At 61.0% G+C, this 230686-nt stretch carries 196 protein-coding genes, 1 tRNA gene and 5 pseudogenes; 84 read left to right on the plus strand and 118 right to left on the minus strand.

Features of this window, described 5'->3' with window-relative positions; translation table 11 throughout:
* Positions 1-167 precede the first annotated feature (167 nt).
* Both B5526_RS08335 and B5526_RS08340 read left to right on the plus strand, forming a co-directional pair.
* Entirely contained in the window at positions 168-1598 is a 1431-nt protein-coding gene (locus B5526_RS08335; RefSeq protein ID WP_079537776.1) for a TRAP transporter substrate-binding protein, read from the plus strand.
* 253 nt (positions 1599-1851) lie between these two features.
* Positions 1852-2676: a Hint domain-containing protein gene (locus B5526_RS08340; RefSeq protein WP_079544800.1), complete on the plus strand. Its 825-nt coding sequence runs from the start codon at positions 1852-1854 to the stop codon at positions 2674-2676.
* Positions 2677-2777: 101 nt separating this feature from the next.
* On the opposite strand, the gene B5526_RS08345 is transcribed toward B5526_RS08340, so the two are convergent.
* Positions 2778-3761 carry a tripartite tricarboxylate transporter substrate binding protein gene (locus B5526_RS08345; protein ID WP_079537777.1) on the minus strand — a complete coding sequence of 328 codons (984 nt, stop codon included), beginning with the start codon at positions 3759-3761 and terminating at the stop codon, positions 2778-2780.
* A 150-nt stretch (positions 3762-3911) separates the two neighbouring features.
* Between B5526_RS08345 and B5526_RS08350 the strand changes: the two genes are divergently transcribed.
* Together B5526_RS08350 and B5526_RS08355 are read left to right on the plus strand one after the other, a co-directional pair.
* Complete coding sequence (locus tag B5526_RS08350; protein WP_079537778.1) at positions 3912-4298, plus strand: carboxymuconolactone decarboxylase family protein; 387 nt, start codon at positions 3912-3914, stop codon at positions 4296-4298.
* Between the two features lie 31 nt (positions 4299-4329).
* Positions 4330-5088, plus strand: a complete 759-nt coding sequence (locus B5526_RS08355) for an alpha/beta fold hydrolase (protein WP_079537779.1) — start codon at positions 4330-4332, stop codon at positions 5086-5088.
* A 25-nt stretch (positions 5089-5113) separates the two neighbouring features.
* Here B5526_RS08355 and B5526_RS08360 read toward each other — a convergent pair whose 3' ends face one another.
* On the minus strand, positions 5114-6277 hold the full coding sequence (locus B5526_RS08360; protein ID WP_079537780.1) for a zinc-binding dehydrogenase: 1164 nt from the start codon (positions 6275-6277) through the stop codon (positions 5114-5116).
* Between the two features lie 174 nt (positions 6278-6451).
* On the opposite strand from B5526_RS08360, the gene B5526_RS08365 reads away from it, so the two are divergent.
* Entirely contained in the window at positions 6452-8047 is a 1596-nt protein-coding gene (locus tag B5526_RS08365) for an FAD-binding oxidoreductase (RefSeq protein WP_079544801.1), read from the plus strand.
* Positions 8048-8240: 193 nt separating this feature from the next.
* On the opposite strand, the gene B5526_RS08370 is transcribed toward B5526_RS08365, so the two are convergent.
* Genes B5526_RS08370 through B5526_RS08390 form a run of 5 tightly spaced genes read right to left on the minus strand, consistent with a single transcriptional unit; the run spans position 8241 to position 13760 of the window.
* The gene (locus B5526_RS08370) at positions 8241-9059 is read right to left on the minus strand and encodes a sugar phosphate isomerase/epimerase family protein (RefSeq protein ID WP_079537781.1); all 819 of its coding nucleotides are present in this window, start codon (positions 9057-9059) and stop codon (positions 8241-8243) included.
* Positions 9056-10777, minus strand: coding sequence for an FAD-dependent oxidoreductase (locus tag B5526_RS08375; RefSeq protein ID WP_079537782.1), 1722 nt, complete (start codon positions 10775-10777; stop codon positions 9056-9058). The genes B5526_RS08370 and B5526_RS08375 overlap by 4 nt, the downstream gene beginning before the upstream one ends.
* Before the next feature lie 32 nt (positions 10778-10809).
* Entirely contained in the window at positions 10810-11193 is a 384-nt protein-coding gene (locus B5526_RS08380) for a cupin domain-containing protein (protein ID WP_079537783.1), read from the minus strand.
* A gap of 14 nt (positions 11194-11207) precedes the next feature.
* Positions 11208-11909 carry an SDR family oxidoreductase gene (locus tag B5526_RS08385; RefSeq protein WP_079537784.1) on the minus strand — a complete coding sequence of 234 codons (702 nt, stop codon included), beginning with the start codon at positions 11907-11909 and terminating at the stop codon, positions 11208-11210.
* A 48-nt stretch (positions 11910-11957) separates the two neighbouring features.
* Entirely contained in the window at positions 11958-13760 is a 1803-nt protein-coding gene (locus tag B5526_RS08390) for a thiamine pyrophosphate-binding protein (protein ID WP_079537785.1), read from the minus strand.
* A 221-nt stretch (positions 13761-13981) separates the two neighbouring features.
* Between B5526_RS08390 and B5526_RS08395 the strand changes: the two genes are divergently transcribed.
* From B5526_RS08395 to B5526_RS08425, 7 genes are all read left to right on the plus strand, one after another.
* Positions 13982-14923: an IclR family transcriptional regulator gene (locus B5526_RS08395; protein ID WP_079537786.1), complete on the plus strand. Its 942-nt coding sequence runs from the start codon at positions 13982-13984 to the stop codon at positions 14921-14923.
* 181 nt (positions 14924-15104) lie between these two features.
* The gene (locus B5526_RS08400; protein WP_079537787.1) at positions 15105-16343 is read left to right on the plus strand and encodes an ABC transporter substrate-binding protein; all 1239 of its coding nucleotides are present in this window, start codon (positions 15105-15107) and stop codon (positions 16341-16343) included.
* A 91-nt stretch (positions 16344-16434) separates the two neighbouring features.
* A complete protein-coding gene (locus B5526_RS08405) occupies positions 16435-17310 on the plus strand; it encodes a branched-chain amino acid ABC transporter permease (RefSeq protein WP_079537788.1) in 876 nt (291 codons plus the stop codon).
* Complete coding sequence (locus B5526_RS08410) at positions 17307-19847, plus strand: branched-chain amino acid ABC transporter ATP-binding protein/permease (RefSeq protein WP_079537789.1); 2541 nt, start codon at positions 17307-17309, stop codon at positions 19845-19847. Before B5526_RS08405 ends, B5526_RS08410 begins: the two co-directional genes overlap by 4 nt.
* Before the next feature lie 18 nt (positions 19848-19865).
* Positions 19866-20825, plus strand: a complete 960-nt coding sequence (locus B5526_RS08415) for a sugar ABC transporter substrate-binding protein (RefSeq protein WP_079537790.1) — start codon at positions 19866-19868, stop codon at positions 20823-20825.
* A 135-nt stretch (positions 20826-20960) separates the two neighbouring features.
* The gene (locus tag B5526_RS08420; RefSeq protein ID WP_079537791.1) at positions 20961-22103 is read left to right on the plus strand and encodes an FAD-dependent monooxygenase; all 1143 of its coding nucleotides are present in this window, start codon (positions 20961-20963) and stop codon (positions 22101-22103) included.
* Positions 22104-22145: 42 nt separating this feature from the next.
* Positions 22146-23120, plus strand: a complete 975-nt coding sequence (locus B5526_RS08425) for a Bug family tripartite tricarboxylate transporter substrate binding protein (protein ID WP_197688425.1) — start codon at positions 22146-22148, stop codon at positions 23118-23120.
* 132 nt (positions 23121-23252) lie between these two features.
* On the opposite strand, the gene B5526_RS08430 is transcribed toward B5526_RS08425, so the two are convergent.
* Complete coding sequence (locus B5526_RS08430) at positions 23253-24290, minus strand: S1C family serine protease (RefSeq protein WP_079537793.1); 1038 nt, start codon at positions 24288-24290, stop codon at positions 23253-23255.
* A gap of 141 nt (positions 24291-24431) precedes the next feature.
* Between B5526_RS08430 and B5526_RS08435 the strand changes: the two genes are divergently transcribed.
* Complete coding sequence (locus tag B5526_RS08435) at positions 24432-25271, plus strand: alpha/beta fold hydrolase (RefSeq protein ID WP_079544802.1); 840 nt, start codon at positions 24432-24434, stop codon at positions 25269-25271.
* A gap of 109 nt (positions 25272-25380) precedes the next feature.
* Here the strand turns inward: B5526_RS08435 and B5526_RS08440 are convergent, their stop codons facing one another.
* From B5526_RS08440 to B5526_RS08485, 10 genes are all read right to left on the minus strand, one after another.
* Positions 25381-26358, minus strand: a complete 978-nt coding sequence (locus tag B5526_RS08440) for a carbohydrate kinase family protein (protein ID WP_079537794.1) — start codon at positions 26356-26358, stop codon at positions 25381-25383.
* A 26-nt stretch (positions 26359-26384) separates the two neighbouring features.
* Positions 26385-28031, minus strand: coding sequence for an FGGY-family carbohydrate kinase (locus B5526_RS08445; RefSeq protein ID WP_079537795.1), 1647 nt, complete (start codon positions 28029-28031; stop codon positions 26385-26387).
* Positions 28032-28073: 42 nt separating this feature from the next.
* Entirely contained in the window at positions 28074-28847 is a 774-nt protein-coding gene (locus B5526_RS08450) for an SDR family NAD(P)-dependent oxidoreductase (protein ID WP_079537796.1), read from the minus strand.
* A gap of 41 nt (positions 28848-28888) precedes the next feature.
* The gene (locus B5526_RS08455; RefSeq protein WP_079537797.1) at positions 28889-29893 is read right to left on the minus strand and encodes an ABC transporter ATP-binding protein; all 1005 of its coding nucleotides are present in this window, start codon (positions 29891-29893) and stop codon (positions 28889-28891) included.
* Between the two features lie 23 nt (positions 29894-29916).
* The gene (locus tag B5526_RS08460) at positions 29917-30747 is read right to left on the minus strand and encodes a carbohydrate ABC transporter permease (RefSeq protein ID WP_079537798.1); all 831 of its coding nucleotides are present in this window, start codon (positions 30745-30747) and stop codon (positions 29917-29919) included.
* 3 nt (positions 30748-30750) lie between these two features.
* On the minus strand, positions 30751-31623 hold the full coding sequence (locus tag B5526_RS08465; protein WP_079537799.1) for a carbohydrate ABC transporter permease: 873 nt from the start codon (positions 31621-31623) through the stop codon (positions 30751-30753).
* A gap of 125 nt (positions 31624-31748) precedes the next feature.
* Positions 31749-33062, minus strand: coding sequence for an ABC transporter substrate-binding protein (locus B5526_RS08470; RefSeq protein ID WP_079537800.1), 1314 nt, complete (start codon positions 33060-33062; stop codon positions 31749-31751).
* Positions 33063-33254: 192 nt separating this feature from the next.
* Positions 33255-34208, minus strand: a complete 954-nt coding sequence (locus B5526_RS08475) for a sugar-binding transcriptional regulator (RefSeq protein ID WP_079537801.1) — start codon at positions 34206-34208, stop codon at positions 33255-33257.
* Positions 34208-34873, minus strand: coding sequence for an HAD family hydrolase (locus B5526_RS08480; protein ID WP_079537802.1), 666 nt, complete (start codon positions 34871-34873; stop codon positions 34208-34210). The genes B5526_RS08475 and B5526_RS08480 overlap by 1 nt, the downstream gene beginning before the upstream one ends.
* An 81-nt stretch (positions 34874-34954) precedes the next feature.
* Positions 34955-35545: an NADPH-dependent FMN reductase gene (locus B5526_RS08485; protein ID WP_079537803.1), complete on the minus strand. Its 591-nt coding sequence runs from the start codon at positions 35543-35545 to the stop codon at positions 34955-34957.
* 101 nt (positions 35546-35646) lie between these two features.
* On the opposite strand from B5526_RS08485, the gene B5526_RS08490 reads away from it, so the two are divergent.
* Both B5526_RS08490 and B5526_RS08495 read left to right on the plus strand, forming a co-directional pair.
* A complete protein-coding gene (locus B5526_RS08490) occupies positions 35647-37131 on the plus strand; it encodes an amino acid permease (protein ID WP_079544803.1) in 1485 nt (494 codons plus the stop codon).
* A 19-nt stretch (positions 37132-37150) separates the two neighbouring features.
* Positions 37151-37696 (plus strand): hypothetical protein, encoded by a 546-nt coding sequence (locus B5526_RS08495; protein WP_244562229.1) that lies wholly within the window; start codon positions 37151-37153, stop codon positions 37694-37696.
* Positions 37697-37737: 41 nt separating this feature from the next.
* On the opposite strand, the gene B5526_RS08500 is transcribed toward B5526_RS08495, so the two are convergent.
* The gene (locus B5526_RS08500; RefSeq protein WP_079537805.1) at positions 37738-40488 is read right to left on the minus strand and encodes an ATP-binding protein; all 2751 of its coding nucleotides are present in this window, start codon (positions 40486-40488) and stop codon (positions 37738-37740) included.
* A 132-nt stretch (positions 40489-40620) separates the two neighbouring features.
* Positions 40621-40695 (minus strand) — tRNA-Gln (locus tag B5526_RS08505).
* A 283-nt stretch (positions 40696-40978) separates the two neighbouring features.
* On the opposite strand from B5526_RS08505, the gene B5526_RS08510 reads away from it, so the two are divergent.
* Complete coding sequence (locus B5526_RS08510; RefSeq protein WP_079537806.1) at positions 40979-42763, plus strand: acyl-CoA dehydrogenase; 1785 nt, start codon at positions 40979-40981, stop codon at positions 42761-42763.
* 208 nt (positions 42764-42971) lie between these two features.
* Here B5526_RS08510 and glgA read toward each other — a convergent pair whose 3' ends face one another.
* From glgA to B5526_RS08525, 3 genes are all read right to left on the minus strand, one after another.
* On the minus strand, positions 42972-44420 hold the full coding sequence (gene glgA / locus B5526_RS08515; RefSeq protein ID WP_079537807.1) for a glycogen synthase GlgA: 1449 nt from the start codon (positions 44418-44420) through the stop codon (positions 42972-42974).
* Positions 44417-45679, minus strand: coding sequence for a glucose-1-phosphate adenylyltransferase (gene glgC, locus B5526_RS08520; protein ID WP_079537808.1), 1263 nt, complete (start codon positions 45677-45679; stop codon positions 44417-44419). Before glgC ends, glgA begins: the two co-directional genes overlap by 4 nt.
* A gap of 2084 nt (positions 45680-47763) precedes the next feature.
* Complete coding sequence (locus B5526_RS08525; protein WP_079544804.1) at positions 47764-49146, minus strand: FAD-binding oxidoreductase; 1383 nt, start codon at positions 49144-49146, stop codon at positions 47764-47766.
* A 230-nt stretch (positions 49147-49376) separates the two neighbouring features.
* Between B5526_RS08525 and B5526_RS08530 the strand changes: the two genes are divergently transcribed.
* A complete protein-coding gene (locus B5526_RS08530) occupies positions 49377-50513 on the plus strand; it encodes a helix-turn-helix transcriptional regulator (protein ID WP_172842005.1) in 1137 nt (378 codons plus the stop codon).
* A 14-nt stretch (positions 50514-50527) separates the two neighbouring features.
* Here the strand turns inward: B5526_RS08530 and B5526_RS08535 are convergent, their stop codons facing one another.
* The gene (locus B5526_RS08535) at positions 50528-51574 is read right to left on the minus strand and encodes a hypothetical protein (RefSeq protein WP_079537810.1); all 1047 of its coding nucleotides are present in this window, start codon (positions 51572-51574) and stop codon (positions 50528-50530) included.
* Positions 51575-52081: 507 nt separating this feature from the next.
* On the opposite strand from B5526_RS08535, the gene B5526_RS39565 reads away from it, so the two are divergent.
* The 3 genes from B5526_RS39565 (at position 52082) to B5526_RS39395 (ending at position 53158) form a co-directional block, all read left to right on the plus strand.
* Positions 52082-52441, plus strand: a complete 360-nt coding sequence (locus B5526_RS39565; protein ID WP_349642767.1) for a hypothetical protein — start codon at positions 52082-52084, stop codon at positions 52439-52441.
* Positions 52408-52791, plus strand: a complete 384-nt coding sequence (locus B5526_RS39570; RefSeq protein ID WP_349642768.1) for a hypothetical protein — start codon at positions 52408-52410, stop codon at positions 52789-52791. Before B5526_RS39565 ends, B5526_RS39570 begins: the two co-directional genes overlap by 34 nt.
* A 232-nt stretch (positions 52792-53023) precedes the next feature.
* Entirely contained in the window at positions 53024-53158 is a 135-nt protein-coding gene (locus tag B5526_RS39395) for a hypothetical protein (protein WP_283807607.1), read from the plus strand.
* Positions 53159-53185: 27 nt separating this feature from the next.
* Here the strand turns inward: B5526_RS39395 and B5526_RS08550 are convergent, their stop codons facing one another.
* Together B5526_RS08550 and B5526_RS08555 are read right to left on the minus strand one after the other, a co-directional pair.
* The gene (locus B5526_RS08550; RefSeq protein WP_079544805.1) at positions 53186-53470 is read right to left on the minus strand and encodes a hypothetical protein; all 285 of its coding nucleotides are present in this window, start codon (positions 53468-53470) and stop codon (positions 53186-53188) included.
* A 142-nt stretch (positions 53471-53612) separates the two neighbouring features.
* Positions 53613-54560, minus strand: coding sequence for a ring-cleaving dioxygenase (locus B5526_RS08555; protein WP_079537812.1), 948 nt, complete (start codon positions 54558-54560; stop codon positions 53613-53615).
* A gap of 148 nt (positions 54561-54708) precedes the next feature.
* Here B5526_RS08555 and B5526_RS08560 point away from each other — a divergent pair, with 148 nt between their 5' ends.
* From B5526_RS08560 to B5526_RS08590, 7 genes are all read left to right on the plus strand, one after another.
* On the plus strand, positions 54709-56382 hold the full coding sequence (locus B5526_RS08560; RefSeq protein WP_079537813.1) for a bifunctional metallophosphatase/5'-nucleotidase: 1674 nt from the start codon (positions 54709-54711) through the stop codon (positions 56380-56382).
* Positions 56383-56483: 101 nt separating this feature from the next.
* The gene (locus tag B5526_RS08565) at positions 56484-57410 is read left to right on the plus strand and encodes a histone deacetylase family protein (RefSeq protein WP_079537814.1); all 927 of its coding nucleotides are present in this window, start codon (positions 56484-56486) and stop codon (positions 57408-57410) included.
* A gap of 70 nt (positions 57411-57480) precedes the next feature.
* Positions 57481-57732: an exodeoxyribonuclease VII small subunit gene (locus B5526_RS08570; protein WP_079544806.1), complete on the plus strand. Its 252-nt coding sequence runs from the start codon at positions 57481-57483 to the stop codon at positions 57730-57732.
* Between the two features lie 162 nt (positions 57733-57894).
* Complete coding sequence (locus B5526_RS08575; RefSeq protein WP_079537815.1) at positions 57895-59193, plus strand: hypothetical protein; 1299 nt, start codon at positions 57895-57897, stop codon at positions 59191-59193.
* 330 nt (positions 59194-59523) lie between these two features.
* Positions 59524-61470, plus strand: a complete 1947-nt coding sequence (gene dxs / locus B5526_RS08580; RefSeq protein WP_079537816.1) for a 1-deoxy-D-xylulose-5-phosphate synthase — start codon at positions 59524-59526, stop codon at positions 61468-61470.
* A 156-nt stretch (positions 61471-61626) separates the two neighbouring features.
* On the plus strand, positions 61627-62361 hold the full coding sequence (locus B5526_RS08585) for a TlyA family RNA methyltransferase (protein WP_079537817.1): 735 nt from the start codon (positions 61627-61629) through the stop codon (positions 62359-62361).
* A complete protein-coding gene (locus tag B5526_RS08590; protein WP_079537818.1) occupies positions 62354-63595 on the plus strand; it encodes a class I SAM-dependent RNA methyltransferase in 1242 nt (413 codons plus the stop codon). The genes B5526_RS08585 and B5526_RS08590 overlap by 8 nt, the downstream gene beginning before the upstream one ends.
* 175 nt (positions 63596-63770) lie before the next feature.
* Here the strand turns inward: B5526_RS08590 and B5526_RS08595 are convergent, their stop codons facing one another.
* Entirely contained in the window at positions 63771-64613 is an 843-nt protein-coding gene (locus tag B5526_RS08595) for a DUF1194 domain-containing protein (protein ID WP_079537819.1), read from the minus strand.
* Between the two features lie 233 nt (positions 64614-64846).
* Here B5526_RS08595 and B5526_RS08600 point away from each other — a divergent pair, with 233 nt between their 5' ends.
* The 3 genes from B5526_RS08600 to B5526_RS08610 are packed head-to-tail and all read left to right on the plus strand — an operon-like array spanning position 64847 to position 66503.
* Positions 64847-65722 carry a c-type cytochrome gene (locus tag B5526_RS08600; RefSeq protein ID WP_079537820.1) on the plus strand — a complete coding sequence of 292 codons (876 nt, stop codon included), beginning with the start codon at positions 64847-64849 and terminating at the stop codon, positions 65720-65722.
* 55 nt (positions 65723-65777) lie between these two features.
* Positions 65778-66083, plus strand: a complete 306-nt coding sequence (gene clpS, locus B5526_RS08605) for an ATP-dependent Clp protease adapter ClpS (protein ID WP_079537821.1) — start codon at positions 65778-65780, stop codon at positions 66081-66083.
* 6 nt (positions 66084-66089) lie between these two features.
* Positions 66090-66503, plus strand: a complete 414-nt coding sequence (locus B5526_RS08610) for a hypothetical protein (RefSeq protein ID WP_079537822.1) — start codon at positions 66090-66092, stop codon at positions 66501-66503.
* A gap of 138 nt (positions 66504-66641) precedes the next feature.
* Here the strand turns inward: B5526_RS08610 and B5526_RS08615 are convergent, their stop codons facing one another.
* Positions 66642-67826: an adenylate/guanylate cyclase domain-containing protein gene (locus B5526_RS08615; protein ID WP_079537823.1), complete on the minus strand. Its 1185-nt coding sequence runs from the start codon at positions 67824-67826 to the stop codon at positions 66642-66644.
* Between the two features lie 922 nt (positions 67827-68748).
* On the opposite strand from B5526_RS08615, the gene B5526_RS08620 reads away from it, so the two are divergent.
* Together B5526_RS08620 and B5526_RS08625 are read left to right on the plus strand one after the other, a co-directional pair.
* Positions 68749-68976, plus strand: a complete 228-nt coding sequence (locus tag B5526_RS08620; protein ID WP_079544807.1) for a DUF433 domain-containing protein — start codon at positions 68749-68751, stop codon at positions 68974-68976.
* A gap of 3 nt (positions 68977-68979) precedes the next feature.
* Positions 68980-69315 (plus strand): DUF5615 family PIN-like protein, encoded by a 336-nt coding sequence (locus tag B5526_RS08625; RefSeq protein WP_172842006.1) that lies wholly within the window; start codon positions 68980-68982, stop codon positions 69313-69315.
* An 80-nt stretch (positions 69316-69395) separates the two neighbouring features.
* Here the strand turns inward: B5526_RS08625 and B5526_RS37495 are convergent, their stop codons facing one another.
* The 4 genes from B5526_RS37495 to fabI form a co-directional block, all read right to left on the minus strand.
* Positions 69396-69785, minus strand: coding sequence for a hypothetical protein (locus B5526_RS37495; RefSeq protein ID WP_154071209.1), 390 nt, complete (start codon positions 69783-69785; stop codon positions 69396-69398).
* Between the two features lie 122 nt (positions 69786-69907).
* Complete coding sequence (gene aroC, locus B5526_RS08635) at positions 69908-70999, minus strand: chorismate synthase (protein ID WP_079537825.1); 1092 nt, start codon at positions 70997-70999, stop codon at positions 69908-69910.
* A gap of 275 nt (positions 71000-71274) precedes the next feature.
* Entirely contained in the window at positions 71275-71895 is a 621-nt protein-coding gene (locus B5526_RS08640) for a histidine phosphatase family protein (protein WP_244562230.1), read from the minus strand.
* 93 nt (positions 71896-71988) lie between these two features.
* Positions 71989-72807 carry an enoyl-ACP reductase FabI gene (fabI, locus tag B5526_RS08650; RefSeq protein WP_079537828.1) on the minus strand — a complete coding sequence of 273 codons (819 nt, stop codon included), beginning with the start codon at positions 72805-72807 and terminating at the stop codon, positions 71989-71991.
* Between the two features lie 197 nt (positions 72808-73004).
* Between fabI and B5526_RS08655 the strand changes: the two genes are divergently transcribed.
* On the plus strand, positions 73005-73493 hold the full coding sequence (locus tag B5526_RS08655) for an RNA polymerase sigma factor (RefSeq protein ID WP_079537829.1): 489 nt from the start codon (positions 73005-73007) through the stop codon (positions 73491-73493).
* Positions 73494-73704: 211 nt separating this feature from the next.
* Complete coding sequence (locus B5526_RS08660; protein WP_079537830.1) at positions 73705-74475, plus strand: anti-sigma factor family protein; 771 nt, start codon at positions 73705-73707, stop codon at positions 74473-74475.
* A gap of 793 nt (positions 74476-75268) precedes the next feature.
* Here the strand turns inward: B5526_RS08660 and B5526_RS08665 are convergent.
* Positions 75269-76234, minus strand: coding sequence for a DnaJ C-terminal domain-containing protein (locus B5526_RS08665; RefSeq protein WP_079537831.1), 966 nt, complete (start codon positions 76232-76234; stop codon positions 75269-75271).
* 109 nt (positions 76235-76343) lie between these two features.
* Positions 76344-76742 carry an RT0821/Lpp0805 family surface protein gene (locus B5526_RS08670; RefSeq protein WP_079544809.1) on the minus strand — a complete coding sequence of 133 codons (399 nt, stop codon included), beginning with the start codon at positions 76740-76742 and terminating at the stop codon, positions 76344-76346.
* A gap of 123 nt (positions 76743-76865) precedes the next feature.
* Between B5526_RS08670 and pdxH the strand changes: the two genes are divergently transcribed.
* From pdxH to B5526_RS08685, 3 genes are all read left to right on the plus strand, one after another.
* Positions 76866-77507 (plus strand): pyridoxamine 5'-phosphate oxidase, encoded by a 642-nt coding sequence (gene pdxH, locus B5526_RS08675; protein ID WP_079537832.1) that lies wholly within the window; start codon positions 76866-76868, stop codon positions 77505-77507.
* Between the two features lie 144 nt (positions 77508-77651).
* The gene (locus B5526_RS08680; RefSeq protein ID WP_079537833.1) at positions 77652-78404 is read left to right on the plus strand and encodes an SDR family NAD(P)-dependent oxidoreductase; all 753 of its coding nucleotides are present in this window, start codon (positions 77652-77654) and stop codon (positions 78402-78404) included.
* 109 nt (positions 78405-78513) lie between these two features.
* Positions 78514-79254: a class I SAM-dependent methyltransferase gene (locus B5526_RS08685; RefSeq protein WP_433994621.1), complete on the plus strand. Its 741-nt coding sequence runs from the start codon at positions 78514-78516 to the stop codon at positions 79252-79254.
* A gap of 241 nt (positions 79255-79495) precedes the next feature.
* Here the strand turns inward: B5526_RS08685 and B5526_RS08690 are convergent, their stop codons facing one another.
* Together B5526_RS08690 and B5526_RS08695 are read right to left on the minus strand one after the other, a co-directional pair.
* The gene (locus tag B5526_RS08690) at positions 79496-79714 is read right to left on the minus strand and encodes a hypothetical protein (protein ID WP_079537834.1); all 219 of its coding nucleotides are present in this window, start codon (positions 79712-79714) and stop codon (positions 79496-79498) included.
* Between the two features lie 140 nt (positions 79715-79854).
* Positions 79855-80835, minus strand: a complete 981-nt coding sequence (locus tag B5526_RS08695; RefSeq protein WP_079537835.1) for a magnesium transporter CorA family protein — start codon at positions 80833-80835, stop codon at positions 79855-79857.
* Positions 80836-81174: 339 nt separating this feature from the next.
* Between B5526_RS08695 and B5526_RS08700 the strand changes: the two genes are divergently transcribed.
* On the plus strand, positions 81175-81858 hold the full coding sequence (locus B5526_RS08700; RefSeq protein WP_079537836.1) for a L,D-transpeptidase: 684 nt from the start codon (positions 81175-81177) through the stop codon (positions 81856-81858).
* Positions 81859-81894: 36 nt separating this feature from the next.
* Here B5526_RS08700 and B5526_RS08705 read toward each other — a convergent pair whose 3' ends face one another.
* The gene (locus tag B5526_RS08705; RefSeq protein WP_079537837.1) at positions 81895-83049 is read right to left on the minus strand and encodes an extensin family protein; all 1155 of its coding nucleotides are present in this window, start codon (positions 83047-83049) and stop codon (positions 81895-81897) included.
* A gap of 52 nt (positions 83050-83101) precedes the next feature.
* On the opposite strand from B5526_RS08705, the gene B5526_RS08710 reads away from it, so the two are divergent.
* On the plus strand, positions 83102-84730 hold the full coding sequence (locus B5526_RS08710; RefSeq protein WP_079537838.1) for a fatty-acid--CoA ligase: 1629 nt from the start codon (positions 83102-83104) through the stop codon (positions 84728-84730).
* Between the two features lie 262 nt (positions 84731-84992).
* A complete protein-coding gene (locus B5526_RS08715) occupies positions 84993-85847 on the plus strand; it encodes a DUF1499 domain-containing protein (RefSeq protein WP_079537839.1) in 855 nt (284 codons plus the stop codon).
* Between the two features lie 207 nt (positions 85848-86054).
* Here the strand turns inward: B5526_RS08715 and B5526_RS08720 are convergent, their stop codons facing one another.
* The 3 genes from B5526_RS08720 to ribB form a co-directional block, all read right to left on the minus strand.
* Positions 86055-86975 (minus strand): MBL fold metallo-hydrolase, encoded by a 921-nt coding sequence (locus B5526_RS08720; protein ID WP_079537840.1) that lies wholly within the window; start codon positions 86973-86975, stop codon positions 86055-86057.
* Between the two features lie 190 nt (positions 86976-87165).
* Positions 87166-88380, minus strand: coding sequence for an acyl-CoA dehydrogenase (locus B5526_RS08725; protein WP_079537841.1), 1215 nt, complete (start codon positions 88378-88380; stop codon positions 87166-87168).
* A 166-nt stretch (positions 88381-88546) separates the two neighbouring features.
* The gene (gene ribB / locus B5526_RS08730; protein WP_079537842.1) at positions 88547-89623 is read right to left on the minus strand and encodes a 3,4-dihydroxy-2-butanone-4-phosphate synthase; all 1077 of its coding nucleotides are present in this window, start codon (positions 89621-89623) and stop codon (positions 88547-88549) included.
* A gap of 155 nt (positions 89624-89778) precedes the next feature.
* Here ribB and B5526_RS08735 point away from each other — a divergent pair, with 155 nt between their 5' ends.
* Positions 89779-91071 carry a PLP-dependent aminotransferase family protein gene (locus tag B5526_RS08735; protein ID WP_244562231.1) on the plus strand — a complete coding sequence of 431 codons (1293 nt, stop codon included), beginning with the start codon at positions 89779-89781 and terminating at the stop codon, positions 91069-91071.
* 66 nt (positions 91072-91137) lie between these two features.
* Positions 91138-92016, plus strand: a complete 879-nt coding sequence (locus B5526_RS08740) for a DMT family transporter (RefSeq protein WP_079537844.1) — start codon at positions 91138-91140, stop codon at positions 92014-92016.
* A 45-nt stretch (positions 92017-92061) separates the two neighbouring features.
* Here the strand turns inward: B5526_RS08740 and B5526_RS08745 are convergent, their stop codons facing one another.
* Positions 92062-93345: an amidohydrolase family protein gene (locus tag B5526_RS08745; protein WP_079537845.1), complete on the minus strand. Its 1284-nt coding sequence runs from the start codon at positions 93343-93345 to the stop codon at positions 92062-92064.
* 145 nt (positions 93346-93490) lie between these two features.
* Between B5526_RS08745 and B5526_RS08750 the strand changes: the two genes are divergently transcribed.
* Together B5526_RS08750 and B5526_RS08755 are read left to right on the plus strand one after the other, a co-directional pair.
* The gene (locus B5526_RS08750; protein WP_244562232.1) at positions 93491-93973 is read left to right on the plus strand and encodes a hypothetical protein; all 483 of its coding nucleotides are present in this window, start codon (positions 93491-93493) and stop codon (positions 93971-93973) included.
* 118 nt (positions 93974-94091) lie between these two features.
* A complete protein-coding gene (locus tag B5526_RS08755) occupies positions 94092-94328 on the plus strand; it encodes a hypothetical protein (RefSeq protein WP_079537847.1) in 237 nt (78 codons plus the stop codon).
* A gap of 42 nt (positions 94329-94370) precedes the next feature.
* Here the strand turns inward: B5526_RS08755 and B5526_RS08760 are convergent, their stop codons facing one another.
* Entirely contained in the window at positions 94371-95189 is an 819-nt protein-coding gene (locus tag B5526_RS08760; RefSeq protein ID WP_079537848.1) for an aldo/keto reductase, read from the minus strand.
* Positions 95190-95339: 150 nt separating this feature from the next.
* Between B5526_RS08760 and B5526_RS39400 the strand changes: the two genes are divergently transcribed.
* Positions 95340-95468: a hypothetical protein gene (locus tag B5526_RS39400; protein ID WP_283807610.1), complete on the plus strand. Its 129-nt coding sequence runs from the start codon at positions 95340-95342 to the stop codon at positions 95466-95468.
* A 59-nt stretch (positions 95469-95527) separates the two neighbouring features.
* Here B5526_RS39400 and B5526_RS08765 read toward each other — a convergent pair.
* Positions 95528-97110, minus strand: a pseudogene (locus B5526_RS08765) (alkaline phosphatase D family protein).
* A gap of 365 nt (positions 97111-97475) precedes the next feature.
* Here B5526_RS08765 and B5526_RS08770 point away from each other — a divergent pair.
* A complete protein-coding gene (locus B5526_RS08770; protein WP_244562233.1) occupies positions 97476-98822 on the plus strand; it encodes a caspase family protein in 1347 nt (448 codons plus the stop codon).
* A gap of 18 nt (positions 98823-98840) precedes the next feature.
* Here B5526_RS08770 and B5526_RS08775 read toward each other — a convergent pair whose 3' ends face one another.
* From B5526_RS08775 to B5526_RS08805, 7 genes are all read right to left on the minus strand, one after another.
* A complete protein-coding gene (locus B5526_RS08775) occupies positions 98841-99251 on the minus strand; it encodes a hypothetical protein (protein WP_079537850.1) in 411 nt (136 codons plus the stop codon).
* Positions 99252-99549: 298 nt separating this feature from the next.
* A complete protein-coding gene (locus tag B5526_RS08780; protein ID WP_244562234.1) occupies positions 99550-100377 on the minus strand; it encodes an ABC transporter permease in 828 nt (275 codons plus the stop codon).
* Between the two features lie 20 nt (positions 100378-100397).
* Positions 100398-101231 (minus strand): ABC transporter ATP-binding protein, encoded by an 834-nt coding sequence (locus B5526_RS08785; RefSeq protein WP_079537852.1) that lies wholly within the window; start codon positions 101229-101231, stop codon positions 100398-100400.
* On the minus strand, positions 101228-102274 hold the full coding sequence (locus tag B5526_RS08790) for an ABC transporter substrate-binding protein (RefSeq protein WP_079537853.1): 1047 nt from the start codon (positions 102272-102274) through the stop codon (positions 101228-101230). Before B5526_RS08790 ends, B5526_RS08785 begins: the two co-directional genes overlap by 4 nt.
* 230 nt (positions 102275-102504) lie before the next feature.
* Positions 102505-104832 carry a molybdopterin-dependent oxidoreductase gene (locus B5526_RS08795; RefSeq protein WP_079537854.1) on the minus strand — a complete coding sequence of 776 codons (2328 nt, stop codon included), beginning with the start codon at positions 104830-104832 and terminating at the stop codon, positions 102505-102507.
* 50 nt (positions 104833-104882) lie between these two features.
* Positions 104883-105656: an enoyl-CoA hydratase-related protein gene (locus B5526_RS08800; RefSeq protein ID WP_079537855.1), complete on the minus strand. Its 774-nt coding sequence runs from the start codon at positions 105654-105656 to the stop codon at positions 104883-104885.
* A 30-nt stretch (positions 105657-105686) separates the two neighbouring features.
* The gene (locus B5526_RS08805; RefSeq protein WP_079537856.1) at positions 105687-106391 is read right to left on the minus strand and encodes an SDR family NAD(P)-dependent oxidoreductase; all 705 of its coding nucleotides are present in this window, start codon (positions 106389-106391) and stop codon (positions 105687-105689) included.
* 443 nt (positions 106392-106834) lie between these two features.
* Between B5526_RS08805 and B5526_RS08810 the strand changes: the two genes are divergently transcribed.
* From B5526_RS08810 to B5526_RS08850, 9 genes are all read left to right on the plus strand, one after another.
* The gene (locus tag B5526_RS08810) at positions 106835-108001 is read left to right on the plus strand and encodes a transporter substrate-binding domain-containing protein (protein ID WP_079537857.1); all 1167 of its coding nucleotides are present in this window, start codon (positions 106835-106837) and stop codon (positions 107999-108001) included.
* The gene (locus B5526_RS08815) at positions 107998-108618 is read left to right on the plus strand and encodes an ANTAR domain-containing response regulator (protein ID WP_079537858.1); all 621 of its coding nucleotides are present in this window, start codon (positions 107998-108000) and stop codon (positions 108616-108618) included. The genes B5526_RS08810 and B5526_RS08815 overlap by 4 nt, the downstream gene beginning before the upstream one ends.
* Before the next feature lie 256 nt (positions 108619-108874).
* A complete protein-coding gene (locus B5526_RS08820) occupies positions 108875-109762 on the plus strand; it encodes a nitrilase family protein (RefSeq protein WP_283807611.1) in 888 nt (295 codons plus the stop codon).
* A gap of 57 nt (positions 109763-109819) precedes the next feature.
* Complete coding sequence (locus B5526_RS08825; RefSeq protein ID WP_079544811.1) at positions 109820-110986, plus strand: substrate-binding protein; 1167 nt, start codon at positions 109820-109822, stop codon at positions 110984-110986.
* Between the two features lie 80 nt (positions 110987-111066).
* Positions 111067-111903, plus strand: coding sequence for a branched-chain amino acid ABC transporter permease (locus tag B5526_RS08830; protein ID WP_079537859.1), 837 nt, complete (start codon positions 111067-111069; stop codon positions 111901-111903).
* A 22-nt stretch (positions 111904-111925) separates the two neighbouring features.
* Positions 111926-113740: a branched-chain amino acid ABC transporter ATP-binding protein/permease gene (locus tag B5526_RS08835; protein ID WP_079544812.1), complete on the plus strand. Its 1815-nt coding sequence runs from the start codon at positions 111926-111928 to the stop codon at positions 113738-113740.
* Positions 113737-114438: an ABC transporter ATP-binding protein gene (locus tag B5526_RS08840; RefSeq protein ID WP_079537860.1), complete on the plus strand. Its 702-nt coding sequence runs from the start codon at positions 113737-113739 to the stop codon at positions 114436-114438. Before B5526_RS08835 ends, B5526_RS08840 begins: the two co-directional genes overlap by 4 nt.
* A gap of 84 nt (positions 114439-114522) precedes the next feature.
* Entirely contained in the window at positions 114523-114975 is a 453-nt protein-coding gene (locus B5526_RS08845) for a MarR family winged helix-turn-helix transcriptional regulator (protein WP_172842008.1), read from the plus strand.
* A 16-nt stretch (positions 114976-114991) separates the two neighbouring features.
* Positions 114992-115426, plus strand: coding sequence for a DUF1772 domain-containing protein (locus B5526_RS08850; RefSeq protein ID WP_079537861.1), 435 nt, complete (start codon positions 114992-114994; stop codon positions 115424-115426).
* A 33-nt stretch (positions 115427-115459) separates the two neighbouring features.
* Here the strand turns inward: B5526_RS08850 and B5526_RS08855 are convergent, their stop codons facing one another.
* Positions 115460-116776: an MFS transporter gene (locus tag B5526_RS08855; RefSeq protein ID WP_079537862.1), complete on the minus strand. Its 1317-nt coding sequence runs from the start codon at positions 116774-116776 to the stop codon at positions 115460-115462.
* A 246-nt stretch (positions 116777-117022) separates the two neighbouring features.
* On the opposite strand from B5526_RS08855, the gene B5526_RS08860 reads away from it, so the two are divergent.
* Positions 117023-117238 (plus strand): YdeI/OmpD-associated family protein, encoded by a 216-nt coding sequence (locus B5526_RS08860; protein WP_154071681.1) that lies wholly within the window; start codon positions 117023-117025, stop codon positions 117236-117238.
* A 952-nt stretch (positions 117239-118190) separates the two neighbouring features.
* Here B5526_RS08860 and B5526_RS08865 read toward each other — a convergent pair.
* From B5526_RS08865 to B5526_RS08915, 11 genes are all read right to left on the minus strand, one after another.
* Entirely contained in the window at positions 118191-119597 is a 1407-nt protein-coding gene (locus B5526_RS08865; protein ID WP_079544815.1) for an amidase, read from the minus strand.
* A gap of 2 nt (positions 119598-119599) precedes the next feature.
* Positions 119600-119812 (minus strand): hypothetical protein, encoded by a 213-nt coding sequence (locus B5526_RS08870; RefSeq protein WP_154071210.1) that lies wholly within the window; start codon positions 119810-119812, stop codon positions 119600-119602.
* Between the two features lie 35 nt (positions 119813-119847).
* Entirely contained in the window at positions 119848-121281 is a 1434-nt protein-coding gene (locus B5526_RS08875) for an Asp-tRNA(Asn)/Glu-tRNA(Gln) amidotransferase GatCAB subunit A (RefSeq protein WP_079537864.1), read from the minus strand.
* Positions 121278-121496: a hypothetical protein gene (locus tag B5526_RS08880; RefSeq protein ID WP_079537865.1), complete on the minus strand. Its 219-nt coding sequence runs from the start codon at positions 121494-121496 to the stop codon at positions 121278-121280. Before B5526_RS08880 ends, B5526_RS08875 begins: the two co-directional genes overlap by 4 nt.
* A 142-nt stretch (positions 121497-121638) precedes the next feature.
* Complete coding sequence (locus B5526_RS08885) at positions 121639-122652, minus strand: ABC transporter ATP-binding protein (RefSeq protein WP_079537866.1); 1014 nt, start codon at positions 122650-122652, stop codon at positions 121639-121641.
* Positions 122652-123704: an ABC transporter ATP-binding protein gene (locus tag B5526_RS08890; RefSeq protein ID WP_079537867.1), complete on the minus strand. Its 1053-nt coding sequence runs from the start codon at positions 123702-123704 to the stop codon at positions 122652-122654. Before B5526_RS08890 ends, B5526_RS08885 begins: the two co-directional genes overlap by 1 nt.
* Complete coding sequence (locus tag B5526_RS08895; protein ID WP_079537868.1) at positions 123701-124615, minus strand: ABC transporter permease; 915 nt, start codon at positions 124613-124615, stop codon at positions 123701-123703. Before B5526_RS08895 ends, B5526_RS08890 begins: the two co-directional genes overlap by 4 nt.
* On the minus strand, positions 124612-125568 hold the full coding sequence (locus B5526_RS08900; protein ID WP_079537869.1) for an ABC transporter permease: 957 nt from the start codon (positions 125566-125568) through the stop codon (positions 124612-124614). Before B5526_RS08900 ends, B5526_RS08895 begins: the two co-directional genes overlap by 4 nt.
* Before the next feature lie 11 nt (positions 125569-125579).
* Positions 125580-127184, minus strand: coding sequence for an ABC transporter substrate-binding protein (locus B5526_RS08905; protein ID WP_079544816.1), 1605 nt, complete (start codon positions 127182-127184; stop codon positions 125580-125582).
* Positions 127185-127743: 559 nt separating this feature from the next.
* Positions 127744-128991, minus strand: a complete 1248-nt coding sequence (gene dinB / locus B5526_RS08910) for a DNA polymerase IV (RefSeq protein ID WP_079537870.1) — start codon at positions 128989-128991, stop codon at positions 127744-127746.
* Positions 128992-129249: 258 nt separating this feature from the next.
* Positions 129250-130449, minus strand: a complete 1200-nt coding sequence (locus B5526_RS08915; protein ID WP_079537871.1) for an adenylate/guanylate cyclase domain-containing protein — start codon at positions 130447-130449, stop codon at positions 129250-129252.
* Between the two features lie 470 nt (positions 130450-130919).
* On the opposite strand from B5526_RS08915, the gene B5526_RS37500 reads away from it, so the two are divergent.
* The 3 genes from B5526_RS37500 to B5526_RS08925 all read left to right on the plus strand — a co-directional run bounded on the left by B5526_RS37500 (position 130920) and on the right by B5526_RS08925 (position 134736).
* Positions 130920-131294, plus strand: a complete 375-nt coding sequence (locus B5526_RS37500; RefSeq protein ID WP_154071212.1) for a hypothetical protein — start codon at positions 130920-130922, stop codon at positions 131292-131294.
* 500 nt (positions 131295-131794) lie between these two features.
* Entirely contained in the window at positions 131795-133693 is a 1899-nt protein-coding gene (locus B5526_RS08920) for a DUF3696 domain-containing protein (RefSeq protein WP_079537872.1), read from the plus strand.
* Positions 133690-134736 carry a hypothetical protein gene (locus B5526_RS08925; protein WP_154071213.1) on the plus strand — a complete coding sequence of 349 codons (1047 nt, stop codon included), beginning with the start codon at positions 133690-133692 and terminating at the stop codon, positions 134734-134736. Before B5526_RS08920 ends, B5526_RS08925 begins: the two co-directional genes overlap by 4 nt.
* A gap of 879 nt (positions 134737-135615) precedes the next feature.
* On the opposite strand, the gene B5526_RS08930 is transcribed toward B5526_RS08925, so the two are convergent.
* The 6 genes from B5526_RS08930 to B5526_RS08955 form a co-directional block, all read right to left on the minus strand.
* The gene (locus B5526_RS08930) at positions 135616-136893 is read right to left on the minus strand and encodes a hypothetical protein (RefSeq protein WP_079537874.1); all 1278 of its coding nucleotides are present in this window, start codon (positions 136891-136893) and stop codon (positions 135616-135618) included.
* 84 nt (positions 136894-136977) lie between these two features.
* Positions 136978-138885, minus strand: a complete 1908-nt coding sequence (locus tag B5526_RS08935) for a DUF262 domain-containing protein (protein WP_079537875.1) — start codon at positions 138883-138885, stop codon at positions 136978-136980.
* A 76-nt stretch (positions 138886-138961) separates the two neighbouring features.
* Positions 138962-142288, minus strand: a complete 3327-nt coding sequence (locus tag B5526_RS08940; protein WP_079537876.1) for a DUF499 domain-containing protein — start codon at positions 142286-142288, stop codon at positions 138962-138964.
* 20 nt (positions 142289-142308) lie between these two features.
* Positions 142309-145185, minus strand: a complete 2877-nt coding sequence (locus tag B5526_RS08945; protein ID WP_079537877.1) for a DUF1156 domain-containing protein — start codon at positions 145183-145185, stop codon at positions 142309-142311.
* On the minus strand, positions 145182-145571 hold the full coding sequence (locus B5526_RS08950) for a hypothetical protein (protein ID WP_079537878.1): 390 nt from the start codon (positions 145569-145571) through the stop codon (positions 145182-145184). The genes B5526_RS08945 and B5526_RS08950 overlap by 4 nt, the downstream gene beginning before the upstream one ends.
* 69 nt (positions 145572-145640) lie before the next feature.
* Positions 145641-149150: a helicase-related protein gene (locus B5526_RS08955; RefSeq protein WP_079537879.1), complete on the minus strand. Its 3510-nt coding sequence runs from the start codon at positions 149148-149150 to the stop codon at positions 145641-145643.
* Between the two features lie 240 nt (positions 149151-149390).
* Here B5526_RS08955 and B5526_RS08960 point away from each other — a divergent pair, with 240 nt between their 5' ends.
* A complete protein-coding gene (locus B5526_RS08960; RefSeq protein ID WP_079537880.1) occupies positions 149391-149774 on the plus strand; it encodes a hypothetical protein in 384 nt (127 codons plus the stop codon).
* A gap of 81 nt (positions 149775-149855) precedes the next feature.
* On the opposite strand, the gene B5526_RS08965 is transcribed toward B5526_RS08960, so the two are convergent.
* A complete protein-coding gene (locus tag B5526_RS08965) occupies positions 149856-150401 on the minus strand; it encodes a recombinase family protein (protein WP_154071214.1) in 546 nt (181 codons plus the stop codon).
* A gap of 266 nt (positions 150402-150667) precedes the next feature.
* On the opposite strand from B5526_RS08965, the gene B5526_RS08970 reads away from it, so the two are divergent.
* The gene (locus tag B5526_RS08970; protein ID WP_172842009.1) at positions 150668-152575 is read left to right on the plus strand and encodes an adenylate/guanylate cyclase domain-containing protein; all 1908 of its coding nucleotides are present in this window, start codon (positions 150668-150670) and stop codon (positions 152573-152575) included.
* A gap of 415 nt (positions 152576-152990) precedes the next feature.
* Here the strand turns inward: B5526_RS08970 and B5526_RS08975 are convergent, their stop codons facing one another.
* From B5526_RS08975 to B5526_RS08990, 4 genes are all read right to left on the minus strand, one after another.
* Positions 152991-154601: an ABC transporter substrate-binding protein gene (locus B5526_RS08975; RefSeq protein ID WP_079537882.1), complete on the minus strand. Its 1611-nt coding sequence runs from the start codon at positions 154599-154601 to the stop codon at positions 152991-152993.
* 233 nt (positions 154602-154834) lie between these two features.
* Complete coding sequence (locus tag B5526_RS08980) at positions 154835-155113, minus strand: hypothetical protein (protein WP_079537883.1); 279 nt, start codon at positions 155111-155113, stop codon at positions 154835-154837.
* Positions 155114-155223: 110 nt separating this feature from the next.
* Positions 155224-156732 (minus strand): adenylate/guanylate cyclase domain-containing protein, encoded by a 1509-nt coding sequence (locus B5526_RS08985; protein ID WP_079537884.1) that lies wholly within the window; start codon positions 156730-156732, stop codon positions 155224-155226.
* Positions 156733-157178: 446 nt separating this feature from the next.
* The gene (locus B5526_RS08990) at positions 157179-159392 is read right to left on the minus strand and encodes a hypothetical protein (RefSeq protein ID WP_079537885.1); all 2214 of its coding nucleotides are present in this window, start codon (positions 159390-159392) and stop codon (positions 157179-157181) included.
* Positions 159393-160087: 695 nt separating this feature from the next.
* Here B5526_RS08990 and B5526_RS08995 point away from each other — a divergent pair.
* The 4 genes from B5526_RS08995 to B5526_RS38405 all read left to right on the plus strand — a co-directional run bounded on the left by B5526_RS08995 (position 160088) and on the right by B5526_RS38405 (position 164166).
* The gene (locus B5526_RS08995; RefSeq protein ID WP_172842011.1) at positions 160088-160975 is read left to right on the plus strand and encodes an ABC transporter substrate-binding protein; all 888 of its coding nucleotides are present in this window, start codon (positions 160088-160090) and stop codon (positions 160973-160975) included.
* 155 nt (positions 160976-161130) lie between these two features.
* Complete coding sequence (locus tag B5526_RS09000; protein WP_079537887.1) at positions 161131-162300, plus strand: saccharopine dehydrogenase family protein; 1170 nt, start codon at positions 161131-161133, stop codon at positions 162298-162300.
* An 826-nt stretch (positions 162301-163126) separates the two neighbouring features.
* Entirely contained in the window at positions 163127-163549 is a 423-nt protein-coding gene (locus tag B5526_RS09005) for a hypothetical protein (RefSeq protein WP_079537888.1), read from the plus strand.
* Positions 163550-163830: 281 nt separating this feature from the next.
* The gene (locus B5526_RS38405; RefSeq protein ID WP_172842012.1) at positions 163831-164166 is read left to right on the plus strand and encodes a hypothetical protein; all 336 of its coding nucleotides are present in this window, start codon (positions 163831-163833) and stop codon (positions 164164-164166) included.
* A 575-nt stretch (positions 164167-164741) separates the two neighbouring features.
* Here the strand turns inward: B5526_RS38405 and B5526_RS38870 are convergent.
* Positions 164742-165758 (minus strand): integrase core domain-containing protein, encoded by a 1017-nt coding sequence (locus B5526_RS38870; RefSeq protein ID WP_244562235.1) that lies wholly within the window; start codon positions 165756-165758, stop codon positions 164742-164744.
* 61 nt (positions 165759-165819) lie between these two features.
* Between B5526_RS38870 and B5526_RS09020 the strand changes: the two are divergent.
* The 3 genes and pseudogenes from B5526_RS09020 to B5526_RS09030 form a co-directional block, all read left to right on the plus strand.
* A pseudogene (locus B5526_RS09020) lies at positions 165820-166329 on the plus strand (MsnO8 family LLM class oxidoreductase); the annotation flags it as partial.
* A 345-nt stretch (positions 166330-166674) separates the two neighbouring features.
* Positions 166675-167202, plus strand: a complete 528-nt coding sequence (locus B5526_RS09025) for an MbcA/ParS/Xre antitoxin family protein (RefSeq protein WP_079537890.1) — start codon at positions 166675-166677, stop codon at positions 167200-167202.
* Complete coding sequence (locus tag B5526_RS09030; RefSeq protein ID WP_079537891.1) at positions 167199-167870, plus strand: RES family NAD+ phosphorylase; 672 nt, start codon at positions 167199-167201, stop codon at positions 167868-167870. The genes B5526_RS09025 and B5526_RS09030 overlap by 4 nt, the downstream gene beginning before the upstream one ends.
* A 1125-nt stretch (positions 167871-168995) precedes the next feature.
* Here the strand turns inward: B5526_RS09030 and B5526_RS37505 are convergent.
* The 10 genes from B5526_RS37505 to B5526_RS09090 all read right to left on the minus strand — a co-directional run bounded on the left by B5526_RS37505 (position 168996) and on the right by B5526_RS09090 (position 182175).
* The gene (locus B5526_RS37505; RefSeq protein WP_154071216.1) at positions 168996-169412 is read right to left on the minus strand and encodes a hypothetical protein; all 417 of its coding nucleotides are present in this window, start codon (positions 169410-169412) and stop codon (positions 168996-168998) included.
* Between the two features lie 32 nt (positions 169413-169444).
* Positions 169445-170266 carry an alpha/beta fold hydrolase gene (locus tag B5526_RS09045; protein WP_079537894.1) on the minus strand — a complete coding sequence of 274 codons (822 nt, stop codon included), beginning with the start codon at positions 170264-170266 and terminating at the stop codon, positions 169445-169447.
* Between the two features lie 215 nt (positions 170267-170481).
* A complete protein-coding gene (locus B5526_RS09050) occupies positions 170482-174009 on the minus strand; it encodes an AAA family ATPase (RefSeq protein WP_079537895.1) in 3528 nt (1175 codons plus the stop codon).
* Between the two features lie 576 nt (positions 174010-174585).
* Positions 174586-175191: a hypothetical protein gene (locus tag B5526_RS09055; RefSeq protein WP_154071217.1), complete on the minus strand. Its 606-nt coding sequence runs from the start codon at positions 175189-175191 to the stop codon at positions 174586-174588.
* A gap of 822 nt (positions 175192-176013) precedes the next feature.
* Complete coding sequence (locus B5526_RS09065) at positions 176014-177144, minus strand: M24 family metallopeptidase (RefSeq protein WP_079537898.1); 1131 nt, start codon at positions 177142-177144, stop codon at positions 176014-176016.
* 27 nt (positions 177145-177171) lie between these two features.
* Positions 177172-177504, minus strand: a complete 333-nt coding sequence (locus B5526_RS09070; RefSeq protein ID WP_079537899.1) for a cupin domain-containing protein — start codon at positions 177502-177504, stop codon at positions 177172-177174.
* A 62-nt stretch (positions 177505-177566) separates the two neighbouring features.
* Entirely contained in the window at positions 177567-178508 is a 942-nt protein-coding gene (locus B5526_RS09075) for an ABC transporter permease (protein ID WP_079537900.1), read from the minus strand.
* Positions 178505-179548: an ABC transporter permease gene (locus B5526_RS09080; protein ID WP_079537901.1), complete on the minus strand. Its 1044-nt coding sequence runs from the start codon at positions 179546-179548 to the stop codon at positions 178505-178507. The genes B5526_RS09075 and B5526_RS09080 overlap by 4 nt, the downstream gene beginning before the upstream one ends.
* Positions 179548-181071: an ABC transporter ATP-binding protein gene (locus tag B5526_RS09085; protein ID WP_079537902.1), complete on the minus strand. Its 1524-nt coding sequence runs from the start codon at positions 181069-181071 to the stop codon at positions 179548-179550. Before B5526_RS09085 ends, B5526_RS09080 begins: the two co-directional genes overlap by 1 nt.
* 24 nt (positions 181072-181095) lie before the next feature.
* Positions 181096-182175, minus strand: a complete 1080-nt coding sequence (locus tag B5526_RS09090; RefSeq protein WP_154071218.1) for a BMP family ABC transporter substrate-binding protein — start codon at positions 182173-182175, stop codon at positions 181096-181098.
* A gap of 356 nt (positions 182176-182531) precedes the next feature.
* Here B5526_RS09090 and B5526_RS09095 point away from each other — a divergent pair, with 356 nt between their 5' ends.
* The 3 genes from B5526_RS09095 to B5526_RS09105 all read left to right on the plus strand — a co-directional run bounded on the left by B5526_RS09095 (position 182532) and on the right by B5526_RS09105 (position 184614).
* Positions 182532-183149 (plus strand): cupin domain-containing protein, encoded by a 618-nt coding sequence (locus tag B5526_RS09095; protein ID WP_154071219.1) that lies wholly within the window; start codon positions 182532-182534, stop codon positions 183147-183149.
* Between the two features lie 123 nt (positions 183150-183272).
* On the plus strand, positions 183273-183968 hold the full coding sequence (locus tag B5526_RS09100; RefSeq protein WP_197688426.1) for an isochorismatase family protein: 696 nt from the start codon (positions 183273-183275) through the stop codon (positions 183966-183968).
* Positions 183969-183984: 16 nt separating this feature from the next.
* On the plus strand, positions 183985-184614 hold the full coding sequence (locus tag B5526_RS09105; protein ID WP_079537906.1) for a cysteine hydrolase family protein: 630 nt from the start codon (positions 183985-183987) through the stop codon (positions 184612-184614).
* A gap of 8 nt (positions 184615-184622) precedes the next feature.
* Here B5526_RS09105 and B5526_RS09110 read toward each other — a convergent pair whose 3' ends face one another.
* From B5526_RS09110 to B5526_RS09200, 19 genes are all read right to left on the minus strand, one after another.
* Complete coding sequence (locus tag B5526_RS09110; protein WP_244562236.1) at positions 184623-185546, minus strand: polysaccharide deacetylase family protein; 924 nt, start codon at positions 185544-185546, stop codon at positions 184623-184625.
* Between the two features lie 40 nt (positions 185547-185586).
* Positions 185587-186717 carry an FAD-dependent monooxygenase gene (locus B5526_RS09115; RefSeq protein ID WP_079537907.1) on the minus strand — a complete coding sequence of 377 codons (1131 nt, stop codon included), beginning with the start codon at positions 186715-186717 and terminating at the stop codon, positions 185587-185589.
* A gap of 37 nt (positions 186718-186754) precedes the next feature.
* Complete coding sequence (locus B5526_RS09120; RefSeq protein WP_079537908.1) at positions 186755-187354, minus strand: cupin domain-containing protein; 600 nt, start codon at positions 187352-187354, stop codon at positions 186755-186757.
* A gap of 221 nt (positions 187355-187575) precedes the next feature.
* Positions 187576-188511 (minus strand): DUF1989 domain-containing protein, encoded by a 936-nt coding sequence (locus B5526_RS09125; RefSeq protein WP_079537909.1) that lies wholly within the window; start codon positions 188509-188511, stop codon positions 187576-187578.
* The gene (locus B5526_RS09130) at positions 188508-188675 is read right to left on the minus strand and encodes a ribbon-helix-helix protein, CopG family (RefSeq protein WP_154071220.1); all 168 of its coding nucleotides are present in this window, start codon (positions 188673-188675) and stop codon (positions 188508-188510) included. The genes B5526_RS09125 and B5526_RS09130 overlap by 4 nt, the downstream gene beginning before the upstream one ends.
* Positions 188676-188738: 63 nt before the next feature.
* Positions 188739-189722 (minus strand): substrate-binding domain-containing protein, encoded by a 984-nt coding sequence (locus tag B5526_RS09135; protein WP_079537911.1) that lies wholly within the window; start codon positions 189720-189722, stop codon positions 188739-188741.
* 39 nt (positions 189723-189761) lie between these two features.
* Positions 189762-190772, minus strand: a complete 1011-nt coding sequence (locus B5526_RS09140; RefSeq protein WP_079537912.1) for an ABC transporter permease — start codon at positions 190770-190772, stop codon at positions 189762-189764.
* Positions 190772-192328 (minus strand): sugar ABC transporter ATP-binding protein, encoded by a 1557-nt coding sequence (locus B5526_RS09145; protein WP_172842013.1) that lies wholly within the window; start codon positions 192326-192328, stop codon positions 190772-190774. Before B5526_RS09145 ends, B5526_RS09140 begins: the two co-directional genes overlap by 1 nt.
* Positions 192329-192354: 26 nt before the next feature.
* Positions 192355-192801, minus strand: a complete 447-nt coding sequence (locus tag B5526_RS09150) for a RidA family protein (protein WP_079537914.1) — start codon at positions 192799-192801, stop codon at positions 192355-192357.
* Positions 192802-192862: 61 nt separating this feature from the next.
* The gene (locus B5526_RS09155) at positions 192863-193351 is read right to left on the minus strand and encodes a RidA family protein (protein WP_197688427.1); all 489 of its coding nucleotides are present in this window, start codon (positions 193349-193351) and stop codon (positions 192863-192865) included.
* A 143-nt stretch (positions 193352-193494) separates the two neighbouring features.
* Positions 193495-194199, minus strand: coding sequence for an ABC transporter ATP-binding protein (locus B5526_RS09160; RefSeq protein ID WP_079537915.1), 705 nt, complete (start codon positions 194197-194199; stop codon positions 193495-193497).
* The gene (locus tag B5526_RS09165; protein WP_079537916.1) at positions 194192-194947 is read right to left on the minus strand and encodes an ABC transporter ATP-binding protein; all 756 of its coding nucleotides are present in this window, start codon (positions 194945-194947) and stop codon (positions 194192-194194) included. Before B5526_RS09165 ends, B5526_RS09160 begins: the two co-directional genes overlap by 8 nt.
* A 111-nt stretch (positions 194948-195058) precedes the next feature.
* Entirely contained in the window at positions 195059-196318 is a 1260-nt protein-coding gene (locus B5526_RS09170; RefSeq protein ID WP_079537917.1) for an ABC transporter substrate-binding protein, read from the minus strand.
* Between the two features lie 25 nt (positions 196319-196343).
* Entirely contained in the window at positions 196344-197312 is a 969-nt protein-coding gene (locus tag B5526_RS09175; RefSeq protein ID WP_172842014.1) for a branched-chain amino acid ABC transporter permease, read from the minus strand.
* Entirely contained in the window at positions 197312-198172 is an 861-nt protein-coding gene (locus B5526_RS09180) for a branched-chain amino acid ABC transporter permease (RefSeq protein ID WP_154071221.1), read from the minus strand. Before B5526_RS09180 ends, B5526_RS09175 begins: the two co-directional genes overlap by 1 nt.
* A gap of 9 nt (positions 198173-198181) precedes the next feature.
* On the minus strand, positions 198182-199060 hold the full coding sequence (locus tag B5526_RS09185) for a polysaccharide deacetylase family protein (protein WP_079537920.1): 879 nt from the start codon (positions 199058-199060) through the stop codon (positions 198182-198184).
* Positions 199061-199062: 2 nt separating this feature from the next.
* Positions 199063-199770, minus strand: a complete 708-nt coding sequence (locus B5526_RS09190) for a fumarylacetoacetate hydrolase family protein (RefSeq protein WP_079537921.1) — start codon at positions 199768-199770, stop codon at positions 199063-199065.
* Positions 199767-200669, minus strand: coding sequence for a polysaccharide deacetylase family protein (locus tag B5526_RS09195; protein WP_244562237.1), 903 nt, complete (start codon positions 200667-200669; stop codon positions 199767-199769). The genes B5526_RS09190 and B5526_RS09195 overlap by 4 nt, the downstream gene beginning before the upstream one ends.
* A 42-nt stretch (positions 200670-200711) precedes the next feature.
* A complete protein-coding gene (locus B5526_RS09200; RefSeq protein WP_172842015.1) occupies positions 200712-201329 on the minus strand; it encodes a cysteine hydrolase family protein in 618 nt (205 codons plus the stop codon).
* 316 nt (positions 201330-201645) lie between these two features.
* Between B5526_RS09200 and B5526_RS09205 the strand changes: the two genes are divergently transcribed.
* Complete coding sequence (locus B5526_RS09205; protein WP_172842016.1) at positions 201646-202395, plus strand: GntR family transcriptional regulator; 750 nt, start codon at positions 201646-201648, stop codon at positions 202393-202395.
* A 208-nt stretch (positions 202396-202603) separates the two neighbouring features.
* Here the strand turns inward: B5526_RS09205 and B5526_RS09210 are convergent, their stop codons facing one another.
* Positions 202604-203908 (minus strand): DUF2235 domain-containing protein, encoded by a 1305-nt coding sequence (locus B5526_RS09210; protein WP_244562238.1) that lies wholly within the window; start codon positions 203906-203908, stop codon positions 202604-202606.
* Positions 203909-205172: 1264 nt separating this feature from the next.
* Between B5526_RS09210 and B5526_RS39405 the strand changes: the two genes are divergently transcribed.
* Positions 205173-205667 carry an EAL domain-containing protein gene (locus B5526_RS39405; RefSeq protein WP_079537925.1) on the plus strand — a complete coding sequence of 165 codons (495 nt, stop codon included), beginning with the start codon at positions 205173-205175 and terminating at the stop codon, positions 205665-205667.
* A 216-nt stretch (positions 205668-205883) separates the two neighbouring features.
* Complete coding sequence (locus B5526_RS09225; RefSeq protein ID WP_079537926.1) at positions 205884-206135, plus strand: hypothetical protein; 252 nt, start codon at positions 205884-205886, stop codon at positions 206133-206135.
* A 240-nt stretch (positions 206136-206375) separates the two neighbouring features.
* Here the strand turns inward: B5526_RS09225 and B5526_RS09230 are convergent, their stop codons facing one another.
* Positions 206376-207236 carry a LysR substrate-binding domain-containing protein gene (locus B5526_RS09230; protein WP_079537927.1) on the minus strand — a complete coding sequence of 287 codons (861 nt, stop codon included), beginning with the start codon at positions 207234-207236 and terminating at the stop codon, positions 206376-206378.
* Between the two features lie 103 nt (positions 207237-207339).
* Here B5526_RS09230 and B5526_RS09235 point away from each other — a divergent pair.
* A pseudogene (locus B5526_RS09235) lies at positions 207340-208062 on the plus strand (winged helix-turn-helix domain-containing protein); the annotation flags it as partial.
* A 575-nt stretch (positions 208063-208637) separates the two neighbouring features.
* On the opposite strand, the gene B5526_RS37515 reads toward B5526_RS09235, so the two are convergent.
* Complete coding sequence (locus B5526_RS37515; protein ID WP_154071223.1) at positions 208638-208793, minus strand: hypothetical protein; 156 nt, start codon at positions 208791-208793, stop codon at positions 208638-208640.
* 114 nt (positions 208794-208907) lie between these two features.
* Positions 208908-209204: a hypothetical protein gene (locus B5526_RS37520; RefSeq protein WP_197688428.1), complete on the minus strand. Its 297-nt coding sequence runs from the start codon at positions 209202-209204 to the stop codon at positions 208908-208910.
* 124 nt (positions 209205-209328) lie between these two features.
* On the opposite strand from B5526_RS37520, the gene B5526_RS38415 reads away from it, so the two are divergent.
* Complete coding sequence (locus tag B5526_RS38415; RefSeq protein ID WP_172842018.1) at positions 209329-209493, plus strand: integrase core domain-containing protein; 165 nt, start codon at positions 209329-209331, stop codon at positions 209491-209493.
* Between the two features lie 46 nt (positions 209494-209539).
* Here the strand turns inward: B5526_RS38415 and B5526_RS39410 are convergent, their stop codons facing one another.
* The 7 genes from B5526_RS39410 to B5526_RS09280 form a co-directional block, all read right to left on the minus strand.
* Positions 209540-209665, minus strand: coding sequence for a hypothetical protein (locus B5526_RS39410; protein WP_283807613.1), 126 nt, complete (start codon positions 209663-209665; stop codon positions 209540-209542).
* A 317-nt stretch (positions 209666-209982) separates the two neighbouring features.
* The gene (locus tag B5526_RS09250; RefSeq protein WP_079537930.1) at positions 209983-212253 is read right to left on the minus strand and encodes a xanthine dehydrogenase family protein molybdopterin-binding subunit; all 2271 of its coding nucleotides are present in this window, start codon (positions 212251-212253) and stop codon (positions 209983-209985) included.
* Entirely contained in the window at positions 212243-213301 is a 1059-nt protein-coding gene (locus B5526_RS09255) for an FAD binding domain-containing protein (protein ID WP_079537931.1), read from the minus strand. The genes B5526_RS09250 and B5526_RS09255 overlap by 11 nt, the downstream gene beginning before the upstream one ends.
* Entirely contained in the window at positions 213298-213795 is a 498-nt protein-coding gene (locus B5526_RS09260) for a (2Fe-2S)-binding protein (RefSeq protein ID WP_079537932.1), read from the minus strand. The genes B5526_RS09255 and B5526_RS09260 overlap by 4 nt, the downstream gene beginning before the upstream one ends.
* A 603-nt stretch (positions 213796-214398) precedes the next feature.
* A complete protein-coding gene (locus B5526_RS09270) occupies positions 214399-214680 on the minus strand; it encodes a hypothetical protein (protein ID WP_079537934.1) in 282 nt (93 codons plus the stop codon).
* Positions 214681-214699: 19 nt separating this feature from the next.
* The gene (locus tag B5526_RS09275; protein WP_197688454.1) at positions 214700-214957 is read right to left on the minus strand and encodes a chorismate mutase; all 258 of its coding nucleotides are present in this window, start codon (positions 214955-214957) and stop codon (positions 214700-214702) included.
* Positions 214958-215115: 158 nt separating this feature from the next.
* On the minus strand, positions 215116-216414 hold the full coding sequence (locus tag B5526_RS09280; protein ID WP_079537935.1) for an NAD(P)/FAD-dependent oxidoreductase: 1299 nt from the start codon (positions 216412-216414) through the stop codon (positions 215116-215118).
* Between the two features lie 680 nt (positions 216415-217094).
* On the opposite strand from B5526_RS09280, the gene B5526_RS09285 reads away from it, so the two are divergent.
* On the plus strand, positions 217095-218141 hold the full coding sequence (locus B5526_RS09285; protein WP_172842019.1) for an MFS transporter: 1047 nt from the start codon (positions 217095-217097) through the stop codon (positions 218139-218141).
* Here the strand turns inward: B5526_RS09285 and B5526_RS09290 are convergent.
* Together B5526_RS09290 and B5526_RS09295 are read right to left on the minus strand one after the other, a co-directional pair.
* The gene (locus B5526_RS09290) at positions 218069-218359 is read right to left on the minus strand and encodes a putative quinol monooxygenase (RefSeq protein ID WP_079537937.1); all 291 of its coding nucleotides are present in this window, start codon (positions 218357-218359) and stop codon (positions 218069-218071) included. The two genes, B5526_RS09285 and B5526_RS09290, sit on opposite strands and share 73 nt — an antisense overlap.
* A gap of 64 nt (positions 218360-218423) precedes the next feature.
* On the minus strand, positions 218424-218966 hold the full coding sequence (locus B5526_RS09295) for a winged helix-turn-helix transcriptional regulator (protein ID WP_079544824.1): 543 nt from the start codon (positions 218964-218966) through the stop codon (positions 218424-218426).
* Between the two features lie 465 nt (positions 218967-219431).
* Between B5526_RS09295 and B5526_RS37530 the strand changes: the two genes are divergently transcribed.
* Positions 219432-219557 (plus strand): hypothetical protein, encoded by a 126-nt coding sequence (locus B5526_RS37530; protein ID WP_283807614.1) that lies wholly within the window; start codon positions 219432-219434, stop codon positions 219555-219557.
* Between the two features lie 1077 nt (positions 219558-220634).
* Here the strand turns inward: B5526_RS37530 and B5526_RS09305 are convergent.
* Positions 220635-221303, minus strand: a complete 669-nt coding sequence (locus B5526_RS09305) for a class I SAM-dependent methyltransferase (RefSeq protein ID WP_079537938.1) — start codon at positions 221301-221303, stop codon at positions 220635-220637.
* Between the two features lie 155 nt (positions 221304-221458).
* Between B5526_RS09305 and B5526_RS39705 the strand changes: the two genes are divergently transcribed.
* On the plus strand, positions 221459-221746 hold the full coding sequence (locus B5526_RS39705; protein ID WP_079537939.1) for a chorismate mutase: 288 nt from the start codon (positions 221459-221461) through the stop codon (positions 221744-221746).
* Positions 221747-222329: 583 nt separating this feature from the next.
* Here B5526_RS39705 and B5526_RS09315 read toward each other — a convergent pair.
* Positions 222330-223892, minus strand: coding sequence for a GMC family oxidoreductase (locus B5526_RS09315; RefSeq protein ID WP_079537940.1), 1563 nt, complete (start codon positions 223890-223892; stop codon positions 222330-222332).
* Between the two features lie 360 nt (positions 223893-224252).
* Here B5526_RS09315 and B5526_RS37535 point away from each other — a divergent pair.
* The 5 genes and pseudogenes from B5526_RS37535 to B5526_RS09335 form a co-directional block, all read left to right on the plus strand.
* Positions 224253-224396 (plus strand): annotated as a pseudogene (locus B5526_RS37535) (DUF3050 domain-containing protein); the annotation flags it as partial.
* A 209-nt stretch (positions 224397-224605) separates the two neighbouring features.
* Positions 224606-225601 carry a helix-turn-helix domain-containing protein gene (locus B5526_RS09320; protein WP_079537941.1) on the plus strand — a complete coding sequence of 332 codons (996 nt, stop codon included), beginning with the start codon at positions 224606-224608 and terminating at the stop codon, positions 225599-225601.
* Between the two features lie 205 nt (positions 225602-225806).
* Positions 225807-226670: pseudogene (locus tag B5526_RS09325) on the plus strand (alcohol dehydrogenase catalytic domain-containing protein); the annotation flags it as partial.
* Positions 226671-227782: 1112 nt separating this feature from the next.
* Positions 227783-228871 (plus strand): NADH:flavin oxidoreductase, encoded by a 1089-nt coding sequence (locus B5526_RS09330; RefSeq protein WP_079544827.1) that lies wholly within the window; start codon positions 227783-227785, stop codon positions 228869-228871.
* A gap of 39 nt (positions 228872-228910) precedes the next feature.
* Positions 228911-230164 (plus strand): glycosyltransferase, encoded by a 1254-nt coding sequence (locus tag B5526_RS09335; RefSeq protein ID WP_079537943.1) that lies wholly within the window; start codon positions 228911-228913, stop codon positions 230162-230164.
* Positions 230165-230686: the final 522 nt, after the last annotated feature.

The raw sequence follows: 230686 nt of genomic DNA on the forward strand, positions 1-230686 counted from the left end.
CCTGCTATGAGCCGGGATGCGCGCTTGCTTGACCTGATCCGGTCCACTCTCAGGCATATTTCACGATGTCGGCGCTCAACCATACGCCGCAGAGTATGATTTTCCGCAAGTCGAACCGCAAGTTGCAAACGCCTGTCGCTGATCTTGCGGAGTGACAAATCGAGTTCATGGATTTCGCCCTCAATTCGGGCAGGCGTGCTAAAATCATCCTCATTTTTAAAAGCAAATTGCGAATTCATCTTCTGACCCCAAACTTCAAACGAAGCGATATACACGCGAGCTTGCGACAATACAGAGACAACCTTGAGGCAATATGGGCACGATTTTGCATGCATATTGGCACGATTTTGCATGCACAATGTGTGCCACCGTCCAATCCAATATGCGTCGTTTCTGTGACGGCCCCCACACTCTCCCCCGGAGCGATGATGACAACGCGTGCATCCGCCAACAACGCGTGCATCCGTCAATGCCGATCGGCATTTTTGCACCCCGATGTTTCATTCCGCCTTTTGCCAATCCGGCGTCCATCAAAAAATCACTGGCTCCCGTTCGACTCCGCTAGAAGAACTTTGGCCCGGTGCGATGGACGCGGGTTGGATCGAGAGGACCCCTTGCGACTTTTTCGGATGTTCGTCGCCGTACTCCTGCTGCTGTATCCCGCAACAGCCCTTGCCCAAACTGTCTGGGACATGCCGACGGAGTATCCGCAAAGCGCGATGCCCGGGCTTGGCATCACGACATTCGCAACGCGCCTCGCCGAACTCAGTTCAGGCAAGCTCCAGATCAAGCCGAGCTTCGATGCCGCTGCGGGCATTCGATCCGCCGGCATGCTGACCGCGATTGCGGCAGGCCGGGTGCAGGCCGGCGATGCGTTCGCTGGTGCGCTGGAAGCCGAGGACCCGATCTTCGCCCTGCCTTCCCTGCCGTTTCTGGTGACATCGATCGCCGAAGCGAGGCGGCTCTCCGAGCTCGCGCGGCCATACCTCGCCGCGGCATTGCAGAAGAAGGGCCAGCGACTGCTTTATCTGACGCCCTGGCCGCCAACCGGTATCTGGTCGAAGATCGCGCTGAACACCGCATCCGACCTCTCCGGTCTTTCGATCCGCACCTATGACAATATCTCGAGCGAGGTGTTTGCCAACATCGGCGCCAAGGCCGCAACTATCAGTTTTGCCGATACGATGCCGAAGCTCGCCGATGGCAGCATCAATGCCGTGCTGTCGTCGGGCGATGGCGGCGCCGGCCGCAAGCTTTGGGAATACCTGCCCTACTTCACGGCGATTAATTATTCGCTGCCGCTTTCAGTCGCGAGCATTAATCAAGCTGTTTACGACGGTCTTGACCGGGGTCTGCGGGAAGCGGTCGATACCGCCGCCAGCCAGACCGAAACTGAATTGTGGGCCGCTTTGTCGACGCGGCTGCAAGAAAACTATGCGCGCATGCGCGCGAGCGGCGTCACCATCGATTCCAATCCTGCGCCGGCAATCGTCATGGCGTTTCACGATGGAGCCGCCGCGGCGCAAAGTGCGTGGTGCGCGCGATCGGGGCCTGTCTGCCCTCAGATTCTCGACGCCTTCAACGCCGGCAGGCCGTAACGTCCTACCGGTCTCCCCCGCCGAGCATCCGCAGCGCCTCACTTCGGGGGCGCCGGGTGATGGTGCAGGAGCTACGATACACCATTTATAGCGATTTAATTATAGCCATTTATTGCAGTGAATCTAATGCTTTAGGGACACTTTCATTCAATCTTCATTTAATGTTCAGGGAACCGCTATTTTCTTAGCGCAATTTTTAATGCAGACTTGGCTTGGCGGTTGGCCGGAACTCCTAGTTTTTAGAGAGGTTTTTATGCGTGATTTTCAACAGGGTGGGTTGCCCAATTCAGCCCGCAGGCATTTCCTGGGAATTTCGGCTGCTGTGGCCGGAAGAATTGCGGCCGTCGGGGCCGCCAGTTTGCCGATCCTGGCATCGACATCCAAACGAGCGAAGGCCGAGGAGGATGATGATCATCATGGTCATGATGGTCATGATGGACATCACTGCTTCCTGCGCGGAACGCGCATTCTAACTCCGCGCGGTGAGGTTCCAATTGAAGAACTTGCCATCGGTGCTCTCGTCGAGACCCTCAACGGTCCTCTGCCGGTGAGGTGGATTGGTCGTCAAACCTTCAAGAAGACCGCGTCGCGCTGGCCTTCGAGCGTAGCTCCGATCCGGGTCGCTCGCTTTGCGCTTGACGATCAATATCCCAGTCGCGATTTGTACCTGTCCCCCACGCACAGTCTTTTCGTTGATGGGTTTCTCATTCCGGTCAAGCACCTGGTGAACGGCACATCGGTCGCGCCGGCTCAGATGGACGATCGTGAAGTGATTGAATACTTCCATATCGAATTAGAAACCCACGAAGTAGTCTTTGCCGAGGGCGCGCCTGCTGAAACGTTGCAAGTCACCACAGACCGTGAGGGCTTCGCAAATTTCGTCGAGTATGAAAGGCTGTATGGGAGTGATGAGCGGCCAGCGATGGCGCCGTTCGCCCCGCTTCTTCGTTTCTATGGTGGCCGCGCTGAACTGCAAGGACTGCTTCGACTGGCCTTGTCACCCATTGTCGACGTTCGTGATCCAATCCAAAGGGCTCGTGCTCGCATTGATGCAAGAGCCGAACTGGTGGATGTCTAAGTCGATCTGCTGAACCGAGCCAAAGGCCCCCGCTTCGCCATCCGGCGGCGGGGGCTTTTTTTAGTGGCAGCCGGCAAGCCGTGAACAAGCCTCGCGGGTGCTCACTTGGCGGTGTTGGGCGATGACGCAAGGACTGCGACCCATTTTTCGATATCGGCATGGATAAAATCGGCAAATTCCTTCGGCGAACCGCCAACGGGATCGGTGCCCTGCTGCTTTAGAGCGGCGCGAACACCCTCATTGCTCAACGCAGCGTTCGCGGCTGCCGACAATTTATCGACGATCGCAGGCGGCGTTCCGGCGGGAGCGAGAAGCCCGATCCAGATTCCGGCGTCGTAGCCCGTCATGCCTGCCTCGCTCAGCGTCGGAACATCCGGCATGATCGACGCGCGCTTGGATTGCGCCACGGCGAAGGCTTTCAGCCTGCCGGCCTCGACCTGCGGCGCCAACGTTGCAGCCACATTGAACATCAGGGTGATGCGACCCGCGAGCAGATCCGAGACGGCCTGGTTGCTTCCGCCTTGATAAGGCACCATGGGGATTTTGGTCCCGGCTTTTTCGTTGAACAGCTCGGCCGCCATGTAACTCGCCGTCGCATACCCGGAAGAGCCGAACGTCAGTGTTTCGGGCTTGCTCTTCGCCAGCGCGATCAACTCGGCCAAATTGTTGGCCGGGACCGAAGGATGCGCCACCAATACGTTGGGAACGATGCCGAGAAGCACGACCGGGGCCAGAGCCTTTGCTAGATTGAAGTTCGATTTGGTCTCGGCCGGGTTTAGTGTATTGGCGATCGTCGCCATGAAAAGCGTGTAGCCATCGGCCGGCGCGCGCGCCACGGTTTCGGCCGCAATCATGCTGCTGTTGCCGGGCCGATTTTCAATCACGATCGGCTGACCGAGATTACTTTCCATCTGCTTGCCGACCAACCGGGCCAGGATATCGGCAGCCGAGCCGGGCCCGAATCCGATCAGAATTTTGATGGGCTGGGTGGGATAGGTTTGGGCCATGACGGCGTGCGTGCTTGCAACTGAAACCACCGTCACGCCTGCGCAAAGCGCGAACATTTTGATGAAGCGGCCTAACATTTTCCTCCGGTGCGCTCCCTTGCGCGTTATTCTGTGTTTCGCTTTGTTGACGCTATAGCCTGCCGGCCCTACAGCTTGGACCAAGCCTTGCGTGAGACCAGACCGGCGGCAAGTCTTTTTTGTGCGCCCTGGGGCGAAAGGGAAGCCAGAATGCAGTCAGACCCGGAACGCCGCGCTCGCGGTGCACAAAAGATCGGTGAAATCCTTGGGCAAACGCCGGAGCAGGTCGAACGATCGCTCGGCGACGTTGCGCCTCAGCTCGCAACGTATGTGCTCGAGACGATCTACGGAGAAATCTACCAGAGCCCGACACTTGACTCGCGGACGCGCCAGATCGTCACCGTCGCGGCGCTGGCCACGCTCGGGACCGCCGCGCCGCAGTTGCGAACCCATATCGGCGGCGCACTCCGCTGCGGCGTCACGCGGGAGGAGCTCGTCGAGACCATGATGCAGCTCGTGCCCTATGTTGGCGTTGCCGCGGCCATCAATGGCGTGGCGGCCTGCCGGGAGGTTTTTGCCAACACCGACAAGAAATAGCCGATCTGGTTGGGCGACTTAGGGGGAAAAAATGGTTTGGCATAAAACGATCGGCAACGGCCCGACGAAGGTTGTCGTCATTCACGGCTGGTTCTGGGATCATCGGGTGTTTACGCCCACCTTCGACTGTCTCGACACCGCAGGCCACACCTACGCGCTCGTCGATATCAGAGGTTACGGCAACTCGCGGAATATCTCCGGCGAATATTCGATCGGCGAAGTGGCGGCGGATGCGATAGCGCTTGCCGACCAGCTCGGATGGCATGAGTTTCATGTCGTCGGCCATTCCATGGGAGGCAAGGCGGCGCAAAAGGTGGCGATGGATGCGCCGGCGCGTGTGCGATCAGTGGTGGCGGTCACCCCGGTGCCGGCTTCGGCGTTGCCGTTCGATGATGCGACATTTGGGTTCTTTGCAGCCGCCTGCGAACAGGACGAGACGGCATTGGCGCTGATGGGCGATTCGCTGGGCAACCGTGTTTCCAAAACATGGCTGGAACTGATGCTGCGGCGGGCGCGCGACACCGCAGGCCCTGCAGCGTTCAAGAGCTATATGCGCTCTTTCATCAAGGACGATTTTGCGACCGATGCGCACAAGGTGAAGGCTCCGATGCTCGTGCTGTACGGCGAGTTCGACAATGGTGTGAGCGAGGGCATGGTGCGCGCGGTCTATCCGGGACTCTATCCGCATGCGGTAATCGAGAAGATCGGCAACTCCGGGCATTACCCCATGCAGGAAACGCCGGTTTATTTTGCCACCCGGATGGAGAGCTTTATTTCCAAGACTGGATGAAGTGCGCCGCCGATATTGGCTCCGCCTATATTTCCAGCAGATGCGGGAACGGCACGATGGTCGATTTGACCGTGCGCATCGCCACAGCGTCAGCGACGGCGGTGCTGACGCCTTTCTTGTCGAAGGGATAAAGCGTCTGCATCTCGAACCAGGGGTATTTGTTCCGCGCATGGTGGAGCATCTTGACCCCCAGCGCCAGGTCGTTCTCCGTAAACGCCCAGGAGCCCATGATGGTGATGTCCTTGGCGACAAAACGATGCCAGTTGGTCTCGATCGAGCCGGCGTCGGTGAACTGCCCCATCTCGATATAGAAGCCGGAGTCGCGCAGGAATTCGATGCCTTCCGGGCCTGCCGTCGGATGGCCGGTGCAATCCATCACGAGGTCGGCGCCGAACCCGCCGACAATCTCGCGCACCCGGGCGATCCGCGCTTGTGGCGTGCGATACTCGTTGATGTCGACGGTTTCATCCGCCCCGAATTTTCGCGCCAGCGCGAGCCGCGGAGACTCCGGTGCGCCGACGCAGATCACGCGTCCGGCGCCCATCTCGCGCGCTGAGGCAATCGCCAGAATTCCGATCGGGCCGGAGCCCTGGATCACGACGGTATCGCCCCATTTGAATCCGCCCATGCGTTGCGCGCGGGCGAAGCCGCGAATGGTTGAGGTGATCGGTTCCGACAACGCGCCGAGACGCAGCGGCATGTCGTTCGGCAATTTATAAATCTTGGTTCCCGGCAACATGCCGAGGTCGACATAGACATATTCGGCGAAGCCGCCCCAGAGATGGGGCGCTTTCTCAAATCCGAGGTAGCGGCCGTAATAGACCGGCGTCTGGCACCGATTGGAATGTTCGGGAAAATGTTTGCAATAATAGCATTCGCCACAGGGCATGAACGGCGGGATCATCAGTTTGGAACCGACGCCGATCGGCTGGTCCATCCAGTCGGTCTTCAGCTCCGGCCCGATCTCGACGATCACGCCGGCCATCTCGTGGCCGAGCGTGAACGGCCAGGGCAGCGGTTTGGGCCAATGCCCTTTGAGGATATGCAGATCAGTGCCGCAGACGCCGCAGGCGCCGACCTGAATGAGCGCGGCCTTGCCCTCGACCTTCGGCCACGGCACTTCCCGGATCACGGGCTCCGCACCGGGACCGTCATAGGTCGAAACCCTTATTTTTTTCGCGTTTCCCATCGCCCCGTTTCCTTTGTTTTATTGGCGTTGGCGGCCAGATTGCGCTTGGACGCAATTCCGTTCCAGAGGAATCGCAAGCCCTGCGGTGATCTTTTTGCTTGATGCCGCGCGGAAGAGTAACTGATATTGGCTCAGAACGAGAAAAATTCAGGGCGGGAATTCGAGGAGGCGACCATGACCGGCGCAAGGCTGAAGCATTACGGCTGGGGCCGCGAAGGTGAGGGCATGAATGCCGAGGAGCAGGCCTTTGTCCTGGGCCGCTACCGCACAAAATTCTCGCGCGATAATTTCGAAACAAAAGCGCTGCCGCGGCTGGAAGATCTCAGCCTGCGCACGCCGCGCGTGACGCCGCCGGCCGCATTGGCCGCGTTCTGCACGACCGAGCGCTACGATCGCGCGGCGCATGCTTACGGAAAATCCTATCCGGATTATGTGCGCGGCATGCTCGGCGACTACGATTGCGCGCCCGACGTCGTGGCCTATCCCCGCAACGAGAGGGAGATTTCCGCTGTGATGGATTGGGCCGGAGGCGCGGCCGCCTCGCTGACGCCGTTCGGCGGCGGGTCGAGCGTCTGCGGCGGCGTCGAGCCGCGCGCCGACGGCATGCGCTACAAGGCGGCAATTACCCTCGACCTGCGCAACCTCGGCAAGGTCGTCGAGGTGGATCAGGCATCGCGGGCGGCGCTGATCGAAGGCGGCGCGTATGGTCCCTCGCTGGAAAACCAGCTCAAGCCGCATGGCGTCACGTTGCGGCATTTTCCGCAGAGCTTTGAATATTCAACGCTCGGCGGCTGGATCGCGACGCGATCGGGCGGCCACTTTGCCAGTCTCTACACCCATATCGACGATTTCGTCGAAAGCCTGCGTGTGGTGACGCCGCGCGGGATGTTGGAAACGCGCCGCTTGCCGGGCTCGGGCGCCGGGCCGAGTCCCGATCGCCTGTTGATCGGCTCGGAAGGAACGTTAGGGGTGATCTCACGCGCCTGGATGCGATTGCAACCACGCCCGAAATTCCGTGCCGGCGCATCGGTGCGTTTCGGCACGTTCTTCGCGGCGGCGCGCGCGGTGCGCGCCATCGCGCAAGCCGGCCTCTATCCATCGAATTGCCGTATCCTCGACCCACAGGAGGCCTACAACACAGGTGCTGCCGACGGCAGCGTCGCGATCATGGTGCTCGGCTTTGAATCCGGCGATCATGCGCCGGACGCCCGGATGGCGCGTGCGCTCGAATGCTGCGCCGACCATGGCGGGACGCCGGAGCCAGCTTCCGGCGACGCGCATCTCGAGGGGGCGGCCGGCATCTGGCGCAATGCATTTATTCGCATGCCCTATGCGCGCGAGTTTCTGACGCCGGCAGGAATCATCAACGACACTTTTGAAACTGCCATCACCTGGGACCGGTTCGAAAGTTTCCACGATCATGTGAAGGCGGCGACCGAGCGTGCGATCATCGAGGCGACCGGCATGAAAGGCGAGGTGACGTGCCGCTTCACCCATGTCTATCCGGACGGACCTGCGCCGTATTTTTCCTTCCACGCGCTTGGCCGCCATGGCGCGCTGCTGGAGCAATGGCAAGCAATCAAGAACGCGGCCAGCGATGCGCTGATCGAGGCCGGAGGTACGATTACCCATCACCACGCCGTCGGCCGCGATCATCGGCCCTGGTACGACCGTCAGCGTCCGGAGCTCTTTGCGTCAGCGCTTCGGGCGGCGAAAGGCGAGCTCGATCCGCATGGCATCCTCAACCCCGGTGTGCTGATTGATCCGTAGCGCTGAAGCGGTTTCAGGGTTGGGTCGAGGCGCTTATCTCAGACCGTCATCCTGAGGTGCGAGCCTTTTCGGCGAGCCTCGAAGGATGACAGCCCGTGGCCCATCCTTCGAGGCGCGCAAGAGCGCGCACCTCCCGAGTGAGCGCGAACGCGCTCATCCGGGGATGACGGGGATGGGTCTGGCGCTGCAGAGATCAGCCAAATCCCGCTTCCCGCAGACGCCGGCAGCTATCGACGATGTCGGAATCCGGGTTTGGCGAAATCACTTCCAGCATGGGCAGCTCGGTGTAACCGATCTCTGTCATGCGAGATGCAAGACCTGCGAGCGGAACGTCGCCGCAGCCGATGGCGTCGTGCTTGTAGCTCTGTCGGGTGGTATCGGAAAAATGAACCAGCGAGAGCCGGTCGCGAACCCGTTGCAATCCTTCAAGCGGGGATTCGCCGATGAAGTGCGCGTTGGCCACGTCGTAGATCACGCGAATGCTGTCGTCGCCATAGCGGTCGACGACGTTCATGAGCGCCTCCGCATCGGGCAGGAAGGCAAACGGCATGTTCTCGATCAAAAGCTTCGTGCCGGCCTGGCGCGCCAGCGGCGCCAATCTGTCGAGCGCGCGATAGAAGTAAGAGACCATGCGCTCACGCGGCATCGGAAACAGCGGATTGGGCTTGCCGGGGCCGACGACAATCCCGCCCGCTCCCAATTCACCGGCGCAGCGAACGAATTGCACCAGCAAATTCAGTGTATAGGTCCGCATCTCCTCCGCGGCGGCCGCGATGTTCATGTCGACATTCGGCATGTTGACCGACACCAGCCGCAGCCGCGTTTCGCAGAGATTGCGCAAATGGCGCAGCGCCGCTGCATCGAGCTCGGCCGGCCAGAGATGGCCGGGAAAGAACATCAACTCGACCCCGCCATAACCCTGGTCCGCGAGCCGCGCCACGGTATCGGCCGCGCTGCCGCTGAAGATGTACGAATAGGTGTTGACGGCAAAACCGGCGGCGGCGGTTTTCATGCTTGTCCCCTCTGTTGGGCACGCGCGTTGGCATCTCGCCGTGCGAGGTGCCGGCCAGCGATATAGCCGAATGTCAGCGCCGGCCCGAGTGTGATGCCGGGCCCCGGATAATTTCCATTCATGATCGAGCCCATGTCGTTGCCGCAGGCATAGAGACCAGAGATAACAGTGTCGTCTTTCCTCAAGACCCTCGCATGACAATCCGTTTTGAGCCCGATCGCCGTGCCGAGATCCGCCGGATAGATTCGAAGCGCGTAAAAAGGCGCCTGCTCGATCGGCGCGACGCATGGATTTGGCGAATGGCCGGGATCGCCGAGATGTCGCTGATAAATGGTGGTGCCGCGGCCGAATTCCGGGTCGAGGCCTGCTCGCGCATGGGCGTTGTATCTCTCGAGTGTTGTTGCGAGCGCCGATTTCTCGACACCGATGCGGTCCGCCAGCGCATCGATGCTCGGCGCCTCGATCAATTCGCCATTCTTAACGTATGGCCTGATACGCCAGGTGAAAGGCTTTATTCGGCCAAGCCCGTAGGTCCAGAGAAAATGCCGATCGCAGACGAGATGGAACGCGCGATTTGTCGCGTCGTTACCATCGCGCAGCATGGCGAGGACAAACTCGTGATACGACAACGCCTCGTTGACAAAGCGCCGTCCCGACGCATTGACCGCGATGATTCCGGGCTTGGCGCGGTCGGTGACCGTATGCGGGAAAACACCTTCGCTGCCATCCGCGCGCCGAAAGCGCGACGCCGGCACCCAATAGGCTGCGCTCGCGACCGCCGTAGCCAGGCTCGCACCGACGGCGATGGCGGCACGCAAGCCGTCACCGGTGCCTGCGGAAGAAGCGGCGGAAACCGGCCCCGCCCCGCCCGGAAAGAAGCGTTCCCGAAGATGAGTATCATGCGAGAAACCGCCGGTCGCCAGCACCACGCCTTTGCGCGCGATGATTGACCGGGCGTTCGATGAATCGCTGATCGTCACGCCTCTAATGGCATCGCCATCGACCAGCAGCTGCTCCACGCTCGCGCCGAACACGATCTCGACGTTTTGCGCCAGCAGCGAAGCGTACAGACGCGCCGCCAGCGCGTTGCCGAGATGCAGCGTCGTCCCCCGCGGCGCGCGAAGCCGCTGGAGCGCGTATTGCGAAACAAGACGCATCGATCGCAGTGTTGAGCGAAACGAGCGCCCGAACTTGCGCAAATGCGGGATGTCGAGCCGGTTGACCATCATGCCGCCGAACAGCGTGAATTCCGGCAGGGGAGGCCGCAACCGCGCAAAGTCTTTGCCGAGCTTCGCGCCGTCGAAGACGACGGGCTCGAGCACGCGACCGCCGGCGGTCGCGCCCGGCCGGTCCGGATAATAATCGGGATAGACTTTTACGGGCTGCAGCCGGATTTCAGTGTTGGCTTCGAGATAGTCGATCGCCTCCGGACCACGCGAAAGAAACGTCTCGCGCAAATCGGCCTTTTCGGTTTCGGGAACGGTACTGGCAAGATAGTTGGCCGCAGCAGATGGACTGTCATCGATGCCCGCCTGTTTCATCTTGGCATTGACGGGAATCCAGACCATTCCGCCCGACCACGCCGTGGTGCCGCCGACAAATTCCGTCTTCTCGATCACGAGGACACGCAAGCCCTCCGCGGCGGCAACCGCGGCAGCCGTCATCCCGCCGGCGCCCGCGCCGATGACGACGACATCGTATGCGCCGGAATCCGACATCGGGGGACCGCGCGGTTAAGAGTGCAGCCGGCTCAGACGATCTTGCCGTCGTCCGTCACCGGCGAGGTGATAACCAGAAACACCAGATCGACCAGACCCGAATTCGAGATCGCGTGCTCCACCCCGGGCGGCAAAAAGATAAAGTCGTGCTTGCGCACGACATGATTCTTTCCGGCGATCTCCATCAGCCCCTCGCCTTCGAGCACGTGGTAGATCTGCTCCTGCACCTGATGCTTGTGGCGGGCGACATGCGCCATCGGCTGATACATCGAAATCCGGTAATCGAGATGACGCGAGCCCGCCGTCTCCGGCATCACCAGGGGTTTTGAGAGTGCGCCGCCAAAATGATTGGGGAATTCGCGCCAGGGCACCTCGGCGATATTGCGGATGAAGGCGCCGCTCTGCTCTGAAGCCATTGTCATTGCTCCCTTCAGGTAACGAGCCCGCCGCCATCGAGATAGACGATCGATCCCGTCGCAAAGCCGATGGTCATGAAGGCGAGGATCTGGCGGGCGATGTCTTCGCCGACGCCGACGCGGCCGACCGGCAGGCTGGCCGCGGTCTTCGCAAGCATGTCGCGGCGCGCGGCTTCCGGCATCGCCGCGCGGATCGGCGTGTCGATGATCCCCGGCGACACCGCGTTGCAGCGCACCGGGGCGAGCTCCAGCGCCAGCGCCCGCGTCAGCGACTCAAGCGCGCCGTTGGCAACGCTGATAATCGCGGAGTTGGGCCGCGGCCGAATGCTGAGGTAGCCGGTGACCAATGTCAGCGATCCGCCGGGACGGATTTCCGCCGATCGCGCCACCCGCCAGGCCCCCCAGAATTTGCCTTCCATCGTCGCACGCACGTCTTCCATCGCGACCGTCTTGAACGGACCGGTGCGAAGTTGGGCTGCGGTGACCACGACGTGATCGACCGGACCGCAGTTGCGAAACAGGTTTTCGACGCTTTCATCATTCGTCACGTCAGTCGGCATCGCTTTCGCACCCAGAGTGCTCGCGGCCGCATTGAGGCGGTCGGCGTTGCGAGAGGCGATGATGACCTCGGCGCCTTCACGCGTCGCGAGTTCGGCAGTCGAAAGACCGATGCCCGATGAGCCTCCGACGACCACGACTTTCTTGCCTGCAAGCATCTTGCTTTCCTTTTGATCTCGAATTTCTTGCCGGAGCAAACGACACAATCAAGTCGGTTCGAACTGGGTCCCAATTCCCGGTTTGCTTCGCCCTAACCCCGGAAGCTCCCAGACGCCGGCGCCGCTTGGATTGATATCGGCTGCGATATCGACGTCGATCAAATAGGGCTTGTTGGCGGCGATACCCTTGCGGATGGCCTCGCCCAGATCGCCGGCGCGATCGACCCGCACGCCCTCGACGCCGCAGGAGCGCGCCATCGCGGCAAAATCCGGATTGTAGCGCTCGCCGCTCACGGGATCGTGGAAGTCGGTGGCGAGCTCGCGGCCGCCGAGGTAACCGCGCTGCAGGCCGCGGATCGAGGCATAGGCGTAATTGTTCCAGACCACCCAGACCACCGGCAGATTATATTCGACTGCCGTGCCCAGCACGTTGGCATGCATGAAGAAGGCGCCGTCGCCGCATACCGACACGCAGGGCCGATCGGGGGCGGCGAATTTCGCGCCCATCACGCCGGCAACCCCAAATCCCATCGGGCCAAAGCCCATCGAGCCGATCAGCGAGTCCGGCCGCTTCGGCTTGCAGAAGCTCAACAGCCAATTGTGGTGCACGCCGATGTCGCTGACCAGGATCGCATTCTCCGGAAGCGCCTTGTCGATTTCGAGCGCGGCGCGCTGCGGGTTGATCGGCGTGGTGTCATCGGAAAAGCCGGGCGCGACGAACTTGTCCCACTCTTTCCGATAGATATCGATCTGCGCCAGCCATTTCTTGCGCGCGTCGGCGCGTTTTGTCAGCTCAGTGCGGCGATCCAGTTCGCCGTGAAGCTGCCGCAGGAAGGTACGCACGTCGGCCATCAGGCCGAGCGCGACCGGATAATTGCGGCCGATTTCCTCGGGGTCGATATCGACATGAATGAGCCTTGTCGGCGGAATGGTGAAGGAATAGCCCGGGATCCACGAACTCGAGGTGCGATCGTCGAAGCGCACGCCGAGCGCCAGCAGCACGTCGGCCTGGCGCGTCGCGTGATTGGCCTGGTAGTGACCGGCGCGCGCGACGAGACCGAGCGCCAGTGGATGATTGCAGTCGATCGCGCCGAGGCCCGACGCGGACGCCGCCACCGGTATCTGTAAGCGTTCGGCGAGCCTCAGTAACTCCTCCGCAGCGCCGCCATAGCGCACGCCCTGACCGACAAGAATCACCGGCCGCTCGGCGCCGAGCAACATGTCGACCGCTTTCACCACACCTTCGGGATCGGCGCCGCAGCGGCTCGAGATGTTGCCGTTCCAGGCTTTCGCGTTCGGCGCTTCCTCGGCGGCCGATTCCATGAAGACGTCGAAGGGAACATCCAATACCACCGGGCCCGGGCGGCCCGTGGTCATGGTCTTCCAGGCTTGCCGCACCGCGAGCGGCACCATCTCGCCCCGCGTCGGCTGGAACACCTTCTTGCAATAGGAGCGCACAGTGGACGGAAAGTCGGCCTGATAGTGCCGATAAAGTTCCTGAAATGCGCCGCGGTTGAACTGGCTGGTCGGCACATTGCCGGTCACTGCCAGGAACGGCACCGAGTCGAGGAACGCGTTGCCGAGCGAAATCGGCAGGTTCGCCGAGCCCGGCCCACAGGAGGTGAAAGTCGCGGTCGGCCGTCCCGAAACCCGGTAATAGACGTCTGCCATGAAGCCGGCGACGCTCTCGTGGTGCACCGAGATGGTCTTGAGCTCGTCGGAACGCTCAAACAGCGCGTCGATGAACTGGATATTGCCATGGCCGCAGAGGCCGAACACCTGCGGCACTTTTTCCTGGATCAGATAGTCGACGATGACTTGAGCCCCATTGAGCGCATTGCGCGGCGACATCGGATCACTCCCTAACCGTTCGACGACTTCGTAAAAATTCGGCCGAGCGTGCCTCGCCGCCGACCCTTGTCCAGGCGCGCGACCCTATTTCCCATAATACTGTACGTCAATTTATATTGTGGTATGCTCAAAAATGCATCGGCGGGCATCATCGTGGCGCTGTTCAATTTCCCTGATCGCCTGATACAGTTCGGCAACCCTTCCCTGGAGGCTCAAAGCCTGTGAGACCGCGCACCAAACCCAAGGCAAGTGAGAAGGCTAACGACAAGGCGAGTGAGAAGGCCAGCGCCAAGACCGCCGAGAAGCCGGGAAGCCTGCGCAAGGCCGCGATCGCCAGACTGGTGCAACCGCCGCAGCGCGATATCGACGATGATGCCGACGACCGGCAGCGGGTCGGCGTCCAGTCACTCGGCCGCGCCTTTGCGATCCTGGAAGAAGTCGCGCGGCATCGCGAAGGCATCGGGCTTGCGGACTTAAGCAAGCTGGTTGGCTTGCACAATTCCACCACGTTCCACCTCGCCAAGACGCTGGTGTCGCTCGGCTATCTGCGCCAGGAAAAGGATTCCAAGCGCTACCGCATCGGCCGGCCGCTGTTTGCGCTCGCCGCCAGCGCGCTCGACGAGATCGAAATGGTCAATGTCGCAACGCCGGTGCTCGAGGATCTGTCGCGGGAAACCGGCGAAAGTGGCCATTTTGCCGTGCGTATGGGCGATTCGGTGGTCGTGATCGCGCGTACCAGCGGCCCCGGCGCGTTTCAACTGACCGACCGCGTCGGCGTGGTGCGGCCGGCGCATTGCACGGCGCTGGGCAAGATCATCCTCGCCTCGCTTCGCCCCGATCAATTGAACCGTTTCCTCGAGCGCGTCGAGATGAAACCGGCAACCAAGAAATCGATCACCGAGGTCCCGGTGCTGTTAGGCGAAATCGCCGAGATCAAACGCACTGGCATTGCCTTCGACGACGGCGAGTTCAATCCGGAAGTGCGTTGCATCGCGGTGCCGGTGATGGATTTCACCGGGCAGGTCATCGGCGCGCTCGGCATTTCCGGCCCGATCTGGCGATTGTCCAACCAGGCGCTGCAGAACCACGCTCGAATAGTGCGGCTTGCCGCCAACCGCCTGTCCGCGGAATTTGGCGCCAAAAGCGTCATCAAATCCTCTTAAACGGCAGCCGGGCGGCAAATCCGCCTAAGGGACGAAGCGGGGTCAGCGCATTTGGCGTTGACAGCGGCGACCGCGTCCTGAAATATCATCCAACAATAGAAAAACGTCTCTCACATTCTCGCATATGCCGGAATCGAAGGGGGACATCGCGATCCGTAATCCCCTGGGAGGAGAGTAAACGATGACCCGCTACAGCCGACGAACTCTGTTGAAGGCGAGCGCCGCCTTCGCCGGCGCTTCAGCACTCGGATTTCCGTCCATCGTCAGTGGCCAGACGGAGAAAATAAAAATTGGTCATCTGACGCCCCTGACCGGTTTTCTCGGCGCGCTCGGCGCCTATGCCACGCTCGGCATGCGGATGGCCGAGGAAGAAATCAACCAGGCCGGCGGCATCATGGGCCGCCAGCTCGAAGTGATTTCGGAAGATTCGGTCAATCCCGCCACCGCCGCCACCAAAGCGCAGCGCATGCTGGAGCAGGATGGCGTGCCGGTGCTGATCGGCGAAATCAATTCGGCTTCCGCGCTCACCATCATGCAGGTGGCCGACCGCAACAAGAAACTGTTCATGCAGGTCGGCGCCCGTTCCGACGCGCTGCGCGGCAAGAACTGCAACAAATTCACGTTCCACGTCGACATCCCGAACACGGTGATGGTCAACACGGTCGGCAAGGCCTTGTTGCGCGACAACATGGTAAAAGACAAAAAATTCTTCACGCTGACGGCCGACTATATTTTCGGCCATGATCTGCTCAATGCGGCCAAGCGCTTCTTCGGCGCCAACCAGGGCAATCTGATCGGCGACGAACTGATCGCGACCGACGTCACCGACTTCAGCCCTTATCTCTTGAAAATTCGTCAGGCAAAACCCGACGTAGTCTGCTCGAACCTCGCCGGTAATCAGGTGACGACGCTGATCAAGCAATATGCCGAGTTCGACCTGCCCTATCCGATCGTCGGCTTCAATCTCAACACCGCGGACGCCTGGGCGGCGGGCGAAGGCAACCTCGCCGGGACCTGGCCGACGGTCTGGTATCACACCCTCGACGTTCCCTCATCGAAGAGCTTCGTCGAGAAGTTCACCAAAAAGAACGGCAAGCCGCCGGAGAACCACGCCTGGATCGAATACGTCTCGTTCAAGATGATGGCGCAGGCCATGAACGAGACCAAATCCACCGACACCGATAAGCTGATCGGTTACTTCGAAAAAGAAACCCAGTTCGATGTCCTCAAGGCGCGAAAAGCCTATTTCCGGTCGTGGGATCATCAATTGGTGCAGGAGGCCTATACGTTCACGCCCAAGCCGAAGGGCCAGGCCAAGGATAAATGGGATTTCATCGCGCTGGGAGCCGCCGTTCCCAACGCGAATGAGCCACTCGAAGTGATCAATCCGACCAAAGAGCAGAACCCCTGCTCGTTGTAACCCCGCGTAGCTCACCCGGCTGACGCGCCGGGTGAGCACCAAATAGAGCGCAGTGCGGCGCGGCCGTCGTTAGGGACAACCTGGAGCGAGAATGCAGTTCGGGTTCTTGCTGGAACAGGTGGTGAATGGCCTCGTTCTCGGAGGTTATTATCTGCTGATCGCGCTCGGGCTGTCGCTGATCTTCAGCGTCGGCGGCGTGGTCAATTTGGCGCATGGCGCGTTTTACGCGCTCGGCGCCTATGCCTCGGTCGAACTCACCAAATATCTCGGCTTTGGGCCGGCGGTCGTGATTTCGCCGCTCGCAGTCGCCCTGCTCGGCATCCTCTTTGAGCGATTCATCCTGCGCCGCTTCTACACGGCCGATCCGATCCTGAGCCTGTTGGTAACGTTTGGGCTCGCGATGGTCGCCGAGCAGGCGATCCGCATCATCTGGGGCGCGGCGCCCTTGTCCGCGTCGATGCCGCCGGCGTTTCGGGGCTCGATCATCCTCGGCGATTTCCTGTTCTCGCGTTACCGCGTGATGCTGCTCGCGGTGGTCGCGGTCGTGCTGCTCGGGGTCTGGCTGTTGCTGCACAAGACCTCGTTCGGCCGCGTGGTGCGCGCCGGCATCCAGCGGCCGGACATGGTCGCAGCGCTCGGCATCCGGCTGCAGCCCTACATGACCGCGATCGTGATGCTCGGCGTCGGCATGGCGGCGATGGGCGGCGCCTTCTTTGCGCCGATCACGATCGTTCATCCGGCGATGGGGGCCGAGATCATCACGGTTGCCTTTGTCGTGGTGGTGATCGGGGGCCTGGGAAGCTTTTGGGGCGTCGTGATCGCCGCGCTTCTGGTCGGCGTGGTGCGCGGCATCACCATTCATTTTCTGCCCGCCGCCGGCGAAGCCTCGATCTATGTGCTGATGTTTTTGGTGTTGCTGGTGCGCCCGCGCGGGCTGCTCGGCGAGCGTATCGAGAAATTCGAATGATGGCAGCGTCTCCGATCGAAAAATATCGGCCGCTATGGTTGGCAGGCCTCGCTTTGGCCGCGCTGCCGTTCGCGTTGCCGCTGCTCGGCCTCTCGCTCAACACCGGAACCATGGTTGTGGCGCTGGCGATTGCAGCCATGGGGCTCAATCTCTGCGTCGGCTACACCGGATTGGTATCGTTCGGCCACGGCGCCTGGTTCGGCATCGGCGCCTATGCCGCGGGGTTGATCCAGCTGCACTGGTTCGGCGGCGAGATCTGGCTGCCATTGCTGCTGTCGATGCTCGTCGTCGCCGTGATGTCGGCGGCTGCCGGCGTCATCATCCTGCGCCGCCGCGGCGTCTACTTCTCGCTGCTGACATTGGCGCTCGCCGCCCTCACCTACACCATCGCGTTCCGCTGGAGCGAGGTGACCGGCGGCGAAGATGGCCTCGGCGGCCTGAAGCGCGGCAGCATCGGGCCGTTTAGTCTCGACAATGCGCTCGCCTATTACATCATCGTCGCGCTGATCGGGTTGGGCGTGCTTTATGCGCTCATTCGCCTGGTGCGCTCGCCGTTCGGCCATGTGCTGGTGGCGATCCGCGAAAACCAGTTGCGGGCCACCTTCCAGGGCTATCCGGTCGAGCGCTACAAGCTCGGCGTGTTCGTGATCTCGGCTGTCGTGACCGGGCTCGCCGGCGCGCTACTGGCGTTTCAAACCTATCTGGTTTCGGCCGAAGCGGTGTCGGTGCCGTTCTCCGGCGAGATGCTGGCGATGGTGGTGATCGGCGGCATGCGCAGCATGCTTGGGCCGGCGCTCGGCGCGCTGTTCTTCATCCTGTTCCGCGAATTGTTTTCGATCTGGACGCCGAATTGGCTGCTGTGGTTCGGACTGACCTTCGTCGCCTTCGTGCTCTATTCGCCGGGCGGCCTGGTCGGCATCTGGGGCACAATAAGCCGACGCTGGTGGCCGGCGCCGGAAGAATCCGCCGCCATGAGCCGACGCAAGATCTACGACGGCCTGCCGCTGCCCGGTTTCCTTGCACCCGAAGGCCTCAAAGGGACGGTGTTGCAAGTCGAAGGCATCTCAAAGAATTTCGGCGGCATCCGCGCGGTCAGCAATGCGAGCCTGGAAATCGGCGCCGGCGAAATCCATGCTTTGATCGGGCCGAACGGCGCCGGAAAAACCACGCTGTTCAACCTGATATCGGGCCTGCATCCGGCCGATGGCGGAACGGTTCGCCTCAATGGCAGGGAAATTCAGGGCGTGCCGTCCGAACTGATCTGCCACCGCGGGCTCACGCGCTCGTTTCAAATCACCAATCTGTTCCGCGGCCTGTCGATCTACGAGAATTTACGCTTGTCGTTGCAGGCGCAAAGTAGCGGGCGATTCAACATCTGGCGCGATATCGACAGCTATCCGGAGGTGCACGCGCAAACCGCGGAACTGCTGAAATTCCTCGGCCTCGAAGGCATTGAGGCGATCGAAGGCGGCGAGCTCTCCTATGGTGGACAGCGGCTGGTGGATTTGGGCATTGCGCTCGGCTCCAAGCCACAGGTGCTGCTGCTGGACGAGCCGCTGGCGGGCCTTGCCGCGGCCGAGCGCGAACGGGTGTCGAACCTGATCAAGAACGTCGCCGTGAACATCCCGATCCTGATCGTCGAGCACGACATCGATCGTGTGCTTGGTTTCTCGCAAAACGTCACCGTGATGAACCAGGGCGAAGTGCTGATGACGGGTTGTCCGAGTGCCGTGCGCGCAGATCTCCGCGTGCAGGCGATCTACACCGGCACCGGCATTCCCGAAGTCGAGCACAGCCGCAGCGATGAGGCCAGGCGCGACGCCGCCCCAATCCTGCGATTTGAGGCCGTCAACACCTTCTATGGCAAGAGCCATATCCTGCATGACGCGACGCTGGATGTACGCGAAGGCGAGATCGTCGCATTGCTGGGACGCAACGGCGCCGGCAAGTCCACGCTATTGAAGACACTAGCCGGGTTGGTCCCGCTGGCATCCGGCACGATCGAATATCAGGGAGGCGATATCTCGCGTTTGCCGGCGCCGGATATCGCGCGGTTGGGGATCGGCTACGTGCCGCAGGGGCGCGGCCTGTTCGCGGGCATGACGGTGCGGGAAAATCTCTCGCTCGGGCGGCTCGCGCGCAAGACCGACGGCAAGAACGGCGTGGTGTGGAGCGAGGAACTAATTCTGGAATATTTTCCGCGCCTGAGAGAGCGCATGGATGTCGCGGCGGATTATCTCTCCGGCGGCGAGCAGCAGATGGTGGCGGTAGCGCGCGCCATGTCGGGTAACGTAAAATTGCTGCTTCTGGACGAGCCGTTCGAGGGCCTGGCGCCGGCCGTGATCCTGGAACTGTTCAAGGTGTTCGATCTGTTGCGCCGGCATACTTCCATCGTGATCGTCGAGCACAATCTCGATCTGGTGCTGGCGCTGGCCGACCGCGTATTTGCGCTTGAGCGCGGCGCGGTGTTTTACCAGGGCCCCGCGGCGCCGCTGTTGACTGACCTCGAATATCGCAAAAAGATCCTGTGGCTGTGATCCCTTAAGGAGGCGACCATGCGATACTTGGTTGCGGCTTTGGTAGCCGGCTCAGCGGTCCTGGCCGCCGGCCACGCCAAGGCGGCGGAGGAGAAGATGACCATCGCGGTCTTCACCAAGAACCTGACCAATCCGGCCTATGAGGCGTTCCGTATCGCCGCCGATCAGGTCGCGCATGCGGCCGGCGCGCGGGTCGTCCATTATGTCCCGAAGCAGCCGGATAACGTCGACGAGCAGAAGGCCATGGTCGAGCAGGCGCTGAAGGACCGGCCTGACGCCGTCGTGTTCATTCCCGTCGATGACGTTGCGATGATCGATTCAGTGAAAAAGCTCAACGAAGCAAAAATCCCGATCGTGCTCGCCTCCAATCCGCTGCCCGGCAGCTTCGTGACTTTCGTCGGCGCCGACGATTTCGAGATCGGATACCGTGAAGCGCGCTATTTGTTCGAGCATCTCGGCGGCAAGGGCAAGATCGTCGTCATCGAGGGCACCCCGGCGGCGCCAACCAACCGCGAGCGGGTGCGCGGCTATAAACGCGCTTTCGCCGAATATCCTGATATCGAGGTGCTGGAATCCGGCGTCGGCAACTACCAGCAGCCCGACGCCAAACGCGTGATGGAAAAATTCCTCGCCGGGCACACGCAGATCGATGCTGTATTGTCGGCCAATGACGGCATGGCGCTCGGCGCGCTGGAGGCGCTGAAGGAGGCAAACCGGACTTCGATCGTGATCGGCATCAACGGCATCCTGCCGGCCGTAAAACTGATCGAAACCGGCGCAATCCTGGCTTCAGCCGATTTCAACATGTTCAAGATCGGCTGCGCCGCGACCCGCGCGGCGCTGCGCCATCTCAAGGGCGAGCCGCTGCCCGAAAAAATCATGTTGCCGGCCGAGATCATTGACAAGACCAATTACAAGGCATGGCTGGTCCCGGTCGATCAGCGGTCCTGCCCGAAATGGAACGAGATCGTCAAGTGACGGAAAACCTCGCCACGGCCTGCTCGTTTTAAGGATTATTCGGTTGCGAATAACAGCAGCCTCGTTGGATAGTGCTGCGGACGATCAACGCCGGTCCATGGCCTGGTGAAATCGCCGAGCTTGCGAGGGAACAAAATGACAAAACTCTCCGTCGCCATTGTGGGAGCGGGCATGGGCGGGCTTGCGACCGCGGCCGCGCTGCACCGGGCCGGCATTGCCGTCAACGTTTACGAACAGGCCTCGAAATTCACCCGGCTCGGCGCCGGCATCCAGATCGGCTGCAATGCGATGAAAGTCTTGCGTGGTCTCGGCCTCGAGCCGGTGATGCGCGCGAGCGCGTTTTATCCGCGCTCCTGGAACAACCGGGAATACGACAGCGGCGAAGTCCGCTTCGACATGATTTTCGGCGAGACGGCGGAAGGACGATATGGCGCGCCCTATCTGCTCGGCCATCGCGGCGACCTTCATTCCGCGCTTTTAAGCGCCGTGCCGGAACAAGCCATTCATCTCGACCACCGTATGGTCGGTATCGAGCAGCACGCGGACCGTGGCGTGACGTTAACATTTGCGAACGGAAACTCGGCCGAGGCCGACGCGGTGGTGGCGTCCGACGGGGTTCATTCATTCGTCAGCGACCAATTGTTCGGCAAGGACGAAGCAAACTTCACCGGCCGGATTGCCTATCGCACGGTGTTTCCGGCAGCGCTGCTGAACGGTTATCAAATCGGCGATTGCACCAAATGGTGGGGCCCGGATCGTCATATCGTGATCTATTACGTCAAGCCGGATCGCAGCGAGGTCTACTTCGTTACCAGCCAGCCCGAACCGAATTTTACGGTCGAGTCATGGTCGGCGCTGGGAGACGTCAATGAGGTGCGCAAGGACTTCGCCGATTTCCACCCCGAGGTTCGCCACGTTCTGGGCGCCTGCCCGTCGGTTCACAAATGGGCACTGCTCGATCGCGATCCCCAGTCGCGTTGGAGCCAGGGCAATATCACCCTGTTGGGCGACGCCTGCCATCCGATGACACCCTATATGGCGCAAGGTGCGGCGATGGCGATCGAAGATGCCGCCGTGCTGTCGCGCTGCCTGAAGGGTGTCGGTCGTGACGGCGTCGAGACCGCGTTCCGCCGCTTCGAGGCAACCCGCAAGCCCCGCACCACGCGCGTTCAATTGAGCTCGCGCACCAATACCTGGCTCAAAACCCGGACCGATCCCGACTGGGTCTATGGTTACGACGCCTGGAATGAACCGCTTGCCGAACTTGAAGCGGCGTAGTCTAGAAGCGGGGCAATCTCGGCGAAAGATTCGGGAGGAATGATGCGCAAAGCCCTTATCGCGCTTGCTGCCGCTGCGTCGTTGATGCTGGCCGGCGCCGCCCACGCCGAGGACTGGCCGACGCGGCCGCTCACCATGATCAACCCGTTCGCGGCCGGCGGACCAAACGACGTCGTGGCGCGGCTGTTCGCGCAGCGCATGGGCGAAATCCTGGGCCAATCGATCGTGATTGAAAATATCGGCGGCGCCGGCGGCATGAGCGGCGCCGATCGGGTCGCGAAAGCGCCGCCCGACGGTTACACTTTCCTGCAGGGCACCGTCGGCACCCAGGCGCAGAACCAGACGCTGTTCAAGACTCCCGCCTATAATTCCCTGACGGATTTTGCGCCGGTGGCGCTCGTGGTCGAAGCGCCGCTGGTACTGATCGCGCGCAAGGATCTCCCGGTCAACGACATGAAGGAATTCGTCGCCTACGCCAAGGCCAACAAGGAAAAGATGCAATACGGTTCCGCCGGCACTGGGTCTGCGATCCATCTCGGCTGCGCGCTGGTGAATATGGTCGCCGGGCTTGACGTCGTCCACGTTCCCTACCGCGGCGCCAATCCGGCGATGCAGGATCTGATGAGCGGCCGGGTCGATTATCTCTGCGATATCATCACGACCGCAAAACCGCAGATCGACGCCGGCACGGTGAAGGCGATCGCCATCCTGACCAAGGCGCGATCGCCGGTGCTGCCCAACGTCCCCACCGCGATCGAGCAGGGCTTTGATGTCGACGCCTATACCTGGAATGCGTTTTTCCTGCCGAAGGGAACGCCCGAGGCGATCGTCCGCAAACTCAACCAGGCAACGGTTGAGGCCATGAAAACGCCGGCGCTGCGGCAAAAGCTCGAAGCCGCCGGCCTGATCCTGGTTTCCGAGGATCGCACCACGCCGGAATATCTGGCAAAGTTCGTGCAGAGCGAAATCGCAAAATGGGTGGTGCCGATCAAGGCCGGCGGCATCAGCGTCGAGTGACGAAGGTGCCGGGACCGACTCGCGGCGATCCTTCGAGACGCCGCGCAAGCGCGCGGCTCCTCAGGATGAGGTCCTTTAGACCCTCATGGTGAGGAGCGCGGCAGCGCCGCGCGTCTCGAACCATGAAGGCCCCTACGGCGCGGCACCCTGCCGCGCCGCGGGTTTGCGTTCGATCGGATGGATGTCGATGGCCCGCAGCCGGCCGATCCGCAACACATCCATCTCGAGCGTGCGGTCGATGCGGTCGCGATCGAGCGCGCGGATCAAATCATCGACGCCGTTGACCTCGACGCCGTCGAGCCTGATCACGACGTCGCCCGGCAATAGCCCGGCCCGCGCCGCCGGGCTGTCCGGCTCGATTTGCGCGAGCAGCGCGCCCATCTTGTTTTCGACGCCGGCGACCACTGCGTGCCGTCGCGGGATCGGCGCGGTCTGGCCGGACACGCCGATATAGGCGCGCCGGACATAGCCGTGGCGGATGATCTCGGACAGCACGAACTGCGCGGTGTTGCTGGCGACCGCAAAGCAAATGCCCTGCGCGCCAGAAATGATCGCGGTGTTGATGCCGATCACTTCCGCCGAAGACGACACCAGCGGCCCGCCGGAATTGCCGGGATTGAGTGCCGCATCGGTCTGGATCACGTCCTCGATGGTCCGCCCGCTCACCGAGCGGATCGAGCGGCCGAGCGCCGACACCACGCCCGCGGTCACCGTCGATTCGAAGCCGAGCGGATTGCCGATCGCGACCACGAGCTGGCCGCGGCGCAAGGTTTTTGAATTGCCGAGCGAGGCATAGCGCAAATCCCGCACGCCGTCTGCGCGCAGCAGCGCCAGATCGGTGTCGGGATCGACGCCGAGCACGCGCGCATCGGTGACGACGCCCTCGATGTCGCGCAGCCTGATCTGTTTTGATGATCCGACCACATGGCTGTTGGTCAGCACCAATCCATCAGGCGAGATGACTATTCCGGATCCCATGCCGCCCCGCCCGCGCGCGCCCGGCGCTGTCGAGCCGGTCTCAACGCGGACCACCGCGGGCCCGACGCGTTCGGTCACGCCGATCACGGCATTGGAATAAGCGTCGAGCAGGGCCTGGTCGGCGGCGGCGGTTTGTGTGGTGACTTGCGATGAGGGTCCCTCATCGAAGGTATCCTTGGTAAAATCCAACATGGCGAATTCCTCGGGTTAATCAAATGGTGGCCCTGTCACGGCTTCGCAAGTCCCAGAAAATGAGCGCTGCCGAGCCTTGACTGCTGCTTGAAAGAGCACTTCAAAAGCGTTGCCGTGTCGCCGACCAAGCCGGAGTTCGTCATGCGCCGCGTCCTGCTCGCTTTCCTTCTGTTTCTCCCGTTCCAGGCCGCCAATAGCGAACCGCTGTGGCAAACCCTTCCGCCGACGCCCACTCCCGTGCCCGGAGAGCATAGCGGCCATGCCAAGGTCAACGGCATCAGCCTCTACTACGCCACCATCGGGCATGGTTCGCCCGTCGTCCTTCTGCACGGCGGCCTCTCGAACTCCGAATATTGGGGCAACCAGGTCAGGGCACTCGCGCCGCACCACACCGTCATCGTCGTGGATAGCCGCGGCCATGGCCGGAGCACGCGCGACGCCCGTCCCTACGGCTACGACCTGATGGCTGATGATGTGATCGCGCTGCTAGACACATTGCACATCGCCAAGGCCGATGTGGTCGGCTGGAGCGACGGCGCCATCCTGGGACTTGATCTCGCCATCCGTCATCCCGACCGGGTCGGCAAGGTATTTGCTTTCGCCGCCAATACCGTCACCTCAGGCGTCCAGGAGGGCGTGGAGAAGAACCCAACCTTTGCCCGCTTTATCGAACGTGCGGGACATGAATACGAGAAACTGTCGGCAACGCCGAAAGAGTATGACGCTTTTGTCGCGCAGATCACCAAGATGTGGGAGACCGAACCGAACTGGACGGATGCTCAACTGCAATCAATCCGCTCATCGGTGCTGGTGGTGGACGGCGACCACGACGAAGCCATCAAACGCGCGCACACCGAATATATCGCCGCCGCCATCCCCGGCGCCGGCCTGTTGATCCTGCCCAACACCAGCCATTTTGCCTTTTTGCAGGACCCCGCGCTTTTCAACGCGGCGCTGCTGCATTTTCTGGGCGATCGCTGACGAGTCGAAATGCTCGGGCCCGATTCGGTAGGGCTGGTTAGCGAAGCGTAACCCGCCGCTTCTGTGGTCGTGGCGGAAAAATGGCGGATTACGCTGACGCTAATCCGCCCTACGGGCTACCGTTCGGCTTAGGCGAATTCGGCAAGAGCCGGGACAATTCCGCGCCGACGTCGGACAGCTGCGGCGGATCGGCGCCGGCGCGACCGCAGGTGATGGCCGCGCAGCTTGCGGCAAACGACAGCGCGCGAAAAAGCTCGTCGGAATTCATCCGCGCCAGCGTATCCTTGCCGATCCGTCCGATCGCCCGCAAGGCGAACAGCAATGCGGCCTGAAAGCTGTCACCGGCGCCGATGGTATCAACGACCGCTACCGTCGGCGCCTCGACCTCAACTGCGCCCGCCTCGCAATGCCAGGCCTGCGCGCCCTTGATGCCGCGGGTGACGACGACCAGACTTGTACCCGCTGCGACCATCGACTGCGCCCTTGGCGCACAGTCGCTGGCGCCATAGAGATATTCGAAGTCTACATCCGACATCCGAACGATGTCGGCCCTAGCGGCAAAGCCATTCATCTGATCGACATAGCGCGCCTTGTCGCGAACCAGATTGGGCCGGCAATTCGGATCGAAGGAGATCGTGACCGATCCACCGGCATCCTCGATCATGGCGAGCGCCTCGGCCGCGCCCTTGTCGTTGGTGAGCGTCGTCGATCCGACATGGATAGCTTCGATTTCGTCGAAGGGGATGGTGCCGCGCCGATAGGCCCAGTTTCGCGACGCCGTCGCCTCATCATAAAAGGCGTATTGCGGTTCACCGCCGACGCTGCGCACAAACGCCAGCGTCGTCTGGTGATCGCTGCGTGTGGCGTAGCGCAGATCCACCTGCGAGGCGGAGGCATGGTCGGCTATCATGCGCCCGAACATGTCGGCCGAGATGCCGCCGACAAATCCCGCCCGCGCGCCGAGACGCGCCATGCCGACGGCAATGTTGAGGCAGGAACCTCCGACCACCGGCACGACGGCGTCGCGCCCGTCCATGGCTTTGACCGGCAGGAAGTCGACCAGGGCATCTCCAGAGCTTAGCAGCATGGTCTTGCAATCTTCCGCAATCAGCCTCAGTGATCGGTCTTGATCCCGCGCATCGCATCGCGACTTTCCCGGTCCAATGTTCGCATCAGTCCGTGAACCCGGCGCTTCGAGCGGTGGAAGTCGGCCATGCCAGGTGCCGTGGGTTCGCTCGAGCGGCCGATCGCCGACATCGAAGCCATGGCCTCGCCGATCGATGCATAGGCGGTGCCGGCAACCGCACCGAGCATCGCAGCTCCGAGCAGCACCGGTTCCTGGGTTTCGGGAACGGCAACGGTGAGACCCGTCGTGTCCGCCATGATCTGGCGGACCAGCGCGCTTCGCCCCGCCCCGCCGCTGATCACCATCAGGTCGCTGTCGACCCCGTGCGCGCGGAAGGCGTCGACCACATCGGCGAGACCATAGGCAAGGCCGCACAATCCCGCCACGAACAATCGCTCCATCGAAGCGATGTCGACGTCGAGATCGAGGCCAGCGACGACCGCCCGCGAATCCGGATCGGCGAACGGCGAGCGGTTGCCGAGAAACTCGGGCATGACGTGGATATCGCGGGCCAACAACGCCGCCTCGCCCAAGGATTTTTCGCGCGAGACGATGCGCCGCTCGAGAAATTCCAGGATTTCCTGTCCACCCGCATGCGCCGCCGCGAGCGCCTCGTTGTATGCCGGATGAGATTTGATCAGATGATCGATCGCCGCGCCTGCCGCCGACTGGCCGCCTTCATTGAGCCAGAAGCCTGGAACCATGCCCGAATAATAAGGACCCCAGACACCCGGCACGAAGCGCGCTTCGGATGTCGTCGCCATGATGCAGGCCGAGGTCCCCATGATGTAGGCGAGGCGTCGGCAAACATCGACAGAACCGCCCGCCTTCTCACGCCCTCCAATCGTGCCGACACCTCCAGCGTGGGCATCGATCAGCGACGCCCCGACCGGCGTACCCTCCACGAGACCGAAATCGCGCGCGGCGGATGGCGAGAGGCCGGTGCCGAGCAGTGTGCCCGGCGCGACGATCTCTCTTCCGATCTTGGCGTAATCGTTCGCGGCGAGATCGCCAAGGCCGATGCGCACAAAATAGCTCTCGCTCCAGCGCCGTTCGTGGGCAAGATAATTCCATTTGCAGGCCAGCGTGCAGATCGAACGCTGCGTCGATCCGGTGGCGCGGAACGACAGATAATCGGCGAGATCGAAGAAATGCCCCGCCGAGCGATAGCTCGACGGCAAATGCCGCTTCAGCCAAAGCAGTTTTGGAATCTCCATCTCGGGCGAGATCGAGCCGCCGACATAGCGCAAGACGTGGTCATGGGTGTCGTTGATCTCGCGCGCCTCGGCGATTGCGCGATGGTCCATCCAGACGATGACATTGCGCCGCGCCTCGCCCGACGGACTTACCGTCAGCGGCTCGGCGGCGGCGTCAAGCACCACCAGCGAGCAGGTCGCATCGAAGCCGATGCCCTTGACGGCGGCAGGTGGAACGGCTGCTTCCGCCATCGCGGCACGGACCGAGGCGGCGCAGGCCGCCCAGATATCCGACGACGATTGTTCGACGACGCTGCCTGCTTCATGCCAAATGGCGATCGGATGCCGGGCAGTCGCGAGCAGGGTTCCCTTCTCGTCGAACACGCCGGCGCGCGCGCTCGACGTTCCGACGTCGACACCGATGAAGGCCTGCTTCATTCCTATCCCGCTCAAGGTCCGCGCAAGCTTAACACGTGGCGCCTACCAGCACGTATAGCCTCCATCGACCAGAACGATGCTCCCGGTCATCAAGCTTGCCGCGTCAGAGGCAAGGAACAGGACGACAGAGGCAACTTCATCGACCTCGCCCATCCGCGCCATCGGCGTGCCACCGATCCAGGCATCGTACATCTTCGGGCTGTTCTTGACGAATGCATTTAGGGGAGTTGCGATGTAAGTGGGCGCCACGGCATTGACGCGGACGCCGCGCGCGCCCCACTCCGCGGCAAGCGATTTTGTCAGATGGTGCACTGCGGCCTTGGAGGCGTTGTAATAGCTCTGCTCCTGGGGCTTGTTGACGATGAAGCCGGACATTGAGCCGATATTGACGATGGAACCCGACTTCGCTGCCAGCATGTGCTTGCCGAAGGCGCGGCAGCACCAGAAGGTGCCGTTGAGGTTGACGTCGATGACGTTGAGCCAGTGCTCGTCGGTCACCGTTTCGGCAGCCGTCTCGCTTCGGGCAATGCCGGCATTGTTGACGAGGATATCGACCTTGCCGTGCTGCGCCACGAGCTGATCGGCGACCTCGGAAACCCGCGCCGAATCCGTCACGTCCATGACGACGATATCAGCGTCGTACCCCTTCGCCTTGAGGCTGTCGCAAGCGGTTGCGGCCGCCTTCGGATCGCGGTCGGCGATGATGACCTTCGCACCGGCTTCCCCGAGCGCCTCCGCGGAGGCGAGCCCGATCCCCTGCCCGGCGCCGGTGACGAGAGCAACGCGGCCGCCAAGTCTGAATTTTTCCAGATACATCTTCTTTTCGTTCCTGTTTACAGATTGCCCTTCGCCCCCGCTCACTTCCGGATGACCCCGCCCTCCTTGTCGAAGCGGTGCAGGCGGGCCGGATCCGGCAGGAGCCAGACGCGGTCGCCGGCCTTGAGATCGAATTCGCCGATGCAGCGCGCGGTGAGCATGCCGAGTTTGCCGGCATCGACATAGAGGAAGGTGTCGCTGCCGAGATGCTCGGCGACCGATATGGTTCCGGGCCAGCCTTCACCCTCTTTGCCGATTCTCAAATGTTCCGGCCGAACGCCGAGGGTGGCGACGCCGGGCTCGCCGGCCGCTTCTCCAGGCACAAAATTCATCTTCGGTGAGCCAATAAAGCCGGCGACGAAAATATTGGCGGGGTGCTCGTAGAGCTCGAGCGGCGAGCCGTATTGCTCGATGAGGCCGGCATTGAGCACGACGATCTTGTCGGCCATCGTCATCGCCTCGACCTGGTCGTGGGTGACATAGATCGCGGTGGTGCCGAGCTGCTTCTGCAGTTTTGTCACTTCCAGCCGCATCTGAACGCGCAGCGCCGCGTCCAGGTTGGACAAGGGCTCGTCGAACAGAAACGCCTTGGGCTCGCGCACGATGGCGCGACCGATCGCGACGCGCTGGCGCTGCCCGCCGGAAAGTTCGCGCGGTTTGCGGTCAAGATAGGGCGTAAGGTTAAGCGTGGCGGCGGCTGCCTCCACCTTGCGGTCGATCTCCGGGCGCGGCAGTCCCGCCATCTTCAGGCCGAACGCGATATTGCCGCGCACACTCATATGCGGATAGAGCGCATAGGACTGAAACACCATCGACAGGCCGCGCTTGGCCGGCGGCACGTCCACCACATTGCGGCCGTCGATCAGGATCTGTCCGCCGGTGACGTCTTCAAGTCCGGCGATCAGGCGCAACAGCGTGGTCTTGCCGCAGCCGGACGGCCCGACGAAAACGACGAACGAGCCGTCGTCAATATCGAGGTTGGCATCCTTGATGATGTTGACCGGCCCAAAGGACTTGCGAACTCTCTGCAGCGTTATCTGGCCCATGATCCCTCGCCCTTTTTGCTGATCTATTTGACGGCGCCGAATGTCAGCCCGCGGACCAGCTGCCGCTGGGTGAACCATCCGAGAATGATGATCGGGGCAATGGCGAGCGTCGAGGCCGCTGACAGTTTTGCCCAGAACAGGCCTTCGGGACTTGAATAGGACGCGATAAAAACCGTGAGCGGCGCGGCGTCCAATGTCGAAAGGTTCAGGGTCCAGAATGCCTCGTTCCACGCCAGGATGAAGTTGAGAAGAAGTGTCGAGGCAAGGCCAGGAACGGCCATCGGCGTCAGCACATAGATGAGCTCGCGTCCGATGGTCGCGCCATCCATCCGCGCCGCCTCTAGGATATCCTTCGGGATTTCCTTGAAATAGGTGAAGAGCATCCAGACGACGATCGGCAGATTGCCGAGGCAAAGGATGAAGACGAGTCCCGCGCGGGTGTCCAGCAAGCCAAAATCCCGATAGATCAGATAGATCGGAACCAGCACGCCGACCGGCGGCATCATCTTGGTCGAGAGCATCCAGAGCAAGATGTCCTTGGTCCGCTTGGTCGGCGCAAACGCCATCGACCAGGCGGCCGGCACCGCGATCAGCATGGCGATGAGCGTCGATCCGCCGGCAACGATGATGGAGTTAAGCGCATGGTGAAAGTAGTCGCTGCGCTCCTGCACCGTCGCGTAGTTCTCTGTGGTCCAATGGAAAAATAGAAATTTGGGCGGCATGGCAAATGCATCAAGCTCGGTCTTGAAGCTCGTCAGCACCATCCACAGGATCGGCAGGAAAATCAGGAATCCGAAGAACCATGCCGCTGCCGTGGAAACCCACACGCGTCTCGAAGTTACCTTGCGTGCCATCGCCTAGGCCTCCAGGTTCCGTCCGATGATCCGCACCAGGAAGAACGCCACGATATTGGCGATCACGACCGCGACCAGTCCGCCGGCAGAGGCGTTTCCGACGTCAAACTGAATCAGCGCCTGCGAATAGATCAGGAACGCGATATTGGTGGTCTGCAATCCGGGGCCGCCGCCGGTCGTCACGAAAATCTCGGCGAACACGGTCAGGAGGAAGATCGTTTCGATCAGAATCACCACCGTGATCGGCCGCGCCAAGTGCGGCAAAGTGAGGTAGATGAACTTCGAAAGCGCGCCCGCGCCGTCCATCTCGGCCGCCTCCTTCTGCTCCTCGTCCTGTGATTGTAGCGCGGTGAGCAGGATGAGGGTCGCAAACGGCAGCCATTCCCAGGCGACGATCAGGATGACCGCGAACAAGGGCGCATCGGTGAACCAATCGATCGGCGTCATGCCGAGTCGCGTTGCGGCCCAGGCAAACAGCCCGGAGACCGGATGCATCATCAGGTTTTTCCAAACCAGCGCGCTGACGGTCGGCATCACGAAAAACGGCGCAATCACCATCAGGCGGACGATGCTGCGCCCGATCACCGGCTGGTCGAGCAACAGCGCCAGCGGCGTGCCGAGCAAGATAGTGATCGCCAGCACCGAGCCAACCAGCACCAGCGTGTTTAGCAGCGAGGTCAGGAAGGCGGGGTCGGTCAGAAAATATCTGAAATTCTCTAACCCGACAAAACTCTCGCTGCCCGGATCGAGCAGGCTGTAATGCAGCGTCGAAAAGTAGATCGTCATCGCCAAGGGGACGATCATCCAGATGAACAGCAACGCGACGGCCGGCGTCAGCAGGGCTCTTCCGAGAACTTGGGTCTGCTGGGTCGCCATCGCCGCCTCCTGCTATTTTTGGGAAACTCGATGAGGCTGCCGTCCGGCCAGTATCGGGCCGGGCGGCAGTCAGTTTTGCGGCGCGTCGGGAGGGGATCGCCGCAAGCGTCAAGTGTCGACGCGCTCTACTTGATATAACCGGCGCGCTTCATTTCGCGTTCGGTCGCTGATTGCGCGGCAGCGAGCGCCGCATCGACGGTCGATGCGCCGGAGAGGGCCGCGGCGAACTGTTGGCCGACGGTGGTGCCGATGCCCTGGAATTCAGGGATCGCCGCGTATTGCACACCGACGTAAGGCACCGGCTGAACCGTTGGCTTGTTCGGATCAGCGGCATCGATCGAAGCCAGCGTCAGCTTCGCGAACGGCGCGACCTTCAGATATTCAGGATTCTGATAGAGCGAGGTTCGCGTGCCCGGAGGCACGTTAGCCCATCCCTCCTTCTTGGCTACGATCTGGGTATATTCCTTGCTGGTGGCCCAGGCGATAAACTTCTCCGCCGCCTCGACCTTCTTCGATCCCGCCGGGATCGCGAGATTCCAGGCCCATAGCCAATTGGCGTTCTTTCCTAACCCCGTATTGGGGGCGAGTGCAAAGCCGACCTTGTCGGCAACCTTGGAGTCCTTTGGATTGGTCACCATGGAGGCGGCAACGGTGGCATCGATCCACATGCCGCATTTGCCGGAATTGAACAGCGCCAGATTTTCATTGAAGCCGTTCGAGCTTGCGCCCGGAGGGCCTGCGACCTTCATCAGGTCGACGTAAGTCGTCAGCGTTTTCTTCCACTCCGGCTTGTCGAATTGCGGCTGCCATTTCTCGTCGAACCAGCGCGCGCCGAAGGAATTCGACATCGCGGTGAGGAAGGCCATGTTCTCGCCCCAACCCGCCTTGCCCCTCAGGCAGATGCCGTAGACGCCAGCGGATTTGTCGGTGAGTTTCTTCGCCGCATCGATGACAAAGTCCCAGGTCGGCTTTTCCGGCATGGTCAGGCCGGCCTTCTGGAACAGGTCGGTGCGATACATCACCATCGAACTCTCGCCGTAGAACGGCGCGGCAAAGAGCTTGCCATCAACCGACACCGCATCACGGATCTTCGGAAGCAGATCGGCAACGTCGTAATCGGATCCGAGCTTGTCGAGCGGAACGAGCCAGTTCTTCTTGGCCCAGATCGGGACCTCGTAGGTGCCGATCGTGAGCACGTCGAACTGACCGCCCTTGGTGGCGATATCGGTGGTGACGCGCTGGCGCAGGACGTTCTCTTCGAGCGTCACCCACTTTACGGTTATGTCAGGGTTTTTGGCGGTGAACTCGTTGGTCAACCCCTGCATGCGGATCATGTCGCTGTTGTTCACAGTGGCAATGGTCAGGGTTGTCTGTGCAATCGAGGGGGCCGAGCCCAACAGGGTAACCGCGCCCACGAGGGCGCCGAGGACGTGTTTCACGGTAACCTCCCTATTTCCTAGCGTTGAGCATATGCCCACGCCTTGCAATTATGTTCACACCATGGATTAACCTTGTCAAGGTCAAGATGCGCCGGCTGCACGCCCGTTTGGGCAGGTGGAAGACTCCAGAACCGCCGCGGGCGGCCGCGGTTCCTGGCGGCCGTCGGATGCTAACGTCGCCGGGTCATCGGCTTACGGCTGCAGGATCGCGCCCGCGGTGGTCTCGTCGGTGATCAAGCCGTTGATCAGGCGACCCATCAGCGCCGCCCGGATCGCCGAAACCTTGGCGGATCCGACAGCCGCGCCGATGGTCAGGGTTTTGGCGGGCACTTGCGGCGGAATGCTGGTAAGGCGCAGGTTTGTTCCGCCCTTGATGACGCCCCCCTCCGCGTCGAACGCCCAGCCGGTCAGTTCGCCGACGGCGCCGAGCCGCATCAATTCCAAGAGCTCCTCGCGTGTGACAAAACCGTCAACGCGCACCTGCGCGCCCTGATCCATCTGCCCTATTCCGACCAACCGCAAATCGGCCTTGGCGGCAACGGCCCGCACCCTCGCGATCGGATCGATCTGGAGCATCTGGTCGCGTTCGCGCTCGGACGACATCAGAAACGGCAACGGCATCGGATAGTGCCGCGCCTTGGTGCGATCCGCGAGCCGGCCGACGGTATCGAAAAAACTCGCCGAGCCGTCGGCCGAGATATTTCCGACCAGCGACACGATCTGGTGGTTGGGGCAGTCGATCGGCGAGACGCGCTCGACCGCCGCGCGCACGGCTCTGCCGGTGCCGAGTGCGACGATCACCGGGGTCTCGCTGCGGAGCGTCGATTCCAGAATATTCGCGGCGCGCTCGGCGATGCCTGCGGCACCAAGCGGCGCCGCCGGGTCGGTCGGCACCACCTCGCAATAGACGAGATGGAACAAGTCCTTTAGCCGCGCGGCTAACTCCATGCAGGCCGCGATCGGATGCTCGAGCCGGAACGTGATCAGGCGCTCGGCCAGGCACAGTGAAACCAGGCGCTGCGCCGAGGCGCGCGACACCTTGAGCAGTTTTGCAATTTCGTCCTGGGTGTGACCGGCGATGAAGTAAAGCCAGCCGGCGCGGGCGGCTTCATCGAGACGCGATTTTTCGCTGTCCGACAATGTCATCAAAACGCGCCCAATTGGTTCGGCCAGAAATCAGCCATTCGCCCAAAGACCCGATCTGCGCCCGCATTATAGAGCAGCGCCCTGCCGTCGCGCGACTGATAATGGCTGCCGCCGACAAATCCCCAGACCGTCATGCCGGCCGCTTTGGCCGCGGTGACGCCGCTGACACTGTCTTCGATCACGAGCGTGCGACGCGGATCCGTCTGCATCTTATCGGCGGCGTACAGAAACAAATCGGGCGCCGGCTTGCCGCGCTCCACCATCTGCGCGGTAAAGAGCCTGTTGTCGAAATGCGGCGCGAGACCGGTCAACGACAGCGAGAAGGCGACACGATCGAAATCGCTGGACGAGGCGACGCAGTGCGGAATTTCCAAACCCTCCAGCACGGAGCTTACGCCTTCGATCGGGCAAAGCGCGGTCTCGAACGCCGCGCGAACTAGCGTTTTCAGTTCCGTCGAGAATTGCGCCGGGATCGCATGTCCCGACGCCTGATAGTGATCGAACACCGCGCTCACGCTTCGTCCAAGGAACAGGTCGAGCGCCTGATCCGGATCAAGATCGATGCCGTATCCCTTAAGGCCCTCCGAAAGGCAGCGGCAGCTCAGCATCTCGCTGTCGACCAGCACGCCGTCGCAGTCGAAAACGATGAGGTCGGGTTTGGTCATCGCAGGGTTCCATATCCCAATTCCCCCGCCGATCAGAGCATATGCTCAGGCCATGAGCAACAGCCCGCCCCATAAGGCCGTTCAATAGGGCGGCGCCTTGCGGGCCCGTTGCGCTCTCGCGGCCTCGGTCCACCAGGCGAGATCATCGGCAAAGCGGGGGAATGCACGGTCGAGCAATCTGCCAGCTTCCCCGATTGGCTTGCCGTCGGCCGTAAGCGCCTCCGCGATCGGTCCGACCGTCAGCGTGCTCGAGATCACGACCATGCCCATCTCGGACAAGGTTCCGTGCCAGATGAGACCCGACCGCGCTCCGGCGAGGCGACCGGCCGAATAGCTCGCGATCGCCGCCGGCCGCCAAAACCATTCCTCGAGGAAATGATCGGTCAGGTTTTTCAACCCGGGCTGCACCCCCCAATTATATTCGCCCGTGATAAAGACGAAGGCGTCCGCAGCGCGGATTTTGGCGGCGAGCGTCGCCATGGCCGCTGGCGCCGTGCCGGGCGCATACTCCTTATACATGCGGTCCAGCATCGGCAGTCCGATCGCCTTGGCGTCGATCAGCTCGACGTCTTCGCCGCGCCCGCGAAGTCCGGCCACCACATAGTCGGCGAGGCGGATGCCCATCCGATCGGAACGGTAGGAACCGTAGAAAACGAGGACGCGATTGGTCATGGATTAAACTCCGGATCGCGATGGCGATGAATCTCGGCCCAAAGCGTATCGCCCGCGCTATAGTCTACGGCATTATTTCCGGCATGGGACATCCATCCGCCATGGCAAATTTCTGGGCGCGCAAATCGACCGCCGATTTGTTGGACGAGGCCGCGCAGGGCGGAGGAGCGAACGGCGAGGCGCAGACGCTGAAACGCACATTGTCGGCGCTGAACCTCGTCGCGCTCGGCATCGGCGGCATCATCGGCGCTGGAATCTTCGTGCTGACGGGGCACGCGGCCGCATCCTATGCGGGACCCGCGGTCGCGCTCTCGTTTGTCATCGGCGCGGTCGCCTGCGCCTTCGCAGGCCTGTGCTACGCTGAAATGTCGTCGGCCGTTCCGGTCAGCGGCAGCGCCTATACCTACGCTTACGCCACGCTCGGCGAGTTCGTCGCATGGATCATCGGCTGGGACCTGATCCTCGAATACGCAGTCGGCGCCACCACGGTCGCGATCGGCTGGTCGGGCTATGTCGTCAGTTTTGCCAGGGATTTCGGGCTCGATCTGCCGACGCAATTTGTCTCCTCGCCCCTGACCTACGATCCCGCAGGCCACGCCTGGTCGTCCACCGGCGCGATCCTGAACGTCCCGGCTATCATCGTCATCGTCGTCATCACGGCACTCTTGGTCGCCGGCATCCGGGAGACCGCGCGGTTCAACAATTTCATCGTCGCGATCAAGCTTATTGTGATCGTGCTCTTCATCGTATGCGCGGTGCGCGCGTTCGACACCAAAAACTGGATCGCGCCGAGCAATCCCGCAGGCAACTTCATCCCGCCCAACGCAGGCCCAGGAATTTACGGCTGGTCGGGCATGATGCGCGGCGCGGCGGTCGTGTTCTTCGCCTATATCGGTTTCGATGCAGTCTCGACCGCGGCGCAGGAGGCCAAAACGCCGATGCGGGATATGCCGATCGGCATTCTGGGATCGCTCGCGATCTGCTCGGTGCTGTACGTCGTCGTCAGCTTCGTGCTCACGGGGATCGTGCCCTACGACCGGTTGAACGTTCCCGATCCGATCGCGGTTGGGATCGATGCGGCAGGCGTTGGCTTTCTTTCGCCGCTGATCAAACTGGGCATCATTTTTGGTCTCACCTCGGTCATACTCGTCATGCTGCTGGCACAACCGAGAATCTTCCGCGCCATGGCGCATGACGGCTTGCTGCCGGAGGTCGCGGCGAGCATCCATCCAACACTCCGCACGCCGCACGTCGCGACCATCTGGACCGGCGCGGTGGTGGCGGTTCTCGCCGGCCTGCTGCCGATCGGGCTGGTCGGCGAACTCGTCAGCATCGGGACGCTGTTTGCATTTGCCGTGGTATCGCTCGGCGTTCTCGTGCTGCGCATCAACGAGCCGGAGCTCAACCGCCCGTTCAAGGCGCCGGCGATCTGGCTGGTCGGGCCCGCGGGAGCCGCGACCTCGCTGTTCCTGATGTTCAGCCTGCCGGCCGACACCTGGGTCAGGCTCGCGGTCTGGCTCGCGATCGGCCTTGTGATTTATTTTGCCTATGGCGCGCGACGCAGCCGGGTCATGGTCCACAGCTAGCAAGGGAGTGAATACAGTCATGAGCAGCAGCGAGAATACGGCGCGACTTGAACCTCGATCGGCAATGGCGTCAGACGCGGCGGGCGCTCGCGACCGGGCATCGATGATCCGCGCCGGTGTGATCGGCGGATTGACCGGCGGCGTGATCATCTGGATCTACGAGGCCATCGTCTGGGTCGGGGTGCAGCATCTGTTGCCCTTGGCCGGCATTCCGCGCAACGCGACGGGCCTCGTATTCGGCAAGCAAGTACAGGACCAGCTCGGAATCGCCGCATATTTCCTCGGCACCGCCATCCATTTCTTTTTCACGATCGCCTGGGGCGTGCTGTTCGCTTACCTGTGGCCCTACTTCCGCCGCCAGGGTTACGAGGCGACCTTCGTTGCGCTGTTTTATGCGGTCATCATCTGGATCGTGATGCATGCCGCGATCATGGTCGCCACCACCAGCCATCCCGATTATTTCGACCCGATGGTGGTGATCGGCGGTTTCATGTCGCATCTGTTCTACACGGTGCCGCTGGCGCTGGTCGTCAAACGGCGGCTTGCGGCGGAGGCAACCGGCTAAGGTCCGGGATCACGGGCACTTCGGTGGACAAAGCTTATCGCTCACCCAAATCCGACCGCTCGATTGGCTACCATGCGGCGCCAAGCTTCGATGATGTACCGTCGGGCCTCCGCCGGGTCGAAGCGTGATCCGAGCGTGGTCGCCGATTCGAAGGCAGGGTTACCCAGCCTGGCCTTTGCTTTCTCGACGGCATTTCGCGCCGACCGGTCGAGCTTCAACGGCGACGCGTTGAGAGCGCCTGCCAATACGGCAAGTTCTTCATCCGCCTCCAGATCGCCAAGACGCAAGATGATCGAACGGATCGTCAGCCAAGTGTATAACGTTGCTCCGTGGCTCGGAAGTTCAATCAGTGAACGAACATAAATGTCCAACGCCTCGGCTGGCGGAGCACTCGCCGCTTGCAGGTCAGCGATCAGCTGTTTGACCCTTTGCGCTCCAAGATGATTGCCCGCCATTTTGGCCCAAACGGCAGCCGTTTGGTATTCATCGATGGCGACGTTGGGATCCTGGGCTACACCTCCGCGCGCGAAGTGGATGTAGCCCATCAGGGTCGGCTGCAAAATGGCTTGTCCAACTTCGGTGACTTCCCTGGCTAGTTCGCCGGCACCTTGCAAATCTCCGGTCCGCGCTTTGATAGAAGCGATCATGCAGAGCGACATGACCTCACACGGAATATTTTTGGCGCTGCGCGCCTGCTCGACTGCCGCCGCGAGATGCTCGATGCAGCCCTTCAGGTCCCCGGACCACTGGGCCATTTGCCCCAGCACATGGGAAAGCCATCCTTGACTGGATTGCATCCCGAGAGCTTCGGCTCGCAAACCCCGTTCGACGAAAGCGGTGGCGCTTGCCTGATCTCCTCCATGGTGGAAAGCGTGCCCGGCCGCGCCAGCAAGCAGGAGGGGCGCCTGATCGAGCTTATCGGCGCCGGGTCGAGCCATGATCTGCTCGTACCAATTGCCGGTTTCCGCGCCTCGGTGCCAGTAGTTGAACAGGAACAGAGGGACAGCCAGGTCCGCGGCCAGTTTCAGATCGCGCGTAATGGCCCGATCGAAAGCAGCCCGCAAGTTGGGCATATCATCGTAGATCGCGTTCGCGGCCTTGCCCTCATTGATACCAGCGATTTGTTCGCCTAGTTGCCGAGCTCGGGATGCGTAGACTTCCCCATGTCGGGTTTCGACGGTCTGTAGCAAACCGGCTCGGTCGAGTTGCTCCCGTCCGAAAGCCTGGACTGTTTGGAGCATTCGCAATCGTGGCTGGTTTCCCGTGGACCGGCACAAGAGCGAGGTTTCGATCAACTTGTCGATCCCGCGGAGCGCGTCGGATTCACTGGGCATATCGCCCGCACAGATAGCGAGGGCCTGTTCTTCGTGGAAAGAGCCGGAGAGTGCCGATAGCCGCTGAAGAACCCGACGGCTGTTGAAATCCAGAAGATCATATGACCATTCGAGCGTGTTTCGAAGCGTTCGGTGGCGGCCGGGTCGTCCCCGAAAGCTGCCTGCGTACAAATCAAGCGGTTTGGTTACCCCGCTTTCAATGCTCTCCAGTGAATGCTGGCGGAGCTGGGCGGCCGCGATCTCGATGGCGAGAGGAATGAAATCGACGCTGGCGCAAATCCTCTCGATCGCAGCAAGATCTTCAAGGCTCGGTTGGAACCGGTGCTCTGCCAAGCGGCCTCGTTCGATGAAAAGACGGAAGGCCGCCGATTGTCCCAAGCGGTCCCGCGAACGCGAATCCAGGGACGGGACCTCGTAGATAGCCTCGCCCTCTACACCGAGCGTGCCGCGGCTGGTGTTGATCAAAAATACTTCGCCGCAGGCCGAGCCGAGTTCGGTGACCGCGTCGGCGATTGGGTCGAGCACATGTTCGCAATTGTCCATCACCAATATGGCGCGCGCCCCGTGCAGGCGTTCGAGCACCTGCACTCGCGGATGCACGCCGGGCGATGGTGGAATCAGAAGAGCCTCTGCTATGGCGGGCCAAACCTCTCTGTCCCGCTCGAGCGCTGAGAGATCAACAAGCCAGGCGCCACCTGAGAAGGACGGTTCCAGCGAACGGGCAAATTCCATTGCAAGCCGGGTTTTGCCGATACCGCCCGGACCGACGAGAGTGATCAATCTCGACTTGAGTGCCAGTTCGGCCAGTTCTTCCAGCTCCCGTTCACGGCCGAGAAAGGAGCTCAGATTGGCGGGCAAATTGCCTCCGGCGCTCTCCCGTTTGCCGCCAATCGGCGGGAAGGTGCTCGGCAGGTCCGATGCGCAGACCTGGTGCACACGGATAGGTTCGATGCCCTTGAAATGGTGTTCGCCAAGATCGGCCAGCTGGAAGGGCGACTGAACCGGTTCGCTTGCCAGCCGCTGGACCGTGACATCCGACAGCAGGATCTGATCGGCGTTCGCGGCGCTTTGCAATCGTGTGGCGGTCGGCAGAGCGGGACCAAAATAGTCATTCGCGCCCCTCGCCCGCGTCGGTCCTGTGTCAATACCGAACCTTACCTGAAGCCGGCCGGTCGGGCCCCACGCAACGCGACGCATCTCGCGCTGCGCTTCGATCGCGGCCATCACCGCGTCCACCGGACGGTCGAATGCCGCCAACACGCCGTCGCCCGTGCTTCTGAAGGGGTCGCCGGAATGACGACGGATCGAGGTATGAAGGATCTGATCGTGCAGATCCATCGCGCCCATCATGTCGTTCGGAAAGCGGCGAAGAAGACCGGTGCTGCCGACGATGTCGGTTGTGAGAATGGTTCGTTCGCGGCTCTCGGACGGTATCTCTAACGATTGGGTCCTGGTCATGGACACGGGCTCAAGGTATCGGCATACATCTTTCCCAACGTCGGAAGCGAAGCACCAACACGCCCACTTCCACGCCGTTCGGCCCAGAAACCGGCTGAACGCGGGATCGGCGCCTCGCCATCGCGGACAGCCTGGCTGGGGCGGGAGGATTCGAACCTCCGTATGGTGGAATCAAAATCCACTGCCTTACCACTTGGCGACGCCCCAATATGCGGTCCGGAACGAGGCCACCGGCCCCCTCTGGCATCGCCGGTCTATAGAGGGAGTTGAGCCATTTCAACAGCCGTGAGGCCAAATTCCGGTTGAATTGGAGGCGACGTTTCATTCCCTTGCGATGAGGCGTGCCGCCACGCCAATTGGTCGCCTTTTCGGGGTCAAAACGGCGCTGCCTCCGGGCGTCGCAAGGCTCGATTTGACCCGGTGGAGAGTTGAGAGCGAGGCGGTTTCGTGAGAAGACGGCAGCCCTGTCCCAGTCTACCGAGAGACGGTCATGACCTACCGCGCGCCGATCAACGACATGCTGCTCGCCCTTAACCATGGCGCCGGCCTCGAGGCCGCCGTGAAGGCCGGCCATTACGGCGATTTCGATGCCGACATCACCGCCGCCGTGCTGGAGGAAGCCGGAAAATTCGCCTCCGACGTCTTGGCACCACTCAATCGCGTCGGCGACGAGCACGGCATCAAGCTCGAGGCCGACAAGGTCATCACCGCCCCCGGCTGGCCCGACGCCTATCAGCGCTGGTCGGCGGCGGGCTGGAACGCGGTGTCCGGCCCGGAGGCGTTCGGCGGCCAGGGGCTGCCGCTCGCGATCAACGCCGCCTGCACCGAAATCTGGAGCGCGTCGAACATCGCCTTCGGCCTTTGCCCGCTCCTGACGCTCTCCGCGATCGAGGCGCTCGACGCCCATGGCAGCGCGGAGTTGAAAAAAATCTATCTCGAAAAGCTCATCTCGGGCGAATGGACCGGCACCATGCAGCTCACCGAGCCGCAGGCCGGTTCGGATGTCGGCGCGCTGCGCACCCGTGCCGAGCGTGCTCCCGACGGCAGCTACCGCATCAAGGGCACAAAAATCTTCATCACCTATGGCGACCACGACATGACCGATAACATCGTGCATTTTGTACTTGCACGATTGCCGGACGCGCCGGCGGGCACCAAGGGCATCTCGCTGTTTCTGATTCCAAAACTCCTCGTCAACGCCGACGGTTCGCTGGGCCTGCGCAACGACATCTATGCCAGCGGCGTCGAGCACAAGCTCGGCATGCATGCGTCCCCGACCTGCACCATGACCATGGGCGATAAAGGCGGCGCGATCGGCTACCTGATCGGCGAAGAAAACAAGGGCATGCAGTGCATGTTCACGATGATGAACCAGGCCCGGCTCGGCGTCGGCCTCGAAGGCGTCGGCATCGCCGACCGTGCCTATCAGCAGGCGCTGGCGTTCGCGCAGGAGCGGCGCCAGGGCCGCGCCGTCGGCAAAGCGGGCGATGGCTCGGACCCCATCATCGTGCATCCCGACGTCAAGCGTATGCTGATGCAGATGCGCGCGCTCACCGCGGCGGCGCGGACGATTTGTTACGCCACGGCAGTGGCGCTCGATATTTCGGTGCGCGCCAAGGATGCAAAAGTGCGCAGCGAGGCCGCGGCGCGCGGCGCGCTGCTGACGCCCATCGCAAAAGCGTTCTCCACCGACATCGGCAATGAGGTCGCTTCCCTCGGCGTGCAGGTCCATGGCGGCATGGGTTTTGTCGAGGAAACCGGTGCCGCGCAGCATCTGCGCGATGCCCGCATCACCCCGATCTATGAGGGCACCAACGGCATCCAGTCGATCGATCTCGTGACCCGCAAACTCGCGGCCAATGGCGGCGCCTCGGTCTGGGGCCTGCTCGGCGAATTGACTTCGATCGTCAAGCGGGTCGAAGCCTCCAACAATCCCGCCTTCGGCACCACGGGGCCAAAACTGCGCGACGCGCTGGCGTCGCTGGAGCGCACCAGCAAATGGCTGCTCGAGCGCGTCACGTCTGCACCGAACGATGCGCTCGCCGGCGCGACGCCGTATCTCAGACTGTTCGGCTCGACGCTCGGCGGCTGCATGCTGGCGAACGAGGCGCTTGCCGCGCGTGATCTCGGCGAAGGCGCTGGCGATCCGGCGCGCTACGTCACGCTCGCGCGATTCTTTGCCGAGAACATTTCGGTGCAGGCGCCTTCGCTCGAGCGCGCCGTGATCGACAGCGCCGAGGCGGTCAACGGCGCGGATGCGGTGCTGTTGGCGTAACACTCTCCACCCGTCGTCCCGGCGAACGCCGGGACCCATAACCACTAATCTTAGTTGCGAATGGGATTGCGGCCCCAGCACCACGCAACAATAGACATTCGTGGTTATGGGTCCCGGCTCAAGGCCGGGACGACGTAAATTTTTCCTGATGCAATTTTCAAACAGCCAAAGCAGTTCAGACACTCCTCCGCATTCTCGCCACGGCGTGTCATGGTCTCGCAACCTGACGATACAGATCGGCATAATGGCGCGCGGGATCGTGCCACGATACATCGACGGTCATGCCATTCCTCTGCATCCCCAGCCAAACCGGCTTGTCGTGAAACATCGCTTTGGCGCGGCGAATGGCGCCGCCGAGAGCTTCGCTCGTCACCGGCGAGAACTGAATTCCAGTCGCGGCATTTCCGGCGATGGTGGCCTCGTTGGCGTCAATGACGGTATCCGCTAGTCCCCCGACGCGGGAAACCACGGGTACAGCGCCATATCGTAAGGCACACATCTGGGTCAGTCCGCACGGCTCGAACCGTGACGGGACCAGGAGCGCATCAGAGCCTGCCTGAATGAGATGGGCCAAGTTCTCGTCGTAGCCGATGAAAACGCCGATCTGGTCCGGATGAGATTTCGCAGCCGCGCGAAATTGTTCCTGAAGGTCTACTTCGCCACTCCCAAGCAGGACCAATTGCACGCCCTCGCCCAAGATAAGCGGCAGATTTTGTAAGAGTAGGTCGAGCCCCTTCTGCCAGGAGAGGCGACTGATAACTCCGAGCAAATATGCATCGGGCGCGGGGGTAAGACCGAAACGTCTTTGCAAGGCCGCTTTATTCGCCGCGCGAGCAGCAAGCGAGGTTACGCTGAAAGGCGAGGCAATGTGCGGATCAGTCGCGGGATTCCATACGGAAGTGTCGATACCGTTGAGGATACCGCTGAGGACATCCGACCGCGCACGCAGCAATCCATCGAGCCCCATGCCCGCCTCGCCTTGCTGGATTTCGCGCGCATAGGTGGGCGACACCGTGGTGATGCGATCGGCGAATTGCAACCCGGCTTTCAAAAAGCTGATCCCGCCATAATATTCAACCCCGTCAATTGAAAAGGATTGAGGGGGCAATCCGATCTCGCTCAACAACTCGCTGGGGAATCGTCCTTGAAAGGCGAGGTTGTGAACGGTCATGATCGAGCCCGGCCGCGGTCGCCCGCTGTAGTGCAAAAAGGCATGGGTCAAGGCGGCCTGCCAGTCGTGGGCATGGACGACCTGCGGAACGAATGTCGGGATAGCACCCTGGCCGATCTCGGCAGCCGTTCGCGCTAGCGCTGCGAAACGCAGCGCGTTGTCGGGCCAGTCGGCGCCGTCGGGCGCAACGTAGGGATTTCCCGGACGTGCGAACAGATGCGGCGCGTCGAGTACGAACAAGTCGAGGTCAGCCACAGAACAGCCGAGAACGCGCGCGGGTCCGCCATAACAGTCCGGCAGGTTGAGGACTTCAACCCCTCCACCAAGCCCATCAAGCACATCGGGATATCCCGGCACCAAAGTGCGCGTCTCGATGCCTTCAGCCTTCAAGGCCAGCGGCAGCGCACCCGTCACATCAGCAAGGCCACCGGTCTTGATAAGCGGAAAAATCTCCGAGGCGACCGCAAGCGCACGCAAAGGCTTCATGCCGACAACCTGTCGATCATCGGCTGGTTAATCAGGCAGATGCCTTGCTCGGTGCGGCGAAATCGCTGGGCGTCATTTCCGGGATCTTCTCCCACCACCAATCCTTCCGGAATCTGCACGCCTCTGTCGATGATGACATTTTTCAATCGTGTCCCCCGACCGATTTCGGCATAAGGCATGATCACTGCATTTTCGATTTGGGCATAAGAATGAGCGCGCACACCGGTGAACAGCAGGGAACGCCGTATCGCAGCGCCGGAAATAATGCACCCTCCGGCGACAAGTGACGTCACTGCCTCGCCGCGCCGGCCATCCTCATCATGAACGAATTTTGCAGGTGGCGTGATCTCGGCGTGGGTCCAGATCGGCCATGAGCGGTCATAGAGGTCAAGCTCGGGCAAGATGTCGGTGAGATCGATATTGGAAGCCCAATAGGCATCAAGCGTCCCTACGTCTCGCCAATAGCTGCGCGTGTCGTCGTTTGACCGGACGCAAGAGCGGCTGAAATGATGAGCTACGGCGCGCCCGTGTTTGACAATATGTGGGATAACGTCCTTGCCGAAGTCATGGCTGGAATTTGGATCTTCCGCATCGCGTCGAAGCTCGTCGAACAGGAATTTGGAATCGAAAACATAGATTCCCATGCTGGCCAGCGATATTTCGGGCTTCCCCGGCATAGAAGGCGGATCAGCCGGTTTTTCCAGGAACGATTGGATCACGTCATGATCATCGACGTGGATGATCCCAAAGGCGCTGGCTTCGCTGCGCGGTACCTCCAGGCAGCCGATGGTCACGTCCGCGCCCTGCTCGACATGCTGTTGCAGCATCGACTCATAGTCCATCTTGTAGATGTGGTCGCCGGCGAGCAGCACGATGAATCTCGCGTTGTGAGGCTCGACAATGTCGATGTTCTGATAGACCGCGTCGGCAGTCCCGAGATACCAGTTCTTCTCGGAAATGCGCTGGCTGGCCGGCAGAATGTCGAAGCTTTCGTTTCGCTCGGGGCGAAAGAAGTTCCAACCCATCTGCAAATGACGAATGAGGCTGTGGGCCTTGTATTGAGTGGCTATTGCGATGCGGCGGATGCCTGAATTCACCGCGTTGGAGAGGGCAAAATCAATGATGCGCGACTTGCCGCCAAAATACACGGCCGGTTTGGCGCGCCGATCGGTCAATTCCAAAAGCCTGGAGCCGCGTCCGCCGGCAAGAACGAAGGCAAGGGCGTGACGCGCCAAGGGCTCGTTTCCGGCAGCCGGCATGGTATCCTCCCTGGAAACATTGTTACTCAAGTTTCTAGCGCGCTACGCGCGCGATTGTTTCAATGGATTAAAACACATTTTTTTGGTGGAACCACCTTAGCGCTTCCGCATGGCGCCGCAAGGAAGGGTGGATTGCTTGGTCGCTTGCCTGCGCTCTTCGAGCTGCGGCGGACAGGTCGCTCTCGCCATGACGGAAAGAATGGATACGCCGCCGCCTTCTCGCGGCGCAAAGCGTCCGAGGGATGCCTGATCGTTTCGCCCTGAGAAACAGAGGGCGCAGGGAAAGCCGGATGCTCGCCGCACCCGCAGCCTCGTGTGCAGTGGTAGAAAGCACACGAGGTAGTCACCACGGGTTCGCCGAGTTCAACCGGCCTTCCCTGCACAATGGTTTTAACGGTTTCCTTCGTGCTCTCCCCGGTGATCGGGCTTTCTTGTCACCGTCGCCTGCGGAATTGCTTCCGCAAACTTGACGCCAGCGTCGAGGCGTCAGGACCACACGACTTCGCCGTCCGCTTAAGCGCCGTTCGTCAATAGCGCTAACTGCGTCCACCGCATCCCCTGCCCAACGTTTGTGACGATCGCGAAACGCCCCTCTGTGGGCCGGGACGGGGTAAGTTCTAAAGGTGATTTGGGTCGGAGAGGAACGGATTTATTTTTGCAAGCAGGTCTGGACAGCTAAAATCACGTTGATCCGGTTCAACAATTTAGGCTGAGCGCGCAACGCGGGTTAGCCGGCATCACGAAAGGTGCGCGGGTATTGCCGGTGAAAGCACCGTCATGTGGCGCGTCTCAGAAATCGCTTTTCGTATCGCCGTGTCGTCTGGAGCCACGCCTATCGCAGTCGATGATTGATGCAGCGCCCACGAAGCCAAACTACGTGTCGCACCCGGGCGTGAGGTTCAATGCCCTTAACAGGCCCGCAAAGCCTTCTGGGCGTCGACAGGGCCTGAGATCGACCATTGGTTTACTTCGGTCGACATTGTTATCCTTCTTCGGCTCCTTTTCTTTATTGCGTCGGGCAACAGGTACTGCTGCAGGCTTCCTGGCGTGAGGATCGTGCCGGTGCCGGCTCACAATTTTCGTGGTCGCAGTTGGGCGAGAAAGTCGTGACGGAGTTTCGTCCGGGACTTTCGTAGCCGGCATAACCGGCTTTGGGGCGATCGGGTCACGGACGTACGCGATGTCCAGCCGGTCTGCCTTGGTCAACGTATCCTGTGAAAAAATTTGACTAACGGTGGTTTGCGCCGGAGAAGCTCGCACGCTTGGCGGCGGCGTCGGAGTTCCGGCCCTGAGAGCGACCATTGCACCCAGGCCAATCAAACAAAGAACCGCAAGCCACACTGTCCTGATCACGGCCAACCCCCGCACGGTCCGAAGATGCGCGAATTGAGTGTGAGCTTAGGACTGAATCAGGCGCTTAATGGGTCGCCGGGGCAGCAAGATCGTGCGGTCGCAGAATAGTTTCGCACCAGAGTTAACGAGCCGGCGAAATGCAAGGTCGTTTGCCGTCGCAGTCGGCTTTCCGCCACGAAGATTTGCTCACTTCCGATTCGGCCATTCCGGGGGGCGTCCCATGGTCTGGTTGGGCCCGACATATGTCGTCCGGCAACGTCGTATGTCGGGCCGCCTTGGGGAATCACGACAGAATGCGGACGGCGCACCTCTTTAACGATCTGTTAACCGTGCCGTAGCAAGCTTGTCCCAAATCGCGGCGGAACCGGAGTCGGCCGGAGCCGGCAGTCGCACGAAAAGCCGTTCGGTGTCACGCCCGGGCGGCTTTTCGCGTCTAGAGCATGATGATTTTGAGTTGAATCGTCGCCTGCGCAAGTTCGATCACCTCGCCCCGCTTGCGGGGAGAGGTATAGGCCGCCTTCGGCGGCCGTCCTTAGATAAGAAGGACGCCGAAGCGAAGCTTCGGCTATGTCGCGCAGCGATCCGGGTGAGGGGGATTCTCCGCATAATTTGTGCTTCAGCATTCGCGGAAACAGCCCCTCACCCCAACCCTCTCCCCGCAAGAGCGGGGCGAGGGAGAAGTCACCGCCGTGCCTCAACCTAAAGTCATCACGCTCTAGGGCGCCGCTGCGTCAGGCGGCCGGCTTGATGTTCTGGTTGATCCGGAACAAATTGGCAGAATCATATTTGCTCTTCACGGCTGCCAGCCGCGCATAGTTTGCCCCGTAGGTCGCCTTGAGCCGGGCGTCGCCCTCATCGTCCATCATGAAATTCGGATAGGCGCCGCCGAGGTCGAACGGATGCACCGCCTCCCAATAGGCCTTGGTCCATCGCGTCACCGGCCCCGCCTTCTGCGGGTTCGGATCGATACCGGCGATCACCATCGACCAGGTGGCATCGCGGCAATTCCAGGCGGTGTCGCCGCTGCCGACGCGATGTACGGCACCGTCGATCGGGTAAAGATGCATCAGCGACAATTCGCTCGGCGTTTTTGCCGCTTGTTCGAGATGGGCGTCGATCGCTGCGTCCGGCAGCGTCTTGACGAAATCGCCCCGCCAATACCATTGCATGCCCTTCGGGTAGAGCCCGTCGAACATGCTCTGCACGGCCGGATACGGCATCGTTCCCATCCAATTGAACCACGGCGCCGGCAGCACGTCGAGCAGCGGCGCCAAAACCTTCTTGCCGTTGTCCTCGGAGCCGTCGTAGCAGCACATCAAAAGACAGATGCGCTTGCCCCATAATTCCTCCGGAAACGGCGCACTCGAAAGTATGGTCTTGAGCCCGAGGAAAATGCCGAGCTCCTCCGGCGCTTTCGGCAGGAAATCGCGATAACGCTGCATGATGGTGCGCGCGTGCTTCTGGTCCCAGGCGATCGGTCCGGCAAACACCGTGCTCACGGGATGGAGCTTGAACACAAAGGAAGTGACGACACCGAAATTGCCGCCGCCGCCGCGCAGCGCCCAGAACAGATCGGGGTTGTTGTCCTTGCTGGCGACGACGAAGCTGCCATCGGCCAGCACGACGTCGGCCTCGATCAGATTGTCGATGGTCAGGCCGTATTTGCGGGTGAGATAACCGTGGCCGCCGCTCAGGGTCAGCCCGGCGATGCCGGTGGTCGAGATAATGCCGGCCGGCACGGCGAGGCCGAACGCGTGGGTGGCATGGTCGACGTCGCCCTGGGTACAGCCGGCGCCGACGCGCGCGGTACGGGCGAGCGGGTCGACGCGTACGCCCTTGATGTCCGAGAGGTCGATGACCAGGCCATCATCGACGCTGGCGAGCCCCGGCCCATTATGGCCGCCGCCACGTATCGCGATGCGCAGGCCATTGTCGCGACCGAAATTCACCGCCGCGATCACGTCGGCGACATCGACACAGCGAGCGATCAGCGAAGGGTGCTTGTCGATCATGCCGTTATACAGCGCACGGGCTTCATCATAGTTGGCCGCGCCGCGCTCGATGACCGAGCCGCGCAGGCTGTCACGCAATTTGATCTTGGCTTCGTCGCGCATGATGTTCTCCTTTTCACGGGCCAGTTGGGCAGTCCGCGGGACCATCGTGCTCCGGTCGTGCGGGAGCTCGGCCTGCCAGTTGTGGTTGCCGCTATAGTCACACGGCGGGCCGTAACTTGGCGGACCGGATCGGTCGCCGCGTCACCCGATCGATGGAGAGGCTGGCTGCGCGGGCTTCACGGACGTGTTACGATCCCCGCGGGCGGTCATGGCAGGCTAGAGCCATCAGCATGCGTGAAGCGGACGAGCTTTCGCTGGTCATCGGCGACATCTACGATGCGTCGCTCGATCCCGGACTGTGGCCGACTGCCATCGAAAGCATCTGCGGCTATGTCGGCGCCGCCTCGGCCAGTCTGCATTCGCAGGACTCGATCAGCAGGAATACCGACGCGCTGTTCTGGTGGGGCCGGGAGTCCAGCGCGCCGCACTATTTCGATCTCTATCTGCAGAAATACGGCAAGATAAATCCGATCTTTCCCGGCGTCGTGTTTTTCGACGTGGAGCTGCCGGTTGCCGTTCCCGACGTGATTTCGTGCGAGGAGTTTGTCCAGACGCGTTTCTTTCGCGAATGGCTTGCGCCACAGAGCCTGATGGACGGCCTGTTTTCAAACCTGGAAAAGGGCGCGACGAGCTGCGCGCTGTTCACCGCCATGCGCCATGCCAATGAGGGGCAGGTCGACGACCGCATGCGCCGGCGGTTTGAGCTGATTACACCACATGTCCGGCGCGCCATGCTGATTGGCAAGGTGATCGATCTGCATCGCGTCGAGGCGGCGGCGCTCGCCGACACTCTCGACGAGCTCGCCTCCGGCATGTTCATCGTGGACTCGAATGGGCGCATCATTCACGCCAATGCCAGCGCGCATCGCCTGATCGCCGAGGCCGACGTGCTGCGCGCCACCCAGGGCCGGATCGCAGCGCTTGATCTCGAGGGCAACCGGAATCTGCTCGATGTGTTCACGGCGGCCCAGGCAGGCGACGCCGCCGTCGGAAAAAGGGGCATCGCCATACCGTTGAAGGCGCGTAGCGGCGAGCGCTATGTCGCTCACGTGTTGCCCCTGACCTCGGGAGCGCGCCGCAAGGCCGGTGTTTCCTACTCGGCAACAGCTGCGATGTTCGTCCGCAAGGCGGCGCTGGATTTGCCGTCACCGCCCGAGGCGGTCGCCCGCGAGTTCAACCTGACGCCGGCGGAGGTCCGGGTCATGTTTGCCATCGTCGAGATCGGCGGAGTGCCTGAAGTCGCGCCGGTGCTCGGCATCTCGGAGCAAACCGTCAAAACCCATTTGCATCGCATCTATGAGAAGACCGCCACCAAACGGCAAGCCGATCTGGTGAAGCTGATCGCGAGCTATTCGGGCAGGCTTTGATTTGCTCGCGTTTGCTAACGCACGGGCATCGGCGGCCGCGGCACCGCTGACAATTCTTCGTCCTGCGGCTGAGCCGTGGCTTGCGGTGGCGGTTCAACTTGCCGCGGCACGTAATCGGATTGTCGCGGTGCGTACGGAGCAGCAGTCGCCGGCGGCACGTAAGGTGCAGCGGCTGGCGGCGGCGGCATTGCGGCTTGCGGCGGCGGCAACGGCGTGATGGGTTTGCGCGGCCGCGCGGCGGCCGGACGCGTCGGGGGCGGGAGCGGTGTTATCGCCGACACCTTGGGCCGCACGTTTTGCTCGGAAGCTTTTGCGACGTCGCGGGACATTTGCTGCTGGCCGGCCTTGATCTCCTCAATGCTGGCCTTGAGCTGCTCGACTTGTTGCCCGAGGCCGGCGAGATCGCGCGCCATCGATTGCAGCAACTGGCTCTGGTCGGGAGATGAAGCGGCAGCAGTCGGCACGGCGCTTTCGGCTACGGCCTGCGCCGGAGGTGTCGCTTGCGATGGAGCGGCTTGCGGAGGTGTCGCTTGCGGTGGTGCGGCTTGCGGAGGTGCAGCATCCGCATTCGCCGCCGCCGCGTCCGCCTCAGCGGCAGGCGCGGCCGGCTCCGCTGACGGCGCTGGCTTTTCCAGCGGCAGCAACGAACTCAGGAGTTGCGGCGCCGACTTTACGATCTGGAGGACCGCATCGCCATGGGCCCGCCAGACGATGCTGGCGACACCGATGCATGTTGCCAACAGCAATGCGGCGAAGGCGCGTGCCAGCCGACTGCCGATCGTCCGCGGGGATCCCGCGACATGAAAATGGTCTTGGACATTAATATGGTCCTGGACATTGTTGACGGCGGTGGGCCGAAACGTCGTATCGACCGGCGGGACCGGTGGGTGAGCCGCGAGGTCGGCTCCCCTATGGGCCTGGGGCGCCGCTTGATGGAGCGCCGCCGCGCGCAGCAGCTTGGAAAGCTCTTCAACCGCGGGCACGAAGCGAGGGGCATCGGGCGCCACCGCGACGACATCGTGGGGATCGTCGGCTTGTCTCGGTTTCAGCGTGGAATGCATTGGGGGTCCCTGCTCTGTCCAATGTCACCTGCTTCGGGGCCGCCGGCGGATTTACGCTTATGTCGGCGGTGTGTCCTGCCCCAGACTTCATCAGGGATTGACCAAAGCAAGGCGGCACCATGGAGAGGTTGAGGCCGATTATGGCGCGCCCTTCGGGAACCCGGGAACTCGTCCTTCTCGCGGCCTCGCGGCGTCGAGGGGCCTGCCTTCTACCTGCCAAATCGCTCGAACCGGTACGCGAGCTCCGGGCCTTCATGCCCGTCGAGCAGCGTGGTCCGCGGGTCGAGCTCGAGCTCGCGGGTCCTGATCGCGCGTAAGACCAAGCGCACTCAACGCACGAATCAAGGCGCATTGCCGAAAAAACGTTCCGTTGGTCCTTCGACCGACGGCTCACGAGCGCATCAACATCCGCCGTCGCTGAGGGAAGACTCATTCGAGTATTTCCGGCAGATGAACCGTCGAGCGGTCGATCGCGACATAAGGTAATACCGTACCGAGGGAGTAAGGATGCGAGCGGCGGTCGTTGGTTTACTGCTGAGCGCCGTGTTGGCGGGACATGCGTCAGCCTATGACGCGCTGGACCCGGCCAATTGCAATGGCGCCGATTGGGACGCCAGGCTCGCCTTGACCGTGTCGAAGGTGACGGCCGGGCCGCGCGTCAACTTCATCAAGAACCCCTACGACGACGATTTTACCGCTGCAGCCTGCCCAGCCGCGACCAACGCCTGCCGGAAAAAGTCCTACCTCGTGACCGGCGACCTCGTGCTGGTCGGCAGGACGCGAGGCGATTTCATCTGCGTCACCTACCAGGCACCGCTGGCGAAAAAGCATGTTTGGCGAACGGCTGGCTGCCCAGCGCGGCGCTGACGCCGGTCGCCCCGATGCCGTCGCCGCAGACGTCGGATTGGATCGGCAGCTGGTGCAATCCCGGCTGCAGGATCGAAATCAAGGCCGCCGATGGCGGCAAGTTGCAGATTGACGCCCAAGGGATATTTCCGACCGCGCGTGATTTTCATAACGGCGCCTTCAAGGCACAGGTCGCGCCGCAGAACGATGCGATCGCCTTCGCCGACGACGGCAGCAATTACGGGGATGAATGCCATGTGCGGATGCAGCGGATCGGCCCGTGGTTGCTGGTTGTGGACAATGCCGGCTGCGGCGGTACCGGGGTGAGCTTCACCGGGCTCTATCGCCGCAAGAAGGAAGCAGACCGATGACCGCTCTCGCCGATCGCGATGTCTTGTCGGAATTGGCTCACTGGCTCACGCATTTTCTCGGCTGGGCTAACGGCTGAGGACGGTTGGATTGTAGGGCGCGTCGCCGCGCCGATCAGCCGATGGTTCCGGGCGCTCGCAAAAAAATCTCGATCGTTGCAACGCCCTGTGGCCGGAACTCACCAACGTCGTTGCCGTTTGCTTGCTCATGAAACATTTATTTTTGCATCAGGCGGTGAGCGCGCTAGTGGCCGTCACGTTTTGCGCGGCAATGCTGATCACGGCGCAGACATTCGTGGCGTACAAGAATGCACACCTCTGGGACGACCGAGCGCTGCAGCTCGCAGCCATGAAGCGCCCGCCGACCTGAGCCCGGCGGATTTTGCGGACTACGGTGCTAGCGAATGACTGTGGCAGCGACGGAGGAACGTTTGCCGCGCTTTTCGTTGGGAACGAACTGAGCAAACACCTCCTTGACGCGGTCAACAGGAGTTGCATCGCGGGTAAATCGAAGCTCCGCTGTCGCCCCGGTTTCCGCTAACCGAGGCGCGTACATGGCGCTTTCAAATAACGACCCTTTGAAGCGCGAATTGCTGTCGTCGTCGCCGAAATAGGCGTCGGAAACGAATAAAAACACCAGCAGCGCCGATCCCACGACGCCAAAATATTTGAAAACAGGCATGGGTAAGCGGGCCCCCTTCTTTTGAAAAAAGGTTGCATCGCCAGCCATCAAAGCCAGGTTTACGGCCGCCCGGCTTTTGCCGGGACGGTTGTTCGCCGGTTGGCAATTTGTGGATAATTTTAATGATCGCAGGGCGACAAGATCACCCGAGCGGCTTCAGGCCCGCTTCGATCGCGGCGCGGCGCGGCTCCAGGAACGGCGGCAGCGCCAGTTTTTCGCCGAGCGTTGCCATCGGCTCATCGGTGGCAAAGCCGGGGCCGTCGGTGGCGATCTCGAACAGGATGCCGTTGGGCTCGCGGAAATAGAGGCTGCGGAAGTAAAAGCGGTCGATCTCGCCGGAATTGGGTATTGCGAATTCGTTCAATCGCTGGGTCCAGGCGTGATATTGCGCCTCGTCCGGGGTGCGGAACGCGACGTGATGCACGCCGCCGGCGCCCTGGCGCGCGACCGGCAGGTCCTTCTCCTCGAGGATATGCAGCTCGGCGGCGGGGCCGCCCTCGCCCATCGTGAACACGACGATCCGCGCGTCGGCATGCGGCGAGGTATAGTCGCGGGCGCGGCGCATGTTCATGGCGCGCGTCAGCACCATCTCGGTGCGCGCGAGATCCTGCACGGTGAGCACGATCGGGCCGAGGCCGCGAATTTGATGCTCGGCCGGCACCGGGCTCCTCTCCCACGGCGAGGCTGGCCCTGTGCCGCCATCATCGACCAGCACCAGGCGCTGGCCTTCGCCGTCCTCGAACGGCAGCGTCAGCCGGCCGTCGACTTCGACGACGTCGCGGACATGGCCGCCGGCCTGCTTCAGCCGGTCCCGCCAATAGCCAAGAGTCTTTTCGCCGGCGACGCGCAGGCCGGTGCGCGAAATGCTGTTGCTGCCGCGCCGTTCGGGCGCTGCCGGAAAATCGAAGAAGGTCAGATCGGTGCCTGGATTGGCCTTGCCGTCGGCGTAGAACAGATGATAGGCGCTGACGTCGTCCTGGTTGACGGTCTTCTTGACCAGCCGCATGCCGAGCAGGCCGGTGTAAAACGCAAGATTCTCGCGCGGTTTCGCCGAGATCGCGGTGAGATGGTGAATCCCCGTCAATTGCATCGAACCATCCTCTTCATCACTTTCCGGGGAAACTCGCCCGGGACATTTGGGCGTCACCCGCGATCATGTAGGATATCGTTCGCAGATCGCCAGCGGCACCGATTTTTGCGCAAAGTGAGGGCGATGCATCACAAGACATCACCGTGACATGAACCGACCGATTTTATCGACCCTTGCCTTATCCACCGCGCTGCTGGCGCTGTGCCCGGCCTCCCTGCCTGCCGCGGACGCGCCCGCGCCGGTCGACTTACGGATTCTCGCGATCAATGATTTCCACGGCAATTTACGGCCGCCCGCGGGCGGCATAAGGATTACCGATCCCGCCGACAAGACCAAGAAGATCGCCGTACCAGCCGGCGGCGCCGAATACATGGCGACGCTGGTAAAAGAGCTGCGCGACGGCCACGCCAACAATATCTTCGTTGCCGCCGGAGACCTGATCGGCGCGAGCCCGTTTTTGTCGGCGATGTTTCACGACGAGCCGACCATCGAGTCGCTGTCGATGATGGGGCTCACGGTTGCTTCCGTCGGCAACCACGAATTCGACGAGGGCAAGGACGAATTGCTGCGGATGCAGAATGGCGGCTGCCATCCGGTCGACCATTGTCAGGGGCCGCATCCGTTCACCGGGGCAAAATTTCATTATCTTGCGGCCTCCACCTTCGAGAAGGACACCGGCAAAACGATATTTCCCGCTTACGAGATCAGGGACTTCGATGGCATTCCGGTAGCCTTCATCGGTCTGACCCTGAAGGGCACACCGAACATCGTCTCGCCCGACGGCGTCGCCGGCCTCGAATTCCGCGACGAGGCCGACACGGTCAATGCGCTGGTGCCGGAATTGAAGGCGCGCGGCGTCGAGGCCATCGTGGTGCTGATCCATGAAGGCGGGTTTCCGACCGGCGACTATAATGAGTGCCCGGGCATTTCCGGCCCGATCGTGGACATCGTGAAAAAATTCGATCGCGCGGTCGATATCGTGATCTCCGGCCACACCCATCAGGCCTATGTCTGCGATATCGACGGACGCCTGGTAACCTCGGGCGACAAATACGGCACCATCGTCACGACCATCGACGTGAAGCTCGATTCCGTGACGCGCGACGTCATCAGCGCGAAAGCCGACAACGTCATCGTCCGCAACGGTGCTTACGCCAGAGATCCCGACCAGACCGCGCTGCTTGCCGCCTACGACAAGTTTGCCGCACCGATCGCCGAGCGCCGCGCGGGCTCGGTCACCGAAACGTTGTCGCGCGCGCCCAACGAGGCCGGCGAGAGCCCGCTCGGCGATATGATCGCCGACGCCCAGTTGGCCGCGACGCATGCCGACAAGGCCGGCGGCGCCGTGATCGCGCTCACCAATCCCGGCGGCATCCGCAACGACATTCTAAAGCAAGGCGATGGCGCGGTGACCTTTGCCGATGTGTTCGCAAGCCAGCCGTTCCGCAACCAATTGGTGACGCTGACTTTGACCGGCGCGCAGATCAAGGACATGCTCGAACAACAATGGCTCGACCCGAAGCGGCCGCGCATCCTGCAGGTTTCCAGGGGATTCAGCTATAGCTGGGACAACGCAAAGCCCTATGGCGAGCGCGTGATCGCCGATTCGATCTCGCTCAATGGCACGCGCATCGAGCCTTCACAAACCTATCGCATCACCGTGAACAATTATCTCGCCGTCGGCGGCGATGGATTTACGGTGTTGAAGGAAGGCAAAACCCCGCTAACCGGCGGCTATGACGCCGATGCGCTCGACGCATATTTCAAGGCGAACAGCCCGCTGTCGCCGGGCCAGCCGGAACGCATCACGCGCGTGAACTGAATGCCGCGCCATATCCGTAATCCCGCGGCCCTTTCCGAGCGGCCGATCAGCCTCTACATTAGGCCGTTCACAGATGCGCATTCGCGGCGCCGGGAAATGGCATGACGCTTCTTCTTACCCACCGAGCGAGCCTCGATCATTTGACGGCGCCAGGACACCCCGAATGCCCCGACCGGATCCGGGCGATCGAACAGGTGCTCGGCGAAAGCCGTTTTGACGCCCTGACGCGCGCGGAGGCGCCGGAGGGCTCGCTCGATTCCGTGACGCTTTGCCATAACGAGCATTATGTCGACGAGCTCCGGCATATCGCGCCAGCCAGCGGAATGATCTATCTCGACGGCGACACCTCGATGTCGCCGGGCACCTGGGAAGCGGTGATGCGCGGCGTTGGCGGCGCGGTGGCCGCAACCGACGCGGTGATGTCGGGCACCCATCACAATGCCTTCGTCGCGATGCGCCCGCCCGGCCATCACGCTGAAATTGCGAAACCGATGGGCTTTTGCTTTTTCGACAACGCCGCGATCGCCGCCCGCCACGCCCAGCGCAAATACGGCATCACGCGCGCCGCGGTGGTCGATTTCGACGTCCATCACGGCAACGGCACCCAGGATATTTTCTGGTCCGACCAAAGCGTGATGTATTGCTCGACGCACCAGATGCCGCTGTTCCCCGGCACCGGCGCCCGCGGCGAGCGCGGCGAGCACGACAACATCGTCAACGCGCCGCTCGCGCCGGAGGATGGCAGCGCCAAGTTCCGCGCCGCGTTCGAAAACGCGATCCTGCCGCAATTGCAAAAATTCGCCCCCGAACTGATCGTCGTCTCCGCTGGCTTCGACGCGCATTACCGCGATCCGCTGGCGTCCCTCAATCTGAGGGCGGAAGATTTCGGCTGGGTCACCCGCAAACTAATGGATCTGGCCGACACCAGCGCCGGCGGGCGAATTGTCTCGGTGCTCGAGGGCGGCTATGATCTGCAAGGCCTGCAAGAGTCGGCCGCGGCGCATGTCACGGCGCTAATGGGCGCGTGAACCCCGCCACAATACGCCCGCATAAATTCATTAAGTCCGCGCCGGACAGGTGCGCATTCGGGAAAGCAACATGGCCGAAAATACCCAAATCGACGTCAAGAAGCTGACTTTCGAGCGCGCGATCGAGGAACTCGAATCGATCGTCAAGCGGCTCGAGGACGGCAAGGTGCCGCTGGAGGAGTCGGTTGCGATCTATGAGCGCGGCGAAGCCCTAAAGCGGCGCTGCGAGGAATTGCTGCGGCAGGCCGAGGCACGGGTCGACAAGATCACGACCGACGCCAATGGCCAGGTTACGGGTACCGAGCCGCTGGACGTTCAGTGAGGTCCCGGCCGCCGGGGTGCCAAGGCACGTCGCTCCCCGGCAACACAAGGGAATATTAGGCGAATTCACCGCCAACCGGCCGCTTGAGGGGCCGAAATAGCTCTTGGCGCGCTACGCGGCCTGATATAGTCCCGCCGCTAGGGGCTAAGGATCATAAGTTAAGTGCGCGTTCAGCACCGCCATATCATCTATGTGCAGGGATACGATCCGCGCGGCCTTGCGCAGTACTACCGCATGTTCCGAACCGAATTGCGCAAGTTCGGCCGGCTCTACCAGCTCAGCGCCACCATCAGCCGTCCGGAAGTCGCACCCGACGGCGAGACCGCGTCCTGGACCATCGAGACCAAGGCGGGCGACTGGCAGACCCGCACCGCTTACGATTTCCTGCGCTGGGAAGACCTGATCCAGCGCGACCTCGCCGCGCCGGTCTGGGGCACGGTGTTCCACGCCATCTGGATCTATTGGCGGCTGGTGTTCAGCGGCACCATCGCGCGATTCTGGAAGGCGCATTGGCGGTTCGCGACCTTCATTACCTATCCGCATCTCATGCTGCTGGCCGAAGCGCTGTGCGTCGCGGGCCTCTCCTTCGGCTTCGCCAAAGGGCTGCAGGCGCTCGGCGTTCCCGAGCTGTTTGGCCTTGCCGCGGCGGCGGCGCTGTTTGTCGCCGTGCTCGGCACCGTCCTGAAATACACGGAAAACCTGACCTATCTGCTCTATCTCTTGTCGGACACGATCTGGACCTGGGAATTCTCGCATCGCGAGCGGCCGGAATGGGACGAACGTATCGACCGTTTCGCCCAGTATCTGGTCGACGTCGCGCAGAGCAGTGACGCCGAGGAGATCGTCATCGTCGGCCACAGTTCGGGATCATTCCTGGGGGCCGAAATCCTGGCGCGCGCGCTCAAGTTCGATCCCAATCTTGGGCGGCATGGGCGGCGCGTCGTGCTTTTGACGATCGGCGGCAATTTTCCGATCGTCGGATTTCACGCCGCATCGCAGGATTTCCGCGATCACCTTCGGCTCCTGGCGGTCGAGCCCTCGATCGACTGGATCGACTGCCAGTCGCGCAAGGATGTGATGAACTTCTATCCGTTCGATCCGGTCGCGGGCCACGGCATCGACGTCGGCCCGCTGCGGCGCAACCCGACCATTGTCCCGGTGAGGTTCCGCGAGATAATCAAACCCGAGCACTACAACCTGTTCCGCTGGAAATTCTTCCGGGTCCATTTCCAGTTCGTGATGGCCAATGAACTGCCCCACGCCTACGATTTCTTCATGATCGTCTGCGGGCCGATCCCCTTGAGCGAGCGCATGGCGCGTCCCGAGGCGGCGCTCGCAATCGCGACCGGCGATGACGCAGCGCGGGAATGGGCCTGGAAAAGGCTCGAAACCGCCACCGTTAACCGTGTCGATGCACCCGATCTGGGCGAATTGGAACCATCGGCACGGCGCCGGGGTTAAGCATCCCGCCCTGATCGGCGGCGGCTGACGTTGCCGGCGGATTGGCTTTGGCTCTCGCTTTAGTGTAAAGCTTTAGGCTCTGTGGGCTGTTGAAGGCCGTCTGAAGCGATTTTTTCGCGGCAGTAAGTACCTGAAATAGCTAATAAAAATGTCTGAGAAGGGTGAGATCACCGAGGGTGATATAGATCACATTGAACGATCCGGATTGCATCTAAGCTTTCAAATCAGGCTTCGGCCTGCTCAGGTGGCATCCGGCGTCTGGGTTTCCGCTGCGCAGAACTGCGCAACCCATCTCACGTCGGGCTTTGGTATCAAAACCTGGGTCCCGACATGCAAAATTGGAATATCGACGTGACCACATTCAGTAAGACGCCGCTCCTCGATACCATCCGCACCCCGGCCGATTTGCGCCGGCTCAAGGTGGAACAAGTCCGGCAAGTCGCCGACGAGCTGCGCCAGGAAACCATCGACGCCGTCTCGGTGACCGGCGGCCATTTCGGCGCCGGCCTCGGCGTCGTCGAACTGACGACCGCCTTGCACTACATTTTCGACACCCCGCGCGATCGCCTGATCTGGGACGTCGGCCACCAGGCCTATCCGCACAAGATCCTGACCGGCCGCCGCGACCGCATCCGCACCTTGCGCACCGGCGGCGGATTGTCCGGTTTCACCAAGCGCACCGAAAGCGATTACGATCCGTTCGGCGCCGCGCACTCCTCGACTTCGATCTCGGCGGCGCTGGGCATGGCCGTGGCGCGCGACCTCTCCGGCGGCAAGAACAATGTGATCGCCGTGATCGGCGACGGCGCGATGTCGGCCGGCATGGCCTATGAAGCCATGAACAATGCCGGCGCGATGAATTCGCGCCTGATCGTCATCCTCAACGACAACGACATGTCGATTGCGCCGCCGGTCGGCGCGATGTCGGCCTATCTGTCGCGGCTCTATTCGGGGCGGACCTATCGCTCGGTGCGTGCGGCCGCCAAGCAACTCGGCCAGCATCTGCCAAAAGTGCTGGCGGATCGCGCCAACCGGGCGGAAGAATATTCCCGCGGCTTCATGGTCGGCGGCGGTACGCTGTTCGAGGAACTCGGCTTCTATTATGTCGGCCCGATCGACGGCCACAATCTCGACCATCTGCTGCCGGTCCTGAAGAACGTCCGCGACATGGAGGATGGCCCGATCCTGGTCCATGTCGTGACGCAAAAAGGCAAGGGCTACGGTCCGGCTGAAGCTTCCGCCGACAAGTACCACGCTGTCGTCAAATTCGACGTCGCCACCGGCGCGCAGGCCAAGGCAAAACCGAACGCGCCCGCCTATCAGAACGTATTCGGCCAAAGCCTCGTCAAGGAGGCGCAAAAGGACGAAAAGATCGTCGGCATCACCGCGGCGATGCCGTCGGGCACCGGGATCGATATTTTCAACAAGGCCTTCCCCGACCGCACTTTCGATGTCGGCATCGCCGAGCAGCATGCGGTAACGTTTGCTGCAGGTCTGGCGACCGAGGGCTACAAGCCGTTCTGCGCGATCTATTCGACGTTCCTGCAGCGCGGCTATGACCAGGTCGTGCACGACGTCGCGATCCAGAGCCTGCCGGTACGGTTTGCGATCGATCGCGCCGGGCTTGTCGGCGCCGATGGTGCGACCCACGCCGGTTCGTTCGACAACGCCTATCTCGGCTGCCTGCCCAATTTCGTCATCATGGCGGCCTCCGACGAGGCCGAGATGGTGCACATGGTCGCGACCCAGGTCGCGATCAATGATCGTCCGAGCGCGCTGCGCTATCCGCGCGGCGAAGGCCGCGGCGTCGAAATGCCCGAGGTTGGTATTCCGCTCGAGATCGGCAAAGGCCGCATCATCCGCGAGGGCACCAAGATCGCGCTGTTGTCGTTCGGCACGCGCTTGGCCGAATGCGAGAAGGCCGCCGACGAACTGGCCGCGCACGGCCTTTCCACCACCATCGCCGACGCGCGCTTCATGAAGCCGCTCGACGTCGATCTGATCTTAAAACTCGCGCGCGAGCATGAGATCCTGTTGACCATCGAGGAAGGCTCGATCGGCGGCTTCGGGTCCCATGTCATGCAGACCCTGGCCGAACACGGCATGCTCGACGGGGGTTTGCGGATGCGCTCGATGGTGCTGCCCGACGTGTTCCTCGACCACGATTCGCCGAACGCGATGTACGCCCGCGCCGGCCTCGACGCCAAGGGCATCGTCGCCAAGGTGTTCGAAACACTGGGCAAGGATTTCAAGGTCGAAACCGTCAAGCTGGCCTGACGATCAGCACCCGCCGCGGGCGTTTGCGCTAAAGCCTAATTCAACGGAGTTGAATCAGGCTCTAGCGCTGTCCTTTGTTTGAGCATGATCTTTTCGGAAAACCGGTTTCCACTTTTCCGGATCATGCGCTAGCCCGCGCAAACGGCGAGCCCAAACATGTCTCCTCCCCGCAAGCGCATCGACAATTTGCTGGTCGAGCGCGGCCTGTTCGAAAGCCGCGCCCGAGCCCAGGCAGCGATCGAAGCCGGCCTCGTCACCGCCAACGACAGACAAGTGAAAAAACCATCCGAGAGCGTCGCTGCGGATGCCGTGCTGCAGGCGCAGCCCGCGCATCCCTTCGTCTCGCGCGGCGGCGTCAAGCTCGCGGGCGCGCTGGAACAATATCCTGTAGACATCGAGGGGCACGTCTGTCTCGACGTCGGCGCTTCGACCGGCGGTTTCACGGAAGTGCTGCTTGCGAATGGCGCGAGCCTCGTGTTTTCGATCGATGTCGGGCGCGAGCAGTTGCATCCATCACTGCGCGGCCATCCCAAGGTGGTTTCGATGGAGGAGACCGACATCCGCAGTTTCGAGGGCAAGCGGCTGCCGGCGCGGCCGGATATCGTCGTCATCGACGTCAGTTTCATCTCGCTGAAAGCCGTGCTGCCGGTGGCGCTGTCTCTTGCCGCGGCACCCATGCATTTGCTGGCACTGATCAAACCGCAGTTCGAGGCATCGCGAAAACATGCCAAGCGCGGCATCATTCGCAACGCGATGGTGCATCAGGAAATCTGCGACGATATCGCGGGTTTTGCGGCTTCGCTGGGCTGCACCGATATCCAGGTGTTTCCGTCATCGATCACGGGCGGCGACGGCAATATCGAATTCTTCCTCGGCGCGCGCCGTGGTTGAGCGGCTCGTCATCGATCATGTCGGTCACCTCGGTGATGGTGTCGCGCTCGACGACGGACAGAACGTCTATGTGCCGTACACGCTCGGCGGCGAAACCGTCGAGGTTGAGCCCGTACCGGGCCATCATCCCGATCGCCGCCGCCTGCTCGCGGTCGAGCGCGCAAGCTCTGAGCGGATCGCGCCGTTCTGCCCGCATTTTTCGGTCTGCGGCGGCTGCGCGATCCAGCATTGGGAGATGGAGCGCTATCGCGCCTGGAAACGCGACATCGTGGTCGAGACGCTGGCACAGACAAAACTCGATTGCGAGGTGGCGCCGCTGATCGATGCCCATGGCCTCGGCCGCCGGCGCATCACCTTGCACGCCAGGATCGGCACGCATGACGTGCTGAAAGTGGGTTTTGCCGCGGCTAATTCGCACGATATTATTCCGGTCGATCGCTGCCCTATTCTCGCCCCCGGCCTGAGCGGCGCGCTCGAAGCGGCGTGGGCACTCGCCGAGCCCTTGATATCGATCGGCAAGCCGCTCGATATCCAGATCACGGCGGCGGATAACGGCCTCGATGTCGACGTCCGCGGCTCCGGACCGCTGCAGGCCAAGATGATCGCAACGCTGTCGCGCCTAGCCGAGCAACACCGCCTGGCGCGCCTGACGCGGCACGGCGAGCTGGTGCTGATGCGGACGCCGCCGGTGGTCACGATTGGCGCCGCGCGGGTCATTCTGCCGCCGGGCTCGTTCCTGCAGGCCACCGCCGCCGGCGAGGAAGCGCTAGCGGCGCTGGTGAGCGAACATTGTCAGCGCGCCAAACACATCGCCGATCTCTTTTGCGGGGTCGGGCCGTTTGCGCTGAGGTTGGCGCAGAAATCGCGGATTTCGGCGTTCGACAGCGATGCCGGCGCGGTCGCGGCGCTGGAGAAGGCGGCGGCATCGACGTCCGGCCTGAAGCCGGTCAAGGCCGAGGCCCGCGACCTGTTCCGGCGGCCGCTGATGCCGCAGGAATTGCGCGACTTCGATGCGGTCGTGTTCGATCCGCCGCGGCAGGGCGCGCAGGTGCAAGCCGAGCGGCTCGCCGCCAGCAAGGTGCCCGTGGTCGTCGCGGTATCCTGCAACGTCGCGACCTTCGCGCGCGACGCGCGGATACTCGTTGATGGCGGCTACAGGATCGAAGGCGTCACCCCGGTCGACCAGTTCCGCCACACGCCGCATGTCGAATTGGTGGCGCGGTTTGTGCGGTAAGAGCGGCTCGGCTTACCTCGCCCCGCTTGCGGGGAGAGGTCGGATCGCATCGACAGATGCGATCCGGGTGAGGGGGTACCGATCTTTCAATTGGCATTCGTTTCGCGGATAGAGCCCCTCACCCCGACCCTCTCCCCGCAAGAGCACCGCAAGAGCGGGGCGAGGGAGAAGCTTGCTACCGCCCCCAGCGGTCCTGCCAGATTTTCTCGCCGATCATGCAGGAGACGCGGGGCTCCTTCTCGGCGACCGGGACGACGCGGCGTTCGGGCGTGCGGCCGGCGACTTCGAGCAGCAGTTTGGCGCGGATCGCCTCCTTGAACTTGTCGCGATCCTTGATCGCGATCACGAACGAGCCCGGGCCGCCGATCACGCAGTCCTCGTAGTACCAGTCGAGATTGTCGATATCCATGGTCGAATAAGACGGCTCCTTCACCATGATCGGCAGGCCGTTGATGACGATGCCCTTGGCCAGTGCAGCATCCCGCACGGGGGTGACGGGTACGCCGTTATTGTTCGGCCCGTCGCCGGAAATATCGATGACGTGCCGCGGCCCGTGAAAGGGGTTCTCGTCGAACAGCGGCATCGCGAAATTGATCGCGCCCGAGATCGAGGTGCGCGAGGCGCGGCGGATCGGGGTCTTGATGATCTCGTTGGCGACGGCGTCTGCGGTCTCCGGGCCATCGATCATGCGCCAGGGGATGATGATCTTCTGGTCGTTGGTTGCCGCCCATTCGAAATAGGTGATGGCGATCTTGCCATTGGGGAGGCTTTTCAGCGCCTGCAGAAATTCCTTGGAGACGATCGCCTGGGCGTAGCCTTCGCGCTGGATCGCGAGTTCATCCATGTCCATCGAATAGGAGACATCGACGGCGAGGATCAATTCGACATCGACGGCGGTTTTGTCGTCCTTCGTTTGCGCGAGCTGATTACGGGGGCTCGGCGCGGCAATGCCCGCGACGTCGCCACCGGCCATCGCGCAAGCGACAAGCACTGCCCCGATCGAGACACACCAGCGCATCAGCGGCCCTCCCGTCGTATGACGCGATGGTGACACGCAAAGTGGAGTTCGAAAAGCGGGAAGATCGATCGGGCCCTACACATTCAAGTTAGCTGGCTGCAAGTTAGCCGGCTGCAAGTTAGCCGGCTGCCACAATTTCACCAAGGCTGCCGCTTCGAGGGTAGCAAAAGCCAGCGGGCTTTGCGGCATCGGCGTGGCATGCGATACAGCGCCCCGTAAACGATGGGGGCATCATGTTTCGGATCGGCATCACGGGCGCGTTGCTGCTGGCGGCGTTGTCCGGCGCAAGGGCTGAAACGGCGGCCGAGCGCGGCTTCTATCTCGTCAATACCATCATGGCCTGCGGCAATTGCCACTCCCCGCGCGACGCCGAGGGCCGGACGATTAGCGACAAGGCGCTTTCCGGCGGACTCAAATTCACGACGCCGGCCTTTGTCGCGACCGCGCCGAACATCACCCCGGATGTCGAGACCGGGATCGGAGGCTGGAGCGATGCCGAGATCAAGCGCGCGCTGGTCGAGGGCCTGCGGCCCGATCACGGCCGCCTCGCCGGCGTGCCGCTGGCGGCGATCATGCCGGCCAATTTCTATCGCGCGCTGTTGCCGGACGATCTCGACGCCATCATCGCCTATCTTCGCAGCATAAAACCGGTCCGGAACGAGGTGCAGGAGCCGGTCTACAAGCTTCCGGTGCACCGCGATGCCTATCCCGACGCCGAAGCGGGTTTCGATAAGGCGATGCTCGGCGATCCGGTCAGGCGCGGTGCCTATCTCGTGACCATCGGCCATTGCATGGAGTGCCACTCGGCATGGTCGCGCGGCGTCTCGGATTTCAAAAACGGGCTCGGCCGTGGCGGCCGGGTTTTTCCGGCCCGCGAAGGGTCGCCGGAGGGAACGCCGCCGAGTGTCGCCGCCAACATCACCGCCGATCCCGCCGCCGGCATCGGCGCCTGGAGCGATGCCGAGATCGCCCGCGCCATCACCCATGGCATTGCGCGCGACGGACGGCCGCTCAAACCGCCGATGGCCTATGCTTTTTACGCCGGCCTGAAGGACGCTGATCTCGCCGATATCATCGCCTATCTGCGCACGGTGCCGCCGCTGCAATGAAGCCATCGCAAAACAGCCGGTTCCGCGGCGGGCCGGGAAATTGTATTCTTGTTCGATGATCGACGCCGTCACCAAGCCAAAGACAAAGGTCAAGACCAAGACCGAGCGGCCGCGCCTGCACAAGGTCATCCTGGTCAATGACGACTACACGCCCCGCGAATTCGTGGTCACGGTGCTGAAGGCGGAATTCCGCATGACCGAGGACCAGGCCCACAAGGTCATGATAACCGCGCACCAGCGTGGCGTCTGCGTGGTCGCGGTCTTCACCAAGGACGTCGCCGAGACCAAGGCAACCCGCGCCACCGACGCCGGCCGCGCCAAGGGTTATCCGCTATTGTTCACCACCGAGCCCGAAGAATAACGCACCATGCGAACCGCGATCGCCGCGATGTTGCTGGTGTTCTCGGCGCAGGCGATGGCCGGCACCACCGCCGGGTACGAAATGGGCGGCAGATACGCGCGCTTCGATCCGGTCGTCAGCCAGTACAATCAATCCGGCGAATTGTTTCGCATCGAAGGCCACTGCCAGTCGTCCTGCACGCTGTTCCTCGGCATCCGGAACGTCTGCATCGGCCGCGGCGCCACGCTGTTGTTTCATGCCGCGCACGACCGCAGTCAAAACGCCTCGGCGTCGCTGACGACCCACATGCTGGACGCCTATAATGCCAGCCTGCGCGACTACGTCACCGCGCACCATTACATGGACACGCTGGAATTCCACGCCATCTCCGGCCGCGACATGATCCACAAGTTTGGTTATCGCGAGTGCCCAAGGAAGTGAGCGGCGGCCGTTGGGGCATTTTGGCTTCATCCTTCGAGACGGCGCTTCGCGCCTCCTCAGGATGAGGTCTGAGACCCTCATGGTGAGGAGCGCGGCAACGCCGCGCGTCTCGAACCACGAGGCCACAGCATGCTCGTCTCAGCTCGCCGGCACTTCGTCCGCCAACCCATAAACCCGCTCGGCTTTCGAAAATCCCGCGATCGGAAATTCGCCGAGATCGCTCCAGCCGCCGGCGCAGATGCCGGCAAAACCTTCCGACGCAACGATGGTGCGATGCAGGCGGCCGGCGATTTTTTCCAGCCGCGCGGCGAGATTGACGGCGGGGCCGATGCAGGTGAAGTCGAGCCGGTTGCCGCCGCCGATATTGCCGTACAGGACTTTTCCGACGTGCAGCGCGACCCCGAAGCGAAAATGCTCCAGCGCTTCCCCGACCTGATAATGCATAGCGTCGACACTGGCGCGGGATTCGCGCGCGGCTTCCAGCGCACGCGAGCAAACCTGTTGCACGCTGCCGTCCCTTTGCGTGACCGGAAACACGGCCAGCAGCCCATCGCCCATGAATTTCAGGACTTCGCCGCCATGCGTTCGGATCGAGTGCACCTGACAGTCAAAATATTGATTGAGAATATCCACCACGGTCTCAGACGGCAGGCGGTCCGACAACGCGGTAAAGCCGCGCAGATCCGACAGCCAGATCGCAGCCTCCATCGTATCGGCATGGCCGCGGCGAATTTGCCCGGCCAGAATCCGCTCGCCGGCGCGGTTGCCGACATAGGTATCGAGCAGGAGCGCGGCGGTGCGCCGCAGATTGGTGATCTCGACGAGCCGTGTCAGCGGCGGCATCAGCGATCGCAGCGCGTTCAATTGTTCGTCGCTAAATCCGTTTCCGTGCTTGGTGGACCAGCTCGATGCGTGAGTGTAGCCTGCGGTCGTCAAAAGCGGCAGCGCGATATAGTCGGTGACCCCTTCGGCACGCATGTCGTCAAAAAACGGGAAGCGTTTTGTCTCGGGATCGTCGAGGCGATACCTGACCTCGCGCGCCTCGCCGAACACGATTGCCAGCGGGCTATTTTTGAATTCTGGCGAGTCTGCAAAACTGTGATCGGCACTCCCGGCGACCACTTCAGCACCCGGCCGCCAGATGAAATTGATGCCGAGAAGATCGGGATGCAGCGTCCGGACGAAGAGGCCGACCCGCCATAGCGGCAGGCCCGCCCCCACCAGGCTTTCGCAGAATTCCGCCACCATCTGCGGCGGGCTCGCCGCAGACCTCGCGCCGTCGATCAGCCAGTCGCTGATTTGCTTGAGCTCTTGCGCGTTCATGACCCTATTTGCTGCGTAAGTTCGGGGAACGTCAAGCTAACACAAATGCGGCTGGTGGAATATTGGAAGATGACGTCGCGGTTTGAGAGGGGGGAGTATGAGTTTGGATGATCCGCGGACATCTTACAGACCGTCATTGCGAGCCAACGGGTCGCGCGAACGCGCGCCCCGATGACATGCTCCGCGAAGCAATCCGGCTTTTGGTGTGCCGAGGCAGAAGCTGGATTGCTTCGTCGCTGCGCGCCTCGCAATGACGGCAAGATAAGACTCCGCGATCTCGCGGCGCGATGCGCCCGAGCTTTGCCAAAACGTTCCGCCCCTTGAGGGCGTGGGGAATGCCGGGTGCCGATGCACCCGCAGCCGCGCGTGTAGTGTAGTAAACACGCGCGTTAGTCACCACGAGTCCACCGGAACATCCCGGCATTCCCGCACGCAGTGGTTTTACGGCTTATTTCGTGCTCTCCCCGGTGACCGGGCTCTTTTGCCACCGTCATCAGCGGAATTGCTTCCACCGACTTGACACCAGCGTCGGGGTGTCAGGACCACACGACTTCGCCGTCCGCTTAAGCGCTGTTCGTCAATAGCGCTGCCGCGTCCACCGCATCCCGTCCCGCGTTCGTGACGACCGCGAAGCGCCCCTCGAGTGGGACGAGACGGCGGTGGATATAGAGGTGATTTGGGTCAGGAGGGAACGGGAATATTTTTGCAAGGAGGACTGGACAGGGCAAATCACGTTGATCCGTCTCAACAATTTAGCCTGCGCGCGCATGTCGGTCGCGCGGGCAGTGTTACGCAGCCCGGATGGAGCGCAGCGAAATCCGGGAACGAACGTGGCACTGGCCCCGGATTTCGCTTCGCTCCATCCGGGCTACTTGCTGACAAAAGTCGCCAACGGTGCTATTGTGAGAGGATGGTGTTGCCAATGTCAGATCTCTTGAAAAGAATAACGATCGACGCCGATCGCATGCACGGCCGTCCATGTATTCGCGGCTTGCGCGTTACGGTGGCGGACATTCTTGGCTTGATGTCGGCCGGCCAATCGCGAGAGACGATTCTTCAGGAGTATCCTTATCTCGAAGACGCGGACATCGATGCGGTTCTGGCCTTTGCTGCCCGTCAGGCGGACCATCCCATCATCGCGGCGGAATAGGTTTTGCTCTTTCTGGTCGACGCGCAGCTTCCGCCCTTGCTGGCAGAGGCGTTGCGCCAGGCCGGCTGTGAGGCGGTTCACGTCATCGATCTCGGGTTGCAGGCAGCTACCGACGAGCAGATTTGGGATGAAGCCATTTCCCGCTCGGCGGTTCTCGTCACCAAGGATCGCGACTTTGCCCTTCGCCGGGCTGCAACGAACGATGGCCCAGCGATCCTGTGGGTCAGAGTTGGCAATACGAGCAATCGAAAGCTGATCGAGCTGGTGTTGCGCGCCTTGCCGGCAATTATCGCTGCGATCGAACGCGATGAAGCAGTGATCGAATTTATCGGGCGTTAGCGAGTAGCCCGCATGAGCGTAGCGAAATGCGGGTACCGCGGGAAGCGAGAACAACCCGGATGTCGCTTTGCTCATCCGGGCTACGCTTGCTGTTCCTTATCGTCAGCGGCCGTTCGCCGATTGCAGTTTGCCTGGTACTTCTTCCAAGATTTAATCGTCAAAGCGGTGAACCAAAAAAACATGGCCAGCACGATCAAACCAATGACAATTTTTTCGAAGATGAAGCAAAGCAGCGAGACGCCGAGCGTGGCGGAGCAAAAACCTATCTGAGACTTCACATATTCCGCCTGCAGCACTAAAGGCGTTGAAGAACGAAGCACATACTCAGGGAATGCAAATTTCGAACTCACCCCATCCTGGAATTGTGGAGGTAACGAATCGATGAGCGCGACATAAGTTGTTTGGTATTTGAAGGCTGACCAGAGAATGGCGACAGCAGTTGCAATTACCAGGATTGGAACGGCAATCACCCTACTCTCCCTTGATGCTAGACGACCCCAAGACGATATAATGCCCGCTGGGCGGGTTGAGGCGAAGGCGTAATCCGTCATCTCGGCGGCGCTAACGGCGGGTTACGCTTCGCTAACCCATCCTACGGACTGCCCACCTGCCCGCGATGGCGCAGAAAATGATCCGCCAGCACACAGGCCATCATGGCTTCGCCAACCGGCACCGCGCGGATGCCGACGCAGGGGTCGTGGCGGCCTTTTGTCATGATGTCGGTGTCGGCGCCCTTGCGATCGACGGTGCGGCGCGGCGATAAAATTGACGACGTTGGCTTCACCGCAAACCGCGCTACCACCGGCTGGCCGGTCGAAATGCCGCCCAAGATGCCGCCGGCGTGATTGGACAAAAAGCTGACGCCCTGATTGCCCATGCGCATTTCGTCGGCGTTTTCCTCGCCGGATAATTCAGCGGCGCCAAAGCCCGAGCCGATCTCGACGCCTTTGACGGCGTTGATGCTCATCAGCGCCGCGGCCAGGTCAGCATCGAGCTTTGCGTAGATCGGCGCGCCGAGGCCGGCCGGCACGCCTTCGGCGATCACCTCGATCACCGCACCGATCGAGGAACCTTTTTTACGGATACCGTCGAGATAATCCTCGAAGAACGCGGCCTTGTCCTTGTCGGGGCAGAAGAACGGATTGCGCGCGATCTCGTCAAAATCCCATTTGTCGCGGTCGATCTTGTGCGGGCCCATCTGCACCAGCGCGCCGCGCACGGTGACGCCGGGCAGGATTTTCCGCGCGATCGCGCCGGCGGCGACCCGCGTCGCGGTCTCGCGCGCGGAGGAGCGCCCGCCGCCGCGGTAGTCGCGCAGGCCGTATTTTGCCTCATAGGTGAAGTCGGCATGGCCCGGGCGAAACTTGTCCTTGATGTCGGAATAATCCTTCGAGCGCTGGTCGGTGTTCTCGATCAGGAGCGCAATCGGCGTGCCGGTCGTGACCTGCACGCCGGTCTCCGGATGCGCCATCACGCCGGACAGGATTTTGACGGCATCGGCCTCCTGGCGCTGGGTCGTAAAACGCGACTGGCCGGGGCGGCGGCGATCGAGATCGTGCTGGATGTCCTCAGTCGTCAGCGGCAGCAGCGGCGGGCAGCCATCGACCACGCAGCCGATCGCAACCCCGTGGCTCTCGCCGAAGGTCGTGACCCGGAACATATGGCCGAAAGTGTTGAAGGACATTGCGTTGCGCCTGGTCGCCTATGTTGACAATCCGCATTAATGCGGATTGTCAACATAACCACGTGTCGTAGCGCATTGTTCAAGGGTGTCAAATGCCCTTCTCTGTCGTCATGGCCGGGCTTGTGCCGGCCATCCACGTCTTCCTTGCCGCCAGACCGTTAAGACGTGGATGCCCGGGCATAGGCGAGCGGAAGCGACGCCGTCCTTCGGACGGCTATGCCCGGGCATGACGGCGGAGGGTGGGCATGACGGTGGAGAGGTGGCGCGTTCCGCCCTTAACTATACTTCGAGAGCCCGCCGTCGCTGAACACATAGACCGCGCCCTGCTCGATCGCCAGATCGGCGGCGCTCTCCGGCGTCTCGAAGCCCAGCGCCACCATCAGCGCCCGCGCGGTGCCGCCATGGGCGACCGCGACCGTGTCGCCGGTCAGCTGATGGTACCAGTCACTCACCCTCGTCTGCACCTCGACATAGCTCTCGCCGCCCGGCGGCGCCATCGTCCATTTTGCCACCTGGCGCCTGGCAAAGAGCGCGGGATCGGCCGCCTGCATCTGGACCAAGGTCGAGCCTTCCCACTCGCCGTAGCCGATCTCGCGCAAGCGGTCGTCGATCGCGTAGTCGCCGGGCGCCAGTTTTAGCGCGCCGCGCACCAATTCCATGGTCGCGCGGGCGCGGCCGAGCGGGCTGGCGACGAACGGGAGCGACGTCGCGCTGCGCCCGTCGCGCACAAACAAATCAGCGAGGATGAGGCCGGCGTGGGCCGCCTGCGTGTGGCCGAGATCGTTGAGCGGAATGTCCTGCGCGCCCTGCAGCCGGCCTTCGGCGTTCCACTGGGTCTCGCCGTGGCGAATGTAGTAAATCGTCGGCATGCCAGTGTCGCGTTTCCTGTCCGTCATGCCCGGCCTTGTGCCGGGCATCCACGTCTTTCTTTGGTTGGTGCTGAAAAAAGACGTGGATGGCCGGGACAAGCCCGGCCATGACGGAGTCAATCAATCCTTCACCAGCGAAATATCCGGCGCGTCCGGCCGCTTCATGCCGACGACGTGATAGCCGGAATCGACGTGATGCACCTCGCCGGTGACGGCGCGCGACAGGTCGGAGAGCAGATACAGCGCGCTGTCGCCGACTTCCTCTGTTGTCACCGTGCGGCGCATCGGCGCGTTATATTCATTCCACTTCAGGATATAGCGGAAGTCGCCGATGCCGGACGCGGCCAGCGTCTTGATCGGACCCGCCGAAATCGCGTTGACGCGGATGTTCTTCTCTCCGAGGTCGGCGGCGAGATAGCGCACGCTTGCCTCCAGCGCCGCTTTTGCCACGCCCATCACGTTGTAATGCGGCATCCACTTCTCGGCGCCGTAATAAGTCAGCGTCAGGATCGAGCCGCCATCGGTCAAAAGCCTTTCGGCGCGCTGCGCGATCGCGGTCAGCGAGTAGCAGCTGATCAACATGGTCTTTGAAAAATTATCGGCAGTCGTTTCAAGATAGCGGCCGTCGAGCTGGTCCTTGTCGGAAAACGCGATCGCGTGCACGACGAAATCTATTCTGCCCCATTTCTCCTTCAGCACGTCGAAGACGGCATCGATGGTTGCGGGATCGGTGACGTCGCAATGCCCGAGCAGGAGACCGTTGAGCTCCTTGGCGAGCGGCTCGACGCGTTTCTTGAGCGCGTCACCCTGCCAGGTCAGCGCGATCTCGGCGCCCGCCGCATGGCAGGCCTTCGCAATGCCCCAGGCGATCGAGCGGTTGTTGGCGACGCCGAGGATCACGCCGCGCTTGCCCTGCATCAGACCTGAATTTTGCGCCATCTTGGGTTTCCAATCGACCTTGCTCACCTCTCGGGGTACACTAGCGCCTTCGGCCGGTACAGCCCAAATCCGCCCCGGTTAGCGCTGTCCGCTTAACAACCCCGAACAGCCGGAATAGCCCCACCATTTCGGTGTTATGTTGGGCAAGGCGTTGGCGAGTTTTGACGCCGACCGGACAAAGCCGAGATCGAGCCTCGATGACCGCCTTTCGCGAGAGTGTTGAAGCCATGATACCGGCGCTGCGCCGGTATGCACGGGCGCTGGCGCGTGATGCCGACATCGCCGACGATCTGGTGCAGGATACGCTGGTGCGGGCGCTGCGTTCGGAACGGCTGTTTCTCGGCGGCGACGTCAGGAGCTGGCTCTATACCATCCTGACCAACCTCAACAAGAACCGGCGGCGATCGCTGGCGCGGCGGCCGCAATTCATGCCGCTGCTCGACAACAACCCCGACGCCAGCGGGACCGAGGCGGAGGGGCGCGACATCGCGCGAGCGCTTTCGACGCTGGTGGAGGAGCAGCGCGCGGTATTGCTCCTGGTGATGCTGGAGGGATTGAGTTACCGCGAGGTCGCCGACATCCAGGGGGTGCCGATCGGCACCGTGATGTCGCGCCTTGCGCGTGCGCGGGCCCATGTGAAGGCATCGCTCGAGGGCGAACGGCCGGCGCTGCGGCGGGTGAAATGAGGCCAGGTAAGATGACGTCAAGTATTATGCATACCAGCGTTATTTATGTGAGCGTTATTGATGTGCGCGCTATGTTGCTGTGCGTTGCGCGTATCCATGCGCGACGCGGGCTCAATTCGCGGCGGTCTTATAATCCGTCCTCTTGGTGGGGAGGGTTTTTGCAAGCGGCCGGCAAGCAATTTTCGATTTCGATGAGACAGAGACAACGACCATGACCGACCCAGAGATTGCCGTCACCGAAGACGAGCTGCACGCCTACGTCGACAACGAATTGCCGGCGGAGCGCCGCGGCAATGTCGAGGCCTGGCTTGCGGCGCATCCCGACGATGCCGAGCGGGTGGGATCGTGGCGGGCGATGGCAGACGCGCTGCATGCGCGTTACGGCGCCGTCGCCGACGAGCCGGTGCCGAAACGGCTCGAGATCGAGCGGCTGGTGCGGCGGCCGCGCCGATGGATCTATGGCGCGATAGCGGCGGCGCTGGTGGCGTTCATCGCCGGCGGCAGCGCCGGCTGGCTGGCGCGTGGCGCGGCCGCGTCGTCCTCGGCGTTCCAGGCTCTGGCGTCGGACGCGCTGGATGCGCATCGGCTCTATGTGGTGGAAGTGCGTCACCCGGTCGAAGTGCCGGGAAGCGAGCGCGACCATCTGGAGCAATGGCTGACCAAGCGCTGCGGCTGGGACGTCCGCGCCCCGCAACTGGACGCGACCGGGTTGAAGCTGGTCGGCGGGCGGTTGTTGCCGGGGCCGACCGGGCCGGCATCGTTCTTGATGTATGAGAGCGCCTCCGGCGAGCGCTACACGCTCTACACCTCGCGCGCGAAACCCGAGAGCGCGCAGATGCGCTATACGGCAGAAGAAAATTCCGGCGCGATGTACTGGTCCGAGGACGGCGTTGGCTATGTCCTGAGCGGCCCGATCGACAAGGACCGCCTCAACCAGGTCGCGCGGCTGGTCTACGACCAGACCGAGAAGAATGGGGGATAAACTCGCCGTCATCACCCGCGAAAGCGGGTGATCCAGTACGCCGCGGCTTCTCGATTGATCACTAGCGTCGCTCGAATATTGGGTCGCCCGGTCATAGGCGAGCGGAAGCGACGCCGTCCTTCGGACGGCTATGCCGGGCGATGACTGCTGTGTAGGTCGCGCGGCTAGTCTACGACCAGACCGAGAAAAACGGGGGGCTAAGCGGGAACTCGTAGCCCGTAGCGAAGTCCGATATTCGCTGTCATCACCCGGCTTGACCGGCTGATCCAGTACGCCGCGGCTTCTCGATTGATCACTGGCGTCTCTGGAATACTGGGTCGCCCGGTCAAGCCGGGCGATGACAATTGTAGCTCATAGGTCATAGGTCGTCCGGTCGGTCTACGACCAGACCGAGAAGAGCGGCGGGTAACTCGGCGTCATCACCCGCGAAAGCGGGTGATCCAGTACGCCGCGGCTTCTCGATTGATCACTGGCGTCTCTCGAATACTGGGTCGCCCGGGCGACAACAATTGTGGCGCGTAGGTGGCGCGGCTCCATCCGGAAACGAGCGCTAGAAGGGGGTAAGTTTCAAATGGCGGTTCTTGTCCCAATTCCGACATTGAAAATCTGGAATCAAGACATGGACGCGTCTCAATATCGCACCAGGTGATCACGCGAAAATGAGGTGCGTTCGATCCGCCGATCGACGCGAAGCGGCCTCGATTGGGGTTTTGTACCGCGCTGGTCCCCCTTTCGAGGCCGCACCTTTTTCGTGTGGCTCAAGCTGATCCGGTCAGATCGCTCGAAAAATCGATCAGCCGAGATCGCTGCGCGGATTATAGGGATGTCCGTCGCGCCACTTCTGCATCAACGTCTCCAGTTCGGCATCGTTCCCGTCGGGCAGCATGATGCGGGTGGTGACGAACAGGTCGCCGGCGCCGCCTGACTTCGGTAATCCCTTGCCTTTCAGCCGAAATGTGCGGCCGCTGGAGGTGTTCTTCGGGATCGACAGTTCCACCGCGCCCGTCAGCGTCGGCACGCGAACTTTGCCGCCGAGCACGGCTTCATAGAGCGTGATCGGCAGATCGATACGCAAATCGCTGCCGTCGACCTTGAAGAAAGGATGCGGCGCGATGTTGACGGTGATCAGAAGGTCGCCGGTGCGGTGGCCGGGTCCGCTCTCGCCCTGCCCCTTCAGCCGGATCTGCTGGCCGGCTGCAACACCTGCTGGAATCTTGACGTTGAGTTCCTTGCCGTTCGGCAGCCGGACGCGCTTTTCGCCGCCCTTGACCGCCTCCTCCAGCGACACACTCATGGTGACGTTAACATCGAGGTCGAGCGCAATGCCGCCCGGATCGAATTCGAACGTCGTACCGCCACCCGGCCGCGCGCCGCGCGCCGCGGCGCCGCCGAACATGCTGTTGAGAATGTCCTCGAAATTACCGCCGCCGAAATTGCCGCCAGAGCGGAAGGTGTGGGTCTCGAAGCCGCCCGCGCCGGCACGCCCGCGCGGATCGCCGCCGGGGAAACCGCTACCAGAAAAGCCTTGGAACCGCGGCTTGCCCTCGGCGTCGATCTCGCCGCGATCGAACTGCTTGCGCTTGTCCTCGTCGCCGATGATCTCGTTGGCCGAGTTCAGCTCGGCAAAGCGCGCAGCCGATTTCGGATCGTTCTTGTTGGCGTCGGGGTGATGCTTCTTGGCAAGCTTGCGATAGGCGCTCTTGATCGCCGCAGCGCTGGCGCCCCGCGGCACCCCCAAGACCTCATAGGGGTCGCGCATACGTCAGGTCTCCTTCGGGAAATCAGATGTTAAACGTTGGGCTGCCCGCCCACCAATGTTTCATTTGGTGTGTTCGTGGCATTTTTGCAACGGGGTTCCCGCGGTCGGCTCAACCCCGTCGCCATGGCTTTAGCGAATGAATTTCCCACCTTCCATGCTCGGTCCGGCAGGCGGCACCCTGCAGCCAGCTTTCCGAGCGGCCGTTGACATAACTTGCCAGAAAATCCCGGCAGGTCCGCCCCTCCGAGGAATAGGCTTGCGCCAGCGGCGTGACCGAGCCGCGTGCGCCGGTCTCGGGATTTTCCCAGGGCTGGCTGGAATCCTTATCGCCCTTGGTCAGGACGTCGGAGGCGGCGTTGCGGGCAAAGGCAAGGTCGCCGTCGGTCGGCGCCGGGTCGCTTGTCCCGATCGACCCGGTAACCTCGTTGTCGTCCATCCTGGCGAAGGCGCCGTCGCCCCGGGACAGGCTGCAGCCGCCGGCGCCGAGGCCGATTAGAATCAATGTCACCACGGCACCCACCGGGCGGATCGCCGATAGGCCAACGCGTCCCCATGTCTTATATAGGACGAACCTATATAGGGGCACTGGCGCGCAATGGACCGCGGGCGGACGCAACTCGGAACTCCTGACATGGCCGACACGACCTCCATCAAACACCCAACACCCTTAACATCCGGTGATTTCACCGCCGCGGAGGAGCCGTTTGCGCTGTTCGGGGAGTGGTTTACTGAGGCCGCGAAGGCCGAGCCCAGCGATCCCAACGCGATGTCGCTGGCGACCGTCGACGAGAGCGGCACGCCCGATGTGCGGATGGTGCTGATGAAGGGCTATGATTCCGACGGTTTTGTCTTCTACAGTCACATCGCCAGTCAAAAAGGCCGCGAGCTCGCCACAAATCCTAAGGCGGCTTTACTGTTTCACTGGAAGTCGCTGCGCCGGCAGGTCCGCATCCGCGGCAAGGTGTCGCCGGTGAGTGAAGCCGAAGCCGACGCCTATTTTGCCACGCGCCCAAAACAGGCGCAGATCGGCGCCTGGGCCAGCAAGCAGTCGCAACCGCTGGAGAGCCGGTTTGCCTTTGAGCAGGCCATTGCGAAGGTCGCGGCCAAACACATCGTCGGCGAGGTGCCGCGCCCGCCGGGCTGGAGCGGCTGGCGGGTCGCGCCTTCCCAATTCGAGTTCTGGCACGACCGCCCGTTCCGCCTGCACGACCGCATCGAATTCCGCCGCACCGCTCCGGGTCAACCATGGTCCAAGACGCGGCTTTATCCCTAGAGTAAGGCGTCATGGCCGGGCCAAAGCGCGAAGCGCGTCTTTGTACTAATGTCCCGGCCATCCACGTCTTTCTTCTGCGATGACTAAGTAAGACGTGGATGCCCGGCACAAGGCCGGGCATGACGGAGAAAAAGAGAGCCGTTTATGCCGAATTCCGCCAACACGCCGCGGCGTACGCTGCTTCTAACCGGGGCCAGCCGCGGCATCGGGCACGCCACCGTGATCCGATTTTCCTCAGCCGGCTGGCGCGTCATCACCTGCTCGCGGCATCCCTTCCCGGAAAACTGCCCGTGGGATGCCGGGCCTGAGGATCACATCCAGGTCGATCTCGCCGATCACGCCGACACCACGCGGGCGATCGCTGAAATCCGCGGGCGGCTGGAAGGCGGCGCGTTGCACGCGCTCGTCAACAATGCCGCGATTTCGCCCAAGGCTGAAGGCGGCAAAAGGCTTGGCTCGATCGATACCGACATCGAGACCTGGAGCCATGTGTTCCGCGTCAACTTCTTCGCGCCGATCATGATGGCGCGCGGGCTGATCGAGGAACTGAAGGCGACGAAGGGTTCGGTCGTCAACGTCACCTCGATCGCGGGTTCCCGCGTGCATCCCTTTGCGGGGGCCGCCTACGCGACCTCGAAGGCGGCGCTGGCGTCGCTCACTCGGGAGATGGCGTCGGATTTCGGCCGCATCGGCGTCCGCGTCAATTCGATCGCGCCGGGCGAGATCGACACCTCGATCCTGTCGCCCGGCACCGAGAAGATCGTCGAGCAGCAGATCCCGCTGCATCGCCTGGGCACGCCGGACGAGGTCGCAAAAATCATCTACGTGCTGTGCACGGAGACGAGTTCCTACGTCAACGGCGCCGAGATCCACATCAACGGCGGCCAGCACGTGTAATACGCGCCGAACCACGCACCGCCGTCACTTGCGAGTAGCGCAAGCGACGAAACAGATAAATGGGATGCTGGCCTCACGATGGGACGCTTCGCCACCACGGTTGCGCTGTATGAGGAATTGCGGCCGCCTTTATCCGGCTGAATTCTTTCGCACGGTGGCGCAAGACCTCTCGCTTGGAAAGCAGCACGCCCTCATCGACCTTGGGACCGGGCCGGGGCTGCTGGCGCTCGGCTTTGCCCCCTATGTCGGCCGCATCGTCGGCGTCGATCCGGAACCGGTGATGATCGCCGCCGCAAGAGAGGCGGCCGCGCGCGCGTCACGGTCCCTCACCTTGATCGAAAGCGAGGCTGAAGACCTTCCACCAGACATCGGAAGCTTCGATGTCGTGACGATCGGGAGGGCCCTGCATTGGATGGATCGCGATGCCACGCTTGGGTTGTTCGAGCGGCTCGTTGCGCCCGACGGTACGATCCTCGTCTGTTCGTCCCACTCCGCTGCGGATGGACGCAACCCGTGGCTCGGCGAATACAACGAGGCGCGGCGCTTCTGGTCGGAGGCCAGCCTGTGGTCGGAGTCAGGCAGCGGCGAGCGAACCCATCGCGACCTTGCGGTCTTTTTTCGCGGCACGCGGTTTCACGTCGCGGATTTAATCAAGGTCGAGACCGGCCACGAGATCAGCGCACGCGACTTGGGGCGCCGCGTGTTGACGTTCTCGTCGTCCTCGCCCGACGTGCTCGGAGACAAGGCGGACGCGATGCTGCGCGACGTTGAGCAGCGTCTGCTTCCCCTGAGCCGCGAAGGCTCCCTCACCGAGGTCGTGGTGGCGACGGCGCAGGTAGTGAAGCGATAAAGTGCTGTGTACCGAAACCAGTTGCTACGTCAACGGCGCCGAGATCCACATCAACGGCGGGCAACACGTGTAGGGCTGGGCCATCCTGAGAGTTTGCGAACAAACTCCGACCTCGTCCTGAGGAGCGCGCTTTTGCGCGCGTCTCGAAGGATGGCCGCGAATGCACACCTCGCCTCCGTCCTTCGAGACGCTTGCTGCGCAAGCTCCTCAGGATGAGGTTAGAGGATGCGGCACTCGCCATTCACTCCGCAAAAAACATACGCGGCCCGCGCACGCGCGGTACCTCGGTGTTGAAGGTGCTGGAGCACTCGTCTTCGTTCTCGCCTTCCGACAGCGTCGCGCCGCAATGCCGGCAGACCCGCGCCGAGATCGCAGGCGCTTTGCCGGTACCGTTGCGGACGATTTGGTAGCGCGAGAAGTCGATCACGTTCTCAGGTGAAGTTATCTGTTTCTCAACCATTGCTGTCCTCGCGGCTTGTGACAGCGTTATGGCAGAAAGATTTCGCCCAAACGTTCAGCGCAATGCTCAAATTTTAGCAGAGGAATTGAGGCAGAAATCTTGTCTCTTTGTGATCGCGGAACTCTGCAAGCGCAAATGGTTTACAACCACTTCTTCCATTTGAAATACATGTAAGGCCCCGCTGCTGCGAGCAGCATCGCCACCACCGCGATGGGATAGCCGTGCGGCCAATCGAGTTCCGGCATGCCTTTAAAATTCATGCCGTAGATCGAGGCGATCAGGGTCGGCGGCATCAGCACCACCGCCATTACCGAGAACAGCTTGATGATGTTGTTCTGCTCGAGATTGACGACGCCGAGCATCGCGTCGAGCGCGAAGGTAATCTTGTTGGAGAGAAAGGAGGCGTGGTCGGTCAGCGAGATCACGTCGCGCTGCATGGTTTTCAGCTGCTCGCGCATGTCCTTGGACCATTTGACGCCGTCGACCGCGGCCGCGACGAACGTCACCACCCGCCCGATCGAGACCAGGCTCTCGCGCACTTTCGAGGTGAGATCGCCTTTGCGGCCGATCGCGATCAGGATATCCGAATAGCGCTTGGCGTGGCCGGTGCGCGCCTTACCCTCGGGCTCGAAAATATCGTGGCTTATCGTGTCCATGTCGCTGCCGGCGCGCTCCAGGATGTCGGCGTTGCGGTCGATCACCGCATCCAGCAGTTCCATCAGCACCATTTCGCCGGTGATGCCGGGCGGACACGAGCGCGCCAGCTTGTTCTCCACCAGCACGAACGGTTTTGGCTCGTCATAGCGCACGGTCACCAGCCGATGGCTGGCGAGGATGAAGGTCACCGCCGTGGTGCGCGGGTTCTCGGTGTCGGCCGCGCACATCAGCGTCGCCGTCATGTAGCGCGCGCCATTCTCGATATAGAGCCGGCTCGAAATCTCGATCTCCTGCATGTCCTCCCGGGTCGGCACCGCGATCCCGGCCAGCCGCTCCACCGCTCTGTCCTCCGCCGCGGTCGGCTTGACGAGGTCGATCCAGACCACGGTCTCCGGCAGCGCGGCGAGATCGGCCCCGGTAACTTTCTTCAGCGAGGTTTCGGAAGGGGCGAACGCCGACAGCATCGAGGTCTCCCGACTGGGCAGGTGGGGTCAGCCAACAAGACTTTGCGCCAATCTGGCAAGCACCTGATAACGGCGCGCATTAACCGCCCATCCACCTTTGTGGCGGCCGGGTGGCGTCAGCATGGCGGTGATTCGGCGCCGTTGGCCACCCTGCCCAAAAATGAGCCGAAAATCGCAAAACTTGTGGCAGAAAAGACGCAGCCAGCCTCCCGCAACGCGGGACAAGCATCTAAAGTCTGGAATTATGGGCTATTTTGGCGATAATGCGATTAATGGAATCGTGGCGTTTGAGGCGCAGGGTGGGCGCGCGGGCGCGGGGCTTTCGATTGGAAGTGCACAATGTCGTCGCTTAAGGTGAAACTGGGAATTCTGGCCGCCGGCCTGATGTTGTCGGGCTGCATGCAGGCCACGACCTATGAGGCGACCAACACCACAAATTTCAAGCCGCGTGACAAGGAACTATTGGCCAAGATCCGCTACACCAATGTTCCCATCGCCGAGCCGTTCCGCCGCGCCATCGTCGAATATCACCGCAAGGAAGCGCCCGGCTCGATCGTGGTCGATTCCGACAATCACTACCTCTATTACGTGCTCAACGAGGGCAAGGCGATCCGCTACGGCATTACCGTCGGCGAGGAAGCCATGGCGTGGTCCGGCATCGCCAAGGTCGGCAGCATGACCGAGTGGCCGCCCTGGCATCCGACCAAGGGTGAGATCGAGCGGCTCGGCGTGCCGACCTTCGTGGCGCCGGGACCGGACAATCCGATGGGTTCGCGCGCGCTCTATCTCTATTCGGGCGGCAAGGACACGCTGTTCCGGATCCACGGCACCAACCAGCCGGAATATATCGGCGCGTCGATCTCTTCCGGCTGCATCCGGATGACCAACGAGGACGTGATCGATCTCTATAACCGGGTGAAACTCGGCACCATCGTCGTCGTGCTCGAGCCGCACCGTGGCGACTCGCCGTACAACTCGACCCTGGCGCTGCAAGGCGGCGGCAACAGCCTGATGATGCAATAGGCGACCGCAGCGGTCGATGATCAAAAAGCGCCGGTTTTACCGGCGCTTTTTCGTTTCAAGCTTTTTCGTTTCAAGCTTTTTCGTTGCAAGCTTTTTCGTTTCAAGCTGTTTCGTTGCCGGCGGTTTCGTTGCCGGCTCGGCGTCGCCTCCCTCCGGCTCGGCCGTGTCGGGCTTTGCGGCATCCGATTTCGCAGGCCCGGCCGCGTCCGATTTGGCGGCGACCTCGCGCGGCGGCGCTTCGTCGGGACGCCCGGCCGGCAATAGCGGCGCGATCTGCGGCAGCGGGTCCCACACATTCCACTGGCAGATTTTGTAATTGTTGTGCCGCTCCATCAGATCGAGATGGATGTGGTCCTCGTGATACCAGTCCGAGCCCGGCCCCAGCACCGTCATGAAGCGCGCGCACACCGCGTGCAGCACGCTTTCGCGCAAGTCCCGCGACACGGTGCGGTCGGTCAGCGAGATCGACTGGCCGTTGGCAAGTTTTAAGGCGCGCACATCGAGCGCATTGGCGCGGCCATGCTCGGACAATGGGGCGCCGGCGACGCGGTTACGGCCGCGGCATTCGAACGAGTCGAAATTGTCGAGAACAGAGATGACGCTGCCCAGACTGGTAGCCAGCGGCGCCACGTCGGTGCGGACCCAGTCGGCAATCGCGGACGCCATCTTGCAGCGCAGGATCGCGGCGGGTTTTAGCGCGACCTGATGCTTGTCCGGCAGCACCACGGCTTCCAGCCGTACCAGATCCTCGCCGCCGCAGCCGCCGGGGCCATGGATGTCGGGAATAGAGGGGGCGATGGCGATCTCCTCCGTCAGCGCCAGCCGGCAGGCCGAAGGCGGTGGCGGCGTTGCCGGTTCGACAGGCTTTGCGGTCTCGGCAGGTTTCGCGGTTTCCGCCGGCGCCTGTTTGGCTGGCTCCGGCTTCTCGGGCTCCTTTGCCGGCGCCTCGGCCGGACGCGGTTTTGGCAATGGCACAGAGGGGGGAAGGGCTGCCCTGCGCAGTTTTGGCTTTTTCTCCCCGAACAGGTCTCCCCACGGAAAGGCAACGGGCCTCCGTGCCGCCGCCGCGGGAGCGGCCAGCGCGCCAAGTATCGCCAGCGCGGTTACGGCGGTAACCATTTTGGCCGCTCGGGCGCGGCCGCCGCAGCTATAAGGCCATTTGCGGCATGCTTTCTCCGCGCTAAGGTTCATGGCAATTCCGTGACCCGCGACAAGCGATAGCACACTCTGGAGGGACGTTCGAATGCTTGGATTGATGCAAGACTGGCCTTTGCTTTGTCACCGGATTATCGAGCACGCCGCGCAGATTCATGGAACGCAGGAGATCGTGACGCGATCCGTCGAAGGCCCGATCCACCGCACCAATTACAAAAATATCCGAGATCGCGCGCTAAAAGTTTCGCAACGGCTGGACCGCGACGGCATCAAGCTCGGCGACCGCGTCGCCACCATCGCCTGGAACACCTGGCGCCATCTCGAAGCCTGGTACGGCATCATGGGCATCGGCGCGATCTGCCATACCGTCAATCCGCGGCTGTTCCCGGAGCAGATCGCCTGGATCGTCAACCATGCGCAAGACCGCGTGCTGATGACCGATCTCACCTTCGTGCCGATCCTGGAAAAAATCGCCGACAAAATGCCAAGCATCGAACGCTATGTCGTGTTCACCGACAAAGCGCACATGCCCCAGACCACGCTGAAGAACGCGGTCCCCTATGAGGACTGGATCGCGCAAGCCGACGGCGATTTCAAATGGAAGACCTTTGAGGAGAATACCGCAGCCGCCATGTGCTACACCTCGGGCACAACAGGCGATCCCAAGGGCGTGTTGTATTCGCACCGCTCCAATGTGCTGCACGCCTTGATGGCCAACACCGGCGATTCCCTGGGCGCCAATGCCGGGGATACGATGCTGCCGGTGGTGCCGCTGTTCCATGCCAATAGCTGGGGCATCGCGTTCTCGGCGCCCTCGATGGGCACCAAGCTGGTATTCCCCGGCGCCAAGCTCGACGGCGCCTCGGTGTTCGAACTGCTCGAGACCGAGAAGGTGACGCATACCGCCGGCGTGCCCACGGTGTGGCTGATGCTGCTCAATCATATCGCCGCCAACCATTTGAAACTGCCACATCTGCGATTTGTGGTCTGCGGCGGCTCGGCGATGCCGCGCTCGATGATCAAGGCGTTCGTCGACATGGGGGTCACGGTGCGCCATGCCTGGGGCATGACCGAGATGAGCCCGATCGGCACGCTGGCGGCGTTAAAGCCGCCGTTTGCCGAACTCGAAGGCGACGCCCGGCTCGACATGCTGCAGACCCAGGGCTATCCGCCGTTTGGCGTCCAGATGAAAATCACCGACGATGCCGGCAAGGAGCTGCCATGGGACGGCAAGACGTTTGGGCGGCTGAAGGTCTCAGGCCCCGCGGTGTCGAAGGCGTATTTCCGCATCGACGCCAACATCCTTGACGAGGACGGCTATTTCGATACCGGCGATGTCGCGACCATCGACGGTCACGGCTATATGCGGATCACCGACCGCTCCAAGGACGTGATCAAATCCGGCGGCGAATGGATTTCCTCGATCGATTTGGAAAATCTCGCCGTCGGCCATCCCGCGGTCGCGGAGGCCGCCGTGATCGGCGTCCATCATCCGAAGTGGGACGAGCGTCCGCTCCTGATCGTGCAGCTCAAGCAGGGCGCGACCGCAACGCGCGAGGACATCCTGAAATACATGGATGGCAAAATTGCAAAATGGTGGATGCCCGACGACATCGTGTTCGTCGACGGCATTCCGCATACCGCCACCGGCAAGATCCTCAAGACCGCGCTGCGCGACCAGTTCAAGGCGTACTCTTTCCCAAACGCGGCGGCATGAGGGATTTGCCAGCCGTCATGCCCGGGCGGGCTTGTCCCGGCCATCCACATCTTGTCGCGCGAGGAAAGTAAGACGTGGATGCCCGGGACATAGGCGAGCGGAAGCGACGCCGTCCTTCGGACGGCTATGCCCGGGCATGACGATCTCTGAGGGTAGCATTCCACCCTTGAATTTGCCGCAGGTCCGTGGTCTCAAACGGACCAGTTTTGCAAGCTTGGCCTATTTCGCGAGGCTAACGCTCCAACCCGGCAGATTTTGACCGATGGCCCGCAGGTTTTCCGCTCCCTACCAGTCGGAGCCCGTGTCCAGCCTCGCCTCATGGGCGCGCAATCTCGCGGTGTTCTCGGTGGTCGCGGTCGTGGTCTCGATCATCATTGTCCGCTTCGGCTTTCTCGAGATGAAACCGGCGCTGGCAACGTTTTTCGGGGCGCTGGCCTGTGCCGTCCTTTCGATCCTGATCGGGTTCGCCGCCTTTGTCGCGATCTGGCAGAACGGATCGCGCGGCATGAGCCGCATCCTGCTGGCGCTTCTGATCGACGCGGTCGTGCTCGCCTATCCGGCCTATCTCGCGCTACAATATCGCAAGCTGCCGCCGATCCACGACATTACCACCGATCCGATCGACCCGCCGCGTTTCGAGGCCCTGGCGCGGCTGCGCTCGGGTGAGGGCACCAACACCGCGGTCTATGCCGGCCTCTATTCGGCCGAACAGCAGCGCCAGTATTATCCCGATATCGAGCCGGTGGAACTCGATATCCCCGTGCAGCGCGCCTTCGACATCACGCTGCAGCTCGTGACCAAGCGCAAATGGCTCGTGATCGACGAGCGCCCGCCGCTTCCGCCGCGCCGCATCGGCCGCATCGAGGCGGTGGCGCGGACGCCGATCATGGGATTTCGCGAGGACGTGTCGATCCGCGTCACGGCGGACGGCGAGGATTCGCGGGTCGATATCCGCTCCTCGTCGCGCTATTTCGAAAGCGATCTCGGCAGCAACGCCGCGCGGATCACGAAACTGATCGACGACATCAACTCAGCGGTCGACAACGCCAACCTCAAGCCGGCCAAGAAGCCGCAGCCGCTGCCGGTCAAGCCGGCGCCGAAGGTGGTGAAGAAGTAGGGAAGTGGCGAGTAGCGAGTAGCGAATAGGGATGCGGTGCCACCTCAGCGAACTGCGCTCCCTCGCCCCGCCCCTTCGCGGGGAGAGGGTTGGGGTGAGGGGCATCTATCCGCGAACGCTAGTGTTGGGTGAGGCATCGTGCCTCGCCCCTCACCCGAAATTCGCTACCGCGAATTTCGACCTCTCCCCGCAAAGAGCGGGGAGAGGTTAAGAGGCCAGCCGATACGTCCCCCCGATCACCGGGTCGCCGTCGGTCGCAACGATGCCGCGGGCGACCAAATCTTCCAAATGCGCCAGCACGGAATAGCCGGCCGCGCCCGTCAATCGCGGGTCGATGCCGATATAGATCGCGCGCACCATGGTAGGAATATCCGCCTCGCCCTTGGCAAGGCGATGCAGGATCGAGGCTTCGCGGGCCTGACGGTGGCGGATCAGAAACCGTACGTAGCGCGGCCCTTCCGAGATCTCTGGACCGTGGCCAGAGAGATAAAAATCCTCATCGCGCGCCGTCAGCCGCTCGAGCGACGCCATATAGTCGGTCATCGATCCGTCCGGCGGCGCCACGATCGAGGTCGACCAGCCCATCACATGATCGCCGACGAAGGAAATTTTCCGCTCCGGCCAGGCGAACGCCAGATGGTTGGCGGTATGGCCGGGCGTTGCGACTGCCTGCAGCGTCCACCCCTCGCCCTCGATCATCTCGCCGTCGCGCACGGCGATGTCCGGCCTGAAGTCGCGGTCGGCGCCGGATTCCGGATTGTGCTTCTCGCTCTCGAAGCGCGGCCGCGAGGCGCGGTGCGGCCCCTCCGCATAGACCTTGGCGCCGGTCGCCGCCTTGATCCGCGCGGTATTCGGCGAGTGATCGCGATGGGTATGGGTGACCAGAATATGCGTCACGGTCTCGCCGCGCACGGCATCGAGCAGCGCCGCCGCATGCGCCTCATTGTCGGGGCCGGGATCGATGATCGCGACCTTGCCGCGGCCGACGACGTAACTCACCGTGCCGGTGAAGGTGAAGGGGCTCGGATTGTTGCAGAGAACCCGCCGCACGCCGGGACGGACTTCCTCGGCCACGCCGGGTTTTAATGGAAAATCGCGGTTGAACGGGACGTCGTCGTTATCGGCCATGGGGATTCCCTATTCAAATTCAATTGCACGGGTACCGAGGTGCCCACAGCCGTCATACCCCGCGAAGGCGGGGTATCCAGTAATCACAGACGTTCGAGATAAAACGAGAAGCCGCGGCGTACTGGATCGTCCGCCTTCGCGGACGATGACAGCAGGATGCGGGGCTATGTCGGAGTCGCAAAACAGCGCCTCACGAAAACGCCTGAATGCCGGTGATGGCGCGGCCCAGGATCAGGGCATGGACGTCGTGGGTGCCTTCATAGGTGTTGACGGTTTCCAAATTCGCGGCGTGGCGCATCACGTGGTATTCGATCTGAATGCCGTTGCCGCCGTGCATGTCACGCGCCATGCGCGCGATGTCGAGCGCCTTGCCGCAATTGTTGCGCTTGACGATCGAGATCATCTCCGGCGCCATCTTGCCCTCGTCCATCAACCGGCCGACCCGCAGGCTGGCCTGCAGGCCGAGCGCGATGTCGGTCTGCATGTCGGCGAGCTTCTTCTGCACCAATTGTGTTGCAGCGAGCGGCCGGTTGAACTGCTTGCGGTCGAGCGTGTATTGCCGCGCGCGGTGCATGCAGTCTTCGGCAGCGCCCATCGCGCCCCAGGAGATGCCGTAGCGGGCGCGGTTGAGGCAACCGAACGGCCCCTTCAGGCCGGACACATTCGGTAACAGCGCGCTCTCCGGCACCTCCACGCCCTCCATCACCACTTCGCCGGTGACGGACGCGCGCAAGGAAAGCTTGCCGCCGATCTTCGGCGCCGACAGGCCCTTCATGCCTTTCTCGAGAATAAAACCGCGGATATGGTTGTTGTGTTCGGCCGATTTCGCCCAGATCACGAATACGTCGGCGATCGGCGCATTCGAAATCCACATCTTGGTGCCGGTCAGCCGGTAACCGTCGGAGGTCTTCTCGGCGCGGGTCTTCATGCCGCCGGGATCGGAACCGGCGTCCGGCTCGGTCAGGCCGAAACAGCCGACCCATTCTCCGGTCGCGAGTTTCGGGAGATATTTCTTGCGCTGGTTCTCGTCGCCATAGGCGTAGATCGGATGCATCACCAGCGAGGACTGCACCGAGTTCATCGAGCGATAACCGGAATCGACCCGCTCGATCTCGCGCGCGACCAGCCCATAGGCGACGTAGCTCGCGTTGGCGCAGCCATATTCTTCAGGCAACGTAATACCGATCAGGCCGAGTTCGCCCATCTCTTGAAAAATGTCGCGATCGACCTTTTCCTCCAGATAGGCCTTGGTCACGCGCGGCAACAGCTTGTCCTGCGCATAGGCGCGCGCGGTGTCGCGGATCATGCGCTCGTCTTCGGTGAGCTGCTCGTCGAGCATGAACGGATCGTCCCACTGGAAATTCACCGGGGACGGCTTGTCCTTGGTCTGAGGGCGCACGCTCATGAAAATTCCTTTCGCATCATTGTATTTATTTTAAAGCGATAAAGGCAGAAGCGCAATTGAATTGGACGGATGCCACTCACCCGTCATTCCGGGGCGCGCGAAGCGTGAACCCGGAATCTCGAGATTCCGGGTCCAGCTCTTCGAGCTGTCCCGGAATGACGGCACATCACTCTTCAAGCTGTTCGTTGCAGACGATCTCGATGCCAAAACCGGACAGGCCCTTGTAGTCGTGCACCGACGACGTCAGGTGGCGGATCGAGGTGACGCCGAGATCGCGCAGGATCTGCGCGCCGACGCCGACCTCGCGCCATTGCCGGTTGCGGTCGGCTTCGGCGGATTTCTCCTCCGGCAGCGGCGTGACGGGAACGCCGGCGGCGCCATCGCGCAAATAGACCAGCACGCCGCTGCCGGCCTTCTTGAAATGCTCGAGCACCGCCTGCATGCGCTTCGGCCCGGTGAAGATGTCCTTGACGATGTTGGGCTTGTGAAACCGCGTCAGCACGTTCTTGCCGTCGCCAATGCCGTTATAGACGAACGCCACATGCGCAATCTCGTCGAACGGCGAGCGATAGGCATAGCCCTGCAGCGGCCCGATCGGGCTTTCGGTGGTAAAGGTCGCGACCCGCTCGATCAATTTCTCGCGCGCCTGGCGATAGGCGATCATGTCGGCGATGGTGACGTGCTTGAGCTTGTGGGCGGCCGCGAACCGCGCCACCTGCTCGCCCTTCATGACCGAGCCGTCGTCATTCATCAATTCGCTGATGACCCCGACCGGCGGCAGGCCGCTAAGCTTGCAGAGATCGACCGCGGCCTCGGTATGGCCAGAGCGCAGCAGCACGCCGCCGTCGCGCGCGATCAGCGGAAACACGTGGCCGGGCCGGGCGAAATCGTTGGCGCCGGCGTTCGGATTGGCCAGCGCCCGGCAGCAGGAGGCGCGTTCGTCGGCCGAAATCCCGGTGCCGCCGTCGGGCTTATAGTCGATCGACACCGTGAAAGCGGTGGTGTGGCTGGATTCGTTGTGCGCCACCATCGGGTCGAGCCGCAGCCGGCGCGCGTCTTCGGTGGTGATCGGGGCGCAGACGATGCCCGAGGTGTGACGGATGATGAACGCCATCTTTTCGGCGGTGCACAGCGACGCCGCGACGATCAGATCGCCCTCGCCTTCGCGGTCATCGTCATCGGTGACGACGACGAGCTCGCCGTGCGCAAAAGCTTGCAGAACTTCCTGGATCGGATCGGACATACTTTGAGGTCTCGCATTGGTGCCGGGAGCATTAGCCGGACTCTTAAGCCCGCGCCAGCATCATTACGCAGGGCAGATCGGCCAGGGGCATAACGACAAGCGCCGCAGACTTGTCTATGATCGGAACCAACAAAGAACAAGGGAGACGCCTTCCGATGACTTCGGTTTCCAAGACTTCGGCTTCCGTGACTTCAGCTTCCATGCCTTCGGCAACGTTCGACTTCGCGCCCCTGCTGCCCGCGGGTTTGCCCGCGCCCGCCGCGAAGTGGACGGGCCTGGCAAAGTACAGTTTTGTCGGCGGCAATAACGATCCGGACCAGGTGCCGGTCGAGGGCCTGATCGACGCCGCCAGCGCCGTGCTGCACCGCGAGGGCAAGACGCTCGCGACCTATGGGCTGGCCAGCGGCCCGCAGGGGTATCGCCGGCTGCGCGAATTTCTCAGTGCGAAACTGAAGCGTGACGCCAGTCTCGCCTGCTCGGCCGACGACATCCTGATCGTCTCCGGCTCGCTGCAGGCGCTCGACCTCGTCAACGCCACGCTGTTGGCGCGCGGCGATACCGTGATCATCGAGCGCGACAGCTACCAGGGCGCGCTGAACCGGCTGACCCGGCTCGGCGTCAACACCGTCGGCATTCCGCTCGATCGCGAGGGCATGCGGATGGATGCGCTGGCGGCGGCGCTTGCCGACCTCAAAAGCCGCGGCATCACGCCGAAATACATCTACACCATCCCGACCGTGCAAAACCCGACCGGCACCATCATGCCCGAGACGCGCCGCGCCGAACTTTTAAGACTCGCGCAGCAATACCGCGTGCCGGTGTTCGAGGACGATTGCTACGCCGATCTGATCTGGGACGGCAAACGCCCGCCCGCGATCTACGCCATGAGCACGAGCGGCGGCGTCATCCACATCGGCTCGTTCTCAAAATCGATCGCGCCGGCGCTGCGGGTGGGTTTTATTGTCGCCCCCTGGGAGATGCTGTCGCGGATGCTGGCGCTGAAGACCGATGCAGGTTCGGGCGCGCTCGAGCAGATGGTGCTCGCGGAATATTGCGCGCCGCATTTTGCCACTCACGTGCCGAAACTGACCCGTGGTTTGCGCGCCAAGCTCGACACCTTGATGGAAGCCCTCAATGAGCAGTTCGGCACATCGGCGGAATTCGAAGAGCCCAAAGGCGGCATCTTTCTGTGGGTCAAGCTGCCCGACAATGTCGATACACTAAAACTCTACCAGGCAGCGCTCGCCGCCGGCGTCTCTATCAATCCGGGGCCGGAATGGTCCACCGACAAAACCTATGCCGGCTGCCGGCTCCGGCTGTGTTTTGCCAACCCATCGCATGACCAGATCCGCGAGGGCGTCGCCGTGCTGGCGGAGGTGTGCCGGAGGGAATTCGGCGTGCCGGCGAGGATCGCGAATGTGGAGCAGGCCGCGCGAACGTCAATTTGAGTTCGGCCTGACAGTGTCGCTACCGCGATTGGGCGCAGCCTTGGTCGCCAACAGGATTTTTCCCATATGGCGACCGCTCATTCGCAGCATCGCGCAGGCATCGCCCTTGTCGCCGCCGCGGCCGTGGCCTGCAGCACGGCGCCGTTCTTCACACGACTGCTGCCGTTCGACTCCTGGACGATCCTGTTCTGGCGAGGGCTTTTCGGCGGCGGCCTCATCGCCGTCATTCTGGTGCTGACGCAAGGCCGGGCCGGCTTGCGGGATTTGACCGGGGTGGGAAGGAACGGCTGGCTGGTCGCATCCCTCTCGACATTGGGCATGGTTGCCTTCATCCCCGCCCTGCAGCTCACCAGCGTATCGAATGTTGCCATCATCATCGCGACGGGGCCGTTCGTCGCCGCGGCCATCGCCTGGATATGGCTGCGGGAAGCCGCCCGATGGCAAACCATGCTGGCGAGCCTTGTGGCTCTCTGCGGCGTCACCATCATCGTCGGCAATATGCGCGCCAGTTCCGATGTCCTCGGAATCGCCCTGGCGTGCCTGATGACCGTTGCGATAGCGGCAATGACGGTCACCGTCCGAAGGCACAAGGACACGCCGATGGTGGCGGCGGCGGCGTTGTCGAATGTGCTGGGCAGTGTTGTAAGCATTCCCTTCGCTCATGGAATTGCCAGCGTGACCGGAGCCGATCTCGTCATCTTCGCGATGTTCGGGTTCTTCCAGGTCGCCTTGGGTCTTAGTTTATTCGTGCTGGGATCGCGGCTATTGCCATCAGGTCAAGCCACGCTGATCGCAACGCTGGAGACACCGCTGATGCCCTTTTGGGTGTGGCTGGCGTTCCAGGAAGTTCCTTCCTCGCAGGCTCTTGTTGGCGGCGCCCTGGTGATGGGCGCTGTCATCGCTGACATCGTGAGCGAAAGCCAACCGCAGAAACAATTGGGCTGATCCGGGCGGCTGTGACGTTGATCGAATGCTGGTCGGTGATTGCGCTTAGCGCACCGCGAACGGCGCCTGATACGGCCTGCCGAACGGCACGCCGTTGATCACGGTCTGCACCGGTTTCAGATACGCCTTGCCGTCGCGTTTGTTGTTGCGGGTGTCGACGAACGTGACCGGCCCTTCCACCAGCTCCATGATTGCGACGTCGCCGGGCGCGCCGGTCTGCAGCGTGCCGATCTTCGGCGCGCGGTTGATGATTTTTGCCGGCGCCGAGGTCGTCATCGTCACTACCTGCTCCAGCGAAAAGCCCATCGCCATGAACTTGCTCATCACGTTGGGAAGGAACGGCATGCCCGGCGTGTTGCCCGAAAACACATGCATGTCGGACGAGATGGTGTCGGGCGTGCAGCCGCCGGGAATCGCCACTTCCGCTACGGTAAAATCAAAGCTGCCGCCGCCGTGGCCGACATCGAAGATCACGCCGCGCTGCTTGGCGGCGAGCGCGGCCGGCAACAATTTGCCGTCCTGTACGATGTTGGTGAAGGCGCCGGCGATGTTCGGCGCGCCGGAATAAGCATGGGTCAGCACGTCGCCGGGCCGCAGCAGGTCGAGTATCTGCGACATCAACTCGCCGGTCTCGACGCCGCCGATATGCACCATCATCTTCGCAGGCCAGCCGCACATCTCGCAGGCCTGGATGCCGCGCTTGAGTGGCTCTAGCCCGTGCTTGAAGATGATGTTTTCCGACATCCGCACTTTTACCCCGATCAAAAAATCCGGATTTTCGGCGAGCGCCATGGCGCAGGCCTCGGTTTGCGCATTGTCGATATTGTAGAGCTCGGCGACCGGGAACGCCGACAGGCCGTTATTGGCGATGTGGACAAAGGCATAGATCCGCGCACGCGACTGCGCCACGATATAGCGGCGGAGTGCGGCGAGGTTGTTGACGCCGGCATCGCCCGCCGACACCACCGTGGTGGTGCCCTGAAACTGCACCAGTTCGTCGGCGGGAATGCCGATCGCGGAGCCATAGGGGTAGACGTGGCAATGCAGGTCGATCAGGCCCGGCGTCACCAATTTGCCTGAGGCATCGATGGTCTTCAACGCGCGGGCGGCCGGGATATCCGCCTCGATCGCTTCAACCACGCCCCAGCGGATGCCGATGTCGCGCTTTCCGCGCAGCGATTGGCTGGGATCGAGCACGTCGCCGCCCTTGATCACGAGATCGAATTTGTCGGCAGGGCCCATCGCCGCCATCGCGGAATGCCCGGACATCGCCGTGGCGGCGGCCGATCCGGTAAGCGCGAGAAAATTGCGGCGTGACAATGCGGACATGATGGCGTTCCCCAAATTTTTATTTTGTGGGCAGATCATGCGCCGGGCACTGGCCCGCCGCAAGCGCCCGATCGCGCCGCCGCATTGCAGGTCCGCATCGACGTGTTAAGTTTCGAGCACTTCACCGGAAGCGGAGCTACGGAACGTGAACGGGCATTTGAGCCGGTTAGCGCTGGCCATCGTTTTTTCCATGATGCTTGCGGTTACCGCATCCGCGGAAACGATTGCCGAGACGGCGCTCAAATGGGGGTTGATCGGAGCCTGGTCGCTCGACTGTTCACTGGCGCCCGACAGAGACCGGGGCACGGTGCTGTCCTATGAGATCGCAGGGGGTGGCCGGGTCGTGCACCGGCGCGACTTCGGCGACACGTCAGATGAAAGCCGTGTGCTCAGCGCCGAGGTCTCCGCGGACGGCATGCTGAATTTGCACGTCTACTTTCCGAAATCCAGGGAGACCCGCGAATATGGCCTGATGATGCAGGGCGACGGCACCATGCGCGCGATGTATAATCGCAACCAGAAACGGGAATACACCATCAGGGATGGCAAGTTCACCGCCAACGGCAATCCAACGCCGCCGCAACACAAATGCGGCTCAAGTGCGCTCTTATTGCGGACGCTAAGCTGATTGCGCGAAGCTGATTGCGCGCGCCAAGCTGAATATCTGTTCAGAATTCTCTTGTGGTTCCGTCGGAACGTTCTACTCGGCTCAAATGTTTAATGCTCACTCAATCGAGGAGAACGACATGAAGAAGTTTGGATATGTGATTGCCGCACTCGGCGCGATGGCGGTCGCAGCGCCGTCGATCGCCAGCGCCCAGGACGTCGTGATCAAGCATCGTGATCACGATCGATACAGCGATCACGATCGCTTCGGCGCGCGCGCCGAGGTCCGCGAACATCGCGACCACGGCTGGCACGAAGGCTGGCGTCATCACGGCGACAAGGTGGTGATCATCAAGCATCGCCATCACGAATACTAAAGGCCGACACAGGAATGGCCCCGCGAGGGGCCATTCTTTTTTCTAATCCCACGCCGGCGCGAATCCCGGACTGACGCAGCGCTTGTCTTTCGGCAAGCCGGCAATGGCTTTGATGTCCTCATCGTCGAGCCCGATATTCTGCGCGTCGAGATTGGCCTTCTGGCTCTCGCGGCGCGACGCCTTCGGAATCGCGGCGACTCCATCCTGGTCGAGCAGCCACTTTAGGGCCACCTGCGCGGCGCTCGCGCCGTGCTTGCGGCCGATCGCCGCCAGCGTCTCGTCGGAGGCGACGCGGCCTTGCGCCAGCGGGCAATAGGCCACGAGCGGGATGGATTTCGCCGCCAGATATTTTCGCATCGGGGTCTGATCGAGCATCACGTGATATTCGATCTGGTTGCAGGCGATCGGCGCCTTGATCTCCTCGACCACGGTTTTCAATAGCGCGATATTGAAATTGGCAACCCCGATGGCGCGGGTACGGCCCTCCTGTTTCAGCTTCATCAGGGTTTCGAACATCGCCGGCAGGTTCATGTTCTTCGAGGGCCAGTGCACCAAATAGAGATCGACCACATCGAGCCTGAGCTTTTTCAGGGAAGCGTCGAACGCCCGGCCGATCGCGTCCGGCGCGAGGTTTTCGTTCCAGACTTTGGTGGTGACATGCAGGTCCTCACGCTTGATCCGGGCGGCGGCAATGGCGGCCCCAATCGCGTCCTCATTGCCGTACATTTCCGCGGTGTCGATATGCCGATAGCCGAGCGCCAGCGCACTTTCGACCGCGGCGCGGCAGGCATCGCCCTGCATGCGAAAAGTGCCGAGCCCGAGCCGCGGCAGGCTGATGCCCTGGGTTTGCAGATATTCCATGATTTCTCCCAAAAGATTTGAAACTGCCGGCCCCCGGCATCCACTGATGCCGCTTGAACGCGCCTTTTCCGTAAAAGGTTGGCTGAGACAGTGTGACGGGCGTTTGCTAGTCTGCCCGCTGCGCGGGGTCCAAATCAAGATCGAGTTAGCATGGTCAAGGCATTGCGGCGATGGCTGGAGGCCAACGAATTGTTTGCGATCGTCGCCGGCGTGGTCGGCGCGCTCGTCGGTTTGTCGATGCTTTTGGTGTTCGGCGGCTATCTGATCGTGGCGCGTTAGAGCATGATCCGGAAAAGTGGCAACCGGTTTTCCGAAAAGATCATGCCCAAGCAAAAGCGCTAAATATGCTGGGCAAGGAATTGTCCAGGCCGCGCGTCCGGCCGCGGCTCGATGTCGACCGACCATAGATTGCGATTGTCGACGTCTTTCAGGGTCACCGTCATGATGCCGGTACGTCCGTCGATATCGACGCGGCCAAAAAACTGCAATCCGAAGCAGGGTGCGAGATTGTCGCCCTGCTCAGTGCTGCAGCCTTTTTGAAACATCGCCGCGGGGCCGAAGGTGTTGTCGAGCTCGCCGGGCGTCCAGGTGCCCGCATGCAGCGGACCCGATACGAATTCCCAGAACGGCTCGAAATCCTGGAACACCGCGCGATTCGGATCGTAATAATGCGCGGCGGTATAATGCATGTCGGCGGTGAGCCACACAACATTGCTGACGCCGGCCCGTTTGATGAAGGACAATAGATCGGCAATCTCATGCTCGCGCCGCTCCGGCGGCCCGTTGCCGAGCGCGATCGCATCCTTGCTGATCAATCCGATCGGCAGGTCCGCGGCAATCACCTTCCAGGACGCATCTGAAGCAGCGAGTTCGCGCTTCAGCCAGGCGAGCTGCGGCGCACCGAGGATAAAGGCGTCGCCCGGATCGTCGCGCCCGTTCCAGGTCGAATCGCGATAGCTGCGCATGTCGATCAGGAACACGTCGAGCAGCGGCCCATAGCCTATCCTGCGGTAGACGCGGCCGGCCTGTCCGGGCCGCTCGCGGATCGGCATGAATTCGAAAAACGCCTGGCGAGCCCGCGCAACGAGATGCGAGGTGCCGTCCTCGGCGTAACCGGTCTCATCAGTGCTGCCGGCCGGCGACCAGTCGTCGGTCACTTCGTGGTCGTCCCACTGCGCGAACATCGGGACTTGCGCATTGAAGGCGCGCAGATGCTCGTCGAGCAAATTGTATTTATAATTGCCGCGGAATTGCATGAGGCTGTGCGCGACCACGGATTTCTCCTCCGTGACGACATTGCGCCAGATTTCCCCGCCCGGCAGTTTGAGTTGCGCAGGCACCGGACAATCGGCGTAGATGTGATCGCCGGAATGGATGAAAAAATCGGGGCGATTTTCCAGCATGGTCGCATACGTGCGCATGCCGCCGCGGCTGCGATCGATGCCCCAGCCCTGGCCCGCGGTATCGCCGGACCAGACAAAGGATACCGATTTTTTCCCGGTCGATGGGTTGCGGAAATGCCGACCTGGGTTTCACCGGAAACGGCTCCAGCAATGTCATCAAACCGCACGCGGTAAAAGATATCCTGCCCCGGCGGAAGATTTTCGAGCAGCACTTTTGACGTAAAGTCGCGCTCCGGGAGCGCGTTCGACGTCGCAGCGCGAATGATGGTTTTAAAGCTTTCCACGGTCGAGCATTCGACGTGCATGCACGCGGGACGATCGGCGCGAGCCCACACCACCGCCGAACCCGCGGACACATCGCCCGACTGCAGTCCGCACGCGATTCGGGGCCGATCCGCGGCCCGCGAGAGATAGGGCCTGGCGAGGCCGCCAAGGCCCGCGAGCGCGACGGTGGATGCCGAGCGAACCAGAAATTGACGCCGGGTCAAACCCCGCTTCGCGCGTATCGTAATCGGCATTGCGGCTGAGCCTCCGTCGAATCACGACGGAGGCTGCCCGGCGAGTTTGACTCTGGGCCGAAGGTTTTTTGACTCCCGGCCGACGGTTTTGCGACAGGAGGATGACACGCGGAGGTGCCAAAACCGTCATTGCGAGCCATCGGGTCGCGCGAATGCGTGCCCGATGACAGGCTCCGCGAAGCAATCCATGGCTCCCAAAGGGAAGAATGGATCGGGGAGAGAGTCTTGTACGAAGGGTTCAGCGCAGCGAAACCCGTCAAGCAACATTCGTTGTGATGGGCTTCGCGAACCCTGACGTGACAAATATCACTGTACGGAGGTTTACCGTCATTCTAACATTCCCGAATAATCTAATCGAATTTACGATGACGAACCAAATGAGCAGCTTTTGGAAAGTTTGCCTGCTGTTGATCGCCGCCTGCGCGCTGGGTTGCGGCCCGGCGTCAGCCGAAAAGCGGGTGGCTCTGGTCATCGGCAACGGCGCCTACGTCCATAAGCCGCGATTGGCCAATCCGCCGCACGACGCCGAGGATGTGGCGGCGGCGCTCAGAAGAAGCAATTTCGAGGTCATCTTCGGGACTGATCTTGGCCAGGCGGAGATGCAGGACGCAACGATCCGCTTCTCGCGCGCCTCAAGGAGCGCCGATGTGGCGCTGTTTTATTACAGCGGCCATGCGATGCAATTTAACGGCGTCAACTATTTGATGCCAATCGACGCAACGCTGGATGATGAGGCGGACTTAAAGCGTTTTGTCCGGGTAGACGACATCATGAATGATCTGCAGCAGGCCAAGAACCTGCGCATATTGGTGCTGGATTCGTGCCGCGATAATCCATTCGCGGAAAACCTGAAGCGGTCGCTTGGGTCGGCCAGAAGCGTGTCAGTTCGGCAGGGGCTGTCGAAAATGGACGCCCCTCTCGGCACGATCGTCTCATTCTCGACTCAAGCCGGGCAAACGGCCGATGACGGAAACGGTCGCAACAGCCCCTACACCGCGGCCTTCCTCAGGCGTATCGAGGAACCGAAGGAAATCGGCGACGTATTTCGCGATATCAGCACCGACGTTTATGAAACCAGCGGCAAATCGCAACTTCCTGAACTTTCGCTGTCGATCGTGGGGCAGTTCTATTTGAATGGGCCGGTTTCAATCAACGTGACACCTCCGGCTCAAGGCGCTCCCCTCGACGCTTGCTCGGCGGCGGAAGCACATTGGAAGGCTGCCGACGTCGTTGGCACCGTCACCGCGTACGAAGATCACATTGCCAAATTCCCAACATGCGCGTTTGTCAACCTCGCCAAATCGCGCCTTGAGCAGTTGAAGCAGAAAACGGCGCTCGCACCCCCTGGCGGGGCGGCACAAGGTCCGGTGGGCAGGACCAGGAAATTCGATGGAACGTGGAACGTGACTGTGTCCTGCGCAAAAGAAGGTGCGGCTCTCGGCTACGTCCGATCTATGACGGCTACCGTGACGGATGGGACATTTCACGCCGAGGACACCAAGCCCCTTCTCACGATCGATGGCGAGATCGGCGCGGACGGCAAGGCGACCTTGTTTGCGAAGGGCTTCACCGGCGGCCCGGCGTATACGTTAGGTCATGAAAAAGAGGGTACGCCTTACGGTTATACGGTCGATGCGCAGTTCGATGGTACGCGGGGCACCGGAAAACGGAATGAGGCTCGGCCCTGCACCCTGGTCTTCGCCAAACGTTAGATAAACCCGTTCAATTGCCTACCGCTTCCAGTCGCATATGCCGCCGGACGTACACGGCCAGACCTGGATCCGCGTATCCTGCGCTTGCGCATCGAGCGGATTGCTATGCCGGCGTGCGAGCCTGGCGCGCGCCGCGCCGCGCGGCTTTTCGGCCGGCGCATGCACCACTATCGTCCGGTGCATGGTGATCTTGGGCTCGGCTTGCGGTGCCGCCTTCGCCTGCGTGCCCTCGCCGCGGCGATCGCCCTTTGCTTCGATCCGAACCGGTTCGAATCTGGAAGGCGGCCCAAGCGGTTTTGGCGACAACACGGCCTGCGGGAGATCGAGCCCAAGGAACTGATCGGGACGGTATTCGTCGGCCATCGACAGGCCGCTCCAGGCCAGCAAGGCGGTGCACATGACGGCGGTCAAAATATCTTTGGGGGCCATCCGAGACCTCTTGAGCGGTCGAGAACAAAACAATGAACCCAATATAAGGCGAGTTCCGCGAGTTCATCAGGGCGGGCCTGAAGAATCTTGCGTTCCCGCTTGGTTAACTCGGATTGAAGCCATTGCAATCGCAGCCCGTCCTGACCACAATTACTGATTGTAAGATGGAGAGAGATCGATCATGGCGAAATGGCGAAACTAAAGCCCGCAGGCGTCGAAGGCTATGGCCTCGAACCGAGCGCCGTCCACCGACCTCGAGCGTCAGCCAAATATTCGCGAGGATACCTTCGCCCGGGCTTCAATGGATGCGGCGCCACGGCATAAGAAGACGCTCGATCCTGCCGACCGCAAACGTCAGCAGCAGTGCCAGCGCGATCGTTGCGACCAAAGCGGCAAAGACTTTTGGAATGATATAAAGCGAGCCCGCTTTGAAAATGGCATGGCCCAACCCCTCGGATGACGACATGAATTCGCCGACGATCGCGCCGATCAACGCGAAACCGACCGTCAGCTTCAGCCCGGCGAAAATATCGGTGAGCGAGGCCGGTACCACGAGCTTGCGGAAGATCTGAAACTTCGACGCTCCCAGCGTCCGCATCAAATTGATCTGGTCTGCGTCAACCCCGACCGCGCCCTTGTAAGACGTCACCAGGGCGACAATCACGACCGACAAGGTCGACATCGCGACCTTCGAAATCAGCCCGGTGCCGAACCAGATGATGATGATTGGCGCCAAAGCGATGATCGGAATTGACCCGAGCGCGATGACGAATGGTTCCACCACGCGCGAAACGAACCGGGAGTACCATAGCGAGAGGCCGACGACGGTGCCGACGAAATTTCCAACCAGAAAGCCGAGCAGGGTCTCAAGTCCAGTGACATAGCTATCGCGCCACAGACTGCCGTCGCGCACCATCTGACCGAGGAAGCCGGCGATCGCCGAAGGCGATCCAAACATGAAGGCCGCCTGCTTGTTATTCGCCGTCAGATGGTCCCAAAAGCCGAGCAGCACGGCGAGCAGCGCCACTTGTGTCGCCAGAACGATGGCCGCCGAGCGGAACCTGCGCCAGCGCCGGATGGCGGGGGCGACCGGCGTTTGTGCGGGCGAGTGAGTTGCGCGGTCCATCCCGCGCTCAGTATCCGCGGTCATTGCAACACGACGTCGAGATCGGCCCAGATTTGCCGAACGTATTTGCTGAAATCGCGGCTATCGCGCGCCGCCATCATGTCGGTGCGCTCGATGCCGAGCGCAATATTGTAGACCGCTTTCACCTGGGTCGGCCGTTTGGATAGCACGATAACGCGGTCCGCAAGCGATACGGCTTCCTCGATATCGTGCGTTATGAGCAACAGCGACCGGCCGCCCTCGCGAACGAGCTTCGCAGTGTCGCTTTCGATCAAGAGCTTGTTTTGGAAATCGAGCGCGGCGAAGGGTTCGTCGAGCAATAATACGGCAGGCTCATTCACCAGCGTCCGCGCCAACGCCACGCGCTGGCGCATGCCGCCCGAGAGCGTCGACGGGTAGTGAGCCGCGAAGCCGTGGAGCCCGAGCTGATCGAGCATTGCGTGACCGCGGTCCCGAGCCTCGCTCGCCGCCACGCCGCGGATTTCCAGACCCAGCATCACATTGCCGAGTGCCGTTCGCCACGGCAAAAGCAGGTCTTTCTGAAGCATGTAGCCGACATTTTGCGGTTGGCCGGCAATTTCCCGCCCATACCAGCTGATACGTCCGCGGTCCGGCGTGAGCAATCCGCACAAAGTGTTCAGCAGTGTCGTCTTGCCGCAACCCGAAGGACCAACGATGCTGACAATCTGGCTATGATCGAGCGTTAGGCTGAGATCGCCTATGACCGGAACTACTCGCCCGTCAACCTCATAGCTCTTTGCAACATGCTGGACGACGAGCGGAACCGCGGCAACAGCTTTTGCTCCGGCAACATCGTCCCCGGCAACGCGCGCGCCGTTTACTACACCGGTCATTTGAGGCTGGCGACCGCCTTTTCCGCAAAAGAGTTATCGATGATCTGATCGAAGGATATCGTGCCTTTCGCGTTACCCAGATAGACCTGCATATCCATCAGATTTTTCCACTGGTCCTGTTTGGTAACAACGGATTGCGCGGGAATGAGATATTTGAGCTCGGCATCGATTGCCTTGTCGACGACCTCGCCGGGAAGGTCCGGAAATTCCTTGCGAGCAACTTGCTTGGCGAATGCCGGATCGGCGTAGGTCTTGCGGGAGGCTTCCTCAAACGAGGTAACGAGCGCCTGCACCATCTCAGGATCTTTCTGGATCGTCGTGGGCAGCACCATGATTCCAGTGTTGCAGAAAGGTCCGATATAGCTTGAGAAATCGAATACCACCTTGGCGCCCTGCGCTTCGGCGGCAGCGACGCTCGGCTGATAGGCAATCGCAATATCGGCTTGGCCCGCCAGCATGGCTGCAATTTCGGTGCCTGGGTTCACCGGAACGATGGTCGCGTCCACGCCGACCTTGAGGCCCGCTTTCTCCAACAGCCGCTTCGCAACGCTGTAATTTGTATTCGGTTCGGGCGATGTAACGATTTTCAAGCCCTTGAAGTCTTTGGGGTCGGTAATCGGCTTGAGCGTTTTCGATACACCGAAATAATGCGCGCGCTGAACGACCGTGCCGACGACAACGCCTGGACCGCCATTCTCCCGGGAAATCTGGGCCATGGTCGCATCGCCGATCGCAAAATCCGCCGACCCACCGAGAACGGCCGCGAAGGTCTGGGTGTCGCCGCCGGCGGCGCTCACCTTCATGTCGAGGCCGTTTTTCTCGAAGACGCCGCCGTGCATGCCGACATAGAGGTTGATGTAACCGAGGTTATGGACAGCTTCGCTGAAGCGCACTTCCTTCAGCGGAGCGGCAGCCGCGAGGCGAGAGCCGGCGATGGGCGTGATCGCCAGACCGCTTGCAAGGGCGGCGGATGTTTTTAGAAAATGCCGGCGGCTGAGTGAGCTGTGGTCCGCGGCGAGAGACTGATGGAACCTATCTATCATGGCCCTTTGCTCCTCGCGAAGTTGATCCTCGCTTACGGAGCAAAGCTAGTCCCTCGCGCGAACAAGCCGCAAGACGAAAGAAGCGACGGGGTGATTAATCGCGTATCAGCCACAAATTGATAATGTCATTTTTGACATTATCGCTGCTCAAAGAAACGGCCGCGGAACTCTGTTCGTATTCTCTGGCATGGTCCTTCGGTATCGGCGGGCAACGGACGCGCCGTGCTTACCTATCCCGCCGCAGCACTTGCGTGAATGCGTTCGGACCGCGTCTGGTGCACCGCCGCCTCATGATCAGGCAGCAGCGACAGCCGTACGGCGACGTGCTTGTGATAAGGCGTGCCGGCGATCGGGTCGCGATTGCCGCTCTCGGTGAGCAGGTTGATCCGCGGCCCGTTGGTGAGGCGCTCGCCGCTTGGCGTGGGATACGCCTGACCATAGCCGTGCGGCAGCGCGAGTTGGCCGCGCCGCATTGAGCCGTCGGTTTTGCAGCGGACGATCAGGCGCCCGACCGGGGATTCAACGGCGATCCAGTCGCCGTCTTTGGCGCCGAGTTCGCTTAGATCAGCAGGATTGATCAGCAGCGCGCCGTCCGGATCGTCGCGGCGCCATTTTGGATCGCGAAAAATCTGATTGGCGTTGAACATCCGCCGCTGCCCGGCCGCCAGCATGAACGGAAATTCTCTCGGCGCGCCGGCGCTCTCGGGGTCGAGACGGGCGAGCCATTCGAGCATGCCCGGGACCGCAAGGCGAATCTTGCGGTCGGGATGGCCGATCAGGGACCAGACCTCGTCATATTCATGCTGGGTGACCGCAACGCCCTGCCGCGTCGCGATCATGGCGTCGAACAGCGCATCGCCGAGCGCTTGATCGGCAACATCGTCCGGCGCGCCGAGCGCCCGCCGCACCGCTTGCGGCGACCGCTTGGCGCAGGAAAGCGCCGCGTTCCACAAGGGCGCGGCGGCCGCCGTGCCATCGGGAAGCGTTTGTCCCAGCGTTTGGTAGAGCACCAGTGCGGCGACCGAAGCCGCCGAGGGGTTTTCGCCCATGAAGGCGCGAAACGCCGCGGCGAATTCCGACCTCGATCGCTTAGCCGCTTCCCGCAACGGCGCCAGCGCATTGTCGCCGGGTAGATAGCCGAGTGCGCGGGCAAGCCGTGTGTAGATTTCGGGCTCCGGCAAAGTGCCTTCGAGCGGCGGCAGGACGCCGGCGCGGACGTGAAAATAATTGGTCGGAAATTCGAAGTTGAACAGCGTGAATTCGGTCTTCTCATATTGCGAGGACGCCGGCAGAACATAGTGCGCGAGCTGCGCGGTCTCGGTCATGGCGACATCGACCACGACGCAAAGCTCGAGCGATCGCAGCGCGCGTTCGACGGCTTTCGTGTTCGACGCGGTATTGGCGGGGTTGGAGCTGTCGACCCAGACGCCGCGCAGGCGGTCCGGATGATCGCTGAGCACGGCCTCCGGGAAAATGTTCGGCGGCAGAAGGCCAGCTATCACCTCATCGCCGGTCGGCGCAAATTTCTGGCCGGGAGAGTTGCCCCATAGCGGCTGCAGCCAGCTATGCAACTGGTTGGTGCCTTTGCGGCCAAAACTGCCGGAAAGCATGATCAGCAGCTTTTCCAGGTAGGAATTCAGCGTCGAGTTGACGCCTTGCTGGATGCCGAGCTCGACGCGGACCACCATCGCTTTTGCCGCCGCGATCATCGCCGCGCAGCGCTCGATGTCGGCCATCGAGATTTCAGCAGCGGCGGCCCATTCCTCGACCGGAATCTCCAGGAGAGCCTCTCTGACCTCCGCAACGCCGACCGTATGCTCGTTGATAAAATCATGGTCGATGAGATCGGACCGGACCAGCGTGGCGAGCAGCGCGCCCAGCAGGAACGCGTCAGCGCCCGGGCGGACGGCGAGATGCAGATCGGCCATCTCGGCGGTCTCGGTCCGGCGCGGGTCGACGACGATCAGTTTTCGCGCCGGGTCCTTGCGGATCTGATTGAGATGGTCGCGGGCGTTTGGAAAACCATGCGCGATCCACGGGTTGGCGCCGATCACGAAAAGCAGATCGCAATGGTGCACGTCCTCGGCGGTGTGGCAGGTCTGGCTGCCGAACATGTGACCGTTGATCCAGAAGTCTCCGGTTTTCTCCTGCGACAGCGCGTTGAAGACGTGGCGCGAGCCGAGCGCACGCAGGAACGCGTTGGCATAGGCGCCGCCGGCGTGGTTGCCCTGCCCGCCGCCGCCATAGAGCGCCAGGCTCTTGCCGCCGTGCCGGTCGACGAGGTCGCGCACCCGCTCGGCGATCTCGGTGATCGCGACATCCCAGGTGATCGCATCGAACCCGCCGTCGGCGCGGCGGCGCAATGGCGTGGTGAGCCGGTCCTTGTGGTGCGCATAATAAGGAATGCGCGCCGCCTTGTTGCAGAGGTAGCCCTGTGATTTGGGGCTCGACCGATCGCCCCGGACTTTTTCGATGTGCCCTTCATTCACCAGGACTTCGATGCCGCAATTGACGTAACATAGATTGCAGGCGGTCTTGTGCCAGGTACCCGGCGCCATGTTGGCTCTCCCTGCTGACCTCTAGGGTTTGCTTCGGCGCGAAGCGCGATCTACCCCGTGACTTTGGAAAAATCAGGCTTGCGGCGTTCGGCGAATGCCGCAAACGCCTCGCGCGCCTCGCCGGTCTGCAGGCGCTCGCGAAACAAGGCGCCCTCGCGGCCAATCTGGGCGGCGATCCTGTCCATATCGCGCATCAGCGCCTTTGTCTGATTGAGCGAACCTGCCGGCCTTTTTGTCAGAGCTTCGGCAGCGGCGCGGGCCTTGGCGCGCAACTCTGCCGCCGGCACCACGGCATTGGCCAAGCCGCAGGCCAAGGCGGTTGCGGCATCGAGCGGTTCTCCGAGCGCGAACATCGCGTAGGCCCGGACGTGCCCGATCCGCGCCGGCAACAGCCAGCTCGAGGCAGCTTCCGGAACCAGCGCCAGATTGACGAACGGCGTCATCAATTTTGCGGTGTCGGCGAGATAGACCAGGTCGCAATGCAATAGCATCGTGGTGCCGACGCCGGCCGCGTTACCTTGCACGGCGGCAACGATCGGACGTGTGGCTTTGCTGATGGTGCTGATGAATCGATGCGCCTGGCTCTCGCTGGTATCCTTGCCGCTGGCCTGCGCGCTGAAATCGGAGATGTCGTTGCCGGCCGTAAAACTGTCGCCGTCGCCCTGAAACAGAACGACCCGCACGGCGGGATCCTTCTCCGCGCGCTCCAGCCCGTCCGACATCGCGCTGTACATGGCGTTGCTCAGCGCGTTCTTCTTGTCAGGCCGCGCCAGCGTCAGCGTCATGATGCCTGCTTCTATTTCGGTCTTCACATGTTCAGTCATGATCGCTTCCTCTTTCAGGGTAATTTGGCTTCACCATTTTTCCGCGAACGGACGAAGCTCGGTCAGGAACGACCAGGCCGAGCGGTCCTGCTGATAAAGGTGCCATAATTCGTCGGCGATGGCGGATGGCTTGATGAAAAACTCGTCCGGCGCCTCACGCAGCCGTTCGCGCATGCGCGGCACGTCGATCACGGCATCGATCAGCACATAGGCGACGTGGATGCCGCGCGGCCCGAGATCGCGCGCGATCGATTCCGACAAAATGCGCTGGGCGGCCTTGGTCGGCGCAAAGCCGGCAAAATTCGCTTTTCCGCGAATGGCCGAGGTATTGCCGGTGACGAGAATGGCGCCGCTGCCTTTCTTGATCATGTCCGGCGCCACTTCGCGCGCCAGATACAACAGGCCCATCACATTGACCCTAAAATTATGCTCGAGCATCTTGGGGTCGATTTCGAGAAATGTTCCCCACCCGCCGCCCACCGCATTGTGGATCAGGACGTCAGGGGCGCCGTAGGATTTTCGGATGCTGGCGACTGTGTCAGCGACATGGCCCTCGCTTGCGACATCGCAGATCATCGCATGGGTGTCCGGGAGTTCCCGCTCAAGCGCGCGGATACGGTCCGGCGATCGGGCCAGCGCGATGACGCGAAATCCACCGGCCGCAAAGCGGCGGACGATCGCGGACCCGGTACCGGGGCCGACACCTGTCACGATCGCAATCGGTTTGTCGATCACGGATGCTGCCTCGCCTTGGATTCTCGCTTTGCCCTATCTTAGATGATTATCATCATATAAAGCAACCGCGTTTGACGTGTTCCACGGCGTTGTGACAAGCCTGGAGCCGGCAGGACCGATCTGCGTTATCGGTCGTTTGGAAGCGCCCGGTGTGAAGCGAAGCCGCAGGGCTCGGGGAACATATCTGCCGGCGAAGGCGCATATACCTGCTGCTTGCGCTCAAGCCCCACAGGGTCCCAGTTTATGGATAGATGCCGCGACCGCCCCGCCCGGCCCGGCCCGATCGGCCGGGGTCTTGTCGAAAGCGGTTCGCCGGAGGATGCTGCGCGCTAAAACGGGCGAAACCGCAATACGTTGCTCCGATGCGGCGACTTAATGGTGACTGATCCAGCAAGGGTTGTTAAGGACGAGCCATTGCGGGGTTTTCGGTGAAGGGCGTGAGGATGGTCAGCACTACTGCATCTTTGTCGGATCCATGGCGGGTAGGTGTGCTGTTCTCCCGCACCGGACTAACTTCGGTCACCGAGACCGAGCATTTCCTCGGCACGGCGCTGGCGATCCGTGAGATCAATCAGGCCGGAGGGATCCTCGGGCGCGAGATTGAAGTCGTCGCCTACGATCCGGAGTCGGAGCCTGCGACCTATCGTAGGCTGGCCGATCGGCTTTTGACCGAGGACGGCATTTCGGTGATTTTCGGCGCCAGTTCATCCGCGCAGCGCAAGGCCGTGCTGCCGGCGATCGAGCGCCGCAACGGATTATTGTGGTATCCATCGCTCTACGAGGGTTTTGAATATTCCCCCAACGTCATCTATACGGGGGCCTCGCCGAACCAGAACAGCTTTCAACTCGCCGAATACCTCGTCCGTAACCACGGGCGTCGGGTATTTCTGGTCGGCTCCGACTACATCTATCCGCGGGAATCGAACCGCATCATGCGTGATCTGCTCGGGTCCTATGGCGGCGAAATCGTCGACGAAGTCTATGTCGCCATGGATGCGACAGAGTTGCGTCTGCGCGACCTCGTGACGCGGATCAAGGATCAGGCACCGGACGTGGTGTTTTCCACCGTCGTCGGGCGTGCGGCGCAGATGTTCTATCGGCTGTATCGCGAAGCCGGGCTCGATCCGGCATCGATGCCGATCGCCAGCCTGACCATGGCGGAAGGCGAGGTGCGCGAGATCGGCGCGGCATTGTGCGCGGGGCACATCACGGCCGCCACCTATTTCGGATCGCTGCAAGGGGCGAGCAACCAGAGTTTCGCAAAAAACTTCCGTCGCGCCTATGGGGAGGACAAGCCTATCAGCATGTGGAGCGCCGGCGCCTATGCCCAGGTGCGGCTGTTCGCGTTGGCGCTTGAGCGAGCTGGAACGCTGGACACGCAGCGGCTGGTCGAGGCAGCGCTGGGACTAGCGCTCGAAGCGCCGGAAGGTCCGATCCAGATCGATCCGGACAACAACCATACCTGGCTGACGCCGCGCATCGGGCGGGTTCGTGCTGACGGCGATTTTGACGTGATCTGGGAGGCGAAAGCCGCGGTCAAGCCCGATCCATATCTTGCGCTGTCGCCTCTCGGAGGGCGCTGGATCGATGACGAGGCATCGGTCGCATGAAGCCGGGCATCCGCCGCCTAATGGACGATCTGCGCGGCGCGCGCGTCCTGGTCGTGCACCCGCGCGACACGGAAGGCGACGCACTGATCGACCAGTTGAAGCGTATCGGCTGCAATGTGCGCGGCATCTGGCCGCCGCCGGCAGAACTGCCCAACGACGTCGATACGGTGTTTCATTTGGTCGAGACTGCCGAGACGCCGGCTTTCGTCGCCTCGGCATCGGAAAATGGGCCGACATTCGTCGCCATTGTCGATTATGAGAACCCGACGGTGCTGAAGCGGCTGCTCGATAGCAATGCCCATGGCGTCATCAACAAGCCGATCCGCTCCTTCGGTATTCTCTCGTCCCTTGTGCTTTCCCGCTCGATGCGTGGCTATACCCGCCGCCTCGAAGGCAAGGTGCAGAAGCTCGAAGAAACGCTGAAGGCGCGGCGCGATGTCGACAAGGCGGTGAAGATCCTCGTGCTATTAAAAAAGATCAGCGAAGCCGAGGCCTATGAGCTGATCCGGTCGCAGGCAACGCAGAAGCGGCTGTCGATGGCGCAGGTCGCCACAACCATCATCGGCGCCCAGGACGTGCTCACCGGCCTCGGCCTCATCGGCAACGGCGAGGGTTGAGGCTGGCTTTGAGAGGTTGCACAATACCTAATCATCCGTGCTGATAATTCGGTCCTCTCGCAAGATTGACATTGCGATCGGGTTGCTGCTGTAATTCAAACGTTGGCGGTACCCGGCTTATAGCCGGTGATCGTCACGGCGGCCGGTCGGCCGTTTCAACATCTGGCTATGTAGCCCTCGATTGGTGCCTGACGGCGCTATCGGGGGTTTTTTGTTTTGCGCGCTTTTTGTTCTGCGCTTGAGGGAGTTTTGCGCGGTGACCCTGCACGCCTCCAGTGCCGCAACAGGATCGATCGTCGTCGCCTGTGTCCAGATGCAACCGACTTTCGGGGACGTTGCGGCGAACGTAGCGCACAGTCTGGAGCTGATCGATCGGGCGGCGGCCCGCCATGCCGACCTTGTCGTTCTGCCGGAGTTGGCCAACACTGGATATATGTTTGCCTCCCGCGAAGAGGCGTTCGGTCTTGCCGAACAGATCCCGGGCGGTCCAACTGTGACAGCCTGGGCGGAACGAGCAGCCCGGCACAAGCTGCATTTCGTCGCGGGAATTACCGAACGTTCCGGTCCGGACCTCTACAACAGTGCCGTCGTGATCGGTCCCGAAGGCTACATCGGCACGTTCCGGAAAGTGCATCTCTGGAACGAGGAAAACCTGTTCTTCGAGCCCGGCAATCTGGGCTTCCCCGTGTTCCATACCCCGATCGGCCGCATCGGCGTTGCCATCTGCTACGATGGCTGGTTTCCGGAAACCTATCGGCTCTGCGCGCTGCAGGGCGCCGACATCGTCTGCGTACCGACCAATTGGGTTCCGATACCCGGTCAGGCCGAAGGACGGCAGGCGATGGCGAACATTCTCGCCATGGGCGCCGCCCACAGCAATTCGATCTTCATCGCCTGTGCCGACCGTGTCGGCATCGAGCGCGGGCAACCCTTCGAGGGGCAGAGCCTGATCGTCAGTTACACCGGGTGGCCTGTCGCCGGGCCGGCCAGTCGGGACAGCGAAGACATCCTCATCGCCGAGGTCGATCTCGGCGAGGCCCGGCGCAAACGCAATTGGAATGCCTTCAATCAGGTTCTGCGCGACCGCCGCTCCGACGTCTATGACGAAATGCTCGGCTCCGGCTTGAAGCGCAGTTGGTACTGACCCTTGCCTCGTATCTCGGAAGTTTCACTAACCCTCAAGGAGTATCGATCCATGACGATGTCTATTCGTTCAGCCTCATCCCTGCTTGCCGCCGCTGCGATGTCCACGATCCTCGCGGCGCCGGGTTTCGCCGCGGATCCCATCAAGATCGGCGTGCCGGTCGGCCTCTCCGGCGCCAACAGCGTTGTCGCGCCTTCGGTGGTGCAGTCGGCGGAACTCGCCGTCGAGGAGATCAATGCCAAGGGAGGCGTGCTTGGGCGCAAGCTGGCGCTCGAAGTTGCCGATGACGCCTCCGGTGCTGCCGGGGCCCAGAAGGCTTTCGATAGCTTGGTGTTCCAGAAAAAAGTTGACGTGCTGATCTCGATGGAGACGAGCGCGGCCCGCAACGCGGCCTTGCCGATCGTGACGCGCGGCAAAACGCCTTACATCTACACGTCTTTCTACGAAGGCAAGTCCTGCAGCCCGTTCATGTATGTCAATGCCTGGGTCCCCGAACAGCAGGTGCCGCCGATCGTCGATTACTTCAACAAGGAAAAAGGCGCCAAGACGTTCTTCCTGATCGGTTCGGACTATGCCTTTGGCCGAGGCATGCTGGCCTTCACCAAGGGCTACATCGAGAAGACCGGCGGCAAAGTGGTCGGCGAGGAATATCTGCCGATGGACGGCACCGATTGGACGCCGATCATTTCCAAATTGAAGAGCGCGGCTCCTTCAGCCCTGATTACGTCGACGGCCGGCGGCGCGCCGAACGTGACGCTGACCAAGCAGCTTCGTGCCGCCGGCGTCGCAATTCCCTATGGCAATCTCGCCGTCGACGAAGGCACGGCCAAAGGCATGGGAACCGATGCAGACGGCATCTTTATCTCGGCTTCCTATGTCACGGGGATCGACAGCGCCGCCAACAAGGCCTTCCTGGCCGCCATGCAGAAGAAGTTCGGCGCCGATTTGAAGACCCCGAACGATCTTTCGGTGCCGGAATACGAGGCGGTGTACGCTTACAAGGCCGCCGTGGAGAAGGCTGGCAGCACGGACGCAACTCCCGTGCTGAAAGCACTCGCCGAGGTCAAGGTGGACGGTCCGCGCGGCAGCATTTCGATGTCGCAGCAACATCATGCGCCTCTGACGATGTATCTTGGCCAGGTGCAGCCTGACGGCGCGGTGAAAGTCATCAAGAGCTTCCCCAATGTCGATGCCGGACCGCAGTGCCCCAACCTGAAGTCCTGACATCGACACGTCGCGGCGGGAGCAGAGGTAGGAAGCAACACTTTGCCTCCCGCCGCGATTTGAAAAATGGTGCTTGATTCATGATCACGCTCGTCCTCGACATCATCACCACGGCGGCGATCCTCTTCATCGTCTCGGCTGGCTTATTGATTGTGTTCGGCGTGATGAAGATCGTCAATTTTGCCCATGCTGCCTTCGTCACCGTCGGGGCCTACACGGCGCTGGTGGTCTCGCGGCTTGGGCTGCCGGCGGTGACCGCCCCCGTTTTCGCCTTCCTCGCGGGCGGGATCATTGGCGCATTGACCGAGCGCGTCGTCGTGCGGCCGCTCTATCGCCGCCCGCTCGACGCTATCCTCGCAACCTGGGGGCTCGGCATCGTTATCGGTCAATTGGTGACGCTTGTGTTCGGGCGCGAGGTGCAGTTCGTGCCGGCGCCAGTCTCGGGCACGCTGGCATTCCTGGGAGAGGATTATTCGCGCTATCGATTGCTGCTGGTTCTGGCCGCGGTCGTTATCGCCGCCCTGTTCACGGGCCTGCTCAACGGCACCCGGCTTGGTCTTTCGACCCGCGCCGTCATCATGAACGAGAATTTGGCGCTGGCGTTGGGAATTGACAGCACCCGCGTCCGTCTCATCACCTTTGGGATCGGCTGTGGCCTCGCCGCCGCCGCCGGCGCGTTGATCACGCCGCTGGCAAGCGTCGATCCCAATATGGGGCTCGCCTGGTTGATCGGAGCCTTCATGCTGGTCATGGTATCCGGTGGCTCGCTGTTGACGCTGGCGTTGTCCTGCTTCGTCCTCGGCGGGCTGCAGGTACTGGCCTCCACCTTCATCAGCCCGATCCTCGGAGGGTTGACCATCGCAGTGCTCGCCGCCGTGGCGCTTCGGTTGCGACCGGAGGGATTCGCTCGTGGCTGATCTCGGCTCCGCGCTCAAACCGATGGCGCAGGTCTCCTTGCAGCGTTTGCCGCGCGCGCTCGTCAATGTCGCGCTTCCCGGCCTCGTTGCGGCAGGTCTGGTCATCGCAGGCCCATGGCTGCTCGACACATATACGTTGAACATCCTGATCCGCGCCTTGTTCGTCGCGATCGCAGCGCTCACGGTGGACGTGTTGTGGGGGTTTTCCGGCACGCTGACGTTCGGGCAATCCGCCTTTTTCGGCATTGGCGCCTATGCGGTCGCGATTACCTTCACCCAATTCGGCTTTGGCCCATCGCAAGCGTTGTTGGCGCTCGCGGCGGCGGTCGGATCGGCTGCTGCGATAGCGGCCTTCATCGGCTGGCTGTCGTTCTATCCGGGCTCGACGCCGCTCTATGCGTCCGTGATCTCATTGGTCCTGCCCATCGTCCTGGTCCAGATTCTGTATTCGGGTGGCACGTTCACCGGCTCCTCCAGCGGGCTCGTCGGCTTCGAGAGTTTTGATCTCTCGCTGGAGAGTTGGTTTCGATTGGCCGGGCTGGCTGTCGTTGCCACCGTCGTCGTCGCCCGGATCATGCTTTCCAGCGATGCCGGACGCGTGCTCAGCGCGATGCGCGACAATGACGAACGCTGTAGCTATTTGGGACTGGATACGGCGCGGGTGCGGATCGGGCTGCTTGTCGTTACCGCCGTCGTCGCGGCATTGGCAGGGTTCGGTTATGTCGCCTTCGCCGGTGTCGCCGCCCCCGAAAATGCCGGGTTTGTTTTTGGCACCCAGCTCGTGGTCATGGTCGCGCTCGGCGGGCGGGGATCCCTGGTCGGCGCGGTCGTCGGTGCTCTCGTAATCGAGGTCGCCAGCGCTTATCTCTCCTCTAGTCTTCCATTCGTCTGGGAGCTGATTGTCGGCATCGCCTTCGTTGTCGTCATCATCGTGTTGCCCGGCGGTCTGTTCGGCGGCTTGCGCGAACTCAACGCCGCGGTGCGCCGCCGTCTGGCGTCGACGCAAACGACACCGTCTTCCCCCGTCACGCTTGCCACCTTGGCGCACACCGCCGCGGCGTCTGATCGCAACGACATCGTGGTCGAGGTTTCCAGCGTCGCCAAGCATTTCGGCAGTCTGTCGGTGCTTTCAGGCGTATCGTTCACCGCAAGACAGGGCGAGCTCGTCAGCCTTGTCGGGCCGAATGGTGCCGGCAAGACCACGCTGATCCGCTGTCTTGCAGATGGGCGCCAGCGCTCGGAAGGAACCGTGCGCATTGCGGGGCACCCGATCAACCGTCTGGCGCCCGACCGCATCGTCGCTCTCGGCCTCGGTCGCAAGTTCCAGGCAGCCTCCGTGTTCGAGACATTGAGCGTCGGTGATTGCCTGCGGATCGCACGCGTGCGGAGCGAACGGCCGTCCTTCATCGGTTGCTCGCCGGTGCTGGCCTTGCCGCCCGCGGCGCGCGCGGTGGTGGAGAACTCGGGCCTGGTCGAGCGGCTGGGCGAGGAGGCCCGCTTTCTCAGTCACGGTCTGAAACAGGCGCTGGAACTGGCGATGGTTCTCGCGCTCGAGCCGCAGGTGCTGTTGCTGGACGAGCCGACGGCAGGGCTGACGCGCGCTGAACGCCAAGGCTTTGCCGCTATTCTCACGGGTCTGGTGGCACGCGAACGGCTGTGCGTGCTGATCATCGAGCATGATCTCGATTTCGTACGCCAGATCTCGTCGCGCATCATCGTATTGCATCAAGGTCGCATCGCCCTTGATGGACCGGTGGCCGAAGTCGTGGATGCGCCGCTGGTTCGCGAGATCTATACCGGCGCACATTCGCCCGTTTCAACCGGAGTGACCCCGTGACCGCCGCCCTCGAACTCAGCGGTTTGACCAGCGGCTATGGCAGCTCGACCGTCGTCCATGGGGTCTCGCTGCAGATCGCTCCCGGCGAAATCCTCGCCCTCGTCGGCAAGAACGGCATGGGCAAGTCGTCGCTCCTGAAGACGATCCTGGCGTTCCTGCCGGCGTGGGAAGGCGCGGTGCGGTTCGACGGGCGCGACGTCACGCGGCTCGCGCCGTTTCGCAAGCGCGCGCTCGGGCTTGCTTACGCGCCGCAGGAACAGGCGCTGTTCCAGGATCTCAGCGTGCGCGACAACCTCCGGCTTGGGCTTGTCGATGATCGCAGCTTTGAAGCACGATTGGCTGACATCAGCGGCTGGTTCCCCGTCCTCACCGCGCGGCTTTCGCAGCGCGCCGGCACGCTGTCGGGCGGCGAGCAGAAGATGCTGATCGTGGCGCGCGGATTGATCGCAGAGCCGCGCCTCTTTCTGCTCGATGAGGTAGCGGAAGGCCTGCAGCCTTCCGTGGTTGACCGGCTCGCCGAGGTGCTCGCCGCTATCAGGCGCGATCGCGGTACGGCGATGCTGGTGGTCGAGCAGCATCTCGCCTTCGTGCTTGGACTTGCGGATCGCTTTGCGGTGTTCAAACGCGGCGAAGTGGTCGATACCGGGCCGGTCGATGCCGGTTCGGCCGCGCGGATCGACGAACATATGCGCTTGTGAAGCGCGTCGGAGTGGCAAGCCGGGGCGGCGACGGGCCTCTGATGGCTACTTGACAGAATGCTGTCATAACGACAGTATATTGTCATGTTGACAAAACCGCCCAAATCCGCCGTGCTGACCGAGCTCGTGCTCGAGATTTTCCGGCTCAACGGCCTTCTGATCGCCTCGGGCGATGCGCTGGTCGGGCCCATCGGCTTGACGAGCGCGCGCTGGCAGGTGCTTGGCGCGGTAGCACTACTGCAAGGACGGGCGCCGGTGGCGCATATCGCAAACAACATGGGCCTGACGCGGCAATCCGTGCAACGGATCGCCGACGAGCTTGCGAAGGCCGGCATCGTCGAATTCCAGCCTAACCCTCACCACAAGCGCGCCAAGCTGGTGACACTGACGCAAAAAGGACGCGCGCTGTTCGAGGCGGCGATGCGTCTGCAAAAGCCGTGGGCGAGCGCGCTCGCGGCAGGCATTGACGGCGCGGCCCTTCAAACCACCGCGGCCGTGCTCGCGCAGCTTCGGGCGCGGCTGGAGCAAACCGGATGATGATCGGAGGACGGCCATGATCCTGACATCGCTTGCGCTTGCAAGTAGCGCCGCCTTCGCGGGCGCGGCCGCCTATGTCAACCTGTCGGAGCAGCCGGCGCGGTTGTCGCTCGACGACGTTTCGCTGCTCAGGGAGTGGAAGCCGAGCTACGCCAAGGGCCTCGAAATGCAGGCAACGCTGGCGCTGGTTTCCGGTCTGCTCGGGCTCGCCGCGTTCTATTTGGAGCATCATCCCGCCGCGGCCTTCGGCGGCGTGCTAATGTTGGCCAATTGGCCGTACACGCTGTTGGTGATGAGCGCGAACAACAAGGCCTTGGCGGCGACGCCGGATCGGGATGCCGGACCGGCGACCCGCGCGCGGATCATCAAGTGGGGAAAGCTCCACGCCGTCCGCACCTGCCTCGGCATCGCCGGTGCCGGCGCGTTCGTGTTCGCGAGCACAGCTGCCTGAGCCGCTCCTTGGCCGACGTCTCATCGGTCCTCACTACTCCTTCGACAGGACGAATTTCAGCGAAATCGATGCGAGCGCTGCGGCGATCATGATCGCGGCGACCGCGGCCAGTCCGACGACATATGAGCCGGAGAAATCCTTCAACCAGCCCATCATGGAGGGCCCGACAAAACCGCCAACCGTGCCGATGCTGTTGATGAACGCCAGGCCGCCGGCGGCGGCAACGCCGGTCAGGAATCGCGTCGGTATCGACCAGAAAATTGCCCGCGCGGCGGTTACACCGACCAAAGCCACGCTGAACCCCATCAGCGCAACGCCAAGCGAACCGGACAGGATCGGCGCGAGGAGACCGGCGCCGCCAAGAAAACAGGTGATCGCCAGATTGACGATGCGCCCGCCTCTTTGGTCGACATAGCGTGCCCACAAGATCATTCCGGCCGAGGCAAACAGGTAAGGAATCGCAGCGATCCAGCCGATCGCCAATGTCGAGAGGTGATATTCCCTGAGCATCAGAGGCAGCCAGATGCCGATGCCGTAGGACCCGAGCGTAAAGCCAAACTGGATCGCCGCAAGGATCAGCACGCGGATATCGATCAGGGCGGCCAGCAATGAAGAGTGCGGCCGGTCCCGCACTTCGGTGGCAAGCACGTGACGCAGCGCATCGCGTTCCTCAGCGCTCAGCCAGTCCGCGGTCTCCGGCCGATCGGCGAGCAAGCGCAGCGTCAAGAGGCCGAGCGGGATGCACGGCAGGCTGGTGCCGATAAACAGCCATTGCCATCCAGCCAGACCCCAGATGCCGTCCATCTGCAACAGCACGCCGCACACCGGGCCGCCGATCAGCGAGGCCAAGGGAATCCCGATCAGGAACCAGGCCAGCATCCGCGTGCGGTACTGAGCCGGGAACCACGCGGAAAGAAAGTAGGTCACTCCCGGAAAGAATCCGGCTTCCGCTATCCCCAACAGCAGACGCAACGCATAAAAGCTGTTCGGCCCGACCACAAACACCGTCGCCGCCGACACGATGCCCCAGCTTATCATGATGCGCGCAAGCCAGCGCCGCGCGCCAAATCGATGGAGCAGCAGATTGCTGGGCACTTCAAACAGGCAATAACCCAGGAAGAAGATGCCGGCGGCCAAACCGAACTGACCGGCGGAAAGCCCGAGCTGCTTGTTCATCGTCAGACCGGCGAAGCCGAGACTGGTCCGATCGAGGTAGTTGAACAAATAGGCGATCGTCAGCAGCGGCACGAAGCGCAAGGCAGCTTTCCTGGTGGCGCTTTGCAGCACGGCCTCCGGCCCGAGTGACCTTGAATCAAGATCGCTCCGGGCGCTCTCTTTCGAGAGTGACATCCCCTGTTTCCTTCCCCGCCATGACTTTTTGTTTTAAAACGCGGTGACCCGCGTTGTTACACAGGAAACGACGCCGGTTCCAATGCAAATGATGCCAAACTGCAGAGCCAATGATGCCGGAGCGGTGTTTGGACCAGCAGCACCGTGGCGCCGTTTCGCTCGCGGGTGGACAGGACATCGCGCTGCCGGATATTTCAGATCTTGAGGTTCTGAAGAGCAACGAACGTGATCCGACCCCGCCATTCTATGCCAGACGACGTTGCGAAGGCGCTGAAAACCGCAGGGCTACGCCGGCATTACGACGCCCGCCCAAACTACCAGCGCAACGACTACATCGGTTGGATCAATCGGGCGCGTACTGCGAAAACCCGGACAAAGCGCATTGCCCAAATGCTCGACGAATTGGAGCGAGGCGGCGTCTACATGAGGATGCCTCACCCGGCCAGCGCGCGGAAGACGTGAGGTTGCAATGAAGTCCGCTGGGACGCCTGGGCTTCGCCCAAGAAGCGGGGGCCGGTCCCGCTTGTTGGCCCCTGGACGCGCTCGATAATGATCGAGGCCGGGCGCATGGTTTGAGGTCGGGCCGGCGGCAACGTGCCATTCCATCAAGGTAGAGCCAGGTTTTCGCGGTTAACCTTGAATGTGCCCGGGAAAACAGGCAAAAAGCCCAATAAATCAATGGTCGGAGTGGCAGGATTTGAACCTGCGACCCCTGCGTCCCGAACGTAAATAGCGGTCGAAAAGTTCAATAAAAACAATGAAGTTCGCTTGTAATTGACCACCTTTATCGCCGTTTGTTGATGGGGTTTCGGTGGTCAATCAGTGGTCGGGCGGCATGCCTCGTCTTGCCGATGAAAAGCAGAAGACCCGATGATTAAGAGTCATCCGCAAGCTGTTCTGGTTCAAAGCGTATTCCGACATGTTCTCGTTTCGAGCAGCACTGAGATCATTGGCGAATTTTCCTTTGTCGGAATGGAGGGATGATCAAGGTCAGCTCTTGCGTGACACCGACGCGTTTCGGGGGTTCGAGCCGGGAGAGCGTTACCGCCTTTCCCCACACGGCGCAGATCTGCGATATTTCCTCCGATCGTCCGCCTGAACGGGATGTTGTCGAGGAGCCTGAATCGAACAGCGCCGCAAAGATTCCGATGTACGGCTTGCCCGCCTTGCTCGGTCGCCAGACGTACGTCTGTAACCTACACGCCCGGTCAAATTGCACTCGCAAATCGACCGGGCGGAGAGGTGACGGGAAGGGTAAGCCCGATGTGGCGATTCCTCTGCTGTCGACTGCGCGTCAGAGGTTTCATCACCCGTGCTGTTCGAGTTGATCGCAGCCCGTTACGAGCGGCGATCCATGATGATCACGGCCAATCAGCCGCTCGCAACCCTTACGGCCGCAGGCGCGCCCTATCGCCTAGCCTTGAGCGAGCGCCGGGCGCCGGGCGCTCAGCCCCGTCGCGGATTCGAAGGCGGCGCCGATGCGAAGCACCATGCTTTCATCGAAGGCGCGGCCGACGATCTGCATCGACAGCGGCAGGCCCGACGCGGAGAAGCCGGTCGGGATCGACATGGCCGGGTTGCCGGTGACGTTGAACGGCATGGTCTGGATCGGCCAGTTGGGCGGGATGTTCGGCACGATATCGGCGAAAGCGGGCACCGGGACCAAGGCGCTGGCGGTGATCAGCGCGTCATACTTCTTGAGCTGCAGATTGACCGCCTGCGACAGCTCGCGACGCAGCCGCATCGCCTGATGAAGATCGACCCCGGTGATGAAGGCGCCAAGCGTCATCCGCATATATGTCAGCAGACCGAAATCGAGGGGTCGGGTCTGGTAATCCTGCTCATGAATGGCGAAGGCCTCGGCGTACATGATGACGCGGCCGCACGCATTGAACAGCTCGTAATCCGGCAGCGTGATCTCTTCGACCACCGCGCCGAGCTTTTCGAGTGTCTCCGCGGCTCGGTCGATCGCCGAGACGACCTCGGGCGAAATGTCTTGCGCCTCGGCGAAGAAATGCCGCGGCAGGCCGACGCGCAGCCCTTCCACGCCCTGACCGAGCCCGTCCAGGAAGTTCGGCACGGCAAGATCGACGCTGGCAGGATCGAGCGGGTCGTAGCCGGCGATGACCTGCAGCGCGATCGCGCTGTCCTCTACCGTCCAGGACAACGGGCCGCAATGGTCGAGCGTGGTCGAAAGCGGGAACACGCCGCGGCGGGAGACGAGGCCGTAGGTGGGCTTCAAGCCGATCGTGCCGCAATAGGCGGCGGGGCCGCGGATCGAGCCGCCGGTGTCCGATCCCATGGCCATGCGCACCAGCCCGGCGGCGACCGCCGCACCCGAGCCGGAGGAAGAGCCGCCCGGAATATGCTCGCGGTTCCAGGGATTGCGCGCCGGCGGAAACGGCAGATCGAAGCTCGGGCCGCCGAGCGCGAATTCATGGGTGGCGAGCTTGCCGAGCAGCACGCCGCCCTGCGCCTTGAACTTCGTCTCGACGACCGAGCCGGCAGCCGGCACATTATCCGCCCGCAGCTTGGAATGGCAGGTCGAGCGGATGCCGGCCGTGTCGTAGATGTCCTTGAGCGCGTAAGGCACGCCCTGCATCGGCCCGTTGTCGATCCCCTTGGCGAACTCCGCATCTGCCGCAGCGGCATCGGCCCGGGCGCGATCGGCGGTCACGGTAATGAAGCTGTCGAGAGCGGGGTCGATCGCAGTGATGCGCGCGAGCGCGTCCTCGGTGAGGGCGAGCGAGGTGATCGATCCGTCGCGCAACTTGCGGCCGGCCTCGGCGATGGAGAGTTCGAACAGTTTCGTGGCCGTCATGATCATAGACCTCGCGTCACGCTCAGGATCGAGTATGTGCCGGCCGGCTCATCTGCCGCGGTGCGCGGCTGGCGCAGCAACGCCAACATGCGGCGCAGATCCTTGAAGCCCGCGAAGACGCCCGCCCTGCGGTCCGCGGGAATGTCCAATCCCGCGCGTCTGGCGAAAACGTCGAACTCGAGGGCAAGCGCCGCCTCGTCGGGGATCTCTGTCATCATCATCGTCCTTGTCGTTGCAGAAATTCGATCGCTCAGGCGGCCGGGATGGCCGGCCGGCGTTGATGCCAGTCGGTATCGCGCTGGTAGGCGTCGGCCGCTTTCAGCACCGTCTCTTCCGCGAAAGGACGCCCGCTGATCTGCAGGCCGATGGGCAGGCCGTTCGGGTCGAAGCCGCAGGGAATGCTCATCGAAGGCAGGCCGAGATAGTTGAACGGCCGCGTGTTGATGGAGATGCCCATGGCCACCTGTTCCGTTCCCGGCGGGCCATTGTCAACGTCAGTGGCCGCGATCGAGGGCAGGCAGATGCGGATGGTGGGTGCGACCAAAAGATCGACCTGACCGAAGACCTCCGTCGCGAACGCTTTCAGGATCGGGCCGCGTCGACTCAGGGCCTCGACATAATAGGTGGCGGGGATGGCGAGGCTGGCAAACAGGCGGGCGTTGATATGGGTGGCGAAATCGTGCGGATGTTTGCGCATCCACTCGGCGTGGATCGTGGCGCCCTCGACGCGCGACACGACCGAGGCATAGGTCGAGATCGCATCCATCAACGGTAGTTTCAGAGGCACCAGCGTGGCGCCGCGCCCGGCCAGCACGGCCAGCGAAGCCTCGAACGCGGCCTGCACTGGAGCGTCCACGTCGTCCAGGAAGTAGGTCGTGGGCACGCCGACGCGCACGCCGCAGAGGTCGCCGTTCAGCCCAGCCTCGTAATCGGGCACGGGCATTTCGGCACTGGTCGGGTCGCGCGGGTCGTGCCCGGCGATGACGCTCAGGATCCGGGCACAATCGCGCGCGGTGCGGGCGAGCGGGCCGACATTGTCGGCCGAGAAGGAGAGCGGCATCACGCCGTAGCGGCTGACGCGCGTCTGCGTCGGCTTGATCCCGCTCACCCCGTTCGCCGCGGCGGGAAGACGGATCGACCCGCCGGTGTCCGAACCCAGCGCCGCGAAGGTGAAGCGGGATGCGACCGCCGCCCCCGATCCGCTGGAGGAACCGCCGGTGATATACGGCAGGTTCCAGGGATTGCGGCAATCGCCGTGATGACGATTGTGGCCGGTACCGTTCTGCGCGAACTCCGCCATATTCAGGCCGGCAAAGGCGTAAGCGCCAGCCGCGGCGAGCCGCTCGATGACCATGGCGCTGTAGCTGGGCACGAAATCCTTGCGAATGGCCGAGCCGCAGGTGGAGAGGCGGCCGGCCTGGTAGTACATATCCTTGTGCGCGAGCGGCAGGCCGTGCAGCGAGCCGATCGGGCCGCCCGCGGCGTGCTTCGTATCGGCGGCGCGGGCCGCGGCGAACGCGCCTTCCCTGTCCACCCAGATCGTGGCGTTCACCGCTTCCTCGTGGGCGTCGAGGTTGGCGAGGCACGCTTCCAGCAGCGCCACCGCACTCACTTCACCCTGGCGCACCGCTTCCGCCGCTTGGACCAGCGACAGGTTGGCGACATCAAGCCCGATGGCCGTCATGAGCGCACCCCGATCGACGCCGCTTCGCGCAGGGCCGCCTCGAAGCTCGAGGGCTCGTCCTCGAAGCGTAGCGTGCCGCGCAGCGCCTCGAAATCGCGGATGAGCTTTTCCAGATCACCCAGCATGCGCAGGGCGACGTCGTTGGGCGGCGCCACGCCATGCCAGGTCGCGATCGACGCGGTCATGTCGTCCACGAGTTTCGCTTTTACGGTCATGATCCACCTCACCGCTGGGTTGCGTTTGGTAAAATTTGCAGGTGGCACCGGAGCGCGGGCGATTGCCACGCCATAGGCCCTGTGCCAGCATCAAGCCCGTCCGCCCTTACCGACGCGCCGGGCAAAAAGGCGCTAACGCTTTTCATGCGGGCTCTCCTATCAGGCCCGGCAACACGTCCGCGACGCGCAGGCAGCGAGTCATCCGGCCCGGCGCCGGGTAGACCGGGTCGGGGAAGGCTTGGCGGCACGCCTCCGTGGCCAGACTGCAGCGCGGAGCGAAGCTGCAGCCCGGCGGCAGCCGGCGGAGATCGGGCGGGCTCCCCGGGATCGCGGCGATCTCCTGGTCCGGCGCCTGGTCGTGCACGGTGGAGGCAAGCAGCCCTGCGGTGTAAGGGTGCGCCGGCGCGCGCAGCACGTCCGCGACCGGCCCCTCCTCGATCACCCGCCCGGCATACATCACCGCCACACGATCCGCGATCTCCGCCGCCACACCCAAATCGTGGGTGACGAATATGGTGCCCATCCCCAGTTCCTGCTGCAGGCGGCGCAGCAGGATCAGCACCTGGATCTGCACCGTCGCGTCCAGCGCCGTGGTCGGCTCGTCCGCCAGCAGCAGCCGCGGCCCGCAGGACAGCGCGATCGCGATCATCGCGCGCTGCCGCAGCCCTCCCGACAACTCATGCGGATAGGCATCGAGCCGGCGCGCGGCGGATGGGATCTTGACCAGATCCAGCAGCTCGATCGCGCGGGCGCGGGCCTCAGCTCTGGTGCCGCCCTTGTGTCGGCGGATCATCTCCACCAGGTGCTGGCCGATGGTATAGACCGGGTCCAGCGCGGTCATCGGCTCCTGGAACACCATCGCTACCGCGCCGCCGCGAAAAGCCCGTAACGCCTTCCCCTCCAGCGCGAGAACATCCTGTCCGCCGAGCTCGACCCGGCCCGCCACCTGCGCCTGCTTCGGCAGCAGCCGCATCAGCGCGCGCAGCGTAACGGACTTGCCCGAGCCGGACTCGCCCAGCAGGCACAGCACTTCGCCGCCGCGCAGGCTGAAAGTGGCGCCGCTGACGGCGGTCACCGTCGCCTCGCGGCTCACGAACCTGACGGTGAGGTTCTGCACGTCCAGCAGCGGCGCGGCTGCCACGATGTTGCCGTCCATCAGGCGGACCCCGCCAGGCTGTGACCGGAATCCGGTGTCGTCATATGGCATGCCGCGACGTGGGAGGTGCGGTCCGCCCAGAGCCCCAGTGTCGGCATCCGCGCCTCGCACACGGCCTCGGCGTGGGGGCATCGGGTGCGGAAACGGCAGCCGGAGGGCGGGTCGATCGGACTGGGCGGGTCGCCCACCAAAGGCGGCGCTTCAATCCGCCGCCCGGCATCCATCGACAGTCGAGAACCCAGCAGCGCCCGGGTGTAAGGGTGGCGCGCTCGGGCAAATACCTCGGCCGCCGGGCCAAGCTCCACCACCTGGCCCAGATACATCACCAGCACGCGGTCGCTGATATAGCGCACCACGTTGAGGTCGTGGCTGATGAACAGGTAGGTCAGGTTCAGTGTGCGCTTGAGCTGCCTCAGCAGGTTGAGCACCTGGGCCTCGACCGACTTGTCCAGCGCGGAGACGGCTTCGTCCAGGATCACCATGCGCGGCCCGACCGCGAGCGCGCGGGCGATGTTGACGCGCTGCTTCTGCCCGCCGGAAAGCTCGTGCGGGTAGCGCGGGCCGAACAGATCCGGCCGCAGACCCACCTTGACCAGGATCTCGTGTGCGATCCGGCGCGCCTCCGTCTTGGTGCGGCCGTTCACCATCGGGCCGAAGGCGACAGAATCCTGCACCGGCATGCGCGGGTTCAGCGAGGAGTAACTGTCCTGGAACACCATCTGCACTTGACGGCGCAGATCGCCGACGTTGACGCCGCCGGTCTCGCCCACGGCGTCGCCGTCGAACACCAGTTCGCCCGAGTCCGGTACCACCAGATGCAGCAGCAGCCGCGCCAGCGTTGACTTGCCGCAGCCGGACTCCCCGACCACGCCCAGGGTTTCACCCTTGAACAGGGTGAACGACACGCCATCCACGGCGCGCACCACGGCGCCCTTGCCCGCACCCTTCACCCGGAAATAGCGCTGCAGCTCGCGCGCGATCAGCATCGGCTGAGCGGCGCCGCCGCGATCCCTGGGATCTACATAGGGCTGCACCTCCACGGCGGCGCTCATCCACGCACATCCATCGCGCCGCGCACGCCGTCGCTGACGAGATTAAAGCAAATAGAGGTAATGAAGATCGCGATACCTGGCAGTGCGCAGCCCAGCGGGTCGACGTAGAGCGATTGGCGCAGGGTAGAGAGCATCAGGCCCCAGTCCGGCTCGGGCGGCTGCACGCCCAGGCCCAGGAAGGACAGGCCCGAAGCGAGCAGGATGCTGACGCTGACGAGGCTGGAGGCATAGATGAACACCGGTCCCAGCACGTTGCCCAGGACGTGGTAGCGTATGATGGTCAGCGTACCCGCGCCGCTGGCGCGGGCGGCCTCGATGTAGTCCAGGTTCTTCACCTGCGCGGTCGCCGTCTCCGCCACGCGGCACATGGCGGGGGTGAACACCAGGCTCAAGGCGATGATGCCATTGATCATGCCGCCGCCCATGGCGCCGGAGATCGCGACCGCCAGCAGGATGGACGGAAAGGCGTAGAAGACGTCCATGGTGCGCATGATGGCGGTATTGGCCAGACGCCCGGCGAAGCCGCCGATCACGCCCAGCGTGCCGCCGACCAGCGTTGCGATCAAAACCGGCGCCAGGCCCATCACCAGCGAGATCCGGCCGCCATGGATCAGCCGGCTCATCATGTCCCGGCCCAACTCGTCGGTGCCCCAGGGATGGCCGCGCCAGCCGAACGGCTTGAGCCGGCCGACAATACTCTGCTGGTACGGGTCGAACGGCGCGATCAGCGGGGCCGCGATCGCCACGATCACGATCGCCAGCACCACGACGCCGAAGGCGAGCGTCACCCAGTCATAGCGCAGCCGGTGCAGCACCGACAGCCAATAGCCGCCCACCCGAATCGCGGGCGCGCCGTCGACCTCGGAATCCGCCGGGATCGCGCCCTGCGCCACCACCGCTCTCTCGTTCATGCTCGGCGGATCCTCGGGTCCAGCACCGCTTGCAACAGGTCCACGACCAGGTTGGTGGCGACGAAGATCAGCGAGAGCGCGAGGATCGTGCCCTGCAGCACGGGGATGTCGCGGTTGATGATCGCCTTGAACAGCAGGAAGCCGCTGCCGGGCCAGGTGAACACCGTCTCCACCAGAATGGAGCCGCCCATCAGATAGCCGAATTGCAGCCCCATCACCGCCAGCACCTGTGGCGAAGCATTCTTGAGCACATGCCGGATCACCGCGCCCTCGCCCAGCCCCATGGCACGCAGCGTGGTGACGAAATCCTGGCTCCGGACCTCCGCCACGGCCGCGCGCGTGGTGCGTGCGATGATGCCGATCGGGATCATCGCCAGCGTGATCACTGGCAGCACCAGGAATTGCGCGTCGCTCCAGTGCCATAGCGTGAAGGCGGCCGAGCCGGACTGCCCCATCCCGCTGGCGGGCAGCACCATGTATTCGACCGCGAAGATGATCACGAGTACCAGCCCCAGCCAGTAGTTCGGCAGGCTGACGCCGATCACCGCCGCGCCCGTCACGATGCGGTCCGTGGCCCGCCCGGGGAAGCAGCCGGCCAGCGCTCCCATGCCATAGCCCACGATGAACGAGAGCGGCGCGGCGAACAGCGCCAGCATCGCCGTATTGCCGAGCGCGCCAAACACCTCCAGCGTGACCGCGCGCTGGCTGGCGATCGACCGGCCGAAGTCACCGTGCAGAACGTGCCACAGCCAGATCGCGTATTGCACCGGGATCGGCCGGTCGAAGCCATAGGCGTGCTTGACGATCGCGATGGTCTCGGCCGTCGCGTCCGGCGGCAGCACCGTCTGCAACGGGTCGCCCGGCGCCAGATACACCAGGGAAAAGCATACGACGCTGACGCCGAGCGCGATCGGGATCGCGAATAGCACGCGGCGGATGACGTAGCCGAGCATGCCCGCTCCTTTTAAGGATCGACCGTGATCGGCGCCAGGTCCTGGAACCAGTTCTGCGCCTGCACGAAGCCATGCACTTTCGGCGACAGCGCGCGCGGGTTGAGGTCGTGCACGACGAAGATCATCAGCGCCTGCTCGGATTCGTATTCGTGCAGCCTGGTCAGCAGCGCCAGCCGCTGCTCAGGTTCGAACTCCTCGAAGATCTGCTTGACCAGCGCGTCCGCTTCCGGCGTGCCGAAATGACCCCAATTGCTGCCGGCGGGCGACCAGTAGGCTGTGGCAACCGGTTTGACAATGGCGCTCACCGGATCCAGCAGGCCGCGAGAGGCGTTCATTCCGTCGACGTTCGGGTATTTCGGTACGCCCGAGCGGGCGACATCCAGCAGCGCGTTCCAATCCATGACATTGAGCGTGACCTCGAACCCGGCGTCTTCCAGTTGCTGCTTGACCAGCTCGTTCATGGGCAGCGACTGCATCTGCCCGGAGCCGGAAGTGGAGATGGCCAGCGTAACCTTGCAGGGCAGGCAGTTTGCGTCCTTCAGCAGGGCGCGCGCCTTCGCCTTGTCAAATTTGTAGATCACCGGATGGCCGTAATACGGCAGGGTCGGCGGCACCTCGGCATATTCGGGTGTCGCCATGCCGCCGACAAGGTCCACCACGTCGTCGCGGTTGATGGCGTAATTCGCCGCCTGGCGCACGCGAAGGTCCGTGAAGGGACCGCGGGTGAAGTTCAGAACGTACGGCCAGTTGTGCGGATAGGCGTTGGAGACGATCTGCATCGCGGCGCGCTTCAGCACGGGGATTGCATCCGGCGCCGGCGCTTCGATAAAATTCACCTGGTCGGAGAGCAGCGCCGCGGTGCGGGTCGCGGCCTCCGGCATCGGCAGCAGCACCAGCCGGTCCTGCTTCGGCACGCGCGCCTTGTCCCAGTAATCGTTGTTCGGCACCAGCTCCATGCGTTCATGTGCGGTCATGCTGGCGAAGCGATAGGGGCCGGTGCCGGAGGGCTGATTGGCGTAGGCAGTCCAGTCATAGTGCAGCGCCTCCGCCCGGCAGCGGCTGATCATCAGCACGTAGGACATGTCATACGGAAACAGCGATTCGACGAATTTCGTGGTGATGGCGACGCTATGGTCGTCAATCTTCTCGATGTTGTCGAAGTTCGTCAGGTAGGCGCGGGACAGGGCAAATTGCTGCGTGAAAAACTGCGGCGCCTTGGGGTCGCTGATGCGCTGGAAGTTCCAGACGACGTCGTCGGCCGTGAAGTCGCAGCCATCATGCCACTTCACGCCCTGTCGCAGGGTGAAGATCCAGCGCTTGTGGTTGGCCGGATCGACATGCCACTCGGTCGCGAGGCCAGGCTTGATGTCCGACGCCCTGTCGCTCTTAGACAGATCCCAGTTAATCAAGGCGTCGTACAGATTCCAGCCGACGAATCGAAAGCCTTCAAAGCCTTGGTCTGGATTGCCCGTCGTGACCGGCAGATCGCCCGCGGTCATCGCCACCTTCAAGACGCCGGCTGCCCGGGCCGACGGCGTGGGGGCGACCAACCCTCCAGCAATGAGGCCGGCTATTGCGCCGCACCACGAGAGCACCTTGAGGGCAGAACACGTCATCGTGCCTCCGTTGTCGCAGCTAGCGCCGCTAGGAAGGATATCGCGCTGCAACGCAACATAGTCGGAGGTATATTTCGTTAGCAAGCAACACTAATTTGCTTTTCTTGATCAATGTTTGTGCACTTGTCAGGTATTGCGCGATATTGACAGCCCGCCAAAGGCGGGCTGTTTCTTTCCGGTACCGGAAACGCGTGGTTGCGGGGAGGCACAACCATCTCAAATTGCTATTTGAGGCAGCGTAGTGAACGGATGGATTGGTTGGCCGATCCGGGCAATCCGAGAACCAAAGTTGCAAACACCAGCAACGAACTGTGGCTGTTTGTGGAGGTGGCCGGCGGGTCGGGATCGTCCTGCGCCCCCCTACGTCCCGAACGCAGTGAACATTTTCTAAGTTATTGATTTTTCTTGTCGTGCCAGGTGTTTCCGCCACGTTTGTTCACGGTCGTTTCACCCAATTCGTTGCGATTTCGTTGCGGCGTTCTCAGGGAGAACGATGGTCGCTGCGGCCCGGTTTGTCTCAGAAGCGCGTACCCTTGGACGCACGATGTACTGGTGACGGTCACAGGTCCTTTTCGGCGAGTTTGCGAAACTCGTCGGGAACGGAAGGAGAGGTGCCCAGCGCCACCGATCCATATCCGATAGCATCCCATCCGAAGCGATCGCGGATCCTATCGACGGCATGGTCGGCCGCCCAACGTGCCATGCCTTTTTTGGTGCCGGGGCGGCGTGCTTCATCTGTAAGCCCAAGCGGGAGTTCCAACTCCACATCCCAGTGCTCCTCGAGATGCGACACAGAAATCGCCAGGAGCGAGATGGTTTTCTCGTGAGGGTGATCCGCGAGGAGTGCGCGCACCAGCTCCTCGGCGAGCTCGGCAAGGATCACGGTCGCTGAGATTGGTGCATCAAGCGTTGCCGAGCGGGTGACTGAGTTCAGGTTGGCGAAGCGAACGCGGACCGTCACGGTTCGCCCAGGCCTGGACTTGGCCCGGAGCCGGCTGCCGATTCGGTCTGCAAGGTGAAGCAGGGTGGGTCGAAAAACTCGCTCTTCGGCAGGTTTCCTGCCAAGCGCCGACTGCGCTCCTGCCGATCGAGCCCGGCGGTGAGTCTTGATTTCTCGTGGATCACGATTCCACGCCAGCGCAGCGAGTTTCGCCCCTGCCGCGGAACCAAGCACCTGCTTGAGCGAGCATCCCGGTGTCTTTGCCAGCTGCCCGATAGTTAGCACGCCGATCTCGGCCAGCCGTGCCCTTGTGGCCGGACCCACTCCCCACATCAGTTCGACGGGCAGGTGGTGAAGGAATTTCAGCTCAGTGTCGGGATCGACAACCACGAGCCCGTCGGGCTTGGCCACTTGCGAAGCAATTTTTGCCAGATGCTTGGTGCGCGCTACACCGACTGAGATCGGAAGGCCAAGCTCCGCCCGCACTCGTTGGCGGATTGCCCTTGCAATTTCGGCAGGCGGACCGAAGAGATGGGTGCAGCCCGCGACGTCGGCAAAGGCCTCGTCGATGGAAATCCGCTCGACGAGGGGTGTGAAATCGCCGATCACTTTGATGGCGGCGTCGCCCAGCCGTTGGTATTCCTTGAAATGCCCGCTGACAAAGGTGAGTTGCGGACAGAGTTCGCACGCTTGCCGTCCCGGCATGCCGCCGCGAACCCCGAAGGCCCTGGCTTCGTAAGAAGCAGCAAGCACAACCCCACCACCGACGGCAATGGGTCTGCCACGCAACGAAGGGTCAAGCAGCTGCTCTACGGAGGCATAGAAGGCATCCAGGTCCGCATGGAGGATGGTGGCTGTCGTTGCCATCCCAACCGTTCGCCCATGACGTTTCGAGGAGGTCTCGCAGAGAGAACATAATGGGAACAACAACGACGAGTGTCAAGCGATCGGTGAAGATCGCGCAGACACCAGTCCTGACAGAAAGCCGTGGCTCTACCTGTCTTTGAGAGTCTGAGCTTTTGTTGCGAGGACTAGCAACCACCGAGACCGACATTCGCTCATAGTGGCCGTTTGACGAGTTCGCGCCGCTTGGGGGCGGCTCGGCACCTGACGATAGATCGGCATTCAGCCGTGATACGCAAACAGCTCGATTGGGTCGTTGAAGCCGCGCACCGGATATTCGCCGACGCGTTCAAGATCGAAATCGCTTTCGACGAAGTCGGCGAACGCGCGGGACAGCAGCACCGTTCTCCCCAATTGTTTGGTGAGGGTTTCGAGACGCGAAGCCATGTTGACGGCCGGACCGATGACGGTGAAGTCGAGCCGAGTGCGCGACCCGATATTGCCGTACATGACGTCTCCGACGTGGACGCCGATGCCGTAATTCAGCGGCGCACGACCGGTTTCGCTGTTCTTTTCGTTCAGGGCAACCATGGCCTGACGGGCTTCGGCCACGGCATGCAGTAGATTTGCGCAGGCCGACGGCTGGCTGAGCGGAAAAATGGCGAGCAGACCGTCGCCGATGAATTTCAGTATTTCCCCGCCATGTCGCGCAATCGGCTCCGACATCGCGTCGAAATAGCCGTTTAGAAGATCAATCACGTCATCGCGCGGCCAGTTGTCGGAGATCCGGGTGAAATCACGCAGATCGCAGATCATGATGGCGGCGCGTACCGTCGTCCCGCTTCCGCGCCTGGTGGCGCCGGCCAGAATGAGTTCGCCGGCATGCGACCCGACATAGGTTTCGAGCAGTGTTCGCGCCAGCCGGTTCTTGATACGGATTTCGCTGACCAGCGCGAGAACCGGCAACAGTTTCAACAGGCCGGCGATATGCGCGTCGTCGAAACCTCCGGGCCGGTCGGTTGCAAAGGTCACGATATGCCGCTTGCCGAGCGTATGGTACAGCGGCCACGCCACATAGTCGGTCAGGCCTTTCGCCCGCATCTCGTCATAGATGGCGTGCTTGCGGCCCAGCGAGGGATCGCGTTCGAGATTCTCGCGCACCTCGGTGGCACCGTCATGGATTTCGTTGGCGGGACTATCGATGTATTCGGATCGCTCCCTGACATCGTAGTCGACTCTCGCAATCTCGGCTTCGCGCAACCCGTCGGCCCACATAATCCGGGCGCCAAGCCATTGCGGATGGTTGATCAGAACATGAAGCGACGCCCGCTTGACGGGAATGCCCGCTCGCTGGAGTCGGACACACAGTTCTGCGAAAATATTGTCAATGAAGCGCTCATCGCGCGTGTCGTTTATCAGCCAGTGCACAACGTCGCTGTCAGAATGCGCGGTGACCGGATCGATGCTTTGCGGCGCGTTCATATCTTGCTCCTGAGCAGTGACCTGGATCGACGGTACAGGATATGTCGTGTCCCCGCTCGACGGCGTCAACGGAGTCCGCCGCAATCTGTTTGCGCGCATCGGGTTGTCGGTGGGTTGCCGCGTGTCCGGCGCAAGAGGACGCAGCGGTAGCGCCACGCCCTCCCTTTCAACCCATAACTCGCCTTTGGCAATTCGAACGGCTTTCAGTCAAACATGGGCCGTTATTCGAGCCGTGCCCTCCGAAGGCAAAGGTCACACGTTCGAATCGTGTCGGGTGCGCCAGCAAAATCAGCCATTTTTTGATTTTTGAGTGAATCCGACTTTGGTCCGGGTAAGCATTGGGTAAGCAGCGGCAACGAGTTCGAGGCGCTGAAAGTCAGAACGCGGCTACAGCGTCTAAAAGACGTGGCGTTCCCAATTCCCCTCAACGACTCCAGTCGGCCAGCGTGCCGCCAAGGAAGACCGGAAGGTTGAGAAGCCCACACCTGCTCGCGCTCGGAAACGTGGATGATAGATGTCCAAAAATTGGCGGGCTGACCGATCAGGAGTTGATCGTTCATGCCATCCGTGAGGTGACGCTGATTGCCTGGGCGGCAATCGAGCCGGGAGACAGGCGCTATCTCGTCACCAGGCTACTGGCGGTGCTTGACCGGGGCGATGGGGTGTTGCCAGGAATCGGCTGGAGAGCAATACGTCATGCGACCGCTGCCGGTGGATTGGGACTGATGTTTCTCGCGCAAGGTCACAACGAACTCAGGTCGTCCGGCACGTCGCCGAACTTCTTGATCACTTTGGCATCGCTGAAATTGCCGGTGGCAGGATCAGCGGTGCGACTGAAGCCCTGATCGTTGGGTTGCAAGCGGCGCAACGATTCGCAAGGGGTTCAGGTTGTCCGCGACTGCCCAGATGGGCGTGGCGTAGCGCGGCAGGTGCCGGTCTAACCTCAATACCTGAAAGGGCCGCCAAAGCTGGGGGGATAAACGTCCCGCAGGTTTGGCCGTAGCCATGGCGGACGACGCGAATACCCTGATCATCGCAAATACCGCTCGTTTGTTGGCAGATGCAAAGCTGCTGGCCGATCACGCCCGCTTCGCGAGGCACTTGCTGTGCTCGGTGTGGAAGAGATCGGGAAGGTGAACCTCTACACGTATTAAGCGTGTAACACGCCCTTACACAGCTTGCGCGCTCGTCTGGCTTGCGCTTCAATGGCATAATGAGGGGCGGAGAAGTACTAATCCTTTTGGGGATCACGGCCTCAGGAGCCTATGCTGTGGGCCGTCAGGGCGCGCCCACAGGCGAACCGCCTGTTGTCGCTATGGCACCTACGACCGGAAGTTGACAGGCAATGTTACGAAAATGGTCGCTAACGAATTTCAAGTCATTCGCAGGCAAGACCGAAATTGACTTAGCGCCGATAACTGTGCTGGCAGGAGCCAACAGCAGTGGCAAAAGCACTATTATCCAGAGCTTGCTCCTTCTGAAGCAGACTCTTCAATATGTGCCGGCGACGCGCGCGCTCGGTCTGAACGGACCGCTGCTCAAACTTGGAAAGTTTGACGATATCAAAAACATCAGCAGCAATTCTGATACCATCGAGTTTGGCTGGGAAGTTGATGAACTGATGCGCTACCGGTCCCCAAATGCTGCCGCGACATTCTACTCGCACCACCCCGCGCGACTGGACTCTGCTGAATTCGCAATTGCTTTTGGACTCGAGCCGGAAGTTGGCAAGACCGACGGAGCGGCAGTCCCGCGAATGACTTCTAATTTGCGCCAACTTCAACCAGCACTGCTCGCAATGAAAGTGACCGCGAATTACTCAATGTTTCGCGAGGGAAAGGACATCAATGCGGCGGCGTCTCTTGCACTTGAACGAGATAGCAAGCATTTGTCTTCGGCGGCACTCCCATATCGTGTTACCTACACCGATCCGGCTAGCAAAACGGAGTTGTTGCAACAGAGACCTGAAAGTAAGTTGATTGGAGCGAGTCTCCGTCACTTTTTTCCAAACCAGGTAGGCGTTTCATTCAACAAGTTGAAAGACTTTGCTAGGAAGCTCGCTCAGGCAATCTCCACCGGAGCGCCGGAGCGTTATTTTTACGACCCCGAGTTTCGTGGCACAGCGATAAGTGAGCAGATAGTAGCTCGATTGGTTGCGATCCTCACGGAGGTGTCCTCCGGACTAACCGTTGGAATCGACAATCTTGCGCGCGATCGATTTCTACGTCGTCTCCACGAAAAACTGCCTCCAAAGGAAATGCCCGCAATAGAGTTTGTGGAGCGCATACAGGATTTGATGCGAAGCGATCCGAGATTCCGTCAAGTATTGATAACCAGCATCGCTGATAGGCAAGAGGAAATCGAAACAGCAATCATCAGCCTAGCAATTCTACCTCTAGAGCCTGGTTACGACCTCGGACTTCCGCGCATGATCTCATTGGCGGCGGAACAAGTGACTACGTTTTTTCAAAATTCGGTAAGATATTTGGGGCCGTTGAGGGACGAACCTAGGCCGGTCTACCCGCTCGAGGCATTGGTCAATCTGACTGACGTCGGTTATCGCGGCGAGCATACTGCCGCCGTCCTCGATCTGCACAAAGCGCGGCCGGTTACGTATATTCCCAGCAGATGCACGAACGACTTGGTCGATGCCCAACGAGATTCGGTTTCTTTGCACGAAGCTGTAGTCGATTGGCTGTCTTATTTGGGTGTTGCCGAAGGCGTACGAACGGAAGACATGGGAATGATCGGGCACCAGTTGCAAGTCCGCACTGGGGATGTGTCACGCGATCATGACCTCACAAATGTTGGCGTGGGTGTCAGTCAGCTGTTGCCAATCATTGTGATGGCGCTGCTTGCACCGATTCCATCGCTCCTTATTTTCGAGCAACCCGAACTTCATCTCCACCCGAAGGTGCAGGCGCGGTTGGCAGACTTCTTCCTGTCTTTGGGGCTAGTTGGGCGCCAATGTATTCTCGAGACGCATAGCGAGTATTTGGTCGATAGGCTCCGTCGCAGAATTGCCGAGTCGGAAGGGGAGAAACTAAACTCCCAGATCAAGATCTATTTTACGCAGAAAGTGAACGGCAATACGGAATGCAAGCCGGTACTCCTCACGGCCTATGGAGCCATCAAGGACTGGCCCTCGGATTTCTTTGACCAAAGCAACAATGAGACAGAGCTACTACTTAGTGCGGCTCAAAAGAAACTGAAGAATGAAAGAAGTGCGGGTGGGAAGAAATGAAACCGGTCGTCGCTCTAGACTTATCGCTATTTGCAGTGCCATCTACAGCAGAATCGTCCTCAGAGGTTCAGGATATTCTAAGTCGTATCCAATCCTGGGCATCTGTCATTGATCGGCAGAATTGTACCACGTTTGCTACGCTGTCCGATGCTGTTGATACGCTTCGTTCAGCGAATTGCTTTCCTGCTACGCACAACGTGCGAGCGCTTTTGCAGCTCCATGATCTCGACAGTGTTTTTTCGGCCAACGATATCAACACTCGGCTTTTTTCGATCTTGCAAAAGGCGCAACGTCTTTCAGAGATAATTGGATTTGAGGTCGTTGAACTTGATGCGTCCGATATCTCTGGAACGGATATCACCAAATCGCCCGATCTGGAGATCCTGAAATCATTAGCTTGTCTGTTGGCATCGATCGCGCTTGCTGACCGCTCCGACCTGATCCGAGTCACCACTGCCTTTCCGAGCGATCAGACGGTCGAAATAAAAGCGAGCGTCTCATTCCTGGAGCGACATGGTAACATCGAGCAATGTGAAGCCAGTGTTGAGGGGCAAGTTCGGGTCGTGGGCTGGCCCTGCGATTACCTTGAATCGCTTGAAGCCGACGTGGTTTGGGAGCACGCGGACGATGCGGTGCAACTTCATCTAGCGATCAGCCTGGAAGCCGCGAAGACTCACGGATTATCTACGGGGGAGTTGCCATTGAAGGGGGTTCCCCAGTTTTGCGTTGGCTCAGAGTTTTTGCCGTCACTTCGCTCTCATGGAGCTTTGTCGAAGGGAACGTTGGCAAACGTCGTTCGGACAAAGTGTAGCCAAATATTGCTTTCCAAAAGCCAAGCAGGGCCCAAATCTTTCAACGAAAGTAGGTCGGACGACAAGGCAGAAGCATTTCGCGTCCATCTTTCCAAAGACCACGAGGCTTTTCGCTTGATGTATTGGGCTCGCCCGGACGGCTCGACTGAGTTTGCCAATATCGGCGTGAAGCAGGAACTATTAATCTGCCAAGGGGACTTTCGAAGTCATGCAGCTGCTCGGTATTCTTAGGTGCGACCGACGCTACGGACTCAATAATTGGAAATTCTAGGACGGTTGACGTGTCCAACACCCATCCGGCGTTTCCAATCGTCTGCGGCAATTGATGAGGTCAGACGACAGAAGGATTTGAGATCCTGTTTCACGCCCTCAAGTGCCGACCAGATCTTCTTCTTATAACGATCGTGTTCCGCCTCGGTTAAGGCAGTCAATCTGAGCAATGCCAGTTGAGTGTAAGCAGCCTGTAGCCGACTGACGTCGCCGTCTCGAATATCCTTCCAACCGCCGTTTCGGATATAGCGAGCAGTGGCTGCCGTAAGTTCGTCGGCTTTGCGGAGGCAATTATTTCGAGTTATTGGCGACGTTCGGCCCAAAATTACCCCCTATTGAGGCGCCCCAGACGCTGCCCCTACCTTATTCTTGACAATTCGAGTTGGGAAACACTTAAATAACTCTGTTCTCAGGAGGCGCCGAGTATGAGCAGGGGCATTGGCCGTGTGGGGGCAAAGCTCCTCGCAATCTTTGTGGACGAGCCCGCTGATTTTCACCCCACTTCCAAGCTCTGCAAGCGGGTTTATGGTGTTGCTAAGGTCGAGAAGAAGCACCGCGTGGCGGTGTTGCGGGGAATGCAAACTTTGGTCGAACGGGACAAAGTCTCTATATGGCGTCTGCGGCTAGAAAACGAAAAATGTGACGACGAATGGTTTAACGGAAGCCGTATCAGAGCACCCAGGCACTCCTCGCCCCTCCGATCGCGGAGGAGTTAGTAATTCACTTTTGCTCGCGACAGTCGACCTCGGTGTTGGTCGAATATCCCCAGCAATCATTCCACCTTCCGATGAAGCACTGCTGCAGCCGTTTCAGGCATCAAGTGCGGCGACCGACGATCATCTATCTGTACCTCGAAAAATCGAAGCCACCTTGAGCAGCCGCGGCATCGCCGCTCTGGAAGAGCCTATCCAGCGTGGCATTGTCTACCCTAGCTTTTACCATCGCCGCGCGAAGGATGGCCCTGAACTCCGCATCCTCAATGTCCCCTATCACTATGCCCTTGTAGTTTAGATCGACTTCCGGTGGTGCAAAGCTGACGATCCTCTTGAAAAGCTCGTCAGCACGGTCGAGGATCGCACCCTTGATCCGGTCTGGATCGTTTCCTCCGGATCGACGTTTCAAGAAATTCGGTGGGTTTGCATTCCACCGCTCGCTAAACTCACTGAGCATTTGCTGGCGGAAGCCCTCGCGTTCCGATTCAACGGAGGATTTTAACGCATCCCGGTATTTCATCACGATTTGTTTGAAGCGCGTGATCTGTTTATCAAAGTCAACTCGGTCGCGCTTGAGGATCACACGGCCCTTTTTGGGAAGGACATAGGTGAAGGTGTCCTCGATATCTTTCCGCTCTTTCTCAATAAAGGCTTCATCTACAAGTAGCTCGGCGTCTTCTCCTTCAAGTTTTATCTTTTGCGTTCCGATGCCATCAAACGGGGCACGGATTTGAGACGATATCCTTTGCTTCAGGGTTTCATCGCCCACCCCGACGAACTCTTGAGGCAGAGGGACTCGCCGCTTGCTGAGCTTGTAGTTCGATACTTTCAGGTCCACGAATTCGACAGCCGATGTGAATACCGTTAGCCTGCGGGTAAGATCGAATGGTTTGGGCGGATTTGCAGCCAGGTCCGCCTGCATTTGGGCGACCCGCTCGGGCTCCATGCCCGTTACGCCAATTTCGGTTTCTCCTTCGCTGGCGCCGGCCGCAACGGCCAAATTCTCGGTCGCCGCTCCATCCAGCATGATCGCGTTCGGCTTTTCATCGGTCGTCGATCCAGCCTCGACGTTACGCGAGACCGGAGCGTAGACCATTGTCCGGTCATCCGAGATGACCACACCGATACGAACACCCGGCTGTTCACGCAGGTCGAACATCAGCTCCTTGCTTGCCTTGCGTATGATCTCTAGCGCCTCCGGGTCTCCGTAGCCAATGCGGTAAACCTCGGCGTCAGCGTCGAGAATGATAGTCAACGACAGAGCCGGCAGGTCGGAGATCCTTGCGGCAAGGGCCTGGGCCACCGGGGTGGTTATTGCCGGGGCAATTAGGGCAAGGCGCGTGCGAGCGCGCTTGATCATATTGATAAGGCCACCGTCAGTGGCCGTGACGAAGGTGCGCGTCATCTCAGCTCCCGCTCTTGCCTGGCAGACGGATCAATACAAGCGCCGCAGCTTGCTAGTCGCTGCGGGCCCTGCCCTTGCGGGAAATCATGCCGCCGCAATTGTCAGCTCGGCTTCTACGGTGTCCTCGTCACCCTCGGCATCCTCGCCCTCCTCCGCGACACCACCTGTGTATGCGGATTTGCCGGTGGCTTGCTCTATCAGAGAAAGTAATCGCGCCTGCCGATCTTCCATAAACGCTTGAAAGTTGTCGGCCCGGAGAAGTGCAGGATCAATCAAATGAGACCTGAGATAGGTGTCGAGCCGTTCGTCATCGATCGCCGGAGTTGTCTCGTTACCACTCTCCAGTTTTGCGATGTACTGCGACGGCGCGACCCCTCCGATGATGCGATTCGTTCGATAGGAGAGCGGCGTCTTGTTGATGATCGAATCAAAAACATCAGGTTTGATGCGATTGGTTTTGCACCAATCCTGTGGAAATATATGATGTATGTCCACGTTTTCGCCGAAGAAAACGGTGTGGTCGAATTTTTGACCGGAGCGAAAGTCTTGTGCGCCTTCCTTCATCAGAAGAGCGTTGACGCCTTTGTAAGCGGCGGACAAACGCATACGCATTGTTTTCAATCTATCTGCGCGGAAGAGTGTTTCACTGATCGTTGAAGGCTCGGGGCCGCCTCTAAGCCAAGCCGGGACCTCCATGAAATCACGTGCAATTCGGGATTCGACCGCTGAACCATAGAGCTCGCCGAATACGCCGTTCCAATACCATTGTACTAATTTCGCCCGGTTTGCCTCATGCTCCCAAGCGTCCCCGATGTCGGCAAGAATGGCAGCGAGAGGGACGATCTGCGACTGGTACGGTAGATCGAAAATCCGATAGATGTGAAGCATGTGCAAGAACTTAGCGGCTTGCACGAAACCCCGCTCAACTTGCGCTTCGTATTGTTTGTAGGCATCAAGCGGCAAATTGAGCAACGCCTGACGGTTTTCTGAAACAGCCGGCAGCTCTTTGCCCCGCTTCCCGGCCGCCTCCGCGGCGCGTCGGCGATCTCGCGTAAAGAATAGGGAGATTGCCTGAAGGAAATCCGTATTTCCAACTCCCGCAATGATTCCAATCTCTTCACCGGCGGGTCGAAGCGTTTCTGCAAGACGGCGGTGACGACCCTTGACTTGGTCGTCACCGTACCAATCTTTTCGCAGTTCATGGCCGGAAGCTGCGTACATGGCGGTGACAAGTTCGAAGGCGTCCAAAGCCTTGCCGCCGGTATTTACTTTTTCAAATACGACGCACACCGCCTCTTTCGAAGTAGATCGGTCCAGGGTGATGACCGGCACACGATAATATTTGAAGTTTTCCAGTATCTGGCGCTTGAACGCCCTGAATTCCTCTCGAACACTTTCGTGCTGATCACCGCGCCAATAATTGTCGAATCCATCCTGCCACTTATCCCAATCGAAAACTTGGCAGACAGGATACATCAGCGCAGCATATTCCTTATGTGCGGAGGAAAGATCTAACTTCACGATCCTCCCAAAATCCGCTTTTTCAATTTTATCTTCAGGAAGCCCAACAATCGCCTCTTCGCGATCTATGGATGGATCGAGCGCCTTCCGAATGTCGATATAAAACCAGCGCTTCACCTTCTTTTTCTTGGGCGTGACGGTTTCGACCACCTTCGCACGTAGCGTGACCTGATAAAGCGACGTCATCCGTTGCTGACCGTCAAGCAAAAGCGATTGCGGTGAGACGCCCTTTGCTTCTGGTGGTGCACCTTCCACAGGTCTTGGTTTAAAATTGACCGGTCCACCGGTATCAAGCGACATCAATGCGCCTACTGGAAAAGCCCGCGAAACCGAGGCTACCAAGCTTTTAATGCGATCTTCGTCCCATACCCAACTGCGCTGAAAGTCTGGAAGCTGAATGATCCCCCGATGGCAATCATCAAGGAGTTTGTGCAAATCGATAGGATTTGTCTGAAAGGTTGACCCGGCCACAATAATTTTACCCCCAAAGACGCTTATGGCTCAACAATGATGGTCTATTCGTACAAGTGCAAGGCGCCCCCGCGCCTCAATCCTCAAAGCCCGTCGATTCCGGTTTGAACTTGAGCTGCCGAGCATTGTCCCTCACCACGCTTACATCGTTGTCTGCAAACCCCTCTTCAGCCAGCGCCTCAACCTCCAACGTCAGCCTAACCCTGGCTCCTTGGGTTTGCTGGAGTTCCATAACAACGGCATTCAAAATCGCATCGAAGGCCTTCACCGGCCGGATCATATCAATTTCGACGGAGCCGTAGAAACGCTTGGGTCGTGTCGCTCCTTCCACCGTCGTTGGACCTGCTGCCACTCCACCAGAAACGTTAGGGACTTCTCCAGCCGGCGGGGGCAAACCGATAACGCTATTTTCGGACTGGCCTCCATAGGCTGCGGCAACCTCCTTACGGACGATAACCGCATCTTGGGAAAACCTCGTGGGCGCGAGCCTCCCGCACACAAGCCCCTCATATTTTCCGCTGCCCTCATCAAAGCGGTCAGCGTAGCCGAATTGAGGATCGGCGCTGGAAACACCCTCTGCGATCGCGCTTTCCAAGACTGCCGGGTCGCGCAGTTTAGGCAAGTAAACGTAGGCGGCGAACCATTCGCGGAGGTCTGCGATCGCAAGGTGCGGCCTATCGGCAGGCCAGAGGCCGGTCAATTTCGCCATCAACATTCGCGGTCCGAGCGTATCCTTGACGAGACCGTCGCCACGAGAAGAAACCTTCTCGTAGACCGAAGTGGCGATCGACGGGCGCTCGCGCGAAAGCAGTGCCGTTTGCGCGATCTCGAAGGGCTTGCCGTCGAGCACGGTCTCATCCTTCTCTGCATAAAGAATGTGAGTCCACGCGGAACGGATCGCTCTTTCGGCCGCCTCACGGTTCGTTCTAGCTTTCTCCTTCACATCTGCCGATTGTCCTTGCGTCAATTGCTGTTGGGTATTCTCGTCATTCTCGATCGACGTCCAGGCGAGAGCCTTCCGCACCACGTCGCGCGCGTTGTTTAGTGCGGCATCATCAGGCGCGACGAAGATCAAAATGTTTCGGTAGCGGCGCTGCGAAGTCCGACAACGCGTCAGCGTATCAGTGACCGCATCCACCGCAGCCGATGCCGTGGCACCTTTCGTGTGGATAAATGACGGGCCGAGGATCACAAGCGTCAGGGCGGCGGCTTCGTCGATTGAGCTCGGTTCATCCGGAGCTGCATGTACCTTAGCAAAACCGCTCTTTTGGTTTGCCTCAGCCGTGAGAACGCGCAGGATATCGATATCGACCTCGTGAGCCGGCAACGATTTTGCGCGCTCGTCTGCGAGTCGATTCAACGTCGGCTGGGTCGAGAACCAGTAGCGTCCCGCGTCCTCGTAGAGGTATGTAGCGCCCTCGTGCAGCTCCCGTAGTGCTTCACCAAAAATCGCGAGTTGATCGCCCGGTTCGGCCGCCGCAAGCCGCACGTCTTGACCTGTCACACCTGCGTTTGGCTGGCCGACTTTTGGAGCTGAACAGAGGAATACCGCGCGCGCGGCGCGCGTTGCGGCCCGCGCCTGCGCGAGACGCCGCGTTGTATTTGTTTCCATCCGCGCAGGCCGCGATCCTTCACCATCGACCTCACTGTCTATGACCGCGGAAAAAGCGGAATCGAGGGGGTAGATCACACTTGCTTTGATACGAGCATCGGCAACCGGAACACGGGCCGGCAAGATCATCGGATCGCGAGTACGCGCCTGCCATAACACGCTGACAACGTTGGCCATGAACCGCAGTACACCGCGGGTCTTCTGGAATTTGTCGAGCGTCGACCAGTCCTTCGACAAGCGCTCGAATAGTTCAGGATGGATTGGATATGAGAGGCGCAATAATTCTCCGTAATTTGCCTCGCGCGCGTATGGCGGAAACTCAGCAGCATTCCTCTTGTAAAGGTCATGAAACGCCTTGACGGTTTCATCACGCGCCTTCTCGCCTTCTGCATCGAGTTCTTGGAAAAGTCGCCGGCGTACAATCTCATAAGTTTCGTTGCCGTGTGCCGCGAGCCACGGCGAACCAACGCGACCAAACACCTTTTCGAGACGATGCAATGCGGCGATGCCCTTCGCTCCGCCGGCCTCTTCATCGCTTTCTGGCAGCGAGCCAACAAGCAACACATTCGGAAGCATCTTCGCCGCTTCGGTTAACGACTGGATGAATGATAGAAAAGCTTCGAACCGATCGTCGGGAAGCTGTCGCGCGAACGCGACCACTTCGTCGAGCAAAATCACGCTCGGCCCCGCCTTGCGAAACAGCTCCACCAACAGTTCAGAGCCCGGATTGGTGCCGTTTGCTTCTGCCTCGCGCAGGAGTTTTAGTCCAGCATCGCCTGCAAGGCGCCAGGCAATATAGCCCCAAAGTGTGCGAACTTTTGGCCCGTCCTTAAGCACGAGCGAGGAGTCGACCCCCTTCGCTGTGCCGACGAACACAGCGGTCTTTACCGGCTTCCAATTCTTGACGCCCATTTCGGCTGCGAGTTCGCGCACGCCGGGAAGCAAGTCAAGGTCGGTCGCGTTTGCGAGGTGGTAGAGCGCCAGCATTGTATGGGTCTTGCCGCCACCGAACGAGGTCTGAAGGCCAAGAATCGGATCTCCCCCCTTGCCTGAAAGCCGCTCAAGCGCGGTGCGAAGGACCCGTTTTAGTCCGTCCGTCAGGAAGGTAATGCGGAAGAAGTTGTCTGGTTTGGAGTAATCCTCGCTCGCCTGACCCATATCGACTGCTGCGAGATCGGCTGCGAACTCAGATTGCTTGTAACGGTTCTCCAGCACGTCCGTGTGAGGGAATGCGACTTCGATCCACGGGTGCAATGCGCCGACCGGCGCTTCGGTGGTATCGAGGCCGAGCGAGAGGGTACCCGGCTTCCCAAGTGCCGTCGCGGCTTGTGCGCCGGCAACCGGCGGCAACGCTTCGACACCATCACGCCGCTGCGCATCATAAAGCTTCGCAATTTCGTCGATTTCTTTCTTTGGGCCTTTTACGGCACGCGCAAGACAGACCATGGCATCGAGGTAACGCAGCGCTTCAGAGTCGGTCAGCGGCAGAGCGAGATGCGAGGTCGTGTTCCTGGCCTCAAAGGACGTCGAAACGAAATTGCGGACTTTGAACTTTTCGTTGCGCGCAAAAGCATCGTCGAAGACATCGCGCCAATTATCGAGCATCGTCTTGAGCAGTCCATAGCCATCGAGCGGGTCCAATGGAGACGATCCTTGCGCGCGGCTCGCATGCATGATCCAGCGCTTGCCAAGCTTCGCTTCCATCCGTTCAGCCACGAAAGGCTGAACAGCTTTCTGAAGATGAAAGAGGCCGTCCTGCACTCGTCGGAGTGTTTCCTTGTCGGTTGCCATACTCGCTGTCCCTCAATCAATCACAACAAGGAAGCCTGGTCGGGTGTATCGAAACGACTGCCTTGCTCAATTTCGTTCGCCAGATTTTCGAGCTTAGGCCACTCTTGCGCTAGTTCGTTGTAAACCAGCGCTTCCTGCTGCCAACCTTTGCGAGACGCGATTTTGTAAAGCAGGTCAGCAAGCGTGAGCGCATCCGATGACATTCGACCCATCGATTTTACGAGCTGGGCCGCCGCGAGCTGACCGCCATCCTCCGCAGCTAGTGCACGCGCCGTGTGCTGAACGCATTCCCAAATCGTGGGGCTCTTGTCGCTCTCCGGGCTCCAGTCCCCGGGCAGTTCAGGCCGCGGGGTGAGGCCGGCCCGCCCCCTACCGTCCTTGAAGACTTTGGAAGCAAAGAGAGCCTTGTCGGAAGTGTCTTTAGCGGTCGCTAGTGCGATCAATTCGCCCGAGGGCTTTGTGTCGAATCCGTAGCTCTCGAACCATGTCAGCGCGACCTGGGTCACTGGATCGAACGCAGCAGCGGCTTCATTTTCGATCTCGTCCCATACGCGATTAATTAGCGTTAGCGCCGTTCGCACGCTCATGGTGCTGTCGTCGTCTTCGAGCACCTGCGAATACCGAGTGAACACGCCCATGCCCGGGCCGATCACCGATTGTTGCATATCCACTGGCCCGACGCCCGCCTTGCGAATGTCGGCGATAGCCTCCGGCATTTCAACTTTTAGGGTGCGGATAAATTCCGCACGGGTAACAATAGCTGCGGAAGGTTCACGTTTGCGGCAAACAAGAACGATCGAGGAAGCGAGCGCATTCGAGCCTTGTCCGCGCATCCTATTACTCAACTCCGAGCGCACGGGCCACGTTCCATCCACCGCCAACCCTGCGTTGACTACAGCCTGAAGGAAAGAAGCCCATCCCTGTGAAGTCAATCCATCGACGTTAGTCTCAGACTGTTTGAACGCATAGTAAATGCTAGTCGGAGCCTGCGGACTCGCGGCTGATCGAATGCATTCCAATGCCTTGCTCATACCATCAAGAAAGAACTTGTCCGCTGCTTCACGGCCACCATGTCTTCCAGCGGTTGCAACAAGCTCTTCGTCTTTAGGTGTAGTTAGACGTCGGAAGATATCTGGCCAGATATCGAGTTGGCTTTTCCGGAGCCACACATAGAAGAAATCAGATAGATCAGCGTAGCCCACATTGTCGTAGTATGGCGGGTCTGTTGAAATAACAACTTCGCGAAATGGCAGCTCGTGAGCGGCATTGTGGGTGATAGTCGAATTAGGAGACGATGCCGGGACTTTATCGATCGCTCTGGCAAGGTTGTTCAAACTGATACCGAAATCTCCCGCGGCGCCTCCAAAGGCATTATTCTCTCCAAAATCCCAAAGCATCGGTATGGCTTGACGAGTAAACAGATGGCGCACCTGAGTCTTGGTTATTTCCCAGCCGCAGAGTGAATTTTGGACATCCGCCAGCCTTCCCACCCCGAGACCGAGATATGTAGCCACAGCGTCAGCGTACGCGACGGCCCCTTTTCCTCCGTTGCGAAGGCGGTTGTCGTCTGCTCCGCCGAGCGCAACCAAAGCATCGGCTTCGCATTTTGACCGAGCCTCTTGCACTAGGTCGGAATAGGTTGATAGCGCTGTAAGCTGACGCTGTGTGAACAAGTCCGCCCAGCGGGTTAATCCGTAGGCCGGAACCCGAAATCCGAGCGCCTTGGCGAAAAGCTCGCCTTCTGGTTCCCATTCCGGCTTCGCGCTGGCGGCAATCTCTTCGTGCTTTGCAGCGGGGGACAAGTAGATCCGTCTCCTCCCGCTTTCAGCGACAATGGCCATTAGTCGCACGCCAATCCGTCTGGCCTTACCTTCCGCACGTATCCATTCTTCGTCTATTGCCGAGCCAGTAAGCAAGCAGATGAAGTTGCCGCGCGTAGGCTTCGTTCCCACCCTCAGGCGCTCTTCATCTGCTTTCGTTAACTTTCCCGTCTTCATTTCGAACCGATAGCCGTCTCGCTCGGCGGCATCAATGATTGGATCGACCCACGCTTTACTCCCTTCTCTACTAGAAAGCAGAAAGGAGGAAATAAGCGGCACCATTGCTCCCTTCGCGGCAGGGTCCGGCGATCGCACCGTGCGTGCCCACAGCCAGGCGATTACGGTCGCATCGGAACCGTCTGGTAGTTTCGCTTTCGGATAGAGATAGCCGATACGCTTCTCAGCTTCGCCGCGCATCCACTGACCGTAGTAGCGCACGTCTTCGGCGAGACCTTCCGCGCCCTTGCCGTTCCAGTGACCGCGCTTGAGTTCGGCCAGCGCTCTTGGGTTTACTGGTGGCTTCCCAGCGAACTTCGGTGGAATTTCCACCAGCGCCTTACCTATCAGTACGGCAACCGGATTTAGGTCCGAACCGTAGGCACGCAACCCTAGACGTTGGGCCTCCAGCGGGATCGATCCGCCACCTGAGAATGGGTCATAAACCGGCGCGGCTTTGGTCTGTAGATAATCGAGGATTGCGTTTCCATTGCCCTCGGCCGGCGGATCTTCGCCGAGGCCCCAAGCAACCGATCGGGCAATCTCCCAGCGCGCTTCGTTCAGGATTGCCTCATCATTCGATGCTTCCCACGGCACCAGACGCTCTATGACCTTGTGAAGTCGCTTGCGCTCGGCGTCCTGCTCTTCCTCCGTCCTGAACCGGTCAGGCCATGACGAGGGATCATCCACGAGCTGCGCGAACAAAATCGCTCGACAAGCAGCTAATGGCCGTCGCGCCCACCACAGGTGCAGGGTCGACGGATGTCCATGTCGAATTGATTTCTCCCGTGCCGAAGCAACATTGATCGCCTCCAACGGGATGGAAACCTCGATTAGCTTTTTGCGTATAATTGGGTTCATCCCGCCAACTGCCTCTGCACCTGCGCCGCGACATCATCGCTGAGGTTGACCGACTTAACGGCGCCGTTTGGATGTATGTAAGGAACAGGTCGCCTGAGGGGTTGGGCATTTTTCAAGACCCACGGCGTCGTCCATCCGCCCGCAAACGCTGAGCCCTGTCTGTCGGACGGGATGCGATGGAAGTTTTCCGCCTCAGCGTATGCCACAAGATTGGTCAGTGGCGGTCGATTGTCCGTCAACTCCGCTACCCGTACGACGTGGCCACTTTTCTTTCGAATCAAGCCTATAAGGCCACGATGCTTCCAAGTGCCGATGCGCATCTCCCAAATCTTTTCCCCCTTTAAAATCAATGTGATCCAAGGCTCGTCGATAATTGAACCCTTCATAATCGCTCCCCAGTTGGCTTTAGCTTTAGAGCGAGCGGGAAGCCAGGTCCAACGCCTTCTGGAGGGACTTTAGGAGGGGGTTGCTCCCAGTGTAAGCAAATCGCTAAGGTTGAACACCACCGCAGTTTCGGCGAATCCCAGTTCCCTGTTGAAAAACCTGCGGACGTAGACCGGCTCTCTCGCAAATCCGCCGTCGACCTGAACAATCGCCAGAATAAAGGCCTCGGCCGCATTCAAAGAGGCCAGTATCTCATTCTTGGTCAGAATCACTTCGCGTCCTTCAGCCTGGCGGCCCTTCACTTCAATGAAACGCAGATGGCCGGCCTTCAGGTTTCGGCTCTCGATATCCCAGCCTTTTTTCTCTGCCGATACGTCGCGCGGCACGTGACCAAGGGCTCGCTCTGCCGCGAATACAGCTTCCATGGCTAGGCGCTCGGTCTCGGCACGGGCGATGGGATCCTCGGAGAACCCGTCCGGCTTTACCGCTGCGGGCGCCTCAACCGTCTTGGCCTTCAAGAGGCCCGCCGGAATCACCAACGCGGCGCCCTTTAGGACAGGCGGCACAGCCGAGATTTGGCGTTCTCGGTCTAGTTCGCTCTGGCGTCGGTGCAGCCGCTCCACGAGGCGCGCTGCGGTCGCCTCAGCGTTCTGAGCGTTAATGCGCTGCTCCTTGCCGGCGCGCTCCTCTTCGCGCAATCGGGCTGCTCGGGCGTCCCAATAGTTGATCTCGCGATTGAGGCGGGCCCGCACTTCGCGCTCGACCTTGTCGATCTCCGCTATACGGCGCGTCCTTATTTCTGCCAGATGCTCCGGCACCAGTTCCCGCACCGCATATCCGAGGGCCTGGGCTTCGACGTTCCCGGAAAGCCATGGGGCAGAAACCGCGTCGGCCACAACCAATCGTTCCTCCGCTGTGATCGGGCGGAAATCGAGATACGGCGCCGGCCCACCGTCCATAGCGGAGCCGTCCTCCTTCATGAGTATGAACTGAAGGCGCTGCGAGACGGCCCGTGGTTCGCCCGAGCGGGTCGTTCGCGCATCGCGGACCGCATGTTCGAGATAAACGAGGAGGCGCGGCACCTGTCCTTCGTCTGCTTCATCGACCAGCACGCCCCCTTGAGATAACAGCGGCTGGAACCGCTCGAGCACCACGTCGACCAAAGACTCCAGCAACGGGTGGCCCGGGGCAACAAGTTCGGCTTGCGGCTGACCGATGACGAGGTTCTTTTCAAACGTGATCCGGGCATAGCGGTCGAGAACTGGGTCAGTTCGGCCGATCAGCCTGTCGCGTTCCTTGAGGATTGAAGGCACCCGGAGTATCTCAAAGCGACTTTTTTCCCTCTCGGTGATGCGCCCCCCGAGCATCGTGAATGCCTCGCGAAAAAATGCTCCGATAAAATGCGGCTGTAGCCGACGCGCCTGCGCCCTTTCCATCTGCTCGCGGATCTCAGCGACGGAGCTGGGATTCATGCCTTCGGACGTTAGCTTGCGCTCAGCAACGAGCTTTTCGATCGCTTCAACATCGACCACGCCGTCAACCTTGCGAAAAAGTTCGGCCTTCTTCTCAGGGCGATCACCGTAGCGGATCGCATCGACGAGGAGATCGCGGAGCGCGTGACCCTCGAAAAGTTCTCCAAGAACGTCATAAACTTTACCGCCAAGGGCGGCGCGCGCTTCTTCAAGTTTTTCGAGCAGGCGCCGATAGACCTCACCCTCTCGGGTATTTGCGGCACACAGATTCCATAGATGGCAAACTTCGGTCTGGCCGATGCGATGGATGCGGCCGAAGCGCTGTTCGAGCCGATTCGGATTCCACGGCAAATCGTAGTTGATCATCAGATGCGCACCGCGCTGAAGGTTTACGCCTTCGCCGGCGGCGTCGTTCGCGATCATTACGCGAACCAGTGGATCAGAATTGAATGCAGCGATGGCCGCGCGTCGGGCTTCGCGAGCAATGCCGCCATGAATCACAACAACCGCTGCCGACTCCCCTACCCGCGCCGTAATCTTTTGCTGCAAATACTCAAGAGTATCTTTCGGCTCCGTAAAGATGATGACCTTCCGCCGCGACCCCGTGGCGGAGTCCAGCATCAATGGCTCATCGAGAATAGATTCGAGCTCGCGCCACTTTGCATCCTGGCCAGATAGCTTCAGACGGAGAGCGCGTTCCTCAAGATCTTTGAGGATGACGATTTCGGCTTCTAGTTCGGCGAGCGTTGCAGCCGCCGTCGCTTGATCGACAATCTGTTCTTCGGCTTCCTCGGCTTCATTGCCGGGGACCTCGTCGATATCGTCTGGATCATAAGCCGGGAGGACGGGCGCATGGCTCAGCGGCGCGGAGCCGGACTGTCGCACAAATTTTTCTTCTCGCAGACGTTCTTCGAGCCGCTTCCGGCGTCGTTCGAGCGACCGATGAATAGCAGCCGGCGAGGAAGCGAGGCGCCGTTGCAAAATTTGCAAGGCGAAGCCGACATTTGACCTGCGCTTGTCGTCACCACTGCGATCCGCACGATTCATCTCCTCGCGCACGTAGGTTGTGACTGCCTGGTAAAGATCGGCCTCAACCGGGGACAATGCGTAGCTGGCGGTATAGGCGCGGCGCTCTGGGAACAGTGGCGTGCCATCGAACCGATACAGCTCTTCTTTGGTCATCCTCCGCATCATATCGCTGACGTCGGCTTTGTGGACGCCCTCACGAAACCTGCCCTCAAAGCGGTCCGCATCAAGAAGGCCCATGAAGAGTTGAAAATCAGCCTCCTTGCCGTTGTGAGGAGTTGCCGACATTAAGAGCAAATTGCGGGTTCGCGTGCCGAGTAACCTGCCAAGCTTGTAGCGCCGCGTTTCCTTCACCTCGCCGCCGAAATAGGACGCAGCCATGCGATGAGCTTCGTCGCAAATGATTAGATCCCAATCGGGTGCGGCATCGAGCTTGGCCTTGAGCTCATCTGAACGCGCAGCCATATCGAGACGAACGATCAGGCGATTTTTTTCGATGAACGGGTTGCCGGTGACCGACGCCTCAATTTGATCGCGCGTCAGCAGGTCGAAATTCAATCCGAATTTCTCGGCCAGCTCCTCTTGCCATTGCTCAACTAAACTCCCCGGTGCAACGATCATGCACCGTTCGAGATCGCCACGAATGAGCAACTCCTTGATCAGCAGGCCCGCCATAATGGTTTTGCCGGCGCCGGGATCATCCGCCAGCAAAAACCTCAGCGGCTGTCGTGGGAGCATCTCGCCGTAAACAGCGGTAATTTGATGGGGTAGCGCCTCAATTTGAGACGCGCTGATAGCGAGGTAGGGATCAAAGAGATGGGCAAGCCGGATCCGATAAGCTTCTGACGCCAAGCGCAGGAGCCCTCCGTCCGCATCGAACGCATATGCCCGACCAGCGTTTATGAACTCAAAACTTGTTTCCTCGCCTCGATAAACGAGTCGCTCGGCGACCTTTCCATCTACCCGAAAAACCAGATTGATGGCGTCATTGCCAAACTTCGAAACGGAAACGACCTCGGCGATGCCGGCAGGGTCGAGGCCCCGCAAGCGCGCGCCTGGCTTAATTTCCTCAAACGTGTGCATCGACCTCCCCCCAAACCGAGGTGTTTCTCGCTGAATGCGTCGGAAAATGCAATCTTATCGTGTGTGGAGACAGCTAAGGGCATCCGGGTTGCGAGCAACAGCTGTTCTCGTGTTGGGCTCGTGGGTTGCCCGAGGAACTATGTGAACGCGCTTCCCCTTCCTCACACTTTGAGTTCGCGAAGGCGCTTTTGGTTTCGAAGCTCTTCTGTTAGAGCGCAGCCGACAACCAATGGAGATCCAATGATCAAGAAACTACACCGAACCGAACGATCCGCTTTCTATCACTTGCCCATCTACTGCGGATTCTGTGGCAAATTAGCGTGTGACTTTGAAGGCCAAATCGAAGAACGCTGCAAGCACGTTCTGTTCGTCGCCCACGAGGAAGGTTTCGAATATCTGGCGGAACGCGCGACTGCCCAACTCGTCGAAAAGGGCTTCGCGGTGGAGAAATCTGAGGATGGAGCAATCCAAATCGAGCGTGTAGCCGGCAAGGAAGACCTCGGCATCCCCGATACCATTACCGACGAATTTGAGTTTGAAGATGGGGTTAAAGTGGTGGCGATCGTCGGCCCGCCTTCCGCATCGGAAACCTATGTTGGCTTCGCGCCTGTTGAGGGAGAGTAGATCTCTTAATGCCGATGGCGGCTCGTGAGGTTCTGGTCAAGGGACTAGAACCTCACAGCCCCGAGCACCTAGCGTTTTATATTAACTCAGGCGACTGATCGTTGAGTGACTCACATTATACGACCGCGCGATGTCCGTTAGCACCTCTCCCGCCTCCCGGCGAGCAATGGCCTCTCTCCGCTGATGGCCGGTCAGCTTCGGCTTGCGACCGAGGATCACCCCCCTCGCCTTCGCCCGCTCGCGACCCTCCCCGGTCCGTGTCCGGATCAGTTCGCGCTCAAACTCGGCGAGACCGCCCAAAACGGTCAGCATCAAACGACCATGCGCCGTCGTAGTGTCAGCCCAGGTGTCTCTGAGCGATTTGAAACCCGCCCCTTTTTCTCCGATCGTCCCCAGCAGGTTCAGGAGATCGCGTGTGGATCGCGCCAACCGATCGAGCCGGGTAACGACCAATACATCGCCCTTCGCCAGAACTGCCATTAGCCTAGCTAGTTGTTTGCGGTCGGAGCGAGCGCCGCTGATTTTTTCCTGAAATATCTTCTCGCATTTTGCTGCTTTTAGCTCGGCCAATTGGGCGGACAAGGATTGGCCGTCGGTGCTCACGCGCGCATATCCGTAAACCGCCATATCGCCCTCCATTTCGCACATATAATATGCACAACATAAAGCCGCATTTTATATGGGTCAATGGCTTTGTGCATAAATCATGATTTTTGCACGAGACCGATCAATGTCCGTTATGCGGGGGGAGAGCAGACTATTTGCGAACGACTTACGACTTCCGAGTCTGGACCCTTCTCGGACATCGCAACCGGCTGCCTTAATTCGAAATGCGTGAGTGGCCCCTATTCTGCTAAGCTATGGTCTGTGACGGCCCAGGAGGAATCGGGTCAATGGCGCAGCGGCGCATTGAGCGCAAGCTCGCGGCGGTGTTCGTCGCGGACGTGGCCGGCTACTCCCGCCTCATGGAGCTCGACGAGGAAGGAACGCATGCGCGCTTAAGTGCAGTTCAGCGGGAATTGGTTAAACCGAAGATTCGCGAGCATCACGGGCGGATCATCAAAAATACCGGGGACGGCGTGCTCGTTGAGTTCGCCAGCGTCGTCGACGCCGTACGATGCGCCGTCGAGATCCAGCGCGAGATGGTCGAGCGCAACTCCGGTTTCCCTGAAGACCGACGTATTGTGTTCCGCATCGGCATTAATCTCGGCGACGTGATCGTGATGCCGGACGACATCTACGGCGACGGCGTCAACGTTGCCGCTCGTCTTGAAGGTCTGGGAGAACCCGGCGGGGTGTGCATTTCCGGTACCGCGTATGATCAGGTTCGCGACAAGGTCCCCTACAGCTTTGCCGAAATGGGGGAGCAAACGGTCAAGAATATTTCGCGTCCCGTGCGAGTCTATGTATTAGGCGCAACCGCGGTAGCGGCGCTGCCAGCTTCCACGCCGCCAGTGGAAGCCCCGCACTGGTCTCGGAGATACCGGCGGTCTAGCTGGCTGACCGTCGCAGGGATTGCGGCGGTCATTGTTGTCGCAGCAGCGCTTTGGTCCGGTATCAAGCTCGCCAAAGAACCTTTACTGTCTGGGCCAGTACGGCGACTGTCCATCGTCGTGCTGCCGTTCACCAATCTGAATGTAGATCCGGCTCAGGACTATCTGGGCGACGTCATCACCGACGAGTTGACGACCGCGTTATCGCGGCTCCGCGGCGCGACCGTCATCGCCTCCAGCAGCGCACTCACTCTCAAGAACCAGCACGTCGACATGAAGCAGTTGGGTGCCGACCTCGACGTGCGATATGCGTTAGAGGGTAGCGTGTTTCGAAGCGACGGATCGGTACGCATCAACGCAAGACTTATCGACACACAGACCATGAAAACTCTTTGGTCGGACCAATTCGATGTGAATCGTGCCGACATTCTGCGGACGCAAGACGAGATCGTCACGCGCCTCGCGAGTACGCTTCACGGCGAACTGGTTCAGGCGGAAACCCGGCGCTCAATAGCCACAAGTACCTCGGGCCTCAACGCCGAAGATTTGGCGATGCAGTGTGAGGCGGCAACGTATCGCCTCGGTGGCGAGACGGGCGCACCGAACTTCGAATTATGCGAGAGGGCGCTGAGCATCGATCCTCGCAACGTTCGCGCGCTGGTTCAACTGGCCTCTTACTACGGTCAGCGTGTCTCGCGCGTGCAAAGTTCCGACCCCACAGGCGACCTGGAGCGAGCGAATGTGCTGGTTGCGCGCGCGCTTGAGATTGATCCCGGGTATTACGCGGCCCATTGCGTGAAAGCCACTGTGCTGGAAGGCCAACATCGGGTGCCGGACGGTATTGCTGCCGCGGAGCGTTGCCTGGCGCTGAATCCCACCTATGCCGGCGCGTACCTGAATCTGGCGCTTCTCCACTTCTTTCTCGCTGATCCCGAGAAGATGCTCGAATATGCCGACCGAGGGATCCGTCTCAGTCCGCGCGACCCGCAGACATCAATCTTCCTGCTGATCAAGGGGTGGGCCTACTTCATGCTGGAGCAGGATGAAGAAGCATTGAGGTGGCTGCGCCGTGCGGCAGCCGCATCGCCGGAAACACCGACGATACTTGCCGCGTTGACCTCAGAACTCGCCTTGACGGGGCACGATGCTGAAGCAAGCACGACCTTGGCCCGGTACCTCTCGCTCAAACGCACTAGCAGCCGAACGATCGCGCAGTGGAACTACCTGCCGGACGCCAACCCCGCGTTCGTCCGGTTCGACGCGCGGTTCAAAAGCGGGCTGCGCAGGGCTGGAATGCCAGAACAGTGAGCGCATTTTGATCGGGCGCTCCGGCAGACTGCGACGTTTGCAGGTCGTAGCACCTGAATGTCGTTTGTTGGCACCGAACGGACATGCCGACCCTATTGAGCGATGTCCGTTGTTGGCGCCAAAGCGGAAAACATCTGCTCGCAGCGAGTATTTCGCCTTTTGACCCCAAGGCGACCTCATGAGCCCCGTCTTTAAGCTGTGCCGAATTGAGCATTTGTGGTTAGCTTGGTGAGGTCTTCATCCACGACTAGTGCTCGATTGTAGGTCTCGCGTGTCTGCGCCACAATATCTCCGTCGTTACGTTTTGGCACGGTCGGCGTGCCAATGACCTAAAGATGGGTGTAGGCCGCGAGCTTGCTGCGCTTCAGTTGCCCGAGCGCACAACGGACATTGAACGCTACCCGAACATTCGTCCTCACTCCGCCTTGTCGATGTTCCAGAAGATCGGCGTGGCGGGGCCGTCGAGCACGCCTGAGAGCGATTTCCGCCACGCGCCGACCCCGCGCCATTGCCCGAGCGGGATATAGATCACCTGGTCATAGACGGCCGTCTGGATATCGGCGGCGATCTTCTTCTGCTCGGCCGGCGATGACGCACGCACGAACTTGTCTTTCAGCGCTTCGAGCTTGGCGTCTTCCGGCCAGCCGAACCAGCCGCCATTCTTGCCTCTACCGTTGACCAATATATTGACAACCGGGTTCACCACGTCGGCAATGATGAAATTGGTGAAGAACATGTTCCAGCCGCCCTCCTTCGGCGGCTTCTGGCTGGCGCGGCGGGAAACCACGGTCTGCCAATCGGTAGCCTGCACGTCTATCTTGAAACCGGCCCTACGCAGTAACTGCGCCGCGACGATCGGCTGCGCCTTCAATACCAAGACATCACCGGGCGCCATGATCACGACGGGTGTGCCGTCGTAACCGGATTCGGCAAGCAGCTTCTTCGCTTCCGCCATACCGTTGCCTTTCACCAGCGATTCCGAGCCGACGTCGGTGGCCAGCGGTGTGTCGCAGCCGAAAACTGCGCCGCATATCTGGTAGTATTCTGAATTGCCAACCAGCGCGTCCAGCACATCCTTCTGGTTCAGCGCCAGGAACGCCGCACGGCGGACCTTGATGTTGTCGAAAGGCGGATAAAAGAAATTCATTCGTCCGACGATCTGGAAGCCAAGCTTGTCCAGGGTTTCAACCTTCAAGTCCTTGTTGGCGGCCAGCATCGTCACAAGATCGAAGGGGAGACTCTCTATGAAGTCGATGTCACCAGATTGAAGCGCGTTCACGGCGGTCTGCGCATCTGGCATCGTGATCCATTCGACGCGATCGACCTTCGCCACCTTGCCGCCCGATGTCCAGTTCGGCGGCTCCTTGCGCGGCAGGTAATCCGTGTTCTTCTCATAGACCGCCTTTACGCCGGGCTGGAATTCCGCCTGAACGAATTTGAAGGGACCGGAGCCAACTTGCTCTTTCACTTGTTGGCCCGGCGGCGTTTCGGCCAGACGCTTGGGCATCATGAACGGAACAATCGATGAAGGTTTTCCGATCGATTCCAGCACTAAGCCATAGGGCTCTTTCAGTTTCAGCGTGATAGTCCTGTCGTCAGTGGCCTCTATGGTGGCGGTGAAGTCCATGAGCGTCTGGCCCATAGTCTCGTTCTTGCTCCAGCGCTTGAGCGACGCGACGCAATCCTCCGCGGTGACCGGGCTACCGTCATGCCACTTCAGCCCGTCGCGCAGCGTAAAGACGTAGGTGAGCTTGTCCTCGGAGACTTTCCAATCCGCCATCTGAGGCTGGATCTTGAAGTTGGAATCGGTGGCAAGCAAAGTGTCATAGACCATGTAGCCGTGATCGCGCGTGATATACGCCCCGGTAAAGACGGGATCGATGATGCGCAAATCGGAATGCATCACTGCAGTGAGGGTCTTCGCATGCGCCGGCGAAGATAGCACCAGCGCAGCCGAGAGCGCTAAGGTCGACCAGGTGACGTTGGACACCATAGTGCGATGTTGCCGACGTGAGATCTGAAACATTCGATTTCTCACGATATGAGCGGATCAAAACATGATAATCAGTTGGGCAATGCGCGCATCCGTGATGCGGCAGAGCACAGCGCCAGCGACCACATGCAGAAAATGTCGGCGTGAGGTTTCATCGCAGTCCTCCCTCGCTCGTCCGGCAGAACGGCGCCCGCGGCGTCGTGAGTGGAAAACACGTGACCAAGTCGCGAGCCGGTTTTCTCGATCAACTCCAGCCAGTGCCTCAATTACTTCATCCCAGCTTGCTGCAACCCCTTGTAGAGCTCCTGCAAGGTTTTTTGAAACGCTGGATCCTTGTTAGGAATTTCTTTGAGATAGATGTCCTGTATGCGCGCCAGAGAGTAGCCGGGCAGTGCGTTGCTAAAATCCTTCAAGGCGGCGGCGGCGTCAGCTCCATTACCGGTAAGCGCAAATGCACTCACCAAATGTGCTCGGCTAAACCAAACCGTGGGTCTTTCTGCAACCGATTTTCGAAGCCAGAGAATTGCGTCGTCGTAGTTTTTCATCGCGAAATACGCGCGCCCCAGGACCCAATAAAATATGCTAATAGCAGGATCACGAGGACTGAGTCTTATCGCCTTCAACACCAGCGGAGGCGCTTCTTGGGGATGCCCCGTCAAAACGAGTGATTGGCCTTCTGCGCGTAGGCGAGGGCAAGATTGGGATCGAGCGAGAGCGCCCGGTCAAAAGCGTCCAGGGCCCCTTGATGATCTCCCTTTGCGCGACGAATAAAGCCATCATCCATATGGCTCAGAGCAACTGTCGGATCAAGGCTGAATGCCTTTTGCAGCGCATGCTCCGCCTGCCTCAGCAGATCCTCGCGTGCGTTGGCATCCTTCTCGGCCTCGTTCCAGAAATTCCAATAGTCACGCATCAAGACATCAGCCAATTGGCTCCAGGCGTTGGCTGACAACGGACTGAGCCGTACAGATTCCTGAAGATACTTGCGTGCGGCAAGATTGTGCTGTGGGGTAATAGAGTCAATGAGAATAGCCATGGCGCGTAACCTCATGTCAATCGCATTCGGATCTCTCGATCGCTCGCGTCGACGACTCTCAGCCTTGACCAGCTGAATGCCGAGAGACGAGGCGATTCGACCCGTTACGGCTTCCTGCAACTCGAAGAGGTCTGTAACATCACTATCAAACTGATCGGCCCAGATAGCGACGGCGGAATGCGCATCTACCAGATGCGTGTTGGCTTGCACCTTGGTACCGATTTTCCTGATGCTGCCTTCCAAGAGGTATCGAACATCGCAATCTTGTCCGATCCGCCTAGGGTCGACTACTTTTCCTTTGTACGTGAAAGCTGTCGCCCGCGCAATGACCACAGTATCAGCCATGCGAGACAGATCAGTGGTTAGATCATCGGTGACTGCGTCGGCGAAATAGCCTTCCTCCGGATCATTGCTCATGCTGCGGAACGGCAAAACCATAATGGAAGCTTGAACAGAATGCGCGTTTTGGCCACGCCAGACCGACAGTGCGCCGATAATCGCCGCGACGGCCAATACGACGGCCAATACGGAGACCAAGAAGATCGGACGAGGTGTTAGAAAAAGTGCGAGACATCGGCGCGCAGCGAGCCGCACTCGCCGCAAGAGAGAAAGTGTTTTGGGCTCCTGGGCACGCGTGACGCGAAAGACTTGAATCGGAGGGTCAATGTTCTTGAGCCGGTGACGCCCCCTGTCCTCAAAGGCGAGGTCCGGATGACCTAAGAGCTGGTCGCGAACAGTATTGGTAACAAATAGTTCACCTGGCTCGGCAAGGGTCTCGAGCCGTGCTGCAATATTGACGCTGTTACCGTAGATATCGCGCTCGTCAACAATGACGTCACCGGCATTTACGCCGATGCGCATTTGGAAGCGATGCTCAGTGCTGACACCGGCGTTGCGCGTGCTCAATTCTCGCTGAATTTCGATGCCGCAACGTACGGCATCCAGAGCGCTGTCAAACTCGACAAGCAATCCATCGCCGCTGGATCGGATCAGACGACCACCATGCTCGGAAATTTTGGGTTCGATCAAGCCGGCGAAACATTCGGTCAGCATCACATGTGTGGCCTCCTCGTCGGTGGACATGAGCCGACTGTAGCCAACTACATCTGCTAGTAGGACGGCTGTCATCCTGCGTTTCACAGGTTACCTCCTTCCCGCGGCATCCCGCCAAATGTTCTTACAAGAGCAGGCGGTTGTTGTCACGTGCCGAGGTCAGGCGTAGATACACGATACCCGTTTGGGTAGTGCCACGTGAGTGCCGAGGATGTGTCCCGGCATCCCTTCTCGCCCGCGCGGACGAAGTTATTGAATAGAAGCGCTGCACTTCCGCTTGTGTGCATTGGCACTTTTCGGACGTCACAACCGGACTCAGGAATGTCTGCTGTTGAGGGAAGAGCGGAAGTCGTGATTGCGTCGCCCGACTTCCGAGTCTGACCCAGAGCGGCCATCCGGTATGGTCGCTTTTTTGGCGGCGATGGCGGCTCAGTGACCTGATGACCGACATGGGCTAGCGATCCTAGACTTCATTTGATGATGAATTTCGCCGGTTTTCTCGGTTTCGGCTTGCACCGTCGCTAATTGGGATCGGGCGATGGACACACAGTCCGCCCTCCCTGGATCGCCTCGACAATCGAACCATCCAGCGTCCCAACTTGCTCCGGCTTTAGTTGGGACGAGATCGCCGAAAGTCCTAATCCCAGGGCATGGCGTTGGTTGGGATCGCCCCCTCCTTTGATTGCGTGAAGGATTAGCTCAGCGAGCGCCTGCGCATTCTCTGGCCTCAGTTTAAGTGAAATCGCTGCAAATGCCCGCGACAGGGCATTTATTTGAGCCGTGTCCGCTGTGTTCTGGATCTCCCGGAGGATAGAGCTACCGAGTGTCTGCACCTCCTCCGGTTTTAGGTCCGATGTGACGTCAACAAGTGCCTCCTGCAAGGCGCTCATCTGGTCGCTATTCGATGTGCTGCGCATCGTCTCAATGATCCGGCCAGCAGTCGCGTGAGCCTCCTCCGACTTTTGCGATACCAATATGAGTACCTCCGACTTAAACGACCTCGTCAGAGCATGAATTTGTCGGGAATCAGTTACGCTATGGATTTCCTTGAAGAAAGAGTCGATTCCCGCGCGCGCCATACTGTTCATCTTCCAACTAAACGCGACACTCAGAAGGAGAAGAACTAAAACAAATGATCCCACAAAGCCGAGCATCCGAGCTGGGAGACGAGCGAGACTCCAGAGAACATAACTTCGGCGGTTCCCATAGCTAAACTGCCCCCTCAGCCGCGCCATTGCGAGGCGGCATTGCGTCCCCACAGGCAGAAGCGCCTTCCACTTCTTCCAAAGCGTGCTGGCATCCTGAAACGCCTTCGCTCGATCCTCTAGGAGATAGTGCCAGCGGTCGGCTCGCCGTTCGGCGGTCAACACGCCGCGAGTCAGGTAGTCGTGGTCGAGCCGGTAGGTAGTGCGACCGCTCTCCGGATCGCTAGAGCTGCGTAACATTTCCCCATGCTCCAGTTCCTCCAGCGCATTGTCGAGATCATCGCTCGCGACCGGCTGCCCGCTCGCTTTCGCAGTGACAGCAAGAAGATCCTCCTTACCGCACAACCGCGTTTTGGTCGGGTTTAAGGGATCTATCAGGTTCACAAGCAGTGCCCGGACCTGACTAGGAGCCAGCCCGACTTTGCGCGCGGTTCCATTGATTTGCTGCTCGACATAGAATGCCTCGATCCCGGCCACCCCGCCAACTCGCTCGTATTGCTTAGGGTTGAGTCGTTTCAGGCTTTGTATGCCAGCCAGGACGATCTTGAGCTGCTGTGGCAGTATGACGTCTTGTTCGGAAATGTCGCGTATTATGCGCTCGCGCAGCTTTGTCCAGCCGGCGTCCGGATCGGCAATCACCGGCGTTGTGGGCGTGCCTTCGGTGAGCCGCGTGAGCAATTCGTCAATATGCGGGGAGCGCACACGATCTAGGCGCATAGGTGGGACAGATCCGAAAAACGAAACAGAACTGAGGCCCCCGGCAGTGTCGCTACGCGTGACAAACAGGCAGCGCAGCTTATCCTGTTCTAAGAGTCGCGCCACCATGTCCCAGAAGGGGCTCTGTCGCAATGTAGCGGGATCGAGCCATACCTTATTGGGCAGAAAGCGTCGCCGGTTACGTGCTTGATAGTCGTCGAACTGATCGAAGATAATCAGTGGAGTACGCATTTTCTCGTCATGGATTCGGACAAGCTCTCGCTCCACGTCTGCGAGCGCAGACAAATTGGCCTTGGCATCGGAGCCGAGGGCGCCACTCGTCATCAAGGCGCTCTTCAGCGCCCTACTCGGAATCCGCTCCCAATCGTTAACCCACCAATCGTCGAGCAGCAACGGCTGAACGGATTTGTCATCCTTGAGTTTCGTCAGGAGGCCGGCCCGCACCAGCGCTGATTTGCCGGAGCCCGACTCGCCTTCCAGAAACACGATTTGCTTGGCGAGGCATTGCTGGCCAAGATTGTCGATGTCTTCCGCACGCCCGACAAGATGCTCGGCGTTGTCACGATCAAGCCTAAGGGCGTCGGGCTTCAGGAGCCGAGAATAGCGCGTGCGCCATTTAACCAGCATCCAGATGCCAAAGAGAATACTCGCGCCCCCGAGGACCCAAGACGTGTATGGCGGTAGCCCCGGAACCTTGTTTATCAAGTCAGTTACGTTAATGATGATTCCAAGGACGGCGCTGACAATCCCGCCGATGAGCTGAAGCTGTTTTTGGGCGCTGCCCGAAAACGTGACTTTTCCAACATCAGACATCGGGTGCCTGCTATTGTGAAAATGTGAAGCTCTGGCTCCGGCCACGGCCGGTGCTGTTATCGTTCTTTCGCACGCTGAACCAACATTTTCACGCCGGCGGTGCGGTCCCAGCACAGCGCGTACCTTGCGAACAAAGGATCGCGACGCCCAAAGTTGGTTGGTCCTCTGCCGCGCTCATTGTCGTACTTAGCTCCGATGGGAATGTGTGAACAGTGTCACAGACAAGAAGAAATATTCGCTTCCTGAAGCCGCTGGAATCTTGTCGCGAGCGGACAGAAGGCGCGGCCTAGGATGTTGCCACCAATAGAAACACAATTTCTTGGTGTGGGCGGCCGCGTTCCGATCTGACCGCTGATGATGTCGACTTCTGGCACCAAACGGACATGACGCCGCAGCGCCCGCATGTCCGTTGTTGAGGGATGAACGGACCAAGCTCAGACGTGGGCCGAGGTCCGAGTTTGACCCATCTGCGACATAAGCTGGATTGAAATCCCGCAGTGCAGCGTTCTCCCGCGCAACCGTGATGTGCTATCATATGGGTGGGAGCATAGGCGCGGGAACCAACTCCCCCATCCCCTTGGTAAGAAGCCCAAGGAGGAAGCTCCATGTTCGACATGAGAAGGCGGGAGTTCATCGGGCTGCTCGGCGGCGCGGCGGCTGTGCGGCCGCTCGCGGCCCACGCGCAGCAGCTGAAGATGCCGACCGTCGGCGCATTGGTCATTGGCAATATCAACCCAGAACAGTTTTGGCGGGAGTTTCGGCAGGGGCTGCGCGATCTGGGGTATGTCGAGGGGCAAAACATTCGATTTGAGTTTCGATCGGCTGAAGGACACCTCGACCGGCTTCCCGAATTGGCTGCCGAGCTGGTCCGTCTCAAAATCGATATAATCGTCACGTGGTTCACACCCGCCGCTCTTGCGGCAAAGCAAGCGACGCTCGAAATCCCGATCGTCATGGCCGAGACCGGAGATCCCGTTGGTACCGGGCTGGTCGCGAGCCTTCCTCGACCGGGCGGAAATGTCACCGGGATAGCTTCCGCGACCGCCGAACTAGCCGGCAAAAGTGTGCAACTGATCCGCGATATGCTGCCGTGGGCGCGCCGCGTGATGGCTCTGGCCAATGCAACCGATCCCTTCTCCAAACCTTTCCTCGAACAGATAAAGCTTGGCGGCGAAGCCACCGGAACTACAATCAACCCTGTCTGGATCAGCAGCAGTGAGGAGCTCGAGACCGCCTTCGCATCGATGGAGAAAGACCGGCCCGATGCCGTCATCGTTCAACCCAGCCTGCCGAGCAAACGCGCAGCCGAGCTGGCGCTGAAGCTTCGTGTACCGGCGGTTTCAGTGCCGCGGTGGTTCGCCGAGGAACAAGGCGGGTTGATGTCCTACTCCGCGAGATATGTCGACCTTTTTCGCAAGGCTGCCGTGTACGTCGACAAAATTCTGAAAGGCGCCCAACCGGCCGACCTACCGGTCGAACAGCCAACCCATTTCGAATTGATCATCAATATGAAGACTGCCAAGGCGCTCGGAATTGACGTGCCACCGACGCTGCTCGCCCGCGCCGACGTGGTGATCGAATGAGTGCGCTAGGCAAGCTGGTGCGATCCAGCCGGTGGAAGACCGGTCCGAGTAAGGGGTAGCGCCCGCTTGGTAGCGAATGTTGCGTGGTCCCTGGAAAGAGCGATTGCACACGGATCTAAAGATAGCTCTCCCGGGTCTCAAGGAGGACCAACGTCGTGAAGCGAGACTTCGACCTTATCGTCTATGGCGCGACGGGTTACACCGGCCGTCTCATCGCCGAATATCTGGCGACGTCCTATCGCGGCGACGATGCTCCGTCCTGGGCGATCGCGGGACGCTCGACCGACAAGCTCCGGAAGGTGCGTGCCGACATCGGCGCACCAGACGATTTGCCTTTGGTTAAGGCGGATGCCGCCGAGCCGGCCAGCCTGCCCTCGATGTGCGAGCGTGCGGCCGTGATCATCACGGCGGTCGGGCCTTATCAGCTCCACGGTCCCGAGCTTGTGGCGGCCTGCGCGGCCACGGGCACGGCCTATGTTGATCTGTGCGGCGAGCCGGCTTGGATGCGGCGCATGATCGACGCCCATCACGAAGAGGCGAAACGGACCGGCGCGCGCATCGTCTTCTCCTGCGGCTTCGATTCCATCCCGTTCGATCTCGGCGTGCTCACGTTGCAGGAGAAGGCGCGCGAGAAATTCGGACGTCCGGTGCGGCGGGTCAAAGCCCGCCTGCGCAAGGTGAAAGGCGGCATGTCTGGCGGCACCGCGGCGAGCGCTCAGGCGACGTTGGCCGCCGCCGCGCGCGACCCGGCCCTGATCCGGCTGCTGACCGATCCCTTCGCGTTGACGCCGGGGTTCACCGGGCCGTCTCAGCCGTCGGGCCTCATCCCCCAATACGACCCGAGCATGAACGTGTGGCTCGTGCCGTTCCCAATGGCGCCGATCAACACCAAGAACGTGCACCGCACGAATTTCCTGTTGGGTCATCCCTACCGCACGGACTTCGTTTACGACGAGATGATGGTCGCGCCGGGATTTGGGGAAATCGCTCGCGTGTCGACGGAGACGTTCGCTACGATGGTTTCCTTGTTCAGGACCGGCGGTCTCAAACCCGGCGCAGGCCCGACTCGGGAAGAGCGCGAGAAGGGCTTCTACGACATCCTCTTCCTGGGCGAGCTGCCGGGTGGCGGACGGGTCGAGGCGGTAGTCACGGGCGACCGCGATCCGGGCTACGGCTCGACCAGCAAGATGATCGCCGAGAGCGCTCTCTGCCTCGTGCGCGATGTGCAGGGCGAGGGCGGCACCTGGACGCCGGGCGCGCTGATGGGTCCGGCGTTGCGCAAGCGTCTGAAGGAGCGCGCCGGCCTCACCTTCAGCGCGCGTTGAGGTAACGCTCAGAACTGAAGCCGCGTGCTGGATTACGTGGATCGTAATCAACGAAAGCGCGGCCTGGCGAGCGCGAGCCTCAAATCCGGTTCAATGCCCGCTTCTGGCACCTAACGGACATAACCGGCCGGGCTGACGACGTCCGCTCGTGGGGGTAAGGCGGACATCGCGGCTGCGCTGGCCGTCACCCGATGCCAGCCGATCTCGCTTCAAGGATGACGCTGGCTCTGGCTGATGCTGGCGAGTCGAGGCTGGACCGATATCCGGCGACCAGCGGTGTTCTATCACTGTCACCATTGGATCGGTATTCTATGCCCGCTGATCCGCGACGTTGACTACATGCCGAATGGCCTGCAGCACTCAAGCGTCTCGACGCAGGTCCGTTGTTGAGGGAAGAGCGGACATCGATCATTCGCTGCTTGAGGTCTGCCTTTGACCCAGGCTGTGTGAAAACACGGACGCTGGACCTGCGATTAGAAACTCCTTCTCGATTTCGACAGTGTGAAAGCCGGTTGCGCTTGCAACATCCACAAGATGGCGGAATTTGAGAATTTAATTCTGCGCATTCTCGCTTGGTGCGAGTTTTCACACAGCCTGGACCCATAGCAGACTTGCAGTGAACAGATTTACTAGGCTGGGCGTACCGGACCGCTTTGCGAAGCTTCATCAGATCGGAGCTCTACCATCGCCTCTCAGGCAATAGTCGCGCGGTGTTGCAGCCGAACTTCCGATTATACGATCGTGCAGCGTCATACACGGGAGCGAATCTCATATTGGCTTTGCGGGCCCGCCACCCTAGAATTGCGGCGATCGCAGGACGGGCGAAATGCAGTATGTTTGCGACGCGCCGAAGGGTAAGACCTGGTTCCGTATCGAGACGGAAGGTGAAGCGGCGCATGAGTCGCGCCTGATGAGCCACACAGTCGAGAAATATTTCTGCCGCGAGCGGGAGAAGGCAGTCCAATCCTGGCGTCCGGTGTGGCCCAACGCGATCGAGCGCGACCTCGGCCTCGAGGCCCATGTACAGCGAGAGATGCCGCTTTTCCTCACGTTGCGCGACAGGGAGGGCAATGCACTGGCTACAGCGATGCTGCCACCGGGTGGCAAGGATCGCGGCGGGTTCCGGATCATCATCGTTGCCGCATCCAATGCCGATCCTTATCCCGAGCAGGACGCGGCCATCGCTGCGCTAGGAGCGCATTTCGGTCTCACACTCGATCGCCACCGCTGCTTCCCCTACGGCCGCTAAGGAGCCTGACAATTATCGCTGCTTGATTGGAGCGATGTCGGCTCATGGCACTTTTGAGACATGCCGGGGCGATCTGACTATGTCCGATTTTCGGGGAAGACCGGAAGTGACCGCCAACCGGCCAAACCGTCGCGAATGACCCGGAACGGCCATCAACGGCCAGCAAGTTGATGAAATTGATGCGCCGCACATAGCGAGCAATCCATCAGACCGAAATGAAGCCAGGGCCGTGCGGTTCGATCACCATAGTGCACGCCCTCTCAGGCTAACTGCACGGGCCCGTGATCATCGCAATGATCGCCGTGCGGATGGTGCAGCCGACCGTCTACGAGATAGTCGACATGGTCGCCATGCGGCACCGCTTCGTGTCCGCAGTTTGGACCGTGCGTGTGCGAGCAATGGACTTCGGGCGTGCACTGCATGGGATTTGTGGCGTTGACCACGATGGCGTGCTCATCCACGTGATCCTCGTGCATATGATGGAGATGGCCATCGTGCAGATGGTCCACATGACCGTCATGGCGAATCGCAGTGTGTCCGCAGTTCGGGCCATGCTTGTGAGTGTGGTTGGCGTGGTGTTTCTCGGTACATGTGGCCATCGGCAATGCTCCTTCTGACTGGTGGTTCTCTCTCGAAAGCCTATCCACCATGGAAATAATTGCGAGGACCAGCACCCCAAGTGCACACAAGTCAAATTGAAATACGTAATGTTATAGCGTTGCGGGACCCTGGAACTGTTTGCGCGCCCTGGGGCGACGGTAGAGTTGTCCTCGCCACGCCCGTCAATCATCAGGCCGCCGTGGGTGCCTAGGGAAACCTTCGGCCGGCGCGTGCGCCACGGCCATGTCGTGATGATGCCGATTCGAGCCGCACGGCGGCCATGGCCATCCGCACGGCACCCGCGATAATCGGCAAAAGCGCTGAACTGTGGCAACTCTGTTGGAGTCGCCTATTGGCAGATATTGTTGCGAAAGTCTTTTTGGGGTGACGAACGAAAATTTTTAGAGCCGCTGATGCGTTTTACGCGCGGCGACGTGAGGGGCCATATCGTTTCATCCAAAATCGATCACGGACCTCCGTGGCGCTGAAAGGCGACGCAGCAGCTGAGAAGTCCAAAGATCAACTTTCGCGAGATTTTTAGGGTTGTTCGATTTTCGACTTTTGCAACAATATCGGCTGTGCCTACCGCAAATCAAACGCGCGCATATTGGTGATGCAGTCCACCCAGGATCGGACGGCACTGAATGCGTCCTGCTGCCTCGGCGGAACGTGATATCGGCGCGTCCTTGTTCAAGGATAAGTGAGTGCGCGTGCCATTATAGTATTGGGCGTAAGATTTCAGAATGCGGCGCAGATGCACCTCGCCCAGGACAATGATGTGGTCCAGACACTCCCGCCGGATCGATCCGATCAGCCGTTCGGCAAAGCCATTCTGCCAAGGTGAGGCCGGTGCAATCGGTTTGTCTCGAATGCCCATGGCGCGCAATCGGCGTGTGACGACGGCGCCATAGATCCGATCGCGATCACGGATCATATAACCCGGAGCCCCATCCCAAGGAAAAGCCTCGGTGATCTGGCGTGCGATCCATTCCGCCGTAGGGTTGGTTGTGACGTTGATCCAGATCAGCTCTCTACGGTCAATCCGTACAATCACGAAGCCGTACAGCAGTTTGAAGCCAATCGTCGGGACCACGAACAGGTCCATGGCGGCAATGTCTGGAGCGTGGTTTCGCAGAAAGGTCCGCCATCCCCGACTTGGAAGTCCGCGTCGCTTGACCATGTACTTGGCGACGGTTGATTGAGCGACACTAAACCCAAGCTTGAGCAGTTCGCCGTGAATGCGTGGCGCACCCCAAAGCTGGTTCTCCGTGCTGATCTGCCTGATCAGTGCCCGCAATTCTATTTCGATTCGCGGGCGCCCTCCCCGCGAGTTCGATTTCCAACGCCAAAAGCGACGAAAGCCGGCCCGATGCCAATGTACCAGCGTTTCGGGCCGGACGATCGTAACGACCTCCAGGATCAACGGAAACCATCGATACATCTGGACGAGGAACCAGCGATCGTTGTTCGTGAGATGAGCGCGGCCCTTCACCTTACGTCGCAAGACCACCAGTTGATGTCGGAGCGTGGCATTCTCAGCCTCAAGCCGGATCTTCGACTTGAAGGCTGAGGCCAAGACAGCCACGACGAAACGCAGGAGCCCGATCATTCCGCCAGCTTAGGCGATTCCATCACGTCAGCAACTCGGATGAGGTTTTCGGTACACACAGCCGTTGTGGATTCTCGGATCAAGTAATTTCGGCGCCATGCTCGCGGCCGAGCTCGGGCTTCCCTATGCTTTCGCCTCGCATTTCGCGCCCGAACTGCTCATTCCCGCGATGCAGATCTACCGCAGCCGCTTCAAGCCGTCAGAGCAACTTGACCGCCCCTACGCGATGGTGGGCGTCAACATCATCGCCGCCGCGAGCGATGACGAAGCGCGCCGGCTGGCAACGACGCAGCAGATGTCCTTCGCGAACATCTTCCGCGGCGCGCGCGGCCTCAGCCAGCCGCCGATCGACGACATCGAAAGCTACTGGTCGCCGGCAGAAAAAGTGCAGGCGACGCGGATGCTCGCCCGCTCCATCGTTGGATCTTCCGACACCGTTCGCGCCGGCATCGATGCGCTCATTACGGAAACCGGCGCCGACGAACTCATCGTCGTGTCCGATGTCTTCGACCATGCAACCCGGCTGCACTCCTTCGAGCTGATCGCCAACGCCGCCGGCATCGCCTCCTAACGGCAGCCTTCTTGGCTCGGACATCGCCAGGCCGGTAACAAGGCCCTCACATTTTTCTAATGCAGATCACTAGAGCTCCAGTCCGGCGCAGGCCAGTTTGCGCGTGACGAACACAATGCGGGTCCGACGATCGTTCGGCGGCCACGCGTCCATCTGGATTGGCGGATGTACACCGAGAATTTTTGCGCGATAAATCGTCTACCTAAAGGGCTGGGACGACCCGTTCACCACGTCTTTGCGGAGATCTGCGGCTCGGTAATCCTGAAGAAAACGGGGTGGGTGACGGGGGGTTGCATTTTGTCCATATTTGGACTATATCCATATCTGGCAAATGGGTAGGACCGCATGCGGAACGACCACGAAACACACCCGTCTGAAGCGGAAAAAGGGCCTCAGCGCCTCAACGATTCGCGCTTTGCGCCGGCCAATCGAAGGCGGCTCAGCGCTCCCGCTCTGCGGACTTTCCTTGCCATTGCGGATCTATGGGGTTTGACGGAAGAGCAGCGTCTCTTGATCCTCGGCTATCCCTCTCGATCCACGTACCACAACTGGTGCAAGCAGGCGCGCGAGCACGGCGCTTTCACCCTCGACGTTGATGTCCTTACACGCATCTCGGCGGTACTCGGGATCCATCAGGGTCTCGGGATTCTGTTTCCGACGGAGCAGCTTGGCGTCGAGTGGCTGCGAGCCCCGCACACCGCTGTCATGTTCGGCGGGCGACCGCCGCTCGACCTCGCGACCAGCGGCTCCCAAGATGGGTTGCTCTCGGTGCGCCGTTTCCTCGACGGCGCGCGAGGCGGGCTCTACATGCAGCCGAACACCATTGACGAGGCGTTCACGCCTTACGACGACACGGAAATCGTCGTCCGGTGACGGACGCTTTCGCACCCTCGCCTCGGCCTGCCCATCGCCTGATCCCGTCGCAATTCCCTCCCGTCGGACTGTTCGATACGGTTGCGACCGCGGCCGATCTTGCGACTGTGATGGAGCTGGTCGGCTGGACTAACGATCGGCTTGTCGCTGACCGTATCTCTCGGCTGCCGCAGACAGAATGGGTATATGGCGTCGCCAATGCCAGCATCGTCATGGCAGCTTTCCTGCACGTCGCTCCCGGTGGGATGCGATTCAATGGTCCCGAGCTCGGTGCCTGGTACGCAGCCGACGATCTCCGGACTGCAGCTGCCGAAGTCGGTCACCACCTTCGGCGCGAGACGGTCGCGCGCAATGTAACCACGATGAGCCGGACCTACAGGGCGTATGCCTCAACTCTGTTAGGCGACTATCTCGACATCAGAGGCCAGCAGACCAGGCGCCCTGACGTATACGCAAGCGACCGCTATGACGCCTCGCAAAAGTTTGGCGAGGAGGTTCGCGCGTCAGGTGGCGCGGGCCTGCTCTACGACAGCCTGCGACGCCGGAACGGTGTCAACGTTGTAGCGCATCGGCCGCGCAACATCACAGACATCGTACAGACAGATCATTTCGAAATTTCGGTCCAGGCAACGTCGCGCATGATCGACGTCCGCAAACTGTCGCTGTGATGCGAGGGAGGAACCCCTAAGCTTCCGGCCGAATTTTGACAGTCCAATCAAACCGAACGTCCGTTTCGCGCCAAGAGCTGTCCTTCATCGACAATCATCATCCACGTTCGAAATATTTTTGGACTTGCGACCAAGGAAGCGAGCCACCCCTCGAAGATGGAAACGAGTCGAGCGACGACTTCCGCTGTACCCCCGACAGCAGACATCGTCGGCCATCGCGGCATGTCCGAAAAGTGCCAGGAACGGACTCACGCTTTACTCATTGCAGGCCCACCACCTGCCCAGCCAAAGTTATTGCGCAGGCGCAGGTATGGGCAGGATGCTCGACACTTTCCAGCCGCTCGGCGTCTTCACCGATCACCAACCGTAACGATACCCGCGATAGTACCGAGGGCCGTAGTATGAGTATGCGGGGCGAACAACGCGGTAACTCGATCCATATCCGCCGTAGTATGCGGGAGCGTAGCCGTACGCTGGGGCGTACCCGCCGTAATAAGCAGGGGCATAGCCGCCATAGTAGCCGTACCCCGGTCCGCCGTAGTAACCGTAGCCCGGGCCATAGGCGTAGGCGCTGGACGCTATTCCACCGATCACCGCACCAGCAATTAGTCCGCCTGCGAGACCGGCACCCCAACCACCCCAACCACCCCGCCACGCCTGAGCTGGTGATGGTGTCACCAAGGCAGTGACACCGATGGTGGCAGCGGTCGCTAACGCTAATACTGCTTTTTTCATGTCCGAAGCCTTTCCAGTTCCCGGAACTCCAACCCGCCGAGCAGGCAATGGTTTCCCGCGAGCACCATTTGCGAAAGGGCTGCCGTGAAATTTAATATTGATGAACGGCCCGCCTGGAGCGCCTGCATGACACGCGCCCCGCCGCATGTGCCTGCCCCAAGCTTAGGAGATTATATCTTACCGGTTAGAACAATTGCCTTGATAGGGGCTGAAACCAGTACAGAAGCACAATCTCGGGCGCGGCTCTGATGTCGCCGTTGGGTCAAGAGCGCCGGTTTGATGCCCCGCCGACCACTTCCGGTCTAACCCAATCAACGGACTTCGCCAGACCGGCCCGACTGGGCCGCTTCGTGCCAGAAGGCGACATCGGTTCGGCCACCAGCTCAAGGATTAAAGAGCTGCATCCGCTGTGGGCACCTTCTCAATGAGCGCGTGAAGTCGAATGACGATTTCGGCTGCTCGCTTGCCGTCTCTAGCGATTAAATTGAGCACCTGCCGGACTTCTTCCAGATCTGGCGGTTCAGCGCGCAGCCAGTTTAACCCAGCCTGTGCATTAGTGACCGCCGCCGTCATCGCGTCGACGATCTCGTGGGCTTGGGCATTATAGGTGCGCTCGAATTCCGCCGAGGTCTGCAATGGAACTTGGCCCTTCGCGTCGCTCAAAATTCCCTCCGGCCGGACAAGTGTTGAACCGTTAGCATGACAAATCTCCTCAACCGTATTGATGGACGGGTTGGTGATCGAAATGCTCGTGGCGGCCGAGCTAGACCGATCGATCGAAAGCTGGCAGATCGGGCGTTCGTGCATGGTCACCTCCCGCAAATATCGCCTCCGCGAAGTCACGCGCTGATGAAGGTAAGCAAACAGTCGTTTATCTGCTCCTTGTGCGTCGTGCACATACCGTGCGGCGCCGCTGGGATTAACTTGAGCGTTGCGTTCTTGATGAGCTTAACCGATAGCATCGCCGAATCGGCTACCGGCACGATCTGATCGTCGTCGCCGTGGAGAATCAGAGTGGGCACATCGATTTTCTTCAGATCTTCAGTCAGGTCGGTTTCGGAAAACGCCTTGATGCAAAAATAGCTCGCCGGCATCCCCGCCATCATTCCCTGCATCCAAAACCACTCCCGCACGCCTTCCGAAATGTCAGTACCCGGACGGTTGTAGCCATAGAATGGCATGCTGAGATCCTTCCATAGCTGGGACCGGTCAGCGTGAACGCGGGCACGAAGCTGATCAAACACTTCGATCGGTGTACCACCGGGATTCTTCGCGGACTTCACCACTATGGGTGGCACTGCCCCAACCAGCACGGCTTTGGCAACGCGCCTGGTCCCGTAGCGTCCGATGTAGCGTGCGACCTCGCCCCCGCCTGCGGAATGCCCAACGAGGACGACGTCCGTCAGGTCGAGCTGCGTCAGCAGTTCTGCCAGATCGTCGGCATAATGATCCATATCGTTGCCGTCCCAGGGTTGACTGGAACGGCCATGGCCACGCCGATCGTGCGCGATGCAGCGGAAACCACGTTGCGCAAGGAACAACATCTGGTCTTCGAAAGCGTCTGAGCTGAGCGGCCAACCGTGACTAAATACGATGGCCCGACCGGTGCCCCAATCCTTGTAGTAGATCTCGGCGCCATCTCGGGTGGTGAAGCTGCACATCTTACGGGGCCCTTTTGTATCCGCTTCTTTCGCTCGCTTTCATTTTTGCTCGAGAGCCAAGGCTGTGGTTTGGTAGAGGCCGCAATGTTGGCGACACTAAATATTGCACGGGGACGGCGATCCCCGCTTTAAGGGCGCCTTATCATTTTCTTAAGATGGGCTTTATTCGCGCTTCTAGCGGCACGCCGGCCGGCGACCAGCAGAGGCTGTTCGAGTCATTCCCCAAGCTCGCCGAGCAAGGCCTTGGCGTCGTTCAGATCGACTGTATCGAAGCCTTCGCTGAACCACTTGTAGACTGGCAAGAGAAGGGTACGAGCCGCATGGCGCTTATCCCGATTGCAAAGAAGCCTCGCCATGCTGATCGCGGCACGCAGTTCCAGAGACTTCGCTTGCTGCATGCGCGCAACTGTTAGCCCCCGCTTGAAGTAGGCCTCCGCCTTTTCCGGATCGCGATGTGGCGATCGCAGCGCTATTTCGCCGGCCACCCGATTGATCTCCGCCTCTAACCAGGTTTCCTTGCTCGTTCCGATTATAGCCATTGCTTCGTCAGTGCAGCGCCAAGCGTCTTCAAACTGGCCAAGTTCTGCGTGCGCGCTGGCCAAATACGACAGGTAAGAAGGCATCCAAACTGTTGCCCCAGTCGATCGAAATGCAGTTACCGCAGAGCTGATGATGTCGACCGCGTCCGAGGCATTGCCTGTCGCGGCCGACACGCAACCGCCGAGTACGGTTGCCGTCGTTTTCCAGAATAAGGCTCCCTTTTCTTCGGCAAGCGCGACAGCTTCACCGAGTTGCGCGTTCGCTATGGCATAGTTGCCGCAGAGCAAGTGGCTAAAACTTGTGAGGCTCAGCGCATAAATCAAGGTGGCTGCGTGCCCGATCTCTCGTGCGTCGCAGAGCGCCTCGTTGGCGTCTGCGATCGCGGCGTCGGGATAGCCAAGCAGCCACAATGCTATCGCTCGATAGGATAAAGCTGCCACCCGACTGTCTTGACCAAAACGTGTGGCCAGCGGAGGATGCGCAACGGGATCATAGACTGCAATCGCGCGATCGAGATGTGCACGGCCTTGCCTCAGGTCTCCAGTGCACAGCAGGCAAACACCCGTCGTGCGATTCGCGATTGTGAGCGACGCCGTTTGCCCCTGCTTCTCGGCCAGCGCAAGGACCTGCGCGACAGCTTCGCGCAGGGCGTCGCCGTTAAATGTTACGAAGCTCGGGACCATAGCGGCATAGATGATCGAAAAGAGCACCAAAGGATCTTCGGGAGGTTCTCCGTGCGCCTCGGCTTGTTCGATTAGCAGATGAGCGCGCTCCACGGCTGCCTTGGTTTCCGCCGAAGCAAATCCATTGACGTGGACAAGGGCATTAATTAGCGCAACCTGTAGTCTGATTTCCTCACGCCGCAACGTCGGAGTAGCGGGCAAGATCGCAATCTGGGCGAGCGCACGCCTGAGCTGGACCGCAGCTTCTATCAGAGCCGAACGCTCTAACGACCGCTGCCCCGCCTTGCCCCATTGGCGCACGGCGTTCTCGATCAGTCCCGCCTCCGCGTAGTGACGAGCCAGCACCTCCGGCTGGCTTTCGGCAATTTCCGCGAATTGCCTCTCGAACGCTTCGGCGATGCGAGCGTGAAGCGCCCGTCGCGGCTCGCGCAACAGCGTTCCATAGGCCACATCCCGCACAAGCGCATGCTTGAAAAAATACATCGCGTGCGGAGGAACTCCCTGCCGAAACAGCAATCCGGCTTGAATAAGGCGATCAAGCGAGCCACTCAGCACGGCCTGTGGTTCCTGGATCACCGCGGCCAACAAAGCATGTGAAAACTCGCGCCCGATTGCTGCGCCAATTTGGGCTGTTAGCATCGCGGGACCTAGCCGGTCGAGTCGCGCCATCAGGGACGCATGCAAGCTTGCGGGGACCGCCAGCCCCGGCGCAGGGAACGCAGCAATTGTTTGCTTTTGCGCTTTCTCATCGTCCGCCTCAAGCACAGCCTTCGTCATCTCCTCAACAAACAGTGGAATGCCATCGGTTCGCTCAATGATTTCCTCCCGATTGCCTGCGGTCAGCAAGTTGTTACCAACGACACGGTCTATCATGGCGTCGACGTCATGCGGCGCCAACCGATTGATCGTGATAAGTGTCACTTGCGGCCGTCCAATCCAAGGCGCATCAAAGTCCGGTCGAAATGTCACAATGAGCAGGACGCGAAACTTCCCGATTTGGTCGATCGTCCGACTAAATGCTTCGAGGCTAGTGGGATCGGTCCAATGTGCATCCTCTAAGATCATCAGCACGGGATTTCGGCGGGCCAGGGCTTCTACCTGCGATATGAGCGCTCTGAGCGTTTCTTCGCGGCGCTGTGGCGCTGCCATTTCCAACGTGGGATAGCGGCCATCATTTCGCAGTGACAACATCTCGGCGAAAAGTCCCGCATGATAGGCTGAGGTCAGGGTATCAGCGAGCAGGGTATCAAGCTTGTCGAGTTTTGTTTGCGTCGTGTCGTCATGGGTCAATGCGGCGGCGCGCTCGATTCGGCTGATGATCGGATAAAGCGCACTATCGGTGTGTTGGGGTGAGCTGAAATAGCGTAGGCGCGTGTGTGGCTCGGCAGCAATACGCTCCAGCAGCTCCGCCGTGAGCCGCGACTTGCCGATACCGGCCTCACCTGAGATCAGCACGACCTGGCCGGCGCCAGCCTTTGCCTTGGCCCAGCGGCGCTGCAATAGGTCCATTTCCTCTTCCCTACCCACCAAGGGCGTCAAAGCTGTCGCACGCAGCGCTTCGAAGCGGTTCTCCATGGGATTTGCTCGATGGACCAGCCAAGCCAACACCGGTTGAGTGACGCCCTTTAAGCGTCTTGATTTCACGTGCTGCAACTCAAAGAGATTGCCGACAAGCCTTCGCGTACTGTCAGCGATGATCACACTGTCCGGTTCCGCGATGCTCTGCAGGCGCGCTGCCAGAGTCGACGTCTCGCCGACAACGTTGTACTCTCGAGCCTCTCCCGAGCCCTCCAGGCCGCTGACCACAACGACGCCGGTTGCAATCCCGACCCGGGCCTGCAAGGGAGGCGATAATGCCAGTGCTTTTACTTGCGCGATTAGTTCCAGCCCGCACTGCACTGCTCGCTCGGCGTCGTCCTCGTGCGCGACGGGAAAACCAAAACAGATCACGACCGGGTTCGCGAGAGAGCGGGCTGCGACGAACCCATCGTGCCGTCGGCTCGTCGCAACGACGCAGTTATGGTAGGCCTGCATGATGTCGCGCAAATCCTCCGGGTCCATTCGGGCGATGTCGGCCCCGTGCAATAGCTCACATGATGCGACTGTGAGCTGACGACGCGCGTCGATGACTGGTCCCTCCTGGCGAGGCACAACAGGCTCTTTGGGGCCGTTCTCAGTTTCGGGAACAGCATTCGTATCGGGGGATTCGCGCGCTTCTCGCACCACTCCCACGAAGCGGATCCCCTTGCGGGGCAGAGTACGGATCAGTCGCTGCTCTTCTCCGTTGTCGCCAAGCGCAGTGCGCGCCGCATTGATCCGGGTTGTCAGCGCCGACTCCGACACAATGCGCCCGCCCCAAATGGCATCAAGCATATCGTCCTTGGTGACGACGCGCTCGCGGTTGCTGATGAGGAATTCCAGAAGATCAAAGACCTGAGGCTGCACCGCGATTACGGCCCTTCCCCGGCGCAATTCACGGCGACCTGTATCCAAGACATAGTCTTCAAAAGAGAAAAGCATGTCCTTCCCGCCGGTTAGTGTTTGGCTTGTTGGAAGGCGGATCGCGCCTTAGAGACCAGGTATCATCGCCTCGTCCATACTCCAGCCGCGGTAGCAACTTTGAACTAAGTTAGCACAACAACGGCCTTTCATGGATACCTTCGAAGCGACTCGCTCTGCTTCGGGTCCATTCACGTCGTCTTGGCCGCACGCCGGCCGTGTCCGGTCTAGCCCCGACAAGCGGGCGGCGTGAGGGCAGCGGCGGCCCCGCCTGGGCGAGAGTAGCGGGTAGCCCTCTCTGAGGAACTATTAAGGGCTTCCCAGAAAAGCCAACAAAGGCGAAACGGCAGATTCACCGCAATTTCCGAAATGGGTCAATCGCGCCGGTTTGACCCTCTGCCAGCCACTTCCGGTCTACCCCGAACAACGGACATCATCAGACCGGCCCGTTTGGTCCGTTTCGTGCCAATAACGGACTGGCGGCTTTCGTAATCGCCAGAAACACGACATTGATCGAGTAAGTCGCGTGGACCAGCGCCGTGTGCCGATAGATGAATCGGCCGTGGGGCCGATCGGCTCGCCGAGACTATCGCGTCGTCACATCGGCGGCTTCACGCCCTCAGCACCGATCACGACCGCAGCGGCTTCCGAACCGTCCTTCTTCATAACGATGAAGACCATGCGCCCAACTGCGAGCTGGTCGGCCGGTGCCTTGTCAAAGGCGACAACCGTCGCGCTCGTTGGGATGGTGATCGTCTGTTCTCCGCCTTTGTAGTTAAGCATGAGCACGCGGTCCGTTCCGACCTCCTCGACCTTGGAGATATTGGCGTTGGTCATCATGTTCGGCTTGGATTCAAGATCCCATGGATAGTGCCCCTCGGCCAGACCGCGCAAAGATTCATCAAACACATGAACCTCGCGCGCGACGCGCTTGCCGTCCTGCTCGAAAGACGTGATGCCGACGAACTTGCCAGACTGGATGGCGCTCATGTCGGCCTTCGTCACCAGGAAAAGGCCAGCGTCGTTGGCGAGTTTGATCGTTACAGTTTCGCCCTTGGCGGTTTGAACGCTGATCGTTCCGTCCTTCGCGGCGGTCAGCGTGCCGCGGATATGCGCCTGCGCGAAGGCTGGCGCGGAAAGCAGCACACCAACAAGAACCGTTGCGGCTGCAATCGGTACCCAAAGAGCTCGAGACATGAGCATCTGATTTCACTCCCTTTGGCGCTCGCCAGACAAGGTATGCCCACTCCAACGATTAGAATGCGAGCAACTGTGGCGACCTAATCTGGTCACTTTGAAGACGTCGCGGCTAGATCGAAGGAACTTTGGAGGTCGCTGACGTCCGAGAAGGGTCAAACTGAGAAATACTCGGAACGAGCAGATATTTTCCGGTCTTCCGCCGATAGCAGACATCCTCGGCGGCCGTTTGGCTAGGCTTAGTTCAGGCGGAAGGGAGTGTTTTCATTCCATATCCAATATTCCGCGAATGCCCGGCGAGCGCCCTGCCCGCGCCTGAGCAGACTGACGAGGTTTTGCGATCTCCTTGCCGGTTGGAAACTGGATAGTTTTCTACTCATTCGTTATCGACACGAGATCCCGTTTGCGTATGAACGGCCGCTTTGCGCCAGAACCGGACCTTCGTCGAAGTTCGCACATGCTGCTTGCAAAAGCTCGCATGCTGCACCGCCGATGTAGTCAGTTAGACCCAGCGGCCTGGCATAAATATGCGCGAGGGAAATCTGCTTCCTGGCGAACGTGATCGAATTTCGGAAAGCTGGGCTGCCACGAGCGCGCCCGCTCCTCTGTTGGCTTGGAGGCTGTTCATGATGATCACACTTTCCTTGTTCAGTGCCGCCGAGACCGCGGCGAGATCCGGGAAGTGCGTGCGCACGAGCATTCGATGATCAACGCAAAACGCTTGCCGGTATCGCCGACCGGATCCGTGCCAAGGAGGCGCTTGTATTGAAACTGGATCTTAGATTGCGGACGAAGTCTTGCTCCGCAGACGGTTGCAACCGTTCTCAGTCAGATGACGAACGGCTGGTCAATCGCGAATTTGTCAGAGAGCAGTTGCGGCGCCCCATCGCCGATCAAGACGAGATCCTGCAGGTGCCAGTGCAGGCGCTGCGGTTCGACGGCCAGGATCATTCCCTTTTCCAGCACGATAGCGCTGCCCCTGCGCAACACCGGCTCTTGCTGGTGAAACCATGGTCCCATGCCGTGCCCGACCAGCGATGCGGTGTAATCGATGCCCTTCTTCCTGAACTCTGCGACCGCAAAGGCATATATCTCGCCGGCCGTTACCCCGGCCTGGCAGCGGTCAATGGTCTTGCGGTGAATCTCGAGCGTCAGCTCATAGCCGCGCATCTGTTCGGCGCTCGGCGGCCCCAGAATGGCGAGCCGCGACTGATGCCCCGGACACCCATCGAAATAGGCGACATAGTCGTTGCGGACAAAATCGCCTGTGCGAAACGCGACATCGCTTTCGCCGCCATACATCACGTCGTTCGAACTTGAATTCAGGATGCCATGCACATAGGCAGCTCCCCGCCGCATGCAGGCCGCGACCATGCGGGCATGCACCTCACGCTCGGTTTCGCCGTCCCGGATGGTCGGGAAGATCTCGACCAGCACGTCGTCGAGCAGATCGGCCGCACTTTTCTGCTGGGCGATTTCGCCCGTCGTCTTGATCCATCGGACTTCGTCCATCATCCGCGAACAGTTGAACATTTCGAGCCTCGGCAGGGCGCACTGGATCTCCTCCCAGTGCGCCGCGCTCAGTCCATCCTGTTCGAAGCCGATCCGGGCTGCCGCCAGACCGGCATCGGCAATCAATTCCGCGACCCGGCTGTAGAGCGATTTCTCGTAGGCCTGATAGACTTCGACCTGCGCGATCCACGATTCGCGCCGCGCCAGTTTCTCCGCAAAGGCGTCGAGGACGATGACCGGCGCGCCATGACGCGGCCATAGCACCATGAAGCCGCGCACCGTACTGGCAATGTCGAGATGCCGGGCGAGCGTGCCCGGCATCGCCATGCCCGACAGATAGGTAAAGTTTACGCCGGTCCGGACAGCGACCGCCGCCAGTCCATTCCTGTCCATGAAGGCATTGAGCCGGTCGATATTGGCCAGGACGCTGCGGCCGTGGTTTGGCATCTCGGTATCCCCGGGATCGATGGAAACCTAGCGCGCGTACCTGACTTCGAACGTCACCACCCCGCCCTCGGTCCGGTACGGGCCGTGCTTCATGCCCGGTGGCCGGCAGGCATACATGCCCTTCTCGAAGAACTGGTCGCCGTCCCACTGATTGCCTTCGAGGATGTAGACCTCTTCCCAGAAGTCATGCACGAACGTCTCGGTGCTGGCGCAGCCCGGATCGACCTTCAGCATACGCGTCACGAACATCCTGTCGGGATCCTCGGTCAGAATCTTCTGGTAGTGACCGGGAGGTGCGCCCTCGACCGGCACCCAGGGAATGTTCTCGGTCGGGAAGAATTCCAGTTCAGGCTTCGGCATCGTCTTCTCCTTTGGTGGCTGTCAGATCGAATGCGTGCACTTGCATGATGCGACCCCGGGCTTCATCGCTCTTCACGCACGTAGGGCAGTGCGAGCGCCTCGGGCGCGCCGGCGCGGCGCTTCATGGCGCGTCGGCCCATCACCGCCAGCACGATGATCGCCATCAGATAGGGGAACATCTGCATGACGTAGGTCGAGATCAGATAGAACACGCCGCCCAGAACCTGCGACTCCGCGATCAGGATGTAAGCGAAGCCGAACAGATAGGCGCCGCCGAGCAGTTTGATCGGGTGCCAGCCGGCAAAGATCACGAGCGCCAGCGCTACCCAGCCACGGCCGGCGATCATGCCCTCGGCCCAGCTGCTTAAATAGGCGACCGACAGGAACGCCCCGGCCAGTCCGGCCATGCCGGCGCCGAACATGACCGCGAGATAGCGAATCCGGAACACGTTCCAGCCGACAACGTCGACGGCGCTCGGCTTCTCGCCGGCCGCGCGCAGCGCCAGGCCGGGCCGCGTCCGGTAGAGGAAATACCAGACCACCGCGACCATGATGTAGGAGAGATAGACCAGCACATTTTGATTGAAGAAGATCGGGCCGAGCGCGGGGATATCCGAAACCAGCGGAATCGGAAGCGCGTGCACGCTCTGGGGAACGTCAATGGCGACCAGGCCGTGCCCGGCAAAGCTCGACAGCCCGTCGCCGAACAGCACCATGGCGAGGCCGGCGACGACGTGATCGGCGCGGATCGTCACCGTCAACAGCGCGAACAACAGCCCGAGCAGCATGCCGGCCACGATCGCGCAGAGGATGCCGATCACGACCGATCCCGAGCCGAGCGTCGCGGCCACCGCCGTGAGCGCGCCCACCAGCATGATGCCTTCGATCCCCAGATTCAGCACGCCGCTGCGTTCGACCACGAGTTCGCCGAGCGCGGCCAACAGCAGCGGGCTTGCAGCGGCCACGCTGGTCGCCAGCATGCTGATGAGGACCGTCATGTTCATGCGCGGTCGACCTTCGCGAGCCGCGCACGCGGCCGGAACCCTCTCGCCAGGGTCAGGCCGGCGAGCGCAAAAAGGATGATCGCGGCCTGCATGATCCGAACCAGCGACGGATCGATCTGGGCGATCTGCAGCGCCGAGCCGCCCTGGATCAGGATGCCGTAGAACACCGACATAACCAGCACCAGCACTGGATCGTGCCCGGCCAGCCACGAGACGAGAATACCGAGATAGCCATAGCCCGGCGTCAGCACATAGAGACGTCCGGCCGTCCCGCTCACTTGCTGGATTCCCGCTATGCCGGCCAGCGCGCCGCTGAGGAGCATGACGGCGATGGTGACGCGGGTGACGCTGATAGCCGCGTACCGCGCCGCTTCGTGCGAGTGGCCGACGACGGTGATCTCGAAACCCCAGCGGCTGAACCGCAGCAGCACGCTCAGCGCCAGCGCCACCAGCGGCGCCGCGATGATGCAGATATCGAGTTCGGACCCTATCGACGGCAGCCTTGCCTCATCGGGAAAAAATGCCGAATAGGGCCAGCCGCCGCCGGGCTCGCGCCATGGTCCATAGACTAGCGATTGCACCCACAGAATGGCCACGTAGTTCAACATCAGGCTCGACAACACTTCGTTGACACCAAGCCAGACTTTCAGGGCCGCCGGAATGAAGGCCCAGATCGCACCGCAGGCGATGCCGCAGCCGGCGACCGCGAGCAACATCAGCGGAGGTGGCAGCGATGTATTGAGCGCGACGAGACCGGCGCCGAAGGCGCCCATCACCATCTGGCCCTCGCCGCCGATATTCCAGACCCGCGCTCGAAAGGCGATGGCCGCGGCCAGACCGGTAAAGGCGATCGGCTCGGCAAACACCAGCGAACTCTCGAGCGCGCTCCACGAGCCGACAGCGCCGTCATAGATGGCACGAAAAGTTTCAAGAACGGGCGCATGCACGGCAACGAGGACAAGCGACGAGGCCGCCAGCCCAAGCAGGACCGACAGCACGAAGGCGCCAGGCATCCGCAGCCAGATCGGAATGGCCATCATCAAGCCGCGTCCAGCAAATGGCCGCCCATCACGGCGCCGATGTCGCCGCGATTGGCATCCTGGCGATGCCAGGTGCCGCAGATGGCGCCGTCATAGAGTACCATCACACGGTCGGATAATTGCAGGATCTCGTCGAGGTCCTCGGAAATGAGAATGATCCCGGCACCGCTCTCGCGCAGGTCGAGCAGGCGATCGTGCACCGCGCGCGCCGCCGCGATATCGAGACCACGGGTCGGTTGCGCGACGATGAACGCGACAGGCTCGGCCAGCACTTCGCGCCCAATCAGGATCTTCTGCTGGTTGCCGCCGGAAAGCGAGCGGACCGCAGTGGCGGTGCCCGGCGTGCGCACGTCGTAATCGCGGATAAGGTTCTCGGCGCGCTCGCGCGCCACCCGCCGGCTGACCCACATGCCTTTCGCCAGCGGCCGCTCGCGATAGTCGCGAAGCAGCATGTTGTCGGTCATGTCGAGCTGCGGGACCAATCCCATTCCGAGACGATCCTCGGGCACGAAGCGCAACCCGGCGCGAAGCCGCGACAGTGCATTGGCCTTTGTCATGTCATGGCCGTTGAGCCAGATCTGTCCCTGCTGAAGGGAGCGGATTCCGGCCACGCATTCGGCTAGTTCGACCTGGCCGTTGCCCGCAACGCCAGCAATGCCGAGGATTTCCCCGGCCCGCACCTCAAGCGTCACGCCCTTCAGGCCGCTGGCGCCGCGGTCGGCCGTCGCGCGGCCTTCCCGGACCTTGAGCACGGCGCCGCCGAAATTGCCGGCGCTGATCAGTCGCTGTGGCGGCATCGCGGCGCCGACCATCAACGCACCGAGTTCCTGGATCGAGGCTTCCGACTTGCCGAAGGACGCAACGACGCGACCGCGCCGCAGCACCGTGACCCGGTCGGCGGTAGCAGCGACTTCGCGCAGCTTGTGGGTGATGAACACGACATATTTGCCCGCGTCCGCGAGCCGGCGCAGCGCGACGTAGAGATCGGCCGCTTCGCCGGGCGTCAGCATCGAAGTCGGCTCGTCCAGCAGCAGGAAATCCGCGCCCCGGTAGAGCAACTTCAGGATTTCGACCTTTTGCCGCTGACCGACGGTCAATTGCCAGATCAGCGCATGGGGATCGATATGCAGCCCGTGCTCGCGTCCCACGGCTTCGACGCGCTGGGCCGCCTCGCGCCGATGCAGCCGGAGCGAGGATTCGGTCGCCCCGAGCAGGATATTATCGAGCACGGAAAAGGCATTCACCAGTTGAAAATGCTGGTGAACCATGCCGATCCCGCGACGAACCGCATCCCACGGCGAGCGAAACCTGGTCTTCTCGCCGTCGATGAAGATTTCACCGCTGTCGGGCATATAGACGCCCGACAGGATGTTCATCAGCGTCGATTTGCCGGCGCCGTTTTCGCCGAGCAGCGCGTGAATTTCTCCGCGCCGCAAGGTGAGATCGACGCGGTCGTTGGCGACGGTCTCGCCGAAGCGCTTGCTGATCGACGACAGTAAAACGCCTTCGCCGGCTGAGGCCATGAGGCTGATCCCTGGCTATCGAGATTATTTCGCCGCGCCTTGCACTCCTGCCACAAGCCAGTTCATCTTGGTGGCGGCGTCTTCGGAGCTGAGCTCGCCGCCGGCGGGAACGCGCAGCTTGCCCTCATTATCCTCGATCGGCCCGGCAAAGACTTTCAGCTCGCCCGACATGATCTTCTGCTTGGCCGCTTCCACCGCGTGCTTGGCCTCGTCGGTCACCATCGGGCCATAGGGCAACAGCACCACGATGCCGCTTTTCAGGTCGCCGAGATCGCGCGTGGATTCAAACTTGTTGGCCTTCACGGCTTCGACGGCCTTGACGTAAAACGGACCCCAATTCCAGGCGCTGCCGCTGAGGAAAGCCTGCGGCGCCGCGAACGACCAGTCGGCGTTCGAGGTCATGCCCCATTTGCCCTTTGCCGCGGCCGCCTGCAGCGTAGCCGAGGAGTCGAGGTGGTTGACGATGATATCAGCCCCGGCGCTGAGCAGCGCATCGGCGGATTCCTTCTCCTTCGGCGGGTCGTACCAGCTGTTGACCCAGTTGGTGACGACCTTGGCGTTCGGATTGACCGATTTGACGCCGAGCGCGAACGCGTTCACGCCCGAGACGACGGCCGAATAAGGAAAGGCGCCGGAAAACCCGATGATGTTGGTCTTGGTCATCTTGCCGGCAAGGACACCCTCGAGATAGCGGACCTCTTCCAGCCTGCCATAGTAGGAGGCGACGTTTTTCGGGCCCTTCGGGTCGGACATCTGCACGACGAAGTCGACCTCGGGGTGTTTCTTGGCGATCTCGGGAATAAAGGTTCCGTAGCCATAGCTGTTGGCAAAGATGACCTTGTTGCCCTTGGCGATCAGGTTGTTGATCACGGGCACCACGCCAGGGCCGTCAGCGACCGATTCGACGCGGGTGATATCGAGGTCAGGCACGTGCTCCTGCAGGTATTTGGCCGACTCGGTATTGGCCCGAACCCACGACGATCCCGACGCCTGCGAAAATTCGACAAAAGCCACCTTGAGCTTTTCGTCGGCGACGGCCTGATTTGCGAACAACAATCCGCCGATCAGAGACATCAGCACGATACGCACTCGATCTAATTTCACGGGTAGGTCTCCATTTGAAGAGCGGCGCTCAGGTCTGCCGCACGTCAGCGCGGCACACCTGAATACGATGCAACTCACATGCCATGGAGGAAACTCTGGAAAACCTAGGTTATTCGGCTTCCTGCCGCCGCATCTGACGCGAAAAACAGCAACATGCCCATGAATTAGAGGAAACTGCTTTCATGGTTTGCAAAATGCCCCGTACGCGATAAATGGAATGCTCAATGGCCTGGCCCATGGCAGCGCCGCTGCGGGCGTTGGCAGGGGACAGGCAATCGCCTCCGAAGTGCCGGATTGCCAGCGCCGGCGGTTAAACGGCAGGATACCAGTTCTTGGCGACTCGCGGAGAGGTTTTAGTGAAGAAGGCAACGTCAGCGACTCGATTTCCCCGAGACGGGTCGGCTCAAGACGAACTGGCGCTCGGCGTAAAACTGAAGCACGCGCGGATCGCCAAAGCCATGCGGCTCGCCGATCTCGCCGCGGCCTCCGGCTGTTCCGAAAGCCTGATCTCGAAGATCGAAAATCGGAAGGCCACCCCTTCGCTCAATACGCTGCACCGCCTTGCAAAGGGTCTCGGCATCACGATCGCCACGCTGCTGAGTGAACAGACCCCGGCGCATGGCATCATCATGCGCGAGGGGCAGCGACCGGTGCTGAGCCGGATCGGGCTCGGCGGTTTCGGCGTCGACGGCGTTGAGACCGAGCTGCTGATTCCATTTGGCGCCGACTCGGCGCTGCAGGCGACCTTGCTTCGCGTTCAGCCGGGCGCGCGTAGCGACGGCATGCGCCAGCACGAGGGCGACGAAGTCGGCTACATCGTCACCGGCGAGATCGCCCTGACCGTGGAAGGCGATACTTATGCGCTGAAGGCCGGCGATGCTTTCTTCTTTCCCTCCATGCGCCCGCACGGCGTCGCCAATCCCGGCGAGGCGGCCGCCATGATCGTGTGGGTGAATACGCCGCCCACGCTGTGAGCAGGGCGCCTTCTTTCTGCTCATGAAAGCACTTGACTATGGTGCAATTCTTGCTCGTAGTGGCGCAAATGCGCGACCGTCGCATGCGCCAGCTCAACCCACGATGGACCGACGGAGACCCCGATGTCCGGCTACGCACTTTCCCAGGGCTTGATGGCAGCGGCGATCGCCGATCGCGGCAACGTGCATCCGTGGGACGCCATCCCCGTCGCCCGGACCGCCCTGGTTGTCATCGACATGCAGAACTATTTCGTCGCGCCGAACGCGCAAGGCGAGGCGGAAACAGCGCGCGACATCGTTCCCGCGATCAACCGGCTCGCCGCGGCGCTGCGCGAACGCGGCGGCCGCGTCATCTGGATACAAAACACGACGACGGATACCCGCGAGAAGTGGTCGGTTCGTCACGAACTCCTCCCGCCGGAAAAAGCCGAGACCCGCCTGGCCGCAATGGAACTGGGCGCAGAAGGATACCAGCTCTGGCCGACGCTCGATGTCCGCGCCGATGACACACGGATGGTGAAGAAGGTCTATTCGGCTTTCATCCAGGGCTCCTCCGACCTTGCCGCGCATCTCAGGGCGCACGGAATCGAATTCGTGCTTATCGCCGGCACCTATACCAATGTCTGCTGCCAGGCGTCGGCGCAGGACGCCATGATGCTCAATTTCCGCACGATCATGGTCTCGGACTGCAATGCCGGGTCGACCGCCGAAACCCATGCCGCGGCGCTGAATAACTTCTTTGAATTCTTCGGCGACGTCTTGTCAGTCGACGAGGTCCTGGACCGGCTTGAAGTTGACAAGGAAACGGCGGCAGCCTGACGAAGGACTAGACGCCATGACGACCACGGTGCCGGGAAAGGCTGCTCTTGTCGTGGTCGACATGCAGAACGACTATTGCAACGCGCGTGGGGTTTATCCGCGCAACGGGTTGCATTGTTTTGATATGGACAGCGTGGTGCCGGCCACCGCGGCCGCGGTGACCGCCTGCAAGACCCGCGCTATTCCCGTGATCTATCTGCGCATGGCGTGGAACACCGACGCCCACGGATTTCCGATTGACGCCGGGCTGATCATCGAACAGTCCCGCCCCTTCATCCGCAGCGAAGGACTGCGGCGCGGCACCTGGGGCGCGGAAGTGCTGGCGGAAATGCCCTCGCCCGACTACGTCGTCGAGAAAACCCGCTACAGCGGTTTCCATAACACTGCGCTCGAGGCCCTGCTGCGCGGTCTCGGCGTCGACACGATTTACCTCGCCGGCGTCATTACCAATATGTGCGTCGAGGCCACCGCGCGCGATGCCTTCCATCGCGACTTCCGCTTCGTGGTGCTGTCCGACTGCGTCTCCGGCTTCAGCCGCAAACTGCACGATGCGAGCCTGGAGACGATGCAGATTTTCGGCCGCGTCGCCGCGTCGAGCGATCTGTTGGGTAGAACGTCGGACCTGACCATGCTTCAATCGGGTTGAAGCTTACTCTAGGACTGCGGAAAGCGCCCGCGCCAGTGCTCGGCGATGTCGACGCCGCGGCAGAACCATACGTCCTCAAAACTCCGCATGTGATCGAGAAGCCTGATCAGCCCGGTGCAACGCCCCGGCCGTCCGATCAGCCGGTCATGCAGGCCGATCGACAGCAGCTTCGGCGAGCCTTTTTGGCCCTCGCGGCGGAGAACGTCGAAGGCGTCGCGCATGTAGCTGAAAAAGTCGTCGCCGGTGGAGAAACCGCTGTTTTCATTGAAGCGGTTGTCGTTCGCCTCGTAGGAATAGGGAATGACCAGATGCGGCCGGTCACCGACCCGCAGCCAATAGGGCAATTCATCGGCGAGCGAGTCCCGGTCGTACAGAAAGCCGCCGGCCTCGACGAGCAGGCGCCGCGTGTTCGGTCCGGGCCGTCCGGTCATCCATCCTACCGGCCTCATCCCGGTCAATCGTGTCAGCACGTCGATGGCACGCTGGATATGCTGGCGTTCGACCTCCTCGGCGACGTCGGCGTAATCGATCCAGCGATAGCCGTGGCTGACGATCTCGTGCCCGCGCTGGACGAAAGCTTTTGCCAGTTCGGGATTCTGCTCCAGCGCGCGCGCGACGGCGAGCACGCTGACCTGGACCGAGAAATCGCGAAAAATATCCAGCACCCGCCAGGCGCCGCGACGGCTGCCGAACTCGAACACGGATTCGACGAGCGGCGAACGCTGTCCCGGTTTTGTGCCCACGCCGATATCGTTGAGCATGCCTTCCGACCCATCGTCGCCGTTGACGAGCGTCGCTTCGCCGCCGCCCTCGACGTTGAGATTGAAATTCACCGCGATCGAGGCGCCCCCGGGCCAGCCCGGGTCGGGCGGGAACTCGCCATAGCCGACGAGATCACGCGCAACCATTGGATCGGGTTTTGGCTCATACATTGTCGTTGGCTCGCTTTACGATTGACAAGGGCGGTGGCGATCAGTCCGGCGCGGCAAGCGGCGCCAGGCAGGGATCGTAGCAATAGAACCAGTCGGTTTCAGTCGGCCCGCGCATCCAGCTGTTCTCGATCGAGATACGCTGCACCTCCGTGACGCGCGGAATCCGGGTTGCCTCGTAGCAGCGAAACGCCTCGCCGTGATCGTCGCATGCCGCAAGGCAACGGCTGAGAATGACACCGTCTTCGACCGCCATGGCGCCGCCGGCCGCCATGAACGGACGCATCGGATGGCAGGCATCGCCCAGCAGCACGATCCTGCCGCCGCTCCAGCGGTCGTTGCGCTCGCGGTCGTAGATCGGCCACAAGCTGACGTCGTCAGCGACCTCCAGCACGCGGCGCAGGTCGACATGGAAGCCGGCGAAGGATTCGAGCATTTCGTCGCGGCTGCAGGGCAGCGAAGATGCCTCGCTGTCCCACTGCGCCGCCGGGATGACACCGATGACGTAGATCTCGTCGCGTCGGCTCGTCATGAAATAGGGCAGGATGTGCCGGTCCGGCCCCCACCACTTGGTACAGTCCGCTATCCCAGATCCGCGCAGCCGTTCGGTCGGAAAAATCGCCCGCTGCGCCACGGCGCCGACGAATCGCGGCGGCTCGAAGCCGAGCAGGTTCTCGCGCACCCTGGAGCGGATGCCGTCGGCACCGATGACGATGTCGGCTTCGATGCGGACGCCGTTCTCGAAGCTGAGGCGGACCGCCTCGCGGCTCTCGTCGAGCCCGACAAGGCGATGGTCGAACGCGATCGTGCCGGGAGTAACGACGCGTTCCAGCACGCCGTGGAGGTCGCCGCGATGAATATTCATGTAGGGGCCGCCGTAACGCGCTTCGCTTGCAGCATCGAACTTTATCTCGTACATCGTCTCGCCGCTGTCCCAAGCGCGGCTGACGTAGGACTCCGGCTTGATGCCGGTTTCGATCAAGTCTTGTTCGATGCCGAGACGGCGAAACGCCTTCATCGCGTTGGCGCTGAGAATGATTCCGGCCCCGATCCGCGAAAACGCCGGCGCCTGCTCATAGACCGTCACGGGGAACCCGGCGCGCTGGAGAAAGCCGGCAACGCTCAGGCCACCTAGGCCCGCGCCAATGACCGCGATTGTTTTTCTTGCACTCATCGACGATTCCCAACGAGCCCTGACACAGGTCGCTTTCTCAAAAGCTCGGCGGGGTGTTGACCCACAGCACGCGAGCGAGCTTTTTTCGATTGTTGATATAGGAGTGCGGCCGTTCGGAGCGGAAATAAAAGCTGTCGCCCGGGCGCAGCTGATAGCTGCGATTATCCACCGTCAGTTCGATCTCGCCATCGAGCACGTAGCCGAACTCTTCGCCTTCATGCTGGAGGATCCCTTCGCTTCCGCCGCCGGGCTCGATGTCGTTGATGTAACCGGACAGCAGGTTGCCGCGGCCACTCGGAATCAGCGCCTCGAGCCTGCTTTCCTTTCCTCGACGGATTTGATCGGTCCCGACCATCGGTCGTTCGCCCTGCCGCATCACGACACCGGACGGATCGCCATTTTCCTGGAACAATCCGGATACCGGCATGCCAAGCGCCAGCGCGACCCGGTGCATCATCTTGATCGAAGGGTTGGCGTTGCCGTTTTCGATTCGCGACAGCACCGATTCCGAACATCCCGCCAAACCGGCAAGCTGCTTCAGGGTGAGTCCCTTCAGAAGCCGCGTGTGCTTCATCTTGAGGCCGACGCGAATTTCGGGGACCTCGACCGGCCCTTTTTTCCTGACTGCAGCAACCATTGCCCCGTCCCTATCAATCCCTCAGATTTGCATATTTCTTCGGCAGTAACCGTTTCACCCAAGGCCTGCTCGCGACCGGCCACCAGGAGATGGCCGCCCCGCACACGGCGAGACCCAATCCCCAGCAAGGGTACAACCAACGGGAATAGTTCGTCGAAATCGCACCGAACCGTTACTTTTGCAATGGCCTTGATGACGGGGGCCGAGGTTGATTTCCCGGCTCAGGTCGGTGCCGCATGTTTGGGCCCGTGCATGAACTTGCCTATCCACCAGGTAAAGAAGGCGTAGCGCAGAACCTCAGCGTCGGTTTCGCCGTATTTTCCGGTGCTCTTCAACTGCTCGATCCATTCGAGTTCTTCACCTGTCAATTTCACGGCAAGCTCGGAAATCTGTAACGGAACATTGGTGAATTCCGGCCGGTAGGAGGCATCGCGATAGAGTTCGCGGTCGGCCTTGATGTTCTTGATCCGGAAATCAGACGGGCTTCGCTGATTCCGGAGCCGCGGCGGTTCGGAAACCCGGCTCCAGTCCTGGTCGGTACCCTCGAACACGACAAGCTTCAGCGGCTTCAATTCGAAATCGCTGGTCATCATGACGTCGGCACCGCACACGTTTGGAACCGCCAGCACGTCCATCAGCGCCAGCAGTTCGACGTAGTCGCCGCGCCCGGCGGTATTCTTGGCAATAAACAGATGACCCGCCGCATCGACCCCGGTGTGCATGAAGAAATTGAAGGAGTCGTGGACGTCATCGGGGGTGAGGCCGAATTCACGCTGCGCCTCCGCCTGGATGTCGTGGCAATTGGTGTGCACCGCCAGGCCGTAATGATGTTCGAACAGAAAACCGCTGCAGCGGGGATACAGCACGTCGTTGGTGCCGACGGTGTCCTCGATGATCGCCATCATAGGTCGTTCGCGAGGCGGCGCCGACCACAGGAAGTCGCCCTTGGTGGGATGCAGCCCGTGCAGATGCCGGGTCCGGCCGGTATGGAAGAATTCCTTGTAGTCATGCAGATTGAAGCAATTGAAATCGGCGCATTGCCGCCCGCTGGTCTGCTCGATCCGCAGCACCTGACCGCGCCGCAATTCGAGCGCCTTGCCGGTTCCGGGTTCGATCGTCAGTTCCTGAAGGGTCTTGCGTCCCGGCGACGTCGTCATGATTTTTTCCCGTTGGCTGCGGCGGAGAGATGGGTGGCGGCGAACTCGCGCAGCGCCCAGCGGATGAGCTCTTCCCTGCTGCCGCTTTCGCCGGCCTCGATGCTGTTGTCGATCAACTCAAGCTGCTGCTGGTTCAAGCGAAGCCGAACCGTGGTTTCCGTCATGGTGGTCATCCCCGCATGTTTGAGCCTCGCGTCGTGCGACGCGAGGCTCATCCGGACCAGAGGTTACGGAGTCCAGCCCTTGGGGGCCTGCATGCCGGACTTGTCGAGCGAATTGAGGTTCGCCATGGTCACCGGAATCAGCGCAACCTCGTCCTTCTTCTTCTCGAGCGGCTTGCCTTTCACCAGCGCATCCATCATCCGTACCGCGGAGCGGCCGATCACCACCGGCTGCTGCGCCACGACATAATCCGCGCACCCCGCGCGCATCATCTCTTCGGCGGCCTCGCCGAGCACGGCGAACATCACCTTCATCTTGCCGCACTTCTGGGCGCCTTGCGCCGCGCGCGCGGCGCCGACGCCGTAGGTATCGTCCGCGCCATAGAGCATGTCGACCTTGGGAAACCGCTGCAGAAAATCGTTGGCCAGCGACAGCGCGACCGCCGGATCCTGCTCGCTGGTCTGCTCCGCGACGATTTTCAGATTGGTGCCTGCGATGTCCTCCTTGAAGCAGCGAAGCCGGTCGGACGCCCAGAATGCGCCGGAGGGCCCCGCGAGCACGGCGATCGTGCCGCCGTTCGGCAGCAGCGTCTTGGCGCCCTTGGCCAATTCGTGGCCGACATTGCAGTGGCTCGACGATGCCGCCGCATCGGCATCGACGTCGCTTGCCACGATCGGACTGCCGGCGCCGATCACCGGAATTTTCGCAGCCTCGGCCTGCTTCACCGCCCCATTGAAGGACGCGGGATTGGCCGGATCCATCAGGATCGCCGCGACCTTCTGGACCACCAAGTTTTGAAACTGACTGACCTGCTTGTCGACATTGCCGTAGCCGCCGGCGTCCTGGATCACGACGTCGTAGCCCAGCTTCTTGGCTTCGTCGGAGATACCGTACAGCACCGGGGTGAACCAGGGCCCCTTGATGTTCGGCATCGAGACGCCGATCTTCTCGGCGGCATGGGCCGGCTGGCCTGCCAGAAACAGCAGTCCAATCGAGGCGACCATGCCGGCCACGCCAGCCTTGCCGAGAGCGCGAACTTGGCTTTGCATTATATTCTCCTGTTACGAGTTACGAGTAGTGACACGACATCAAGCTTTTTTGCCTATGCGCGATTCGATGAAGGCCTGATCGAGCGCGACCGCCAGGATCAGCGCACCGCCGATCACCATCATCTGCGTGTAGGACGGAACGTTCAGCAAATTCAGGCCGTTCGAGAGGATGCTGACGAACAGCACCCCGAACGCCACGCCGACGACCGAGCCGCGGCCGCCGAACAGGGAGATGCCGCCGAGCACCACCGCGGCCACCGACTCCAGCGGCAGCGTGGTGCCGAGCGATGGCTGTCCGGAAGCGACGCGCGCGGTAAGAATGATCGAGCCGACCGCGGCGCAGATGCCGCTGAAGACGTAAGCGGCAGTCTTGATGGCGCCGATCCGAATGCCGGAAAGACGCGCCGCCTCTTCGTTGCCGCCGACCGCATAAATCCGGCGGCCAAGCCTGGTGTATTTCAGGACGACGAAGGCGGTCAGCAGGACCAGCAGCGCGATGATGACGGGAACCGGAACGCCCAGCACCAGTTCATAGGCGAGATCGGCGAAAGCACCGGGAACGCCGGTCACGGCGACGCCGCCGCTCAGGCTCAACGCGAGACCGGAGACGATCGACATCATCGCGAGCGTGGCAATGAACGGAAACACCTTGAGGCGCGTGATGACGATGCCGTTGACCAGACCGACGCCGGCGCCGGTGACAAGGGAGGCGATCAGCCCCGCCGGAATGCCGTGGTCGCGCATGACGATGGCGCCGACAATGCTGACCAGTGCGACGATCGAACCCACCGAGAGATCGAGACCTGCGGTGAGGATGGCGAAGGTCTGGCCGAACGAAACGGCGGCGAGTGCCGCGGCCGAGACACCGATATTCCGGAAATTGGCGACCGAGAAGAACACTTCTGAGTTGGCCGTAAACAGCACGATCAAGGCGACCACGATGACCGGAAGACCTATTTCGCGGCCGTAGCGCTGAAAGAACGCCAACGGCTTGAAGCGGTCAATATTGGCGGAAGGCATCTGGTCGGCGCTTTCGGAAATGCCCATCATCACGCGACCCCTGCGAATGAGTCCGCCGGCTTCGCGGCCATGTGGGCGGCAAAGGCACCGGCAAGGATGCGCTGTTCGTCGAATTCCTGCAGCGGGATTTCATCGAAGATGCGGCCGCCCGACATCGCGTAGATCCGGTGGCAGACGTTGATCAGTTCGGGCAGTTCGGAGGACACCAGGATCACGGCAGCTCCGTCCGAGGCGAGACGATGAATCAGCCGGTAGACCTCGGCTTTGGCGCCGACATCGATGCCGCGCGTCGGCTCGTCGAAGATCAGGATATCGGCCTCGGTCAGCACCCACTTGCCGATCACGAGCTTTTGCTGGTTGCCGCCCGACGCGGTCCCGGCCAGCGCGTCCAGTTGCCCCCGAAAGTGCAATTTGTCGGCTACACTCCGCGCGGTTCGGCCAACGGCCTTCCAGGATACGAAGCCGGCGACACCGGATCGTTCGAGCGAGGCCATGACGATGTTCTCTGCGCCGGACATCGAGAGCACGAGGCCCTGGTCCTTGCGGTCCTCGGGGAGATAGGCGATGCCCGACGTGATGGCGTCGCGCGGATTTCGGGTGGCGAGCGTCTGACCGTTCTTGCGGATTTCGCCGCTGTCGAGCGCATCAGCTCCGAAGATGGCGCGCATCACTTCGGTTCGCCCGGCGCCGACAAGACCGGCAAACCCGACGACTTCGCCGGCCCGCACATCAAAACTGATGTTCTCGAACACGCCGTGACGCGTGAGATTCGACGCGCTGAACACGACTTCGCCGAGATCTTCGTTACGTGGCGGGAACAGTTCGGCGATCGGCCGGCCGATCATCAGGCTGATCAATTCGCTGGTATGCTTGATCGCCCCGATGTCCGAGGTCGCGATTCGTTCGCCGCCACGCAGCACGGTGACGCGGTCGGCAATCTCCATCACCTCGTCGAGCCGATGCGAGACGTAGAGGATCGATGTACCCTCCGATCGAAGCCGGACGATCAGGCGCCGCAGCGCCACGGCCTCGTTTTCCGACAACGCCGCGGTCGGCTCGTCCATGACGATGACGGGCGCCCGCAAAACCAGCGCCCGCGCGATCTCGATCAATTGCTTCTGCGCGGTCGAAAGGGTGCCGGCGCGCTGGGACGGGCGGATTCCGGTTCCCTGCACGAGGGTCCCGAGGACGTCGGCCGCTAGGCGCTCGGCTCGGCGCCGCGAATAGAACAGCCCGAACGATTCCGGCTCATTGCCGAGGAAGATGTTTTCCGCGACGCTAAGCTCGGGAACGATCATCAATTCCTGAAAGATCGTGACGATGCCATGCTTTCGCGCGTCCAGCGGTCCGGCGAAGACGACAGGTTCTCCGCCGACCGACAGCGTGCCGCCGTCGGGCCGCACGTCGCCGGACAGAATTCGAATGAGCGTGGACTTGCCGGCGCCGTTCTCGCCGATCAGCGCATGAACCTCGCCGCGCCGCAGGTCCATCGAAACGCCGCGCAGCGCCCGCACACCCGGATAATCCTTTTGCAGATTGTCGAGCACGACAAACGGCGGCTGGTCCCGACCAGGAGCCGGCGTCAATGTGGCTGCTGGTCGGGAGGCTGCGCTCATTTGGCGCCGGCGGTCGTCAGGTTGGACGGCACCGCCGCAATCATGTCGAGTTCGATTCGCGCCCCGGGGGCGCTGAGGTTGTTGATGCAGACCAGCGTTCCTGCCGGCACCCAGTCGCCGAAGTGCTCGACCAGCACTTCGTACATCGCATCCATCTCACGCATGTCGGTCAGGTATTTCGTCAGCTTGACGACGTGGCGCCAGGTCAGCCCCTTGCTGTCGAGAATGATCTTGATGTTGGCGAGCGCGCGGCGCGTCTGTTCGCGGATGTCGTCGGGAAGCACGTGCTCTTCGGGCACATGAGGGTGCTTGTGGTAGAGCGGGGAAGCCGTGCAGCCGGCGAGAAACAGAAAGCCCGCCGGCGCCTCGACGTAAACCGCCGGCGCATAGGGCATGTTGTGGGCTTCTTCGGGACGGGGCTGAACCCCGGTGATGATGGTCACTTCTGAATTCTCCTGTTCATTGAATAGACAGCCGGACCGGCGATGCCGGATACTATTGGAGTCATCCAGGCGCGCTGGTTGCGGCTTTCAACGGGATGTACGCGGTCGCATCCACTTCAAGCAGCGAATCCGAGGTCGGCAGCAATTCCGAAATCTGAACGACCGTGCTCGCGGGCGGGTCGGCGAAGAAGGTCGCGCGAATGCGGTTGTAGGTGGGAAAATCCCTCAGATTCCGGAAGTACTGCGTGATCTTCACGACGTCGTTGAGCGTGCCGCCGGCCGCTTCGACGGTCAGGCGCAGGCTGTTCAGGATCCACCACGACTGCGCGGCGATCGGGCCGTCCTTCATGTCGGTGGACAACTCGCCGGTTTCGCCGGCGAGCCGGCGCGCCTCCGGCGGAAGATCGGAATATCCGGTGATCACCTTCATCGTGGCGGGATCGGCGGCGATGATGCCGGCGAAGAACACGAGATCGCCGGCGCGGCGGAACGGCGCATACCGCGACAGCGGCTTCGCACCCTTTATTTCCAACACTGGAGAGTTCGCCACGCTGCAACTCCGACAAAAGCCGCGCACACCACGGTTGCGCAACAATTCCAGAATTGCAGCGACATGCTTCCTATGCAAGTTACTTTAATATGCAGACGTGGCCGCATTTTTAGTCACTGGCGCACGCGCTGCGGCCCAGGACCTCAGTGCACGCCGAGATGCTTGAACAAAATCTCGGTGTGCTGCGCCAACTCGCCGACATTGGCATGATGCACCACCTGCCCGGTCTCCAGGACGTAGACGCGATCGGCGACTGCCAGCGTACTGTAGAGATTTTGTTCGACCAGCAGGATCGACAGCCCCTCGCGCTTGAGACCTAGAATGATCTCCTCGAGATGCTGCACCATGACCGGCGCGAGGCCTTCCGATGGCTCGTCCATCAGGATCAGCTGCGGATCGATCATGAGCGCGCGGCCGACCGCCAGCATGCCGCGCTCGCCGCCAGACAATTGTGCGCCACGATGATGCCGGCGCTCCGCGAGCCGCGGAAAAATCCCGAACACGCGCTCGACGGTCCAGCCGCCTTTGGCGCGCGCGTTCTTGAGCATGGTCAGATGCTCGATCACCGTCAGTGAAGTGAACAGCCGCCGGCCCTGCGGCACAATCGCGATCTTGCGGTCGGCGATCTCGTGCGGCCGCAGGCCGAGCAGGCTCTCGTCACGCCAATTGATCGATCCCGAACGGACCTGCGGCGGCGTCAGCCCCATGATGGAGCGGATCAAGGTCGTCTTGCCCATGCCGTTGCGGCCGAGCAGCGCGACGATTTCGCCGGCGCCGACATCGAGCGATACGCCGCGAACGACGACCGCCTCCCCGTAACCGCTATGCAGGTCGCGAACCTCAAGCATGGCGCGGCTTCCCGAGATAGACTTCCTGGACCTTCGCGTTGCGGCGAATGCGGTCCGGCTCCTCCTCCACCAGAATGCGGCCTTCGAACATGCAGGTGACGAAGTCGACGATCGCGAGCGCCAGATCCATATCGTGTTCGATCAGCACCACGGTAATGCTGCGGTCGAGCGCGCGAATGATATCCGCGACCATCGAGCGCTCCGACGGCGAGAGCCCGGCGGCCGGCTCATCGAGCAGCAGCATGGTCGGCGAGGTGACGAGCGACAGCGCGATTTCGAGCTGACGCTGCTCGCCATACGACAATTCCTTGACCGGAATGTCGGCGCGCTCCCCCAGTCGGGCGGCAGCAAGTGCGGCGGCGATGCTTGCCGTCTCGGCGGAATCGGTGTCCGGCAGACCGAACAGCGAGAATTTTCGCCATGACCGCCCGCGCAGCGCCAGCACCATGTTGTCGTAGACGCGCAGGGTCGGAAAGAGATTGGTGATCTGAAACGTGCGGGAGATACCGAGCTGCGCGCGCCGATGCGGCGGCAGCCTCGTGATGTCGTGACCGTCGAACCTGATACGGCCGCTGCTCGGCGGCACCGCGCCGGCGATGGCGTTGAACAACGTGGTCTTGCCGGCGCCGTTCGGACCAATGATGGCGCGGCGCTGACCGCGCGGCACGGCCAACCTGATGCCATCGACCGCCCGAAGGGCGTGAAAAGCAACCACCACATCCGTCAGTATCAGGATCGGTTCGGACACGATCGTTTCCGGTGGAACAGCGTCCCGCGAAGCGGCAATCGATTTCCTTCGACAATGCGACAGCGACGAGCGAGACGCAGCAAAATCGCCGGTCCCGCTGACAATGCCGGCTCAGCCCTTCTTGATGCCCTGAAACGTCCGAGAATAGGGCGGTTGCTTCATGTAGGTCTCCGGATCGTACTTCCAGAATTGCGACACGGCGGGATAGCTGGTGGTCGGCACGTTCCAGAACTTGCCGTCGGCGCGCTTCACGACCTTGCGAATGTAGACGTCGTAGATCGGGTTGCCGTAGGCATCGAGCTTGACCGACTTGCCGAGCGGCGACCCGCCGAGCTCGGTCTTCAGGACGGTGTCGATCAGGGCCTCGCGATCCTCCGCCTTGCCGTCCATCTTCTTCAACGCGGCGTCGATCCACATCATGCCGGAATGCATCGAGAAGCCGTAGAGCGAGGGGATCTTGCCGTACTTCGCCTCGTATTCCCTGACAAATTTCTGCGTCACCGGATTGTCCGAGCCCTCGGCGAAATGCGCCGGCGACACGATGCCTTCGCAGTCATCGCCGAGCGTCCGGATCACGGACTGGTCGGTCCCGTTCATCGCGGCCAATAGCGGCGTCTTCGCCTTGAGGCCGAAGCTCGCATATTGCTGGATGAAGCGGGTGGCGTCGGCCCCGGTTTCCATCGTGAAGATGGCATCGACCTTGAGATCGGCAAGCTGGCCTAGATAGGGGCTGAAGTCCGCCGTGTTGAGCGGATGCCAAAATTGCTGCACGATCTCGCCGCCGCCCTCGGTGAACACCTGGGCGAGACCGCCGCACTGCTCGTGACCGAAAGTGTAGTCCTGGCTGACGGTCGCGATCTTCCGGTAGCCCTGCTTCAGCGCCCAGTCGCCGAGCGGATGGGTGAATTCACTGGCACTGTAGCCGGCGATGCGGATCACGTTCCTGATGCGCTGGCGCTGGGTCAGGTCGTCTGCCGCGATGATCGGAATGAAGTATGGCGTTCCGGTGCCCTTGACGTAGTTGGCGACAGCAAGCCCGGTATTGGCCAGGAGATTGCCGATCAGCATATGACAATTGCCCTGCTCGACCAGTCGGCGCGCCTTTTGCAGCGCGGTGTCCGGATTGGAGGCATCATCCTCGATCGAGAGCTCGACCTTGCGCCCAGCCATCTCGTTGTTCACCTGCCCGAGATAGAACTGCACACCCTCGACCATTTCCTTGCCGCCCGACGCGACGACGCCGGTGAGCGGCGCCAGCACGCCGATCCTGATCGGCCCCGCCTGCGCGATGGCGCTGCGCCAGGGCGCCGTTCCCGTGCCCAGGGCGGCCAGCCCCACCGTGGTGGTCTTCAGAAATCGCCTGCGGTCCATTTCGATCTCCTTTGGGGAAGCGTTTTTACTGTCGCACCTTGCGCGCCGAAACGGCGCGCAGCTTGCCGATGATGCCCTCGGGGGCAAAGATCATGATCAGGATGAAAGTGATGCCGAGCACCATCTGCCAGCGCTCGGTATGGGCGCTGACGATGTTCTCCAGCGCGATAATCGCGGCCGCGCCGACAAACGAGCCAAACAGCGTACCGACGCCGCCTGCGACCATCATCAGCACGCCCTCGACCGATTGCGCCAGCCCGACCGTCGACGGGCTGACGAAATTGTTGAACGTCGCATAGAGCGCGCCGGCTACGCCGGCAAAGAAGCCCGACGCCGTAAAGCCGATGAACAGATGCAGCGGCACGTTATATCCGAGGCTTCGCATCCGGCTTTCGCTGTCGCGGATGCCGCGCAGTGTCAGCCCGAACGGCGAACGCACGAAACGCCACATGGCATATGTCACTACTGCGGCCCCGGCGAGCACTGCCCAGTAGAACCTGTTGTGCGCCAAAAGGATCACTGGGCGGACGTCACCGCGGATACCATTCTCGCCACCCGTGACCTGGGTCCATCGCAGGCAGATCCCCCACACGATCATGCCCAGCGCGAGCGTCAGCAGCAGAAAATACACTCCCGAGGTGCGCACGGCGAGCAGCGCGAATATCGCCGCGATCAAGGTGGCGGCGAGAACGCCGAGCGCGAACGCCGCGGCCGGCGGCAACCCGGCCTGAACGCTGGCATAGATCACGACATAGGTGGATACGCCGAAGATGGCGCCGTGGCCGAGCGAAGTGCGTCCGGCAAAGCCGCCGAGAATGTCGATCGACATCGCGAGGATGCCGAAGATCAGCACCTCCGTGGCAAGTCCGACCTGATAGGTCGACAGCACCAGCGGTAACGCCGCCGCTGCCGCGACAATGATGGCGGCGATCGACGCATCGCCACCGGTCATGCCGGCGACCCTTGCGGAGACGAAGCTGGATCGCGCGTTCATCATGCCGCTCGTCCGAACAGGCCGAGCGGGCGGAACGCCAGCAGCACCGCCATCGGGCCGAAGATCACGAAATAAGCGAGTTCGGGAAATAGCACCTGGCCCAGCGTATTGAGCAGCCCAACCAACAGACTGCCGATGGCAACGCCGACCAGGCTGCCGCGTCCACCGATGATCACGACGGCGAGGCTGAATACCAGGATCTCGGCGTCGGCCGATGGATAAAGCGACAGAAACGCGCCGCCCATCAACCCGCCGAGCCCAGCCAGCGCCGAGCCGAGCAGAAAGGTGATCAGCAGCACCCGGCGGATGTCGACGCCGGAGGCTTCCACCATCTCGGCGTCATCGACGCCGGCGCGGATCAGCGCGCCCAGCCTTGTATGATTGAGCAGCAGCCAGAGCGCGGCGAACAGGACGATTCCGGTAGCCAGCACGAACAGCCGGTAGGCCGGATAATAGACGCCGAACGCGCGCAGCCCGCCACGCAGCATTGGCGGGATCGGCACCGTGAAACTGTCGCCACCCCAGATCACAAGCGCCAGGTCCTTCAGCACGAAGGCGACGCCGAGCGTCAGCAGCACCTGACGCAACTCGTTGCCGCGCACGAAGCGCAACAGGCCCTGTTCGAGCGCAAAGCCGATCGCCGCGACCGACGCCATCGCGCCGACGCCGCCGAGCAGGAAGCTGCCGGTTCGGGTCGCCACGTCATAACCGACATAGCCGCCGAACAGATAGAGCGCGCCATGCGCCAGATTGACGATGCGCAACAGACCGAAAATCAATGTAAAGCCGCTGGCCACCACGAACAGCAGGGCGGCGAAGGTCAATCCATTGAGAATCTGAAAGAGGCTCATCCGTTCCATAAATTGTGTCTAGGGCGCCTTCGGTCCCACCGAGAGGTACCAGTCGAGGATCTGTTCACCGGTCATGAAAGCGACATCGGATTTCTTCCGGATGGTTTCGAAGATGCGGCGAAAATATTTCAGGCGATGCGGCACGCCCATGATGTAGGGATGCACAACCAATGCCATGACCCGGGCGGAACCCTCCGCATCTTCATAAATCTGCTCGAACTGGTCGATGGCGCGCTGGTAGTATTCCGAGGCCTGGTGGTGCTGGATCAGCATCATTGCCACGTCGTTGCATTCCTGGGTATAGGGCACGTTGACGATCGGTGTGGAAGTGGTCTTCAGCCAGACCGGCTGATCATCGAGAACCCAGTCGGCGACGTAGTCGTAGCCTTCCTGCTTGAGCAGGTCCGGCGTCTCCCAGGTTTCAGTGAGGCCCGGTCCAAGCCAGCCGCGCGGCCGCTTTCCGGTGGCGGCTTCGATCACATCGGCGGTCTTGCGAATGTCTTCGCGCTCGTTCTCCACCTTCTGCATGTTGCGCTGGGTAAAGCCGTGGCCCATGAATTCCCAGTTTCGCTCCAGCGCCGCCTTCACGATCGGCGGATAGGCTGTCAGCGCCGAGCCGTTGATCGCGAGCACGCCGGGGATCTTGTGGTCGTCGAATACCTTGAGCAGCCGCCAGAATCCGACGCGGTTGCCGTATTCATGCCAGGCCCAGTTCGGAATATCCGGCGTCGGCGAGCCGCCGGCCGGCGGCGTCAGCACCGTGCGCGGCATCGTCTGCTTGGGATCCCACTCCTCGACATTGACAATCACCCACACCGCCATGCGGGCGCCGTTCGGCAGTTTGAGCGGCGAGCGGTTCGCGATCGGCGAATAAGAGATGCGTTCGGTGGGCAGCATGGTCAGGCCTCTGTTGGCGTGATGGTGATGGTGAGCGAAGGCAGTCCGTCGATCTGCGCGCTGATCAGATCACCGGGAACGACGGGGCCGACGCCGGCCGGCGTGCCGGTGTAGACCAGGTCGCCGGCAGCGAGCGTGACTTGCTGCGACAATTGCGCAATCACTTCGGGGACGCTCCAGATCATCTGCCCGATGTCGCCACGCTGGCGCTCGCTCCCGTTCACCGACAGCGTGATGGCGCAGCCCTTGAAATGCCGGGCATCGCGCGCCCGCGAGATCGGGCCGCACGGCGCCGAGGCATCAAAACTCTTGCCGACCTCCCACGGTAACCGCAGATCGCGGGCATCGCGCTGGCGGTCGCGCCGCGTCAGATCGATGCCGGCGGCATAGCCCCAGACATGATCGAGCGCGCGCCCGACCGGGATGTTGCGCCCGGCCAGACCGATCGCGATCACCAACTCCACCTCGAACTGGAAGTCGGCGGTGAACGGCGGATACGGTACATGCGCGCCATCGCAGACCACGGCATCGCGCGGCTTCTGGAAGAAGAACGGCGGATCTCGCTCGTCGGCTTCCTTCATCTCGCGGATATGATCGACGTAATTTCGGCCGACGCAATAAACGCGGCGCACGGGAAACATGCCGCCGCCAGCGACCGGCACCTGGGTCGGCGGCATGTCGGGCAATATGCGTTGCGCCGAGACGGTCATGGCTTCGATCCCGACTGTTCGGCCATTTGCCCCTTGTACCAGTCGAGGATTTGCTCGCCGTTCCAATGCAGAACACCGTCGAACTTGTTGACGTAATCGTAGATCGCCTCAAGAAACTTGATCCGGAACGGCTGGCCGCTGATGTAGGGATGGACCGCGAGCGACAGGATTTTCGGCCGAACCTTGCTCTCCTCATAGAGCCGGTCGAAGCAGTCGATGGCGCGCTTCATCATGTGATCGCTTTCGTGATGCTGCACCATCATCATCGGGATGTCGTTCAGCTCGACCGTATAGGGCAGCGTTACCAGCGGCCCCTTGGCGGTGCGGATCGTGGTCGGCTCGTCGTCATAGACCCAGTCGCCGATATATTTGACGCCAGCTTCAGCGAGATATTCGGGGGTCTGCAGCGTCTGGGTCAGGCCGGGTCCGAGCCAGCCCACCGGGCGCTTGCCGGTGAATTTCTCGATCACGCCCATCGCGCGCTCGATCATCGCCTTCTGGTCCGGCTCCTTGTGGATCGGCCCCTGTTCATAGGCATGGCCCATGAATTCCCACCCGGCGTCTCGGGCTTGCTGCGCGACGCGCGGGTAATCCTCGCAGACGCGCGCATTGATGGAGAGCGTGGGCGCAATGCCGAGCTTCTTGTAGAGATCGAAAAAACGCCATACGCCGACGCGCATGCCGTATTCGTGCCAACTCCAGTTCGGCACGTCCGGCAGCAGCGGAATGCCGGTGGGCGCCGGAATCACCTGCCGGGCCATCGGCTTGCCGATGTCCCAAACCTCGAGATTGACGATGCTCCAGATCACGATACGAGCGCCGCCCGGCAACTTCATTGCCGGGCGATCGACGATGGCGGAAAAGTCGCAGCGGTCGCGCGGCAGCATCGGGCCGGTCATGGCAAGCTACTCATCGGTCGTTGGGGGAAGGATATTGAACCATTACTCAGGGCTGGTCCGGCGTGAGGCAAGTCCATCGAGCGCCATGACGGCATCGGTATCCATCACCAAACCGAGGGCCGTCCTGATGCAGGCGAGGCCGGCCGCGTGCAGTTCCGGTCCGTCCATGCTGTCGACGCAGTCCTCCACGACGATGACGGCATAGTCACGGACATTGGCGGCGGTGGTGGTCGCCAGCACGCAGGAATTGGTGTTCACGCCCGTGATCAACAGGGTGTTGATGCCGTGCGAACGCAGCACAAAGTCGAGGTCGGTACCGAGAAAGCAATCGTAGCGCTTCTTGGTGTCGACGACGAAGTCGCCGGGATCGAGCAGTTGCGGCATCACCGTGCAGCCGGGACCACCGATGATGTTGTGGCGCAGGACGTTCTTGCGGGTCGCTGCCGGATCCTCGGCGCGGGTGCGCCAGAACGGGTTGGCGCGGATTTCCTCGGCGTCGCGATACGACGTCAGCTGATGGATGACGGGAATTCCGACGCTCCGGCACCAATCGAACAACCGCTTGTTGGCGGCGACGACCCTGGCGGCGACCTCCGGCGAGGTCGGCATCGTCGCCACCGCCATGTCGAGATGACCGCGGTGCAGGTCGATCGCGACCACGGCCGCTTTCGGGTGATCGACGCCGATACCCCTAGAGATCGGTCGGATGGCTGTTTTGCTGAAGCTGGAACTTGCCGTCGCCATCGGATGTGCACTGCCTTGAGCGAAAATGGTTACCTCATGGTTCGCTCAACAGGAAAGCGAGTCAAACAAAAATTGCATACAGTTTTGCCGATGCATATCATTTGCGCGCCAAGCCTAAATAATATGCGAGATTTTTTGATCGATTATCAGTGGATTTATGACGGGTTGTATGATGATCTGTCGATGCCCATCGTAAGTGTATCCAGATTGTCCTCGCGAGATGGCTGCTTCGATGCCCGATCGCCCCAAACCGCCCCTCTCGCAGCCAGCGCTCGGATTGCGCGCGGGCAATCGCGCGCTCTCGGTGGCGGACCAAATTCGGGAGGCCATTCTCGGCGGTTCGATCGGGGCCGGCGAGCGGCTCAACGAGGTCAGGCTGAGCAAGACGCTGGCAGTGTCGCGCACCCCGGTGCGCGCCGCATTGCAGGCGCTGGCGGGCGAAGGGCTATTGGACTACGCGCCCAATCGCGGTTTCACGGTCCGTGAATTTCCGCTCAGCGCGATCGTCGATGCCTACGATATCCGCGCCTCGCTGGAGGGCCTCGCTGCCCGCTTCGCGGCGGAACGCGGTTTCAGTCCGGAGGAAAAGGCCGTGATCGAGCGCAGCCTCTCGGCCGGCGACACATTGCTGGACCACGGTTCGTTCGAGGCCGGCGACCTCACGCGCTACCGCGACATCAATGGCGACTTCCACGACACGCTGCTCGCCGCCGCCCGCAACCGCATGCTCGCCGAAATGATCCGGATCTGCCACCACGTGCCGGTGTCGTCTAGTCGCAACATCGTGGCTTTCGAGCATCGTGACGTCCGCCGCCGTCACGACGATCACCATCGGATCTATGAAGCCATCATGGCTCGCGAACCGTGGCGCGCGGAAATGCTGATGCGTGAGCATGTCGCCGGCGTAAAGGCATCCCTGATCAGGCTTTTGACCCAACGCAGCAAGGATATAGGCCCCGTTGACGCTGTTGCCGCCGGTTGAACGATTAGCCGCAAGCCGCCCGCGCGCGCTATATCGACGGGATACATGGTTGCACTTACGTTTCGGTAGCCATCGTCGCGGGCCTGAGACATCCGAGAAAAGCACGACGGGACATCGTAGCGCCTGCGTTCATCTGCGTCACTCGGTAAGGCCGGCCGCCAAAAAACGCGAACGCCCGCTTTGCGCCAGAAGCAGACGTTACCCAAGCCTACGGGTCTGACACGTTTACGCGAGGATCGTCAGTCCGCACGGAAGTTTGAAACTGGGCGGGATCAACCTTCTTGCGCTGTGCCCACTCAACAAGATTGGCCGGGCGATACGTTGGATCGGCACGCCACCGCTTGAATACGTTGGCGTCGATCGTCTCGTTGATGTTGATGTGGCTTCCGTCTTCCCGAACATCCGGCTCTCGGCCGATGGTACGATAAAGAGGCGGGAAAACCTTGGCGTAGAATCCCGAGCCAAACGACTTATAGGAGTCGGCAATCGGCGCTGTGACGTCATCTCCATCCAGATTGACCTCTGATCGGAACGTAAGTCCGTGCGATTCCGCCTTCTTCATCATCCAGCGCAGCGGAGGCTGAGCAAGAAGGTCGGTCTGATAGCCGCCCCCAACATTTGCATGGGCACCTACAAACCAGCGCTGTTCAACGCCGGAAAGAGGGCGTGGCTGGGCAATGACTGCGTTCGGATCTTTCGGGTGGCGAACGTCCCAGATCGTAGGAGCGAAGTCAGTACGGTGCTCATCGATGGCGAGGGCGTGATAGCCGTTCTGGATATGGATGCGTAATCCTGTCTGCAGATAATCGAACTGGGAACGGCTAATGCCCGGAATATTCCCAGCCGCCACACCGACCGAACCGACGGTATCCCACACGCCGATGACCTTCACTTTCGCTGGCTGGGAGTATTTGAGCAGCCACTTTTCCTGGTCTGTCAGCTTGCTGGTGTCTCCGGACGTCTCGACCTCCTTCAACGTCCAGATGCTCTCCTCGTTTCCCTTCCTGTAGCGATCAAACAGCTCAGTCACGCCGATAGGTGAGCCTGCTTTCAAGACGCCGTCGATGGCGATCAATCCAGCCAGAGCTCTCGCTGTAAATGCGCCCCGGCTGAAACCAAAAATGAAGATTTCATCGCCGTCGTTGTAGTTTTCGACGAGCCATTCGTAAGCCAGACGGATGTTCTCATCGAGTCCTTGTCCAAAAACGCCGCCTAAGAACCCGTTGACTCCGACCTCGTAGTAGACGAGCTGAGGCTTGCCATCCTTGCTTTTCGAAGCGCACAGCGCCCGCATGCGCCACACGTTTGTGTTGCTGTTGATGCTGTTCCATGTGCCGTCGAGAAAGACCGCGAGGCGCTTTTGCGGCTGCTCTGCGCCGACAAAGTTCGGCTGGTTGCCACTTTTCTCCGAAGGGCGACCAACGAGGACCCCGAATGCGATCATGGCCGCGATAGCAATCAAGAGAGCGAACCAATGCGCAATCCTCTCGATCAATCGCACAACAACCTTCATGGGGTAACTCCCTGCATGGCGCTGGCCGACCCAAGAGAGAATCGGCGACCTTGCCGGAGAATAAACCGTCTGCTGATTCGGTGCACGTCATGCGCACAAATAACGCGCTTTCTACTTTGGCGCGTTTCTTACGTATCTGGAGGCTATGGTCAATTTGAGACCTCGGGCCGTGTCTGGGCAAGGTCCGTTCATCCCTCAACAGCGGACAAGTAGCGACTGCGGCGGCGTGATCATGCGGTCGAGCGCCGCGTCTCCTGGTTGACTGGATCGTTCGGATCCATCTAGTTTTTCTCCGAGGGCACTTGATTAGCGCGCGGCTGGCGGTGCCCAACCGGCGCTTCCGGCAGCAATTGCTGGTTCGAGTTCGTCGACGGAGGTGCGGCTGGATTTCGCGAACCAGCCGTTTGCGCAATCGCCACCGAAGTGTCGACCAGGGCCAGCAACGCTATCGTCGCGATCAACCTTCGCGTGATGGGGTCTCCCGAGTTGGGCCCCTCTCACAATCGCGGTGAAGGGGAAGTTCGATCACAAGGTGCGGCAAGCCTCCCGTTTTGTTCAAATGCTCCAGCGAGTGGGCGCACGAGCGATGCCTCGCGCCCCCAATCGCGCATATCGCCGAGCATTTCACGATTGCGAGAAGGAAACTGCTTACCGTTCACGCTAATTGGATTGGACGTTACAACCGGCGCGGCGTCAAATTGCAGTGTGAGGCGGTTCTATTCATCCGAGCGGTGCGAGCACTGCGGCGCCTTGATGGTGCTGGTGATGCCGGTAGACGGCAAAGGGCCGGGAGCGCTCCGTTGCTGGGAATGCGATCGGATTGATCCGTTGCAGCTGGCATGGACCATGGCGTGGCTCGTCGGCGAGCTTCGCCCTCCAAAGTAGGTTCCGCCGGGGCGAGACCACCTTCCCTTCCACACTCGTGCCGCATGTGCCCGGCGGGCGTAGCCATCGACGTCCTTGAATACCGAGGCAAGCAAGCCGTGGAAAATCTGCGGGTGAAGTGAGGATTGAAGTGCGAACGCTGGTCGCGATCACGATCATGGTACTTATGGCAACGTCGTCGGCCTTCGCACGCAAGGCCTCGCAGCATCATTCCAAACGCGCGGCGTCCAATCATCACTCGACGACTAAGACCGATCCGGGTGGCGTCGCCCGCGATCCCGCCGACGTGGAGCTTGATCGAAAGATCGGAAGCATCTGTCGAGGTTGCTAGTTTCTTCATAGTTAGACCTTGAGCGCCGTTCCTTAGCCCTGCCTAAAAATGCTACTTTCGCCTCTCCAACTTGTCGGACGAGCAGCGCGAGAAGCATTATTGGAGGGTCGCGATCGTGCGGCTGGACTGGCTCGCATCCCTTTGTTTCCGTTCGGTCGATCGATACTTGTTGAAGTTTTCCAAGAGTCCGCTTTCATACAGATTTCTGACGCACTAACCCGCCAATCCCCGCGGATTGTGGGCAGGTCGGGCGCATTCGATGTGCCAATGGTCGCGGTCAACCTATCCGCAATCCAGCGCAAGCGACCCGAAGTTGAGCGGGACATACTCGCAAGTCTCACGCGCTGGAAAATCGCACCCGACCGGATCGAACTCGAACTAACCGAGTCCGTTCTATTGGAGGCCACCAAACACCATCGCGATATTATCAGGCGGCTGCGGGCGATCGAGCTGAGACTTGTAATAGATGATTTCGGCACCGGTTATTCATCGCTCAACTATCTGAAATTTCGGTCAAAGTTCACTGCGGACGATGGTGCGTAAGATGAAGGTCAGGACCGTCCCAGATCTCGTGCGAGCGGCCGAGATGCTAAGATCGGAACGATGACGGCTTCTGACGCGCCGGCGGTCCTTCGATAGATCAGTTTGGCCGGTCGGAAGGGGTCTCTCCAGTTGAGCGTGGTGTTTGAACTCGTGCTCTGCAGCACTTCGCTAGTTGGCTGTACATCATGGTCCCTTGACTGATCGCAGCTAGTCCCGATGGCGCTGAAGGTCCGCTTCGCGCCAATGTTTTCGCGCGCTACCGCTCGGCACATTCGCGAACTGGTTGTTGGAGGCCGGACTATCGTTAAAGACGGACGCATACCAGGCATCGATCTACGCGCAATTCGGCACGAGGTGCTGTCGCAGATGCGATCAGGCATGGCAAAAAATGCAACACTCGTCTCTGCGTTGTCAGCGCTCGATCAAGCCATCGCTCGCCACTATCTTCCGGATCCGCATTGCTGCTGAATCAGACTCTTTCACGTTTCGTGGCTCGCAGTCTCGAACAACTCTGAGCTCGCCCGGAAGCAAATGCGCGTCGCGCCTTTGAGAGTGCGCGCTCGGGATCCTTCAAAAGCGCATTCAATAACCTCTCATTCTGGGAATTGGCGACAGTCGCCAACATCCGCTTCGCGCCAGAAGCGGCCGCTCGGTCAGCGGCGCTTTGGACCCACAGCCGACTCTCGACGATTGAAGTGCCGGTTCATCTCAGATCGCCGGGCGTGATGGTCCCTGTGCAAGCGTCAGCAGAACCGCAGCCAGTGCCGCGGCGGCCTTGTCGGGCCGCGCCTTCTCGTAGATCGCGAACTCAAGGTCAGGAAGAGGCGGCAGCCCCTCTTCCACACCGAGAATGCGCAAGCCCGCGATCAGCGCGCTGGCAGGAAGCGGGGTGATGGCGAGGCCCGCGAGCGCCGCCGCGCGCACGCCTGTCAAACTGGGGCTGGTATAGTTGATCTCCCAGGTCAGTTCGTTGTCGTTGAGCGCGGCGAGTGCAGCCTCGCGAGAAACGGATCGCTCGCGATACAGGGCCAGCGGCAGCGCCGCACCCGGAACAAGATCGAACGTGTCGGCCGCGGCCCAGACCAGCGGCTCCCGCCACACCAGACGCCCTTTCGAGGTTCCGAGCGGGCGCTTTGCGAACACGACGTCAAGCCGCCCCGCATTAAGTTGCTCGATCAATTCCGCGCTGACGCCGATCTGCACCTCGAGCTTCACGCCCGGATGGAGCTTGGCAAAGCGGCCGAGCGCCGAAGGCAGCGAGCCGCCGGCGACCTCCTCGACCACGCCGAGACGCACCGTGCCAGACAGCCGCGGCCCCGCCAGGCGATGACGGGCCGCTTCCTCAAGTTGCAACAGGCGACGCGCGTCGCCGAGCAGCATCTCGCCATCGTCGGTCAGTGCGACGCTGCGCGTTGTCCGCCGGAACAAGGGCCGTTTGGTCTCGAACTCAAGCCGCTTGATCTGCTGGCTTACGGTCGACTGCGTCAGGTTGAGCCGCTCCGCGGCACGGTGGAAACCGCCGCAATCGGCGACGGCAACGAAGGTGCGCAACAGCTCGAAATCCAGCACACGATTGATCCTGATTTACGATCAATCATATTATAAAATATCGTTTCAATAATCAATGATGGCCTCCTAGCTTTCATTATGAGGACAGCGAAGGAGATTCATCATGTCAGACAAGTCACCACTGGTGTACGAGTCGGGTGAGTGGGAGATTGATCTTGCTCGCCGTGAACTGCGGGCCCGTGGAGCTCCCGTCCTGATCGGCAGTCGCGCATTCGACATCATCGAAGTTCTGGTTCGCTCGGCCGGCGAGCTCGTCACCAAGCACGATCTCGCGAGTCGCGTATGGCCGGGCGCGATTGTCGAGGACAATGCACTTCAATTTCACATATCGGCAATTCGCAAGACGCTCGGCCCGGATCGAGAACTCCTGAGGACGGCGTCCGGGCGTGGCTATCGCCTGCTCGGTGATTGGACATTCCAGCAGGAGAGCACGTCACCAGCTGGTTCGATCGACCTCGAACCGGTGCAGATCGCGGCCGAGCCGTTTCAGACCAATTTGCCTGCGGCAGCATCCGACCTGGTCGGCCGAACCACTGCGGTGCGGCATCTGCGCGATCTTCTGTCCGCCTACCGGCTAGTCACGCTGACCGGACCCGGGGGCATCGGAAAGACCAGGCTTGCATTAGAGGTGGCCCGCGGCTTGTTTCCGAGCTTCCAGGGTGACGTCCGGCTGGTCGAGCTGGCCTCGCTGTCGGATCCTGGTCTCGTGCCCTCCGCCGTGGCGGGAGGCCTCGGCCTGAAGCTCGGTGGCGACCAGATATCCGCCGAGTCCGTCGCTCGGGCGATCGGAGCACAGAGACTTCTGCTGGTTCTCGACAATTGCGAGAGCGACTAGGCTTCATCAGCATCGACCGTCTGGTATTTGCCGGGTTGTATCGGCTGGCACCTGGCGTGCTGGACGCGTTGAAGATCGTCAGGCCGGAGACCGTGATCCGCTGGCATCGTGCCGGCTTCCGGGCGTATTGGCGCTGGAAATCAAGACCGCGCAGTGGCCGTCCAACGACCCCGCTGGAAATCCGTCAGCTCATTCGCGAGATCAGTCTCGCCAACCCGTTGTGGGGCGCAACCACGGATTCATGGCGAGCTTCTCAAGCTCGGCATCGATGTCGGACAAACCACCGTTGCAAAGTATATGGCGAGGGGAAGGCGACCGCCGTCCCAAGGGTGGAAGACATTCCTTCATAATCACGCCGACGGCATCGCGTCGATGGACCTATTCGTGGTTCCGACAATCTCATTCCGACTGCTCTACGGGTTGCTGATACTGCATCACGGTCGCCGCCAAATCCTGTGGCTGGGAGTGACCGCGCACCCAACGGCTGAATGGATTTCGCACCAGCTCACCGAGGCCTATGGTTGGAAAGTAGCACCGCGATACATCATTCGTGACCGCGACGCCGTCTACGGTGACGTCTTCATCCGCCGCCTTCGGGCAATGAGCATTCGGGATCGGCCGACCGCGCCGCGATCGCCGTGGCAGAACGGATATTGTGAAAGGGCGATCGGTTCGATCCGGCGGAATGTCTTGACCACGTTGTCGTGTTCGGCGAGCGGCATCTTCGCCATTTGCTGCGATCTTACGCGACCTACTATAATGTGTCGAGGACCCATCGATCTCTGAACAAGGACGCCCCTCTCCATCGCGCGATTGAGCGCCTCGGCGCCGTCGTCTCACGACCTGTCCTTGGCGGCCTTCACCATCAATATTGCAGAATCTAATTTTCGGCACACACAATGGGCATTGTGGTTGAGTCCGAAAGCGACATGGAAGTCGACCTGTTGAGTTGGGCTCAGATGATAAAGCCCGCCCGAATTCAGGAGGTGGCTCGGACTCGCATTCACGGGGTAATCTCCAACGTATTCGACCAACAGGCTCGCCTTCTCGGTCACTTTCTTTTCGACCACAAAGGTCGTTTCCGTGATGCGTTTGGTTGTTAGCCCCGAGGGGCGGAAGAATTCGGTCAGCATCCCGCTCAGGCCCCACCCGTCGCGTCAAATCACGGAGGCATTTCCTTGGGATGAGGCTCCGGACTACCTCATCCGCGATCGGGATCGCATTCATGGCACTATCGTCACGCGCCGATTGCACGCCATGGGCATCCGGGACAAGCCTACCGCACCAGCCTCGCCCTGGCAGAATGGCTTTGCGGAACGGCTGATCGGATCGATCCGGCGTGAGTGTTCGGACCATATCATTGTCCTGGGCGAGGTGCATCTACGCCATATGCTGCATCAGAACGCATCGGTCATTGGATAAGGATGCGCCGGTCACTCGCCAAATTCAGCGAATCGGAAGCATCAAATCACACGCCATCCTTGGCGGCCTTCACCACCACTACGCCCGAGTTTAAGTTTTCGGTATACACAGCGGCTCTGGCGGCAAGACTTCTGTCGAATCCTCCGATTTGGCCCGGCTCGATCTGCGTCATCACTTGCTCCATCCTATCGTGCCGGGTGCATCCGGCGAGCAATGCGTCGCGCTTCCAACCCGGTGATGGATCGCGACCCTTCTTGGCTTGTTTTTCGACAGCCGCGCATCCGAGTATGAGGATCTGATGCGATGTGTCTCGTCACATCCCTTTCGGATAACGACTGCGAGGATCGAAGCTTTGCATCCATGTCGGGAAATGCGGCGGCGGCTCACGCAACTCTCTTAGGCTTTTCGATATCTTCATCCGAGAGCTCCCTGAAACGAACGGACGGTCGCAAAGATCGCCGGCGGGCGGCCATCTCCAGATGTGCGTTTCTAGTGTGAACCAGGTATCACGAGGTCCTCGATCTTGATTGGAAAACGGCGGACCCGGATTCCGGTCGCGTGCCAGACCGCGTTGGCGACCGCGCCGGCCGAGCCCGTCACGCCGATTTCGCCGACGCCCTTGATGCCCAGCGCATTCACGTGGGGATCGTGCTCGTCGATCATGAGGGCCTCCAGGCTCGGCACGTCGGCGTTCACAGGAACATGGTACTCCGAAAAGTTGGGGTTCAGCGGCCGGCCGGAGCGGCGGTCCATGATGGCCTCCTCGTGCAGGGCAAATGACATGCCCCAGATCATGCCGCCAAAGATCTGACTTTGCACAAGGCGAGGGTTGATGACCCGCCCTGCCGCGAAAGCACCGACAAGGCGGGTGACGCGGATCTGGCCGAGATCGGGATCAACCTTGACCTCGGCGAAAACCGCGCCGTGCGCATGCATGGCATAGCTCGATTGCGCCGCGGGGTCGGCGGCGCCATTGCCGCGGGCTTCGATCTGCGTCAGGCCAGCGCGGCCGAGAATATCGGCGTAGCTATCGCTCCGCGTTTCATCGTCGCGGCGGAACAGGCGGCCGCCGCGCGCGACTACGCCTGCGTTGCCCGCCCCGAACAAGGGCGAACGTTGGTCGCCTGTCGCGAGATCCGCGAGCTTGGCGATGACCGCGGCGCCGGCATTGTGGATGGCCATGCCTGCCGTGGCGGTATGGGATGAGCCGCCGGCGATGCCCGCGTCCGGCAGGTCGGACGTGCCTGCTTTGAATTCCATTTGCTCGAGGTCGAGCCCCAACGCGTCTGCCGCGATCTGGGCGAACGCGGTCCAGGCGCCCTGGCCCATGTCGTGGGCGCCCGTCTCCATTAGTCCGGATCCGTCGCTGCGCACCACCGCACGCGCTTCGGCCTGGAACATCAGCGCCGGAAATGTCGCGGTGCCCATGCCCCAGCCGACCAGGCAGCCGGTCTCGTCGCGCAACTGGCGTGGCGCCAGTGGGCGCCGCGACCAGCCGAACCGCTCGGCTCCCCGCGCGTAGCAGTCGCGCAAGGCTTTCGAGGAGAATGGCTTGCCCGAAATTGGCTCGACTTCGGCGTAGTTTTCGATGCGGAACGCCAGCGGGTCCATCCCACAGGCCCATGCCGCTTCGTCGATCGCGCTCTCCGGCGCGATCGAGCCTGTTGCCTCGCCGGGAGCCCGCATGAACAACGGGGTGCCGGTGTCAATCCGGACCGCCTCGTGCGAGGTGGCAATGGCAGGGCTTGCATAGAGCGTATGCGAAACGTCGGCGGCCGGCTCGAAGAAATCGTCGAAGGTGCTCGACACGGTTTTCGCGCGATGGTCGATCGCGGTCAGCAGGCCGTTGCCGTCGGTGCCAATGCGAAGTGTCTGACGGGTCGGCGCACGGTGGCCCACCGGACCGTACATGTGTTCACGGCGCAGCACGAGTTTGACCGGCCTGCCGACCAGCCGGGCGGCCATGATGCCGAGGATCTGCGGCCCAGAGATCAGGCCCTTCGAACCGAAGCCGCCACCGAGGTATGGACTGCGAATATGGATCTTCTCCGGGGAGATGCCGAACAGTCCCGCGATCCGCCCCTGGGCCATGGCGAGGCCCTGGCTCGGCGTATCGATGGACAGCGCATCGCCGTTCCACGCCGCCACGATGGCATGAGGCTCGATGGGATTGTGGTACTGGGTGGGAGTCTCATAGGTCGCTTCGATGCGACTGGATGCTGTTGCGAGACCAGCCTCGACATCGCCCCGCCGCAGTTCGGCCGGCTTGCCGACGCCAACGGCGGGCGGGACGAAGCTTTCGCCGGCATCGAGACCCACGCGGGCGGGCTGCGCTTGGTATCGCGCCGACAGCAGCGCCGCGCCTTCCGTTGCAGCTTCCAGAGTCTCCGCGATCACCACCGCAATTGGCTGGTTCGCGTAGCGCACCTGGTCGTTCTGCAGAACATCGAGCCGGAACATGAAGGGGTTCGTCTTGGCGTCCGGATCTTCCGCGAGCGCCGGCTTGTTGGCCGGGGTCATGACATCGACGACCCCTGGGTGGCTCTTGGCGGCTTGCACGTCAAGAAAGGTGACGCGACCGCGCGCGATGCTGCTGACCGCCAGAACGGCATGGAGCATCCCAGGCGGGTGGTTATCCGCGGCATAGCGGGCTCCTCCCGTAACCTTCAGGACCCCCTCGCGGCGGGTCAGCGGCTGACCGATGTTCGAGCCATGGCGGCGATGGGATGGGTCTTGGGTGAGGCTGATCTCAGGCGTCATGGAGCGCTCCGGAAACGGATGAAAAAGGGGAGGCCGGGAGGGCGGGAATGCGCTGTGGCGTTCCCGCCGCGGCGAGCGTCAGCGCGCGCACGATGATCCGTTGCGCGAGTTCGATCTTGAACCGATTGTCGCCGGAGGGTTTTGCGTCGGCGAGCGCCGCCTCCGCCGCACGGCGGAAGGTGGCCGGATCGGGATGGCAGCCTGCCAGGATCTTCTCCGCCGCGTGGGCCCGCCATGGCTTGGGGGCCACTCCGCCGAGCGCGATCCGCGCATCCCGGATCGTGCCGTGTTCGATCCGCATCGCCGCGGCGGCCGAGACGATCGCGAACGCGTAGGAGGTACGCTCGCGGACCTTCAGATAGCGCGCATGCGCCGAGAGCGTGCGGGCCTCGCTCGGCAGCCGCAGGGCGACGATCAGATCACCCGGTTCAAGGACACTCTCTCGCTCGGGCGTATTGCCGGGCAGACGATGAAGGTCCTCGAGCGCGACCTTGCGCCGGCCGTTTCTGCCCTCGATCTCCACGAAAGCGTCGAGGGCGACGAGCGGCACACAGAAATCCGACGGATGGGTGGCGATGCAGGCCTCGCTCCAGCCGAGCACGGCGTGCAACCGGTTCTCGCCGTCGCGGGCATCGCAGCCGGCACCCGGCTGGCGTTTGTTGCAGGCGCTGGCGGGGTCGTAGAAATATCCGCATCGCGTTCGCTGCAGCAGATTGCCGCCGACGGTAGCGGCATTGCGGAGCTGAGCCGACGCGCCGGACAACAGCGCCTCGGCGATTGCCGGATAGGACCGGGCGAAATCCGGGTCGTGGGCAAGATCGGCGTTGCGAACCAGCGCGCCGATGCGGACCCCGCCGTCGGGCAGCCGCTCAATGCGGTCGAGGCCCGGCAGACGCATGACATCGACCAGACGGCTCGGACCGGTGATGCCGCCCTTCATCAGGTCGAGCAGGTTCGTACCGGCTGCGAGATAGGCGGCACCTGGTTCGGCCGCGGCTGCGATAGCATCGGAGATGGTCGCGGGCCTGACGTAATCGAAGGTTTTCATGCGGAGCGCCTCTGGTCGGCCTCGACGAGGCTTTTCTGTACTTCGAGCACGGCGTCCGTGATCCCGGAATAAGCCCCGCAGCGGCAGAGATTTCCGCTCATGCCTTCGCGGATACGCTCCGGGTCATCGCTGGCTTGCCCTTCATGGATCAGTCCGATCGCGCTCATGATCTGGCCAGGCGTGCAGAATCCGCATTGCATGCCGTCATGCGCGATGAAAGCGGCCTGGACCGGATGCAGTTCGTTGCCGCGAGCGACGCCCTCGATGGTGGTGACGTCGGCACCGTCCTGGCTGAGCGCCAAAGTCATGCACGAATTGATGCGCCGGCCGTCGACCAGGACCGTGCACGCGCCGCATTGGCCGCGGTCGCATCCCTTTTTGGTTCCGGTCAGGTGGAGACGCTCACGCAGGAGGTCGAGCAGCGTAACGCGCGGGTCTCTCAGCTCGATGTTCTGCCGCACACCGTTGACGGTGAGGCTGATGGAAAAGTTCATGCAGGGCTCCGATCAGTGCTATTGCCAAATTAGATCCCGCCCCGATGGCTCGAGCGCCAGGTCGATATTGCGCACGCTTACGAGACGTCGATGGTTCGAGGGTTATTCGGCGGCCATCGTGTACTGACCGACTGGCGACGGAATGGCGGAGCAGAAGATGTTATGAGCGACCCTGCGGAAGCCTCCTACCGAAGGCGCCCTCCGGAACTCCGACAAAAGGCAGATCAGGTGCTGTTGGGTTGTCCCACTGAAATGACTACCGTCTCGGAACCGCACGCAGACGACTGAGACGCCACCGTTGGCTGGCGCGCCGCCGCCAGCCAACGTTGTTGGCAGCCCACCATCCTCCTGCGCCAAGCGAAGTTCATCGGACCACATCATCTATTCGTTCCCTCAAGTCCGGGATGAACCGATCGCAAAAATATCTTCGCGCAACGGTGGGCCAACCATGAGACAGCCAAACTTGTCTGCAAGGGCAGCAATGTCATCGCCGCTTTTTCCGGTGGTGATCTCCACAGTCCCTCGATGTGTCCGCGCGAACAAATGATCAGCATTCGAACCGGTCCATCCGTTACGTTGCACCAGGCGTGAGGAACACCCTTGCTACAGTGATTGTTGTGCCGGCGTGAGCGTCCAATGTTGATTTCCATTGGCGATGCGCAGCGTGCCCTCCAAAACGATGAAATACTCGCCCTTGTTCTTGTGGATGTGCATCGGTACAGCGTTGCGGGGATCCGCGACTACCTCAAGCATCGTATAAGCGCCCCACAACATTTGCTTGCCGAGTTTATGACTATTGGGAGCGACACCGGCGCGCATGGTGGTGATAACTTCTTCAAGCTTCCATCCCTTTACAAGATTAATGTCGGGCGTCGCGCGTTCCATGCGTCAGCGTCTGGCGGCTTCATGGTGCATGAATGACTTCACGAATCACAAACGCAAGAAACTTTTCTGCAAACTCTGGATCAAGTTTGGCAGCAGACGCGAGTTGGCGGAGACGCGTCACTTGCTGCGCCTCTCTGACGGGGTCAGACGGCGGCATGTTGTGCCGCGCCTTTAAGACTCCAACCTTCTGGGTACATCGGAAGCGCTCCGCCAGCATGTGGATGATCGAGGCATCTATATTGTCGATACTGTCGCGTATATCTTGAAGCTCGGCTATGACGGTGGAGAGACTGACATTAGCCAGCTTGGGATTAGACTCTTTGCTCGGCGACACGATTGCTCCAAACACGTTCTCATTCTATTGTCTGTTGTGGATAGTACTCGCGGCTTCGTAATTGCAGAAGCCGACAGCCGACGCGCGCCCCTGTTTGGCGGCTATCTTGTGTCGGCCATCATTTCCGATTCTACGCGACGCACGAGTTCGGGATCACCAAGCGCGCTACAGGGCTCGACGAGTTGGCGAACCCTCATCATAAGCTTGTGGACGGCCGGGTCACGGCCAGCAAGGCGCAGAAGTCCTGCTCCAAATCGAAGCGAATTGTCCAAATCGGCAGGCCGTTCTCCCCGGGTCTGCGGATGTGCAAAATCGGGAGCCGCCGACTGCGACCACGCATCCGCGAGCAAGGGTCGGACCTCAGCCAAGAAGGCTTGGGCTAAGCCAGCGATGGGATCCTTCGCCCCTGCCCGCTTGGCAAGCAGGTCTTTAAGGATGCACGCTTCCTGTGAGGCGATTGTCATGCCCTGGCCGTAGATCGGATTGAAGCGGCAAATCGCGTCACCAATCGGAAGCAATCCTCGCGGAAAATCCTCGAGCCGTTCGTAATGCTGCCACGAATTTTCCGGGATGCTGAAGCGATGGATGCCGTCCAGCCGCTGGACGTCCTTGATGGCATCATAGATCGTTGAAGTCCGAAGCTGCTGCATCCGGCTCATGAACTCGTCCGGATCCGGAGAGGGCATTTCGATATGCCGTTCGCTGATGAGTGCTATCCAGCGATTGCCCTCCATCGGCACCAGATAGCCGGTTCTGCTGCTCGCTGGCATCTCAGGGATCGTTACCACAGCCTTCCAGTTTCTCAGGCCCTCCGGGGCCGCAAAGGTCGTGGTGGCGTAGGTGAGATCGATGCCGATATCGGTCTGTTCAGGTCGGGGACGCCCGGTCTCTGCAAGGAAAGACAACGAGAGGACGCCACGACGAGATGCGTCAATGACGAGATCGGCCGGAAGCGTCTCATCGGATCTGTCTTTGGTCTCAAGCCGAACTCCAGTTGCGGAGCCGTCTTTGCTCGCAACGATATGCAGAGCGCGGCAACCGTCGCGCATGGCAACGTTGGATAGTTTCCGCACGTATCGTCGCGCGACAAGTTCGAACAGCGGTCGTGACATCGTGTATATCGCCCAGCCCAGATCGCGTTGCGGGAAGAAGGGGTCGAAGCCCGGGAACTCTTCGCGAAAATCGAGGTTTAGCCGAAGCGGCACAGCTCCAACTCGGCTAAGCTCGTCAGCAAAGCCCGGGAAAAGCTCGCCGAACGCATGCAGTCCGCCCAGGAACAGCCCGTGTAAATGATTGTCCTGGGGCGTTCCCGGACGTGGAGAAGCGTCAAGCGGCAGTACGTCACGTTCCACAACCGTCACACGTTCGAAGTGGCTCGCGACCGCGGCGGCTGCTGCCAAACCACCGATTCCAGCGCCTATCACAATCGCATGCTTACCTATGGGAGGGAGTGTCACTATGATAGCCTCGCATCATTTCCTGTGCCTTATCGTCGACCAAACAGCGAAGTCTTCGGAAACGAAGCGCGCTGGGGACACAAGTCGGTCAGCTTGGTCAGCGATCTACGGCTCGGACAGAATGAAGGACCCGAACTACAGCAACATTTCTATTTTTGGAAAAGCGCGTTACGGCTGTAATATAGTTTTATTAATAAACCTGTCCTCCTAGGGTGCAATCGTACTGCGCGGATACTGAAACATACATTGGGTCGATGCGGCTGGAAGCCTGTGGCTGACTTGTTTCACAAGCTGTAGCGAGATCGGGGGAGTTTAGCGATCTCATGTCCAGAAGTCCGCGCGAGCAAGATACCTCTTCAAGTTTAGAAAGGAAACCTAACGTCGGTTTATTCGCGATTTAGGGTTCGATCGATCCTTCTTTGGTGCCAACGCCAGGGCCGACCAAGACCGAACGCGAAGCAGTCCGCAAGAGACGGGCGCTGGGGGGAATCATGCATGACACGACCGCGCTGAGGGATCATCGGAACACGACCGTCTGGACGCTGGGGCGTTTGCTCTTGGGTGCGTTCCTTGGCGTGTCGACCGGCATAAGTTCGCTCTATTTCTATTCGCTTGGGCCGTTGATGAAGCCGATCGCAGCCACCTACGGGTGGTCTCGCGGCCAGGCGTCGCTGGGCCCCTTGGTCGGCATTTTGGTGGGCGGACTTGCGAGCCCGAGCATCGGCACCAGTCCCCTCAGCTATACGCGCGTGCTCGTCGAGCATTTCGATCGCAGGCGCGGCGCAGCTCTGGCGGTCGCAGTGATGGGCACCGGTGTCGGCGCCATTCTCATACCGTATCTGCTCGTCCCCTTCGTTGCCGCCCACGGCTGGCGATCCGCCTACCTGGCGCTCGCCATTGTCGTCGCGATCGCGGTGACGCCGGTCGCTGTCTTGATCCGGGGTGCCGCTGCTGAAACCGACCGGGCAAGGTTACGCCGCGCGCGCGAGCCCGTGGCTTTGATGAGCGTCGTGCGGACCCGCGTCTTCGTGTTGCTCGGCACTCTCTTCTTCCTAGCCTCGCTGGCCGTGTTCGGAACAACCGTTCATTTTGTGCCTATGCTTTCGGACGCAGGTCTGCCAGTCGCGGAGGTCGGCAAGATCGGGGCGATTCTCGGCTTCACGATTTTGGGTGGACGCCTCTTCACCGGGTTGCTGCTCGATCGTTTTCCCGCTGGCCGTGTGACCGCAGCTCTGTTCTGCCTCTCCGCCGCCGGCATGCTGGCGCTCAGCGTCGGCGGGGTCAAAGCCGCTCTCCCCGCCGCCGTTGCGATCGGCCTTGGCATGGGTGCTGAGGTCGACCTTCTCGCCTATCTGATCGTGCGCCACTTCCCCCCGTCAGCCTTCGGGACCGCCTATGGTGGGATCTATGGCCTCCTCAATATCGGTGCGGCGATCGGGCCAGCCGCGATTGGTCTGATTACGACCGCACACTCGGATATTCGGTGCCGATGGTCGTCGCCGCCATCTTTCTCATCTTTGCGGCGCTGCTTGCGCTCGCGCTCGACCGGCCGCGTCTGGCGCCAAGGTATGAGGCCGCCGCGCCGCAGCACGCCTGATCAGGGCTCGATCGTGTCGAGGATCTCGGGCATGATCGGCGCAGTGAGCAAGGGCTCAATGCGCGTGCGATAGTCACGATAGTGGTCGCTCGCCCTGTGGGCTTCGACCGCGGCCATGCTGACGTAGGCTTCGCAGAGCACGAACGCGCCGTCGTCCTTGCGTCGCATCAAATCATATCGGAGGCATCCGGGTTCACTGCGGACCGCGCCGATCATGTCTCGCAGGATCGCTTCGACCTCCCCCGCCTTGCCGTCTTTTGGGTGATACTCAACGATCGCCGCTATGCCCATATCCTGTTCCTTAGGTACAAAAATCAAACCTATGTTGTAAGGGCCGTTTGGCTGAGCAATATGGTCACGAGTCGACGGCCGACCTACGGCCGCGTTTGACATCCGCAACCGTACCCTTGAGCGAGATGCCCGCGGGCAAAGGCGGCAGGTGGCGGTTCTTCTGTCCACCGGGTCCCTTGAATGCATGGGAGTGTTGACCGTCAAGCGGCTCACCGCACTCCGAGCAGAGCACGAGCGGATCGCTCGGCCGCCCGCAGCTATGTACCACCACGCTCGGCCGTCCGGCCTTGCCAGACAAATGCTTGTCGCCCCAGTGCTGCATGGTTCGCAGAATTGGATATAGTTCGCGGCCCTTGGACGTCAGTTGGTATTCCAAACGAAGGGGATGCTGCTGGTAGGGAACCTTAACCAGGATGAAATTTTCGACGAGCTTCTGCAACCGCTCCGTCAGGATGCGCTTGCTGATGCCGAGTCTCTCTTCGAACGCGTCGAACCTGGTGACACCAAGGAAACATTCACGCACGATCAGTAGCGTCCAACGATCACCGATGATCGAGGTGATCCGGGCGATCGAGCAGCATTCCTTTTCGAGTTCGTTCCAACGCAAGCGAGGTCTCCCGGCCGGTTCCGACGGCGGATCATCATCGCCATACCACACTAAGGCCGTTTTGACAAAGATGGGTAGCAATTGGGAACCTGCTAGGCGACGACTTCGCGCCGCCGGAGTTCGACGAACGCATCGAGCGCGTGCACTCGTGTCGGAGATCAAAAGTCTATTCATAAGGTGGGCAATGTCGACCGCTCCGCCCAAAGCAAGAAACTTCAGCAAACTCTGGATCCAGTTTATAGCAGCATCGTGGTCGGAGGAGAAAAGCCAAGGCATTGACGACCCCACAGTGCGCGCTAGTCCTATAGATAGCGCGGCCGGCTCACGACATCGAATAGTCCTCAATCTAAATCGTTCTGGACACGTGCGGAAATCTGATGATCAGATTGTGAAGTGATCGTGTGGCAGCGGCAATGCCTGATTGTGGTGTCATTCGATCAACAGACGTGATGGTTAGGAGCATTTATGCCCAACATGTCCGGACTAACGGGGAAGACTGCCTTGGTGACCGGTGCAAGCCGCGGCATCGGCAAATACACCGCCGAGCGGCTGGCTCGGGACGCGCTTGGCCTGCAGCCACGAATCGGGTGATGTTTTGTCTCATGCGGGGACGTGCTCAAGCTAATCTGGTGGGCACTCACTGGGGTGTTGCGATCCAGAGCGTCGCTTGAGGCGGAGATCCTGGTTCTCCGCCATCAGGTGAATGTGCTCCGACAAAAGTCGCCGAGACGGCTCACCTTCAGCAATCTCGATCGGCTGATATTTGCCAATCTATATCGGGTCACGCCGCAAGTTCTGAATGCCTTGGCGATTGTCGAGCCAGAGACCATTGTCCGTTGGCATCGTGCTGGCTTTCGCCTATTCTGGCAGTGGAAGTCACGATCGCAGGGTGGCAGACCAAGAGTCCCGCTTGAAATTCGCCGACTGATCCGCAAGATGAGCCTTTCCAATCCACTCTGGGGCGCTCCCAGGATCCATGGAGAACTCCTCAAGCTTGGCATCAACGTTGGCCAAACCTCGGTCGCCAAATACATGGCGAGGCTCAGGAGACCTCCTATCCAAGGCTGGAAAACGTTTCTCCGCAATCACGCTGATTTGATCTGTTCGTCGTTCCGACGATCTCATTCGGCTGCTGTATGGCCTGCTGAGTCTGCGGCACGATCGACGGAAAATCCTTCTGCTCGGCGTCACAGCGCATCCAACCGCCGATTGGATTGCGCGGCAACTCAACGAGGCGTTTGGCTGGGAGTTTGCGCCAAAATATCTCGTCCGGGATCGCGATCGGGCCTACGGCGACGTCTTTACCACGCGCGTTCGCGCGATGGGCATTCGTGATCGGCCGGCCGCGCCAAAATCACCATGGCGGAATGGACATACTGAACGGCTGATCGGCTCGATCCGGCGCGAATGTCTTGATCATGTTGTTGTGTTCGGCGAGCGACACCTGCGCCACTTACTTCGTTCGTACATGCGGTACACAATGACACTCGCACACATCTGTCGTTGGGCAAAGATGCAGCCGTACCGCGGGCTGTCCAGGCCGTTGGAAGCATTCTGCCGACACCAATTCTCGGCGGTTTGCACCACCACTATGTTCGAATTTAGTTTTCGATAAGGACAGCCTCAAGCAAACTTGCGCCACAGCAGACAATGCTTGGATGCGGCGCACTATTCCGCGACAACGATGAAGTAGTCTCTATTCCACGGCTGACCCATTGGCCCCACGACGGTCTCGTTGATTGTATCTATGGATACTTTAGAGAAGCCAGCGGACGCCAGAAGATTTCTGATTTCGGACTGTTCGTAGAACCGGAAACCGTGCTGGAAAACAGCACGGCCAACAGCGCTCCACGGTGCGAGCGCGCCAATCACAAAACGCCCATCCGACCGGAGAACGCGGCGAAGTTCCTGGAGATCGGCGACGGGATTTGGCCAGAAGTAAATCGTATTGAGCGCAAGCGCTTTGTCAAAAGTATTCGCATCGGCAGGGATCGCGGCGCTCGTGCCCTGCGCGAGAGTCACCCGCCCTTTTAGTACATCGTCGGCATTGAACTCTGTCGCATCGACCACCATGGTGTCTGAGATGTCGAGACCGAAATAGGTTACATCTGTCGACCGCGAAAGAATGCTCGGGATTTCGCGGCCATTGCCGAAGCCAATTTCTATGACGCGGTCACCGGCGTTCATGCCTAGTTTTCGGAGCGATGCCGAATAGGCGCCAGCGTTGGATTTGTTCAGGTTTGCGGTAACGGCCTTGCCGATCTCGCCTTCGGGATGCCCAAGATGCTTTGCCAGCGCAGCCGGATCGAGGTTGGAAGTGTCTACCGATTCATTCATCGAACTCTCCAGATCGGACTCAAACGATATTTATCTAGCATCGCTATTCGATCACCTCAGACCCGCGCAGATCACCACTACGTGTAGATCAAGCGATCGTGTCGCCGATCGATGAGTCTGATGATGGGCTGGCTGATGTCCGTTCCTCCGCCGCCATGGCCGAGCTTCAAGACATACGCGACAGTATCGACAATATAGATGCCTCGATCATCTACATGCTGGCGGAGCGCTTCCGGTGTACCCAGAAGGTTGGAGTGTTGAAGGCGCGGCACAACTTGCCGCCCGCTGACCCCGGCGCGAAAATCCGAATAGCCGGAATTTATAGCGCTTTGATTTGCATCCTGAACTTTGAGACACAATTAGACGACTCGGCTTCGACGTGCAGTTGCCAGACCCCCGTTCATCAGCAGCTGACCAAGTCCATTTCGATGGAAACGACATAGATAGAGCTGCTGATCTCAATCTCGGGGCCAGAGACCGCATTTGGCGAGATAAGCGCGACCAAGTAGCCAATGGCTGAACGTCTCACGGCTGTTTCGACCACGCAAATGTGCGCGAGTTCATTCGCGAGCCAAAGCCGATAGCTCTCGATAGAGCGCTCTGTTTCCGCGTAGGGCAGGAGATCGGCCACCTCGGAACGACCGGCATATGTTCCAGAAAAGTTGCTCGGCCGAGTAGCGAAAGAGCCGCTTCGTCGCCAGGTACGCAATGCCGTAGATGAACTCCAAATCCCCTCTACGCGGTAGCGAAATCAGACGGATTTAAAAGGCTTGCCTCACGTAACTTCTTCATCGGCCAATCTCAAGTTGGCGCACAAGAAGACGTGATTGATGCTCCCCTCACCCGGCATAGCGGATGATTCCGCCCTTGGAAGGCTGGCTTGTGGGATCCAAAGAGAATTGCGACATCAGTTGACAACAAGTCATCCGTGATACTCCCGGCTTACGTACATTTGTCATGCGTCGACTGGCCATTTGATCCGATCGGCATGTAATTGGCGACCGTCGGCGTGGCCCTGTCGATCGATCAGAGGTAATCAGCCTTCAATATCTCTGCGCAGCGTTCGCCGATGATGACACAAGGAGCCATTGCGTTGCCGGTTGATATGCGCGGCATAATCGACGCGTCCGCGATACGAAGGTTGTCGATCCCATAGACCTTAAGGCGACTGTCGACGACCGACATGGGATCGCGTCCCATCTTGGCCGTACAGCTCTGGTGCCAAATGGTACTCACGGCGTTCCGCACGATCTGCTCAAGCGCAGATCCCTTTAAAGGTCCCGGTGTTATCTCGCGTTTGAGAAAGGGGCGAAAAACATCAGAGTCTGCTATATCCCGACACAGTTCTATAGCGGTGGTCACAGCCTTCAGGTCGCCTGGATCCCCAAAAATGTTGGCGTGGATCTCGATCGGATCAAGCGGATTCGCTCCTGTCAGACGGAGATGACCTCGGCTCTTGGGCCGTACAAGGATCGGCACCATGGTCATCGAATCCGCAGATGCCTGGACTTGGAGCCTCTGGAATATCTGAACGTCAGGAGTTTCGAGACTGGGGTCACTCTTCCAAAAAAGAATTGCCTGGGCAACATTTCCGGATTCCCCAACCGGTTGTTGACACTCCCACATACAGTTTGCGAACGTTAAATGATCCTGAAAGTTTTGCCCAACGCCCGGAAGATGCTGCACGAGTGGAATTCCTAGGCGCTGTAACTCGGATTGATCCCCGATTCCAGATTGCATCAGCAGTTTCGGTGTATTGATCGCTCCGAGCGCCAGCACGACCTCCAATCCCCCAATGCGGCGAACTTTGCTTTTGTAGGCGATCTCAATCCCACATGTCCGTTTGCCTTCAAGGATCAGCCGCGTGACCGTTGCATGCGTGAGCACCGTCAAGTTTGGCCGATCCATGTAAGGAAAGGTGTACGAGCGAAAAATTGAAAGGCGCCGTCCATCCTGGATTCGAAATTCGCCCGCGGAGCAGCCGCCTTCGCCTTCCATCATACGGCCATTCAGGTTTTCGAAGGTTGGGATCCCCATCGAGCGCGCGCTCTCGCACATGGCTGAGCCGATCGGCTGGAGGTGAGCGGGCGAGACAAAAACGGGTCCCCCCGTTCCGCGGTGCTCGGTATCCGGCTCACCGCTCCAATCTTCAATGCGCCGATAGATCCGCTTCACAGATTCATAGTTCCACGCCATGTCGTCGGTTTCAGATGCAAAGAAATCCCAATCGGTCTTGTGCCCACGCACCCAGGACATCGCATTGATGCTGGAGCCGCCTCCCAACACCTTGCCCATGTTCATTGGTATGGATCGCCCGTTAAGGTGCGCATTGGGCTGGGCTTGAAAGTTCCAGTCGCGCTCGCTTGCCAAATTGGTGCGCCACAATGAGGCCTTCATAACATTTGGGGTGTCGTCGTTGCCGCCTGCCTCTACCAGCAGCACGTTCACGTCCGGATTCTCGGCAAGTCGACGCGCTACCACCGAGCCAGAAGAACCGGAACCGCAAACGATGAAGTCATAACAGGATTTCAATTCGGCGCTGAGTTTTTCCTGATTTGCACGTATGCGCGAACCTAGATCTTCGGACATGCGATTAACTGTTTCGCAAAGTGGAGTTATCAACGTATGCGCCCAACTTCGGGAGTCCGCTATCGATCGACTCATCATGCTGCTGCCCCTACAAGTTTAATCATGCCTTTGACGGACACAGAATGAAGGTGCCGAACTACAGCAACGTTTCTACTTTGGAAAAGCGCGTTACGGCTGTAGCATAGTTTTATTAATGAACCTGTATGGGTGAAAGCGTATTGCGCGGATACCGAATCATGCGTCGAGGTTGATGCGACAGAAAGCTTGTCGCCGACTAGTTTCACAAATGCGTGACGAGATCGAGGGAGTTAGCGATCTCACGTCCAGAAGTGCCCGCAAGCAAGACACCTCTTTACAAGTTTAACAATGGAACCTACTGTTTTCCATCGCGAACAGGCTGCCAGTGAAGAGCCCCGAGCGGCGCGCCTGATCAACGACATCGTGATCGGCGAGGAGACTGATGTCGATCCGGAGGGCTCCTACATCAGCCAACTCGATCTCTAGCTCCGCGCCATGGCGGACGTCGGCGCCAATTCGACATGTTCCGCTCACTTGCGCGGGTCGGTACTTCGGTCGAAGCGGCTATGGTGAGGTCCGGTGTGCCGCCTCATGTGCAAGCCTTTGTCGCGCATACGATGGCGCTGGCCCAGTCGGGGTTGACGGAAAAGGTCTTAGCTGCCTTTGGTCCAAAATAGATTCAACTGGAGGCCACCATGCATCCCATCGATGATTCTATCGGCGAGCCGGCATTGGATTTCGAGGCTTGGAGAGCTTTGATCCAGTCGTTTTGTGGCCGGTACCACCCCGAGGGAATCGAGCCGAGCGTTTTTGCCGGCTGGGTGCACCCCTTTAGTTTGTGGGAATTCTTGGCACTGGATATTGGTTCCAATGCTCAGCGAATCGAGCGGACAAAGCGAGATGTTCGCCTTGATGGTATGGAGTATTACGCTGCGGTGTTTCAACTCGCTGGTCGCTCGGCGATCAGCCAGAATGATCAGGTCGTGTCATTGGATGTGGGCGAGGTCGCGCTCGTCGACGCGACCCGTCCTTTGACATACCTATCAAGCGATGAGAACACTCTGTGGAATTGCCTGTCTATTCAACTGCCGCGGCAATCACTGGTTTCTCACCTCGGCTTCGAGCCGCAGGGGGGTATTTTTAGGCGCAGAACACTCGCCGGGCGCCTGCTCCTCGATATCTTTCGGAATGCCGACAACGCGGAGAGAATAGCGTGTGCCTCGGCTGACCCCTACATGCGGTTGGCAATTTATGATCTCATCGGTGCGTTATTTGCGCCGTCTGCCCCTTCCCCAACCTCCCGCCATGCCGACAGGCTGTTTACTCGTATCCGTGATGTCGTTATGGATCGCTTTGCCGATCCAGATCTCCGTCCTCGTGACGTAGCAGCTGAATTGGGGATTTCCGTGCGCTACCTTCAGAAGCTCTTCGCGCTCCGGGGCTCGACCTGCAGCGATTTCATCCAGTCGCTTCGTCTGGATCACGCCGTACGACTTCTGCATCGTCGGGCATTGACAAAGACACGCCAGCCTCTCAGCGAGATTGCCTATACCTGCGGCTTTCGCGACTACACTAATTTTGCACAACAATTCCGTCGTCGGTTCGGACACACGCCGAGCGCCCACTCCGATGGAGACGGTCGCGGCGTCAATGGAACAGTGCGCACCACCAATAGTGAAAGTGCGGTTTAGGGCCAAGACGCCGACCGGCCCGTGACCTAGATTTATCTGCGACACCGGTGCGGGTCCGTTTGCAGAGACGCCATTATGAATACGCTTACGACTTTCAAAAGCTGTGCCGCGCTCTCTCGAGCGGCGCCCCTCCTCCCCTTCAAATACAGTCCCGGTCCGCTTGGTGCCGAACAGGTCGATATCTCCGTGAAACTATTGCGGCGTCTGTCGGGCCGACATCTCGATGATCGATGACACCTGGGGATTTATTAGCACCTTTCCGGTGCTGCCGGGCCACGAGGTCGTAGGCACCATCGCCGGGGCTGGGCCGCAGGTGAAACACCTACAAATGGGCCAGCGGGTTGGCTTGGGCTGGCAGTCGGCGAGCTGCATGTTCTGCCATCAACGCCGGTCGGGCGAACACAATCTTCACCCGCAGCAAGAGCGCACCATCGCGCATGGACACGGCAGTTTCGCCGATCGGGTCCGTTGCGATTGGACCTTTGCCCTGGTTTTGCCAGAGACGCTCACTTTCGAAACGTCCGGACCGCAGTTTTGTGCCGGCATCACCGTGCTCAATGCGATGGTGCACTTCGGCGTGAAGCCGTCGGATCGTGTCGGGGTCATCGGCATCGGTGGCCTGGGACATCTGGCGCTGCAATTGTTGCACACGTGGGCTGCGACGTGCATGCGTTCAGTTCAAGCGACGGGAGAATTTCGAATGACCGCGAGACACTTCATCGTGCAGAAGGCCACGACCTTCGACGTCGCGAGCGACGGCACCAGCTTTCGCATGAACTTCATCTGTCGGGACGGTAGTCAGGTTTCACTCAGCCTTCCGACTGAATGTCTCCATGGGTTCATGATGACGTTACCGCAAATGATGAGGCAGGCGCTCCGGACCCGAGGCGATAACGAGAGCCTAGGTCTCGTCTATCCGGTTGACAACCTACGCATCGAGCATTCCTCCGAACCGAACGCTTTCATCGTGACTCTAACGACGATGGACGGTTTCGAAGCGTCGTACGGTCTCTCACGACAACAGATGATGGATTTCGAGGGTGTCGCCGACACCGTTGAGCGCGAATGATGTTCGTTTGCGGCGAGGCTCGGTGAGCGCCAAAGAGCGCCAGCGCGGTGGCCGCCGTTTCATTATCTGCAATTACAAAGCCGCTAGGATTATCCTCAAGCGAAATGGGAACGTGTTTGGAGCACTCGGGTCGGAGATCAAAAAGTCTAATCATAACGTGGGTAATGTCGACCGCTCCGCCCAAAGGCAAGACACTTTGCAAACTCTGGATCAAGTTTAGCAGCAGACGCAAACTCGCGGAGACGGGTGACTTGCCGCCTTCTGCAGGGCCAAGGGAGGATGCCACTTACCAGCGAGATCTTCTCGATGACACCACTTTCTTACACGATCGACAGACTCCGACAGAAGACTCATTTGCAATGTGCGCCGCGGCCTGCATGATTCCTATCGCCTTTATCGGTTAAAATTTTCGACTTACAAAAACTCGGAATCAGCGCTGATCATATTCGGTACATTGGCGGGATTCATACAATTGCTGGATGCGGGGGTTAGAGGTGTTGCAGCATGATCCGGGGAAGGCGATCAGGCCTCTCGTCATTGCCGCATTCCAATTTTTCGCGCTGTACTTGTTGAGCAGCTCCGCGCGAACCAGCTCGGAATAGCGACTGCCACCAGATCTGTCGGGGTATAATCGTGGTCCTCTCCCTTCGGTCGTGCCGTTGCGTCGAGCCTATTAATAATTGGATCCGGTATATCCCTCGGTCGCGGTGACGCGTCTGCGAATCGGTCAGAAGATTTCCCTGAGTTGCTTCCATTCCGCTGCTTCTGCCTACCAGTATTCCATTCTTTCTTGGCAATCGCAGCCCGCTCACGGCACATCACTTCCAACGCTGCAAATTGTTCTTTTGAACTCATTGGAGCTCCCCGATTAATTTCCGCCGTCTAACCTGCTCCTTATGAAGGCCAACTGAAGATCATGTAACGCGACTTGACACGTTCGTGAGTAAGGCTCCGAACATTGAAATGTGGGGCAAGTTTCCTTCCGTATTTTTCCTTCGAAACCGCCTTCGAAAAATTGCAGCTACAACCGTAACCTCATTCGCAAATGGTGAAACTCGGCGGCAACTTGAGTGTCGTAGGTCTGAACGATGGTCCAAACAGCCCAATATCCGATGAATAAATTGTTCGAACCATTATCTTTTTGCCATGGCCCGGCGATGCCAAATCGATTCATGTTGGCGCCCATGACGAACCAACAAAGCCATGCTGACGGAACGCTGTCGGATGAAGAGTATCGATGGCTGGTGATGCGGGCAAAGGGCGGATTCGGGGCCGTCATGACGTGCGGAGCGCACGTCGTCCCGAGCGGCCAGGGTTTCCCTGGGACCCTCAGCATCTCTTCAGATTTGCACATCGCTGGGCTCACAAGATTGGCAAGGGGCATCAAGCAGGAAGGTAGCCTGGCAATCGTACAGCTTTTTCACGCTGGGTCCCGATCTCCACGGGATTTGATCGGACAAGCTCCGCTTTCCCCGATTGATGATTTAAGCACGGGATCTAGGGGCATGACGACAGCAGAGGTTGAGGAATTGGTGGAGGGTTTTATCGTTGCAGCATTACGGGCCGAAAAAGCCGGATTTGACGGAGTGGAAATCCACGCTGCTCACGGCTACCTGCCTTGTGCCTTCCTAAGCCCGGCTTCCAACCTCCGCACAGACAGATATGGTGGTTCACTGGAAAATCGAGCGCGCTTCGTGCGGGAGATCATTGCCGGTATTCGAAAGCGCTGCGGCGTAGAATTCAGCATCGGCCTCCGGTTGTCGGTCGAACGCTTTGGATTGGAACTCGAAGAGACCTGCCGAGTTGCGCAGGATTTCATGAGCGAAAAGACAATCGATTTTATCGATATGTCACTGTGGGATGTTTTTAAGGAGCCGGCCGACGAGGGGTTTCAGGGGCGGAGTCTCATGTCTTATTTCACGGAACTCAATCGCGGAGATGTGCGATTGGGGGTCGCGGGAAAGATCATGTCGGCTGCAGATGCGAAGGCGTGTCTTGATGCCGGTGCGGATTTTGTATTGAACGGACGGGCGGCGGTTCTCCATCACAACTTTCCACGCAAAGCTCATGCAGACGACTCTTTCGAATCGGTGCCTGCGCCTGTCTCGCGTGCGTACCTGGAGGCCGAAGGCCTTGGCCCCTCGTTTATCCAATGTATGGCAGACTGGTTCGATTTTGTAATCGAACCTGATGCCAAATGAATCTGAGACCACCATTGGCTTGTCGCGGGCAATAAACCGATGCCGTATAATTTTCTCGTGGCCTCCTGGGCTGCCCCGGGCGACCTCGGCCCGATGCTCACCGCAGCGCGCCAGTTGCGTGCCAGAGGTCATGACGTTCGCTTCATTGCGCGTTCGGACGCGCGCGAACAGGTGGAGGCGGCGGGATTCAGGTTCGCTACCTGGCGGCGAACGCCGAGCTTTTCTCCCGTTGGAAACGACGCGGATGGCAATCCCATGCGATACGCTTACGATAATTTTCTGTTTGGACCTGCCTCCGCGCATGCCGCCGATACCCGTGACGAAATTAATAACGCGCCAACTGACGCGCTCCTTGCTCATGACTGTCTGTTTGGTTGCGCAATGGCGGCAGAAGCCGCGGGCATACCTTGCGCGTTACTTTCGCCTCATATTAGCTTACGGCCGCTGCCGGGCTTGCCACCGTTAGGTAGCGGCATGCGGGCGCCGCGTACGCCCGAAGAGCGCGCCGAGGTCGAGGCTGCAAGTAGCCGGTACGCCGCTGTGATGAATGAGTGGCTTCCGATGCTGAACGACGCTCGCGCGAGCCTGGGCCTCGCTCCCCTGGACAACGTGATGGAGTTGTACGACCGCCCCGCACGCGTTCTGCTTGCGATCAGTGCGGCATTCGATTTCCCAGCTGACTACCTGCCCAAGAACGTGCGGTACATCGGACCCTTGCTCGACAACTCCGCCTGGTCGAAATCATGGGTAGCCCCGTGGCGTCATGGGCCGGACCGTCCGCGCGCGCTGATATCATTCAGCACCACTTTCAAAAACCAGGCCGATGCGCTGCAACGCACCTTGAACGCCGTGGCCGGGATCGAAATGGATGCTGTTGCGACGGTCGGTGCTTTGGAGGGCGAAACTTTCCACGCACCGAAGAACGTGACATTGCTGCACAGCGCTCCCCATGATGCGGTGATGAAAGAAATATCGCTGGTGGTGACCCACGGCGGCCACGGCACCGTCAGCCGTGCGTTGTTTCACGGCCTGCCGCTTCTGGTTATACCAGGAGGACCCGAAACGAACGACAACGGCTCACGGGTGGAAGCCCACGGTGCCGGGTTGACCTTGCCGTCGGCTGCCTCCGAAACGGAAATCGCCGCTGCACTGAACCGCCTCATCAGCGAACCGCATTTCTGCATCGCCGCGCGCCGACTGGGAGATGCGATCGCCGACGAAGTCAAATCGGCCCGGCTCGTTGGCGAGATGGAGGAGATTGTTAGAGCTTGCGACCTCGCCCCACGGGTTTGACCTTGCCTGTGTACCGAGAACCTAAACTCGGTGACCACCTTGTCTTCGTCATGTGCTGCTGGTCATACATGGCTACTGGCTGAAGATGAACAATCACAATCATTATTGGAGGTGAAACGCGAGCGCGAAGCGCCGCAATCAGACTGTAACTTTGAGCTCTACAGGATAACCGGCCCGTCGCTTAAATCGGCTCCCGAAATGCTTGAAGAGTTCGCCGGGATTGACACACGATCCGAAGCCCTCCCCGATCGTCAGCCAAGTCTCGCACATTTCAAATGATGTTGGTTTGCGGCGAGGCTCGGTGGCCGCCAAAGAGGGCCAGCGTGTTGGCCGCAGTTATCTTCTGCAATTACAAAGCCGCTAACACTATCCTCAAGCGAAATGGGAACGTGTTTGGAGCACTCGTGTCGAAGATAAAAAAGTCTAATCATAAGGTGGGTAATGTCGACCGCTCCGCCCAAACGCAAGAAACCTTTCAGCAAACTCTGGATCAAGTTTAGCAGCAGACGCAATCTCGCGGAG

The organism is Bradyrhizobium lablabi (assembly GCF_900141755.1).
GTDB lineage: Bacteria > Pseudomonadota > Alphaproteobacteria > Rhizobiales > Xanthobacteraceae > Bradyrhizobium > Bradyrhizobium lablabi_A.

Coding starts and splice junctions, on each gene's coding strand:
- B5526_RS08780 (WP_244562234.1), bottom strand. CDS start 100,377: ATGGACCGCGCAACTCACTCGCCCGCACAAACGCCGGTCGCCCCCGCC.
- B5526_RS09260 (WP_079537932.1), bottom strand. CDS start 213,795: ATGAACTTTTCCATCAGCCTCACCGTCAACGGTGTGCGGCAGAACATC.
- B5526_RS08855 (WP_079537862.1), bottom strand. CDS start 116,776: ATGTCACTCTCGAAAGAGAGCGCCCGGAGCGATCTTGATTCAAGGTCA.
- B5526_RS09270 (WP_079537934.1), bottom strand. CDS start 214,680: ATGGAACGCGCGACGCCCGACATTAATCTTGTAAAGGGATGGAAGCTT.
- B5526_RS09005 (WP_079537888.1), top strand. CDS start 163,127: ATGCAGTATGTTTGCGACGCGCCGAAGGGTAAGACCTGGTTCCGTATC.
- B5526_RS08995 (WP_172842011.1), top strand. CDS start 160,088: ATGCCGACCGTCGGCGCATTGGTCATTGGCAATATCAACCCAGAACAG.
- B5526_RS08535 (WP_079537810.1), bottom strand. CDS start 51,574: ATGCATTCCACGCTGAAACCGAGACAAGCCGACGATCCCCACGATGTC.
- B5526_RS08905 (WP_079544816.1), bottom strand. CDS start 127,184: ATGACGTGTTCTGCCCTCAAGGTGCTCTCGTGGTGCGGCGCAATAGCC.
- B5526_RS08790 (WP_079537853.1), bottom strand. CDS start 102,274: ATGATAGATAGGTTCCATCAGTCTCTCGCCGCGGACCACAGCTCACTC.
- B5526_RS09055 (WP_154071217.1), bottom strand. CDS start 175,191: ATGCTCATGTCTCGAGCTCTTTGGGTACCGATTGCAGCCGCAACGGTT.
- B5526_RS08550 (WP_079544805.1), bottom strand. CDS start 53,470: ATGCCTGTTTTCAAATATTTTGGCGTCGTGGGATCGGCGCTGCTGGTG.
- B5526_RS39705 (WP_079537939.1), top strand. CDS start 221,459: ATGGCCGAGCTTCAAGACATACGCGACAGTATCGACAATATAGATGCC.
- B5526_RS09120 (WP_079537908.1), bottom strand. CDS start 187,354: ATGGTTGCTGCAGTCAGGAAAAAAGGGCCGGTCGAGGTCCCCGAAATT.
- B5526_RS08680 (WP_079537833.1), top strand. CDS start 77,652: ATGCCGAATTCCGCCAACACGCCGCGGCGTACGCTGCTTCTAACCGGG.
- B5526_RS08775 (WP_079537850.1), bottom strand. CDS start 99,251: ATGGCCCCCAAAGATATTTTGACCGCCGTCATGTGCACCGCCTTGCTG.
- B5526_RS08720 (WP_079537840.1), bottom strand. CDS start 86,975: ATGGCCGATAACGACGACGTCCCGTTCAACCGCGATTTTCCATTAAAA.
- B5526_RS08355 (WP_079537779.1), top strand. CDS start 4,330: ATGGTTTGGCATAAAACGATCGGCAACGGCCCGACGAAGGTTGTCGTC.
- B5526_RS08980 (WP_079537883.1), bottom strand. CDS start 155,113: ATGAAAAACTACGACGACGCAATTCTCTGGCTTCGAAAATCGGTTGCA.
- B5526_RS08385 (WP_079537784.1), bottom strand. CDS start 11,909: ATGCTTGCAGGCAAGAAAGTCGTGGTCGTCGGAGGCTCATCGGGCATC.
- B5526_RS08875 (WP_079537864.1), bottom strand. CDS start 121,281: ATGACGGCCATCGGGCTTGATGTCGCCAACCTGTCGCTGGTCCAAGCG.
- B5526_RS08485 (WP_079537803.1), bottom strand. CDS start 35,545: ATGACCAATCGCGTCCTCGTTTTCTACGGTTCCTACCGTTCCGATCGG.
- B5526_RS08585 (WP_079537817.1), top strand. CDS start 61,627: ATGTCTCCTCCCCGCAAGCGCATCGACAATTTGCTGGTCGAGCGCGGC.
- B5526_RS08985 (WP_079537884.1), bottom strand. CDS start 156,732: ATGACAGCCGTCCTACTAGCAGATGTAGTTGGCTACAGTCGGCTCATG.
- B5526_RS39565 (WP_349642767.1), top strand. CDS start 52,082: ATGCGAGCGGCGGTCGTTGGTTTACTGCTGAGCGCCGTGTTGGCGGGA.
- B5526_RS08595 (WP_079537819.1), bottom strand. CDS start 64,613: ATGCGCTGGTGTGTCTCGATCGGGGCAGTGCTTGTCGCTTGCGCGATG.
- B5526_RS08400 (WP_079537787.1), top strand. CDS start 15,105: ATGACCCGCTACAGCCGACGAACTCTGTTGAAGGCGAGCGCCGCCTTC.
- B5526_RS08335 (WP_079537776.1), top strand. CDS start 168: ATGGATTTCGCCCTCAATTCGGGCAGGCGTGCTAAAATCATCCTCATT.
- B5526_RS08885 (WP_079537866.1), bottom strand. CDS start 122,652: ATGGACGGCAACATCGTGGCAGCCGCGCCGCTGCTGGACGTGCAGAAC.
- B5526_RS09315 (WP_079537940.1), bottom strand. CDS start 223,892: ATGTCCGAAGATCTAGGTTCGCGCATACGTGCAAATCAGGAAAAACTC.
- B5526_RS08450 (WP_079537796.1), bottom strand. CDS start 28,847: ATGTATCTGGAAAAATTCAGACTTGGCGGCCGCGTTGCTCTCGTCACC.
- dxs (WP_079537816.1), top strand. CDS start 59,524: ATGCAAAATTGGAATATCGACGTGACCACATTCAGTAAGACGCCGCTC.
- B5526_RS08965 (WP_154071214.1), bottom strand. CDS start 150,401: ATGGCGGTTTACGGATATGCGCGCGTGAGCACCGACGGCCAATCCTTG.
- B5526_RS08610 (WP_079537822.1), top strand. CDS start 66,090: ATGCGAACCGCGATCGCCGCGATGTTGCTGGTGTTCTCGGCGCAGGCG.
- B5526_RS08880 (WP_079537865.1), bottom strand. CDS start 121,496: ATGACCGTAAAAGCGAAACTCGTGGACGACATGACCGCGTCGATCGCG.
- B5526_RS09305 (WP_079537938.1), bottom strand. CDS start 221,303: ATGAATGAATCGGTAGACACTTCCAACCTCGATCCGGCTGCGCTGGCA.
- B5526_RS08415 (WP_079537790.1), top strand. CDS start 19,866: ATGCGATACTTGGTTGCGGCTTTGGTAGCCGGCTCAGCGGTCCTGGCC.
- B5526_RS09100 (WP_197688426.1), top strand. CDS start 183,273: ATGTCCGGCTACGCACTTTCCCAGGGCTTGATGGCAGCGGCGATCGCC.
- B5526_RS08685 (WP_433994621.1), top strand. CDS start 78,514: ATGAGGAATTGCGGCCGCCTTTATCCGGCTGAATTCTTTCGCACGGTG.
- B5526_RS09115 (WP_079537907.1), bottom strand. CDS start 186,717: ATGAGTGCAAGAAAAACAATCGCGGTCATTGGCGCGGGCCTAGGTGGC.
- B5526_RS08970 (WP_172842009.1), top strand. CDS start 150,668: ATGGCGCAGCGGCGCATTGAGCGCAAGCTCGCGGCGGTGTTCGTCGCG.
- B5526_RS09070 (WP_079537899.1), bottom strand. CDS start 177,504: ATGCCGAAGCCTGAACTGGAATTCTTCCCGACCGAGAACATTCCCTGG.
- B5526_RS08850 (WP_079537861.1), top strand. CDS start 114,992: ATGATCCTGACATCGCTTGCGCTTGCAAGTAGCGCCGCCTTCGCGGGC.
- B5526_RS08795 (WP_079537854.1), bottom strand. CDS start 104,832: ATGGCGCCGGGTACCTGGCACAAGACCGCCTGCAATCTATGTTACGTC.
- B5526_RS08710 (WP_079537838.1), top strand. CDS start 83,102: ATGCTTGGATTGATGCAAGACTGGCCTTTGCTTTGTCACCGGATTATC.
- B5526_RS08465 (WP_079537799.1), bottom strand. CDS start 31,623: ATGGCGACCCAGCAGACCCAAGTTCTCGGAAGAGCCCTGCTGACGCCG.
- B5526_RS08845 (WP_172842008.1), top strand. CDS start 114,523: ATGTTGACAAAACCGCCCAAATCCGCCGTGCTGACCGAGCTCGTGCTC.
- B5526_RS09085 (WP_079537902.1), bottom strand. CDS start 181,071: ATGGCCTCAGCCGGCGAAGGCGTTTTACTGTCGTCGATCAGCAAGCGC.
- B5526_RS08565 (WP_079537814.1), top strand. CDS start 56,484: ATGACGCTTCTTCTTACCCACCGAGCGAGCCTCGATCATTTGACGGCG.
- B5526_RS09025 (WP_079537890.1), top strand. CDS start 166,675: ATGCGGAACGACCACGAAACACACCCGTCTGAAGCGGAAAAAGGGCCT.
- B5526_RS08955 (WP_079537879.1), bottom strand. CDS start 149,150: ATGCACACGTTTGAGGAAATTAAGCCAGGCGCGCGCTTGCGGGGCCTC.
- B5526_RS08600 (WP_079537820.1), top strand. CDS start 64,847: ATGTTTCGGATCGGCATCACGGGCGCGTTGCTGCTGGCGGCGTTGTCC.
- B5526_RS08690 (WP_079537834.1), bottom strand. CDS start 79,714: ATGGTTGAGAAACAGATAACTTCACCTGAGAACGTGATCGACTTCTCG.
- B5526_RS09075 (WP_079537900.1), bottom strand. CDS start 178,508: ATGAACATGACGGTCCTCATCAGCATGCTGGCGACCAGCGTGGCCGCT.
- B5526_RS08570 (WP_079544806.1), top strand. CDS start 57,481: ATGGCCGAAAATACCCAAATCGACGTCAAGAAGCTGACTTTCGAGCGC.
- B5526_RS39405 (WP_079537925.1), top strand. CDS start 205,173: ATGCTACTTTCGCCTCTCCAACTTGTCGGACGAGCAGCGCGAGAAGCA.
- B5526_RS08815 (WP_079537858.1), top strand. CDS start 107,998: ATGAAGCCGGGCATCCGCCGCCTAATGGACGATCTGCGCGGCGCGCGC.
- B5526_RS39400 (WP_283807610.1), top strand. CDS start 95,340: ATGGTCAAGGCATTGCGGCGATGGCTGGAGGCCAACGAATTGTTTGCG.
- B5526_RS08390 (WP_079537785.1), bottom strand. CDS start 13,760: ATGTCGCCGCGCAATGCGCTCAATGGGGCTCAAGTCATCGTCGACTAT.
- B5526_RS08440 (WP_079537794.1), bottom strand. CDS start 26,358: ATGCTGCTAAGCTCTGGAGATGCCCTGGTCGACTTCCTGCCGGTCAAA.
- ribB (WP_079537842.1), bottom strand. CDS start 89,623: ATGTCCGATCCGATCCAGGAAGTTCTGCAAGCTTTTGCGCACGGCGAG.
- B5526_RS08410 (WP_079537789.1), top strand. CDS start 17,307: ATGATGGCAGCGTCTCCGATCGAAAAATATCGGCCGCTATGGTTGGCA.
- B5526_RS08810 (WP_079537857.1), top strand. CDS start 106,835: ATGGTCAGCACTACTGCATCTTTGTCGGATCCATGGCGGGTAGGTGTG.
- B5526_RS09170 (WP_079537917.1), bottom strand. CDS start 196,318: ATGGACCGCAGGCGATTTCTGAAGACCACCACGGTGGGGCTGGCCGCC.
- B5526_RS09045 (WP_079537894.1), bottom strand. CDS start 170,266: ATGTGCAGCTTCACCACCCGAGATGGCGCCGAGATCTACTACAAGGAT.
- B5526_RS09225 (WP_079537926.1), top strand. CDS start 205,884: ATGGCGCTGAAGGTCCGCTTCGCGCCAATGTTTTCGCGCGCTACCGCT.
- B5526_RS09205 (WP_172842016.1), top strand. CDS start 201,646: ATGCCCGATCGCCCCAAACCGCCCCTCTCGCAGCCAGCGCTCGGATTG.
- B5526_RS38415 (WP_172842018.1), top strand. CDS start 209,329: ATGGGCATCCGGGACAAGCCTACCGCACCAGCCTCGCCCTGGCAGAAT.
- B5526_RS08430 (WP_079537793.1), bottom strand. CDS start 24,290: ATGTTGGATTTTACCAAGGATACCTTCGATGAGGGACCCTCATCGCAA.
- B5526_RS08740 (WP_079537844.1), top strand. CDS start 91,138: ATGGCGACCGCTCATTCGCAGCATCGCGCAGGCATCGCCCTTGTCGCC.
- dinB (WP_079537870.1), bottom strand. CDS start 128,991: ATGGCAACGACAGCCACCATCCTCCATGCGGACCTGGATGCCTTCTAT.
- B5526_RS09185 (WP_079537920.1), bottom strand. CDS start 199,060: ATGCTGCCCACCGAACGCATCTCTTATTCGCCGATCGCGAACCGCTCG.
- B5526_RS08745 (WP_079537845.1), bottom strand. CDS start 93,345: ATGTCCGCATTGTCACGCCGCAATTTTCTCGCGCTTACCGGATCGGCC.
- B5526_RS09110 (WP_244562236.1), bottom strand. CDS start 185,546: ATGTATGAGCCAAAACCCGATCCAATGGTTGCGCGTGATCTCGTCGGC.
- B5526_RS08705 (WP_079537837.1), bottom strand. CDS start 83,049: ATGAACCTTAGCGCGGAGAAAGCATGCCGCAAATGGCCTTATAGCTGC.
- B5526_RS09190 (WP_079537921.1), bottom strand. CDS start 199,770: ATGACCGTCTCGGCGCAACGCATATTGCCCGACATGCCGCCGACCCAG.
- B5526_RS08350 (WP_079537778.1), top strand. CDS start 3,912: ATGCAGTCAGACCCGGAACGCCGCGCTCGCGGTGCACAAAAGATCGGT.
- B5526_RS08370 (WP_079537781.1), bottom strand. CDS start 9,059: ATGAAAACCGCCGCCGCCGGTTTTGCCGTCAACACCTATTCGTACATC.
- B5526_RS09290 (WP_079537937.1), bottom strand. CDS start 218,359: ATGGGCATAGCGGCGATCGTTGAGTATCACCCAAAAGACGGCAAGGCG.
- B5526_RS08500 (WP_079537805.1), bottom strand. CDS start 40,488: ATGACCAGGACCCAATCGTTAGAGATACCGTCCGAGAGCCGCGAACGA.
- B5526_RS08435 (WP_079544802.1), top strand. CDS start 24,432: ATGCGCCGCGTCCTGCTCGCTTTCCTTCTGTTTCTCCCGTTCCAGGCC.
- B5526_RS08990 (WP_079537885.1), bottom strand. CDS start 159,392: ATGTCTGATGTTGGAAAAGTCACGTTTTCGGGCAGCGCCCAAAAACAG.
- B5526_RS08420 (WP_079537791.1), top strand. CDS start 20,961: ATGACAAAACTCTCCGTCGCCATTGTGGGAGCGGGCATGGGCGGGCTT.
- B5526_RS08925 (WP_154071213.1), top strand. CDS start 133,690: ATGAAACCGGTCGTCGCTCTAGACTTATCGCTATTTGCAGTGCCATCT.
- B5526_RS08860 (WP_154071681.1), top strand. CDS start 117,023: ATGCCAGACGACGTTGCGAAGGCGCTGAAAACCGCAGGGCTACGCCGG.
- B5526_RS08930 (WP_079537874.1), bottom strand. CDS start 136,893: ATGACGCGCACCTTCGTCACGGCCACTGACGGTGGCCTTATCAATATG.
- B5526_RS08695 (WP_079537835.1), bottom strand. CDS start 80,835: ATGCTGTCGGCGTTCGCCCCTTCCGAAACCTCGCTGAAGAAAGTTACC.
- B5526_RS08525 (WP_079544804.1), bottom strand. CDS start 49,146: ATGCGCGACGAAGCCAAGATCAAATTGCGTGACAGCCTGCGCGGCTCG.
- pdxH (WP_079537832.1), top strand. CDS start 76,866: ATGGCCGACACGACCTCCATCAAACACCCAACACCCTTAACATCCGGT.
- B5526_RS08445 (WP_079537795.1), bottom strand. CDS start 28,031: ATGAAGCAGGCCTTCATCGGTGTCGACGTCGGAACGTCGAGCGCGCGC.
- B5526_RS09065 (WP_079537898.1), bottom strand. CDS start 177,144: ATGCCAAACCACGGCCGCAGCGTCCTGGCCAATATCGACCGGCTCAAT.
- B5526_RS08975 (WP_079537882.1), bottom strand. CDS start 154,601: ATGTTTCAGATCTCACGTCGGCAACATCGCACTATGGTGTCCAACGTC.
- B5526_RS37515 (WP_154071223.1), bottom strand. CDS start 208,793: ATGCCGCTCGCCGAACACGACAACGTGGTCAAGACATTCCGCCGGATC.
- glgA (WP_079537807.1), bottom strand. CDS start 44,420: ATGAAGCCTTTGCGTGCGCTTGCGGTCGCCTCGGAGATTTTTCCGCTT.
- B5526_RS08480 (WP_079537802.1), bottom strand. CDS start 34,873: ATGACCAAACCCGACCTCATCGTTTTCGACTGCGACGGCGTGCTGGTC.
- B5526_RS09285 (WP_172842019.1), top strand. CDS start 217,095: ATGAAGCCGATCGCAGCCACCTACGGGTGGTCTCGCGGCCAGGCGTCG.
- B5526_RS09080 (WP_079537901.1), bottom strand. CDS start 179,548: ATGATGGCCATTCCGATCTGGCTGCGGATGCCTGGCGCCTTCGTGCTG.
- B5526_RS08950 (WP_079537878.1), bottom strand. CDS start 145,571: ATGAAGGGTTCAATTATCGACGAGCCTTGGATCACATTGATTTTAAAG.
- B5526_RS09210 (WP_244562238.1), bottom strand. CDS start 203,908: ATGAAGGTTGTTGTGCGATTGATCGAGAGGATTGCGCATTGGTTCGCT.
- B5526_RS08615 (WP_079537823.1), bottom strand. CDS start 67,826: ATGAACGCGCAAGAGCTCAAGCAAATCAGCGACTGGCTGATCGACGGC.
- B5526_RS08940 (WP_079537876.1), bottom strand. CDS start 142,288: ATGGCAACCGACAAGGAAACACTCCGACGAGTGCAGGACGGCCTCTTT.
- B5526_RS08865 (WP_079544815.1), bottom strand. CDS start 119,597: ATGACGGCCACGAAACTGTTCGAACTCTCCATCGCCGAGGCCGGCCGC.
- B5526_RS08785 (WP_079537852.1), bottom strand. CDS start 101,231: ATGACCGGTGTAGTAAACGGCGCGCGCGTTGCCGGGGACGATGTTGCC.
- B5526_RS08770 (WP_244562233.1), top strand. CDS start 97,476: ATGACGAACCAAATGAGCAGCTTTTGGAAAGTTTGCCTGCTGTTGATC.
- B5526_RS08660 (WP_079537830.1), top strand. CDS start 73,705: ATGACCGACCCAGAGATTGCCGTCACCGAAGACGAGCTGCACGCCTAC.
- glgC (WP_079537808.1), bottom strand. CDS start 45,679: ATGCCGGCTGCCGGAAACGAGCCCTTGGCGCGTCACGCCCTTGCCTTC.
- B5526_RS09250 (WP_079537930.1), bottom strand. CDS start 212,253: ATGACGCCTGAGATCAGCCTCACCCAAGACCCATCCCATCGCCGCCAT.
- B5526_RS08380 (WP_079537783.1), bottom strand. CDS start 11,193: ATGGCTTCAGAGCAGAGCGGCGCCTTCATCCGCAATATCGCCGAGGTG.
- B5526_RS09050 (WP_079537895.1), bottom strand. CDS start 174,009: ATGCTTTTCTCTTTTGAAGACTATGTCTTGGATACAGGTCGCCGTGAA.
- B5526_RS08460 (WP_079537798.1), bottom strand. CDS start 30,747: ATGGCACGCAAGGTAACTTCGAGACGCGTGTGGGTTTCCACGGCAGCG.
- B5526_RS08510 (WP_079537806.1), top strand. CDS start 40,979: ATGACCTACCGCGCGCCGATCAACGACATGCTGCTCGCCCTTAACCAT.
- B5526_RS08900 (WP_079537869.1), bottom strand. CDS start 125,568: ATGCTCGGCTACGTCATCCGCCGCGTGCTATTCGCGATCCCGATCGCG.
- fabI (WP_079537828.1), bottom strand. CDS start 72,807: ATGGCGCAAAATTCAGGTCTGATGCAGGGCAAGCGCGGCGTGATCCTC.
- B5526_RS08890 (WP_079537867.1), bottom strand. CDS start 123,704: ATGAGCGCCGCCGTGGAGGTGCAGCCCTATGTAGATCCCAGGGATCGC.
- B5526_RS39410 (WP_283807613.1), bottom strand. CDS start 209,665: ATGACGCAGATCGAGCCGGGCCAAATCGGAGGATTCGACAGAAGTCTT.
- B5526_RS09335 (WP_079537943.1), top strand. CDS start 228,911: ATGCCGTATAATTTTCTCGTGGCCTCCTGGGCTGCCCCGGGCGACCTC.
- B5526_RS08405 (WP_079537788.1), top strand. CDS start 16,435: ATGCAGTTCGGGTTCTTGCTGGAACAGGTGGTGAATGGCCTCGTTCTC.
- B5526_RS08835 (WP_079544812.1), top strand. CDS start 111,926: ATGGCGCAGGTCTCCTTGCAGCGTTTGCCGCGCGCGCTCGTCAATGTC.
- B5526_RS38870 (WP_244562235.1), bottom strand. CDS start 165,758: ATGATCGGGCTCCTGCGTTTCGTCGTGGCTGTCTTGGCCTCAGCCTTC.
- B5526_RS09125 (WP_079537909.1), bottom strand. CDS start 188,511: ATGACGACGTCGCCGGGACGCAAGACCCTTCAGGAACTGACGATCGAA.
- B5526_RS08725 (WP_079537841.1), bottom strand. CDS start 88,380: ATGAGCGTGCGCCCTCAGACCAAGGACAAGCCGTCCCCGGTGAATTTC.
- B5526_RS08620 (WP_079544807.1), top strand. CDS start 68,749: ATGTCAGATCTCTTGAAAAGAATAACGATCGACGCCGATCGCATGCAC.
- B5526_RS08735 (WP_244562231.1), top strand. CDS start 89,779: ATGACTTCGGTTTCCAAGACTTCGGCTTCCGTGACTTCAGCTTCCATG.
- B5526_RS08655 (WP_079537829.1), top strand. CDS start 73,005: ATGACCGCCTTTCGCGAGAGTGTTGAAGCCATGATACCGGCGCTGCGC.
- B5526_RS09140 (WP_079537912.1), bottom strand. CDS start 190,772: ATGATGGGCATTTCCGAAAGCGCCGACCAGATGCCTTCCGCCAATATT.
- B5526_RS08920 (WP_079537872.1), top strand. CDS start 131,795: ATGTTACGAAAATGGTCGCTAACGAATTTCAAGTCATTCGCAGGCAAG.
- B5526_RS08870 (WP_154071210.1), bottom strand. CDS start 119,812: ATGACAGAGATCCCCGACGAGGCGGCGCTTGCCCTCGAGTTCGACGTT.
- B5526_RS09255 (WP_079537931.1), bottom strand. CDS start 213,301: ATGAAAACCTTCGATTACGTCAGGCCCGCGACCATCTCCGATGCTATC.
- B5526_RS09105 (WP_079537906.1), top strand. CDS start 183,985: ATGACGACCACGGTGCCGGGAAAGGCTGCTCTTGTCGTGGTCGACATG.
- B5526_RS09195 (WP_244562237.1), bottom strand. CDS start 200,669: ATGACCGGCCCGATGCTGCCGCGCGACCGCTGCGACTTTTCCGCCATC.
- B5526_RS08490 (WP_079544803.1), top strand. CDS start 35,647: ATGGCAAATTTCTGGGCGCGCAAATCGACCGCCGATTTGTTGGACGAG.
- B5526_RS08455 (WP_079537797.1), bottom strand. CDS start 29,893: ATGGGCCAGATAACGCTGCAGAGAGTTCGCAAGTCCTTTGGGCCGGTC.
- B5526_RS08530 (WP_172842005.1), top strand. CDS start 49,377: ATGCGTGAAGCGGACGAGCTTTCGCTGGTCATCGGCGACATCTACGAT.
- B5526_RS08895 (WP_079537868.1), bottom strand. CDS start 124,615: ATGAACGAGAGAGCGGTGGTGGCGCAGGGCGCGATCCCGGCGGATTCC.
- B5526_RS08495 (WP_244562229.1), top strand. CDS start 37,151: ATGAGCAGCAGCGAGAATACGGCGCGACTTGAACCTCGATCGGCAATG.
- B5526_RS08555 (WP_079537812.1), bottom strand. CDS start 54,560: ATGCAATTGACGGGGATTCACCATCTCACCGCGATCTCGGCGAAACCG.
- B5526_RS08475 (WP_079537801.1), bottom strand. CDS start 34,208: ATGACATTGTCGGACAGCGAAAAATCGCGTCTCGATGAAGCCGCCCGC.
- B5526_RS08825 (WP_079544811.1), top strand. CDS start 109,820: ATGTCTATTCGTTCAGCCTCATCCCTGCTTGCCGCCGCTGCGATGTCC.
- B5526_RS08755 (WP_079537847.1), top strand. CDS start 94,092: ATGAAGAAGTTTGGATATGTGATTGCCGCACTCGGCGCGATGGCGGTC.
- B5526_RS08360 (WP_079537780.1), bottom strand. CDS start 6,277: ATGGGAAACGCGAAAAAAATAAGGGTTTCGACCTATGACGGTCCCGGT.
- B5526_RS09180 (WP_154071221.1), bottom strand. CDS start 198,172: ATGGAACGGATGAGCCTCTTTCAGATTCTCAATGGATTGACCTTCGCC.
- B5526_RS08640 (WP_244562230.1), bottom strand. CDS start 71,895: ATGACGGACAGGAAACGCGACACTGGCATGCCGACGATTTACTACATT.
- B5526_RS08365 (WP_079544801.1), top strand. CDS start 6,452: ATGACCGGCGCAAGGCTGAAGCATTACGGCTGGGGCCGCGAAGGTGAG.
- B5526_RS08665 (WP_079537831.1), bottom strand. CDS start 76,234: ATGCGCGACCCCTATGAGGTCTTGGGGGTGCCGCGGGGCGCCAGCGCT.
- B5526_RS08700 (WP_079537836.1), top strand. CDS start 81,175: ATGTCGTCGCTTAAGGTGAAACTGGGAATTCTGGCCGCCGGCCTGATG.
- B5526_RS08800 (WP_079537855.1), bottom strand. CDS start 105,656: ATGACTGAACATGTGAAGACCGAAATAGAAGCAGGCATCATGACGCTG.
- B5526_RS08960 (WP_079537880.1), top strand. CDS start 149,391: ATGATCAAGAAACTACACCGAACCGAACGATCCGCTTTCTATCACTTG.
- clpS (WP_079537821.1), top strand. CDS start 65,778: ATGATCGACGCCGTCACCAAGCCAAAGACAAAGGTCAAGACCAAGACC.
- B5526_RS37505 (WP_154071216.1), bottom strand. CDS start 169,412: ATGCACGAACGCCCGATCTGCCAGCTTTCGATCGATCGGTCTAGCTCG.
- aroC (WP_079537825.1), bottom strand. CDS start 70,999: ATGTCCTTCAACACTTTCGGCCATATGTTCCGGGTCACGACCTTCGGC.
- B5526_RS08345 (WP_079537777.1), bottom strand. CDS start 3,761: ATGTTAGGCCGCTTCATCAAAATGTTCGCGCTTTGCGCAGGCGTGACG.
- B5526_RS09160 (WP_079537915.1), bottom strand. CDS start 194,199: ATGCTTGAGGTTCGCGACCTGCATAGCGGTTACGGGGAGGCGGTCGTC.
- B5526_RS08715 (WP_079537839.1), top strand. CDS start 84,993: ATGGCCCGCAGGTTTTCCGCTCCCTACCAGTCGGAGCCCGTGTCCAGC.
- B5526_RS08760 (WP_079537848.1), bottom strand. CDS start 95,189: ATGGAATATCTGCAAACCCAGGGCATCAGCCTGCCGCGGCTCGGGCTC.
- B5526_RS37520 (WP_197688428.1), bottom strand. CDS start 209,204: ATGCTGACCGAATTCTTCCGCCCCTCGGGGCTAACAACCAAACGCATC.
- B5526_RS09130 (WP_154071220.1), bottom strand. CDS start 188,675: ATGACGGAAACCACGGTTCGGCTTCGCTTGAACCAGCAGCAGCTTGAG.
- B5526_RS09320 (WP_079537941.1), top strand. CDS start 224,606: ATGCATCCCATCGATGATTCTATCGGCGAGCCGGCATTGGATTTCGAG.
- B5526_RS09135 (WP_079537911.1), bottom strand. CDS start 189,722: ATGCAAAGCCAAGTTCGCGCTCTCGGCAAGGCTGGCGTGGCCGGCATG.
- B5526_RS08830 (WP_079537859.1), top strand. CDS start 111,067: ATGATCACGCTCGTCCTCGACATCATCACCACGGCGGCGATCCTCTTC.
- B5526_RS09175 (WP_172842014.1), bottom strand. CDS start 197,312: ATGAACGCGCGATCCAGCTTCGTCTCCGCAAGGGTCGCCGGCATGACC.
- B5526_RS08560 (WP_079537813.1), top strand. CDS start 54,709: ATGAACCGACCGATTTTATCGACCCTTGCCTTATCCACCGCGCTGCTG.
- B5526_RS08945 (WP_079537877.1), bottom strand. CDS start 145,185: ATGAACCCAATTATACGCAAAAAGCTAATCGAGGTTTCCATCCCGTTG.
- B5526_RS08340 (WP_079544800.1), top strand. CDS start 1,852: ATGCGTGATTTTCAACAGGGTGGGTTGCCCAATTCAGCCCGCAGGCAT.
- B5526_RS37530 (WP_283807614.1), top strand. CDS start 219,432: ATGCCCAACATGTCCGGACTAACGGGGAAGACTGCCTTGGTGACCGGT.
- B5526_RS08425 (WP_197688425.1), top strand. CDS start 22,146: ATGCGCAAAGCCCTTATCGCGCTTGCTGCCGCTGCGTCGTTGATGCTG.
- B5526_RS08915 (WP_079537871.1), bottom strand. CDS start 130,449: ATGAACGCGCCGCAAAGCATCGATCCGGTCACCGCGCATTCTGACAGC.
- B5526_RS08375 (WP_079537782.1), bottom strand. CDS start 10,777: ATGTCGGATTCCGGCGCATACGATGTCGTCGTCATCGGCGCGGGCGCC.
- B5526_RS09330 (WP_079544827.1), top strand. CDS start 227,783: ATGAATAAATTGTTCGAACCATTATCTTTTTGCCATGGCCCGGCGATG.